This is a genomic window from Leucobacter iarius, assembly GCF_039530105.1.
Lineage (GTDB): Bacteria > Actinomycetota > Actinomycetes > Actinomycetales > Microbacteriaceae > Leucobacter > Leucobacter iarius.
The window spans coordinates 230687-397725 of sequence record NZ_BAAAOB010000001.1 but is presented as its reverse complement, the minus strand read 5'-3'; the positions used below and the strand labels follow the sequence as shown (position 1 = coordinate 397725).

The following is a 167039-nucleotide window of genomic DNA, read 5'->3' as shown; positions in this document are numbered from 1 at the left end:
TGGTTGACGCGGTTGCGCCGGCTGCGCCGACGGTTGATCCGTCGAACGGTTCCGAGGTTTCGGGTAAGACCGAGCCTGGTGCTGAGGTTGTTGTCAAGGACAAGGACGGCAACGTCATTGGTCAGGGCACCGCTAACGTAGATGGATCGTTCACCATTGGACTGACGAAGCCACAGAAGCAGGGAGCAGCGCTCTCGGTCACCGCAGCTGACGCTGCAGGCAACACGTCCGGCAAGACCGTGATCACGGTTCACGGAAAGGAAGAGATCAAGGACACCTGGAAGCGTTTGGGCGGTGCGAACCGCTTTGAGACCGCAGTCGCGATCTCGAAGGAGCACTTCCCCAAGGGCAGCAAGAACGCCGTGATCGCTCGTTTCGATACCGCGCCTGATGCGCTGGCGGCTGCGCCGTTCGCTGCAAAGAAGGATGCTCCGCTGCTGCTCACCCAGACCATGGTGCTCACTCCTCAGACGAAGGCGGAACTTTCCCGCCTGAAGGTTGAGACTGTGTACATCGCAGGAGGCACTGGTGCAGTGTCTGCTGGTGTGGCTGGTCAGATCCAGAAGATGGGCATCAAGGTCGTCCGTCTGGGCGGTGCTGACCGTTTCGAAACGTCGAACACGATCGTGAAGGCCGGCTGGCCGGAAGGATCGGGCGAGGTGTTCGTCGCAACCGCATGGGACTTCCCCGATGCGCTGTCCGCTGGTGCTGCTGCAGGTGGCGCGAAGGCTCCGGTCCTTCTAGTCGACGGGAAGTCCTCGGGCCTGCGTGCTGATGTCCGAAAGGTGCTCGAGGGGCTGAAGCCTGCTCAGATCAACGTGGCTGGCGGCACTGGTGTGGTCTCGGCTGGAGCTGCGACGCAGCTCGGCAAGATCGCCAAGACGGCCCGCTACGGTGGAGCGGATCGATACGCGACCTCTGCGCAGATTGCGAAGAAGTGGCACACGGCCGGCGGAAAGGTGTACCTGGCAACTGGTGCAAACTTCGCGGACGCGCTGACTGCTTCTGCAGTCGCGGGTAAGGACGCCGCTGGCCCGATGCTCCTGGTGCGCAACAACTGCGTCCCCGACCCGGTGTACAAGGCGCTCAACGGCACGATCAAGCCGAAGTTCGGGTACGTGCTTGGTGGCAAGGGAGTGATCTCGGACCGCGTGCTGAACAGTCGCCCGTCCTGCTAATTCGCTAGTGCCGCGTTGCGGGGTCGGCATGGCTTGGTGGTCACCATTTCGGCCACGAGCCATGCCGGCCCCGCGTTGTGGCGGGCGCGACCGGCCAAGTTGATGGCTGTTTACCAAAGCGGGTGCTTTTCCTTTGAGCAATCAGGAAGAGCGCCCGCTTTGGTGTTTGAAACCCTCCACCGCTAGCGTCGGCTTGGGGGCAACCAGGAGAAGAAAGTAGGAGCATTGGGTTCCCAGAAGAAGGCGGCTACTTCAGCCAGAAGGCCTCCGACGGCACCACCGAAGCCGTATCGAGCCGGAATGATCGTGATCCACGGCGTCGGCAACCAAACACGTGGTGCCACCACAGACCTAGTTGCCCGGCGCCTTGCGGAGACCCTTGCAGAGGTCGGAGTGACGACGAGGTCCGAAGACACTCCGCCAGCATCGGATGTCCCCGCCGCCACCGAGCTGTTCATTGGGTCGAGCCGCCCGGTTCTCGTCGCAGAGGGGTACTGGGCCGATCTCATCCGTCAGAGGCGCGGGAAGAAGCTTCGTTCCTTCCTGCAACGGGTCTGGTTCGGTATTCCTGTCCTCCCGTTCTTGTTCTCTGCGGCGCTCGCGCCTCGCGCGCACGAGAGCGCACTCTTCTCCGAACCCCAGAAGAAGAGTTGGAAAAGCCTGTTCTCCTTCAGGGACGAGTGGGCGTTCGCGCGGCGAGCATGGCCGACTCTGTGGCGCTGCATCACGATGATCGCTGTCGTACTGCTCGCAATTGCTGGAGTGAAGTGGCTCGGCCTTCTGGCGACTCTGGCAGTCCTTGGAGCTTTGGCCATCGCAAGCTGGTTCCTGCTGCGCGGCCGGTGGGACGTCCTCGAGCATCTTCGCGTAGCGGGACTCGAAACGGAGACCCTCGCACTCATCGAGGATCGTCTGGTCGGCAGTATTGATCATCTTGCGGCCCAATGCGACGAAATATGGATCGTGGGGCACTCCCAGGGCGGGTATCTTGCGCACCGACTTCTCACCGGCCCCCATCGGAATCGATGGTCGAACGTGACGAAGTACACCGGCCTGGCATCTGGGATGCGGCCCATCCGCCTCATCTCCATCTACCGGGAATGGCGTTGGACGGTCAGCGGCTGGTTGAACCTCATTGGCGGGGCCCTGGTGATGATCGGGACGTGGGTCGCTTCCGAACCGGGAGGGCTGCTCAGCAGCGATGGCTGGCGCCAAACAGTGGGCGCCCAGTTGCTAATCATTGCCAGGCCCGACATCTTCATGCTGGGAGAGCTCCCAGAGCTTGCGATGAATGACATTATTCCGACGGACTGGTCCTCAGTGCCGTTCTTCCTCGCCGGGATCGTGTTCGTCGCCTGCGGTCTGACGATCGGAGCGAAGGCGCGCAGCACCAACCCGACTCTGCTGGCGCTTCCCAGCAGAGTCGAATGGGAAGAACTCGCGTCTCCCAGCGACCTGGTGGGAAGCATGTCGATCCCAGAGGTGCCGAGCTCAGCGAACTTCCGAGTCGTGCCGAGCCTACGACAACCCCTCGCGGACCACTTCATGTCCGCTTACTTTTCTCGACTGTCGATTTTCAGGTTCGAGGCGGCACGGTGGCTGACGGGATCGGATCGTTCCAGGGCCGCATTCGCGAACCTTCAGGAAGCCGAGCATGCACTGCGGGACCTGACGGATCGCACTTATCGCCTGCGATTTGGCATCCAGATGGCTCTGATCGTTCCAGCAGTTGCGCTGCCGGTGGCTCTCGGGGCCTCACTGTTCGGTCTCGCAACCTCGTACCTGAAGATCGGGCTCATCGTCGCGGGTGTCGTGGCTTGTGTTGCAGCGTTCTGGTGGTTCGGCTCTGCGCGCAGAATCGTGACGCGTTTCGTCGAAGCGTCAATAGTGAAGGAGTTCAAATTCTTGCCGCCGCGTAGACGACCGACCTGGGCTGTTATGGTCGGCGCATTCGCAGGACTCCTCAGCGCGCTCTCCGCCTTCAGCTTGACCCTCTACGGCCAGCTGCTCGTCGCCCATGGCGAGGCCGACCAGACAGGTGCATTGGTTCAAGGTTTAGGGTCGGCCGGTACTCGCCTGATGAGCGTTGCGGTCCTCTCGTTTCTTGCGGTGAGCTTCGCGGCGGCGCAGGTGCGGGGCGTGCGCGCGCTGTTGTTCTTTGCTCTGGTCTGGGCCGGTTCAGCGCTCGGGATTCTGGACCAGATTGGAAGACCATGGGTTGACGCTTGGATGCCGGGACTCATGCCCACCGCTGCCATAGAACTCCTTCTGCTCCTCGGAATCGTGTTCTGTTGGCGCCGCCGCCCCGTAGGCCTGGTTCCTTCTCAAAGCGCTGAGACTGTGAACTAGGTTCTGTGGCACTTGACGAGCTGAGCCGAAGGCAGGCGCAGACATGCGGTCCATGCGCTGGAAAGCCGAACGTCTAAACCTGGAATGGTGCGTTTGGTGGCGCCGGGCAGCCCAGGCGGGGTAAAGCCTGTCGGATTCCGTGAGGCACCCCACGAGTAAGAAACAGCAGGCCCCGGATCGGATGATCCGGGGCCTGCTGTGTTTTCGGGTGCTTGCGGCGGTCCGCTCGCGCACGAGCCGCGCCCACGATCAGGCGATCGCCACGCCGAACAGGATCCCGATGAGGTAGGTGGCGGCCATGGTCGCCGAGCCCATGATCACGTTGCGCAGGATCGCCGGCCAGATGGGCGCCTTGCCGAGGCGGGCGCTGATGAGGCCCGTCAGGAACAGGCCCACCACGACCGACGCGGCGGTCATGATGACGGGGGCTCCGACGGGGAGCAGGATCATCGCGAGCGGGATGAGCGCGCCGATGGTGAAGGCGACGAACGACGACAGGGCGGCGTGCCACGGGTTCGTGAGCTCGTCGGGATCGATGCCCAGCTCGACCTCGGCGTGCGCGGCGAGCGCGTTGTGCGCGGTGAGCTCCTCGGCGACCTGCCGGGCGAGGCCGGCCGACAGCCCGCGCTTCCGGTAGAGGCCGGTGAGCTCGGCGAGCTCCGCCGCGGGCTGCTCCTCGAGCTCCTGGATCTCCTTCGCGACCATCGCCTTCTCGGTGTCGCGCTGGGTGCTCACCGAGACGTACTCGCCGCCGGCCATGGAGAAGGCGCCGGCCACGAGCGCGGCGATGCCGGCGGTCGCGATCGCGGGGACGTTGCCGGGGGTGGCCGCGGCGACGCCGACGACGACGCCCGCGACCGAGACGATCCCGTCGTTCGCGCCGAGCACGCCCGCGCGCAACCAGTTGAGGCGCTGGCCCAGACGCTCGTCGTGGTGCGCCTCGTGCAGGTGGTTGATCGCGGCTTCGATATCGGACGTCTCGTCGGTCATGGCTCCATGATGCTCCCGCTCAGGAAGCCCCACAAGCAAGGCAAGGCTGTGCATACCGGGCACCGAGGCACTGCTCCCGCTAGCCCGCCGCCCCGCCCCGCTCGCTCTCGAGCGCGAGCCACGCGAGCTCCTCGTCGACCACGAGTTCGGTGATGATCCCGGCCGCGAGGGCGCCGCGCAGGCTCTGCAGCTTGGCGGCTCCCGAGACGACGCAGATGCGGCGGGGGATCCGGCGCACGACGTCGAACGAGGGGCCGCTCGATCGTTCGTTCAGGGGGATCCCGTCGGTGCTGCCGTCCTCGCGGAAGAACTGGGTGGCGCAGTCGCCGACCACGCCGGCGTGCGCGAGCTCCTTCAGATCCTCGCGCTCCAGGTAGTTGCCCGAGTAGATATGGGAGCGGCGGTCGCCGAGGCGCGAACCGAGGCTGAACACGAACAGGTTGGCGGATGCCTGGAGCTTGAGCACCCGGCTGATGGAGCGTTCGCGCCACAGCGCTCGCCGCGTCTCGGGGTCGTCGAAGATCGCGGGGACGGTGAACTGGTAGACGGTGGCCGAGAAGGCGTCGCCGAATCCGCCGAGGAGGCCCGCGGAGTATGCGAGGCCGGAGGTGTGGAGGTTCGCGGCGCCGTTCAGCTGCACCACGCGGGTCTCGTGCACGGGCTTTGCGGGGAGGTGCCGGGCGACGGCGGTCGTGGTGGCGCCCCAGGCGACGCCGATGGTGGATCGGTCGTCGACGGCTGCGGCGACGAGGTGGGCGGCGGTGCGGGCGGTGCGGTCGAGCCGAGCGCTCTCGGAGGCGCGGGCGGGGGCCGGCGCGACGTGCGCGGTGATCCCGAACCGTTCGGAGAGCTGCTGCTCGAGCCGGGAGCGCGCCTCCTGCGGGGAGTGGACGCGGATCTCGACGAGTCCGGTGTCGCGGGCGTAGCTCAGCAGCCGCGAGATGGAGGACCGGGAGACCCGCATCTCCTGCGAGATCGCCTCCATCGTGTGGTTCTGCAGGTAGTACAGCTGCGCCGCGCGCAGCGCCTCCCGCGCCTTCGTTGCGTTCGCCGGATCTGCCACCGTGCTCCTTCGAGTCGACCCATTCTGCACATATGTGCAGATCGCTTGCAAGCCCGTTCAGTGCTGGATCAGGCTGTGCGTGAATCTCGAAAGGTCTGGACCCAATGAACGATCGCCCGTCGCCCGCTCGCCCCGCCGTCGAAGCTCTGCGCGAGCGCCCGAGCGCCGATGTGCTGATCATCGGCGGAGGCATCAACGGCATCGCCACCTTCCGCGAGCTGGCGCTGCAGGGCGTCGATGTGGCACTGGTGGAGCGCGGCGATTTCGTCTCCGGAGCCTCCTCCGCGTCGAGCCACATGGTGCACGGCGGGATCCGCTACCTCGAGAACGGCGAGTTCCGGCTGGTGAAGGAGGCGGTCACCGAGCGCAACCGCCTGCTGCGCACCGCCCCGCACTACGTCCGTCCCCTCGAGACGACGATCCCGATCTTCTCGACCTTCTCGGGGATCCTCTCCGCGCCGTTCCGCCTGCTCGTCACGCACGGCCGCGGCAAGCCCCGCGAGCGCGGCGCCGCGCTGATCAAGATGGGTCTCACCCTCTACGACACCTTCTCGCGCGACGGCGGCCAGGTGCCCCGGCACCGCTTCCTCGGGCGCCGGCGATCGCTGTCGGAGCTGCCGCAGTTGAACGACGACCTCTCGTACACGGCGACCTACTTCGACGCTTCGATGCACGATCCCGAGCGGCTCGCCCTCGACGTGCTGCACGACGGGATCGTGGCCGGCGGCGACCGTGCGCGCGCCGCGAACTACCTGCCCGCCGTGGGCTTCTCGGACGGCGCAGTGCGGCTGCGCGACGAGGCGAACGGCGGCGAGGAGTTCGACTTCACCGCCAAGCTGATCATCAACACCAGCGGCCCGTGGACCGACCTCACCAACGCCGCGCTGGGCGAGGGCACCCGCTTCATGGGCGGTACGAAGGGGTCCCACGTGGTCCTCGACCACCCCGAGCTCCTCGCGGCGACGGGCGGGCGTGAGATCTTCTTCGAGCACTCCGACGGCCGCATCGTCCTCATCTACCCGCTCAAGGATCGGGTGCTCGTGGGCACGACCGACATCGAGGCGGATCCGGCGAAGCCCGTGGTGTGCACGCCTGACGAGGTCGACTACTTCTTCGACCTGATCTCGCACGTCTTCCCGAAGATCGAGGTCGATCGCTCGCACATCGTCTACACCTTCTCGGGCATCCGTCCGCTCCCGCGCCACGACGACACCGCTCCCGGCTTCGTGTCGCGCGACTACCGCATCGTCGCGTCCGAGCGCGCAGGGGTGCCTCTGCTGAGTCTCGTCGGCGGCAAGTGGACCACCTTCCGCGCGCTCGCCGCGCACCTCGCCGACGATGCGCTGGAGATCCTGCACCAGCGCCGCACCGTGCACACCGAGACGCTCCCCATCGGCGGCGGAGACGACTTCCCGCGGACCCCGGCGGCGCGCACCACCTGGGTGGCCGCGCGGGCCGACGGGCACGGCCGGGATCGCGTCGAGCAGCTGCTCGACCGCTACGGCACCCGCGCCGACGAGGTGCTCGCCGTCGCGCCCGAGCACGAGCCGGAGCTGTCGCGGATCCCGGGCTACACGGCGTCCGAGCTCGCCCACCTCGCGGGGACCGAGCAGATCGTGCACCTCGACGACCTGCTCCTGCGCCGCACGTCGATCGCGTTCGTCGGCGGCGTGACCGCCGAGCGCATCCGCGCCGCGGCCGAGGCCATCGCGCCGGCGCTCGGCTGGGACGAGGATCGGACCGCGAGCGAAGTCGCCCGCACTATCGAACTGCTGCGCACCGCGCACCGCATCGACCCCGAGAAGGGAGGCGCGTTCATCGGCGGCTGAGCAGCCCGATCCGAGCGGCGCGTCCGCTCCTCCACCCGCCGGTCCGCAGCACCGGCCCACCCACACTTCTCCGATGCGCGGGCGAACCGCCCCGCGTGCAGCGCGAGAGAACCCGAAAGGTCAATGACGACATGCAAGAAGTCAATCTCGGTCTCTATTTCCTCTCCGAACTCGTCGGCACGGGGCTCCTCATCCTCCTCGGATGCGGCGTCGTGGCGAACGTCGTGCTCGCGAAGACGAAGGGCAACGGCGGCGGCACCCTGATGGTGAACTGGGGCTGGGGCCTTGCCGTGTTCATCGGCGTGCTCGCCTCCGCCTACTCCGGCGCGATCCTCAACCCGGCCGTCGGCGTCGGCCTGCTGATCGCCGGCAAGATCTCCGCGGTCCAGTTCTTCGTCGCGGCGGGCGCCGAACTCCTCGGTGCGATCCTCGGCGCGATCCTGTGCTGGATCGCCTACCGTCAGCACTTCGACGAGGAGCCCGAGGCGGCCAACAAGCTCGGCGTCTTCTCGACCGGCCCCGCGATCCGCTCGTACGGCTGGAACTTCATGACCGAGGTCATCGGCACGTTCGTGCTGGTCTTCGCGGTGTTCGCGTTCGCCGACCAGGGCGACATCAACGTCGGCGTGCCCGGAGGCCTCGGGCCGCTCACCGCGCTGCCGGTCGCGCTCGTCGTCGTCGGCATCGGCGCCTCGCTCGGCGGCCCCACGGGCTACGCCATCAACCCCGCCCGCGACCTCGGCCCCCGCATCGCGCACGCGCTGCTCCCGATCAAGGGCAAGGGCTCCAGCGACTGGGGCTACGCTTGGGTTCCCGTGCTCGGCCCGCTCGTCGGCGGAGCGATCGCGGCGTTCGCTTCCCCCGTCCTCCTGGGGCTCGCCGCCTGATCGGCGCGCTCACCGCAGCAGCACCCGAACCAGCAATTTCCTCACCGGAGCAACGCCGCTTTCACGAAAGGAAGCACCACATGTCTCAGTACATCATCGCGATCGACCAGGGCACGACCTCGAGCCGGGCGATCATCTTCGACAAGGCGGGATCGATCATCTCCGTCGGTCAGAAGGAGCACGAGCAGATCATGCCGCAGGCCGGCTGGGTCGAGCACGATCCGCTGGAGATCTGGCGCAACGTGCAGGAGGTGATCGGCATCGCGCTCGGTCGCGCCGACCTCACCCGGCACGACATCGCGTCCATCGGCATCACGAACCAGCGCGAGACCGCGGTGGTCTGGAACCGGAAGACCGGCCAGCCGGTCTACAACGCGATCGTGTGGCAGGACACCCGCACGCAGGCCATCGTCGACCGCCTCGCGGCCGACGGCGGCATCGAGCGCTTCAAGGAGACCGTCGGTCTGCCGCTGGCGACCTACTTCTCGGGCACCAAGATCGCGTGGATCCTCGAGAACGTCGAGGGCGCGCGCGAGGCGGCCGACGCCGGCGACCTGCTCTTCGGCACCACCGACTGCTGGGTGCTGTGGAACCTCACCGGCGGCCCCGAGGGCGGCGTCCACGTCACCGACGTCACCAACGCGTCGCGCACCCTCTTCATGGATCTGCGCACGCTCGAGTGGCGCGACGACATCCTCGAGGCCTTCGGCGTGCCCCGTTCGATGCTGCCGCAGATCAAGTCCTCCTCCGAGGTGTACGGCGAGGCCGAGGACTCCTCGCTGCTGCGCGGTACCCCGATCTCTGGCATCCTCGGCGATCAGCAGGCGGCGACCTTCGGCCAGGCGGCGTTCGACGCGGGCGAGTCGAAGAACACGTACGGCACGGGCTGCTTCCTCATCTTCAACACGGGCGAGGAGATCGTCCACTCGCAGAACGGCCTGCTCACCACGGTCGGGTACAAGCTCGGCGACGGACCCACCCACTACGCGCTCGAGGGATCCATCGCGGTCACCGGCTCGCTGATCCAGTGGCTGCGCGATCAGCTCGGGATCATCTCGGCCGCGCCCGAGGTCGAGGAGCTCGCCGACAGCGTGCCCGACAACGGCGGCGTCTACATCGTCCCCGCCTTCTCGGGTCTGTTCGCGCCGTACTGGCGTCCGGACGCCCGCGGCGCGATCGTCGGCCTGACCCGCTACTCGAACAAGGGGCACATCGCCCGTGCGGCGCTCGAGGCGGTCGCGTTCCAGACCCGCGACGTGCTCGACGCGGTCAACGCCGACGCCGGTGTGGATCTCACCGAGCTGAAGGTCGACGGCGGCATGGTCGCGAACAACGCGCTCATGCAGTTCCAGGCCGACGTGCTCGGCGTCTCGGTCGTGCGCCCCGTCGTCGCCGAGACCACGGCGCTCGGCGCGGCCTACGCCGCGGGCCTCGCGGTCGGGTTCTGGAGCGGCCTCGACGATCTCGCCGCGAACTGGCAAGAGGATCGCCGCTGGGAGCCCGCCATGGAGGACGCCGAGCGCGATCGCCAGCTGCGCAATTGGCGCAAGGCCGTCACCAAGTCGACCGGCTGGGTCGACGAGGACGTGCGCTGAGCGAGCTGAGGCGCACCGACGTGCGCTGACGCGATCCGCGTGACGCAGAGGGCCCGACCGGTCGACCGGTCGGGCCCTCTGCGTGGTTCGGCGGATCCGGCGGGCCTGCCGGGCCCGTAGCGCAACGCCCGTCCGGTAAATCGCTACGGCGTGTTTCGGAAAACCGCGTCATGAATCGCCCGATCCCCCGTGTTACAGGGGATGGGCGCCCCGTGAGCGCTCGTCGCGCTCACGAGGGGATCCCATGAACAGATTGACCACCCGCGCGCTCGGCGCGGTCGCACTGGCGGCGATGGCCGTCTTCGCAGTGCCCGCCGCGGCGCTCGCCGCACCGGCGCCGCCGGTGACTCCGGACTCCGGCCCGACCGCGGGCGGCACGACCGTGACGCTGCAGGCGCCCGCGGGAATCTCGTACACCGAGGTGAGCGCGGGATCCGACCACACGGTCGCGCTCGGCTCCGATGGCAGCACCTACGCGTGGGGGCAGAACGCGTCCGGCCAGCTGGGCAACGGCTCGACGGCTTCGAGCAGTGCGCCCGTGCGGGTCTCGGTGCCGGCGGGCGTGACGTTCACGCAGCTCGCCGCGGGCAGCGGCGGCAACACCCTCGCCATCGGTTCCGACGGCAACGCGTACGCGTGGGGGAACAACGAGGACGGGCAGCTCGGCGACGGCACCCGCACGAACCGCAGCACTCCGGTGAAGGTGCAGGCCCCGGCGGGCGTCTCGTTCACGCAGGTGAGCACCAACTGGTACACCTCGCTCGCGCTCGGCTCCGACGGCGGCGTCTACGCCTGGGGTGACAACACCTACGGCAAGGTGGGCAACGGCGCCGCCGGACCGAACGGCGGCGACAACGCCGTGCCCACGCCGACGCGGGTGCTCACGCCCGCGGGCGTGACGTTCACCCAGGTCGCATCCGCCGGACGCCATTCGCTGGCGCTGGCCTCCGACGGCACGGCGTACGCGTGGGGCGGCGGCTGGCTGGGACAGCTCGGCGACGGCGCCGGGCTCGACAGCGCCCTGCCCGTGGCGGTGCAGATGCCGGCCGGCGTGACCTTCACGAGCCTCTCCGGCGGCTACTGGTACTCGCTCGCCGTCGGTTCCGACGGCAACGGGTACGCGTGGGGCGACAATCAGTACGGCCAGCTGGGCGACGGCACCACCGCGCAGCGGAACGCGCCGGTGCGGATCCAGGCCCCGGCAGGGGTCACCTTCTCGCAGCTGAGCGCGGGCAACGGGCAGTCGCTCGGGCTCGGTTCCGACGGGCTCTCGTATTCGTGGGGCGCCAACGGCTCGGGCCTCGGCACGGGCACGACGTCCGCCACCGCACCGGCGCGGGTGCAGCTGCCCGCGGCGTCGGCGCCGTTCACCGGGATCGCCACGGGATTCGGGCACTCGCTCGCCATCGGATCCGACGGTGAGACGTACGGCTGGGGGCGGAACACCGCCGGGCAGCTCGGCACGGGCACGACCGCGAACCGGTCGCTGCCGGGCGCCGTGCTCACCCCTCCGGTCGAGGTGACGGGCGTCGCCTTCGACGGGATCGCGGGCACCGGCCTCGTCGACAACGGCGACGGCACGGTGTCGGTCGTGACGCCGGCGCACGCGGCCGGCCCGGTCGACGTGGTGCTGAGCTGGACCCTCGGCGGCGACGCCCGCCCGGCGATCACCCGCACGGACGGCTTCACCTACATCCCACCGGCGGTCGCCCCGACCATCACCGACCCCGAGGACCGCACGGTCGAGGCGGGTGGATCGGCGACCTTCACCGTCGACGTGACGGGCACTCCCGCACCGAGCACGGTGTGGGAGATCTCGACCGACGGCGGCAAGACGTGGAAGCCGGTGTCGTCGATCCCCGGCGCGCAGGTCTCGAAGGACGGTCTGAGTCTCACGGTGTCGCCCGCGACCGCGGCGCACGACGGACTGCGCGTGCGCGCGACCGCGACGAACGGCGCGGGCTCGGCGACGAGCGAGTCGGCGCTGCTGACGGTCGTGGCGAAGGCCGGACCGGGCGGCGGTGCCGACGGCTCCGACGGCGGTGCGAACGCCGGTGGCGGTGCGAACGCGAACGGCGGATCGGCTTCCGACGGCGGTTCGAACGGCGGCGGCGGATCGGGCTCCTCGGCGAAGCCGGGCTCGGGCCTCGCGACCACGGGTGCCGGGGCGCCGTGGGCGATCGCGGCGCTGGGCGGCCTGCTGCTCGCGGGTGCGGCCGCCGTCGGTCTGCGTGCGCTGACGCGCCGCGCGGCCTGAGCACGGGCCGACTGCCGCGGCCCAGCCGGCTCGTACTTCGGAGATCCGCACGATCTCGGACCTCTCCCCACAGGGGGGTCCGAGATCGTGCGGATCTCCGTTTGCGGGTCTTGCCCTATTCCTCGCTGCCCTCGATGAGGCCGTGTCGGATCGCCGCGCGCACAGCCTCGGCGCGGGTGTGGGCGCCCAGCTTGCGGTAGAGGCGCTGGATCTGGGTCTTCGCGGTGTTGACGGAGACGCCCAGGTCGTCGGCGATGGCCTGCACGCCCTGCTGCGTCGCGAGCGCGCGCAGCACTTCGAGCTCGCGCTGCGAGGGTGCTTGGATCCGGGGCAGTTCCGAGATGAGCGAGGGCGTGGAACCGACGTCGGCGAGGAGCGCGGCGAACGCGGAGAACTGCTGGTCGCGTGCGATCCCGGCCAGGTCGAGGCGGAGCCGCTCGGGGATGAACCGTACCTGCAGCGACAGTCGGCTGCTCTCGGCGGCCAGGGCGGCCTGCCCGAGGTACAGAGCGACCTCCTTCGTCGCGGCACCGCTGTCGAGCGCGGCGGCAGCGGCGACGAGGGTGCGCCAGGCTTCGGTCCGCGGCGTCTCGCGGGCACCGTCGAAGGTACCGGCCTCGCGCGAGAGCCGGAGGGCGCCGCCGGGGTCGGAACGGAGCAGCCGCTGCAGCGCGGGCACCACCGATTCGAGGGGGTCCGCGATCCCCGGCGGCGGTGCGATCCCGGTGTCGTCCAGGGGGGTCTCGGCGCCCGACGCGGTCGGGTCGACGAGCCGCATGAGGGCGATCGCGGTACGCACGTAGCGGGGGATCACGATCCGATCGCCTTGCTCGGTGCGGGCGCGCAGCGCGCGTTCCAGTCGGGCTCCCGCCGCGGGAACCCCGGCGACGGTGTCGACGAGTGCGGCGGTGCTCTCGTAGACGGGCCACAGTTCGGCGTCGCCGATGAGCGTGCGGGCGGTCGCGATCGCGTCCCGGGCGGCGTCGAGATCGCCGCGCTCGAGCGCGATCATGCCCGCGACGAGCGGCGCTGGCGCGGTCATGAACCGCGGTGACAGCGCCGGGTCCGGGTTGCGGAGCGCCTCGAGGGTGCGTTCGGCGGCGGCCAGGTCGCCGCGGATCGCCTGGATCATGACCAGGTTGCCGCCGAAGACGGCGCCGATGGGCGGATCGCCGGCGGCGACGGTGATCTCCCACGAGGCGCGGATGCACGCCGCAGCCTCGGCGAGGCGGTTCGCCGCGAGGTAGGTCATCCCCGCGGTGTCGAGCCCCCAGGCGCCGACGCCCTGATCCCGCGGTGCGAGGGTGCGCGAGAGGTCCTGCCAGATCGCGAGCACCCGGTCGGCGCAGTCGGTCGCGCGCTCGAGGTTGCCCTGGATCCGGAACGCGACCGTGAGGATCGCGAAGAAGAGGAGCCGATCGGCTGGGGGAGCGGGCATGGCGAGCTGCGTCGGCTCCATCGCGGCGATGAGCCGGATCCGTTCGGTGATCCCGGGGCCTTCCCCGCGGGTGAAGACGGCGGCGAACCAGCCGAGGTACGGGCAGGGTTCGAACCAGGCCGGCGGCCGGCCGAGGCAGTCGCGAGCGATCCGATCGAGCACCTGGGTGTTGAGTCGTGCTGCCGCGGTGACACCGATGCGCCATGCGAGCTGCGCGCCGGCGCGAGGGAAGGCGATCTCCCATGCCTCGTCGAGGCGGTCCTCGTCGATCCGATCCTGCGCGAACGCGGCGAGCAGCGGCAGCGCGGTCGCGTCGTCGAGGGGCGGCAGTGCGGATCGGAGGCCCGCGGGGACCCGGCTGCGGGTGCTGCTGGCGCCCCCTCGGGAGCCGGTTCCCGAGAGCGTCTCGAGCCAGCCCGCGCGGGCGATGCGCCGCACGGTCCAGCCGCCGGGCAGTGCGAGGGCGGCCTCGTCGCTCGGGCTGAAGGCGGGCAGCAGCGCGAGCCGCTGCAGGCTCGCGCGCAGCGAGGCCGCGTCGAGGGTCGACTCGGGGGACGCTCCGGGGAGCGAATCAGGATCCGCACCGGGTTCCTCGTCGAGCTCGGCGTCGACGAGCTCGCGCAGCGCTCGGGCGAGCTGCAGCCGGCCCGGCACCGGGCGGCCCTGGGCTGTGGCGTGGCGCAGCTCATCGAGGGTCGCGGCGACGAGCCCGGGCAGGCCGCCGGACAGCTCGTCGACGAGGGCCGTCGTCTCGGCGCCGGCGTCCGGGTGGGCGTCGGGGAGGACCGCACCGAGCTCGTCCGCGGTGAATCGGAGGTCGCGCAGCCGCAGTTTCGAGGCCGTCGAGAACCGGTGGTGGGATCCCGTCGCGCGGCCGAGCCCGGCGCGCGATCCGATCGCGATGCGGGCCGAGGGGCTGACGGCCTCGACGATGGCGGCCAGCCGCGCAGCGGCGTTCGGGGCGTATCCGTCGAACCCGTCGAGCACGAGGGCGTCGGCGCCGGCGACGAATGGCGGGATGGCGGGATCGCTCGAGCCCGAGGCGCTCGCGCTCGCCGCAGCTGGATCGGATCGTTCCTCCGCCCGGGACCCGGTCCAGGAGCGGGTGTCGATCCACGCGGTGCGCTCGCCGCGGGCACGACGGTGCTGCAACCACTGGTCGAGCACCACGGTCTTGCCGCCGCCGCGCGGCGCGATGAGCACGGTGATCCCGGCCGAATCCAGGCGGTCGAGCAGGTGGGTGCGCAGCAGCGGCGCGGCGTCGGGCTGCGCGCGGGATTCATCGGTGAAACCGGTCACGGGTCAACTGTAGGGCTATCCGATTCGTGTGGACGTTCTATTACCGAGCACTGACATGTAAGGGTTGACTGATCGAATGCAAGAAAGGTAACATGTTAGAAACCTATCGAGGGGATCCGCATGACTTTCCAGCCGACCGACGTCGCCGTGGTGCTCGGCACCCGACCCGAGATCATCAAGCTCGCGAGCGTGATCCGTGCGCTCGGCGACCGCGCCCGTGTAGTCCACACGGGGCAGCACTGGGACGACGCCATGGCCGGCCGATTCTTCGAAGACCTGGGCATCGGTCAGCCCGACGTGCGGCTCACGGGCATGTCGGGGGTCGGCCGGGCCGAGCAGATCTCGGCCGGCATCGCGGAGCTCGCGGCGCACTTCGCGGCGCACCCGGTCGCCGCGGTCGTGGTGCAGGGCGACACCAACTCCACGTCGGCGGGGGCGCAGGCGGCCAACTACCTCGGCGTCCCCGTCGTGCACGTCGAGGCGGGTCTGCGCTCGTTCGACCGCGGCATGCCCGAAGAGATCAACCGTCTGGTGGTCGGCGCCATCGCCGACATGCACTGCGCCGCGACCGAGCAGGCGGTCGCGAACCTGCTCGACGAAAATCTGCCGGCCGAGCGCATCGCGCTGACGGGCAACACGGTGGTCGAGGCGACGAGGGAGGCGATCGCGCGCGCCGAGTCCGCCGAGCGCTTCGCGGTCGAGCCGGGGGCGAAGATCCTCGCGACCATCCATCGCCCCGAGAACACCGACGACCCGGCGGCGCTCGAGCGCGTGCTCGAAGCGCTGATCGAGAGCCGGTCGAACGTGGTGCTCGCCGCGCACCCGCGCACGGTGGCCGCGGCCGAGCGTTTCGGCCTCACCGAGATGATGCACCTGCTCGACGTGCGCACGGGGCTCGGGCACGCCGACTTCCTGGCGCTCGCGCAGCAGGCTGATCTGCTGGTCTCCGACTCGGGCGGCGTACAAGAAGAGACGACGGTGCTGCAGAAGCCGCTGCTCGTGGTGCGGCGCTCGACTGAGCGACCCGAGTCGATCGCGGCGGGCTTCGCCCGGCTGGTGCCGCCGAGCGAGGATCTGCTGGCGGCGATCCGCTCGGCGCTGGGGCAGAGCTGGGCGCACCTGCGCGAGACGCCGTCGCCGTACGGCGACGGGTTCGCGGGGTGGAAGATCGCGCAGATCGCGATCCGGCTCGGTGATGCGCGGGTCGAATAGGGCGTTTGCACCTGAGGTACGAAACCCTCGGGATCTTTCATCCTGCATCTTCCATGTGACCGCTGAGTTGTTAGGGTGGCAGTCGAGGAGGACGACATGCCGATCCCACAGACCGCATCGCCGATCATTCCAGCCAGGGTGCTGCTGAAGGACGCGATCACCGAGACGATCCGAGACGCGATCCTCTCGGCCGAGCTCGCGCCGGGCGCTTCGCTGACCGATATCTGGGTGGCCGAGCAGTATGGCGGCACGCGCGCCTCGGTGCGCGCCGCGCTGCGCCGGCTGGCCGGCGAGGGCCTCGTGGTCGTGCGCCCGCAGGTGGGCACGCGCGTGCGCGAGGTGACGCCCGAGCGTACGCGCGACGCGCTCGCGCTGTACCGCGGCATCACCGAGTCGACGGCGTTCATGGTGGCCGCCCAGCTGGGCGACGACGACTTGGCGCTGCTCCGCGAACGTGCGGAGGCCATGCGGCAGGCGCAGCCGGGGGCGGCGAGCGTCGCCGCGTTCGACGCCTTCTACGACGTGCTGCTGGTGCGCACCGGCAACGAACTGCTGCGCACTTTCCACACGCAGATCGCGGCGCACCTCACGCAGGCGGCGGCCGTGCAGGGCGTAGCCCCCCTGCACCGACCCGAGGTCGATGCGGTGCTCGCCGCGGCCGAGGCCCGCGAGGTCGCGCCGCTGGAGCGCGCGATCGACGCGCACTTCGCGCGGGTGGCCGAGGCGTTCGATGTCGTGCTCGAGGGGGAGAACTGATCATGCCGCAGCGCAACAACCGCACCTTCCTGCGCGACCAGGTGTACATCGCGATCCGCGACGCCATCGCCGACGGCGTCCTCGAGCCGGGGGAGCGCCTCCGCGAGGACGAGATCGTCGAGTGGCTGGGGTCTTCGCGGGCCTCGATCCGCGATGCGCTGGCGCGTCTCAGCGATCAGGGCCTCGTCGAGATGGTGCCGAACCAGTTCACGCGCGTCGCCCCGGTGGATCGCGACGACGTGCTGCAGTCGCTCGTCACGCAGTTCGTGTTCTTCCGCATCGCGATCAGTGAGGGCACGCCCCGCCTCGCCGACGAGCACCGCGCCGAGCTGCAGCGCCTCACCGACGTGGTCGCCTCCGCGGTCGCGGAGGGCGGGCGCCCGTCCGTGTACATCTCGGGTCTCGGTGCCTACATGCGTGTGCTCGCGGGTGCGGCCGAGAACGAGATGCTGCTGCACTACATCGAGCAGAGCGGGCCGCTCGTGTCGCGCGCGCTGAGCATCCCCGGAACGAGCGTCGACCTGGAACGTCTGAACGCGTATGTGATGCGCGTGCACGAGGCGGTGCTCGCCGGCGAGACGGCGCGTGCGGTGGCGCTGCTGCGCGAGTTCGCGGCGGCGGTCATCGGAGACCTCGAGTAGCCCCACGGTCGTCCTGCGCGAGGGACGTCTTGTCATCCTGCGCGAGGAGCTTCTGGTCATCCTGCGCGAGGAACTCCTTAGTCATCCTGCGCGAGGCACGAGTCGCAGGATCCAGCCCCGCCCATCTTTCGAGACGGGCGGGGCTTTTGCGTCCCTGCCGGACGCCGACCCCCCCCGTCATCCTGCGCGACGAAGGAGTCGCAGGATCCCCCGCCGCTCCCGCTGGTTGAGTGAGCGGAGTGAGTCGAAACCAGGCCCCGTCCTCCCACGCAAGGGCCCTTCCCTGTCATCCTGCGCGAGGACCCCCGTCCTCCCACGCGAGGACCCCTCCCCGTCATCCTGCGCGAGGCACGAGTCGCAGGATCCCCGCCCTCCCTCACCTCCCTCTCAGCAACCCATTCTTGCGCACGCTACAGCTAACATGTTAGGGTTCAATTGACGTAACGGAGAGGCCACTGTCTCTCCGGAAGCAACCCAACAGGAGGAGACGATATGGGTTTCGGTAAGAGAGTCGGCAAGCTTGCCGCGTTCGGCATGGCGGGCGCGCTCGCGATCGGTGGGGTGGTTGCGGCAGATGCGGCGACGGCGGCGCCGGCGAGTGCGACGGAGCCGCAGCCTCGGTTAAGTGGAAAGTTCGTTACTACCTTTTATCTGACCCAAGGAAGAAATGTCGCTTCCGCGTCGTATTCGTCCGGTGGGGTTCTGAGGCGTACGGACTTTGATGCGGCCGGTACAACCCTGGCTCAAAATATAGTTTCCGCGAGAAAGTCTGCCGAAGTATTTACCTTTCCTGCGGTTGGCACTAGGGGGCCGATCATTAACTCCGTTGGGAAGTGCTTGACTGTTGATCGACTTAACTATGATGCCCATCTGAGTTCGAGGCTTAAGGACTGCGAGGAAGGCGCCGAGGATCAGGTCTTTGAGATCGATGAAAGAACCGGAGTTGTACTTTACTCGGCTACGGGCGAGGGGCTCTACAGGAGTAGTATCTACAATACTTTGTTCTTTACTGGGGCAAATGCTGGTCAGGCGCTGGATCTCAAGAGTGTAATTGCTCAAGTTTTTATTAGCGGGCCGAGCGGGATCATCGATACGAGAAATCCGGAAATTATCGGGGTTGGTGAACCTGGTGCAAAAATTGCAGTGAAGGACGCCGACGGCGCGGTCCTCGGCACGACCACGGTCGGCGCTGATGGGAAGTGGTCGCTGACCCCCGAGAAGGATCTTGCGAACGGCAAGCATGCGATCACTGCGGAGCAGGATGCGAACGGCGCGAAGTCGACGGCGAGTGGATCCTTCGAGGTGAAGGCCTCGGCTTCGGTCGCGGTGACCGGCCCCTCCGGCACGGTTGCGGGCTACCGCCCGACCATCACGGGGACCGGTGAGCCGGGCGCATCGGTCACTGTCAAGACGGACACCGGCACCAACCTGGGCACGGTTACGGTCGGCGCTGACGGCAAGTGGTCGCTGGTTCCGGTGACGAACCTGTCCGTCGGCAACCGCACGGTCACCGCAACGCAGAACGCGAACGGCGTCGAGACGACGGCGACCGGCTCGTTCGAGGTGAAGACGCCGGAGGCGCCGGTCATCGGCGGTCCGACCGGCACCATCGGAAATGTGCGTCCGACCATCACGGGCACCGGCGAGCCCGGGGCGAAGATCCGAGTGCGTCTCGATAACGGCGCTTGGTATTCCTCGTGGATCACCGTGGGGGCTGACGGCAAGTGGAGCGTGCCGGTTCCCAAGGACCTGGCCGAGGGCGCGCACGGCATCGATGCAGAGCAGCAGGTCAACGGGCACTCTCGGATGGCCAACCCCAAGAAGTTCAGGATTGCGGTCAAGGTCGCCGTCACCGGCCCCTCGGGCACCGTGACCGAAGCGCGGCCGAAGATCACGGGCACCGGCGAGCCCGGATCGACCATCACTGTCAAGGACGAGAAGGGCGTCGTGCTCGGCACCGCGACCGTCGGCGACGGCGGCGACTGGTCTCTCACGCCGTCCAAGGATCTCGCCAACGGCACCTATCAGGTGACCGCCGAGCAGACCGTCGGGGGTGTGAAGACGACCTCCACCGGAGGCTTCGAGGTGAAGGTCGCCGAGAAGGCGAAGGTCGCCGTTACCGGCCCGACCGGCACCACGAACGATCCGCGTCCCGCGATCACGGGCACCGGTCAGCCCGGTGCCACCGTCACCGTCAAGGACGGCAACGGAGAGGTGCTCGGCACCGCGACTGTCGGTTCCGATGGCAAGTGGAGTGTGAAGCCCGGCACCGACCTCCCCGAGGGCGCGGTCAGCATCACCGCCGAGCAGAACGCGGGCGGCCAGACCTCATCCGCGACCGGATCGTTCGACGTGAACATCATCGACGACCTCACGGTCACAGGCCCCACCGCTGGCTCGACCGTCGACTCGAAGAAGCCGGTCGTGTCCGGCACCGCCGAGCCCGGCGCTGAGATCACGGTGAAGGACAAGGACGGCAACGTCATCGGCGAGACCGTCGCCGGCGAGGACGGCAAGTGGACGACGCCGATCGGCACCCTGCCGACCGGTCCGGTCGAGATCGTCGTGACCGACAACCACGGCGGATCCCAGAACGTGGACTTCATCGTCCCTGCCGACAAGCTCATCGTGACGGGACCCGAGACCGGATCCACCGTCGACTCGAAGACGCCGACCGTTGAGGGCACCGGCGAGCCGGGCGCCGAGATCACCATCACCGACGAGGACGGCAACGTCATCGGCGAGACCGTCGTCGACGAGAACGGCAACTGGAGCGTCACCCTGCCCGAGCTGGGCGGCGGCAGCACCGGCATCACCGTGACCGACAACCACGGCGGCTCGCAGGACATCGACTTCGAGGTCCCCTTCGAGAACCTCGTCGTCACCGGCCCCACCCCGGGCTCGACCGTCGACTCGAAGAAGCCCGTCGTGTCCGGCACCGCCGAGCCCGGCGCCGAGATCACCGTCACCGACAAGAACGGCAACGTGATCGGCGAGACCGTCGCCGGCGAGGACGGCAAGTGGACGACCCCGATCGGCACCCTGCCGACCGGTCCGGCCGAGATCGTCGTGACCGACAACCACGGCGGATCCCAGAACGTGGACTTCATCGTCCCCGCCGAGGAGCTCATCGTGACCGCCCCGGCCCCCGAGGGCGACGCGAAGCCGACCGTCGACTCGAAGACCCCGACCGTGTCGGGCACCGGCGAGCCGGGTGCCGAGATCACCGTCACCGACGAGGACGGCAACGTGATCGGCGAGACCGTCGTCGACGAGAACGGCGACTGGGCCGTCACCCTGCCCGAGCTCGAGAACGGCGACCACACGATCACCGTGGCCGACAACCTGGGCGGCAGCAAGGAGGTCGAGTTCATCGTCTCGGCCGAGAACGGCGACGAGCCCATGACCGCGGGATCCCTCGCCGGTGTCATGCTCGCCGGCGCGGCGGGCCTCGGCCTGCTGATCCGCCGCCGCCAGCAGGCCAAGGTCGACGCGTAACCACGCATCGCCTCAGCCCGAAACGGCAGCGAACAGCCCCCGGTGCCGGGCGTCGAACCACGACGCCCGGCACCGGGGGCCTTCGCGCACCCGAACCTCGCCCCGCACCTCCGCGCACCGAAAGGACCACCGCATGCCCCCCGTGCCCGCACTCGGCAGCACCGGCACCCCCGCCCACGACGGCACCCGGCTCGACCTCCGCGTCGACCTCCTCAGCGACCAGGTCTACGACCGCCTCATCCGCGACATCGTGCTCGAACGCTATACCCCCGGGCAGCGCCTCAAACTCGACGAGATCGCCGCCGAACTCGGCATCTCCCGCACCCCCGTGCGCGAAGCCGTGCGACGCCTCGCCGACGAAGGCTTCATCACCATCGCCCGCAACTCCCGCACCGAAGTCGCCCACTGGGGCGACACCGACATGCAGGAACGCGTCCGCGCGCTCGGCCTCCTCGTTGCCGGCGCCATCGACCACGCCGACACCGCGCAGTTGAACCGCAGCATTCCCGGCGCGTCCTGCCGAGAGCACCGTCCCTCGGGCGACTGCGAGCACCGCGACCCCTTCGCCGGCCTCGCCCGCTTCCTCGAGGTCAGCGCCGCGCTGCTCCCCGTCGGCTACCCGACCGGTGCCGAGGGGTTCAGTCGAGGGGTCCTAGGGCCCCTCGGCACGTACCTCACCCATGTCACGCTCACCGGGCGAGGCCACGCGCCCGCAGTGCGCGCGGCCGGACTCGAGTGGTGCGCCGTCGAACGCGAACTTCTGCGCGGCAACGGCGCGGCACTGCGTGACTATGCCGAACGGGTGCACCGATCGTTCCGCTCGGGCGGGTCCGCCCGGAGGGCGGTCGCTTGATCGAAAAGTAGGATCCCACCACATCACCGGTAACCGGTTACGATGGGCACGAGAAAACGGTGCGCCTATCCGCATCGCTCGGTCGTGCGTCGACGACGGCGCGCAGTCCACTCGACTCAGCACCCGAAACGAGGAACCACCGGTGACCGCCATCCCCGTCCCGAGCCCGCGGGCTCGATCCAGAACACTACCGACGAAGCTCGCGGCGACCCTGCTCGGCATCGCGCTCCTGCTCCTGGGAGCAGTGGCTCCCACCGCGGCGCGCGCGGCCGACGCCTGGCTCGACCGCCTGGCCATCAGCGTGCTCTTCGATGGCGCGCAGGTGCCCAACGCGGTCGACGACGCCCCCAAGAACGGCATCGTCGCCACGAACGACGCGGTGGCCTTCCAATGGGACCTCGCGGTGACCGGAACGGCAGGCGGCTCGCTCACGCAGACGCTGCCCGAGGGGTGGCGCTGGGATCCCGCATCCCTCGGCGCGCTCGACACCGACGGCCGCGCATACGCCGCGCACCACGTCCTCTCCGAGGACGGCCGCACGCTGACAGCCACGGTGACCCAGGTCGACGGCAAGCTCCTCAGCCTCGCCGGCATGAAGGCGATCCCGTCGCGCACCGTGGCCGACGAAAGCACCTACCTGCCGGTCGTCAGCACGCAGAACGGCGGCGAAGCGCTCGAGGCGCGCACCGGAGCGATCACCGTGCGCGGCGAGCACCGCGCCGAGTTCGAGAAGACCGTCGCGGCGCACAACATCTCCGGGCGGCACGACTTCAGCGACGGATCGGGCCTGGTCGACGCCCGCGCCATCGACTTCGTGCTGCGCGTGCGCCCGGTCCCCGAGAAGGAGGTCGGGGTGCTGCAGTTCGAGCTCGCCCAGCCGGCATCGATCCGCGATACCTTCACCATCACCGGGCCGACCGGCGCTTCGAAGCTCCGGTTCCAGGCCGAGATCATCCGCCAGAGCGCGGGTTCCCATCCCACCCTGCAGCAGAGCGGGAACACGCTCGACATCACCCTGAACGACTACGCCTCGCTGCCCGGCACCGTCGCCGACGGCAACTGGAACCGTGCCACCGTCGCGATCCGATTCTGGGTGCGAGCTGCGGACCTGCCGACCGCGGGCAACAACCGCGTCGTCGTCTGGAACACCGCCGCGCCGCAGCAGTGGCAGACGACCGACGGAGACCCCGTCGCCGTCACTTCGGAATCCAAGATCTCGGGCTATGTCGAACTGCCCCAGACCGGCCGCGGCGACGCGGCGACCGACAAGCGGATCCTCGTGCAGAAGGATCCGCAGGCGTCGCCCGCGCTTACCGCGGACCCGGCCGGATTGACCGATCGCTACGAATGGGCCGACGAAGCGCCGGTCTCGACCGACAGCATCATCGTGCCCCGCTGGTGGGTGCAGCCCGGTGCCGACAAGACCACGGGCTCCATGAGCCCGATCAGCGACCTCGTCTCCTACGATTTCTGGCATCCGGCGGAGCAGCGGATCCTCGAGGGCGCGATGCCCTACGTGGGTGTCGACCGCGGCACGGCCCCGCTGAATCCGTCCGACTACGCGATTCAGTACACCTCCGGCAACGACCGCACGGACCCCGAGCGCAACACCTGGGTGTCGAGCATCGCCGCGGCCGGCGGGCCCGAGCGGGTGTCGGGCATCCGCGTCGCCTACACGGCCGGCGCCTGGGCGAGCACCGCCGCCACGCAGAAGGCGTTCGTGGTGGCCGTGCCGATGCGGCTCGTGGCGAAGGTGGCCGAGGCGAACCTCGTTCCGGATGTCGCAGCGCATGCGTACACCGACGCGGACGGCGGCGCGCACTTCGCGCTCGACGAATCCTGGATCGAGGTGCGCGACCTGCGCGTGCGTCTCGGCAAGAACGCCGCCCGAGGCACCGTGGTCGGTGGCGCGAGCATCGACTACACGCTCACCCCCGAGCTCATCGCCAACACCGGCGACCCGCAGCAGCGGGACGTGCACGGCATCCGCATCGTCGACGAACTGCCCGCCGGCCTCGTCTCGGTCGACACGAGTGCGATCCCCGACGACTGGGAGGTCGAACGCGTGGGCAGCGCGGCCGCCGGGCTGACGCTGATCCTCACCTACCGCGGCGAGGCCACCACCGCGGCGAAGCTCGAGCCGCTGCGCTACTCGGCGAAGACCTCGCTCGTCGCGCCCGTCGACACCACCTACGTCAACACGGCCGTGCTCGAAGCTCAGGGCGCCGACCCCGACCGTGCACAGGCGACCGTCAGCTATCTCCGGGCCCAGGTCGTCGGTACCGAGAAGACCGTCGCCGGTGACGAGGAGATCGAACCCGGCGGGTCGCCGGAGTGGGAGACCAGCTGGTTCAACCTGCAGACCGATTCGCAGCGCGTCTCGCACTTCGTCGACGTGCTGCCGTACAACGGTGACGGGCGAGGATCCAGCTTCACCGGCGCGGTGAGCGTCGCCTCGGCGCGCATCACCGACGGCCAGGGCACCCCCGCACCCGACGGCTACGGCACGCTGCAGGTCACGACCGCCCCTGCTGCGCAGGTGCGTGCCGCAGCGGCCAACAGCGACGCGATCGAGTGGATCGACGCCGACGGCACCGAACTCTCGAAAATCGCCGGGATCACCGCGCTGCGGGTCGTCGTCGCCGACTTCGCGCAGGGCGACGCCGGGTTCGGCGGCCTGCACGTCGTGCTTAGCAACCCCGACCATCTCGACGGCGACCGCTACGTCAACACCACCGGAGCCTGGCTCGGCGCCGGCGGACGGATCAGCGAGACCAACCCCGCCGAGGTCCGCGTCGTCGCTGCGGAAGAGCCCGGTCCCGACGACGTAGATGCTGGTGCGGACGCGGACGAGGCGGACGTGGAGAGCGGCGCGAATTCCGGCGCGGCCGCCGAGGTCGAGAGCAGCACGGCATCCGACGCGACGAACTCGGCATCCAGCGATCCGAGCAGCATGACCGATTCCACGGCGCGAGCCGGCTCCGACGCCGATGCGAGCACCGGCGCGAACGCCGACCAGAGCTCGAGCGCGGCGACGAACGCGAACAGCTCCGCGAACGCCGGAACCGACCCGGGCGCGGCAGCCGAGAGAACCGCGACCGCGAGCGCAACCGGAGCGTCCGCGTCGGCTAATGGGGGCCTGGCGCGTACCGGCGCGGCGAGCGTCGGCCTGCTCTGGGCCGGTGCAGCCGGCCTGCTGGCCGTCGGCCTCGCCGTGCTGGTGCTCCGGCTCCGGGCTCGCCACGGCGCACGAGCGACGGGGGAGTAGCCCCGCAACGGTGGATCACGGGCGGCACGCCGTCCGTGATCCACCGCGTGCCCGCCTGAACGAACGCTGGGCGACGTTGTCCACAGAGCAAGCGATCCATTGCGAGCTTCTTTGTTACATGTTACCGTTGAGCAGCAACATCATTTCAACGAAAGGGCGGGCATGTACACCGCAGCACCTCCCACCGGCATCGGCGTCGTCGGTGGCGTCCTCGCCACCACGGGCAGCGAGCAGGTCGGCTTCATCCTCATGGGCATCGCGCTCCTGCTCGGCGGCGCGGTCCTCGCCCGTCTCAGCTGGCTCAAGCGCCAGCGAGCACAGGCCATGTGACGCAATACGGCCCGCGCAGGCACCCCGCACCGGGGGTCGCAGACGTCGAGCGCCGAGATCAACTGAAATCCCACGATACGAGCAGGAGCACGCGATGAGCGACATCACCATCACCGGCGGTCAGCCGCTGAGCCGCCGCCACCGGCGCGAGCAGAACGAGCGGGGCGCGGTCCCCGAACTCGTGCCCGCCGAGCAGCCCCGCGTCTCGAAGGCGCACCGGGCCGGCTCGTTGCTCAACCGCTTCGGCCGTGCGCTCATCGCGCTCGCCTTCCTCGCCGTGGGCGTCCTCTGCTTCATCTACGAACGCGAGCTGCGCTTCACCGAGACCGAGATCCAGGCCTGGATCATGAACAGCACGGGCCTGGCCGAGACCGCGATCTCGTCGGTCAACAACGGGATCCCCGCGATCACTTTCCACGCGAACGACACCTGGATCTCGCTCCGGCTCATCCCGCAGTGCGCGATCGCCATGTACGTCGGGGCCGCGTTCCTGCTCTCCGCGATCCTGATCATGGTGCCCCGAGTACGGCCCGTCCGCCTGTTCTCGGCGCTCGCCATCTCGGGCTCCGGCCTGGTCCTGCTCAACCAGGTGCGGCTGCTGGTCAACGCGGTCATGTTCGCCGAGGGCGGCCGCGAGGCCTTCAACTGGGCCCACGGGCCGATCGGCTCCACGATGATGATGCTGGGCGTCGCCGGGTCCCTCGCGGTGTTCTTCCTGCTCTGCATCCGCCGGGCGAAGCCGGCCGCGCGTGGCACCGAGCCGGCCGCTCAGGCCGAGCAGCCGGAGGGCCGAGCATGATCGCAGCCTTCGCCACCACAGCGCTCGTCGTCATCTGCATCTCGTTCCTCTACCTCTGGGTCATGTTCTTCGCGGGGCTGCGCACCATGAAGAAGCAGGGCGCCACGCTCTCCACCCTGCGCGGAGCGAAGTACGAGAACCCCTTCGCGGGCGAGCCCGGCACCTTCCACACCTACTTCCTGATCCCGTGCCTCAACGAGGAAGCGGTGATCGGTGCCACGGTCAAAGCCCTCGCGGGTTCCCCCTACTCGACCACGATCGTGATCGACGACGCCTCCGACGACAAGACCATCGCCACCGCATACGCGCACGGCGGCGACAACGTGATCGTGCTCGAGCGCCAGCAGCCCAACGCCCGCCAGGGCAAGGGCGAAGCCCTCAACGATGCGCTCAACCTCGTGCGGCAGCTCGTCGCCGAGCGCGGCCAGGACGTCGACCGGGTGCTCGTCACCGTCATGGACGCCGACGGTCGCCTCTCCGACGGGGCCATGGCGGCCGTGCTGCCGCTGTTCGACGATCCCGAGGTCGGTGCGATCCAGCTCGCCGTGCGCATCCGCAACCGTGAGAACTTCCTCACCCGGTTCCAGGACTTCCACTTCTGGTCCATGACCTCCGTCACCCAGTTCGGACGCCACCAGTCGTCCACCGTGTCGCTCGGCGGCAACGGCCAGTTCTCGCGCCTGTCCGCCCTCAACGAGGCCGGCGAGAAGCCGTGGAGCGAATCCCTCACCGAAGACCTCGACCTCGCCGTCACCCTCGCGATGAAGAAGTGGAAGCTCGCGACCACCCCCAACGCCGCCGTCGAGCAGCAGGGCGTGGAGAAGATCAAGACGCTCTTCACGCAGCGCCGACGCTGGTTCCAAGGCCACATGATGATGGCGAAGCGGCTTCCCGAGATCTGGGGCAACGCGCAGCTGTCGCAGCTCCGCGTGCTCGAACTCTCCGCCTACATCCTCACACCGTGGGTCACGATCCTGCCGTGGTCCATCCTGTTCCACTGGGGCCTCTTCGGTCTCATCGTCGACGGCCCCTCGTTCTTCTCGTTCGTCACCGGTTCGGTGACCCTGCTCATCGGGCTCGTGCTCTGGTACCTGCTCGCCTTCGGCCCGATCTTCGTCTCCGCGTTCGTCTACTGGAAGCGCGACGAAGAGAACCGGCTCTGGATGGCGCTCCTGCACGCCCACTGCTTCCCCCTCATGAACTACATCGCATTCGCTGCCGTCTGGTCCGCGCTCGCCCGCATCCTCAAGGGAGAGAACGGGTGGCAGAAGACCGCCCGAGTGCAGGAGGGACTCACCGACGACCTCGTCGACGTACGCGCCGACGCCGAAGTCGTGTCGATGCCCGCCACCCCGCTCGGCTCGCGTGTCACCATGCACCCCGACCGCCTCGAAGGGCTCGGCCACGCGCCCACCCCGCTGCGCACCGCGCTCGCGCTCCCCCTCGCCGCCTGAGCGGAGTCGGCGAGCGCGACTCGCGGCAGGTGCCCGTGGGCCCGCCCGTCGCATGCACCGGGCGGGCCCACAACGCACCCACTCACCCCCGAGAGAGGAGCCCTCATGTTCACCCACCCGCGCAAACGGAGACGCCGATCCCGGCCTCGATCGTCCGAGCCGACGCCTCCGCCCACGCTGCAGACCGCGTCGCCCGGAGGCCCGACCCCCGACCTCGAAGCCGAGAGCGAAGCCGAGATCGCCACGGAGCACGAGAGCTACCAGCTCGGCATCCGCAACCGCCTGCTCTGGAGCGGAGGAACCGCGATCGTCGTGACCCTCGGCGCCTTCCTGCTCCATTTCCTTCTCGAGATCGGCCAGGTCGATGACGCGAGCAAAGTCAGAATCGTGCTGGCGCCGGTCCCGTCCGACGTCGCGATCGGCGCGTTCGGAGTGCTCGCGACCCTCGCAGTCGCCCTCCAGGTCGCCGTGCGCGCGCCGCGCAACAGCGGAACACCTGCGCCGCGGGACCTCGCCCGCAAGCACTTCCTCTCCGCGCTCGCCGGCGGAATCGGCCCGGCATCCATGACTCTCGGCCTCTACCTCTCGCTGCAGTACCTCGACTTCCCGGGCAGCATCGACATCGTCCGCAACTTCGGTCCCATCCTCCTCGCGCTGCTGATCGCCCTCATCGCCGCGGACGCCGAAATGGCCAACCGATCCTCCTCGCGGCAGGCGATCCTCCAGGAGGCCGCGCGCGGCAGGCGGATCGAGCAGCTCGAAGCCGGGCTCGCAACATTCTCCGACCGGGGCCGCGCGCCGAGCCGCAGTCGACGCTTCTGGCAGGGCGTCCTGCTGATCGGAGTGCCGCTCGCGGTCGTGAGCGCGCTCAGCGTATTCGGGTCCGAGCCGAGCCCGTTCCTCACGGTGACGATGATCATCGCCGAGCTCGTGATCTGCCTATTCATCTACACCTTCCTGGTGAAGACGACGCAGTACCTGGCCATCCGCGAATGGATCACCTGGGCCGTGATGCTCACGGTGTCAGTGGTGCTCGCCATCTACGCGATCCTGATCTACCTGGTGCAGGGTCTCGTGCTGGCAGGCGAGAGCGGCGGCTGGGCGCCCGTCGCGCGCGCCCTGCTCACCCTCACCATCGAAGTCGCGGTGCCGATCGCGCTCGGGCTCCGGTCCCTCGCGAAGCGACCCGCGTCGAAACCCCGCGGGCTCCTGCGACACCTCGTCGTCAGCCGCATCGAAACCCACCTCGACCGCGCACGCGCCGCCGCCCGCCCGACGGAACCAGAGACGAAAGCGCCCTGGAACATCCTCGCGATCCTCTCCGCCGCGCTCACCGTCGTACCGCCCTTCGGCCTGGTCTTCGCGGTCCTCGCCCGCCAGCAGATCCGCGCGGCGGACGAGGCGCAGTCCGGTGGTCCGAGTGAGCAGACGGGCGCCGGCCGGCGCGGTGTCGGGCAACGGGCGTCCGGCCGGCCCGCGTCCGGGCAGCGCGGGCTCGCGCTGGCGACGACCATGCTCTGGATCAACGGGATCGGGCTCCTGCTCGCCCTCGCGGGACTCATGGTGATCGGGATGGTGAACCCCGACCTGTTCTAGGCGGGGACGTCCCCGGGGTCGGGGACCCTGGACCCAGGCCCCCGGGATCCAAGCCCTGCCCTGGGGCTCCGATCTCCTGGACCGGGCGTTGCCGTTCGCTCAGCCCGGGCCCGCCCAGGTCGAGCCCCGCCCGGGCACGGCACCAACCATCGAGTGGAGGCAAACGCGCCGAATCAGCCGGGGAAGGGCGGGTTTGCCGCCCCTCGATGGAGCAGGGGAGCGGGTGACACCCCCGTGCTCACCCGAACACGGGACCCGTCGCCCGATCGATATGGTGCGATCATCCCCGCATCCGACGGGTGACGGGGCGAGGCGAAGGAGCCTCCATGCATCAGCGGAACCGTCCCGTCCGAATCCTCACACGCCGCCTCGCCGGCCACCCCGACGCCGGCCACCCCGTCGCCGCCCGGCCCGGCAGCAGGCACCGCGCCGCGATCCTCGCGGTCGCCGCGCTCGCCGCCGCGATCCCGCTCGGGCTCACCGTCCCGGCCGCGGCGCACGCGATCCCGGCCGCGCCACTGCAGCCCGCGTCCTCGGCGGAGCAGATCCAGACCCACGTCGCCCTGATCCTCTCGAAGCAGCGAGCCAGCGGCGCGATCATGCACGGCAGCGGCGGCATCAATCCCTACTTCGGCAACTCAGCCGCCCTCGGGCTCCTCGCCGCCGCCCGGGCCGGCATCGCCGCCCCGGACGCCGTCGTCGGAGCCACGCGCTGGTACGACTGGGTGCTCGCCCACCTCAACCGCGCCGGCGACGCGAAGGGCCTCGCCTACACGATCGACGACTACCGGCTGCAGGGCGACGCCGAGATCGCCACCGGATCCTACGACTCCGTCGACAGCTATGCCGCGACCACGCTCAGCGTCGCAGCAGCTCTGCACGCCAGCGGCGACCCGGCCGCCCAACAGCGGGTCGCCGGCAGCATCGGCGACCTCGAGCACGTCGCCGCGCTGCTCACGCACGCCGCGCCGCAGGGGGTGCGCAAATCGAGCGGGCTCACGCAGGCGACCTCGACGTACAACGTCGGATACCTGATGGACAATGCCGAGGTGTTCGCCGGCCTCCGCGACTTCGCCGGCCTCGAGCACGCCCTCGGCCGCACCGCGCAGGCGGCGTCGGCGGAGCACTGGGCCGAGACCACCCGCACCGCGATCCTGCGCATGTGGAACGACAAGACCGGCACCTGGAACGACTACGACCGGCACGCGGCGACGCTGACCGGGGCCTTCTATCCGCAGGGGATGGCGCAGATCTTCCCGGTGCTGCACGGCGTGGTGCCGTCGGGTGACGCCCGCGCGGTGCGGGCGTGGCAGTCGGTCACGGCGGCTTGGCCCGGATGGCGCAGCAGCGGCTTCGGCATGGCGAGCCCGGTCGCGACGTTCGCCGCGACCGCCGCGCTCATGGGCGATCCGGCGGGCGCGCACGCCATGATCGACGACTTCACGGCCCGCTACGCGCCCGGATGGGGGATCCCGTCGAGCTGCGATGCGGCCTCCTGCGCGACGGGCTGGTGGTATCCGTCGGCGTCGGGCTGGACGATCCGCGCCCTCGTCGCCGCCGGGTAGCGCCGGGCCGGGCACTGAGGCCTCACCGCCGGCACCGCCCCGGTCGAGTGAACGCTTGTACACGAAATGAGCTCGTTTTTCGTGTACAAGCGTTCACTCGACCGTTGAGCGAGGGTATCGAGGCATGGAACACCGAGCGGAGGCGCCCAGGCCCAGGCCCCCGCCCGGCCTACCCCGCCGCGCGCAGCATCTGCGCTTTCAGCCAGGGTGCGATCTGCGCCTTGCCCGCGGGGGAGAAGTGCACGCGGTCGTCGAGGTACATCTTCTCGCCGGACTCCGTCGCGACAGCGCAGGCGTCGGCGGTGCAGACCTGATCCTGCAGTTTCAGCTTGCGCACCTCGGGGTGCTCGGCGAGGGCCTCGTCGAGCAGGGCGTTGAACGCGTGCGCCTGTTCGACGGTCATGATCGCGTTGTGCAGGCGGGCGTCGGCGACGACGACCTGCGCACCGGTGGATCCGGCGACCTCGATCATGCGCTTCAGCTCGCCGCGGTAGGCGTCGGCGCGGGCGGCGTCGGTGAGGTCGCCCCACCGGCCGTCGATCTTCGTCTGGACGGCGTCCCAGGCGACGTTCACGAGCACCACGTCGGGCTCGACGCGATCGAGCTGGGTCTGCCAGCGCTGCTCCCACGGGTTGCAGCCCTTCGGGGCGTCCTGCGTGATGCCGACGGCCGTCCTCATCGCGGTGGCGCCGGAGACGCCGCAGCCGGCGAGGCCGCCGTCGTGCACGGTGAGCTCATCGCCCGCGACGGGGGCGAGGGCGGAGGCGAAGTCGTTTGCGAGGGAGTCGCCGAGGGTGAGCACGGAGGTCTGGCCGGTGCCGGCGCCCTGGTGCTGCACGAGCGGGGGCAGTACGACGAACGCGGCGATCGTGGCCGCCATCCAGCCGGTGAACGCGACCGTGCCGAGCTTCTTCCAGCTGCGCAGGCGCATGGGCTCGGCGAACAGGTGGTGCAGGGCGCCCGCGGCGAGCAGCGAGAAGGGCACGCCGAGGATCAGCAGGTCGACGGGCGCGCTGCTCGGCTCGACGGCGGTGATGAGCCAGTAGATGGGGAGGTGTACAAGGAACAGTGTGTACGACACCTTGCCGATGCCGACGAGTACGGGGAGGCGCAGCACCCGGCCGAGCAGGTTGGCGGGCGAGGTGAGGGTGAGGATCAGGATCGCGGTGAGCGCGCCGACGGCGGCGAAGCCCCAGCGGTAGAGCCAGGCCTGCTCGTAGCTGTGCGCGTTCAGCGACAGCAGCACGATGGCGGTGAGCGCCGCGACGGACAGCACGGTGATGGCGATGCGGTGCCAGACGGTCGCGGTGCGCGGGGTGCCGCCGAGGTCGGCGAGCAGGGCGCGCCGCTGCACCCAGAGGAAGTGGATCGCGGCCGCGGCGGCGCCCGCGAGGAGGCCCATCATGTGGGTGTCGGTGCCGAGGTACATGCGGTCGCTGTTGCTGCCGTCGAAGCGGAGCAGAGGCTGGGCCGAGGCGAACGCGAAGCCCGCGAGGGCGAGCCACATGACGAGCTTCGCTCGCAGGGTGCTGCGCTGGAAGTGGAAGTCCTCGCTGCCGCTGCGGCGGCGACCGATCATGAACACGGCGAAGAGCAGGATCGGCCAGACCAGGTAGAACTGCTCGGTGATGGCGAGGGACCACATGTGGCCGAGCGGGTTGATCGCGCCGAAGCCCTCCCAGTAGGCCTGGCCGGCGTGGATCTGCTCCCAGTTGGTGAGGTAGACGAGGGACGCGAGCCCCTGCTGCACGAAGCGCTCGCGGGTGGCGGGATCGCCGAGCACGAGCACGGCCCAGAGCATGAGCCCGAGTACGAGGAACAGCACGGGGAGGAGGCGCTTCACGCGGCGCGCGTAGAAGGTGCCGAGGCGGATCGCACCCGTGCGGTGGTGCTCGCGCAGCATCGTGAGGGTGATGAGGAAGCCCGAGAGTACGAAGAACACGTCGACGCCGAACAGGCCGTTGGCATACAGCCCGGTGTGGAACGTGAGCACCGAGAGGATCGCGACCGCGCGGAGGCCGTCGACGGAGGGGTAGTAGGTGTTCGGCAGCGGGACGGGGCGGCTCTTGCGCAGGCGGCTGCGCCGGTGCACCGAGTGGCGCGGGGCAGTCGCGGCCTGTGGCGAGGTCGTGGTGTGCATCTCGGTCTCCCGATCCCGTAGCTAACATGTTACATGCATAAGGATCGCAGAATTATCGCCTGCATGCAAGGGTTGAGCGGGAACCGCTTACATGTTAGCCTCGATCTCACATTCAGGACGGCCGTACGGCCGAGGTCGAACGCACACGGAGGTTTCATGGCAATCCAGGCAACGACCCAGCCGCTGCGCCGAGTGCTGCTCAAGGACGAAGCCCACGCGCGCCTCTCCGATGCGATCATCGGCGGCGAACTCGCCCCCGGCACCGCGCTGCCGAACGCCGAGATGGAGGAGTGGCTCGGGGTGTCCCGGTCGACGCTGCGCGAGGCGTTCAGCCGGCTCGAGCTCGCGGGCCTCGTCGTCTCGCAGCCCAACCGGTACACCCGCGTCTCCGAGGTCGACACCGATGCCTATCGATCGACCGCGAAGGTGCTGCACATGCTGCTCGCAGACATCCGACCCGAGTCGCTCGAGGGGATCGACCTGCGCATCGCGCCGAGCGAGGCCTGCGCCGAGCACCTGGCCCGCGTGGTCGAAGAGATCGCCGAGGCGGAGCGAAACCCGGTGCTCGCCGGCATCGTCGGCATGCAGATCCTCCCGCTGCTGCGTCGCGACGCGGCGACCTTCGCCCGGGCGCGAGCGGACGTCGAGTACCGAGGCGTCGCCGGACGCCTGGCCGAGCACCTCGACCGGGGCGAATCGGCGGCCGCGGCCGCCGGGATCCCGCAGCTCGTCGAACTCGGCACCGGGCAACGCCGCTGCGCAGGCGCGGAAGCGAGTGTCGTCGCGAGCGCGCGCTCGCGACGGGCGCTCTAGCGCTTCTTGCCGCCCCGGCCCGACTTCCGGGGACGCAGCCACGGGAACAGCGACCCGACGGCGACACCGATGAGGAGGACGACCAGGAACCAGATCCAGGCCGGCATGGTGAGGGCGAGTCCGAGGAAGAACACGCTCGCGCTGCCCAGATTCGAGAAGACGAACAGCAGGGCGATCACGAGCAGCACGATCGCGACGATGCTCCTGGCCGAGAGGCCCTTCGACTCCGATTCAGCCCCCGGCGTGCTCGCCGGTGCTCCAGTGGTGTGCGACATCTGTCCGTCCCCCTCGCCGGCCGCGGATCGGCCGAATGCTGAAAACGCTAGGGGTTCCGGAGCACCGCCGAAGCGGAGGGTGACACCCGGGGTGACATCGCGATCCGGGAGCTGAGCTTTTGCTGAAAGATCCCTTGAACAGACGGCAGTTCTTTGGGGGAGACATGCTCGGTAGACGATGGCTCGCGTCCGTGGCGGCGCTCAGCGTGGTGCTCACGGCACTGGTGCCGCTCGGTGCGACGGCAGCGTCCGCCGCCGACAACGCGGTGCTGCAGCTCAAGAAGTCGCTCGTGGGGGAGCAGACGGTGTTCGAGCCGGGCGACACCTTCGAGTACGAGATCGTGGTGGGCTGCTCGTCCACCCTCGACCTGGGCTGCCTCGACGCCGCGCTCACCGACGCGCTGCCCGAACCCCTCGTGCTGAACTCCGCGAACCCGGACCCCGTGACCGCGTCGGTCGCTCCGGGCGGCACCGCGGACGTGGTGCTCGACGGCACCACCGGGTTCACCGTCACGCCGCAGCAGAAAGACGCCGACGGCAACACCGGCCTGCTCGCCGGAGGCACCATGACCGTGACGGTCAACGTGCAGGTCCCCACCGATACCAGCGGCGAGTTCAACGGCGCCAAGATCACGAACACGGCGAAGGCGGACGCCGGCAACGCCGCCGAAGTGCAGTCCTCGGCCGACGTCACCCTGCGGGTCGACACCACGCTGGCGGCGTCCGTCTCGAAGCGGGTCTCGCCGACGACCGTTCCGGCGGTGCCGGGCCGCTCGGTCGAGTGGACGGTCGCTCCCGGCAACGCCTCGAACCAGACGGTCGACACGATCGTCATGCAGGATCCCGCCGCGCCGCCGTTCGCCTTCGCACCGAACCTCGAACTCGTCGGCGTCGACGTCACGGAGCCCGCGGGGGCCACCGGTCACGAGGTGCAGTACTGGGTGACCGGCACCTGGACCAACGCGCCGCCGAACCCGATCGGCAGCGCCGGAGGCGTGCGCGTCACCTTCACCGGATCCTTCAAGCCCGGTGCAGCCGGTGAAGTGAAGCTGCGTACGCAGACGACCGATGCCGTCGCCGGGATCCCCGAGGGCGGATCGGTCGAGGCCGCCAACACGGCGCAGGCCACCGTCGAGAAGAACGGCGAGGCGAGCGAGCCCGTCACCGCAGACGCGAAGACCACGATCTCGGCGAGCGGCCCCGACGCGACGATCACCAAGACCTTCGACGACAGCACCCTGGTCGCGGGCCAGCCCACCGTCGCCACGATCACCGCGACGAACGGTGCGCAGAACGTGCAGCGCCTCACCGTCACCGAGCCCTCGGCGGGCAAACCCGGCCTCGTGGCACAGGGCCTCGAGTTCACCGGTTTCGGCGAGGCGCTCGCCTGGCCGGTCGCGGCGAGCAGCGCGACCATCACCTACCGTTACACCGACTGCGCCGAGACCAGCGAGCGCACCACTCGCGTCGACTCGCTGCCCGCCGCGCAGAGCGGCTGCACCGTCGACGGCTTCACCATCGTGTTCGATGCCGATGGTGACGGGATCCAGCCGGAGGCGTACGCGGCACTGCCCCTGCGCGTCACGGCGCTGCCGGTGAAGACCACGGCGGAACTGCACAGCACCAACTTCGTCGACACGAAGGTCGAGAACGAGCTCGGCCAGACCGGCTCCGCCGCCACCGAGGCACCGTTCACCGTCAAGCCGCTCGTCGTCGGCACCGAGGCGTCGAAGCGGATCACGCCCGCCGACATCTACGGGGTCCCGGGCACCCGCGCGAACGTCGCCCTCTCGGGCAAGGTGAGCGACGACTCCACGGTCGGGTCGACCGAGCTCGTCCTCACCGACCCGGTGGATCCCGCGACCGACGGCGACTTCTGGAACGCCTTCGCGCCCGTGCGGATCCACGACACCGACATCCCCAACTGCGTGGCGCTCAGCGTCAGCATCTGGTCGCGGGCCGACGGAGCCTGGAAGCCGCTCGTCGGCGCGACCGACGTGCAGGGTGCGCAGGCCAAGTGGGGCGTCGACATCCCGGCGAGCGTGCGCGCGGACGCCGGCGGGATCCGCTTCGCATACCGGCCGACCTGCGAGAGCACGCTGCCGCCCGGCTTCACCGCGCTCGTGAACCTCGACGTCGAGGTGACTGCCGCGCACAGCGGGCGCGAGACCTTCACCAACACCGTGCAGTCGTCCGTGCACAACGACGACGCCGTCGAACCCGACGCGACCGACACGGCCGAGGCGCCGCTCGGCGTGCACCCGCTCGACGGCACCGGCCCCGACCTCGTCGACAAGCACTGGCTCGACGGCACGGTGCCCGCGCTGTCCGGCGAGGAGCGCACCGCGCGCATCGGCTGGAGCACGCAGGGCCTCAAGCTCACCGACATGACCATCACCGACCCGGCCGCGGCCGGCGAGCTCTCGAACATCGCGACGTCCGTCTACGACGCCTTCGACCTCCTCCGCATCGCACCCGTGACCCCGGCCTCCGATCCCCTGATCGAGAACGATCGGATCACCGCCGTCTCGCGCTTCTCGGCGAGCGCGAACGACTGGGTCGACATCACTTCCGCGGCGTGCGCCAACGGATGCGAGGGGAGGTTCGGTGGCTATTCCCTCTTGCCCGCCGAGCAGCGCGACACCCTCGGAATCCGCATCACGTACTCCGAACGCGTCGCGGAAGCCGGGGTCGGCGCATCCTACGATCGCCGCCCCCTGGACCTCGTGTTCCGGATCCGGGACACGCTGCGCAGCGACCCGAGCGCGTACGCGCTGGGCACGTTCCACGAGTACGGCTACAACACGGGAGAGCCCGGTCTCGTGCACAACTCCGTCGCCGCCCACGGGGTGAACACCGCGACCGGCATCGATCGCACGAGCACCGACGGCGACCGCATCACGATCATCGACAGCCCGCTCAACGTGTCGCTGCAGAAGGAGTTCGATCAGAGCCAGCTCGGCCTGCCGCAGCCCGGCACCGATCCCGCCGACTATCCGCTGATCTCGGCGAAGCTCACCGCGAGCAACGACTCGGCCGTCCGCATCGCGTCGATGCGGATCAGCGACCCGGCGTCCGCGCAGGCGCAGCCGACGGCGTTCGACACGCTGAACCTGTTCTCCGTCGACGGCGTGACCGCGCCCGCCGGACTCGCGGCGGCCGATGCGCGCATCGTGCTCACCCGCGGCGCGACCGCGGAAGCGCCGATCACCGTCGCAGCCGCGCAGGCCCTCGCCCCGAGCGATCTCGCCGACGTCACCGGCATCGAGGTCGTGTTCGCGAAGCCCGACGGCAGCCCGGTGATCGAGCCGGCCGCGACCGGCGTGCTCGACCTCACCTGGCAGCTGCGCGCCGAGAAGCGATCCGGCGGAGCGGTCGGGATCACCCCCGCGGGCGAATCGATCCTCAACGAGGCGCACGCCGCGATCGACAGCCCCGGAAGGATCGCGTGCCCGGCCGACGGGTGCAGCACGGGAGAGGCGACCGCCGACGACGAGTTCCGCGTGGTCGAGGCCGACTACGCGATCCGCACGAAGAAGACCATCGCTCCCGGGACGGTTCCCGAGAACGGCTCGACCTCCTACCGCACCACGCTCACCGGCCAGCCGCTCGGCAGCGCGCGCACCACGCTGCTCACCCTGACCGATGCGACGCCGACCTTCTGGAACACCATGGAGTACACGGGCGTCAGCATCCGGGTGCCGCGCCCGGTCAACCAGCTGCGCATGGACGTGCTGACCGGTGTCGATTTCGAGCTGCAGGGCGGCGTGCTCGTCGCCGTCTGCGACGGGGCACCCGTCGACGCGTCGTCGGACTGCTGGAAGACGGGCGACTGGGTCGACGTGCAGCCGGGCAGCACGGCCCAGCTCGACCTGCCGGCCGGTGTCCCGGCGGGCGACGTGGTCGGTGTGCGCTTCTCGGCGCGGGACCTTGAGAACGGCGCACCCGCGCAGTGGGAGCGCCCCTTCAACCCGACACTGAACTACGAGCTGAAGACCGAACGGCTCGAATACCTGCGCAGCGAGCCGATGCGACGCGTCTCGACCACGCGACCGGGCCTCGACCCGAACCCGGGCGAGACCGAGCGCGGAGTCATCAGCGACACCGTCATCGCCGACGGCACCGCGCAGTTCGGTGCGGACCAGCGGTTCACCGACCAGAAGACGGACACCGCGAAGACCACGGTCACGCACCTGACGAACGCGATCAAGGTGACCAAGACCCGCGGCACCAACCCGCTGGTCAGCCCGAGCGCCACCATCCCCTACGTGATCACCGTCGCGAACACCGGCCAGTGGGACATGACCGGCTTCCGCGTGAGCGACCGGATCGGGCTGATCGACGGGCGCTCGCCGCTGGTCGAGCCGACCCCGGCCGCGTACGATTTCGCGATCAGCGGCCCCGGCGCCCCGTCCGGCGCAGCCGGATTCTCAGCCAGCCTCGACGAGAGCACGGGGATCCTCGACATCGTCAACGCCGACCCCGGGTTCGTGTTCAAGGCGGGGTGGACCCTGACCGTCAAGACCCCGCTGAAGTTCCGCGCGGGCGTCTCGCCCGACGTGACGATCGACAACCGGGTCTCGGCGACCTCCGATCGCCTGTTCGATACCTGCCAGTCGACCACGACCGACCTCAAGCCGAACCTCGACACCCACGAGGTCGCGACCTGCGCCGCCGACACCGCGATCGGCGCGCGCGCCAGCGCCTCCGTCGCGCTGAAGAAGTGGGTCAAGGGCGACGGGGCGGGCGATCCCGCGACCGGTGCCGACGACCTCGGCGTGCTCAACGTGCTGGGCGACGGCACCGAGTGCGATCCGTCGACGCCGGGCCTCACCGACCGCGGCTTCACCTCGTACCCCTGCGCACCGATCACCCGCCCCGGCGGGCTCGCGACCTGGCGGCTCGACTTCCAGAACACGGGCAATGCGAACGCACGGGTCGTGGCGGCGGTCGACACGCTGCCCGATGTGAACGATCAGGGCGTGATCGTGTCGAGCGGACGCGGGTCCCGGTTCCACGTCACCCTCGCGGGGACGGCGGGCAGCAACCTGGGCGAGCTCGCGGACGCTGCCGCCGGCCACTTCGAGCTGTTCGGTTCGGCCTCCGTGCAGAGCCAGGCCTGCAACCAGAACGCGATCGAGCACTTCACCGAGGGCGCGGCCGTCGATCCCGCCTGCGGGTTCGATTGGCAGCCGCTCGCCGCAGGCGCGGACGAGGCGCAGCTGTCGGGTATCCGCTCGATGCTCGTCGTGCTCCGGTTCGACGACCCGACGCGTGCGACGAAGCCGGGCCTGCGACCGGGCGAGACGCTGCGGCTCGAGTTCGATACGCGCACCCCGTGGGTGCTGCCGGTCGAGAGCGCGGTGGACGACGGTCTTCCGGTCGCCTACAACTCCTTCGCGGGCGCCTCCCGGTCCGTCTCGACGGCGACGCAACCCGAGCGGCCCGAGCTGGTGCTCGAACCGCAGCGCGTCGGCATCGCGACCGTCACGGGGCAGCTCCAGCTGCGCAAGACGGTCGAGCGCGGCGGGTTCCCCGCCGGGGTCGAGCTGCCGAGCACGTTCTCCCTGCGCGCCGACTGCGTCTCGGGCACCGCCCCCGTGTCGCTCCTCGACGCGAACGGCGACGACGCGAGCCGGACGACGGTGCCGGGCGACGGGACGCCGGTGCCCGTCAACGCCGAGACCGGTCCGGTGAACCTGCCCCTCTTCGCGAAGTGCGGCATCACCGAGGACCCGGCACCGGCCGGGGCGACGGTGTCGGTGGATCCGGCGAACGGCGTCGTCGCCGAGCGGGATCTGTCGCAGAACGCCTCGGTGTGGAACCCCTACCGGGGCGACACCGAGCGCTCGGCCGTCACTGTGACGAACACCTACACGACCGGCGGCTTCACCGTGCGCAAGATCGCGGACACGGGCGGCGCGGTCGATCAGGACGGCACGCCGATCGGCACCGCGCAGCGCTTCGCGTTCGCGGCGAGCTGCGACTACCTCGGCCAGGAGGTCCTGCCCCAGGCGCAGCGCGGCTTCGAGCTGCGGGCGGGTGAGACCCGGACGATCACGGGGATCCCGACCGACGCGAACTGCCGCGTGACCGAGACCGATACGGGCACCGCGGTGGGAACGAGCACGACGGTCACGGGCGACTCGGACGAGCCGCGCACCGAAGCCGGCGAGATCGCCCGCTTCCGGGTCGTCTCGGGTGCGACGCCGCAGGTCGCGGTCGAGTTCGTGAACCGCTTCACCACCGGCACGCTCAGCATCACCAAGGAGTTCACCGGAGCCGGCGCGGAGCGCTGGGGCGACGGGCCGTTCACGGTGCGGGTCGTGTGCACCCTCGCCGGGGCCCTGCCCGAGACCGTCTACGACGGGGAGGTGCGGGTGTCGCGGGCGGCACCCGTCGGGACGGTCGAGCACCTGCCCACGGGCGCCGAGTGCACCGTCGCCGAGACGGATCCGGGCGTCGCGACCGAGCACGCGACGGATCCGGCCGACGGCCGGGTCACGATCGGCGACGACTCGGACGATCCCGTGGCCGCGGTGACGGTCGTCAACGAGTTCCGCACGGGCGCCTTCGACGTGCTCAAGGAGGTCGCGGGCCCCGGTTCGCCGACGTTCTCCGACGGGCCGTTCGATTTCGGCTACGCCTGCACCTTCGGCGACGAACGGATCGCCGACGGCACGCTGACCCTGCGCGGCGACGGCTCGGGTGAGCCGATCCGATCCGAAGCGGTGCGCGGGCTGCCCGTCGGCGCGGAGTGCACGATCACCGAGACCGGCACGGGCGGCGCCGACGAGACGCCGGCGCCCGTGAGCGTCACGATCCCCGACGAGCAGGAGGGCGCGGAGTCGGTGGTGACCGCCGGATTCCTCAACGTGTTCTCGGCCGGCACCGCCACCGTCGAGAAGCGCCTCGACGGACCCGGTGCCGAGCTGCCGAGCGCGCGGGACGCGCAGTTCACGATCCTCGCCACCTGCCAGGTGGAACGCGACGACACGCTCGTCACGCTGCACGAGGCGAGCCTGCGGATCCGCGGCGGCCAGACCCTGCCCGTGGCCGACGCGAACGGCGACCCGGTGCAGCTGCCGCTCGGCGCGCACTGCTTCATCCGTGAGACCGACCGCGGCGGGGCCAGCGCCTCGACCGTCAGCCACGGCGACTACGCGGACGCGGCAGTGATCGCGCGCTCCGATGCGTCGCAGACGCTCGCGCTCGTCGCGACCAACACCTTCGAGCTCTCGGCCCCGAAGCCGGGCGGCAGCGGCGGCGCGAACGGGATCGCGGTGACGGGCGCACCGCTCGGCACCCTGCTCGGCACCGCCGGAGCCGCGGCGCTCATCGCCCTGCTCGGCGGGGTGCTGCTGCTGCGCAGGCGGAGGTCGTAGGCACGGCAGCGCGGGGGGATCCGGAGCGGATCCGACAGAGGGGCGGGGGTCCGAAGGATCCCCGCCCCGCCGCGATTTCCGGGCGTCCTCGATCCGAGTATATGACTGTTATACGCGTCATTTGGGTGCTAATCTGATAGCTATAGCAGTCATCTATCGAATGAGGACTCAATGGTCAAACGCACCTCGCCGGCTCGCCGTCGTCAGCTTGAACGGCTCGGCGAGCACGTGCGTGCCTGGCGGCAGCTCCAGGGGCTGAGCGCCGCGGAGCTCGCCCGCCGGGCGCATGTCACCCGCGATACCCTCCGCGCGCTGGAGGAGGGTACCGGGTCGCCGCGGCTCGACTCGGTCATGGCAGTGGTTTCGGCGTTGGGATTCGCCGAGCACTTCGTCAACGGGGCCGACCCGCTCGACACCGAATCGGGGCGCGCGCTCGCCATCGCACGAGCGGCCCGATCCTGATGCGGCTGCACGATGCGCTCGAGGTGCATGTCGAGATCGATGGTGCTGTCAGGCTTGCGGGGCGGCTCGAGGCCCGGTTCGCGGGCGGTCGGACTCTGGCGAGCACGAGCTTCTCCTACGAGCCGACATACCTCGCGGACCCGTCGTCGTACCAGATCGATCCGCGCCTCCCCTGGTCCCGCGCCCCGATCATCTCGGGTGAAGACATCCGTCTGTTCGGTGCGATCCGTGATCTGACCCCGGATTCCTGGGGCCGCCAGCTGATCAACGCGGATCTCGCGGTCGCCCGACGGGAGGGATCGTCGATTCCTCGTCCTGTCGGCGACTTCGACTACCTCGCTCTGACGAGCGATGAGACCCGGCTCGGCGCACTGCGGTTCAGGCCGGTGGGCGTTGGACCCTGGCTCGGGGAGGTCGGTCGCGCCGACACGCTCACCGAACGGTCGATCGACCGTCTCGCGATCGCAGCTGCACGCTTCGAAACGCATGATGCCACTGACGAGGACCTGGAGCTTCTGCGCGCCCCTGGCTCGACGATGGGCGGTGCCCGCCCGAAGGCGACCATTCGCTTCGAGGGGCGCTTGGCGCTGGTCAAGTTCCCGTCCGACCGCGATGGGCGGTACGACGGCGAGGCCTGGGAGATGGTCGCGCTGCGGCTCGCGGAGCGCGCGGGCATCGACGCGCAGTGCGGGCGTCTGATGCGAACCGTCGGAGGAAAATCGACGCTGGTCCTCACGCGTTTCGACCGCACCGCAACTGGGAGCCGCGTCGGATACATGTCTGCGGCGACCGCCATGGAACTCAACGACGGCGATCATTCGGGAGTGACCTACGAGGACCTCGCGGACGCGGTGGATCGGCACACCGGGGGCGATCGATCCCAGCTGCGCGAACTGTTCAAGCGAGTTGCTCTGACGGTACTGGTCAACAACGTCGACGATCATTGGAGGAACCACGGATTCCTGCGGGTGCACGGTGGTTGGCGCCTCAGCCCGGCGTTCGACATCAACCCGTCGATGAGCCGCGGCACCGTGTCATCCAGGCCGATTTCGGACGAGGACGACCCGCGAGACCGGGACATCCGGCTGCTCGCGAAGACCGCGGATACTTATGGTCTGTCTCGGACCCAGGCAGCCGAGGCGCTGAGCGAGGTGCTGGGCGCGGTCGGGGACTGGGCACCGGTCGCCAAGGAGATCGGGCTGTCGTCGAGCGAGATCGCGGAGATGTCCGTCGCGTTCTCGGAGGAGCAGCAGGAACGAGCTCGCGAGGCGATCACGACGCTGGGCGGAGGACCTCTGCGGATCGACATGACTGGCGCAGCCGCTCCCGCGCCAGTTACGGAACTATCGGCACCTGAAAGCGGGGTCGTGTGGGTCGCTCCGCATTCACGCGGTGGAAGACGGGTCCCCGGCTTCTGGCGCCGCAGGCCTGCATCAGCAGCGAAGCCGGAGAGAGAGGACGACTGACGGGCCTGTGGCACACGCCTGGGTCCCGCACCCGGCCCCCGCCCGGCGGCCGGTTCACTCCACCCGGCGCCGGTGCCAGAAGCGCAGCGCCTCGATGACGACCATGCCGACGAGCGAGACGACGAGCACGGCGATCGCGAGCGGTGCGGGCAGGAACTCGACCCGGAAGAACGTCGCGACGATCGGGATGCACCAGATCAGCGCGAGGCCCGCGTACATGGCGACCACGACGGCCGCGCGGAACGCGGTGACCGGGCGGGCCAGCACGGCCAGCACCCAGAGCGCGATGCCGGCGAGCACGAGCGTCGAAGCGGACTGCATCTGCACCACCGTCGCACCGATGTCGTGGCCGACGATGCGCAGCGCGATGAGCCCGGCGGTCACGACGAGGCCCGCGGGGATCGCGAACGTCAGCGAGCGACGCAGGAAGCCGGAGCGGTAGCGCGAGGCGTTCGGCATGAGCGCGAGGAAGAACGCGGGGATGCCGATGGTGAGGCCGTCGGTGATCGACAGCTGGCGGGGCAGGAACGGGAACGCCCAGGCGAGCAGCCCGAAGATGATGCCGATCGCGAAGGCGTAGGTCGTCTTCGTGAGGAACAGCATCGAGACGCGCTCGATGTTGGCGATCACGCGACGGCCCTCGGCCACGACCCCGGGCATGCGGTCGAAGCGGCCGTCGAGCAGCACGAGGCGGGCGACGGCCTTGGTGGCCTGCGCGGCGGAGTCCATCGCGATGCCGAGGTCGGAGTCCTTGATCGCGAGCGCATCGTTCACACCATCGCCGGTCATCGCGACGACGTGCCCGCGGCTCTGCAGCGCGTGCACCATGGCACGCTTCTGCTGCGGGGTGACCCGGCCGAACACGCGCTCGGTCTCGAGCACCTCGGCGAGCGCGTCCTGATCCTCGGGCAGCGTGCGCGCGTCGTACCCGCGGGGAGCGTCGAAGCCGACCTCGCGGGCCACGGCCGCGACGGTGCGGGGATCGTCGCCCGAGATGACCCGGACCTCGACGCCCTGCTCGCGGAAGTAGGCGAGGGTCTGCGCCGCGTCCTCGCGCACGCGCTCGTGGAACGTGACGAGCGCGACCGGGACGAGGCCGGCGGGCAGCTCGGGATGCTCGGCGGGGCCGTCGATCACGGCGCTGTGCGCGAGCACGAGGGTGCGCTTGCCGGCCTCGGCGAGTTCGCCGGCCTGCTGCAGAACGCTCTCGATCCCGGCATCGCCGTGCGCATCGGCGAGCACGAACTCGGGGGCGCCGAACACCCAGGTGCCGCCGCCCTGCTCGGCCGGGCCCCCGGCGATCACGGCGCTCCACTTGCGCGCCGAGTCGAAGGGGATCTCGCCCGTGATCCGGGGTGCCTGCTCGCCGCCGAAGGGCTCGGCGAGGCACTGGGCGGTGAGGTTCGCGTCGGGCGCGGATCCGATGCGGCCCAGGATCCCGCGCCAGCCGGCGACCTCGCGCAGCTCGATCGTCTCGCCGAAGCCCATCTTGCCGGTGGTGAGCGTGCCGGTCTTGTCGAGGCACAGCACGTCGACGCGGGCGAGGCCCTCGACCGCGGGGAGCTCCTGGATCAGTACGTTCTGGCGCGACAGCTGCACGGCGCTGACGGCGAACGCGATGCTCGTGACGAGCACGAGGCCGAGCGGCACCATCGCGATGACGGCGGCGACCGCGCCGACCACGGCCTCGCGCCACTCGCCGGTCTCGAGCGTGCGCTCCCAACCGCCGTGCGACTGGATCTGGCCGTACGCGACGATCAGGATCATGGGGCCCAGCGCCCACGCGATCCACTTCAGCAGCCGGTTGATGCTGCCGCGCAGCTCCGACTGCACGAGCGAGAAGCGGCGGGCCTCGTTGGTGAGCTTCGCCGCGTAGGAGTCGTCGCCGACCCGCACGACCTCGGCGAGGGCGGTGCCGCTCACGACGCTGGAGCCCGAGAGCACCTCGTCGTCGCGGCGTTTGCGAATGGCGTCGGACTCGCCCGTGAGCAGCGACTCGTCGACCTCGAGGCCGCTCGGTCCGTGTTCGTCGGTCTGCACCACGCGGGCGTCGGCCGTGACCTGGTCGCCGGTGTGCAGCACGAGCAGGTCGCCCAGCACGACCTGCTGCAGCGGGATCTCGGCGTCGGTGCCGTCGCGGCGGACCCGGGCGGTCGGGGCGTTGAGCACGGCGAGCCGGTCGAGGGTGCGCTTGGCGTTGAACTCCTGCACCACGCCGATCACGGTGTTGAACAGTGCGGGGAAGGCGAAGAGCGCGTCCTGCCAGCGGCCGAGCGCGAACAGGATCCCGAAGCCGGCGAACACGATCGCGTTGAACAGCGTGAACACGTTCGCGAGCAGGATCTGCCACAGCGAGCGCGTGGAACCGTCGCTCGACACATTGCCCTGGCCCGCCTCGAACCTGAGGGCAGCCTCTTCCGAGGTCAGTCCCGTCTGCTCGACGTCGACCTCGTCCATCACCCGCTCCATGGGGAAAAGACTACGGAACGCGGGCCCGTTGCGGACTGGAAATCCGACCTGATCGGCCGAAGATGGTACTCGGGTACCACCTGCCGCGCCGACGCCCCCTACCGGGGAGGGAGCCGCGTGCGGTTAGGCTGTCCGATATGGGAATCTCAGCGCACGCGATCACCAGGATCCGCCGCTCGTAGCGGCGGACGCTCCCTCACGTCGTCTCCGCCGCTCCTCGGTCCAACCGGGCGGCTGTTCTCGCGCGCCCGGAAGATCTTCCGCCCCAGGAGTGCTTTCCCATGCCCACGTATCGTGGCGGCCGTCATGAGCACGGCCAGAACTATCTCACCGACCGACCGACGATCGCCGCCTTCACCCGGCTCGTCGCAGACTCGACCGGGCCGATCATCGAGATCGGCCCGGGGCGGGGCGCGCTGACGCGCGAACTGCACCGCCTCCATCGTCCGCTCACCGCGGTCGAGATCGATCCGCGCAGCGTCGCCGTCCTCGGCGACGCCCTGCCCGGGATCCGGGTCGTCCACGCGGACTTCCTCGATTGGCGGCTGCCCGGAACCCCGCACGTCATCGCAGGCAACGTGCCGTTCCACCTCACCACCGCGATCCTGCGCAAACTGCTGCACGCGCCGGGCTGGAGCCGGGCCGTGCTGCTCGTCCAGTGGGAGGTCGCCCGCCGCCGCGCCGCAGTCGGAGGCGCGAGCATGATGACGGCGCAGTGGTGGCCCTGGTTCGAGTTCGGAGTCGACCGCCGGGTGCATCGTTCCGCGCTGCGCCCGGCTCCGAGCGTCGACGGCGGGATCCTGGTCATGGATCGCCGGGCGCAGCCGCTGATCGACGATCGGGATCGCGCCGCCTACCGCGAGTTCGTGCATCGCGTGTTCACCGGCCCCGGGCGGGGCATCGCGGCGATCGCCGCCGCCGCAACGAGTCTGCCCCGGCGCGAGGCCGCGCGGCGTGTAGCTCGGATCGGTATCGCACCGGATCGACTCCCGAAGGATCTGAGCGCCGAGCAGTGGGTGGCGCTCTTCGGAGCGACGCATCGGGGGTGACCCCGGAGAATCCTTGGAGGTTCCTTGGCGGGGCCGGCGGAGGCTGGGTTGCGCGGTGCACCGATCCCGGAGCACTGCGCGACCGACGGGAGGATCCGGATGACCCGGACGACCACGACGCAGCCGATACGCGCGCATCGCGCACCGCGGGCGCAGCATGCACCGGACGACCGGGCGGGCCTCGGCGCGCAGCGCGGGATCCTGCGCCGGGCTCAGCGGCCCGCCGTCGCGTTCGTCACGACCGCTGTGGTCGCCGCCGCCGTGATCGCGCTCGGCTTCGTGATGCGTGCGCACCCGGTCGACGCCGGGATCGTGGCCGCGTTCAACCGGGATCACGTCGGGGCCTGGGGCTTCGTCGCGGACGCGATCTACCGGCTCTTCAGCCCCGTCCCGGCCGTCGTGCTCGTCGTCGCGCTCGCCCTGCTCGTCTGGTGGCGCTCGCGCTCCGTGATCCCGGCGCTGGCGTTCGGCGGCACGATCGCGGTGACCTGGCTGCCGGTCGCGGCGATCAAGATCCTCGTGGATCGCCCGCGCCCCGATCTGTCGCTGCTCACGCACCTCCCGGCCCAGGTCCAGACCGACGGATCGTTCCCGAGCGGGCACACGGCGTTCGCCGTCTCGCTCTCGATCGGGATCTGGTTCCTGCTGCGCGACAGCCGGTGGGAGGGAGTCGCGATCGTCGGGGGCGTCGCGTTCACCCTGCTCGTCGGCGCCGCGGTCGTGAGCGACGGCCTGCACTACCCGAGCGATGCCCTCGCCTCGGTCGTGTGGGGGCTCGCGATGGCGCCGACGGCGCGGATCCTGGTCGCCGACGTCGCACTGAGCCGGCTCGCGGCGCGATTCGCGCGCTGACCGCGCACGTCGCGCGCCCCGCGCATCCGGTGCCCCGGCACCCGCCCCACCGCCACGAACCACGGAACGGACGGAACGCATGTCTCGACGACCCCGGAACCCGCAGCCGCTCGACGCCCCGGCCCCGCGCAGGCGGCGGATGAGCCGCCGGAAGCGCCTGCTCGTCACGATCTCGGTCGCGCTGACGGCGCTCCTCGTCGCGGCCGGAGCGGCGGCCGCGTTCGTGCTGCGCAGCCTGAACGAGGGGATCGTGCGCTCGGACTTCGCGCTGCCGCACACGACGAAGAAGCCCGAGCCCGGTGAGCAGAACATCCTCATCATGGGCATGGACACCCGCGTCGACCAGCGGGGCAAACCGCTGCCGAAGCAGGTGTACGAGGCCCTGCACGCAGGCACCGAGGACGACGGCGGGTACAACGCGAACGTGCTCATGCTGATCCACATCCCCAAGGACCGGAAGAAGTCGGTCGGGATCTCGATCCCGCGCGACGACTACGCCGAGATCGTCGGCGCCCCGCTCGGGGTGACGCACTCGAAGATCAAGGAGGCGTACGGCCTCGCGATGCAGCAGCGCATGAACGAGCTGCAGGGCGACGAGAAGCTGTCGCCGGACGAGAAGTACCAGCAGGCGCGCGCCGCCGGGCGGCAGGCGCAGATCGAGACCGTCTCGCACTTCCTCGGCGATGTGCGCATCGACCACTTCGTCGAGATGACGATGGGCGGTTTCTACTACGTCTCCGAGGCGGTCGCCCCGATCACGGTGTGCCTGAACCGCGCGACGGAGGACAGCTACTCGGGCGCCCGCTTCGCGGCGGGCGTGCAGGAGCTCGACGCGCAGCAGGCCATGAGCTTCGTGCGCCAGCGCCGAGACACGGGAGTCGACGGCCCCGAGCTGACCGACCTCGACCGCGCGCGGCGCCAGCAGGCGTTCCTCGTGGCGCTCGCCGACAAGCTGAAGCAGCAGAGCACCCTGACCGACCCGAAGACCGTGACGGAGCTCGTCGGGGTCACCCAGTCGCACGTCGCGCTCGACACCGGCTTCGACGTGCTCGGGTTCCTCGACATCGCCCGCACGGCCGCACAGAACGGGATCGAGTTCGTCACCCTGCCGATCGTCGAGTTCAGCACGATCGACGGGGCCGCCGTGAACATCGTCGACCTCGCGGAGATCCATCGGGTGACCGCATCGCTGCTCGGCACGGCGCCGGCCGCGACGCCGAAGCCGGCGCCGACATCGGCGCCCGGCGAGCCGGGCGCGCCCGCTGCCGACGGATCCGCCCCGGCGCCGAACTCGAGCCCGACCGCGCCGACCGCGGCGCCCGCGAAGACTCCGGCCTCGGGCCCCACCTCCTACGGCTCCTGGGACGAGCCGATCCGTCCCGGCACCCGCCCCTGCGTGAACTGAGCCCGCCGTGTCCACGATGCAGCGCAGCACCATCGGCCTTCCCGAAGCCGCCCCGGCCCGGTTCCGGCTGATCCCCGAGGCGCCCGGACCGCTGCGCCGCCTCACCGTCGCGCTGCTCGTCATCGTGCTGCTGCTCGTCGCCGTCGGCGTGGTCATGGTGCAGTCGGCCGGCGAGGTCACGGCCATCGCGGCCGGCCAGTTCCCGCTCGAGGGGCTGATGCGGCAGAGCGCGTACGCGATCCTCGGCCTCGGCGCGATGCTCGTGCTGAGCCAGGCGCCCACCGCGCTGCTGCGCAGGTACGCCTGGGTCGCGCTGCTCGGCGGCTTCGCCCTGCAGGCGCTCGTCTACACCCCGCTCGGCTACGAGGCCGGGGGCAACCGCAACTGGCTGCAGCTCGGCCCCGTCTCGATCCAGCCCGCCGAGTTCATGAAGATCGTGCTGCTCGTCTGGATCTCGACCGTGCTCGCCGCCAAGCGCAAGCTGCTGTCGCGCTGGGTGCACGTCGTGATCCCGATCCTGCCCGTGGTCGCGCTGTCGATGCTCATCAACGTGATCGGGGGCGACCTCGGCACGCTCATGATCATCGCGGCGCTCGTGTTCGGCTGCCTCTACTTCTCGCAGGTGCGCCTGCGGATCCTCGCCGGGATCGCGGGCGTCGCCGTGCTCGGCATCGGCGTCATGACCGTCATCAAGCCCAACCGCGTGTTCCGCATCACGCACTTCCTCGAGGTCGACTGCGTCACGGACGCGGCGCACGCGCAGGGCATGTGCTGGCAGTCGCTCAACGGCTTCTGGGCGCTCGCGGGCGGCGGCCTGTTCGGCACCGGCATCGGCGGATCCACCGCCAAGTGGTCGTGGCTGCCCGAGGCCGACACCGACTTCATCTTCGCGATCGTGGGTGAGGAGCTCGGTTTCGTGGGCGCCGTCTCGGTCGTGCTGCTGTTCGCCGCGCTCGCCGCCGTGCTGCTCGCGCTCATGGCGCGCTGCCGCGACCCGTTCGCCGTCTCGGTGATCGGCGGGTGCATGACCTGGATCACCGCCCAGATGCTCGTGAACGTCTCGGTGGTGCTGGGGTTCGTGCCCGTGCTCGGGGTGCCGCTGCCGCTCGTGTCGGCGGGCGGTACCTCGCTCGTCTCGACGCTGATGGCGGTCGGAGTGGTGCTGTCGTGCGTGCGCGAGCAGGGGCTCGCGGCGGATCCCGGGCCCTGACGTGCGAGAGTGGACCCGGGCCCGGCTTCGGGCCGTGCGCAGACGGAGGGGGAGCGAGATGCCCGCAACCCGGATCGAGCCGGGGGAGCTGCCCGACGAGCGGGCCTACCGGCGGTCGGCCTCGCAGATCGGCTGGCAGGTCATGGCGGTGTGCGCCGGGCTCGTCGTGATCGGCGGCGGCGTGATCCTCGCGTTCGTGTTCTGGCAGACGACCCCGTGGGAGGCGAATCAGCCGCCGCAGCCGGGGGAGATCGAGGTGCGCCTCGATCCCGGCGAGCTGGTGCTCGCCGTCGTGCTGCTCGCGACGGGAGCCGTGCTGAGCGCGGGATTCGCGGCCCGCATGATCGCCCGCAGGGCCGTGCAGCCGCTCGACGAGGCGTTCCAGCTGCAGCGCCGCTTCGTCGCCGACGCCAGCCACGAGCTGCGCACCCCGCTCGCGGTGCTGGGCGCCCGGGCGCAGCAGCTGGCCGCGATGACCCCCGACGGGGATCCGCGGGGCGCGATCGTCGCGGAGCTGCGGCAGGACGTGCGCAACCTGGCCGTGGTGATGGACGACATGCTCGACGCCGCGACGGGCGCGGCGGCGGCCCGCGGCCGGGCAGCGCTCGACGGCGTGGCCGGCGAGGTGGCCCGCGACCTCGCGACCGTCGCCGAGGAGTTCGGCGTCGCGATCGCGGTGGCGGCCCCGCCCCTCGCGGTCGCGATGCCCGAGAGCGCCCTGCGGCGCTGCCTCGTCGCGCTCGTCGACAATGCGCTCGATCACTCGCCCGCGGGCGGCACGGTGCGGATCGAGGCCGAGCGGCGCGGCGGTTCCGCGGTCGTGACGGTGTCCGACGAGGGGCCCGGGATCCGGGGCGTCGCCCCCGAGCGGGTGTTCGACCGTTTCGCCCACGGCACGCCCCCGCGTACCCCGCGCGGCCGCGGCCGCACGGGCCGGGGGATCGGCCTCGCGCTCGTGCGCGAGCTCTGCGAGGCCTCCGGCGGCGAAGCTCGGGTCGCGTCGACCGGGCCGGACGGGACGCGGTTCGAACTGAGCCTGCCGCTCGCCGCGGACGGGGCCTCGAGATGATGCGCCTGCTGCTGGTCGAGGACGACCCGAGACTCGGTCCCATCATGCGCGACGTGCTCGGCGTCGACTGGCGGGTCGAGCTCGTCGAATCGGCGGAGGCCGCGCGGGACGCGGTGCGCACGACGGCCTTCGACGCGATGGTGGTCGACCGCGGCCTGCCGGGGATCAGCGGCGAGGACTTCGTGCGCGAACTGCGCCGGCAGCGGATCGCGACCCCGATCCTGCTGCTCACCGCCCTCGGGCAGCTGCACGACCGGGTGGAGGGGCTCGACGCGGGCGCCGACGACTACCTCGTGAAGCCGTTCGAGTTCGAGGAGCTGAACGCCCGGCTCCGGGCGATGACCCGCAGCTACGACCAGCCGCTCGGGGTCGAGATCGGCGGGTGGTTCTTCTCGCCCGAGGACCGCAGCATCGAGTCGCCCTACTCGGGTCGGATCGCGCTGACCGAGACCGAGACGGCACTGCTCGCCGTGCTCGTCGCCGAGCCGGAGCGCACCTTCACCCGGGAGCAGCTGCTCGAGCGGGTCTTCGCGCAGGGCGAGCGCGCGACGACGGTCGAGACCTACGTGCACTACCTGCGCCGCAAGATCGACCGCGATCTGATCCGCACGGTGCGCGGTCGCGGGTACCGGCTCGGCGCGCTCGACTGAGCGAGCGGCCGAGGCCGGTACCCGCGAGGTGCGGGTCAGTCGCAGCAGCCGCAGCCGCGGCGGCGTACCAGCATCTCGTTCGGCTGCATCACGAGGCGCGAGTAGCGCTCGGCGCGCTTCGCGGCGGCCTCATCGATGCGATCCGCGCGCTTCGCGCTGCGGCCGGTGGTGCTGCTCTCGGAGGAACGGACGGACGGGTTCATGGGGTTCTCCAATGCTCGTGCGGGCTCAGGCCAGGTTCGCGCGGAGCGCGGCACCCAGCTCGGCGTCGACGCTGCTCCAGTAGGCGATCGCGCGTTCGCGGATCTCTGCGCTCCGCACGGATCCGACGGCGCCCGTGATGGTCGCGAGGAAGCGCTCCTTCGCGGCCGCGTCGAACACGTCGCGGTAGAGGGTGCCGGCCTGGCCGAAGTCGTCGTCCTCGGCGTGCAGGGTCGCCGCGGCGCGCACCAGCTCGCCGTCGGACTCCCAGGAGCCCGCACCCGCGGCGGCGGGATCGGCGACGGGGCCGCCGAGCGAGTTGGGGGCGTAGACCGGCGTGCTCGGCGAGTTGAAGCCGTGCCGCTGCGCGCCGTCCTGCGAGTAGTTCGCGACCGGTGCCACGGGGGCGTTGACCGGGATCTGGGTGTAGTTCGTGCCCACGCGGTAGCGCTGCGCGTCGGGGTACGAGAACACGCGGGCCATCAGCATCTTGTCGGGCGAGATGTCGATGCCGGGGACGGTGTTCGCCGGTGAGAAGGCGGCCTGCTCGATCTGCGCGAAGAAGTTCTCGGGGTTGCGGTTCAGCGTGTGGACGCCCACCTCGATCTTCGGGTAGTCCGCGTGCGGCCACACCTTGGTCAGGTCGAAGGGGTTGAAGCGGTAGGTCTTCGCCTCCTCGTAGGGCATGACCTGGACCGAGACCTTCCAGGCGGGGAAGTCGCCGCGCTCGATCGCCTCGTACAGGTCGCGGCGGTAGTAGTCGGCGTCGGCACCGGCGATCGCCTCGGCCTCCTCGCCGCTCATCTCCTCGTTGCCCTGCAGCGCGTCGAAGTGGTACTTCACCCAGAAGCGCTCGCCCTCCGCGTTGATCCACTGGTAGGTGTGCGAACCGAAGCCCGGCATGTGGCGCCACGAGCGGGGCAGGCCGCGGTCGCCCATGAGGTAGGTGACCTGGTGGGCCGACTCGGGCGAGAGAGTCCAGAAGTCCCACTGCATGTCGGCGTCGCGCAGGCCGGAACCCGGCAGGCGCTTCTGCGAGTGGATGAAGTCGGGGAACTTGATGCCGTCGCGGATGAAGAACACGGGGGTGTTGTTGCCGACGATGTCGTAATTGCCCTCGCTCGTGTAGAACTTCACCGAGAAGCCGCGAACGTCGCGCCAGGTGTCGGGCGAGCCCTGCTCTCCGGCGACCGAGGAGAAGCGCTGCACCGTCTCGGTGCGCGCGCCGGGCTGGAACACCGCGGCCCGGGTGTAGGCCGAGACGTCGCCGGTGACGACGAACTCGCCGAAGGCGCCGCCGCCCTTGGCATGCACGATCCGCTCGGGGATCCGCTCGCGGTTGAACTGGGCCAGCTTCTCGACCAGGTAGCGGTCGTGCAGCGCGATCGCGCCGTCGGGACCGGCGCTGAGCGAGTGGGCGTCGCTCGCGACCGGCGTTCCGGTCTGGGTGGTGGTCTGCGGGGTCTGGGGGCTGGACATGGCTCTCCTTGGGGGATTTCCGGGCACGACGAATCACCGCCCAGCCGTGGGGCGGGCGGACGAACGCGAGTCGTCTATGCGGCCGAGGCTCGGCACGCGGGGCACAGGCCCCAGAACGTGACCTCGGCGGTCTGAACGGTGAAACCCGACGTGGACGACGGGTCGAGGCACGGCGCGTGACCGACGACGCAGTCCACATCACCGACCGCACCGCATTCGGTGCAGACGATGTGGTGGTGGTTGTCGCCGACGCGCCGTTCATACAGCGCCGCGGATCCTGCCGGCTCGATCCGGCGGGCGAGGCCCGCCTCCGTCAGGTCCGCGAGGATGTTGTGCACCGACTGGATCGAGGTGGTCGGCACGGTTCTCGCGACCACCCGGAACACCTGGTCGGCGTCCGAGTGGGGCATGGAGGCGAGCGCGTCGAGCACGGCGACCCGGCCAGCGGTCGCACGCAATCCGGCACTGCGCAATGCCGATTCGAGCGTCGTCTCCATGTTCCCCAACCCTACCACTTAGTTTTTAGTGATTCAAAAATAGATGCCGTGTCCGGCGTGGCCCCGCTCCGATTCTCCCGCAGCGGGCCGCGATCCTCCAGGGCGAGCGAGCGCCGGTACCGCCCGGGCGTCTGCCCGACGAGCTCGGTGAAGGCGTCGATGAACGCGCTCGGGTTCGCCCAGCCGCACGCCGTGGCCGTGTCGACCACCGAGACCCCGTCGGTGAGCAGCAGGAGCGCGCGGTGCACGCGCAGCTGGATCCGCCACTGCCGGAAGCTCATGCCGACCTCCTGCCGGAACAGGCGGCTGAGCGTGCGACCGCTCGCGCCGACCCTGCGGCCCAGCTGCTCGAGGGTCTCGGGGCTCGACAGGTCCTGCTCGACCAGGCGGGTCAGGGCGCGGAGCCGGTCGTCGTGCGGCTCCGGCAGGTGCAGGGGCTGCTCGGGCGTCGCGCACACGTCCTCGATGATCACGCGGCGCAGCCGATCCCGCGACTCGGGCGAGCGCGACGGATCCCCGGTCAGCGTCAGCGCGGCCTCGCGCGCCAGGGCGCTCATCGCGAGCACCGCCGGTCGCGCGGGAAGCAGCCCCGCGAGCTCGGCGGGCAGGAACACGACCCGCATGTCGGTCGCCCCGTGCGCCCGGTGCCGGTGCCGGAACCCCGCCGGGATCCAGACCACTCGGTTCGACGGGGCGATCCACGATCCGTCGTCGGTGACGAGCGAGAGCACTCCGGTCGCCGGGTATACGAGGTGCCCCATGGCGTGCAGGTGCACGGGGGTGCGCTCGGCGTGGTCCAGGAGCAGGATCTGCTCGGGCGCGAGCGAGTCGTGGCGGGTTTCAGGCATCACCGGTCACTGTACCGGTGGATCGCCTCCGCCGGCGGCGGTGGAATGGAGGCACTGGTCGGAATCCCCGACCGCGTCCCGATGCCGAGCCGCCGCAGCCCCTGCCGCTCGTGCGTCTCGGCCCCTTCGTGAAGGAGCCGCCCGTGCGCACCTCGGAAATCCCGATCACCGACGACCTCCCGGTCGAGGCCGCGCGGCCCGACGAGCGTCCGGTCGAACGCTCCCGGAGCCGGGGCGGCATGCTGCTGCTCGCCGCCGGCCTGATCCTCATCGGCCTCAACCTGCGCATCGGCGTCGCCTCGATCGGACCGGTGCTCGGCGAGATCCGCGACGCGCTGGGGCTCTCGACCACCGCGGCGGGCCTCCTCACCACGATCCCGGTCTTCGCCTTCGGCGCCTTCGCGTTCCTCACGCCCGGGCTCACGCGCCGCCTCGGCATGCACCGGCTGCTCGGCGTCACCATGATCGTGCTCGCCGCCGGGATCCTGCTGCGCCTGCACCCGAGCCTCGTCGGGCTGTTCGTCGGGACCGTGCTCGTCGGCGCAGCGATCGCCGTCGGCAACGTGCTCATGCCGCCCGCCATCAAGCAGGACTTCTCGCACCGGTCCGGGCTCATGATGGGGCTCTACTCGACCGCCCTGTTCGTCGGCGCGGCCGCCGCATCGGGCCTGACCGTTCCGCTGCTGCCGCTGGTGGGCGGCGACTGGCGTGCGGCACTCGCCGTCTGGGCGGCGCCCGCGATCCTCGCCGCCGCGATCTGGATCCCGCAGATGCGCCGCTCGCCCGGCCGCGCGCGGGCCGGCGCCGGGGTCGCCGACGCGCCCTCCGAGACCGGCGAGCCGCCGTTCCGCGCGATCCTCGGCGACCCCATCGCCATCGCCGTCACCGCGCTCATGGGTCTGCAGAGCGCCGCCTACTACACGAGCCTCACCTGGGTGCCGACGATCCTGCAGGACGCGGGCATCGCTGCCGGCACCGCCGGCTGGCTGTTCGCGTTCTCGGCGTTCCCCGGGATCCTCGCCTCGTTCGTGGTGCCCGCGCTCGCGAAGCGGATCCGGCCCGTCTGGCTGCCGGTCGCGGTCGCGGTCGCGCTGATGGCCGTCGCCTACGTCGGGCTCGCGGTCGCCCCGGCCGCGGCGCCCTACCTGTGGATGACGCTGCTCGGCCTCGGGCAGGGCGCGTCGATCAGCCTGTCGCTCGCCACCATCGTGCTGCGCTCGCCCGACGCGCACCACACGGGGCACCTCTCGACGATGGCGCAGGGCTTCGGCTACCTGATCGCCGGGCTCGCGCCCATCGGCTTCGGCGCGGTGCACGCCCTCAGCGGGGAGTGGACGCTGCCGCTCGCCGCGCTCGGCCTGCTGCTCGTGCTCCAGCTCGTCGCCGGAGTCGTCGCCAGCCGGCCCGGGCACATCCGGGCCAGGGTTCCGGGGCGGCGCGTCAGCTCGTGACGCGGCGCGAGATCGAGTCGATCAGGCCGGGCAGCTCGTCCATGCGCGTGAACACCGCGGCGGCGCCCGCCGCGCGCAGCGCCTCGGGCGCCGTGCGGGTGGGGCCCTCGGGCGAGAAGCCGAGCACGGTGGCACCCGCCGCCACGCCCGCGGTGGTGCCCGAGACGGTGTCCTCGACCACGATCGCGCGGTCCGCGTCGATACCGACCGCCGCGGCCGCCGCGAGGTAGACGTCGGGTGCGGGCTTGCTGCGGGGCTGATCCATGCCGCTCAGCACCCGGTCGCCGAACAGCGGGGCGAGGCCCGTCAGCTCGAGCTGCATCCGCGCCTTCGGCAGGTCGGCGCCCGTCGCGACCGCGATCCGGCCCGCGAAGCGCTCGGACGCCGCCACGACGGCCTCCCGTGCCCCCGGGATCGCGGTCAGCTCCGCGCGCAGACGCTCGTCGCGGCGCTCGCGGAACCGCGCGATCCACTCGTCGGTGATGCGGAAGCCGGTGCGGTCGAGGACCACCTCCCACTCGTCCTTCAGCGCGCGACCGATGAACAGTCGGACGCAGTCCTCCGCCGAGATCGCCCAGCCGAGCTCGTGCAGCATCTCGCGCAGCACGCCGTTCGTGATCAGCTCGGAATCGACGAGCACGCCGTCGCAGTCGAACAGCACCCCGTCGAAGCCGCCGTTCGCGGTCCCCGTCGTCGTGCCGGAGGAGGCGGTGGTGGCGGCGGTCGGCTGCGGGGTCCCGGTCATCGTGGGTGCTCGCTCCTCGTACTCGTTCGCGGTGGCCGCGGCGCGGCCCGTCATTCGGGAGGCTATCTCACCCCCCCTCTGGTTTCGGCTGGCGGTGCGCCGGAGGGCGCTCTGCGGCCGTTCACGGACCCGTGTGCGAAGATGAACGCCTCGAATGGGGTGGCATATGCACAGCAGCGACGATGTCCGGGAGTTGCTCCGCGCCGCAGAACATGATGCAGCCGGTCCTCGACCGATTCGGGCTCGCCGGAGCCGGATCCTCTGGGGCGTCTGTATCGTGGCTGCGATTCTGCTGCTGGGCGCTCTGCTCCCACCCGTTGTGAAACTCGTCGTGTTCCCACCGACGGATCGGGGCGAGTGTCTCTTCTTCGCACTTGACAATTGCATTTCCCTGTCGCCAGGAGAGATAGAGCGGGTGTTTTCGCTGGAGCTCGGTCCGGGGCTCGAGCTCGTTGACTCCGGATCCACTCGAAATCTCAAATCAGGCTCGGAGTTCGCAGTTCTCCGGGTTGCACCTGCCGACACTTCTGATCTGCTTGCCCGGTATGACCAGCGGCCTCTCGACGGGCGTCTTCCGGACTTGCGACAGCGGGGGATCATCCAGTTGCAAGCCCACCTGGTGCACGCGGACAGCGGTGCGGAGGCCTTCGTCGGTCGCGGAGACTCCGGCCAGCGCCTCGTGTACTTGGTCCGTCGCTGGGACGGGTAGGCGCGTGAAGAGGGTGCTCGGGCCTGCACGGCCCGAGCACCGATTCGTCACGGGAGAGGCGAGTAGTGGGTCGAGAGGCCAGCGAAGGTGTTCACCACAGCCTTCGCAATTCCGTGCAGCTGGTCGGACGTGAACTGTGAGAGGTAGAGAGGTTCCCGCTCCGAATAGTTCTGGAGGAGATAGGTGCGGGAGCCGTTGAAGGCGATGCGGTCGCCCGTATCTCCGGGCTGATCGAAGACCTGTTTGCAGATGAAGAAACCATTGGCTATTGAGCCCCATCGGAGGCGAATGAAACTATCAAAGCTGTTCTCTCCGGGATAGGTCGAATGGTCTACTGCGAGGGTGATTGCTTGGGCTAGATTCGAGGCGCGGCCAGTACTGAGTGAATGGGCTGCCAGCCAGCCGAACACGTCGCCGGTGACGTCAGATGGACCGAAGGAACCGGAAACTGCGCCATTCATGATCTGCATGCAATATGAGTACGGAGTGGACCCGGGAATCCCCTTCCCGTTGATGTACCAGTCCACTGCCATGGTGGCTTGATCTCCTGCCCAGCCACCGATATCGCTGAACTGCGGCCCAATCTGCGATGAGGACGGACCCCGGTAGACGTAGGCGGAATTCGTTGCCAACATGTGAGGCCAATCGACACCGGCAACGGGGGTCGACGGGAGGTTCTTGAATGCGAGAGGCACTTCGGCCGGCGGGATGGATGTCTCCACGAGCGCGGTAAAGTCCGGCTCGTAGGGTCCTCCGAGGAGAGCCCAATCCAGGCCGCTGTAGTGCTTCTTGCGGAGATACCGTGCAGTGAGGTCAGCGGCCCCGGGAGCGGACGGATGCGTATCGCGGTAGGCGCGGGCGAGCGCCTGAACGCGATACATGTAGGAGATGGCCTTCTCCGCTTCACTCTGGTTCGGTGCTGTCGGGTTGGCGAGGACTGAACCCTGTCCGAGGTCTCGCCCCGATTTGATGTCCTTATCGATGTTCACCCACCCGGTGCCGGCCCCGATCTCGTATTCGAGTACCTGGTCGAAGGCCCAGTTCGAGGGGAGGGGGTACCCGAGGTTTCCACTGAAACCGGTCGACATGCCGCTGACGAAGCTGAGTTCCGCGAGTCCGGCGTTCGACACGATCGAGCAGGTGTTCCGGGAACCGTAGATGCCGACGCGGTACCGGCTGAATTTCGATGCGAGCCCGTCGCGCACGCCCTGGAAGTAGGGCACCACGCTCGAGCGGACTTCGTCCTCCATGGCGTCGAAGTCCACCGCGAAGTAGATGACCGTGGCGGGTTTGAAGCCGTAGCTGTGAGCCGAGTCATGCGCCCGCTGGCCTGCTACGTAGCCCTGGGAGTAGTCGAAGAAATCGAGGTCGGCTCCGCCTTCCTGGAAGATGGGGAACACGGTCAACCCGGCCGCGAAGATATCGGTGAGTTCGCCGGGCTTGATGTTCTTGTCGAGAGAACCGGGGATCGGACGGTTCGTCAGATAGCGGCCGACTGTTTCGTAGCCGTTTGCGACCAGGGTACTGGCGCGGTCGCTCGTGATCTGCCGGATGGTGTCAGCGGCCTTTCCGGGGCGAGTCGCGTCGCCTGTGGAAACGAGAAGCGACGCCCAGGTGCGGAAGTCGCTGCGCCCGGACTGCGCGAGGAGGCAGAACTCCTGGAAGGCCGTCGTGCTCGCTTGGAGCGCAGCGGTGAATACGCCGTCGTAGGGAGTCGGGAAGTTGTTGAACAGCAGGGCGGCCTGGTACAGGTGGATGAAGTACTTCCCGGTCGACGCATCGCTGTTGCCCGGCCCGAAGTTCGCCTGGGCGGAGACCCCGGCCTGGGTGCCCGGGCCGAAATTGCCGTTGGCGACTCCGTCCGCCATGCCGATCTCGTACTGCAGGGCGAGCATCAGCCCGCGCTGGACGTCTCGGGAGTAGTTCCCGTCGGCGGGGATTACGAAGAAATCCTGACGATGCAGGTAGCGCCGATTCAGGTCCCGTTGAATGTCGCGGACCTGAATCGATCCGCCAGAGAGGAGGACGTACGCATCCATAGTGAGGAGCGCCTTGAAGACCTTGGGGGATACCGAGCTTCCGGACGCGGTGAGTCCCATGTCGCCGAGGATCTCGGATACTCCCGTCGCGGCGGTTGTGTAGTCCCCGGAGAGCTGACCGCCGCCACCGTCGTACCCCTTGCAGTAGAGAGCGCCCTGCAGAATGCGAACGATGTTCTTGTTCGTGGTCGACTGGCTGACGTTTCCGAGCGCGGTGAGTGCGGCCAAAGTTCCGGGTCCGAAGCTGTCGGAGAGCGAGGTGAGACCGAGTTCGTGCTGGAGCGCGCGGGTCAGCGCGTACATCGTCGGCCAACCAGTCTTGCCGGTGACGGCGACGGGTTCCCACTCGGAGACGTGAGTGTAGTTGGCGTTGAGCCAGTTCTGAGTGCTGGTGACCCAGGGGTCGGACATGTGTGGACCATCTTTCGGTAGTGCGGAGCCGTATTGCTCCGCTTCGAAAGAATGTTCGAATCTCGAGGTGTCGTCCAGACCAGATCTGAAACCTTGGTCCCGGGTATCAGAAATGACGCGGAGACGGGCCGCGACTATTCACTGACGAGGACGACCGCGGTATGGTCGGCGCCGTCCACAGGGCCTTCCAGCACGACGACCGAGGGGAGCCGCTCGACGACCCCGGTCGCCTGGGGCTGGGGTCTCGGCAGCCGATGCGCCGAAACGAACCCGGAGACTTCCCACTCAGCCGGGAGGCTTGCCGCTTCCCGGGCGAGCTGCTCTGGGGAAAGCTCCGTGTAGTGAGGATCGAAGAGGATCTTCGCATCTGCCGGGACCCGCACCAGCGCGCTGCGGTCGACCTCGGGCCCCCATCCGCTCCCCGACGATTCCGACTGGACCAGCTGCGTCCCCTCGGGGAACGAGATGCGCGCCTGATCCTCGACCGCGCTCAGGATCCCGGCCTCCGAAGTGATCCGGCATGCCTGCGCATTGTGCAGGAAGCACTCCGTGCCCGGCTCCTGGGTTTCGGGCAGCAGCGATGCGACCCAGAACGCCAGGCCGACGAAGATCGCCACGGCGGCCGCGCCGAGGAGGACGACGAGGCCCCAGTGCGCGGAGGTCCGGGTCGAGAGCCTGGTCGGGTCGTCGACCTCGGTCGCCTCGGGGAGCTCCGGAAGCGTCATGGGATCCCCCTCCGCCGCCGGTGTCGGGCCGCCGCGGCTCCGGCCAGGATACTCAGCGGCGATGAATCCTCGCGGGGCGCCCGGAAAGCCGATACAAGTAGGAGTGGGCGAATGAACGCCCGGCGACCCGAACCCGCGTCGAAAGGGCACCCCGTGACCGACTCCCAGCTGCTCCGCTACACCGGCCGCTTCGTGCGCACCGACCTCGACTGCGTCGGAAGCGAGGGCTCGCCCGCCGACCCGGCCGCCGCACCCGAGGCGATGCTCGTCCGAGACGGGATCATCGTCGCCATCGGGTCCCGCGACGAGGTGCCCGAACCGGCCGGGGCCCGCAGCATCGACCTCGGCGAGGGCTGGGCGATCCCGGGCCTCATCGAGCCGCACGGCCACCCCTCCGAGGCCGCGACCCTGCTCGGCGACGACGCCATCGACATCCGACCCGTCACCATCGGGACCGCCGACGAGGTGTGGGCCGCGATCCGCTCGGCGCTCGCCGCCGAGCCCCGGCCGGCGCGCGTCGTCGCGAACGGGTGGGATCCGCTGCTGCAGCGCGGCCTCGTGCCGCCCACGATCCGGGATCTCGATGCGCTCGCGGGCGAGATCCCGCTCGTGATCGTGCACAACTCGCTGCACTCCGTCTACTTCAACTCCGCCGCCGCGCGCGAGGCGGGCGTCGACCGCGACACCCCGGACCCCGCGGGCGCCTCCTACGGGCACGACGCGTCCGGCGAGCTCAGCGGCGTGGCCTACGAGGCCGCCGCGGTCGCCCGGATCGCGGGCCCCGCGCTGGCCGCCGCCGAAGCCGACATGCCCCGGCGCATGAGCGCGTACCTCGGCGACCTGCGCCGGCGCGGCATCACGACCATCGCCGATCTCACCTGGACCGAGGACCTCGCGCGCCTCGCGATCGGCATGTCCGCGGCCGGGCGGCTGCCGATCCGCCTGCGCGGCTACGAGATGTCGAAGCCCGGCGCGACCGCCACCGCCGCGCTCGACAACGGCGACGCCCGCTACCGGCAGGTGGGGATCAAGATCTGGTCGGACGGCTCACCCTGGGTGGGCAACATCGCGACCTCGTTCCCCTACCTCGACACGGCGGCGACCCGGGCGCTCGGCTTCGCGCCCGGCCACATCGGGCACGCGAACTACTCGACGGAGCAGCTCATCGAGATCGGATCGCAGTACGCGGGCGATGGCTGGCAGTTCGCCTGCCACGCGCACGGCGACGTCGCCATCGACAGCACGCTCGATGCCTACGAGGAGCTGATCCGGCGCTTCGGACTGCGGGACCACCGGTTCCGGATCGAGCACTGCGGCCTGATGACCCCGGCGCAGTTCGTGCGTGCGGCGGCGCTCGGTGTGACCGTCAGCCTGTTCGTCGACCACATCACCTACTGGGGCGACGTGCTGGTCGACGACCTGTTCGGCGAGCACGGAGCGGCGTGGGCGGACGCGGGCGCGGCCTTCGCGGCCGGGCACCGGGCGACGTTCCACAACGACGGCACCGTGACACCGTGCGAGCCGCTGCGCAACATGGCGGTCGCCGAGACCCGCACCTCGCGCACGGGGCGCAGGCTGGACGGCGGCACCGGGGTCAGGCGCCTCGACGCGCTGCGGGCGCACACCGCGAACGCGGCCTGGCAGCTGCGCAGCGAGCACGAGATCGGGGCGCTCGCACCGGGCCTCCGCGCCGACTTCGCGGTGCTCGACGTGGATCCGCGCACGGCGGAACCGGAAGCGCTGGCCGGGGCGCGGACGCTCGCGACCGCGGTCGACGGAGAGCTCGAGTAGCGGCGCGCACGAACGGACGACGGGGGAGCGAACATGGACGAGTCACCGCAGGGGGCGACGCCCGGAGCCGAGCCGAGCGACGCCGAGATCGCCGCGCAGATCCGCCCGATCCTGGAGCTCACCGCGGAGCGGGAGCGGCTCGCGGTGATCGTCGAGCGGCTCCGCACGGCCTCCGATCCGGAGGAGCGCGCCGAGCGCGATCGTGCGGGGAACGCGATGGCGGATCTCGATCGCGAGATCTGCGAGCGGTCGATCATCGCGCTCGACCGGATCGGGCTGTGGCACGCCGCCGGGATGGCGAGCGCCGCGCTCGACCAGACGATCGCGTCGGGCGAGATGGATCCGCCGCCGCGGGAACCGGCGGCCTAGCCGGCTCCGGTCAGCCCTGCGGCCCGCCGCCGAGCTGCTGCGGCGTCGCGACGGTGCCGAGCGCCACGCGCTGCTCGGGGTGCATCCAGAAGTAGTGCAGCGCGGAGTAGAGCAGCACCGGGTCGGCGTCGATCACGGCCGGCTGCAGATCCCAGTGCTCGGCCCCGCGTTCGATCCGCAGGACGGGAACCAGGGCGGGGGCCTTGCCCGCGCTCCGGCGCTTCGTCGCGCGCACCGCGGTGACCTCGCGCCAGGGCACGTCGAAGTCGAAGCCCTGCAGCCGGATCGCGATGCCGCTCGTACCGAAGGCGACGCACTGGCGGTTCGCCCAACTGCCTCGAGTGAACGACGCCGTGATCGCGTTCACGAACGCGAGGAGGAAGAACAGGCCGAGCAGGCCGAAGCCCGCCGCGATGATGAACGGCATCGGCCCCTGCATGCTCGGCGTCGTGCCGGCCTGCGCGAGCGTGCCCCACACGATCAGGCCGCACACCGCGGCGATGACGCCGCACGCGATGAGCAGCGGGAGCGGTGGCCGGCGCAGCGGCGCGACGTGCAGGTACGCGTCGGGTGCCGGGCGGTACGAGCGGTTGAAGAGCTCGGCCGGCATGATGCGGAGCGCCTTGCGCGACGGCGCACGACCGGCCCAGCCGTCGGGGATCGAGGCGATGCGCGGGTCGGGATCGGTCATGCGGCATACGTTACCCGCGGGCGACGATCGCGGCACTGCTTCCACCGAGTTATCCACAGGTGGAGGGCGGTTCGAAACTACACCGGTGTAATTTCCTCTTTGAAATTACACCTGGTCAGAACGGGTTTCGTGAAAACCGGATTCGCGTCTCTCCACGGGTGTCCCCAGTGCACTCCACAGAGTTGTCCACGAGCGGGACGCGGCGGTGGAGGCCGGGTCGCTACTTCGTCGACCCGGCCAGCAGCGCCGACACGAAGTAGCGCTGGAAGGCGAAGAACACGACGAGCGGGATCAGCATCGACAGGAACGCACCCGACGAGAGCACGTCGATGTTCGCCCCGAACTGCCGCAGCTGGCTCTGGATCGCGACCGTCACCGGCTGCGAGCTCGGGTTGGTGAAGATCAGGGCGACGAGCATGTCGTTCCACACCCACAGGAACTGGAAGATACCGAGCGACGCGATCGCCGGCATGCCGAGTGGGAGGATCACGCGGACGAAGATCCGCCACTCGCTCGCGCCGTCGATGCGGGCGGCCTCCATGAGCTCCGCGGGGATCTGCGTGAAGAAGTTGCGCAGGAGGAAGATCGCGAACGGCAGGCCGAACGCCGTGTGGAAGAGGATGACGCCGAGCACGGAGCCGAAGATCCCGAGTGCGCCGAACAGCTTCGACACCGGGATCAGTGCGACCTGCACGGGCACGGCCAGCAGCACGATCACCACGATGAGCAGGGCGTCGCGTCCGGGGAAGCGCATCCACGCGAACGCGTAGCCGGCGAGTGCCCCGATCACGACCACGAGCACGGTCGAGGGGACCGTGATCGCGATGGTGTTCCAGAACGAACCCATGAACTGCGCGTTGCCGAGCAGCCCCGCGTAGTTGTCGACCGTGAGCTGGGCGGGCGCGGCGAACACCGTCCACCAGCCGCTCGCGCTGTTGTCGGTGCTGCTGCGCAGCGACGAGAGGAAGAGTCCGAAGCTGGGCACCAGCCAGAACACGGCGACGATGCCGAGCACGAGGTTGACGACGCTCCGGCCCAGGAGCGCGCTCGTCCCGGAGCGGCGCGATCCCGCCGGGCGCGGTTTCGGAGCCCGGCGAGCCGACGCGATGGGATCGGTCCCGGGGGCGGTGGGGACGGTGGTGGCCACGGCTATCGACTCCGATCCTCGCGGAACCTGCGGACGTTGATGATCATCGACGGGATGACGAGCACGAGCAGCAGGATCGAGAGCGCGCTGCCGAGGCCCTGGTCGTTGCCGCCGCCGAACGACACCGTCCACATCTGCACCGCGATCACGGTCGCATCGGGCAGCGAGGACGGCGGCGGAATGACGTAGACGAGGTCGAAGATCTTGAGGACGTTGATGATCAGGGTGACGAACACGACCACGAGCACGGGGGCGAGCATGGGCACGGTGACACGGGTGAACACCTTCCACTCGCTCGCGCCGTCGATCCTTGCGGCCTCCTGCAGGGAGCGGTCCAGGGCCGAGAGGCCCGACGCGATCATCACCATGGCGAAGCCGGCCCAGATCCAGATGTAGCTCAGGATGATCACGGCGGTGACGAGTCCGGGCCCGAGCCAGGGGACCCCTTGGAAGCCGGCCGTGAAGTTCGATGCGGGCAGGCGCACGGTCGTCTCCCCGCCGCCGACCCCCTCGATGGCGAAGGTGCCGTCATCGGCGGTGGTCGCGGTGCCGATGACCGAGCCGTCCGCACCGAGCGCCTGCACCTCGACGCCGGGGAGGCCGCGCTTGCCGTCGCCGAGCGCTCCGACGGTGCCGCCTCCGCCCTTCACGAAATCGAGCCAGACGGTGCCGGTCACGGCGCCCGCCTTCGGCTCCGCGGCGACGGCGGGTTTCGCGCCCGCCGGCAACGAGTCCGGCTTCACCCCGACGAGCGGGAACTCCGCCGCCCGGCCGGGCGCCGAGACGAGTTCGAGGCCGCCCGCACGGTTCTCGATGCCGAGATCGGGACGGGGCCGCGCGCCCGGATATCCGGCGGACGTCCCCGCCGCGTCGCTGATCGCGACGAGCCCCGCGTTGACGGCGCCGAGCTGCGGGTTCTCCTGGAACGTCGTGCGGAAGATCACGCCCGCGGCGACCATCGAGATGGCCATCGGCATGAACAGGATGAGCTTGAACGCGGTGCCCCAGCGGATCTTGTCGAGCAGCACGGCGAAGATGAGTCCGAGGATCGTGCAGCTGATCGGGACGACGAGTACCCAGATGAGGTTGTTCCGGATCGCCGTGAAGGTCTCGGGATCCGTGAACATGGTGACGTAGTTGCCGAGCCCCAGAAAGTCGGTTCCGGCCGCGTCGTAGAGCGACCGCCAGCCCGAGTAGATGACGGGGTAGGCGACGAGCGCGCCGAGCAGGATCAGGGCCGGCGCGAGGAACAGCCCGGCCGTGACGAGTTGGCGGCGCGAGAACGTGCGGCGGTGCCGCGATCCCCGTCCGCCCGTCTCGACTCGGCGCATGACCTCGGTCTGCGTGGTGGCCACGGATCCTCCCTCCGCTGCATCGGGCCCGCGCCGGAGCGCGGACCCGAAGCCGTTCGGCGATTACTTCCAGGCGGCCGCGGCGGCGGCTTCGAGCTTCTGCTGGGTTCCCGCGACGTCGCTCGGGTTCTGGAAGAAGTCGATGAGGATCTGCCACTCGCCGGCGCCCTTAGTGCCGCCGAAGGCGCTGGGCGCGAGGTCGGACATGTCGAACCGGAACGTCTTGGCTCCCGTGAGCGCCTCGGCGATCTGCTTCGACGTCTCGTCCGGGTACTTCGCGGTGTCGACCTTCGAGTTCGGCGAGGTGAATCCACCGAGCTCCACCCAGACGGTCGCGGCCTCGGGCGACGCCAGGTACTGCATGAGCGCCGCGGCCCCCTTGTTGTCCTTCAGCTGCACGGCGGCGTTGCCGCCGCCGACCACCGAAGGGCCGGAGCCGTTGATGGCGGGGAAATCGTAGAACTTCGCGTTCTTGCCGACGACCGACTTGGTGCTCGACGCGATGTTGCCGGCGACGAAGTCGCCCTCGTAGACCGTGCCGGCCTTCGGCGGATCGCCGAACACCGCGGTCACCGAGTCGCCGAAGGTGCGCTGAGCGGTTCCCGGCTGGACCAGGGTCTTGTCGCCCCAGAGCTTGCCGAGAGTCTCGAGCGCCGTCTTCACCGACGGGTCGGTCCACGGGATCTCGTGCGTGCTCAGCTGGTCGTACTTCTCGGGGCCCGCGGTGCGCAGGTACACGTTCTCGAACCAGTCCGTGAGCGGCCAGCCCGCGTCGGCGCCGATGGAGAGTCCGTACACGCCCGAGTCGGAGACGGTCCCGAGCTGCTTCAGGAATCCGTCCCAGTCCTTCGGCACGGAAGCTCCGGCGGCATCGTAGACGTCGGTGTTGTACCAGACGGTCGACTTGTTGGAGCCCTTGAACCAGACGCCGTAGAGCTTGCCGTCGACCTTGCCGAGATCGACCCAGTCCTTCGAGTAGTTCTTCTCGACCTCGGCCTTCGTCGCCTGATCGACCTCGATGAGAGCCTGCTTCTTCGCGAGCTGCTGCATGAGGCCCGGCTGGGGGATCACTGCGACGTCCGGCGGATCCCCTCCGTCCACCTTCTGGCCGAGCACCGTGGCGACATCGGTGCCGTAGCTCGTGTAGTTGACCTTCGCGCCGGTCTGCTGCTCGAACTTCGCGAGCACCTGCTCGAAGTTCTTCTGCTCGGCACCCGACCAGTCGGCGGCGACGTTCAGCGTGACCCCCGAGAGTTCGGCGCCGCCCCCGCTGCCGCCACCCCCGTTCCCGCCGCCGGAGCAGGCGGTGAGGGCGAGCGCTGCCGCGCCCGCGAGCGCGATCAGAGCGGTGGGGATCCGTTGCTTCCGAGACTGCATGATGGGAGTCCTTTCCCCCGTTCCGGGGGCGGCCCTGCCCCTGGAAGGGCTGCCTTCACGCTACGTCGGGACTCGGATGGCGGCACGGATCGTGACCGGGTCGTTACCTCGCGCAGATGAGGCCGACCGGTCGGATAGGGTCCGGCTACGCGTCCTGCGGCGCCTCGGTCTTCGCGTCCTGCGCCGGGAACACGACCTTCTGGATGATGATGATGAGGCTCGCGGCGACGGGGATGGCGACCAGTGCGCCGAGGATCCCGCCGAGCGCGCCGCCGCCGACGGCCGCGATGACGACCATCGCGCCGGGCACGGCGACCGCCTTGCTCATGATGCGGGGGCTGAGCACGTACGCCTCGATCTGCATGTAGATGAGGTAGTAGATGATCGCGACGAGCGCGGTCAGGGGCGATGCGAACAGGCAGATCACCGAGTTGATGATCGCGGCGCTGAGCGTGCCGACGAGCGGGATCAGCGATCCCATGAACGCGATGAGCGCGAGGAGCACGGGCATGGGGGCCCCGATGATGCTGAGGAAGATGAGGCTCAGGACGCCGTTGATGAGCGCGAGGCTGGCCTGCCCGATGACGTAGCGACCGACGGCGCCGGACACGTCCTCGAGGATCTCCGAGAATCCGGGGCGGCGGTAGGCGGGGACGAAGCGGGCCGCGGCGTGCTTCATCGCTCGCAGCGACGCCATGAAGTAGAGGGTGAGGATCAGCACGATCGTCACGCCCGTCGCGCCGCCCGCGATCCCCGCACCGACCGCGAGGATCCCGCCGCCGATCTGGCTGAGGTTGCCCGGATCCTTCAGGAACGTCACGACGCTCTGGAGGGCGTTGTCGATGGTGCCGCTGTATTGGCTGGTCACATCGTGGTACCAGGTGCTCGCGGTGAACTCCTTGATGAGGCGCGGGGCGTCGTCGATGAGGCCTGCGACCTGCTCCACGAGCACCGGGATGACGGCGAGCACGATCCCGGCGAAGGCGGCGAGCACCACGACGACCACGATGGTGACCGCGGCCGGGCGGGGGAGCTTGCGCTCGATGTACGAGACGATCGGGTCGAGTCCGAGCGAGAGGAACAGTGCGACGCCGATGTAGATGAGCACGGTGGCGAGCTGGCCGACGATGGAGCCGATGAGGAGCGCGACGAGCACGCCGAGGGTGCCGACGAGTCCGAAGGTGAACGGTTCGATCCGCGCCCTCGGCGTGCTCGGGGCGCGCGTCGACGCGCCTTCGGTTTCCACGGCGCTTCGCTTGATCCGCACGTTGACCTCTTCCTCGACCGGTGTGCACTCAGTCGAGCACTGCGGAACGCGCCGAGTCAAGTCGAGCGGATGGTGGGGACGGCGATCCGGCAATTACACGTACACTGTTCCGGTAATGTGCCGAGGACGGACCGGGTCCGCCCGGCCGCTCGCGAAAGGATCCCCTCCGATGGAAATCGTCACGCAGTTCTTCGACTGGTTCTGGGACCCGGCCAACGCCGTGATCCGCTGGATCATCATCGGCGTGCTCGTCGTCGCCCTGCTCTTCGTTCTGCTCTGGGCGTACGGCAAGTTCGCGCCGCTCGCGCACCACAAGGACTTCCCGGTCGACACCCGCGAGGCGAACCTCCTCGCCCTCGGCTTCCAGCAGATCCTGAACTCCGGCGAACTGTGGAACGATCCCACGGCGAGCACGCTCACCGCCAAGCAGAAGCAGGAGCTCGGGCGGATGTGGGGGCTGAATTCGACGCAGGACGTCGTCGAGAACGTGGAGCGGCTCACCACCCAGCGCCGCCGACGCGAGCTGTGGCAGCAGCTGCTCGCGCTGCGGGCGCGCGCCGCTCAGGCGAACGGCGGACGCCGCCCCAGCGAGCGCCAGTGGATCGCGGCCATCAAGGAGGCCGGCGGCACCGGCAAGGGCGAGGAACGGGACTTCGTGCGCGCGGTCACCTACTACGAGAAGGAGCTCGGCAAGAAGATGTTCCCCGCGAACGAGCCGGTCGTGAGCCTCGACGGTTACGCGCTCGGGCAGGCGGCCGCGGTGCCGGTCTGGGGCGTCGGCATGGGGCTCATCTCGCGAGCGGACTCGATGAAGCTCGTCGAGTACGTCAACGGTCTCGCCCGTACCGAGTTCGACTCGTGGGCGGCCTTCGGCCGCAGCTACGCCCTCGGCCGAGTCATGCACTGGAGCGACGGCACCATGGATGAGAAGCAGGCGAGTCGTGGCGGGGATGCCGTCGCCGCGATGCAGCACGCGCTCGACGGCAAGCGGCGCGGCCCGTGGGGCCTGCTCCCGTGGCGGATCTGAGCCGACACGATCCGAGTCGCGTCCGCCGTCCGCCGCTTCTCGGCCCGGCGGACGTGCTCGCGCCGTCGCCCACGCTCCCGGAGCTGCGGGAGTACCGGCGCGGTGCCGGCGTTCCGTGGCACCGCGGGGTCGCCGTGCTCGCGACCGGATCCCTGCTCGGAGTGGCGCTCGTCGTCTGCGTCGCGATCCTGATCGCCCGGGCGATCGACCCGGTCGGGATCCCGCCGCTCGCCCGGTCCGCACTGCTGCTCGTGCCGCTGTCGTGGACCCTGCTGATCCTCGGCGGTTTCGCCTGGTGGCTGCGCTGGCGACTGCGCGACGTCCGACTGCGCAGGTTCGCGCGGGCGAACGGTCTCGGCTTCGTCGACCGGGCCGCCTCCGGAACGCTCGACTGGCGGGTCGCGCGCGCCGGACTCGGGTTCCCGAAGAACATGGTCAACGTGGAGCGGGCGGCGGTGCTCGGCGACGGGATCGTGCTCGCCCGCAACCAGCCCGTCACCAAACCGGGCGGCGGGTCGGGCTTCCGCCGCCCGTTCGCGTTCGCGCAGCTTGATCTCCCGCGCGCGGTGCCGCACATCGTGCTCAAGAACCGGCGGTCCCGCGTGCTCGCCCTCGCCGGTCTGGGGCTCGGCAACCGGGTCGTGCTGAGCCTCGAGGGCGACTTCGATCGGCACTTCACCCTGTTCTGCCCCGCGGGCTACGAGCGCGATGCCCTCGAGATCTTCACGCCCGACGTGATGGCCGCGCTGATCGACGTCGCGAACGACTGCGAGGTCGAGCTCGTCGACGATCACCTGCTGCTCTACTTCCGCTTCGGGCTGCCGCTCTGGAGGGCGGAGACGATGGAGCGGGTGCAGGCGGCGCTCGCGCTGCTGGGGGATCGCTTCGCTCGCCAGGCGGGCGGCTACCGCGACGAGCGCTCGGCGCGTTCGTACGATGCGGTCGGGGGTGCGGGACCGATCGCGCTCGCGGGGCGCCGCACGACGAGCGGCACGGGCGTGCCCGCGGCGGCCGTCGTCGCGACCGCCGCGGTGCTGCTGCTCAGCGCCGTGGCTACCGCGCTCTCGGTGCTCGTGCTGCCGGGGCTGTAGGTGCGAACCCGGCGACCGTCCTCATCCCGCCGTCCCGGCCCAGTTCGAGGGTGAGATCGATCCCGAGCCGGCCGAGGAACGCGTCGTCGTGGCTCACGACGATCAGTGCGCCCCGGTAGGCGTCGAGCGACTGCGCCAGGTGATCGATGCTCGCCGTGTCGAGGTTGTTCGTCGGCTCGTCGAGGATCAGCAACTGGGCGGGCGGGTCCTGGAACAGCAGGCGCGCGAGCGCGACGCGGAAGCGCTCCCCGCCCGACAACGTGGCCACCGGCCGGTCGGCGGCGGCGCCTCGGATCAGCAGACGCGCGAGCAGGTTACGCGCGGTGCCGTCGGGAACCTCGGGCGCGGCTTCTCGCACGTTCGCGAGTGCGCTGGCGGCCTCGTCCAGGCCGCTCTGGCGCTGGTCGAGGAACCCGATCCGGTCGGTGTGCAATCGGGTCCGGATCCGGGAGGAGGCCGGTGTCGCTCCGGCGCCCGCTCCATCGTGCCCGAGCAACCGGGCCAGCAGGGTCGACTTGCCGACGCCGTTCGGTCCGACGAGCGCGACTCGCTCCGGTCCCTGGACCAGGATCGTGCGGTCCCCGTCCTCGAACTCCGCGATGCGACGATTCGAGCGCACATCCGGATCGGGGAGTACGAGGCTGATGCGCTCCTCGACCCGGACCCGTGCGTCCGCCCGGTCGACGGCTTCCTGGGCGGCGGCGACCTTCACGTCGAGGGTCGCGCGCATCGATCCCGCCGCGTTCTGCGCTTTGCTCGCCCGATTGCCGGCCAGGATCTTCGGGATCCCGCCGTCCCGCTGGGTCCGCTTGCCCGTGCGTTCTCGCCGCGCGAGCTTGGTCTCGGCCTCGACGCGCTGGCGTTTCTCGACCTTCAACGCCTGTTGGGCCGACCGGGCGGTCGCGATCGCCGCCGCCTGCTCGCGGTCGCGATGCGCGAGCCAGGCGCTGTAGGGGCCGCCGAAGAACTCGAGGCCGGTGGGGGACAGTTCGGCGTTGGCGTCCAGGGTCTCGAGCAGATCGACGTCGTGGCTCACGACGACGAGGGATCCCGGCCAGCCGGCGAGGAGGTCGCGGACGCGGGCGCGCATCTCCCGATCCAGGTTGTTCGTCGGTTCGTCGAGCAGGGTGATGGCGGTGCGCCGCACCCGCATGCCCTCGATGGCGATCAGCATCGTCTCGCCGCCCGACAGCGCTTCGACGCGGCGGTCGAGGGGGACTCCCTCGAAACCGAGGCGGTCGAGCGCTTCGCGGGCGCGGGATTCGAGGTCCCAGTCGTCGCCGATCGTGTCGAAGTGCCGTACATCGACGTCCCCGTGCTCGACCGCGCGGATCGCATCGAGCACGGGCGCGATCCCGAGGAGGTCGGCGATGGACGCGCCGGTGCGCAGGGTGACCGATTGGTGCAAGTATCCGACCGTGCCGGAGGCCGCGACTTCGCCGCGGCTCGGACGGAGCTCGCCCGAGACGAGCCGGAGCAGGGTGGACTTCCCGGCGCCGTTGCGGCCGACCAGGCCGGTGCGCCCGGTCGGGAAGGTGCCGGTCAGGCCGGTGAATGCGGTGGCCCCGTCGGGCCACTCGAAGGTGAGGTCGCGGAGGGTGACCGCGGGTGCGATGGACATGACGCTTCTCCTGAGTGCGCGATTCGCGCTGGTGGGTGCTCTCGATGGAGCCGCGACCGGAAACCGTGCGCGGAGGCGCAGCGGGGAGGGCGGATCGCGGCGGCGGAGTACCGCGGCCGTTCGGGGCGTCGGATCACGGGGATCGCCGAGCACGGCGGCATCCGAGAACGGATGCGGGCTCGGTCGGGGGCGCCACCGGCGGTGCGGTGGCTAGCGTCTGTCGATCTCGATGAGCACGGATCGAGCCTATCGGAGGGTGGAGCGCGGCGCTCGCCGAGTGGGCGAGCGCCGCCTGACCGGATCAGGCGTGGCGTACCGCGCTTCCCTCCTGACCGCGGATCTCCTCCGTCTCGATCTGGAACGTCGAGTGCTGCACCGAGACCTTGAAGTGCTCGGCGACGCAGGACTTCACCGTGCTGAGGGTCTCGGCGGCGTGGCCGTCGGTGAAGCACTCGTCGTCGACCACGATGTGCGCGGTGAGGGTCGGCAGGCCGGTCGCCACGGTGGAGGCGTGCAGGTCGTGCACGTCGAGCACGTGGTCGAGCTTCAGGATGTGGGCGCGCACCTCGTCGAGGTCGAGCCCCTTCGGGGTGAACTCCATGAGCACGCCCGCGGTCTCGCGCATCAGGGTGAACGCGCGGGGCACGATCAGGGCGGCGATGAAGAGGCCGGCGAGCGCGTCGGCCTGCTGGAAACCGGTGGTCGCGATGACGATCGCCGCGACGATCACGCCGAGTGATCCGAGCGCGTCGTTCATCACCTCGAGGAACGCGGCGCGCATGTTGAAGTTCGCGCCGCGGCTCGACGAGAGGATCAGCAGCGCGACGATGTTGGCGGCGAGGCCGACGATGCCGAAGATGAGCAGCTCGCCCGCGGGCACCTCGGGCGGCGCGAAGAGGCGTCGCACGCCCTCGATCGCCGCGTACACGCCGACGGCCAGGAGCAGGGTGGCCTGGCCGAGCGCCGCGATGACCTCGATGCGGCGGAAGCCCCAGGTGCGCTTCGAGGACGCGGGGCGGAGCATGAGCGTGCCGGCGATGAGCGCGACGAGCAGGCCGGTCGCGTCGGTGAGGGCGTGCGCCGTGTCGGTGAGCAGCGCGAGGCTGCCGGTCACCCAGGAGCCGACCGCCTGCGCCACCACGATGATCGAGGTGATCGCGAAGGCGATGGCGAGCCGTTTGCGGTGGTCGCCGGGGTGGCCGGCTTCGCCGACCGCGGGTCCGTGGTCGTGTCCTGCGCCCATCAGTGGTCCTTTCGCTCGGCGGCCGGTGCCGCGGTTCGGGGGGTGCGGAGGTGCGAGCAGAGGATCGCCCGCGTGCCGGCCGCTTCGAGCAGTGCTTCGGCGGCGGCGATGACGGTGCTCAGCCGCTCCGGGTGCGCGAGGGAGTACCAGGAGGCGCGCCCGTCGGGGCGGACCGCGACGAGACCGCACTCGAGCAGGAAGCTGAGGTGCTTGCTGACGGTCGACTGCGCGAAGCCCATGTGCTGCACCAGGTCGCGGACCCGGTGCTCGCCCGACGCGAGGTGCTGCAGCACCGCGAGGCGGGTGGGATCGGCGAGGCCCTGGAAGAGGTGCGCGTAGGCCGCGGTGGCCTGCGGATCCAGGATCACCGGCTCGGTCACATTCATCGTCATGTGGCGATGGTATCGCCCGGCGACGATTTTGAAAAGGGTCGATTCTCCCGCCGATCTCAGGGTCGGATGTTAGCTTTGCTGAGTTTTCGATTCATCCGCAGCGATTCCGACCGGGAGGTGGAGCATGGAGCAGGCACGCGCGACCGCGCGCTGGAGCGCGAAGGGCTCCGCCGCGCCCTGGATCGTGCTCGCGGTCGCGGCGATCGTGCTCGGCCTGCTCGGCATGCACGCCCTCCGCGACGTGGATCCCGCGCACGGTGCCGCGGCTTCCGCCGCCTCGAGCGTCGCGGCCGGATCCACCGGGACCCGGACCGTAGCCCACGACGCCGCGGCCGCGACGGCGGCCCCGACCGCCTCGAACCAGGGCCTGACCGGCCAGGAGCGCGTGCACGGCACCCCGGCCGAGGGCCACGACACCGCGGCCCCGATCGGCGGCTGCCTCGACCTGGTCTCGGTCTGCGTGCTGGCGCTCCTCCTCACCTTCGCCGTCGTGATCCGCCGGAACCGCGGGCGCACGAGCACCCTCTCGAAGCGGGCGTTCGTCGTGCTCCGCGTCCGCGCACCCGGGCGCCCCTTCATCGAGCCTCCGTCCCCCTTCGCCCTCTCCGTCCTCCGTACCTGATCGTCGGCGCGCGCCGCCGCTCCCGTCCCTGCCTCAGCATCGGACGTCGAGCCGCCGCGCAGCAGCCCGCCCCGCGGCGTCCGTTCCGGCCGCACGCGGACGCCCGACGACCGATACCCAGAGGAGTCCTCGATGCACTCGACCAAGCATCCCTTCCGCAACCCCATCGTCTTCACCGTGCTCATCGTCCCGGCGGCGCTCGTCGTCGCCGGACTGAGCTACGTGCTCACGGCGGTGCTGTTCGCGTGAGCACCGAATCCCCGAACGCGCCCGAGGCGCATCCCCACGACGAGCTCCGCACACCGAATCCGATCCACCTGATGTCGGCCGACGGGCCGCAGTCGGCGATCGAGGCGGCGGAGCCCGAGAGCGCCGCCCCCACCGCGGCCCGGCGGCTGCGCCGCGCGGTGACCGCGACCACCGCCGCGCTCGGCGCCTGCGTCATGGTCGCGGGTCTCGCCGCGCCGCTCCTCGCCCAGCCGCAGCAGGCCGGAGCCTCCGGCACGGGTGCGGCGCTCGCCGCCGCGGCACCCGCGCAGCACCTGAACGGCACGGGCGGCACCGCGCTCGGCTCCGGCGAGCGGGCCTTCGACACCATCTCGCCCATCGAGACCGCGCCCGAGGCGAAGCCGGGATCCCCCGACCTCTCGGGGCTCTCCGACTCGAAGGTGCGCTACCCGTTCGACACCCAGGTGCCCCTGACCGATCCGTTCGGCTACCGCACCGCCCCCGTCGCCCAGTTCCACGACGCGCAGGATTTCGCTGCGGCCGACGGCACGCCGATCCGCATCATCGCGAGCGGGATCGTGCTCGAGGCGGGGCAGACGATCGACGGCTGCGGCTTCGGCCTCAAGGTGCAGCACAAGATCGGCGGGCGCGACGTCACCAGTCGGTACTGCCACATGCAGAACGACTCGAGCAGCTTCACGGTCGGTCAGCAGGTGAAGATCGGCGATACCGCCGGCCGGGTGGGCGCGACTGGCATGGCCTTCGGCTCGCACCTCCACCTCGCCATGCGGCAGGACGACAAGCCCATCGACCCCATGGTCTTCCTGACCAAGAACATCCGGTGACCGGCGGAACGGCAGAGGAGCAACGCATGACCACCCCTTCCGATTCCACCCGGCCCAGACGGCTCTCCACCTCGACGCGGGCGGCCCTGATCGTGATCCCCGCGGTGATCCTGCTCGCCGTCGTCGCGATCGCGGTATCGATCCTGGCGCGACCGGCGACCCCCGCGCCGAGCGCCGACGCGCCCGCTTCGGTGTCCGACGTCGTCGCGGCGGACTCGCACGTGCTCGACGACGGGGGTCCGGGCGCCCCCACCCTGGTCGAGTTCCTCGACTTCGAGTGCGAGGCGTGCGGCGCCTTCTACCCGTACGGCGAGGAGATCCGAAAGCAGTACGACGGCAAGCTCACCTACGTGATCCGCTACTTCCCGATGCCGGGGCACAGGAACTCGATGACCGCCGCGCTCGCGGTCGAGGCCGCGGCGCAGCAGGGCAAGTTCGAGCAGATGTACCGGCAGATGTTCGAGACCCAGGCGGAGTGGGGCGAGAAGCAGACCTCCGAGGCGCCGCGATTCCGCGAGTACGCGCAGCGCCTGGGCCTCGACCTCGCGGCCTACGACGCCGCGGTCGCGGACCCGAAGACCCGGGACCGGGTGCAGAAGGACTTCGACGCCGCGCGCCTGCTCGGGGCGACCGGAACGCCGACCTTCTTCCTGGACGGGCGCAAGCTCGAGCTCACGAGCGTTACCGACCTGACCGACGCGCTCGACCGGGCGCTCGCCGCGAAGTCCGGGGCCTGATCCCGCGTCCGACGCGGTCGAACCATTGCAACCACCGAATCACCGAACCACCGAAGGAGAACCATCATGAAATGTCCCATCGACGCGACCGATCTGGTGATGTCCGAGCGCTCCGGAGTCGAGATCGACTACTGCCCGCAGTGCCGGGGCATCTGGCTCGACCGCGGCGAGCTCGACAAGATCGTCGACCGCGCCGCGACCGAGTACGGCCGCACCGCTCCCGCCGCCCCCGCGGCTCCGCAGGCGCCGGTCGACGACCGGGGTCGCTTCTCGGATCACGGACGCGACCGGGGCTACGACCGCGGTCACGATCGGGGTCACGACCGCGATTACGACCAGCGCTCGGGCAAGAAGCGCCGTCGCGAGGGATTCCTCGGCGAGCTCTTCGACTTCTGATCGGCCGCGGCCTCCGCACGCGGCAGCGGGCCGGGATCCTCCTCAGCGGAAGGATCCCGGCCCGTTGCCGTTCGCACGGTGCCCCGGGTCAGGCGCGTGCGTCCTCGGGCAGCGCCGCTCCCAGCTCGCGCATCGCGGTGCGCGCCGATTGCCTGACGATCTTCTCGGTGATGGGCGCTTCGCCGGGGAGCGCGGCGCGCAGCAGCAGCGGGCCGTAGAGCAGGTCGATCACATACTCCGTGTCCTCCGGCGGCTCGATCTCGCCGCGGTCGACCGCGCGCTGCAGCATGCGGCGGCAGGACTCCCGCTGGGGGTGGATGAACTGGGAGGCGAACAGCTCGGCGACGACGTCGTCCTTCGCGCTGGCGTCGAGCAGCAGCGGGATCAGTTCGCGGCAGACGCCGTCGGTGTACATGTCCACCTGATCCTGCACGACGGACTCGATGTCGCCGAGGAGGGTGCCGGTGTCGGACGCGGGATCGAGCGCGTAGCGGTGCACGGCGACGTCGACCAGGAAGTGCCCGAGCGAGTTGTAGCGCCGGTAGAAGGCGTCACGGTTGGTCCCGGCTCTGGTGATCAGGTCTTTCATGGAGATCGAGCGGATCTCCGAATCGATGGCGAGGCCCTCGAAAGCGCGCTTGAGCGCTTCGTCGATGCTCTTGTCGCGGGGCCGCCCGGAAGAGGTTCCTGCTGCTTTGCTCATTGTCCGCAAGGATAGAGCATCGACCTTCTTTCCTTACTGAGGTAAGGTAATTGTGGGTTGCGCACGCGCGCGACGACGAGCGCCCTCCCCCCTGCACGGGGCCCGTCGTTCCACTCTGTCGGCACTCGGGTCCGCGTCTGCGCGGAACGGGGTGCCGACAGGGTGTCCCAGCCGCTATGTTCGTGTCATGAACTCGCCCCGCGGCATGAGAGCCTGGTCCTTCGTTCGGCTCCTCGGGTCGGCGCTGATCCTCGCCGCGGTCGTGCATCAGCTGATCATCACGGTGACGAACGCGCTCGAGGCGACGACGCCGCACGGATCGCACCTGCCGACCGTGCTCGCCAACTTCGCGAGCTTCTTCACGATCGAGTCGAACCTGAGCGCGGTGGTCGCGCTGCTGCTCGCCGGCCTCTGGGGGCTGCGCGCTGCGGAGGGCGAGCGGGAGCCCCGCGGGCTCGCGATCCTGCTGGCCTGCGCCTCGACCTACATGATCACCACCGGCATCGTCTACAACACGCTGCTGCGGGGGATCGAACTGCCGCAGGGCGCGACCGTGACCTGGGCGAACGAGATGATGCACCTGATCGGGCCGCTGCTGCTGCTCGCCGACGTGCTCGTCGCACCCGGGCGCGGGCCGCTGCGGAAGCGCACGGTCGCCGTGATCGCGGCGTTCCCGGTGCTCTGGGCGGTGTACACGCTCGTACGCGGACCTCTCGTCACGAGCCCCGCGACGGGGCTGCACTATTGGTACCCCTACCCGTTCCTCAACCCGAACCAGCCCGGCGGCTACCCGCTGGTCGCGGTGTACATCGCCGGGATCGCGGTCGTCGTGCTCGCGATCGGGTCCGGAGTGGTCTGGATCTCGCGGCGACGGAACCGGAGCCGGGCGACGGCGGACTAGCGCGCGAGCGCGGCGACGACGAACCAGCGCCCCGCCGTGCTGCGCGCTTCGAACTCGCGCAGCGCCCCCGAGGTCTCGGAGCGTGCGTGGAAGCGCCATCTCGGACCCGCGGCATCGGCGAGCGGGGCCGGGGCGTCCACGACGCGCCAGCGTTCGCTCCGCCACACCATGCGGTCGGGTCGGCCATCGGTGAGCCAGAGCGCGACCTGATCGTCCAGCAGTACGTCGACGCTCATCTCGCACCCCCGAATCGTTCGAACACATGTTCGAGTATCGAGGGGCCGAGCGGCGGTCGCAAGTCGGCGCTCGGCGATCCGCGAGATCGGTCAGGAGCGCCGAAGATCCTGCGAGATGCCGTCAGATGCGAGCACGGCCCGATCGATGAGTTCCCGGTCGCCGGCCCGTTCGGGATCGAGCCAGTCGTCGTGCATCTCGCTCGGGAGGATGAGCGGCATCCGGGGTTCCCCGTCGCCGGAGTGCGCGTCGAGCGCCGGCCCGACCGCGCGACGGGTCACGAGCGAGTAGCTCAGGATCTCCTCGCCGTTCGCGTCGTGAGACGCGGAGGTGATCGCGGCGATGCCGAACATCGAACCGCCCAGATCGAACCTCGCCCCCTTCTCCAGGTACCAGCTCGCGGGCACCAGTGCGCGATGCTGGAACGGGGTGCGCCAGGATCGCAGCAGCGCGTCGTCGCGGGAGTTGAACGCCGAGAATCTCGCCGGCGCATCGCCTCTCCAGAGCCACCACCAGGCGAGGTCGAGCCGCCGCCGCCCGTCGACCTCGCGGATCAGCGGATTCAGATTTCGGGCGTTCTTGCCGGTGATCCGCGCGGTGCCGTCGCGTTGCGCCGCCCATTCGGCGACGCGCTCCGCCGACTCCCGCTCGTCGAGCGGCGGGATCGGGGTGTCCGGCGGTTCGACGTAGGGTCCGCCGCCCAGTCCGTACTGCGCGCACATGCCGGAATCGTACGTCCGGCGGCGCGCTCGGGGAAGGGGTGGCCCGGATCATCCGCCCATCGTCAGCACGAGCTTGCCGGTGGTGCGCCCGGTCTCGCCCGCGGCGTGCGCGGCGGCGGCCTCGCTCATCGGGAAGACGCCCGCGATCTCGGCGCGGAGCGCACCGCTCGCGGCGAGCTCCGCCACGGCGAGCATCCCCGCGTGGTCGGCCTCGACGAGGATCAGCTCCGCGCGGACACCGAGCTCGGCCGCGCGGTCGAAGAGCCCCTCGGCGGGGCGGGGGAGCGTCGAGACCATGATCCCGCCGGGGCGGAGCGTGCGCAGCGAGCGCAGCTGGTAGTCGCCGCCGATGGTGTCGAGCACCACGTCGACGTCGCGCACGACCTCGGCGAAGTCCTCGGTGCGGTAGTCGATCACCTCGTCGGCGCCGAGGCCCCGAACGAACTCGTGCTTGGCCGCGCTCGCCGTACCGATCACCGTCGCGCCGCGCGCCTTCGCGATCTGGACCGCGAGGTGCCCCACTCCGCCGGCCGCCGCGTGCACGAGCACGCGCTGCCCCGCCCCGACGCCCGCGGTGTCGACCAGCGACTGCCAGGCGGTGAGCGCCGCGAGCGGCAGCGCGCCGGCCTGCACGATGTCGATCCCCTCGGGGATGCGTACGAAGGCGCGCGTCGGCCCGACCACGAACTCGGCGTGGGATCCGACGCCGTGCGGATACGGCAGCATGCCGAAGACCTCGTCGCCCGGCGCGAAGAGCGTGACTCCGAGGCCGACCGCCTCCACGACCCCCGCGACGTCCCAGCCGAGGGTCAGCGGCAGGGAGCCGGCCCATCCGGGGGCGGCGCGATGCTTCCAATCGGTGGGGTTCACCCCGGCGGCGCGCACCTGGATCAGCACCTCGCCGATCCCGGGAGCGGGTCGCGGGACCTCCGCCAGGTGCAGCACCTCCGGGCCGCCGAACGACTCCTGTCGGACGGCGCGCATGGTCGGCGCTTCGGTCGTGCTCGGGATCTGCTCCGCGGTGCTCATGATCCTCAGCGTAACCCCGGCCACTGCGTGCGCGCCGAGGCGATCCGGTGCGCACGCAGTGGCCGGTCGGTCGCGGTCACCCCCGGTGCGTCACGAGGCCCTCCGAGACGGTCAGCAGCGCTCGGCCCGCCGCGAGCGCGTCGGGCGACGCGGTGAGCGGATCGACGTCGAGCACGGTGAACGATGCGGGCTCGCCGACCGCGACCCGGCCCGATCGCTCGCCGACGGCCGCGCCGGGCTGCGTCGTGTACCCCTCGAGCGCTTCGCGGGCGGTGAGGCCCTGCTCGGGCAGCACGGGCTCGACCGCGGGAGCGCCGGCGGGCCGGCGCAGCTGCGCGTCGGCCATGATCTCGAGCGGATTGAACGGGGCGACCGGGAAGTCGGAACCGAGGGCGAGGATCGCGCCCGAGTCGCGGACGTCCCGCGTGCACCAGGCGCGATGCGCGCGCGTCTCGCCCAACCGCTGCGACCAGTCGTCGCTGCCGTCGGCCCGCGTGTAGTGGGTGCAGTGGGTCGGCTGCATGCTCGCGGCGATGCCGGCGGCGCCGAGCCGGTCGATCACGTCCTTCGCGACCGACTCGATGTGCTCGATGCGGTGCTGCGGCCCGCCTGCGGGGAGGCCGGCGAGGGTGTCGACGACGAAGCGGATGCCACGCTCGCCGATCGCGTGGGTCGCGGTCGGGATCCCGGCCGCGTGGAACCGGGCGACCCGCGCGGCGTAGGCGGCGTGGTCGCGCCAGACGGACTCGGTGTTCTCGCCGTGGATGTCGGGGGTCTCGAGCCAGGCGGTGCCGCCCTCGACCGTCCCGTCGATGAAGAACTTGATCCCGCCGATCCTCCACCGGTCCCCGCTGCGGCCCTGCAGCGCGATCAGCTCGTCGACCTGCCGGTCGCTCGTGCCGGGCTCGCACCACGGCGAGAGGCGCAGCGAGACGGGGAGCGGGGCGATCCGTTCGGCGGCCTCCAGGATCGCGATCGCGTCGGGATCCTGCAGATCCATGACGTGCACGCGGGTGATACCGGTCTCGGCCATCGCGCCGAGCAGCGTGTGCAGCTCGCGCGCCTTCTCCTCGGCGCTGCGCACCGGCAGGTGCGCGCGCACGTCGTTCAGCGCGCTGAACTCCAGCACGTGCCCGGTGGGGCGACCGTCGGCATCGGCGACGATGCTGGAGCCGTCGGGATAGCTGCGCCCCTCGGTGATCCCGGCGAGCCGGAGCAGAGCGTCGGATGCCAGGGCGGAGTGGCCGTCGAACATGCCGACGTGGGCGAGCCGATCCGGGCCGAGCAGTTCGGTGAGGATCCCGTTCGTGATCGGGGCGCCCTCGAACGCGTTCGGGTCCAGCCCCGAGGCGAAGAACCAGTCGTTCCCGGCCTGCTCGGCGGCGCCCCGCTCGAGCGCTTCCCGCAGGGCGGCGCGGGTGAGCAGCCCCGAGAGGTCGGTGCCCTGCGGGATCGAGACGCTTGCGATCGGATGCGCGTGCGCGTCGGTGAACGCGGGGACGATGGTGCCGTCCGCGAAGTCGAGGCGCTCGGTGCGGTCGTCGCCGAGCGCGGCGATCTCGGTGCGGGATCCGACGGCGGCGATCCGGCCGTCGGACACGGCGATCGCGTCGGCCGCTCCGGCAATATCGGTGAGCGCGTGCAGCCGGGCACCGGTCACGATCAGATCGATCGGAGGAGTGGTCATCAGGGGTTCCCTTCGGTTCCGGGTGATCAGCGGGTGGCGTTCTCGTCGAGCGGGTGCTCGTCGGCGTAGGCGTCGATCGCCTCGGTGGAGGGGGACTCCTCCTCGAAGCTCATGCGCGGCACCGGGCGGCGGAAGAAGCCGGTCTTCGCGGCGAGGATCGCGAAGCCGATCAGGGCCCAGATCCCGCCGACGAGCCAGGTCGTGGGGTGCAGCGAGGTCCAGAGCCAGATCGAGAGCGCGACGCCGATGGCGGGTGCGATGCCGTAGAGGATCCAGCCCTTCGCGCTGCGGTCGCCCGCACCGCCGCGCGGGAACAGGTACACGCGGATCACCGAGAGGTTGACCATGGTGAACGCCGCCAGGGCGCCGAAGCTGATCATGAACGCGGCCTGATCGAGGGTGAGGAACAGGCAGGCGAGCGCGAACACCGAGACGGTGACGGCCGCGACGACGGGCGTGCCGAAGCGCTTCGAGAGCCGGCCGAGGGGCTTCGGCAGGGTGCCGTCGCGGCCCATCGAGTAGAGGATGCGGGCGACCGAGACCTGGCCGGCGAGGCCGGATCCGATGCAGCCCGCGATCGAGCCGATCACCACGATGGCCTCGAAGAGCGGCGCGAGGCTGCCGCCCAGGTGGGCGACGAGCGCGACGCCGGCCGCGTTCTTCATCTCGTCGGGGATCGCGGACCAGTCGGCGGGGTGGTACGCCAGCGCGCCGATCCACGAGATGAAGATGAAGAGCGCGCCGCCGATGAGGGTGGTGAGCATGATGGCGCGCGGGATGTCGCGGCGAGCGTTCTTTGCTTCTTCCGACAGGGTCGAGACGGCGTCGAAGCCGAGGAACGACAGCGCGAGCACGGCGGCGCCCGAGAGAGCCGGGCTGAAGCCCTCGGCGCCGGGCACGAAGGGCTCGAGCAGGCCGGGCGCGCTCGGGTCGTTGATCGCGGCCTTCACCGCGAGGATCACGAAGAGCAGGGCGGTCGCGAGGGAGATCGCGATGATGGCGGTGTTGAGGCGGTTCACCATCTTGATGCCCAGGATGTTGAACACCAGCACCAGCACCAGGGCTGCGAAGGCGAACACCTGCGGCGGGACGCTCGGGAACTGGGTGCCGACGTAGAAGCCGAGGATCATGAAGTTGATCATCGGGATGAAGAGGTAGTCGAGCAGCAGCACCCAGCCGGTCATGAACCCGGCGATCCCGCCGTAGGCCTGCTGCGTGTAGGTGTAGGCGGATCCCGCGACGGGGAACTTCTTCACCATCGCCGCGTAGCTCGCGGCGGTGAAGAGCATCGTGACGAGCGCGATGACGTACGAGAGCGGGAGGTGGCCGTCGGTCAGCTGGTTGACGATGCCGTAGGTGGTGAAGACGGTGCCGATGGCCATGTAGCTGAGGCCGAAGACGACGAGGCCGGTGAGGCCGAGGGTACGGCGCAGGTGCGCGGACGATTGCTGGGCCACGGGTTCTCCTTCGAACGGCATTCGCGGGTCTGGGGATGAATACTAAACCGATATAGTTGCGACGGCAAACCCGCCGCCCGTACCGTGGTCCGGCTGCACCTCGTGCGGTGATACCTTCGCTTCATGCCCGTCAAACGCCCCGTGACCCTGCAGGACGTGGCGGACCTCGCCGGCGTCTCGCGCGGAGCGGCGTCGTTCGCCCTCACCGACCGCACCGGAGTGTCCGCCGCCACCCGCGAACGGGTGCGCGCCGCCGCCGCCGAACTCGGGTACCGGCCGAACCCGACGGCCCGCAACCTCCGCGCCGCGCGCACCGGGATCATCGTCGTCTACCTGCCGAGCATCGCGACCACGCTCGGGTACTACACGGAGGCGGCGTTCGGCATGGTCGACGAGGCTCTCGAGGCCGGCCTGCTGGTGACGCTCCTGCCGCGGCCGGCGAACGGGCGGCCGCTGCCCCGCATCGACGCCGACGGCATCATCGCCATCGACCCGGTTCCGGGGGATCCCGTGCTCGAGCAGCTGCTCGCCCCGGGACTCCCGGTCGTGAGCGGCGAAGCCATGCCCGCCGAGTACCGCGCGGTCGCCGGCGAAGTCCGTTCCGATCACGCTGCAGCCGCCCGAGAGCTGCTCGACCACTTCGCCGAGCACGGCGCCCGCGCGCCCGCGATCATCGTGCCCGAGATGTTCAGCGGGTGGTCCGACGAGATCACGCAGGCCTACCGGGACTGGTGCGCGGAGCACGGGGCGCGCGAACGGATCGAGGCCGTCGCGGTCGAGGGCCTGACGGACTCGACGATCGCGGCGACCCGGAAGCTGCTCGGCGAGACGGACCCGGCGGACGCGATCATCTCGCTCACCGAGGGATCGGTGCTCAACGTGATCACGAGCGCGACCGAGTACGGCCGCACGGTCGGAGAGGATCTGCTCGTCGCCGCGGCCGTGGACTCGCCCGCGCTGCGCTACACCGAGCCGTCGATCACTGCGATCGACCTGCACCCGCGGACCTTCGGGCGCGAGTGCATGCGGGTCATGCGGGAGGTCCTCGACGATCGCTCCCCGGGCGAGGGGGCGCGGCGGCGGGACGTGCCGATCGACGTGGTCTTCCGCGATTCCACGCGCGGGCGGGGCCGAGCGGGGGAGCGCGTGTGAACGACGCCGGCTGGCTGGACGACGCCGAGCAGGAGCTCTGGCGCAATCTGCTGCGCATCACCGTCGAGCTGCCGAGCGCGATCGAAGCTCAGCTCAAGCGCGATGCGGGGGTCTCGTACCTCGATTTCCGGGTGCTCGGGTCGCTGTCGGAAGCGCCGTCGGGGACCCGGACCATGAGCGAGCTCGCGGCTCGGATGAGCGTTTCGATCGCGCGGCTGTCGGTCGCGGTCGGCCGGCTCGAGCGGCGGTCCTGGGTGCAGCGGGAGCAGAACCCCGATGACGGCCGTGCCACGGACGTGGTGCTCACGGAGAGCGGTCGGGCGCACCTCGAGGCGCACGTCGTCGCGCACGTGCAGCAGCTGCGACGGCTCGTGTTCGAGGCGATCGATCCTGCGTGGCAGGCCGAGTTCTCGGAGATGCTCGGGCGCGTGCTCGGCACGATCGGGCGGGATCCGTGCGCGCGCTTCGGCAGCGACGCGCGTACCGCGCGACCCGCCGCGTACGCGGCGGACTGGTCGCCGCTCACCGGGCCGCGGGCGGTCGGGAACTCCTAGCGCGACGGCCAGTGCCAGGGCGGGGCGTCGAGCAGCCCCTGCCCGAGCACTTTCGTGCCCTGGCCCGACGACACGAGCTCGACGGCCGAACCCCGGGGTTCGAGCGCACGCCGCAGCGCGGCGGAGTGGGTGACCACGACGACCTGCGTGCGCCGTGCGGCCTCCGCGAGGAGCGAGCCGAGCGGCCCGAGCAGGTCCTCGTGGAGCGAGGCCTCCGGCTCGTTGACGACGACGAGCGGCGGGGGATCGGCGGGCAGCAGCGCGGCGCAGAGCAGCAGGTACCGCAGGGTGCCGTCCGAGAGCTCCGCCGCGGTCAGCGGGCGCAGCAGGCCGCGCTGCGAGAACAGCAGCCGGAACACGCCGTCCGCGGCGTCGATGTCGACGTGCGAGCCGGGGAACGCGTCGGCGACCGCGGAGGCCAGGGGCCCCTCATGCCCGGACTCGATCGCAGTCGCCCAGACCGCGGCGAGATCCGCGCCGTCGTCGCTCAGCCAGCGAGTGCGAGTGCCGACCTGCGGCTGCCGTGCAGGGGCGTCGCGGTCGGCGCGAAAGTGGTCGTAGAAGCGCCACTGCGCCATCCCGTGCCGGAGCCGCAGGACCTCGGGCAGCGCCGAGGGGTCCTCGAGATCGAGCAGCACGCTCTGGCCGGGCCCCAGCGTCTGGGGGACCGAGCGCCAGCCCCCGTCGCGCACGCGCACCGCCGCCCGGGTGCGGTCGATCACCACGGAGGCGGGGCGTGCGAACGACCCGGTGAACACCTGCTCGCGCTTGATCTCGGGGTCGCGGGTGAAGAAGCTGCGCGCGGGATCGACCTGCGGCAGGCCCAGGTCGGCGAGATAGCCGAAGCCGTCGGAGCCGAAGCCGATGCGGAGCGAGACCGGGCGCTTCCGCACGGTGCCCTGCCCGCTGCCCCGGCCCGGGCTCTCAGGGCCCGCCCAGAGCACGCTCGAGAGCCCGCCCTCGCGCGCGATCGCCCCGACGGTGCGGCCCTCGCCGGCGGCGGCGAGCAGGCGCAGCGCCCGATAGAGGTTGGATTTGCCGGTGCCGTTGGCGCCCGACACGACCGTGAGCCGGTCGAGCGGCAGCACGAGGTCGACGAGCGAGCGGTAGCCGCTGACGGCGAAGGTGGTGAGCACGGAGGCAGTCTGGCATCCGCCACCGACACTGCGGACCGGCGCGGCCCCGTCGGCCCGATCCGGCTCCGTCGTCAGTGGAGTTCGACGGTGTCCTGGAGCGCGAGCGCCGCACCGATGATCCGCGCGCCCTCGGCGAAGAACGCCGGGTCGGGACCCGAGTAGTTCAGCCGCAGATGGGCGCCGGGCGCCGGCTCGGGGAACCAGCCCTGACCGGGAGCGACCACGACGCCGAGATCCTCGCAGTCGCGTGCCAGGCGGTGCGCATCGGTGCCGTCCGGCAGGCGGAGCCAGAGATTCAGGCCGCCTCGGGGGACGAGGTCGAGGCGCGCGCCGGGGACGTGCTCGCGCAGTGCGGCGACGAGCAGGTCGCGTCGGGCGGCGAGCTGATGGCGCACGCCCCGCAGGTGGGTGCGCCAGGCGGGCTGCGTGACGACGTCGTGCGCGATCGTCTGCAGCGCCCCGCTCACGTACATGGACTGCGCCTGCGCGTCGGCGAGGAGCCGGTCGCGCACGGGGCCGCGCGCGACGAGGCCCGCGACCCGCACCGCGGGCGACACGCTCTTGGTGAGCGATCGCAGGTAGACGACGTGCCCGCTGTCGTCGCGTGCGGCGACGGGTGCCGAACGCGTCTCGATCCCGAAGTCGTGGGCCCAGTCGTCCTCGATGAGGAACGCGCCGTTCGCGCGCACGATGTCGAGCACCCGGTCGACGAGCTCGGGCGCCCACTGGGCCCCGTGCGGGTTCGCGAAGTTCGGCTGCGCATAGAAGGCGCGCGCGCCGGTCCGCCGGAACGCGCGCTCGAGAATCTCGGGATCGGGGCCGTCCGGGCCGCTCGGGATCGGGATGACACGCACGCCGACCTGGGCGGCCGCGAGGATCGCGCCCCAGTAGCTCGGCGACTCCATGAGCAGCGGGCCTCCGGCGCCGACGATCGCGCGGAAGATCGTGCCGAGCCCGCTCTGGCTGCCGGGCAGCACGAGCACGTCGCTCGCGGCGGGCGGCGCGACATCGGCCCGCCCGACGGCCCCGAGCTCGGCCGCGAACCAGGTCTGCAGTTCGGGCAGGCCCGCCGTGGGCGGGCGCTGGACGGCGCTGTCGTCGCGGCCGGCGCGGCCGAAGGCTGCGCGTACGAGGCGCTCGGGCAGCAGCTCGCGGTCGGGGTAGCCGGCGTGCAGCGAGATCATGTCGTTGGGCGGGGTGCGCAGCGCGGCCAGGGCCTGGGGTGCGGGATCCGCCGACTCGCCGAGCGCGGCCGCCTGCCAGCCGTGGTCGGTCGTGCGGGCGGTGCGGACGGCTCGGACGAAGGCTCCGACTCCCGGCCGGGTCTCGACGATCCCGCGTCCCACGAGCACGCGCAGCGCCTGCTGCACGGTGACGGGGCTCGCGCCGTACTCGGCGACGAGCGCGCGGGTGGAGGGCAGCTTCGCCCCGGGGGGAGCCGCGGCGATCCACTCGCGGAGGCCCGCGGCGATCCGCTCGCTGCTACTATGGTTCATGAAGATAGATAGTAGCGCTACTCCGATCTCCGCACCTCCGCTATCGACAGGTCGTTCGGGCCTGTGGTGGGGCCTGCTCGGCGTCGCGGCCTTCTCGTTCACCGTGCCGCTCACCCGCGTCGCGGTCGCCGACGGCGCCATGTCGCCGCTGTTCGCGGGCTCGGCCCGCGCCGTCATCGCCGCCGTGCTCGCCGCCCTCGCGCTCGCGATCACCCGCCAGCGGATGCCCCGCGGCACCCAGTGGCTGCGGGTCGCCGTCGTCGCGGGCGGCGCCGTGGTCGGCTTCCCGCTGCTCACCTCCTACGCGCTCACCACAGCCCCGGCCAGCCACGGCGCCGTCGTGATCGCGCTGCTGCCCGCGGCGACCGCCGTCGCCGCGGTGCTCCGCGCGCGCGAACGGCCCCGGCGATCCTTCTGGATCGCCGCCGGCGTCGGCGCCGTCGCGGCGGTCGCCTTCGCGCTGATCCAGGGCGGCGGCTTCGGCGGCCTCCACCGGGCCGACCTGCTCCTGTTCGCGGCCGTGATCGTGTGCGCGATCGGCTACGCCGAGGGCGGGATGCTCGCGCGCGAGCTCGGCGCCTGGCAGACCATCTCGTGGGCGCTCGTGCTCGCCTCGCCGCTCATGGTGCTGCTCACGGGGATCTCGCTCGCCGACGGGATGCCGAGCGGTGCCCCGGTGCAGTGGGCGGCCTTCGCCTACCTGGCCGTCGTGAGCATGTTCCTCGGCTTCTTCGCCTGGTACCGTGGCCTCGCCATCGGGCCGATGGCGCAGGTGAGCCAGGTGCAGCTCGCGCAGCCGGTCATGAGCATCTGCTGGGCCGCCCTGCTGCTGCACGAGCGCCTGACCTGGCCGACCGTCGTCGGCGGACTCGTCGTGATCGCCTGCGCGCTGCTCGCGGTGCGGGCGCGCAACGGCGGCGCGAAGTAGCGCGACGGGGCAAAGGGGCTCGGGCCGGTGCGATCCCCGCACCGGCCCGAGCCCCTTCTCCGGGCTCAGACCCGCGAGGTATCGCGGCGCAGCATCATGATCGCGGCACCCGAGAACAGCGCCAGCCAGGCGATGAAGTTCACGTAGGACCACGGGTCCGGCGCGACGCCGATCGACGCCGACTGCGACATGTCGGCGATGCCCCACAGCGGGGTGAACTTCGCGGCGATCTGCAGCGCCTGCGGCAGGATCTGCAGCGGCACGAACAGGCCGCCCATGAAGCTCAGGATCGGCAGGATCGGGCCGAGGTAGCGCATCGCGTTCTGCGCGGGGAAGGCGTAGCCGACCGCGAGGCCGAGCGCCGTGAGCATGAGCGACGAGATCCACGCGATGAAACCCGCGAGCAGCAGGTTGCCGAGGGGCGCGTGGATGCCGAGGACCGTGCCCGCGATCAGCGTCGCCGCGACGCCGACCGCGCCGATCGCGAGACCCGTGAGGATCTTCACGCCGATGTAGACGCCGGGGTTCAGCGGGGTGAGTCGGAGCTGACGGCTCCAGCCCTGCGATCGCTCGGTCGCGACCGAGACGCCGATCATGGTCGAGGCGACCATCGCGCCGTACACGGCCATCGAGATCATGATCGGCACGGCCGCCGAAAGACCGCCCTGTGCGACGGGAACGTCGGTCGCCGCCGTGTTCTTGTTCGGGAGGGCGATCATGAACAGCATGCCGATGGGGAACGCGAGCGTGAAGATGAGCGTGCCCGTGTTGCGGAAGCTGCGCTTGAGCTCCATGCCGAGGAACCGCAGGTTGAAGCCGCCGAACGGCGGGGTCGTGCGGTTCGCGGTGTCGATCCGGCCGGTCTGCACCCGCTGCGCGCCGCTCATCGAGCCGCCTCCGTGTTTTCGTGCTGGCCGAGCCGCTGGTGCTCGGGATCCGGTTCGCCGTCGCCCGTGAGCTGCAGGAACGCCTGCTCCAGGTTCTGGCTCGTGATGGTCACATCGTGCGCCGAGGTCGCCGTGAGCAGGTGCCGGGCCGTGTCGTCCGACGCGGCCGTGCGCACCTTGATCCGGTCGCCGCGCAGCTCCACCTGCTCGACGCCGGGCAGCGCGCGCAGCACGGGCTCGAGCTCGGCGCGGTTCGCCTCCGCGCCCTCCAGCACGGCCTCGACCGTGCGGCCGGCCGCCATGCTCTTGATCTCCGCGGCGGATCCGTCGGCCACGATCCGGCCCTGGCGGATCAGCACGATGCGATCCGCGTACTGGTCGGCCTCCTCGAGGTAGTGCGTCGCGAACACGACGGTGCGCCCGCGGGCCGCGTCCGCGTGGATCGCGTTCCAGAAGGATCGCCGCCCTTCGACGTCCATGCCGGTGGTCGGCTCGTCGAGGATCAGCAGGCCGGGATCCGAGAGCAGCGCCATCGCGAAGCGGAGCCGCTGCTGCTCGCCGCCCGAGCACTTCTCGATCTTGCGTGAGGCGAGCTGCAGGATCCCCGCGCGCTCCAGGGCATCGTCCACGTCGATGGTCGACGAGAACAGCGACGCGTTCAACCGCATGATGTCGCGCACCGTGAGGTCCTTGAGCAGGCCGCCGGTCTGCATGACCGCCGATACGAGTCCGCGCGCGATCGCGGAGCGGGGGCTCATGCCGAACAGTTCGACCGAGCCCGCGTCGGGCCTGCCGAGGCCGAGGATCATGTCGATCGTGGTGGTCTTGCCCGCGCCGTTCGGGCCGAGGAACGCGACGACCTCGCCCTGCGCGACCTCGAGGTCGACGCCGTCGACCGCCGTCTGCTTGCCGAATCGTTTGACGAGCCCGGTCGCGCGGATCGCCGGGGGAGTGCCGTTGTTCACGACGTCACGTTACCGCTCGGCACCCGGCCCGAGTCTGCGCGCCGGCAGTGAGTCGTGAAACCGCGCCGCATCGGGCGGGCCCTCGGCGCGGACGGCTCGCCTAGGCTGGGCTGATGGAACGCATCGAAGCACGGGCAGCGCTGCTCGACATGGACGGCACCCTCGTCGACTCGACCGCGGTGGTGGAGCGGCTGTGGGGCGAGTGGGCTGCGAAGCACGGGGTGCCGCGCGAGTCGGTGCTCTCGGTGATCCACGGCCGCCAGGGGCACGAGAGCATGGGCATCCTGGTGCCCGAGCGCTCCGCCGAGGAGAACCTTGTCGAGAACGCCGGCATGCTGGCGCGCGAGGCGGTCGAGACGGACGGCGTCGTCGAGATCGCGGGCGCCGCGGCGCTCGTCGACGCGCTCGCGCCGTTCCCGCATGCCGTGGTGACCTCGGCCGATGCGCCCCTGCTGCACGCGCGCATGGGCGCCGCCGGGGTGCGCGTGCCCGAGCTCGCGGTCACCGCCGAATCGGTGAGCGCGAGCAAGCCGGACCCCGAGGGGTTCCTGCTCGCCGCCGAACGGCTCGGGGTCGCGCCCGCGGACTGCGTCGTCTTCGAGGATTCCTCGGTGGGGATCGCCGCCGCGCGCGCCGCGGGCATGCGCGTCGTCGGGGTCGGGGCCGCGGCGGCTCGGTATGCGCCGGACGCGCACGTCGCCGACCTCACCGCCGTGCGCGTCGTGCCGGCGGGCGCGGGCTTCGTGCTCGAGATCGGATAGGGCTCGAACCCACCTGCGTGCGCGTTCGCACGCGTTTGCGCGTTCGGCGCACGCGCGTCGTCCCGTCGCGCAGGCGTACCGTCCTCGAGTGGCGGCAAACGGCGCGAATGCGATCCCATTTGAACGCTTTGCCGCCACTCGACGAGGCCAGCAGGCCGACGAGGCCGTCAAGCCGACGGAACCCTGAGCCCGGGCCCGCGCTCAGCGCGACGCGAGCGTGTACCGGTGCTCGGGGCGCCCCGTCGATCCGTAGCGCAGCCGCACCTCCACGACCGACCGTGCGGCGAGGGCTGCGAGGTGGCGCTGCGCCGTCGCGCGCGAGATCCCCGCGCGCTCGGCGACCTCGCTCGCCGAGGACTCGTCGGCGCCGAGCGCGTCGAGGATCAGCTTCTCGGTCGCGGAGCGCGACAGCGAAACGGGATCGCTCGACCCGTTCAGGATCGCGAGGGCGCGATCGAGGTCCTCCTGCGCCACGGCGCCCGTCCCCGCGAGCAGGTTGCGGAACCTCGCGTACCGCTCCAGCCGCTCGGCGAGCATGCGCGGCTCGAACGGCTTGAGCAGGCAGGCGAGGGCGCCCGCACGGAGCGCGCGGCGCAGCGTCGGGGCGTCGCCCGCCGCCGAGATCACGAACGCATCGCACCCCGCCGCGCGCACGAGGTCGATGCCGTCGCCGTCGGGCAGGTAGACGTCGACCAGCAGGAGATCGGGCCGGAGCGTGCGGATCGCGGCCCGCGCCTCGGCGACCGAGCGGGCGGGCTCGAGCGCCAGGAACCCGGGCCGCTCGGCGACGATGTCGCGGTGCAGGCCGGCGACGCGGAAGTCGTCGTCGACGACGAGGGTGCGGATCGGATCGGTCACGGGTGCTCCTTCTCGGTCGGATCGTCGGGGAGGTGAACGGGGTGAGCGGGCGGCGCGTCCCCGGCACCGCGGTCGGGTGCGACGGCCCCGCCGATGCGCGCCGCGAACACCGCGCCGGCGCGGGATCCCGGGCCGCCGTCGGCCCCGGGGCCGGCCCCGGCCCCGCCCTGGTCCACGATCCAGAGGTCCCCGCCGCTCGCCCGCGCGATCTCGCGGGACAGGGGGAGGCCGAGCCCGTGCCCGTGCGCCGATTCGTCGAGGCCGCCGGCCGGCTCGCCGACCGAGGTCGAGGCCCCGGAACCGCCCCGCCCGTCGCGCGCGAACACGTCGGTGCCGGGCGGGATCCCGGCGCCGGAGTCGCCCACGGTGAGCACGAGCGCGTCGCCGTCGTCGAGCAGGGTCGCCTCGACCCAGCGCGGCTCCGGGCCCCGTACGGCCGCCGAGACGGCGTTGTCGATGAGGTTGCCGAGCACGGCGGCGGTGTTCTCGGGATCGCGGATCGCGCCGAGCAGCTGGGTGTCCTCGCCGATGCGCAGGCGCACCCCGCGTTCGCCGGCCTCGATGCCCTTGGCTCCGAGGAACGCGTGCAGGAACGGATCGCCGAGCCGGTCGAGTCCGAGCACGGGGTAGCCGACGGCGCCGCGCTCGACGAGCTCGCCGAGGAACTCGCGGGCCTCGGGCACGCGCTCGGCGTCGATGAGCCCGGCGGCGACGTGCATGCGGTTCGCGAACTCGTGCCGCTGCACCCGCAGGGCCCCGGTCATGGCGCGCACGGTCTCGAGGCGTTCGCTCAGCGCGACGAGGTCGGTGCGGTCGCGCACGATCACGACGCGGCCGAGCCGCCGCTGCCCGCGTCGGACGGGCCGCGGTTCGACGTACAGCACTCGACCGGCGTGCAGGACGCCGATGTCGGCCTCGCGGGCGGTTCCGCCGCCGGAACGCGGGGCGTCGGTCGATCCCTCGTCGTCCGCGGCGAGCGCCGCGAGGATCGGGGCGGGCAGGCCGAGCTCGGCGAGCGGGCGGCCCACGGGGCGGTCGATGCCCAGCATGCGCTCCGCGGCGGCGTTGCAGACGAGCACGGTGCCGTCGGGGTCGATGCCGAGGACTCCGTCGCCGACGCCGTCGAGCACGGCGGTCTGGTTCTGGACGAGCGCGGCGAGCTCCTCGGGCTGCAGGCCGAGGGTGAGGCGTTCCCAGCGCCGTCGCATCAGGAGCGTGGCGAGGGTCGCGATCCCGATCCCGCCGAGCGCGGCGAGCGCGATCGAGCCGAGCAGCGCGGGCAGGTCGTCGAAGACGCTGCCCTGTTCGAAGCCGACGCTCACCTCGCCGACGGGGCGCTGCGCGTCGGGGCCGGTCCCTTCGGCACCGGGTGCGTAGACCGGGACCTTGGCGCGGGCCGAGACTCCGAGGGTGCCGCGTTCCCAGTCGACGACCTCGTGCCCCTGCAGCACGCGGTCGTAGGGGGTGCTGACCTCCTGGCCGAGCCGGTCGGCCTGCGGGTGCGCGAGGCGGATCCCGTGGTCGTCGGTGATCACGACGAACAGCACGCCGGTGCGCTCCGTGATCCCCGATGCGGTGCGCTGCAGTTCGCCGTCGCGCAGTCCGGCGGCCGCGGGGGTGCCGGGGTCGGCGGAGAACTCGGCGACGAGTTCGCGCACGGTGGGATCCTCGGCGACGGTGCGGGCGATGCCGAGCGCCGCGGCCTGCGATGACGCGCGGAGCTGCTGGACCGCGAGGAACAGGTAGACGCCGGTGCAGAGGGCGACGACCAGCACCACCGTGCCGAGCTGCAGCAGCAGGACGCGAGTGGCGAAGCGCAGACGCGCGCGGTCCGGTCGAGCCATGCTCTCCATTCTGCGCATCCGCACCTCCGAAGCATCGCGCGCACAATGCGCAGAACCCACGCTACGCGCAGAACGCGACGAAATGCGAGCTACCCGGAGCCGAGTCCGGTTTCTCCCTAGCATCGGCGCAGGCCGCTCTCGGCGGTCCGACGACAAAGGAGTCATCTGATGCAACCGGCGATGTCCGAGCTGCTGCTGCGCGCAGCGGACGAGAAGCCCACGTACGACCTCGCATTCGTGCCGCCCGAGTGGGTGCTCGTGATCCTCGGGTTCACGATGGTGCTCGTGTTCATGACCCTGATCATGACGAAGCGCCTCACTCCGATGGTCGCGCTGATCCTCGTGCCCACCATCTTCGGCCTCTTCGCGGGTGCGGGGCTCGGGCTCGGCGACATGGTGCTCGACGCGATCGGCAACATGGCGCCCACGGCGGCGCTCCTCATGTTCGCGATCATGTTCTTCGGGATCATGATCGACGTGGGGCTGTTCGATCCGCTGATCCGCTTCATCACGCGCCTGCTCGGAGACGACCCCGCGAAGGTCGTGCTCGGCACGGCGCTCCTCGCCGCGGCCGTCTCGCTCGACGGGGACGGATCGACGACGTTCATCATCACGACCTCGGCGATGCTGCCGATCTACCTGCGGCTCGGCATGAGCCCCGTGATGCTCACCTGCGTCGCCGGCCTCATGAACGGCACGATGAACATCCTCCCCTGGGGCGGCCCCACGGTGCGCGCCGCGACCGCGCTGAACCTGCAGGTGTCGGACGTGTTCGTGCCGATGATCCCCGCGATGCTGGTCGGCCTCGTCGTGGCCTTCGGCTTCGCCTGGATGCTCGGCATCCAGGAGCGCAACCGTCTCGGCCGCATCGACGCGACCCGGCTCGACGGCACCGCCGACGGCGGCCTGCTGGCCGGGGTGCCGAAGCTGTTCCGCGGAGCGGACAGCAAGCCGGGTGCCCGCGCCTCGCTGCACACGGGCAACCTCGTGACCGTCGGGATCGGCGGGCCCGCCGTGGCCGCCGCCGAGGTCGACCCGACCGACACCGCCATGGCCGACACCATGCTCGATCCCAACCGCGCGACGCTGCGGCCCAAGCTCATCTGGGCGAACCTGGTGCTCACCGTCGCCGTGATGGTCCTGCTGGTGCTCGACATCATGCCGCTGCCGTACGTGTTCATGGTCGGCGCGGGCCTGGCGCTCGTCCTGAACTTCCGCAAGCTGAAGGATCAGGCGGCCGAGATCGTGGCGCACGCGCCCAGCATCGTCGGCGTCGTGTCGATGGTGATCGCGGCCGGCGTGCTCGTCGGCGTGCTCTCGGGCACCGGCATGGTCGACGCGATGGCGAAGTGGATCACGGGCGTCCTGCCGACCGAGGTGGGCCCGTTCCTGGCGCCGATCACGGGTGTGCTGTCGATCCCGTTCACCTTCTTCATGTCCAACGACGCCTTCTACTACGGGATCCTCCCGGTGCTGTCGCAGAGCGCGGCGCACTTCGGCATCGACCCCGTCGAGATGGCGCGCGCGTCGATCACGGGCCAGCCGGTGCACCTGCAGAGCCCGCTCGTGCCGGCGATCCTGCTGCTCGTCTCGCTCGCGAGCGTGAACCTCGGCGACCACCACAAGAAGGTGCTGTGGCGGGCGACGGTCGTGTCGCTCGTGATGCTCGCGGTCGGGATCCTGACGGGCGCGATCCCGCTCTTCGTCGCCTCCTAGACCGGGCCGCGGCTCCCCGTCGGGCTCAGGACGTGCGCAGCACGGGCCAGAGCGCGGCGGGGAGCTTCGTCCATCCGTCGCGGCCCAGGAAGTGCCCGCCGCCGGGCACGACCTCGACCGGGGCGCCGAGCGCCGCGGCGAGCGCGTCGGTGTCGGCGGGCGGGACGATCGGGTCGTCGTCGGAGCGGACCGCGGCGATGCTGCGGACGAACCCCGGCACGGCCGAGAGCTCGACCCCGGCCTCGGCGAACGCGTCGAGCTCGGGCACCGGCGCGATGGGGCCGGCGAAGCCGGAGACGAGCACGAGGCTGCCGAGCCGGTCGGCCGGCGCGACGCGGACGCCGGTGTCGGCCCCGGCGCGACGGGCGCGCTCGGCGAGGACCCGGAGCGCGACGAGGGATCCGAGGCTGTGCCCGATCACGGCGTCGCCGTCGCGGATCTCGCCGATCGCCGCGTCGGCCGCGGCGTGCCAGGCGGCCGCGTCAGGCCGGAGGGAGTCGGGCAGCTCGGGGATGCGCACCTCGAAGCCGGCGGCCTCGAGCCGCTCGGCGAGCCAGGGGAACCAGTGGTCGGTGGGAGCCGCGCTGTAGCCGTGCAGGATCGTGGCGCGCGGTGCCCGGCCGTCCCGCTGCCGGCGCCACTCCTCGGCGAGGAGGCCGTACATGACGCCGTCCACCCAGCCGTGGTCGCGGTGCAGCGCGTCGCGCACCGAGCTGCTCTCGTGCCGCATGCCGACGCGGCGCATGAGCTTCTGCGAGGGTTCGTTCGGCGTGAAGGCGCCGGCCTGGATCCGGTGCAGGCCGAGCTCTTCGAAGCAGACGCGGATCGCCTCGCGCACGGCCTCCGTGGCGTAGCCGCGGCCCTCGAAGTCGGGGTGCATGGTCCAGCCGAGCTCGGCCTGCACGCCGGCGACCCGGTCGCGGACCTCGCGCTGCGACCAGGCGTCCGACACCCGGATCATCACGTCGCCGATGACCCGGCCGTCGAGCTCGAAGACGAGCATGTCGGGCAGCCGGGACGGAGCCGACGCGTCCCAGTCGGCGCGATCCGCCGGGTGCCAGCCGAGCCACTCGCCGGTGTCGGCGCGGCCGCGGTGCTGCCAGAGCGCGTCGAGGTCGCCCGTCTCGGCGCGGCGCAGCACGAGGCGTTCGGTGCGCAGGGGCCAGGGGACGACGTCGAGGGGGTGGGGCTGCGGCTGGGGCTCGGACATGGGCACCAGTATGCCGGAGCGCACGCCCCGCCGGACCTCCCTGCACAACGGAGGAGGACGAGAACTGTGCGATCCCGCGGATCGGGCCCGGTCGCGGGGGCTCTATGCTTGACCCGGTCCGCGCAGTGGGGCGCGGCCGGCTCCGAAAGGAACGCGACGATGACGTCCAATACTCCGAACGGGCACCTCGGCGACGACGAGCACCTGGCGGTGCTCGGCTACGAGGGCAAGTTCGACCGATCCATGAGTCTGTGGGCGAACTTCGCCCTCGGCTTCACCTACCTCTCGCCGCTCGTCGGCGTCTACTCGCTCCTCGCCGTCGCGCTCTCGACGGGCGGTCCGCCCTCGATCTGGTGGATCGTGATCGTGGCCTGCGGCCAGCTGCTCGTCTCGCTCGTGTTCGGCGAGGTCGTCTCGCAGTACCCGATCCACGGCGGCATCTACCCCTGGGCGCGCAGGCTCTGGGGCCGGCGCTACGCCTGGCTGGCCGCGTGGGTCTACATCTGGGCGATGATCGTGACGATCACCTCGGTCGCCGAGTTCGGTTCCGGCTTCGTCACGAGCCTGCTCGGCATCGAGCTGACGCCCGAGGCGACGCTGTTCACCGCGCTCGGACTGCTGCTGCTCGCGCTCGCGATCAACTTCTCGGGCACGAAGTGGCTCGGGCGCATCGCCCGCATCGGCCTCGCGGCCGAGCTCATCGGCGTGATCGGGCTCGGGCTCTACCTGCTGATCTTCCAGCGCAAGCACGACTTCTCGGTGTTCTTCGACACGATGGGCACCGCCGGCGACGGCTCGTACGTGCCCGTCTTCCTCGCCTCGGCGCTCGCGGGCCTCTTCCTCTTCTACGGCTTCGAGGCGTGCGGCGACGTGGCCGAGGAGGTGTCGGATCCGGCCCGCCGGATCCCGCGCGCCATGATGATGACGATCTTCGTCGGCGCGGTCTCGGCGCTGTTCTCGTTCGGCGGCTACGTGCTCGCCGCCCCGAACCTCGAGGACATCGTGGCGGGCAAGGTCACCGACCCGATCCCGTCGATCCTCGACGCGACGCTCGGACCGGTGGGCGCGAAGCTGTTCCTGATCATCGCGATCCTCGCCTTCATCTCGTGCGTGCTCAGCCTGCAGGCCGCCGCCAGCCGCCTGCTCTACTCGTTCGCGCGCGACGGCATGCTGCCGGGGCACACCTGGCTGTCGAAGGTGTCGGAGCGCAGCAAGGTGCCGACCAACGCCCTCATCGTGGCGTGCACGGTGCCCGCGCTCATCTGCGTGCTGATCTACTTCAACAACGGGATCCTCGTCGCCGTGACCTCGTTCGCGATCCTCGGCATCTACCTGTCGTTCCAGATGGTCGTGTTCGCGAGCCTGCGCCAGCGCGTCAAGGGCTGGAAGCCCGCGGGCCCGTTCACCCTCGGCAAGGCCGGCGCCGTGGTCAACGTCGTCGCGCTCGCGTACGGGCTCTTCGCCATGTACCTGCTTGCGAAGCCGGGGGAGACGGGCGAGTTCTTCGCCGACTACGTCGTGCTCATCGGCCTCGCGGTCGTGCTGGTCACCGGCCTGGTCTACCTGTTCGTGGCGCGACCCGACCGCAAGTCGGACGCCCCGGAGGGGGATGCGATCGCGGTCTCGGAGGAGATCCGCCGGCGCACCGGCGCGGTCAAGACCCAGTAGCGCGACCCGCGGAAACGCCGAGGGCCCCGGAGCGGAATGCTCCGGGGCCCTCGGCGTTTCCGCACCGGGCCGCGCTACTTCGTCACGAGCGTCGGGTAGGCGTCGGGGTGCTCCTTCAGCCACTCGGTGACGGCCTCCGGCTCCTTGCCCTTGCCGAACTTGTTGACCACGAGGTCCTCGAGCGAACCGTACTCGGCGTCGTCGAGCTTGATCCCGGCGATCATCTTCGCGATGTCGGGGTGCTTCTCGCTGAAGCCCTTGTTCGCGAGGAAGTGCAGCGCCTCGGGCTTGCCCATCGCGCCCTTCGGGTCCTCGAGATCCTTCACGGGGAACTTGTCGTTCGCCCAGAACGGCCGCCACAGGGTCACCGCGATGTCCTGCTTCTTGTCGATCGCGTTCTGCAGGGTGGTGAGCATGGTCGCGGTCGACGAGGTCACGAGCTCGTATTCCTTGTCGAGGCCGTACTCGGGCATCATCGTGTTCTGCGTCTGCTCGGTGAGGCCCGCGCTCGGCTCGATGCCGATGATCTTGCCGTCGAAGCGCTTGGCGTTGCCCTTCAGGTCCTCGATCGAGTCGATGTCGACGTACTTCGGCACCGCGATGGTGAGCACCGCGTTGTCGTAGTACGCGCCGAGGTCCTCGATGTCCGTGCCGTACTTCTTCATATAGCTGGCGTGCGTCTTCTCGGACCAGGCCGACGGGTAGATGTCGACGTCGCCCTTGGCGAGACCCGTGTAGAGCACGGCGGCCTCGGTCAGCTCCTTCAGCTCGACCGTGTAGCCCTCCTTCTCGAGCTGGTCCTTCAGCAGGTAGGTCATGCTGAGACCGTCGGTCCAGGACGGCAGGAAACCGAGCGTGATCGTCTTGCCCGAGCCCGCACCGCCCGTCGCCTCGTCAGTGCCGCCCGAGGATCGGGTGACGGCGAGGCTGCCGACCGCGACGAGCGCGATCGCGACCACGGCGGCCGCGAGGCCGAACCACATGCGCTTCGCCTTCGCGCTCGGCGCGCGGCGGATCGAGCCGAGCACCGAGGAACGGTATTTGCTCGGGGTGCCGAGCGCGGCGGTGACGCGGTCGAGGAAGACGGCGAGGATCACGACGCCGAGGCCGGCCTCGACGCCCTGGCTGAGGTTCAGCGTCGAGATCGAGGCGATGACCTCCTTGCCGAGGCCGTCGGCGCCGACGAAGCCGGCCACGACCGCCATGGACAGGGCGAGCATGATGACCTGGTTGATGCCGGCCATGATCGTCGGCATCGCGAGGGGCAGCTGGATCCCGCGCAGGATCCGGCCCGGGGTCGCGCCGAACGCGTGGCCCGCCTCGACGGTCTCGGAGTCGACGCCGCGGATGCCGAGCTCGGTGAAGCGCACGCCCGGGGCGAGCGCGAAGATCACCGTCGAGAAGACGCCCGGCACCACGCCGATGCTGAAGAAGGTGACCGCGGGGATCAGGTACACGAACGCGGGCATCGTCTGCATGAAGTCGAGCACCGGCTTGACGAACGCGCTGAAGGCGTCGTTGCGCGCCGCCAGGATCCCGAGCGGCACCGCGATGATCACGGCGAGCAGCGTCGCGATCAGCACGAGCGCGAGCGTCTGCATCGAGGTCTCCCACTGGCCCATCGCGACGATGAGCAGGAAGCCGACGATCGTGCCGAGCGCGAGCTGCCACGAGCGCACGAACCAGCCGATCAGTGCGAACAGCAGGATCAGTGCGGGGAAGGGGACTGCGAGCAGCGCGTCGGTGAGGCCGGAGACCAGCCACTGCATGACGAAGCCGACGAAGTCGAGCAGCCAGGTGAAGGTGTCCTTGAACCAGTCGAGGGCGTCGGCGACCCAGTCGCCGACGGGGATGCGGAAGTCGTTCATCGGGTCGCCTCCTCGTCATCGGCAGTGCCGGATCCGGGCGCATCGGCGCCGTTCGCCGCGAGGGTCTCGGTGATCGTTGCGGCGGGGACGCCCGGCGCGGGCTCGATGATCGGGATCTCGGTGGTGACCGCGGGCAGGTCGGTCAGGGCCGCGAGCAGGGTCACGCGCGGCACGACGCCGATCAGGCGGTCCTGCTCGTCGATCACGGCGACCGGCAGCGGGCTCTCGACCGCGAGCTCGAAGAGCTCCGCGATGTGCTGGTCGGGGGACACGATCGACGGCGTCGGGCGCAGGCGCTTCGTGACGTCCGTACCGCCCTCGCGCACCTCGCGCAGCATGTCCTTGTCGCGCACGACGCCGAGCAGCTTGCGGCCGCCCGTCGTGACGAAGCAGGCCGAGGTCTGCAGGTCGCGCATGGTGCGCAGCGCGGTGCGCGGGCCGGCGCTCGCCGTGACGACGGCGAGCGGGGGCTCCATCACATCGCCCGCGGTGAGCACGCGGGCGCGGTCGACGTCCTGCACGAACTGCGCGACGTAGTCGTTCGCGGGATCGGTGAGGATGTCGTTCGGCGTCCCGACCTGCACGATACGGCCGTCGCGCATGACTGCGATCCGATCGCCGAGGAACATGGCCTCGTTGAGGTCGTGCGTGATGAACACGATGGTCTTGCCGAGCTCCTGCTGGAGCTCGATGAGCAGCTCCTGCATCTCGCGGCGGATCAGCGGATCGAGGGCCGAGAACGCCTCGTCCATGAGCAGGATGTCGGTGTCGGCCGCGAACGCGCGGGCGAGGCCGACGCGCTGCTGCATGCCGCCCGACAGTTCGCCCGGCAGCGACGACTCCCACTTGCTCAGGCCGACTCGGTCGAGCCAGCGCCGCGCGGTCGCGGTGCGCTCGGGCAGAGCGACGCCCTGCAGCTCGAGGCCGTAGGCCACGTTGTCGAGCACGGATCGGTGGGGAAGCAGCGCGAAGTGCTGGAACACCATCGACATGCGGTCGCGGCGCACGGCGCGCAGCTCGGCGGCGCCGAGGCCGACGACCTCGGTGCCGAACACCCGGATCGAACCGGCGGTGGATTCGTTGAGCCCGTTGAGCATGCGGATCAGGGTCGACTTGCCGGAGCCCGAGAGCCCCATGACCACGAAGATCTCGCCCCGGCGCACGTCGAAGCTCGCGTCGATCACCGCGGCGGTGCCGAAGGGGCGGACCTCGTCGCGGCTCGCGCCCGTGCGGAGGCGCTTCACCGCCTCGTTCGGCCGTCGGCCGAAGACCTTGAAGACGCTCTCGACCGCGATGGCGGTTCCGGGCTCGGAGGAGGCGCCCTCGCGGGCGTCTCGTTCGTGATCGGTGGGCGGTGCTGGCGATTGGATCGTCACAGACACTCCTCATGCGGGGACGCCGAAGGCACCCGCTGCGTGGTCCGGGTTCGGCGGTGGGGGAAGCCCGGGCGCGATCCTCTCGACCGCTTCGACCGGCGTCCTGCATGCCGCGGCCATCGGGACCGGCGGCCACCGCGAACCGTACGCCCGTCGCGCATCGAGCAGGTGCTCCCGCGGCGGCCGCGGACCAGGGTTTTTCGCGTGGAACGCTGTCTTCGACGCTAACAACGCGCATACGGGGTCGCAAGGTGAACCGGACGGATATCCTGCGAACGGTCGCGGGTAATCTTGTGCTGACCGGGAGTTAAATTCGTTACCCGTTCGTTACCCGGAGGTACGGATATGCGGCCGGAAAACCCTTGGTCTCGATCGGATTCCAATCCGCACGTCGGTTTCTGACGCGCATTTCACGCGGGCTAGGCTTCGACTACGCCCGGGGCTCCGCGCAGATTCCGGTACTCCAGACACCGTCTGGTGCCGCAGAGACAATCTGGGGCCGGAACATCCGCCGTGATCGCTACACTCGGTCCCCAGGCTCACCCCTCCTCCCTGACACTGAAGTAAGGAAATGGATCGATGAAGATTCGAGTGGTACTTCCCGCAGTCGCCGCAGTGGCGGCGCTCGCGCTCACCGGCTGCGTCAACAACTCCGACTCCGAAGGCGCCGGCGGCGGCACCAAGACCCCCGCGACGAGCGACATCAAGGCTGACTCGGCCGCGGTCGCCCTGCTCCCCAAGGACATCAAGGACTCGGGCAAGCTCATCATCGGCACCGACGCGTCCTACCCGCCCAACGAGTACAAGGACGCCAACGGCAACCCCACCGGCTGGAACGTCACCCTCGCCGACGCCATCGCCGCGAAGCTCGGCCTGAAGCCCGAGTGGCAGGTGTCGAAGTTCGACTCGATCATCCCGAACATCAACGGCGGCAAGTTCAACATGGGCTCGTCCTCGTTCACCGACACCCTCGAGCGTCAGAAGTCGGTCGACTTCATCGACTACTACCAGGCAGGCACCCTCTGGGCCGCGCCCAAGGGCAAGACCGTCAACCCCGAGGACGCCTGCGGCCTCAAGGTCTCGGTCCAGTCCGGCACCGTCCAGGACACCGACGAGATGCCCGCACGCCAGAAGGCCTGCAAGGACGCCGGAAAGCCCGAGATCCAGGTGCTGAAGTTCGACGGCCAGGAAGAGGCGACCAACGCCGTCGTCGTGGGCAAGGCCGACGCGCTCTCCGCAGACTCGCCCGTCACCCTCGCCGCGATCAAGGCCACCGGTGACTCGCTCCAGGCCTCCGGCGAATCCTTCGACAACGCCCCCTACGGCTTCGTCACCGCCAAGGACAGCGAGCTCACCAAGGCCGTGCAGGCCGCCGTCGAGTCGCTCATGAAGGACGGCACCTACACCAAGATCCTCACCGACGCGGGCGTCGAGGCCGGCGCCGTGAAGGAAGCCGTCATCAACGGCGGAAAGTCCTGAGCGTGACCGACCGCGCCGAGGCCGACAAACGGCCGTTCTACGACTCGGAGCCCATCGAGGCCATCCGGCTCAAGCACCCCGGGCGGATCATCCTCGCCGCCGTGCTGGTGATCATCGTCGGACTGTTCCTGTTCGACGCGTTCACCACGCGCGGCGGCCCCAAGGGCTACAACTGGCCCGAGGTCGCGAAGTACGTCTTCGACGTCCGCGTGATCCAGGCCGTCGGGTACACGCTGCTGCTCACCGTGTACTCGATGATCATCGCGATCGTGCTGGGCGTGCTGCTCGCCGTCATGCGGCTCTCGCCCAACCCCGTGGTCAAGGCGGTCGCGTGGGTCTACCTCTGGCTGTTCCGCGGCACCCCGGTGTATGTGCAGCTCGTGTTCTGGGGTCTCGTCGGGACCATCTACCAGCAGATCACGATCGGCAGCTTCTCGCTCAACGTGCAGGACCTGCTGCCCGCCTTCGCCCTCGCCGTGATCGGCCTCGCGCTCAACGAGTCGGCCTACATGGCCGAGATCGTGCGCGCCGGCCTGCTCTCGGTCGACAAGGGCCAGGACGAAGCCGCGACCGCGCTCGGCCTCGGCTGGTGGCACACCATGACCCGCGTCGTCCTGCCGCAGGCCATGCGCGTGATCATCCCGCCGACCGGCAACGAAGTGATCTCGATGCTGAAGACCACCTCGCTCGTCGTCGCCGTGCCGTTCTCGCTCGAGCTGTACACCCGCACCCGCGACATCTCGGCCGTCACCTACAAGCCGATCCCCATGCTGATCGTCGCGTCGATCTGGTACCTCGCGGTCACCTCGATCCTCATGGTCGGCCAGTACTACCTCGAGCGGCACTTCGCCCGCGGCATCGGGCAGCGGCCCGACGTCATGAAGCCGACCGTCGAGACCGCGGCCGTCGGCGTCATCACCGCCGAGGAAGCGAAGCTCGCGGCGATCAGGAACAGCGAGACGCACCCGACGTACACCGAGAACGACGGACGCACAGGAATCGTGCCGCCGGAAGGCGGACGAGGGGAGGGATGGCGATGAACGCCAAGACCAGCGTGCCCATGGTGAAGGCCGAAGGCGTCTCGAAGGCGTACGGCTCGAACCTCGTGCTCAAGTCCATCTCCCTCGAAGTGCAGCAGGGCGAAGTGCTCTGCCTCGTCGGCCCGTCCGGCTCCGGCAAATCTACCTTCCTGCGCTGCATCAACCACCTCGAGACCGTCAACTCCGGCCGCCTCTCGGTCGACGGCGAACTCGTCGGCTACCGGCAGGACAGCGACAAGCTGTACGAGATGCACCCCAAGGAAGCAGCGAAGCAGCGCCGCGACATCGGCATGGTGTTCCAGCGCTTCAACCTGTTCCCGCACATGACCGCCCTCGAGAACGTCATGATTGCGCCCACCCTGCTCAAGAAGGGCAACAAGGCGCAGCTCAAGGCGCGGGCTATGGAACTGCTCGCCCGCGTCGGCCTCGCCGAACGCTACGACTATTACCCGGCGCACCTGTCGGGCGGTCAGCAGCAGCGCGTCGCCATCGCACGAGCCCTCGCCATGGAGCCCAAGCTCATGCTGTTCGACGAGCCCACCTCGGCGCTCGACCCCGAACTCGTCGGCGAAGTGCTCGACGTGATGAAGGGCCTCGCCGAGAGCGGCATGACCATGGTCGTCGTGACGCACGAGATGGGCTTCGCCCGCGAAGTCGCCGACACGCTCGTGTTCATGGACGGCGGCGTGGTCGTCGAATCCGGCGACCCCGTCGAAGTGCTCACCAACCCGCAGCGGGAACGCACCAAGGCGTTCCTCTCGAAGGTGTTGTAGAACCTCGTTCGCGCCCGTCGGCGCCGGAATTCCGTGGGCCTGCAGAGCAGGGGACCCCGGCGTGTCTTCGCTTCGCTCGACACGCCAACCCTGATGCAGGCCCACGGAATTCCGGCACCGACGGGCGCTTCCGTGTGTTCAGCGCCTTGCTCGATCCACCGCTGAGGGTCGATAGGGTGAGGCCATGAGCGCGCTCCCGACCCTCGACGGCCTGTTCGGACTCGGCGGGCGCACCGCCCTCGTCACCGGCGGCAGCTCCGGCATCGGGAAGGCTATCGCCCGGGCGCTCGCCGGCGCCGGCGCCCACGTGCGGATCGCGGCACGCACCGAGGCTGCGATCGCCGAGACCGTCGCCGGGATCCGCGACGGCGGCGGCAGCGCCGCCGGGATCCCCGCCGACCTCGGCAGCCGCGCCGGCGCGCACGCGCTCGCGGACGCCGCGGGCGACATCGACATCCTCGTGAACAGCGCCGGGATCAACCTGCGTCCGCCGTTCGGCGACCTCACCGAAGCCGAATGGGACGCCACCATGGCGGTCAACCTCGACGCGGCGTTCGTGCTCGGGCAGCGCCTCATCCCCGGCATGGCCGAGCGCGGCTACGGCCGGGTGATCCACATCAGCTCGCAGCAGGCGCACCGCCCCTTCGCGAACAGCGGCGCCTACGGCGTCTCGAAAGCGGCGATCGAAGCGCTCGCCCGCTCCCAGGCCGAAGCCTGGTCGTCGCGCGGCGTGACCGCGAACGCGCTCGTACCCGGCTTCGTGCAGACCCCGCTGAACCGTCGCCTCAGCGCCGACCCCGAGACGGTCGCGGCGCTCGCCGCGCGCACGCTCGTCGGCCGCAACGGCGAACCCGAGGACTTCGGCGGGGCGGCCGTGCTGCTCGCCTCAGCCGCATCGGCCTACATCACGGGCCAGTCGATCGCCGTCGACGGCGGCTTCTCGACGCACTGAGCGCCGGGCGCCGGAGCGCTACGCGCCCTCGCCGAGGTCGTTCTTGATCTTGGTGGTCGAGACGCCCTCGGTGCGGTCGAGGTAGACGACCTCGCAGTAGTCGCGCAGGATCTCGAAGCGGGGGTCGCCCTCCCAGTCGCCCCCCATCACCACGGTGTCGATCTCGTACTTCTGCACGTCGCGGATCTTCTGATCCCACGCCTGCTCGGGGATCACGAGATCGACGTAGCGCACGGCCTCGAGCATGTTCTTGCGCGTCTCGAAGTCGTGGTAGGTCTTCTTGCCCTTGCCCGCGTTGAACTCCTCGGTGGACGCGGCCACGACGAGGTAGTCGCCGAGCGATCGCGCGCGGCGCAGCAGACGGATGTGCCCCCAGTGCAGCAGGTCGAACGTGCCGTAGGTCAGGATCCGCTTCACGGGATCTCCTTCCGTCTGGGTGGGCGGGTTCCCCCGAATGCTAGTACAGATGGGATGCCCCGACGGGGTCGGGACGGGGCACGCCCTGTTGCCGCGCAGCCGCGCGGCGTACGCTGGGAGGCAGTCGGAAGGAGTCCCGCCGAGGCGGGATCCGGAGGGAGGACACCATGAGCGGCGTCGAACGCACGGACCTGGGACGCGACCTCGAGTCGGATCCCGCGCACAACGTGGATCCGGGACGCGACTGGGCGGACGAGGGCGGAGCGACCTCGGAGGGGCCCGCCACGCACGAGGAGTCGGGCCACCCGCACCACGAGGAAGCCGAGGAGGCCTAGGCGCGAGCCGGCTTCAGATCGTAGGTGACCCAGGGCGTCTGCGTCGCCTCACGGTCGTAGATGCGGCGCGCGGTCTCGTTGTCCGCGGCCGTGATCCAGCGCACCAGCACGGCGTCCTCGTCGCGGGCGATCTCGGCGAGGCGGTGCAGCAGCGCCGTGCCGGCACCCGTTCCGCGCGCATCGGGCGAGGTGAACAGGTCGTCGAGGTAGAGCGCGTACGCGCCGTCGATGGGGCGTGCGAAGCGGCGGAAGTGCGCGAGCGCGACCGGGCGGCCCTCGGACTCGGCGAGGAGCGCGCGGGTCTCGTGCGCATCGTCCATCAGCCAGGACCAGACGGTGTCGAACACCGCCGGGTCGTGCGGCTTCGCGTAGAAGTCGCGGTAGCCGCGGTAGAGCTCCTCCCACGCCTCGCGGTCCTGCGGGGTGAGGAAGCGGACGACGGCTGCGCTGCGCTCGGTCACGAGAGTCGCTCCGTTTCGACGAAGAGGACGGGGGAGGTGCTGCTGAGGTTGGTGAGCCGGTGCTCGGCGCCGGCCTGGCGGGCGTAGCTTCCGCCCGGCACCTGCTCGGCCTCGGTCGAGCTGCCGTCGGCGAAGTCGATGCGCACCCGGCCCGGGAGCAGGGGGACGACGACGTAGTCGAAGTCGTGCCGGTGCATGGGGATGTGCCCGCCCGGGTCGATGGTCCACTTCGTGACGCGGAACCGTTCGTTCTCGAACTGGACCTCGCTGTGGCTGCCCGACGGCTGTTCGCTGATGTCGCTCATGTCGCCTCCTCGCTCCGGTCAGCCTATCCGCGGCCGCGCGCGGCGCGCATCCCGTCGGATCCCGCGCACCCGCCCGGATCCCGCGCGTCACGCGCGTGCGGTACGCTCGCCCACGCGGCGGCAGGGTCGCTGCGAGGACCGCACGCGAGCGTGCACGCGCGAAGGAGGAGACATGGCGATCGTCGATGTCGGCGTCTACCGGGAGGGCCGGCGGCTCGACGGGGTCGAGTCCATCCCCGAGGCGCACGCCCACGCGAGTCTGCTGCCCGGCGCGTTCGCCTGGGTGGGGTTGCTGCGCCCGACGCCCGAGGAGCTGGCGCTCGTCGCCGAGACCTTCGGGCTGCACGCCCTCGCGGTCGAGGACGTCGCCACGGGCAAGCAGCGTCCGAAGGCCGAGTTCTACGGCGACGTGCTCTTCCTCGTGCTGCGCCCGGCCCGCTACCTCGACGCGGTCGAGGAGGTCGAGTTCGGCGAGCTGCACATGTTCGTCGGCGAGAACTTCGTGCTCACGATCCGCCTGGCCGAGAACCCGTCGCTCGGCGAGGTGCGCCGGCGCATGGAGGACGAGCCCGAACTGCTCTCGCTCGGTCCCGGGGCGGCGGCCTACGCGATCCTCGACCGGGTGGTCGACGACTACGAGCCGGTCGTGCAGGGCCTGCAGAAGGACATCGACGAGATCGAGGACGAGCTGTTCAACGGTTCGGGCACGAGCGTCGCGCTCGCGCGACGCATCTACGAGCTCTCGGGCGAGGTGATCGCGTTCCAGCGGGCGACGGCACCGCTGCTCGGCCTCGTGCGCGACCTGCGGGCGCGCGAGGAGCGCCGCTCGGCGGGGATCCCGCTGTCGCCCGCTCCCGCGAGCGTCGCCGCGTGGGACGTGGAGCTGCGCCGCCACCTGCGCGACGTCGAGGACCACCTGATCCGGATCGTGGAGTTCGCCGACGGGTTCCGCTACATGCTGCGCGACGCGCTGAGCGTGCACCTCGGCCTCGTCGGCCGGGAGCAGAACGAGCAGATGGCGCTCATGACCGAGGCCTCGGTGCGGCAGAGCGACCAGGCGAAGAAGATCTCGAGCTGGGCCGCCATCATCTTCGCGCCGTCGCTCGTCACGGGCATCTACGGCATGAACTTCGACCTGATGCCCGAGCTGCACTGGGCCTTCGGCTATCCGGCGGCGATCGGGCTCATGCTGGCCTTCGCGGGCTCGCTCTACGTGATCTTCAAGAAGAAGGACTGGCTGTAGCGAGCGGCCCGGTCGCGGTCGCGGGATCCGACGCGCGCGCCGCGACGACGCCGAACGCGGCCTCGGCGACGGCCGCGACGAGCAGGATGCTGAGGATCGCCGTCCACGTGAATCCCGACTGGGAGAGCAGGCCGAGCAGGAGCGGCCCGGTCGCGGCGACCGCGTAGCCGATGCCCTGGCTCAGCGCCGAGAAGGTGGCGGTGGCGGCCGCGCTCGGCGCGGTGAAGACGATCAGCGCGATTCCGAAGCCGAACGCGGCGCTCTGCGCGATCCCGAGCACGGCGACCATGAGCGGCGCGAGGGCGAGCGGGGCGAACGCGAGCCCGGTGAGGCCCGCGGCCGACAGGATCGAGATCGTAACGACGATCGGGACGCGCAGGCGGCGTCGCGACGCGAGGGTCGGGGCGATGAGCGACGCGGGCAGACCCGCGACGCTCATCCAGGCGAGCAGCAGGCCGGCGTTCGCGGGCGGCATGCCGCGATCGGCGGCGATGGTGGGCAGCCACGCGGTGAGCGAGAAGTAGATGAGGGCCTGCGCGCCGAAGAAGCCGGTGACGGACCAGATACCGCGGGCGCGCAGCACCGAGCGGAAGCGCTGCTGCTGGCGCGGTTCGGCGCTGCGTCCCGCGCGCAGACGCGAGCCGAACGCGACGGCGAGCCCGGTGGCGATGAGGAGCGGCACGCCCCAGGCGGCGAGCGCCGGCCCGACCCGGTCGTCGAGCAGGTGCAGCACGGGCACCGAGAGCGCGGCGCCGGCGGCGGCGCTCAGCCCGAACGAGGTCGTGTAGATGCCGGTCCAGAAGCCGCCGCGGTGCGGCAGCGAGCGGCGGATGATCTGCGGGGCGAGGATGCCGAGCAGTGCGATCGCGGCGCCGACCACCACGGTGCCGAGGAAGAGGCCCGGTGCGGCGACGGGGCGCAGCAGCGTCGCGAGGGCCAGCGCGGCGAGCAGCACCGTGAGCGCGCGTTCGAGGCCGAGTCGCGAGACGAGCCAGGGGGCGAGCGGCGAGGCGAGGCCGAACAGGAGCACGGGGATCGCGCTCAGCACGGCGAGACCCGATGCGGGCAGGTGGTAGGCGCGGCCGATCTCGGCGAGCAGCGGCGAGACCGACGTGATGGGGAAGCGGACGCTGAGCCCGACTGCGAAGACGAGGGTGCCGGCGGCGAAGGCGTTCCGGGGGGAGCCCGTCACGGGCGTTCGTCGAGCAGGCGCTCCTGCTGATCGAGCACGCCGAGGGCCGCGGTCTGGGCGGCCTCGGGATCCTGACCGGCGATCGCCCGGTACAGCGCCTCGTGCATGTCGGCGCGGTCGGGGTCGTCGCCGTGCGAGAGGCACGAGGCGTCGGCCACGGACTCGCGCAGGGATGCGTCGAAGCTCGCGTAGATGCTGGAGAGCAGCTGGTTGCCCGAGGCCTCGGCGATGGCGAGGTGGTAGGCGACGTCGTGCTCGGTGAATCCGGCGGTGTCGGCGCGCTCGATCGCGGTGCGGCGCGCCGAGAGGTGCGCGGCGAGCGCATCGAGCTGCGCGGGCGTGCGGGACGCGGCGGCCTCGCGCGCGGCGAGCGCGTCGAGCGCGCGGCGCACGCGGATCACCTCGCGGCTGTCGGCGGTGTGGAGCGCGCGGCGCAGGGCGACCTGTGCCTCGTCGTCGGCGATGACGTAGGTGCCGTCGCCCTGCCGGGCCTCGAGCAGGCCGAGCTGCACGAGCGAGCGGACGCCTTCTCGGACGGAGGGTCTACTGACGCCGAGCACCGCGGTGAGTTCGGCTTCGGAGGGGATGCGGGTGCCGATCGGCCAGGTGCCGTCGGTGATGGAGGCGCGGAGTTGGTCGACGACGGTGTCGACGAGGGAGCGGCGCTGAATTTGTTGCACGTCTACATCCTTGCGTATCTGCCAAGAGGTATGGTTATCATATGTCAGATGACTTGACGGGTCCACCCTCCCGTCCAGCGATCGGAACGAGAATCTCGAAGGAGCGATCTTGAATCCTGCGACCCCTGGCAGCCCGCTGCGCACCCCCGGCCTCGTCGATGCGCATATCCACCCCGACAAGAGCGCGTGGGGCGGACCGTGGATGTCGCGCCGCCCGGCGACGACGCTCGTCGACCTCATCGACAACGACCGTGCGACCCAGTTCGCCTACACGCGGAGCGTCGAGGAACGCGCCTTCGCCCTGCTCTCGAACGCGCTGACGAACGGCACCCTCGCGATGCGCGCGCACGTCGACGTGTCGAGCGAGCTCGGGACCGCGAACGTCGAGGGCGTGCGCGCCGCGGCCGAGCGGCTGCCTGGACTCGACGTGCAGATCGTCGCGTTCCCGCAGTTCGGCCTGCTCACGAACCCGGGCACCCTCGAGGTCATGGCGGCCGCTCTCGACAGCGGGGCCGACCTCGTCGGCGGCATCGATCCCGGCGGGCTCGAGGGCGACCTGCACGGCCACCTCGACGCGGTCTTCGGGCTCGCGGATCGCGCGGGCCGAGACATCGACATCCACCTGCACGACGGCGGCGAGGACGGGCTCGCCCAGATCCGCGAGATCGCCCGGCGCACCGTCGTGGGCGGACGCCAGGGTCGCGTGACCATCGGGCACGCCTTCGCGCTCTGCGACGGGTCGCTGCCGAGCCTCGACGAGACGCTCGACATCGTCGCCGACGCGGGCATCTGGATCGCCACGTGCGCGCTCGGTCCCGATCCCGTGCCCGACATCGACCGCTTCGAGCAGCACGGCGTGCACCTCGTCGCGGGCTCGGACGGCGTGCGCGACTCGTGGAGCCCCTTCGGCACCGGCAGCATGGTCGACCGCGCGCACCTGCTCGCGTACCGCACGGGCGCGATCACCGACGCCGAACTGGAGCGGGCCTTCCGCATCGCCTCGACCGCGGGCGGCGAGATGCTCGGCATCGACGACATTGCGAACTGGGCCGGCCCGGAATCGGGTTCGGGCCTCGAGTTCGAAGCCGAGAACATCGCCCAGCTCGTCACCGACCGCCCGGCGCCGACGCGGGTGCTCCGCGACGGCCGCGACGTCCGACCGGCCGGCTGATCCCCGCCGACCCCAGCTCAGGAACAAAGGAGTTTCTCGCATGCACACCACCCGCACCCAGCGCGTCCGCCGATCCTCGGCGCGCGCCCTGACGGTCGCCGGTATCGCCGTCGCCGCCCTCGCCCTGTCCGCCTGCGCGGGCGGCGGCGGGGCGGCCGGCGCGAAGACCGGCCTCGGCGTCGATCTGAACAACCTCGCCACCGAGACCGCGGCGGCCAAGGGCCCGATCGACGCGATCACCTGGAACCTGCCGTACGAGCCGCTGTCGCTCGACCCGATGAAGACCTTCAACTACGCCGAGAACACGGTCGACGCGAACCTCTGCGACAGCCTGCAGCGGCTGAACCCCGACCTCACGACCGGCCCGGGGCTCGCCGAGAAGGTCGACACCCCGAACGACACCACCGTCGTCTACACGCTGCGCGACGGCGTGAAGTTCTGGGACGGCAGCCCGCTCACCCCGGCCGACGTGGTCTTCTCGATCGATCGCCAGAGCGGCGCCCACAACGCCGATTCCTACTACTCCGAATACTTCACGAGCGTGAAGTCGGTCGAGCAGACGGGCGCGAACCAGGTCACGGTGCACCTCTCGAAGCCCGATGCGCTCTTCGCGCAGGGCATGGCGACCGCCGCGGGCGCGATCGTCTCGAAGGCGTACGCGACGAAGACCGGCGAGAAGTTCGGCACGCCCCAGGGCGGGATCATGTGCACCGGCGCGTTCAAGCTCGACCGCTGGAACGCCGGCAAGGGCATCGACATCGTCAAGAACGACGCGTACTGGGACACGAAGCTGACGCCGAAGGTCGGCAAGGTCAGCTTCAGCTTCATCGCCGACGAGACGACGGCCATCAACGCGCTCCGCTCGGGCGACGTCGACGGCCAGTTCTTCTACCTGCCGCCGACCGGCATGCAGCAGCTGACCGACGGCAAGACGGTGCAGACCACCTACGGCAAGTCGTTCGTCTTCTTCACGCTCGCCGGGGCGTCCGATTCGGGTCCCTTCGCCGATCCGAAGGTGCGCCAGGCGCTGCTCGACTCGATCGACCGTCAGGCGATCTCCGACGTCGTGTTCCAGAAGGCCGCGATCCCCGCGCCGACCCTGGCCGGCCCCGACTACTGGGGCGACCAGAAGTCCCTGTTCGACCCAGCGTTCAAGAAGTTCGGGACGAAGCCGGATCCCGGGGCGGCGAAGCAGCTGCTCGCGGGCGTCGACACGAGCAAGGAGATCACCATCGCGATCCAGGGCTCGTCGGCCGTGCACGAGCAGACCGCGAACCTGATCCAGGCGGCGGGCCAGGCCATCGGCCTGAAGATCAAGACCAAGGTGATCCCGGTCGAGCAGTACGGCAACCTCTACTACGACCCGAAGGCGCGCGCGGGCCTCGACGCGTTCTTCACCACTTGGTACGGCAACGTCACCGACCCCCTCGACGTCTACCAGGTCTTCACCACGGGCGGTGCCAACAACTTCGGCAACTACACCGGGGTGAACGACCTCGTCCAGCAGGCCCGATCCACCCTCGATCCCGCTGAGCGCGCGAAGACCACCGTCGAGATCCAGGCGAAGGTCACGAAGGACCTGCCCTGGACGCCGCTCACCTATCTGCCGACGATCCTCGTGCAGAACGACAAGATCACGGGCGCGGTGCCCTCGATCGCCTACCTGTCGTACCCCTGGGCCGCCACCATCGGCAGCGCCAAGTAACCGAACCTCCTCCGCACCGAACCCACTTTCCTCAAGGAGAACCATGTCCAAGCGTTCCTACGCGCTGCTCGGCGCCGCTGCTGTCGCCGCGCTCACCCTGTCGGCCTGCGCCGGCGGCGGCACCCAGAGCGGTGGCGGCGACGGCGGCAAGAAGTCGACCGCGTTCAGCGTCGACCGCTCCAAGCTCGTCAGCACCACCGAACCCGGATCGAAGCCGGTCGACACCCTCAAGTGGAACCTGCCGTACGAGCCCATGTCGCTCGACCCGATGCTGACGTTCAACTACGCCGAGAACACGGTCGACGCCAACCTCTGCGAGGGGCTCACCCGGCTCACCCCGGATCTCGGCTACGAGAACGCGCTCGCCGAGAAGGTCGAGAACCCGAACGACACGACCGTCGTCTACACGCTGCGCGCCGATGCGAAGTTCTGGGACGGCACCCCCGTCACCGCCGACGACGTCGTGTACTCGCTCGGGCGCCAGGTCGGTCCGATGTCGAAGACCTACTGGGGCGACTACTTCACGAGCGTGCAGTCGGTCGACAAGACGGGTGCGAACCAGGTGACCGTGCACCTCAAGGAGCCCGACGCCCTGTTCGAGAAGGCCATGGCGAGCGCCGCCGGCGCCATCGTGTCGAAGGCCGCGGCCGAGAAGGCCGGCGAGAAGTTCGGCACGCCGCAGGGCGGACTCATGTGCTCCGGCCCGTTCAAGCTCGCGAGCTGGGATCCGGGCAAGGCGATCCACCTCGAGAAGAACGACGCCTACTGGGACAAGAACCTGATCCCCAAGGTCTCGAAGCTCGACTTCGGCTTCATCACCGACGAGTCGACCGCGATCAACGCGCTGCGCTCGGGCGACGTCGACGGCCAGTACTTCTACCTGCCGCCGGCCGGCCTCAGCCAGATCACCGACAGCGCCGCGAAGATCACCTTCGGCAAGTCGTACATCTTCTGGAACCTGCGCGGCCTCGCCAAGACCGGGCCGTTCGCGAAGCCCGAGGTGCGTCAGGCACTGCTCGCCGCGATCGACCGCCAGGCGATCGCCGACGTCGTGTTCCAGGGCGCCGCGGTGCCCGCGAAGACCCTCGCCGGCCCCGCCTACTTCGGCACGGGCCCGCAGGAGAAGCTGTTCCAGGACGCGTACGCGAAGTTCGACACCAAGCCCGACATCGCGAAGGCCAAGGAGCTGCTCGCGAAGGCCGGCGACGTCTCGGGCGAGATCACGCTCGGCGTGCAGGGCTCGTCGGCCGTGCACGAGCAGACCGCGAACCTGATCCAGGCGGCCGGTCAGGCCATCGGCCTGAAGATCAAGACCAAGGTGATCCCGGTCGAGCAGTTCGGCAACCTGTACTTCGACGAGAAGTCGCGCGTCGGCATCGACGGCTTCTTCACGACCTACTACGGCAACATGACCGACCCGCTCGACGTCTACACCTCGTTCACGCCCGGCGGCAGCCACAACTTCTCCGACTACAACGCGGCCGGCGACGACATCATCGCGGCCCGCAAGACGGCCGACCCGGCGAAGCGCGCCGAGCACACGATCGCCGCACAGGAGAAGATCACCCGCGACGTCCCCTGGATGCCGCTGAACGACCTGCCCGTGATCCTCGTGCAGAACGGCAAGGTCTCCGGCGCCACCGCGTCCTCGGCCTACCTCTCGTACCCCTGGGCCGTGACCATCGGCGGGGTGAAGTAGACCCCGATGTCCGTCCCCGCATTCCTCCTGCGACGGGCGGGGGGCCTCCTCCTCGTCCTGTTCGTCACCTCCTTCATCGTCTTCGGACTGATGTACCTCGCCCCCGGGAGCCCGCTGAGCTTCGTGCTCGGGCCCCGGGGCGGGACCCCGGAGCAGATCGCCGCGGTCACCGCGCAGTACCACCTGAACGATCCGTTCATCGTGCGCTACTTCGCCTGGCTCGGCGACCTGTTCCAGGGCAACCTCGGCGACTCGATCGTGTACCGGCAGCCGGTCGGCGACCTGATCGCCGGCCGCGTCGGCACCACCGTCGCGCTCATCGCCTTCGCCACGGTCATCATCGCGATCGTCGGCATCGGCCTCGGGCTCATCGCCTCGCTCAAGGGCGGCTGGCTCGACACCGTCATCACGACCCTGTCGACGCTCGGTCTCGCGACCCCGACCTTCGTGATCGGCGTCGCGCTGATCAGCCTCTTCGCGGTGGGCACCGGCTGGTTCCCCACGAACGGCAGCGGCGGCGGCGGCTTCGACTCGATCTGGCACCTCACGCTCCCGGCGATCGCGCTCGCGGTCGCGAGCGCCGCCTACCTCGCCCGCATCACGCGAGCGTCGGTGCTCGAGGAGGAAGGCCGCGAGCACGTGCAGACCGCCGTCGCGCGCGGCCTGCGCTCGCCGCTCATCATCCGCCGCCACGTGCTGCGCAACGCGCTGATCCCCATCACCACGGTCATGGGGCTCACCGTCGCGACGCTCATCGCCGGCGCAGTCGTCGTCGAGAGCGTGTTCGCGCTCGACGGCCTCGGCTCGCTGCTGGTCCGCGCGATCCTGCAGCGCGACTTCGCCGTCGTGCAGGCCGTCGTCCTCGTGCTCGTGGTCGCCTTCGTCGTGATCAACGCGATCGTGGACTTCCTGTACACCCTCATCGATCCGCGCATCCAGCTCGGGAGCAAGCAATGAACGCCAACGCAGCGCCTCGTACCACCCAGATCGCGCTCGCGAAGGCGCGGAACCAGGATCCCGGCGCGTTCACGCTCCTCCTGCGCAAGCTCGGCCCGCTCGGGATCGCGGCGAGCATCGTGCTCATCGTGTTCGTCCTCGCGGCCGCGCTCGCACCGTGGATCGCGCCCTACGATCCCGACTTCCCCGATCTGCTGTCGGCCCTCAGCGGCCCCAGCGCCCAGCACCTGCTCGGCGCCGACGCCCTCGGCCGCGACCTGCTGTCGCGGCTCATGTGGGGCGCGCGGATCACCCTGCTCGGCCCCGCGCTCGTGATCCTGATCGCGACCGTGGTCGGCGTGGTGCTCGCCCTGCTCGCCGCGTGGAACCGGGGGATCGTCGACACCGTGATCTCCTGGATCCTCGACGTGCTGTTCGCCGTCCCCGGCATCGTGTTCGGCCTGATCGCGGTCGCGATCTTCGGTCCGAACCTGATGACTGTCGTGGTCGGCCTCTCCATCGGCTACATCCCCTACGTCGCCCGCGTGGTGCGCGGCGCCGCGCTGCGCGAGCGGAACATGCCGTACGTGCAGGCCGCCTGGCTGCAGGGCCAGTCGGGCTTCGGGATCAGCCTCCGCCAGATCCTGCCGAACGTGCAGCCCATCGTGACCGCCCAGGCGGTGTCGTCCCTCGGCTTCGCCGTCGTCGACCTCGCCGCGGTCTCGTTCCTGGGCCTCGGCGTGCAGCCGCCGACCGCCGACCTCGGCCTGATGGTGAAGAGCGGCTTCGACTCGATGCTGCGCGGCCAGGCCGGCGAAGCGATCACCGCGGGCCTCGCGATCGTGCTCATCGTGTGGAGCATCACCGTGATCGGCGACCGCCTCACCTCGAACGCAAGGAGCATCCGATGAGCCAGCCACTGCTCGAGGTCGACGACCTCCGCGCGAGCCTCGTCACGAAGTACCGCAGGCTCGACCTGCTGAACGGCGTCAGCTTCACGCTCGACCGCGGCGAGGCGATCGGCCTGGTCGGCGAGTCGGGATCGGGCAAGTCGCTCACCACCCGCGCGATCATGCGGATGCTCGCCAAGGGCTTCCGCACCGAGGGCGACATCCGCTTCGGCGGCGAGTCGGTGCTCGGCATGAACCGGGAGCGGCTGCGCCGGTTCCGCGGCACCGACGTCGGGATCATCTTCCAGGATCCCCGCGCCCACGTGAACCCCGTGCACACCGTCGGCGACTTCCTCACCGAGGCGCTCGTGCGCGAGCGCGGCGTGAGCCGGGATGCCGCCGAGCGCCGCGCCGTGCAGATGCTCGACGAGGTCGGCGTGCGGCACGCGGAGCGCCGCCTGAAGCAGTACCCGCACGAGCTCTCGGGCGGCCTGCTGCAGCGCGTCATGATCGCGAGCGTGCTGCTCGCCGAGCCGCAGCTGATCCTCGCCGACGAGCCCACCACGGCGCTCGACGTCACGGCGCAGTCCGACGTGATGGCGATCATCGAGGAGCAGCGCCGCGCGCGCGGACTCTCGCTGCTGTTCATCACGCACGACCTCGAGCTCGCGAACGCCTGCTGCGACCGCCTCGCGGTCATGTACGCGGGCGAGATCGTCGAGCAGGGCGCGCACGTCTACGACGCGCCCACCCACCCCTACACGAAGGAGCTCATGGGTGCCCGCCCGAGCATCGACGAGCGGCTCGACCGGCTCCCGGTGCTCGAGTACAACCTGGAGATCCACGAGGAGCTGAAGGCGAGGGCGCAGGCATGAGCGTCGAAGCTGCATCCGCCGAGACGCTGATCCGCGTCTCCGATCTGCGCAAGGTGTTCCCGGCGCCCCGGGGCACGAAGGGCGAGGACGTCGTCGCGGTCGACGGGGTCTCGTTCGAGCTCCGCGCCGACGAGTGCCTCGCCATCGTCGGCGAGTCCGGCTCCGGCAAGACCACGGTCGCCCGCATGATGGTCGGCCTCGAGACCGTCACCTCGGGGACCGTATCGGTGCTCGGGCAGGACCGCACGGCCGCGCCGCGCAGCCTGAGGGATCGCCGCGCCCGCGCCCGCGAGGTGCAGTACGTGTTCCAGGACCCGTACTCCTCGCTCAACGGGAGGCAGCGGATCGGCGACGTCATCATGTCGAACCTGAAGCTGCACTCCGGATCGTCCGCGGGTCTGAAGGCGCGCGCGCAGCAGATCCTCGACTCGGTGGGGCTCCCGCAGCGCTTCTTCGACCGCTACCCGCGGGAGCTCTCGGGCGGGCAACGGCAGCGCGTCGCCATCGCCCGCGCGCTCGCCGCCGACCCGAAGGTGATCGTGCTCGACGAGGCGGTCGCCGCCCTCGACGTGTCGATCCAGGCGCAGATCCTCAACCTGCTCTCCGACATCAAGGCCGAGCGGAAGGTGAGCTACCTGTTCATCTCGCACGACCTCGCCGTGGTCAACCAGATCTCGGATCGCATGATCGTGATGGAGAACGGCCGGATCGTCGACGGCGGCGACACCGCCGAACTGCTCGCGAACCCCACCCACCCGTACACGCGCGCGCTCCGCGCCGCCGTCCCCGGGCCCGGGTGGAAGCCCGTGCGCCGAGAGCAGCTCGCGTCGTGACCGCGGCCGGCATCACCGCGGTCCGCGCGGCGTTCGTCATCGCCTTCGACGAGCGCCGCGCGGGCGGCCCCGGGTTCGTCGGGCTGCGCGACGCCGTGGTGCACGTGCGCGGCGACCGGATCACGGCCGTCGCGCACGGCGCCGACGGTGCCGCGCTCGAGGCGCTGGCCGACGAGACGATCGATCTCGGCGAGAGTCTGCTCATGCCGGGCCTCATCGATCTCGAGGGGCTCGTCGACATCGATCACCTGCTGCTCGACTCGTGGTGGAGCCCCGGGCACGAGGCGCGCCTCGAGTGGTCGGAGGCCTACGCGCGGGCGCCCCGCGAAGTGCTCGACCCCGAGGAGCGCAGCACGCTCCGCCGCTACGGGCTCGTGCAGCTCCTGCTGCACGGGATCACCGCGGCGATGCCGATCTCGACCGAGATCCACGGCGCCTGGGCCGAGACCCACGACGACCTGCTCGACACCGCCCGCACGGCGAGCGAGCTCGGGATCCGCACCTTCCTCGGCCCGTCGTACCGTTCGGGCGTGCACGTCACGCGCGCCGACGGCTCCGCCGGGATCCACTGGGACGAGGCGAAGGGCGAGGCCGCCTTCGCGGGTGCCGTGCGGTTCCTCGACACGGTCGACGCGCTCGACGATCCGCTCGTCACGGGCGTGCTCGTGCCCTGCCGCATCGAGACGGTGAGCGACGCGATCCTCGCCGAGACGGGTCGCGTCTCGGCCGAGCGCGGCGCGCTCGTGCGGGCGCACGCCACCCAGGGGCTCGACTCCGAGATCGGCGTGCTCGAGCGCGAGCGCGGCACCTCGCCGCTCGACCTGCTCGATCGCAGCGGGCTCCTGAACGAGCGGTTGATCCTCGCGCACGGCGTCTACCTCGACGTGCACCCCGACGTGCACGGCGAGGATCGCGGCGACCTCGCGCGGTTGGCCGCGGCCGGCGTCTCGATCGCGCACTGCCCGCTCACCAACGCGCGCTACGCGTTCTGGCTCGAGCAGCTGTCGCAGTACCTCGACGCCGGGGTGAACATCGGGCTCGGCACCGACTCGTTCCCGCCCGACCTCGTGCGCGCGATCGACGCGGGCGTGCAGCTCGCGAAGGCGCAGCACGAAGACCTCGGGCGCGGCATGCTGGCCGAGTACGTGGAGGCGGCGACGCTCGGCGGCGCCCGCGCGCTGCACCGCCCCGACCTGGGCCGCATCGAGCCCGGGGCGGCGGCCGACCTCGTGGCGTTCTCGCTCGCGGATCCGCGCATGGGCGCGATCGATGATCCCGTGCGCACGCTCGTGCTCGCGGGCACCGGGCGCGACGCGTGCTTCAGCATGGTCGCGGGACGCGTGGTGATGCGCGACGGCGCGATCCCCGGCATCGACCTCGACGCGCTGCGCGCCGAGGGGCAGCGCATCTTCGAGAAGCTGCGTGCCGCCTACCCCGAGCGCGACGCGCTCGCGGGGCCCGGAGGATCGAGCGAGGCGGAGCTCTTCCCGCCGGTGTTCCCGAGGGTGCCCGCTCAGGTCGACGCCGGGGCCTGAGCGCGGGGCCCGTCGGTCTGGGGCGCCCACGTATTTCGGCGAGTGGCGGCACACCGCTCGAATACGCGCGTATTCGAGCGGTGTGCCGCCACTCGCCGGGGAGCTCACCAGGCGGGGGCGCGGAACTCCCCGGGGACGAGGACGCCGACGGGAGCGCGGGTGCCCGCGCTCCCGCCGGCTCAGTCCTGGTACTGGAGGACCGGCATCTGCTCGGTCTCGGCACCGTCGAGCTGGAGCGCCAGCGGTCCGCCGGCCTTCTTGCGCCGGACGACGTAGACGACGACACCGATCGCGAGCCAGGCGACGCCGAGCACGTAGGTGAACCAGGCGAGCGAGGTCCACAGCCAGGCGATCGAGACGAAGCCGATCGCCGGCATGATGAGGTGCCGCACGAACCCCCAGCCGCTGCGCAGCTTGAGATCGAAGAACAGCACCTTGATCGTCGCGAGATTGACCATCGCGAACGCGATGAGCGCGCCGAAGTTGATCATGTAGACGGCCTGGTCGAGGGTGATGAACAGCGCGACGAGCGCCACGACCGACACGATGCCCGAGGCGATGACCGGCGTCCGGAACCTCGGGTGCAGGCGCGCGAGCGCCGGGGGCAGGATCCCGTCGCGGCCCATCGCGAAGATCACGCGGCTGACGCTCATCTGCGCGGCGGTGCCGCAGAGCACGATGCCGGTGACGTTCACGATGACGAAGACGACCATGAGCGCGTCGCCGCCGGCCCGCTGCATGAGCTCCGTGCCCGCGGCGTCGAGGTTCGTGAGCGTGGTCCAGTCGGGCACGATGAGGCTGCCCGCGACGGTGAACGCGATGTAGCCGAGGCCCGCGAACAGGGTCGAGAGGATGATGCCGCGCGGGATGTTGCGGCGCGGGTTCTTCGTCTCCTCGGCGAGTGTGGAGACGCCGTCGAAGCCGAGGAAGGCGAACGCGACGATCGCGCCTGCGGCGAAGATCGGGCCGAGACCGCCCTCGCCGATCGACAGCGGCGTCGTCACGGCCGCCAGGCTGAGATGCGGTGCGTTGACCACGGCGAGCGCGAGGAACGCGATGATGACGAGGATCGAGAGCACGACGATCACCGAGTTCATGCGCTTGATCCAGCCGACGCCGATGACGCTGAACACCGCGACGATGACGAGGCAGATGAGCGTGCCCACCCAGGGCGAGATCCCGGTGAAGAGGCTGTTGAAGTAGAGCCCGAACAGCAGGAAGTTCACCATCGGCAGGAACAGGTAGTCGAGCAGCATGACCCAGCCGGTGAGGAAGCCGGTGACCTGGCCGAAGCCGCGGGTCGTGTAGGCGTACGCGCCTCCGGTGATGGGGACGTGCACCGCCATGCGGCCGTAGCTGTGGGCGGTGAAGAGCATGATGACGACCGCGAGCACGTAGGCGGCGGGGAGGTGCCCGTCGCTGATCTTGGTGCCCGGGCCGTAGACGGAGACGACGGACAGCACGCCCATCGAGGTCAGGCCGTAGGCGATGAGCGCGGGGAGGCCGAGCTGCCGCTTCAGCGTGCGGGGAGCGGGGGCGTCGACGTCGGTGTGGACTGCGGGCATTGCGGGTCTTTCTCTGGGTGGTGCGTGTGCGGAGGGGTCAGGCGATCCGGTTCGCGAGCGCCACGAGCGCCTGCTGGAAGGCCTCGACCGGCGGGTGGGTGATGCCCGCGCCGATCATGCCGATGCCCGGATCCTTGTGCGCGATCGCGGTGTTGATGATCGGCAGGATGCCGGTCTCCATGACCTTGCGCACGTCGATGCCCGAGGGGACGCCCATGAAGTCGAGCGCCGGGATCGTGATGTTCGGGTTGTTGCCCGTGGTGATCGCGTTCATGGTGCGCGAGTAGCCCATGGCCTCGTCCACGGTGCCGCCGACAAGGGCGACGATCGCCGGGGCCGCCGCCATGGCGAAGCCGCCGATGCCGAAGGTCTCGGTGATCGCGGAGTCGCCCATGTCGAGGCCGGAGTCCGCCGGGGTGTAGCCCGCGAACATCGGCCCCACGACCTGCTGCGCCGGCCCGGTGAACCACTGGCCGCCCGTGCCCGAGACGCGGATGCCGAAGTCGACGCCGTTGCGGGCCATCGTGGTGACCACGGTCGAGTTCTCGACACCGTTCGCGGCGTCCATCGACGCCTTCGCGGCGACCATCCAGGTCGGGCCGGAGAAGTAGTCGGACGAGGCGACGAAGTCGAAGACCTCGCGCTTCTCCTTCGTGGTGAAGTCCGACTCGAGGATGTACGGGGCCAGCGCCTGGATCAGCAGGGTGGTGCCGGCCACGTTGCGGTTGTGCGCCTCGTCGCCCATGTGCAGCGCCTGCGACAGCATGAGGCGAAGGTCGATCCCGTCGATGTTCAGCTCCATGGCGCCCGCGAGCACCGGGCCGAGCACGTCGCGCATCCAGTTCAGGCGATCGATGACCGACTGGTCGTTCGCGCCGAAGCGGAGGATCTTCGAGAGCTGCTCGGACAGGTTGGTGTAGGCGGTGTTGCCGTGGGTGCGGTTCACGACCCGGTGCACCCACATGCTCGCGCTCGTCACGCCGGCCATCGAGCCGACCGACTGGTGCTCGTGGCACGGGGAGAAGTCGATCTCGCCCGATGCCGCGAGCTCGAACGCCTCGTCGACGTCCTTCGCGAGGCCCTCGAACACGAGCGCGCCGGTGACGGCGCCCTGCATCGGGCCGGACATGCGGGTGAACTCGATCGGGGGACCGGCGTGCAGGATCGTCTTCCTGGTCATGCCCGGGACGGTGTCGATCGCCTGGCCGAAGCCCTCGAGGAACGGTTGCGACGACAGGATCCGCTCGAGCGCGACCTGGTTGGCCGCGTCGATCTTCTCGGCGATCTCGGGACGTTCGAGGCGGCCGAGCGCCGAGATGACCTCGGGGTCGCCGCCGCCCGGCGGGGTCCAGTCCATGAGGACGGTGTCGACGCCCTGCGTCGCCAGGTCCTCGGCGAACATGTCGAGGCCGAGGTTCACCGGCTTGAGGGTGCTTGCGAACAGATCGTTGATGCTCATCCGAGTGCTCCTTGCTTGCCGTGAATTAGGCGACGAACTCGCGGGCCAGCAGGCCCAGGTTGGTGGAGGAGGAGGCGATCGTGACGCCGGCGGCTTCGAGCTTCGCCACCTGGTCCGCGATCGCGGGGGTGTCGAGGTCGGTGCCGAGCACGTAGCCGAGGATCTCGAGGTGCTGGCCGCGGGCGGCCGCGATCGACTTCGCCTCGGTGATGGCGTCGATGGTCACGCCGACCGGATCCTCGTGCGAGCCGAAGCCGAGCACGAAGTCCATCGCGATGACCGCGACCTCGGGGTCCCGTGCTTCCTCGACGATGCGCGCGATACGCAGCGAGGGGTCGATCATGGGATGCGGGCGGCCGTTGGTGAAGTCGTCGTCGCCCATGTCGAGGAAGGTGTGCTCCTTCGACTCGTCGGTCGCGCCGAGCACCTTCGAGGGGTCGCGCTGGATGTTCGAGTACACGTTGTCGAACTTCTCGATCGCCGCGAACATCGACTCGTCGCAGAGGGTCCCGCCGCAGAACAGACCGCGGATGTACCGCTGCTCGGGCGCGAGCTTGGCCCGCACCTCCTCGATCAGGGGGAGGTTGAGCGGGTGCGTGTCGAGGGTCGACTCGTCGATGCCGGCCGCGACGACGGCCGCGATGGCGAGCGGCTTCGTGCCCTGCACGATGGTGACGTTGTCGAAGCCCGACTCGGTGCGGTCCGAGCCGAGGAAGGTGACGAGGACGGGCTTCGACGCGCTGCCCGCGACGGCGAGCACCTTCTCGGCGACCTCCTCGGCCGGCGGCTTCGAGACGATGACGATGACCCGGGTCTCGGGGTCGGCGTCGAGGGCGCGGATGCCGTCGATCATCGAGATGCCGCCGATGTCGGTCGACAGGTCGCGACCGCCGGTGCCGATCAGCTGCGAGATGCCGCCGCCGAAGTCGTGGATCCGGACCGAGACCTCCTGGCTGCCGGTGCCCGACGCGCCGACGACGCCGATCGAGCCGCGGCGCACGGCGTTCGCGAAGGCGAGGCCGGTGCCGTTGATGATGGCGGTGCCGCAGTCGGGGCCCATGACGATGAGGCCCTTCTCGTGCGCGAAGCGCTTGAGCTCGAGCTCGTCCTCGACGGGGACGTTGTCCGAGAAGATCATGACGTGCTTGCCGGCGGTCAGCGCCTTGCGCGCCTCGCGGGCCGCGAAGGCGCCGTTCACCGAGATGATCACGAAGTTGGTGTCCTGGACCTCCTCGAAGGCGCGGTCGAGCGTGCGGTATCGGATCGCCGCCGTCTCGCCCGCACCCTGGTTCTTGCGCGCGAGGATGTCGTCGACCGCGACGATCGCGGCCTCCATGAGCTCGTCGGCCGCATCGACGACGATCATGAGATCGCTCGGCTTCGCCTCGGTGATCGCCGGATCCTCGACGCCGAGGTTCGCGAGCACCTCCTTGTTCATGGGGGTCGCCATGCCGAGAAGCGCCTGCGTCACGCCGTCGACGGCGTTCGCCTTGGTGCTCATCGACATGAGCGAGACCGAGTCGAGGTAGGTGTTCTTCCGGATAGTGATGTGCCTGCTCATCGGATTCCTTTCCTGTGTCGTCCGATCGGGTGGTCGCACGCGGCTCGGCGCGTCCGCGGGACGAGCTCAGCCTCGGACACCCGGTGCACTCTTATGGTATGCCAAATTTTGCGGGAAACACTGGTGATTCCAGAAGCCTGGCAAAACTGTCGTGTTTTGGTATACGAAGTGATGCTAGGCTGGCCGGCATTCGATCGGACGCAGATCCCGGAAGGCTCCCCTCCCGGCATCAAGAGGAGGAAGCCATGCGCGCTGTCGTCGCACTCGGAGGAAACGCCCTCGCCAAGCGCGGCGAGCCCATGACCGCCGACTACCTGCGCAAGAACGTGCGAGAGGCGTGCATCGCCCTCGCGAAGTTCGCCGGCGAGAACGAGGTCGTCATCACGCACGGCAACGGCCCGCAGGTCGGACTGCTGGCGCTGCAGAACTTGGCATACCAAGACGTCGCGGCCTACCCCCTCGACATCCTGGGCGCCGAGACCCAGGGCATGATCGGCTACGTCGTGCAGCAGGAGCTCGCCAACGCGCTGGGCGGCGCCCGCGAGGTCGCCGCGATCCTCACCACCACCGTGGTCGACGAGAACGACCCGGCGTTCGACCGCCCGACCAAGCTCATCGGCCCGCAGTACTCGGCGCACGACGCGGCCGAAGCCGCCGCCGAGTACCGCTGGACCATCGCCAAGGACGGCGACCTGTTCCGCCGGGTGGTGCCCTCGCCCGTTCCCCAGTCGATCGCGCAGGCCCCGCTCATCAGCCGCCTGCTCGACACCGGAACCCTCGTGGTCTGCGTCGGCGGCGGCGGCGTCCCCGTGAAGCAGGAGTCCTCGGGCCGTCGCGTCGGCGTGCAGGCCGTGGTCGACAAGGACGCGGCGAGCGCCGCGCTCGCCGCCGAGATCCACGCGGATACGCTCATCATGCTCACCGACGGCGACTACGTCAGCGAGAACTGGGGCACCCCCGAGCAGCGCGACATCCTGACCGCTTCAGCCGACGCCGTCGCCGCGATGCGCTTCGCCGAGGGATCGATGCAGCCCAAGATCGACGCCGCCATCCGCGTCGCCCGCGCCGGCGGACGGGTGCTCATCGGCCCGCTCGACCGCCTCGACGATCTGCTCGCGCGCCGGATCGGCACCGAGATCGTGGCGCAGCACGAGGCGGGCATCGTCTGGGTCGAGAAGGCCGCGAAGAAGAAGTAGGCGACGCCGTTGCCCGGGATCCCGTTCGCTTCGTCGGCCGTGCTGGCCGTGCTGGCCGACGAGGCGTGGCGACCCCTGATCGCATCGGCCCGCACCGAGGCGCGCACCACCGAGGTCACGACGGCGTTCGCGCACGCCGTGAATCTGGAACTCGGCGGGGCGCAGTTCACGCTGCTCGCCGCCGGGGGGCGACCCGCACCCGGTGCGCTGATCACCGACCGCTCCGACTTCTCGGGGGTGCGCGCCGGGGACCGCGTCGTCATCCGGGCCGAGGGCCTCGAGATCGGCGGTCGGGGAGGCCTCGTGGTCGACCTGCGCGGGATCGGCTACTTCGACAGCCGCGTGGAATCGCTCGCGGGGCGGGATCCGTTCGGCGAGGGCGAGCCGCCCTACAGCATCGACCCGCCCGGCCCGAGGGTCCGGCTCGATCCCCGCAGCGTCGCGGGGCTGCTCGCCGAGACCGCCCGCCCGGGCTCCTTCGTCCCCGCGGAGAACGGGCCCCCGTTCGAACGCGCCGTCGGAGCGCGTCTCGCCATCGCCCGCTCCGCCTTCGGGCTCGCGCTCGCGGCCGAGATCCGAGGGGCCGCCCCGTCCGCGGCCCGCTCCGCCGCCCGCCCGCCCATCGCATCGCCGGAGCTGCGCCGCGCGGTCTCCGAGCTCGTCGGGCTCGGCATCGGCCTGACCCCCTCGGGCGACGACTACCTCGTCGGAACGCTCGTCGTGCTCTCCGTCCACCCCGACGCCGAAACCGCCCGCGGGGCCGTCGCCGTCGCGGTCCGAGAGCTCCTCGGATCGGCCGACGGCCGGGACCGCACGACCGCGGTCAGCCGGCACTTCCTGCTCGCCGCGTGCGAGCGCGCGTTCCACAGCGACCTCGCGGCTGCGGCGCGCGCCGTACTCCTCGGCGACCCCGCTGCGCGTGCGGCGTTCGCCTCCGCCGCCGCGATCGGTTCGACCTCGGGCACCGACGCCCTGTTCGGGCTGGTCGACGCGTACGCGGCGCTCGAGACTCCCGGGGACGGTCGCCCCTGCGCGCACGATCGCCCCGCGGAATCCGTGATCCTCAGGGCCGGTTCCCCGGCCCTCGATTCTGAAGGTGGTACTCCATGACCGAAACCCAGTGGCCCGAGGCCGTCGCGACCGCGACCGCGGACGAGGTGCGCGCCGCGATCGCCGCGGGCGCCGACGTCGACGCCACGGCGAGCAGCGAGCAGCAGCGATCCTCGGCCGTGCTGATCGCGGCGCGCGCGCACAACTTCGCGGCGTTCGACGTCCTCGTCGCCGCGGGCGCCGACATCGACGCGCAGAACCGGATCAAGCTGAACCCGCTGCTCTGGGCCTGCATCAACGACGACCTCGAGGTCGCGCGCCGCGCGGTCGAGGCGGGAGCCGACCTCGAGCGGACGACCCGCTTCGACGGGGTCGGGATCCACCCGACGGCCGAGAAGGGGTACGTCGAGCTGACCCGCTACCTCGCGACGCTGCCCGACATGAACGTCAACCACACGAACCTCTGCGGATGGACCCCGCTGCTCGAAGCCGTGATCCTGCGCGACGGCGGCGAAGCGCAGCAGGAGATCGTGAAGATCCTGCTCGACGCGGGAGCCGACCCCGGCATGACCGACCAGTGGGGCGTCTCGCCGCTCGAGCACGCCGAGAAGCTCGGCTTCGCCGAGATCGCCGAGCTGCTGCGGGTGGCGGGGGCCTAGGGGCGGATCCGTCGGCATGCCCCGTTCGCGGCACGCTCCCCGTAGGGTGAGGGCATGAGCGAGTACCGGCACGTCGTGCGCAAGTGGGTCAAGCCCGAGGATCTCAACCAGCACGGCGCGCTCTTCGGCGGGCGCCTGCTGCAGTGGGTCGACGAGGAGGCCGCGATCGTCGCGGTCACGCAGCTCGGCACCGTCGACGTGGTGACGCGGCACATGTCGGCGATCGACTTCTCGGCCCGGGCCGACCGCGGCGACTTGCTCGAGCTCGAGTACCGGGTGTTCGCGTTCGGTCGCACGTCGATCACCCTGAGCTGCCGCGTCGAGAACGCGGTCACCGGCGCCGAGGTGCTGACGCTCGAGCGGATCGTGTTCGTCGCGGTCGACCGTGAGGGGCTGCCGCTCGCGCACGGCCGGACCGAGGCGACGGTGGGCACCGAGCGCCTGCGTGCCCGCATCGGCTAGGGGCGCGGGCCGGCCGGGACCGCCGTCGAGCGGCGCCAAACCAGCCGAATCGAACCGGGAAGGGCGTGATTGCCGCCACTCGACGGGATTCAGCCCGACGAGATTCAGCCGGGGCGACGATCAGCCCGTGGCGGGCGCCGGTTCCGACGCGCGGCGGCCGATGAGGTCGGCGTGCAGCGCCAGGGTGAGATTGGTGACGGCGAACGCCGAAGCGATGGGCGCCCCGATCGCCGCCTCGATGCGTCCCAGCCGGTAGCGGACCGTGTTCGGATGCACGAACAGCTGCTCGGCGGTGCGCGCGATGCTCTGCTCGGCGGCCAGGTAGACGGCCAGGGTCTCGCGCAGCTGCGGCGAGCGGATCGGGTCGAGCGCCGCGACGGTGCGCTGCTCCAGCTGGCGCGGGTCGACGTGCGCCAGCGCCCAGGTCGCGAGGTCGATGCGATCCATGCGCGTGGGTTCCAGGAACGACGGCGCCTCGGCGGAGGCGGCCCAGCGCCGGGCGATGCCGAGCGCGGTCTCCGCCTCGCGCGCACTGTCGGCCACGCGCGTCAGCTCCGCGAACGGCGCAGATGCGCCGACGAGCAGGGTGCGGGTGAGCGAGTCGATCCAGCGTGCGCTCGCTTCGCTCTCGGGCACCAGCGCGGCGAGCGTCGCCGGTGCGTCGGCGTCGGCGCGGCGCAGCATGACGAGCAGGGGGAGCTCCTCGGCGCGGGCGCGCTGCGCCAGGTGGTCCAGGTGGGCCTCGGTCGCCGAGGGGCCGTCGAACGGTGCGAGCTCGAGCGCGCGGACCGATGCGTAGGCGGGGAAGCGGAACTGGGCGAGCCGGGCCCAGAACCGGTGCTCGCGAGCGGGGAGCACGCCGTCGTGCAGGCTCGCGAGCAGCTGCTCGTTGTCGCGTCGGTCGCGCCGGCTCGCGCCGTACTGGATGCCGTGCACCGCGCCGAGCAGCCGCTCGGAGGTATCGAGCAGGATCTCGCCGAGGCGGACGAGGGTCTCGGGGGTGCGGCTCGCCAGCGCGATGACGTGCACGCTGTCGCGCAGCGAGACGCGTCGGGTGAGCACCCGCCAGCGCCCGATCGGGACGTCGAGCTCGCGGCGGTTGGTCTGCGCGATCTCGTTCCAGATGAGCTGGATCGGGGCTTCGCCCGTGCTCGCGACGACCGACCCCTCGAAGTCGTAGACGATCGCGGTGCCGTGGCAGAGCGCGCTGATGCGGGAGACCAGCGCGGGCAGCGGGTCGGTCGTCGAGATCGCAGACAGCAGTGCGTTGGTGATGTCGAGGGAGGCCGCCAGGCGCTCGGTCTCGGACAGCGGCGGCGGTGCCGGAACGTCCATGTTCGGCCTCCGATCGTGCGGTTCGGAAGTACGGTTTGTGCGAACGAGAGGATTCGCCCCCTCATCTTCGCCAGAATTTGGAGAAATCACAATGGGGCCCCGAGAATGCTGCGCATTCTCCAGTGACCTCGGTGCTGCGCCCCACGAAGGTGGGATGCATCCGGAACTCAATGACGAACTTCAGGAGGAAGCCCATGAGCAGTGTCCGTGTCGCGGTCGACGTCGGAGGGACGTTCACCGACGTCTGCATCTTCGATGACGACACCCAGCAGATGCGCGTGACCAAGGTGCCGTCGACGCCCAGCGATCCGATGATCGCGGTGATGAACGGGGTCGAGCGCGGCGAGATCGACCTGAGCGACGTCGCGCTCTTCTCGCACGGCACCACCGTCGCGACGAACGCGCTGATCACCCGCAACTTCCCGGCCGCCGCGCTCGTGACGACCCGCGGATTCCGCGACGTGCTCGAGATCCGCGACGGCACCAAGGACGACCTCTGGGACGCCTACAACGACGTCTCGGAACCCTACATCCGTCGCCGGGACCGCTTCGAGGTCACCGAGCGCATCGACTACAACGGCAGCACCATCACCCCGCTCGACGAAGGCGAGGCGCGCGAGCTCGCCGAGCTGCTGCGCCGCCGCGGCGTCAAGACCATCGCCGTCTGCTTCCTGAACTCCTACGCGAACGCCGCGCACGAGACCCGCATGCGCGAGATCCTCGAGGAGACGATCCCCGACGCGACCGTCTCGACCTCCGCCGAGGTGCTGCCCGAGATCTTCGAGTACCCCCGCTTCAACACGGCCGTCGCGAACGCCGTGCTCGCGCCCCTCGTCTCGGGCTACGTGAACCGCCTCGCCGACCGGCTCCGCGACGGCGGCTACGCCGGCGACCTGCTGCTGCTCCACTCGGGCGGCGGATCCATGACCCCGCGCCTCGTCGAGAAGTTCCCCGTCCGGCTCGCGGCCTCCGGCATCGCCGCCGGCGCGATCTCGGCGAAGCACATCGCCCAGCAGTGCGGCTACGACAACGCGGTGAGCCTCGACATGGGCGGCACCTCGACCGACATCGCGCTCGTCGCCGACGGCGAACTGCGGGTCTCCCAGGAGTGGCAGGTCGAGTACGGCCACCCCATCATCTTCCCCTCGATCGAGGTGCTCACCATCGGCGCGGGCGGAGGATCGCTGGCCCACATCGACATCGCGGGCTCCCTGCGCAACGGCCCGCAGTCGGCCGGCGCGGATCCCGGGCCCGCCTGCTACGGCACGGGCGGCGACCAGCCGACCAACACCGACGCGAACGTCGTGCTCGGCCGGCTCGGCACCTCGCTCGCCGGCGGCGTGAAGCAGCTCGACCGCTCGCTCTCCGAGCAGGCGATCGCCCGGGTCATCGCCGAGCCGCTCGGCATGGGGCTCGAGGAGGCCGCGCAGGCGATCGTCTCGGTCGCGAACGCCAACATGGCCGACGCCGTCCGCCTCGTCTCGATCCGCCGAGGCTACGACCCCCGCGACTTCGCCCTGCTCGCCTTCGGCGGCGCGGGCGCCCTGCACGGCGCGGACGTCGCCCGCGAGCTCGGGATCCCGACCGTCGTCGTGCCCCCGAGCCCCGGCGTCACCTCGGCCATGGGATGCCTGCTGGTCGACATCCAGCACGACTTCGCCCAGATGTATACGGGCCTCGCGTCCGGCGCCGATGAAGAGGGGATCGAGCAGGCCTTCGTCGAGCTCGAGACCGAGGCCTCCGCCCGGCTGCGGCACGAGGGCGTCGCGAGCGAGGACGCGATCCTGCAGCGCAAGATCTCGATGCGCTACCAGGGGCAGTGGCGCTCGCTGCAGGTGCCCATGGGTACCGGCCCCGGCGCGATCGCCCAGGCCGTGCGCACCTTCCACGAGCAGTACGAGCGCGAGTTCGCGTTCCGCCAGGACGACGCCCCCGTCGAGGTCTACCAGCTGCACCTCGGCGCGGTCGGCAAGATCCCGAAGCCCTCGTTCCGCCCGACCGAGCCCGTCCCGCAGGCGCCCGGCGCGCCCGCCGAACGCCGCCCCGTCTACTTCGGCGGCGACGGCTGGGTCGACACCCCCGTCTACGACCGCGACGCGCTCGCCGCGGGCACCGCCTTCCGCGGACCCGCGATCGTGAACCAGCTCGACTCCACGACGGTGGTCCCGCCGCACACCCGCGCCGAGATCGACGAGTGGCTCAACATCCGCATCCACCTCGAGGAGGTCACCCGATGAGCACCACCACCGCACCCGCGACCCGCGCCGGCGAGGCGCGCCGGACCGCGCTCGACCCCGTCACCTTCGAGGTGCTGAAGAACGCCTTCGCGACGAGCGTCGACCTGATGAGCGAGCAGATCCTGCGCACCTGCTACTCCTTCGTCATCTACTCGCGCGACTTCTCCTCGGCGCTCTGCGACAAGCACGGCAACACGGTCATGCAGGGATCGGGCGACATCGCGGTGCACGTCGGCACGCTCCACTTCCAGGCGAAGGCCGTGATCGAGGAGTTCGGCGACGACATCCACCCGGGCGACGTCTTCGCGATCAACGACCCCTACCGGGGCGGCACCCACTTCAACGACGTCTCGTTCGTGCGGCCCGTCTTCTCGGAGGGGCGGATCATCGCCTACGCGCAGAACAAGGGGCACTGGGCCGACATCGGCGGCAAGGTGCCCGGCTCCTTCGACGTCTCGGCGGCCGAGCACTTCGGCGAGGGCCTGCGGATCACGCCGATCCGCGTCTGGTCGCAGGGCAAGTTCCTGCACGACGTCGCCCAGCTGCTCGTCGCCAACACCCGCGCCCCCGAGCAGGCGCTCGGCGACCTGCACGCGCAGTCCGAGGCGACCGCGGTGTGCGAGCGCGAGGTGCTGCGGCTCGTCGAGCGCTACGGCACCGAGACCGTCGAGCTCGCGATGCAGGAGACGCAGGACTACGTCGAGCGCACCGTGCGCCGCCGCCTCGAGGAGCTCCCGCGCGGACGCTGGGAGACCGTCGACTACCTCGACCTCGACCCGGGCAAGCCGGAGGGGCTCGTCCCCGTGAAGATCGTCATGACCCTGGACGGCGAGGGGATCCACTACGACCTGGAGGGCAGCGCCGAGGTCGTCGACACGTTCCTCAACTCGGGCTACGGCACCACCTTCTCGGCGATCTACGCGGGCACCAAGACCTTCTTCCCCGACGTGCCGCTCAACTCCGGCTTCTACGCCGCCGTCACGGCCGACATCGGGCCGGAGGGGACCGTCGTCAACGCCGGCTGGCCCTACGCGGTCACCGGATTCTGCTCGGGCCCGTACGAGAAGCTCATGAACGGGATCTTCGAGATCTGGTCCCAGATCATGCCCGAGCGGGCCATGGCCTGCGCGTTCAACCTCGAGTACCTGCTCGTCGGCGGGCGCGACGCCCGGCGCGAGGAGAACCCGTACTTCATGTGGTACGACTGGATGGCCGGCGGCTGGGGCGGCCGCTCCTCGAAGGACGGTTCGAGCGCCACCGCGCCCGTGTTTGGAGTCGGCCTCGCGGTGCAGGCCTGCGAGGGGCAGGAGCGCCTGACGCCCGTGCTCACCACGATGCACCAGATCGGCACCGATTCGGGCGGGCCCGGCCGGTTCCGCGGCGGCTGCGGCGTCGAGAAGGGCGGCATGCTCACCGACGCCGACGCCTCGGTCATGAGCTACTGCTGCGACCGCGCCCGCTCGATCACGTGGGGCATCGAGGGCGGCCTGCCGTCGATCCCGCACGGGGTCTGGCTCAACCGGGACTCCGACAGCGAGCGGTTCCTCGGGTCCATCTTCTCCTCGGTGCCGGTGCAGCCGGGCGACACCTTCTACCGGCCTTCGGCGGGCGGCGGCGGATTCGGCGATCCGCTGCACCGCACGCCCGAGGAGGTGCTCGAGGACGTCATCGACGGCTACGTATCGATCGAGCGCGCCTCGGCCGACTACGGCGTCGTGATCCTGCCCGTCGACCCCGAGCTCGACCGCTACGAGATCGACCGCGAGGCGACCGCGACCCAGCGATCCTGGATCCGCACCCACCGGGCCGAGTGGCTCGAAGCCGACGCGGAGGGCGTCGCGCAGCAGTACCGGGCGGGCGAGATCGACCTGCTCGACGTGATCCGACGCCACGGCGTCGTGCTCGACTGGGGCACCGGCGAGTTGTTCGCCGAGACCACGCGCCAGCATCGCGAGCAGATGCAGCGCCGCTCCGCGGCGCACTGGGGCGCCTGACCCCGCACGTCGGGGCCCGGCGATCCCTCAGCGCCGGGCCCCGGCCCCACCCCGTTCCCCGGAACGGTGCAGTTGCCCGAAATGATCCGAATTCTTCCGGCATCTGCACAGTATTCGCACGCTTCGCGCCACCCCACGATTGAGGGTGTCGCGCGAGACCGGGCCCCGAGGGTCCCGTCCTCCCGACTTCGACGCGGCACGGTCCGCCGGCGAAGAATCCTGCCGCGATGCGGCGGCCGCGCAGCGACGCGTCGGCCTGCGCAGAAACGGCGCACCCGAATACCAATGGAGGTATGAACCGTGAGCCTGAACCTCACCGGGAGCAACGACGATGTCGAAGCGACCGACGCACTCGCCCGCGAGGGCAACGACGACGATCAGATGAGCCGCGGCTCGCTCGCGCTGGCCTGGTACGGCGTCGCGAGCGCATTCTTCTTCGTCTACATCGGCGCCGCCATGGCCGCCGCCTACGGCACCGCGAACGCGATCATCGGCATCGTCCTGACGATCATCGTCTACGGCGCCATCAACGCCGTGCTGTCGAAGTACGCCATCAACAATCGCACGACGGTCGCGCAGTTCTCGCGCACGATCCTCGGCACCGCAGGATCCTCGATCGCGACGATCATCTTCGCCCTCGTCGCGATCTACTACGCCGTGTTCGAGGGATCGATCGTGGCCTACGCGCTCATGGCGGCGTTCGGCGGCCCGATGTGGCTGTGGAGCCTCGTGGTGGTCGTCTACTCGACGCCGCTCATCATCGGCGGCGTGCGCCGCTTCCTCGACAAGCTCAACGGCTGGCTCATGCCGCTGTACTTCTTCGGCCTGATCGCCGCGGTCATCTGGGCGGGCGCCGTGTACGGCTTCGGCGACGCCTGGCTCACCCACGCGCCGAAGGTCGAGCTGCCCTTCGTGTCGGGCGGTCCCGGCTGGCTCGCGACCTTCGCCGGCTATATGGGCATCTGGATCATGATGATGTTCACCATGGACTACGCCGCCCTCGGCAAGCGCAAGGATGTGAAGTTCCACCAGCGCTTCACCTTCGGACCGCTGTTCTACGTGCTCGCCTACGGCTTCTCGGCGTTCGTCGGCATCTTCCTCACCTTCACGATCCCCGGCATGGAGGTGTCGGAGACCGGCGTCGCCGGCGGCATCGTGAATCTGATGGGGATCTTCGGCCTCATCGTCATCATCGCCTCGCAGACCCGCATCAACACGGCGAACTACTACCTGGGCGCCGCGAACCTGCGGGCGTTCGGCGAGCGGGTGCTGCGACTGCGGCTGCCGAACCTCGCCTGGGTGCTCATCTCCTCGGTGATCATCTTCCTGCTGATGCTGCTGCCCATCGTGCAGTACCTCCTGCTCGCCCTCGCCTGGCAGGGGGTGCTCGTGACCGCCTGGGTGGCGATCGCGCTCACCCACGTGCTGCTCGACGGCGGACGGCACCAGGAGCACTCCGCGATCGGCGACCGGCACTACCGGGCCTTCAACAGCAACGGCCTCATCTCGTGGATCGTGGGCACCGTGATCGGGCTGGTCATGCTCCAGCTCGGCACGATCGACCCCGCGCTGGCCGGAGTCGGGTCCACGTGGGGTCCGATCCTCACGGCGGTGTCGGCCGCGGTGGTCTACGCCCTGCTGTGGCGGGTGCGGCCGACGAGCCGCACCGGCCTCATCGCCGTCGTGGGGGCGGGCGCCGAGCGCTGATCGCCTCGTTCGGCAGGCACCCGTCATCCTGCGCGAGGAACGAGTCGCAGGATCTTGCGACTCCTCCGTCGCGCAGGATGACGGGTGCTTCGCGCTTCCGTTCGCCGGGCTGTCCGCGCCGGCGCGACCTAGTACGGCTCGAGATCCACGAGACGGAGGGCGAGCAGGCAGGTCGCCTTGCCGTCGAGGGTGTCGAGGGGGAGCCCGAGCAGCTGCTCGATACGACGCAGCCGGTAGCTCAGCGAGTTGCGGTGGATGAACAGCTCCTCGCAGGTGCGCGAGGGCTGGGCGTCGTTGCGCAGCCAGACCCGCAGCGTCGGCAGCAGCTCGGTGGTGCGCTGCTCGTCATGCTCCAGGAGCGGGGCGAGGAACCGCTCCGCGGACTCGCGCGCGCCGCGTCCGGCGGCGGCCGCGACGACGGCGCCGAGGCCCAGCGCCGGCGCGGTCACCGGGTGCTCCACGTGCCGCACGAGGTCGAGGGCGTGCACGAGCGCGATCCGCAGCTCGTCGATGGTGCGGGTCGGGGGCCGGAACACGAGCGGCAGGTTCGGCTGCAGCTGTTCGAGCCGCTCGGTGAAGCGCAGGGGCTCGTCCCGGGGGAACTGGGCGAGGGCGATGAGCCGGTCGTCGATCTCGGTCACGCGGACGTCGTTGAACGCGTCGTGGAGCGCGATCCGGAGCTTCCACGCGGCGGCGGCGTGCTCGCCGCGCAGGTCCGCGACGACGAGCGAGGTCTCGGCCCGGCGGCTCAGCCCGAGCTCGTGGAAGGCGTCGGCGACGTCGCTGCGCGTGGCCTCCGACCAGGCGATGCACCGGTTCACGAAGCGCTGCATGTCGTGGTGGCTGTTCGCGTCGACCGCGACCGATCGGTTCAGCTGGAGGGCGAGGATCGAGCTGACGGGCGCGAGCAGCGCCTCGATCTCGGACGCCGAGCCGTAGAGGCGCACCGCCAGCTGGCAGGGCTGGCTGAGCCCCATCGGGAGCGGCATCGCGAGCACGTCGGGCTGGGCCGCCCGGCTCTTCCCCTCGCGCCAGGTGACGCTCTCGGGGTACTGCGCGATCAGCGAGTCGAAGGCGTCGTAGACGGCGACGGGCAGTTCGAGCGCGGCGTAGATCGCCGCGAGCAGGGTCGCGACCTCGGCGCCGCGGCTCGCGAGCCGGGCGCACTCGTCGGCGAGCGACCATCCCCGGTCGTAGCGCGCGATCTGCTCAGCCTCGAGCATGCCCTCCACGTACTGGTCGATCTTGAGCAGCGGCACCGACGCCGGCACCTCGAGCAGGGGCAGGTCGTGGCTCGCGCACGCCTCGACGAGACCGCGGGGGAGCTCCGCGTGCGCGATCCCGACCGCGAAGCCGAGCGCGGCGACCGGGACCCGGGCGAGACGTTCGACGTAACCGTCCCAGATGCTCTGCTCCGAGAAGTTCATGCCGATCCCGGCGGTGAGCAGCAGCACGTTGGGGTCGAGGAACGGGGTCGGATCGAGGTGCTCGGTCGGGGCGCAGCGCGTGATCTCCTGCGCGAGCCGCTTCGGGCCGGTGGGGGTCTCGAGGCGCAGCTGCAGGCTGTGCTCGATGATCAGATCGGACACTCGCATCGTCTCGGCCTCTCGCATCTGCCTGAAATTCGCAGGGACATTCGTGCAGTTGCATAATAACCACGCTCCGGGCGCTCCGCGTAGCTTGGTCCGCATGACCACACAACGTCGTGACATCGCTCTCGTGAACTCGGACATGGGGGAGGCCTTCGGTCTCCACACCTTCGGCAACGACCCGGCGCTCATGCCGATCATCGACGTCGCGAACGTCGCCTGCGGGTTCCACGCCGGCGATCCCGCGGTCATGGAGGCGACCGTGGCGCTCGCGAAGCAGCACGGGGTCCGCGTCGGCGCCCACCCGGGGCTCCCTGACCTCGTCGGCTTCGGGCGCCGCGAGATGAAGCTGAGCCCTGCGGAGGTCGAGAGCCTGATCCGCTACCAGGTCGGCGCCCTCACCGGATTCCTGCGCGGGCACGACCTGCCCCTCAACCACATCAAGCCGCACGGCTCGCTCTACGGCATGCTCGCCCGCGACGAGGAACTGATGCTGGGCGCGGTGCGCGTCGCCCGGGACTACGGCGTGCCGGTCTTCGGCATCGCCGGATCCGCCCACCAGCGGGTCGCCGAGCGCGAGGGCGTCGAATTCGTCGGCGAGCTCTACGTCGACCTCGACTACAACGCCGACGGCGGGCTCATCATCCTCCGGCAGCCGCACGCGACCGACCCCGAGGCCGCGGCCGAGCGGACACGCCGCGCGGTGCTCGAGGGCGTCGTCGCCGCCGAGGACGGGACCGACATCCCCATGAGCTTCGGCAGTATCTGCGTCCACTCCGACACCCCGAACGCCGCCCTGGTCGCCCGCGCCGTGCGCGAGGCCCTCGCGTCGCTCTGACACACCCCACCCACCGAACCCCAGTCGCCGGCCCGCCGCATCGACGCGGCCCGCAGCACCCATCGAGAAAGAGACCGCACAGCCTCATGAGCACGCAGATCATCGCCCCGATCCCGGGAATCTTCTACCGCCGCCCCGCCCCGGACAAGCCGGCGTTCGTCGAGATCGGCGACGCGGTCGAGGCGGGCCAGACCATCGGAGTCATCGAGATCATGAAGCAGTTCACCGAGATCCGGGCGGAGGTCGCCGGCACGGTGACCTCCTTCGGCCCCGAGGACAACGGAATGGTCGGCCCCGGCGACGTCATCGCGACGATCGACTGAGCCGGCCCGCCGAAGCAGACGCAGAGCAGCACCGAAGGAGCGACGAGTGAAGAAGCTGTTGATCGCCAACCGTGGCGAGATCGCGGTCCGGATCATCCGGACCGCGCGCGAGATGGGGATCGCGACCGTCGCGGTCGTGAGCGAGGGGGATCGCGGGTCCAACGCCGAGCGCCTGGCCGACGAGTCGGTGGTGATCGGTCCGGCCCCGGCCGGCCTCAGCTACCTCAACCACGAGGCGATCCTCGCGGCAGCCGCCCAGACGGGCGCCGACGCGATCCACCCCGGGTACGGCTTCCTCTCGGAGAACGCCGTCTTCGCGCGCCGGGTACGCGACGCGGGCATCACCTGGGTCGGGCCGACCCCCGAGGCCATCGAGCTCATGGGCGACAAGTCCCGCGCGCGGCAGGCGGCCATCGAGGCGGGCGTGCCCGTGCTCTCCGGCACCGACGGCGCGCTCGACACCGACGGCGACATCGAGGCGATCGCCGACGAGATCGGCTACCCCCTGGTGGTCAAGGCCTCGGCGGGCGGCGGCGGGCGCGGCATCCGACGCATCGCATCGCGCGAGGAGGTGCGCAGCACCGTCGAGGTCGCGCAGGCCGAGGCGCTCGCCGCCTTCAACTCCCGCGAGGTCTACTTCGAGCGCTTCGTCACCGCGGCACGGCACGTCGAGGTGCAGATCTTCGGCGACGGCGAGACCTGGGTGCATCTCGGCGACCGCGACTGCTCGATGCAGCGGCGGCAGCAGAAGGTGATCGAGGAGGCGCCCGCGCCGGGCCTGCCCGACGAGCTGCGGCAGCGGATGCGGGACACCTCGGTCGAGCTCGCGCGGCAGTCCGCCTACGTGGGCGCCGGGACCATCGAGTTCCTGTACGACCCGCAGCGCCAGGAGGTCGCGTTCATCGAGATGAACACCCGCCTGCAGGTCGAGCACCCGATCAGCGAGGCGATCACCGGGATCGATCTGGTGCGCGAGCAGCTGCGCATCGCCTCGGGCGAGAAGCTCGGGTACACCCAGGACGACATCTCGTTCGAGGGTCACGCCTTCGAGTTCCGCATCAACGCCGAGGACCCCGAGAACAACTTCATGCCGAGCCCCGGCCGCATCGAGCAGCTCGACCTCTCGGGCGGGCCGGGCGTGCGCGCCGACTTCGGCTTCTCGGCCGGGCAGACCGTGGTCCCGTTCTACGATTCGCTGCTCGGCAAGCTCATCGTCTGGGCGCCGGACCGGGAGCAGGCGCTCGCGCGTGCCGCCCGCGCGCTCGACGAGGTCGAGATCAGCGGGATCAAGTCGACCGTGCCGCTCATGCGGCGGCTCGTCGCGCTCGAGGACTTCGCCGCCGCGCAGCACCACACGACCTACATCGAATCGGTGAGCGGACTGCTGGAGGGGAGCGCATCATGACCCTGCCCGAACAGGCCCGGTACAGCTGGGGCGGCGACGAGTTCCTGCTCGTCGAGATCGCGCCCGACATGTCGCTCGAGGCGAACTTCGTCGCCAACACCATGGCGCACGGGCTCGAGGAGCAGCGGCTCGACGGCGTCATCGACATCTGCCCCGCGAACGCCTCGCTGCTCGTCCGCTTCGACCCCGACCGGCTCGCGCACACCGAGCTCATCGAGCGGCTCCGCGCCCTCGAGGGCGAGGTGCGCCGGGCGACGGTGCAGGAGCTGCCGACCCGGGTGATCGAGGTGCCCGTCTGGTACGCGGATCCCTACACCCGCGAGACCGAGACCCGGTTCCGCGAGGGGTTCCACCAGCGCCCCGACGGCACCGACCTCGACTACGCGGCCGAGGTGAACGGCCTCGCCGATGCGGACGAGTTCATCCGCCGGCACCACGAGACCCCGTGGCTCGTGTCGATGGTCGGCTTCGTCGCCGGCCTCCCGTTCCTGTTCCAGCTGACCCCGCGGGAGCGGCAGCTGCAGGTGCCCAAGTACCTGAGCCCCCGCACCGACACCCCGCCGCTCACGCTCGGCATCGGCGGCTGCTTCACCGCGCACTACTCGGTGCGGGGCGCGGGCGGATACCAGATGCTCGGGATCACGCCGACCCCCATTTTCGATCCCGAGCAGCGGCTCGCCGACTTCAGCGACTTCATGGTGCTGTTCCGTACGGGCGACATCGTCAAGTACCGACCCGTCGACGAGGCCGAGTACCGCGAGATCGAAGCCGCCGTCGCCGACGGGAGCTACCGCTACCGGCAGGCTCCGGTCACCTTCTCCCTCTCCGAGGCGCTCGCCGATCCCGAGGCCTCCAACCGCGCACTCCTGGAGGCCCTCGATGCCGCTTGAGATTCAGACCCCCGGTCTCGCGACCACCGTGCAGGATCGCGGCCGCTTCGGTTACTACCGCTTCGGGATCCCGCAGGGCGGGGCCATGGACCTGTACGCGGCGACCCTCGCGAACCGGCTCGTCGGCAACGGTCCTGATGCCGCGGTGCTCGAGGCGACCTATCTCGGGCCGACGCTCACGACCGACGAGGACGTCGTCGTCGCGGTCACCGGTGCGCCGGTCGACGTGCTGGTGAACGGCGCGCCCGCCGAGCAGAACGCCCGCCTCTCGCTCTCCGCGGGGGACCGGCTGTCGTTCGGCATGATCCGCGGCGGGACCAAGTTCTTCATCGCGGTGGCGGGCGGCGTCGACGTGCCCGAGGTGCTCGGCTCGCGCTCCACCTACCCGATCGGCAAGCTGGGCGGCTTCGAGGGCCGCGCGCTGCAGGCCGGGGACCGGATCCCGGTGGGGACGCCCGCGCCGAGCGATCGCGCAGGGCTCGACCGGATCCCCGACGCCTGGCTGCCGAGCTACGAGCGCCAGGTCGAGGTGCGGGTGCTGCTGGGGCTCTACGACCACAAGCTCACCGCCGAGGGGCTCGCCAACCTCACGGAGGCCGAGTGGACCCTCACCCCGGTCGCCGACCGCATGGGGCTCCGCTTCGACGGGCCGGGCGCGCCCTGGAAAGCCGAGGAGCAGCCGTTCGGGGCCGGGCAGGACCCGTCGAACATCACCGACGCGGGCTACGCCGTCGGATCGATCCAGATCCCGGGCGGCACGCAGCCGATCGTGCTGCACTGCGACGCGGTCTCGGGCGGCGGCTACGCCCAGGCCGGAACCGTCATCAGCGCCGACATGGACCTGTTCGCCCGGATGGCTCCGGGCGTCGCGGTGCGCTTCGCGCCCGTGACGATGGAGCAGGCGCTCGCGGCGCGCGCCGAGCGGCGCTCCCGCATCGAACGAGTCTGGGCCTAGGGGGAACGCATGCCATTGGTCACCGTCAAGCTGTTCGAGCACCGGCTCCAGGAGGATCCCGAGCTCGCCCGTCGTCTCGCGGCCGCGATCGACGAGGTCGTCGCCGAGCACTGCACCCCCGCGAACGGGACGCGCCCCGACACCTGGGTGACCGTCGAGGGGGTCCCGCGTACGCAGTGGACCTTCAACGGCGAGATCCGCTGACCGCTCCGCTCGCCCGCGCCGGGCCGGCCGCTCCTGTGGCCGGCCCGGCGCTTTTCGGCGAGGGCTCTCCGGCCCGGTGAAATCCTCGGACACAATGGGGGCAGGCCCGGTACCGCACAGGCATCGGCTTCCCGCTGCAAAGGAGACACCATGTCCACCCCCGAAACCTCCACCGAGCGGCACGCGGTCGACGCGATCCGCGTCATCTTCGGTCTCGGCGGCCTGATCGCGCTGATCGTCGGAATCCTGATCCTCGTTAACCCGCTGAAGTCGGGCGCGATCGCCCTGCAGGTCACCGCGGTGATCCTCGCGGTCTACATGGTCGGCGCCGGCGTGGTGTCGCTCGGCACGGCGATCTTCTCGAAGACGCTGAGCGGCTGGTCGCGCACCGGCAACATCGTGCTCGGCATCCTCTACGTGATCGCCGGCATCGTCGTGATGGCGAACCTCGCCGCCTCGGCCGCCTTCCTCGCGCTGTTCGCGGCGATCGCGATCGGCATCATGTGGCTGTTCGAGGGCATCTTCGCCCTGAGCACGCTCAAGAAGAGCGGCAACAGCGCCTGGACGATCATCTTCGCGATCATCAGCATCCTCGCCGGCTTCTCGCTCATGCTCACCCCGATCTGGGGCGCGGTCTACCTGTGGATCTTCGGCGGCGTCTCGCTCGTGATCCTCGGCATCATCCAGATCGTGCGCGCCTTCAAGGTCAAGGCGGTCGAGGCGGAGTAACCGCCCGCAGCCGCCCGCAGCCGCCCGCAGCCGCCCGCAGCCGCCCGCAGCCGCCCGCAGCCGCCCGCAGCCGCCCGCAGCCGCCCGCAGCCGCCCGCAGCCGCTCCGCGCTGAGAAGGAGATTCGGGCTCGGAAGGAGATCCCCCTGCGGGAGTCTCCTTCCGAGCCCGAATCTCCTTCAGCGCGTTCGGGGCCTGTCGCCCCTACCGCATCCCCTCGAGCGCGGCCGCGTCGATCGGGGCTTCCGAGAGCGCCAGCTCGATGTACTTGCGGAGCACGACGAGCTTCGCGGTGCCCGCGTCGAACTCGGCGGCGACGAAGCGGTCGGAGCGGATCAGATTCAGCGCGCCCAGCGCCGGCATGACCGCGCCCTTCGCCGCCTCGCCGTTCGAGCCCTTCGGCACGGCGGTGCGCAGCTCGGCCATCGAGGTGAAGAGTGGCAGTACGAGCTGGCCCTTGGTCGAGCGGATGGTGCGGATCCGGGTGCCGCCGCGCTTCTGCTTCTTCGCGCCCTGCGCGCCGCCGACCTGCCCGGTCACGTCGGCGACCAGGTAGCCCTCGCGCAACGCCGAGAGGAACGCGGCGAGGCGCTCGTAGTCGGGCGTCGCCTGCAGGGCGTCGAGCGCTTCGCGGGCCCCGGTGTTCTCGTAGTCGGCGGTGAGCCCCTCGGGAACCCGCGGGTCGGCGGATGCCTCCTCGGGGGCCTCGGGGGTCTGCGAGTCGGGGTTCGGGGCGTCGGCCATGCCCTCGATTCTACGTTCGCCGGTCAGTCGTCGCCGAGTCCGCGGGCCTGCATCGCGGCTCCGGTGGCACGGGCGTGGGCCACCATGCGGATCACGAGCGGGGTCGCGTAGGCCCGAGGGTTCCGCGAGAGCCCGCGCGCACGCGCGGCGTCGCGCGATTCGGCGGCGATGCGGAACGCCTCCGGCAGGGCGCGGAACGCGAGCGAGAAGGCGAGCCCGACCCGATCGGGATCCACGCCGAAGCGGCGGAACGGTCGCAGGCCGCGGGTGATCGCGTCGACCATCTCCTCCGCTCGGGTGGACGTGGTGACGGCCGACGCGGCGATGACGAGCGCGAACAGCCCGCTCGTCACGGTGAGCGCCCGGACCGGGCCGTGCTGCCAGGCCTGGAACGCGAAGACGAGCGCGCCGACCACGGCGAAGCCCAGCGCCACTCGGAGGAGTCGGCGCCCGCGCAGGCCCGCGATCACCGCGGCGAGGAGGCCCAGGGCGAGCGCGGCGAGGCCGCAGACGAGCGCCGGGATCGGGGCGAGCGCCTGCTGCGTCGCGACGATGCCCACCGCGAAGGCGGCGAGCGCGAGCAGTTTGACCCCCGGGGAGAGCCGGTGGAGAGGGCCGTTGCCGGGCACGTAGCTCCCGATGGGGGAGCCGGCGGGAGCGCGGAGGCCGCGTCGTCGGGTCACGGCTTCACACCGTCGCCCGGTAGTGCGCGATCACGTCGGCGGGGCCGCCGTCGGCGACCACGCGCCCGCCCTCGACCAGCAGGGCGCGGTCGCACTGCGCCGCGAGCTCGAGGTCGTGGGTGGCGACGACGAGCTGCTGATCCAGCCCGAGCAGCAGTTCGCCGATGCGGCGCGCGTTGCGCAGGTCGAGCAGGGTGGTCGGCTCGTCGGCGACGAGGATCCCGGGGCCGGCGGCGAGCACGCTCGCGATCGCGAGGAGCTGCTGCTGGCCGCCCGAGAGCGTGTGCACGCTGCGGTCGGCGAGCGCCGCGAGGCCGAAGCGCTCCAGCGCCGCGAGCGCTGCGGCGTCGCGTTCGGCCCGCCTGCGATGCTCCCGTCGCAGCGAGAGCGCCACGTCCTCGAGCACGGTCGGCATGACGAGCTGGGCGGCCGGCTGGGTGAAGACGAAGCCGACGCGGCGGCGGACCTTCGCGCCGTCGTCGATCGTGTCGAGCGGCGACCCTGCGGCATCGCGCACCCGCACCGCGCCCGCGGTGGGGAGCACGAGGCCGTTGATGAGCCTCGCGAGCGTCGATTTGCCCGAGCCGTTGGGCCCGATCACGGCGATGCGGCGCTCGGCGAGCACGAGATCGAGCGGGTGCAGGATCCGGACCGGCTCGTCGCCGGTCCGGTCCGGCTCCAGTGCGACCTCGGCGCCGTCGAACTCGATCACGGTGCGGCGGGTGCGGGGGCCGTCGTGCTCGCCGTGCGGCGGGCGCGGCGGGGCAGCAGGTCGGGGAACGCGCGGTGCACGCCGGTGGCGACGGCGGCCATCAGGAGGTTCTTGATCACGTCGCCGGGCCAGAATGCGAGGTCGACGGTGAACGCCTGGTCGATCGTCATGGGGACTCGGAGCGTGAGGCCGAGGATCCCGAGCGGGTGGATGAAGACGAAGCTCGAGACGAGGCCCGCGAGCATGATCAGCGGGATGCTCGTCGCGATGCTGCGCCGGGGGAGCCGCTCGACGATGAAGCCGGTGAGGAGCGCGGCGAAGGGGAACGCGACGAGGTAGCCGACGGTCGGGCCCGCGAACACGCCGAGGCCCGCGGCGCCGCCCGAGAACACGGGGAGGCCGATCGCGCCCAGCGCGAGGTAGAGGAGCACGGCGAGGAAGCCGCGGCGGGCCCCGAGCACGGCTCCCGCGAGCATCACGGCGAAGGTCTGGAGGGTGATCGGGACGGGCCCGATCGGGATCGCCGGGAGCAGCGCGCTGGCGGCGATGAGCGCGGCGAAGCCGGCGATGAGGGCCAGGTCGGTCGCGGTGCTGCCGCGACGGCGCGACTGGGCGCGCTCGCGCGTCTCGGGTGCGGTGCGCGCGGCCTCGGGCTGCGGTGCGGGCTGGGTCATCTCGGCTCCGATCCTACGGTTCCCGGCGGTGCGGTGCGCACCGCCGCCGGTGCCGCGGTGGCACCTGAACAGTGTTCACCTTACCTGAACGGTGTTCAGGTGTCGGCATGTAGCATTCGGGCATGCGCAACTCCCGCTCCGATGTCGTCGCCGCCGCCCTGCGCGTGCTCGACGCGCAGGGGCTCGAGTTCTGCTCCATGCGACGGGTCGCGGCGGAGCTCGACGTGCAGCCGAGCGCGCTCTACCACCACGTCGCCGACAAGCAGACGCTGCTCGCGCTCATGGCCGACGAGATCGTCGGGACGGTCGACCTCGGCAGCGAGGACCCCGCCGGGATCTGCGCGGACCTGCGGCGAGCGCTGCTCGGGATCCGCGACGGGGCCGACGTGGTCGCGACCGCGTCGGCGTTCCGCCTCGGAGCGTCGGCGGTCGAGGCCCGGCTCGGCGAGCTCCTCGGCGAGGACGGCGCGCGCACGCTGCTGCTCTACGTGTTCGGGCACGCCCAGTCGACGCAGACCCAGCTGCAGGCGCGCGAGCTCGGCGTGCTCGCCGACGGTCCGTCGCCGGTCGAACTCGACGCCTCGTTCGCCCGCGGCGTCGGGATCATCCTCGACGGGGTGCGCGCGGACTGAGGGCGGTGCTTCCTGGCCGGATTCAGGCGTCTGAACCGGGCACCGCGAGCGCGTCGATTTCGACGAGCATCTCGGGGTGGGGCAGGCCGGTGAACACCGTGGTGCGACAGGGCAGTTCTCCGCTCGGCACGTGCGTCCGGACGAACTCGCCGTAGGCCTCGTTCATCCGGGTGAAGTCCTGCTGATCGGTCAGATAGACGCGGAACATGAGCACGTCGGAGACCGATGCGCCGCCGGCCTCGAGGATCGCGCGGACGTTCTCGAGCGTGCGCAGGGTCTGCGCGTGGACGTCGCCCTCGGCGATGTACTGGTTCGTCGCGGGGTCCATGGGTCCCTGCCCCGACACCTGCAGCAGTCCGCCCTTGCGGATGCCCTGGGAGAAGGTGTGCGCAGGTGCGGGGGCCGCTTCGGTGCGGATCACGGTGGTGCCGGTCATGAGGAGTTCCTTGCGGGTCGGGCGCTGCCGGTCGGCTAGCGCAGGATGTCGGCCTGGGAGTGGTGCGCGAGGTCGCCGGCTCTCGGGAGGCCTTCCCAATCGCCGATCACGGTGACGGCGTGGGCGGCGACGGTTCCGGCGAAGTCGAGCCGCTGCTGCGGATCGTGCCCGGAGAGCAGCGCGTCGATGTAGCCGGCGGCGAATGCGTCCCCGGCGCCGACCGCGTCCCGCTCTGCGGCGGGGAGCAGGTGCTGGTCGTAGCGGGATCCCCCGACGAGCGAGAGACTGCCCTCGCTGCCGCGCTTCACCACGACCTCGGAGACGCCCATGGCCGCGAGGCCGTGGGCGAGGTCCTCGTCGGTGCGGGTCGGATCGGAGACGCCGAGCACCAGCCGGGCTTCGGCGTCGGTCGCGAAGACGATGTCGGATCCGGCGATCAGACCCGCGAGGGCCGTCCGGGCGTCATCGCGCTGCCAGAGCGCTTGCCGATGATTGACGTCGAAGCTCACGAGCACGCCCGCCGCGCGCGCGGTGCGGACCGCGAGCTCGACGGCGGCCCGGGGGGCCTCGCCGAGGGCCGCGGTGATCCCCGACACGTGGAGCAGTCGGGCGTTCCGGATCGCCTCGAGGTCGAGGTCGGCGGGGGCGAGCGTGGATCCGGCGCTGCCGGTCCGCGCGTACTGCACGAACGCTCGGCCGTGGCCGCGTCGCGTGCGCACCATGATCCCGGTCGGGCCGCCGCCGAAGCGGTCGGCGACGGTCACGTGCTCGCCGCGGAGCTCGCGCGCGATGAAGTGTCCGAGCTCGTCGTCGCCGAGCCGCCCGATCCATTCGACCCGGCGCCCGAGCCGGGCGAGCCCGATGGCGACGTTCGACTCGGCTCCGCCGAAGGAGACCTCGAAGTGCGGGCGGGACTCGACCACTCGCCCGTCCGGGGCGAAGAACAGACCCATGCTCTCGCCGATGGTGACGACTTCGGCTGCTTCGGTGCTCATGCGAAACGGGTCCGAATCACCTCGACGATGCGGTGGTCGCGGTCGAGGATCGGAATCGATCCCCAGCGGTCGACGGTCGTGCACGGGTGGGAGATGCCGAGCTCGACCAGGTCGCCGACGGCGAGGTCCGCGTCGTCGGCGACCTCGAGGAAGGCGTGCTGATCGGCCAGCTGGGTGATCGTGCCCTCGAGCGGTCGGGCGTCGGATCCGTCGCGGTTCCGTGCCCCGCGCACCTTCGGGAGCCCCTGATCGAAGCCGACGTCGCGCCGGCCGCAGAGCAGCAGGGCGAGGCCCGGTTCGGGACGGCTCAGCACGGGCGCCCAGAGCGTGAGGGCCGCCCGCAGCTCGGGGGCGTCAGCAGCACCGCGGCTGCGCGGGGTCATGCGTCGATAGAAGCCGTCGTCGTGGGTGACGTAGGCGCCGCTGCGCAGCACCACGCGGGCCGGCTCCAGCCCGCCCGCGACGAGTCCGTCGATCGCGGCGTCGAAGAAGGCGCTGCCGCCGATCGTGACGAAACCGTCCTCGGGCAGGACCCCGGCCGCCAGCAGCTTCGTGGCGCAGGCGCCGATCTCGCGCGAGAATGCGCGGACCGCGGCGAGGACCTCGGGCGAGGGGTCGCCGCCGAGGCTCCCCTCGTAGGCGGCGAGGCCGGCGAGGCGCAGGCCGGGCCGGCGGCGCACCTCGGCGGCGAGCTCCTCGGCCGCGGTGATGCTCCGCACGCCGGTACGGCCGCCGGGGTGCCCGATCTCGACGAGCACGGGGAGCGGGCGGATTCCGGGCCCCTCGAGCAGGTCGAGGCCGGCGGGCGAATCGACGAACACCGCGCACTCGAACGCGGGATCCCGATCGAGCTCGCTCCGCAGCCAGGCGACGGCGTTCGGGTCGACCAGCTGGTTCGCGAGGATCAGGCGCTGCACTCCGGCGTCGCGGTAGACCCTCAGCTGCGTCGGCGTCGCCGCGGTGATGCCCCAGGCTCCGGCGGCGAGCTGCATCTCGGCGATCCTCGGCGACATCATCGTCTTGCCGTGCGGAGCGAAACGCACGCCGCGCCCCGCAGTGTAGGCCGCCATGCGGGCGATGTTCTCGGCGAGCCGCTCGCCGTCGAGCGTCAGCTGGGGGAAGTCGCCCCCGGCCGCCCAGACGGGCGAGCCGACGGGATCGAACCCGGAGTGGGCGGCGAGGCCGACCCCCTTGCCGAGGGGCGGGACGGGTTCGCTGGTCATACGGGGCCTCCTGCGGCGGTGGACGGCGCGCCCATGCGCCGTGAGATCTCTGCGGCCGCTCCGGTGACGAGCGGCACGAGCTGGGGGACGCGGTCGCGGGGCACCCGGGACACCGGGCCCGACGCGCTGATGGCGTGCTGGCAGCGTCCGTCGGCGTCGAACACGGGCGCCGCGACGCAGCGGATCCCGTCCTCGTTCTCGACGTCGTCGATCGCCCACCCCTGTTCGCGGATCCGCTGCAGCTCGGCGCGCATCCCCGCTTCGGTGGTGATGGTCGTGGGGGTGCGACGGGGCATACCTGCGGCGAGCACGGCCTGCAGGGTGGACTCGTCGGCGTGGGCGAGGATGCACTTGCCGACGCTCGTCGAGTACATCGGCTGCGAGTTGCCCACCCGGGACACCATGCGCACCGCGTGCGGGCTGTCGACCTTGTCGATGTAGACGACCGACGGGGAGGCCGCTCGGACCAGGTGCGAGGTCTCCCCGCTCCGGCGGGTCAGCTCGACGAGGATCTGGTGCATGTCGAGATCGACGCGCACTCCGGCGAGATACGCCTGGCCGAGCTGCGCGTTCTGCCAGCCCAGCTGGTAGACGCCGGTGCTCTCGTTCTGCTCGACGAAGTGGGTCTCGAGCAGCGGCTGCAGCAGGCGCACCACGGTGCTCTTGTTGATCCCGAGCTCTTCGCTGAGCCGCGTCAGTGTGAACCCGTCGCCGTCGGTCTCGCCGCCGATGTGCAGCAGGATGCTGAGCGCCTTGCGCAGCGAGGCGGAATTGTTGCGCTGGGCCGGGGCCCCGGAATCCGATGCGGTCATGCGCTGCTCCTTGCGTGGTCGGGGATGCCGCGTCCTCCGAGGTACTCGGTCAGCCGTCCCGCGGAGAGCGTGGGAACGCCGGCCACGAGCACGTCGAGGACGCCGTCGGCGGGCACCCGCGGATTGTCGTAGTCGGCGCGATCGTACAGGGATCCGGGATCGATGAGCGCGAGGTCGGCCACCGAGCCTGCTGTGAGGCTGCCGCGTCCGGCGAGGCCGAAGCGGCGCGCGGCGCGCCCCGAGAGGTGCTCGGCGGCATCCCACCAGCTCCAATCGCCCCACTCGAGCACGTGCCGGCGGAGCATCCGGGCGAAGCTGCCCCAGCCGCGGGGGTGCGGGCGGCTGCCCAGGTACACGCCGTCGGAGCTGCCCAGGTGAGCCGCGTGACCCGCGATCGCGCGCAGATCCGACACGCGGTTGGCCTCGGGCTGCTGCACGATCGCTCCGGTGGCGAGCTCGGTCGCGCGGAGCAGCTCGCACACGAGCGCTCCCGCGCTGCGGCCGGTCTCGAGCGCGGCCTCGTTGAGCAGCCGCCCCTCGATCCAGGTCCAGTCGGGGTGCGGGGCGAAGGAGATCGTGACCCGGCTCAGCAGTTCGGCCGCGTCGGGGAACCATTCGCGCTCCAGCCGATCCAGCAGTCCCGGATCCGCGAGCGCCTCGAGCGTCGCCGTCGGGCCGCCGCGCTGCAGTTCGGCCGGCAGGGCGAGCATGGCCAGGATGGTGTTGCCGCGCCGGTAGGGGTAGGAGTCGAACGTCAGATCGACGCCCGAAGCGATGGCCGCGTCGATCCGCGGGAGGATGAGCTCGGCGGGGCCGTGCAGGTGCGAGACGTGCAGCGATGCACCGGTGCCGCGGGCGAGGCCGATGAACTCGGCGAGACCCTCGGGCGAGCGCTCCTCGTACCCGCGGATGTGCGCCACCAGCGGGACCCCGTGCTCAGCGGCGATGCGCGCGTAGGCGAGCAGTTCGCGCTGGTCGGCGAAGCCGCCGGGCACGTACTCGAGCCCGAGAGAGAGTCCGACGGCGCCCTGGTCGAGCGCCAGCCGGGCGTCGCGTTCTACGGACGCGAGCTCGTCGTCCGTCAGCGGTGCCGACCCGAAGCCCGCCCGCGAGGCGCGCAGGTTCCCGCACGGCACGAGCAGCGCCGCGTTGACGCGTGCCGGGGCGGTGAGCTCGCGGCGGGCGGTGGCGAGGTCGGTTCCCGCGGCGAGCGCTGCGGGAACGGGGCCGTTGATCGCGGCGAAGTATCGCGACAGCTCGTGCGCGGCAGAACCGGACGCCGGAGCGAAGGAGACGCCGTCCTGCCCGATCACCGCCGAGGTGACGCCCTGACGGAGCATCGCGAGCTCCGCCTCGGGCTCGCCGAGCGCGGCCTCGGCGTGGCTGTGCGCGTCGATCAGGCCGGGCAGCACGACGCGGCCCGCGGCGTCGATCCGGGGCACCGCGGGATCGATGCCGACGTCGTCGGGGAGCACCGCGGCGATGCGGCCCTCGGCGATGACGACGGCGCCGCGGTCGAGCTCCCGGCGATGCGGCCGGGGGATCGAGGCCCCGCGGATCACGAGCTCGGGCGACGGGTTCGCAGGCATGCCGCCCCTCTCTGAACGAGCGGCCCCGCGGCCGCGCTGACGTGTCGGTCACACTCTGACACAGCGTTCAAACTTTTGCAATGCAAAATAGAAGATTGCAATGCACAACATTCGCTGGTAGGTTCCCTCCAGACCACCTCGGGCCTCCAAAGACGGAAGGGTTTCGACCATGCCAATCACCCATCGCCACCTCACCCAGGCGGGAGCCGCCGGAATCGGCGTGCTCGCGCTCTTCGCGCTCGCCGCATGCAGCGCGCCGGACGCCGGCGGAAACGCGGGAGGTGGAAGCGGAGGCGGTGCGATCACCGTTGCCGAGACCACCGCCCCGACCTCCCTCGACCCGCAGCGCTCGAGCATGTTCGCCGACCGCTTCGCCTGGCAGCTCAGCTACGAGTGCCTCATGCAGACCACCGCGGACGGCGAGGTCGTCCCCGGGCTCGCCACCGGGTACGAGAAGAGCGCCGACGGCCTGAGCTACACCTTCGCGCTGCGCGACGGCGTCACGTTCAGCAACGGCGACACCCTCGACGCCGATGATGTCGTCTACACCTTCGAGCGGCTGACGACCAGCCCCGAGCGGATCGACAAGGAACTGTTCCCCACCTACAAGGGGGTGGAGAAGGTCGACGCATCGCACGTCAAGTTCTCGCTGTCGAGCCCCGACGCCGGGTTCGTGAACAACATGGCCAACCCGCTGGTCTGGGGATGCGCGATCCTCAGCAAGTCGGCGGAGAAGGAGAACCTCGCCACGAAGATGGTCGGCACGGGCCCCTGGACGCAGTCGGCGTACGAGCCCGAGACGAGCCTCCAGCTCCAGCGCAACGACTCCTACTGGGGTGACAAGGCGAAGTCCGCGAAGCTCAGCGTGCTCTACATGCCCAACATGGGAACCCAGGTGAGCAACCTCAAGGCCGGCAAGGTCGACATCATCTTCCCCGACCAGGGCGCGGCGAAGGGCCTCACCGGCGACAAGGTCGAGGTGAAGCAGGTGCACACCGACTCGACGATCTTCCTGCAGATCAACGACACCAAGGCGCCCTTCGACAACCCGAAGGTGCGTCAGGCGCTCGCCCTGGCGTTCGACCGCAAGGCGCTCGCCGATCAGGCCTACGGCGGGGCCGCCTCGCCCAGCGCCTACCTGCCGCCGAGCCTCGCCTGGGCGCCCAAGGTCGATCAGGTGCCGAACTACCAGCCCGATCCGGCGAAGGCGAAGCAGCTGCTCGCCGAGGCGGGATTCCCGGGCGGGGTGAAGACGAAGCTGATGTACATCAGCGGATACGACCACGGCACGAACGACCTGCTCGCCACCATGCAGTCGCAGCTGGCCGCCGCGGGCATCACCGTCGAGCTGGAGCCGCTCGAGGGCGGCACCTGGGGCGATCGCCTCACCGCGCTCGACTACGGCCTGAGCTGGAACGCCCAGTCCTACTACCCGAACCCCTACCAGTACATCGCGCCGGCGCCGGGTCGCCAGGGACCGGTGCCCGCCGAACTGCAGTCGCTGCTCGACAGCGCGCTGAAGGCTGGCTCCCAGGAGGAGTACCAGAAGGCGCTCGTCGCGGTCGAGAACAAGGAAGCCTCGATCGTGTACCCGACGCTGACGCTGCTCGCGACCGACATGTTCGTCGCGAACACGGCCGGCCTGAAGGGCATCGACGTGCCCTCCAGCCAGAGCCGTACGTTCCTGGCGGGCGTCGAGAAGTAACCGGGGCGGGGGCGGCGCGACGATCGCGCCGCCCCTCGGCTCGAAGAGGAGCAGCAGGAACGACGAATGATCGAACTCAGGAACGTGAGCATCACGTACGGCTCGGCGCCGCGACCCGCGGTGTCCGAGGTCTCGCTCTCGATCGCCCCCGGCGAGCGGGTCGGGATCGTCGGGGAGTCCGGCTCGGGGAAGAGCACCCTCACCTCGGCGATCCTGCGGTCGCTGCCGAAGGGCGCGCGGGTCGGCGGCGAGATCGTCTACGACGGTCGCGATCTCGGCTCGCTCTCCGAGACGGAGTTCCGCGCGCTCCGCAGCGTGGGCATCGCCCGGATCCCGCAGGACCCGCTGGCGAGTCTCAATCCCGTGCTCCGGGTCGGCACCCAGCTGCGCGACGTCCTGCGCGCGCACCGCCGCCTGAGCCGGGCCGAGTGCACCGAGCTCGTCGAGCAGGCGCTCGGCGAGGTGGGGATCCCCGAACCGCACCTCAAGCGGAAGGCGTTCCCGCACGAGCTCTCGGGCGGGATGCGGCAGCGGGTGCTCATCGCGATGTCGCTCATCAACGAGCCGCGTCTGCTGATCGCCGACGAGCCGACGACCGCGCTCGATGTCACCGTTCAAGCGCAGATCATCGACCTGATGCAGCGCGAACTGGATTCCCGCGAGATGTCGCTGCTGCTCATCACCCACGACATCGGCGTCGTCGTCGAGCTCTGCACGCGCATCGTCGTGATGCGCGGCGGGCGGGTGCTCGAGGAGGGCCTGACCGAGGAGATCATGGCGAACCCGCAGCACCCCTACACGCGACAGCTCTTCGCCGCCGCCGAGATGCAACCGACGGCGACCGCACGGAAGGCGGGGGACTCATGACTCAGAGCGCACAGGCGACGGCACCGCTCGCGCTCCGCGCGGCGGGCATCCATCGGCGGTTCCCGCTGCCGCAGGAGCGCCTCTTCGCGAAGCGCCGGGTGCTCCACGCGGTCGACGGCATCGACGTCGAGGTGCCGGCCGGCACCACCCTCGGCGTCGTCGGGGAATCGGGCTGCGGCAAGTCCACCCTCGGACGGGTGCTCGTCGGGCTCGACCGGGCCGACGCGGGCGAGATCGAGTGGGCCGGGCGGCCCGCGGGCGCCCACGACGGTCGGGTGCAGGCGGTGTTCCAGGATCCGGCGAGCGCGCTCAACCCGCGCCTGACGGTCTTCTCCGCGATCGCGGAGGCGCTGCCCGACCTCGGCGGTGAGGAGCGGCGGGCCCGGGTGACGCGGCTCATGGAGCTCGTCGAGCTCGACGAGCAGCTGCTCGATCGGCTTCCGCACGAGCTGTCGGGCGGTCAGCAGCAGCGAGTCTGCATCGCCCGGGCCATCGCGTCCGATCCCGCCCTGATCCTGCTCGACGAGGCGGTGAGCTCGCTCGACGCATCGCTGCAGATGCAGGTGATCGGGCTGCTGCGCGACCTGCAGGAGCGCACCGGCGCGGCCTACGTCTTCATCTCGCACGACCTCCGGGCCGTGCGCGGCGTCAGCGATCGGATCGCGGTGATGTACCTCGGCCAGGTGGTCGAACTCGCTCCCGCCGAGAAGTTCGACGCGGAGCTGCTGCACCCCTACTCCGTGGCGCTGCGCTCCGCGGAGCCCGCGCTGCCGAGCGACGAGTTCCGGCCCGAGCGCATCATCCTCGAGGGCGACCCGCCCAGCGCGGTCGACCTGCCCCGGGGATGCCGCTTCGCCTCGCGGTGCCCCATCGCCCGGGATCGCTGCCGCGCGGAGGAGCCCGAGCTGCGGCCCGCAGCGGACGGGCACACCGTGCGCTGCCACTTCCCCGGCGAACTCCGACTGACGCGACGGCGCGACGAGCACGCGGGAGGCGCGCAGTGACCAAGTACATCCTGACCCGCATCGGCGCCTCGATCGGCGTGCTGATCGTCCTGAGCCTGCTCATCTTCTTCGCCGGGCGCGGCCTCGTGCAGGGCAACCCGGCGACCATCATCGCCGGATCCAAGGCGTCGCCCGAGACCATCGCCGCCCTCGAGCACCAGCTGGGACTCGACCGGCCGATCATCGTGCAGTACCTCGACTGGCTCTTCGGCGTCGTGCGCGGCGACTTCGGCACCTCGCCGTTCTCGGGACTCAAGACCACCGAAGTGCTGCAGCAGCAGATCCCGGTCTCGTTCGAGCTCGCGGTGCTGAGCCTGCTCGTCGCGGTCGTGCTCGGCGTTCCGCTCGGCGTCATCGCCGCGAAGCGAGCGGGGTCCGGCGTCGACGTCGGGATCCGCGTCCCGATGATCCTGATCTTCGCGTTCCCCGGCTTCATCACCGGGACGATCGCGATGCTGCTCGCCTCGAGCCTGCTGACGAACCTCTACTCGCCGACCTACATCCGCTTCGAGGACAGTCCGATCGGCAATCTCCAGACGATGATCCTCCCCGCGATCGCGGTGGGGATCCCGACGGCGCCGCTCGTGATGCAGATGACCCGGGCCGCGATGCTCGAGGTGCTCGGGCAGCCCTTCGTGCTCTCGGCGCGGGTGAACGGGCTGTCGAACGCCCGAGTCACCTACGGGTACGCGCTGCGCGCCGCGCTGCCGCCGATCCTCACCTTCGTCGGATTCACCTTCGGCACGCTCATCGGCGGCCTTCTCATCGTGGAGCAGATCTTCAGCCTGCCCGGTCTCGGCCGCGGCATCCTCCAATCGATCGGCACCCGGGACTTCGTGCAGCTCAATGCGCAAGCGCTCGTGCTCGCCGGATCGTTCATCGCCGCGAACCTCGCGGTCGACCTCATCGTGCCCGCTCTCGACCGGAGGATCGCACGGAAATGACCCAGGAACTCACCGAGACCATCGCGAACACCATCCCCCGACCGCGGGCGCGGAAGCGCCTGTCGGCCGTCGGCACCATCGCGTTCGCGGTGCTCGCGCTCTACGTGCTGCTCGCCGTCATCGGCCCGCTCATCGCCCCGCATGATCCGAACCAGCTCAACGCCGGTCCGCGGCTGGGCCTCCCGAGCCCGGACTTCTGGTTCGGGACCGACGCGCTCGGCCGGGACCAGCTCTCGCGCGTGCTGGCGGCGATCCGCCCGGCCGTGGTCGCGGCCGTCGCCGCGACCGCGATCGCCCTGATCTTCGGCACCGTGCTCGGCCTGATCGCCGGGTTCTGGGGCGGCCGCGTCGACAACATCGTCTCCCGGGTCGTCGACTTCCTGTTCGCGATCCCCGAGTACCTGCTCGCGATCCTCGTGCTCGCGATCCTCGGCAGCGGCCTGCTCAACGCCGCGGTGGCCATCGGCATCGTCTTCATCCCCCGGTTCGCACGCACGGTGCGCAGCGCGACGCAGGAGATCATGTCGCGCAACTACATCAGCGCCGCCCGCCTGAGCGGCCGGGGCCGCGTGTGGATCATGGGACGGCACGTGCTGCCCAACATCACCTCGCCGCTCGTCGTGATCGCCGCGATCAATCTCTCGATGTCCGAGGGCGCCTACGCCGCGCTCAGCTTCCTCGGCTTCGGCGTGCGGCCGCCCAACGCGGACTTCGGCAGCATGATCGCCGACTCGCTGCAGTACCTCGGCAGCGACGCCTGGCTGCTCGTCCCGCCGGCCGGCGTGTTCGTCCTCATGATCCTCGCGATCAATCTCGCGGGCGACGCGCTCCGCGACCTGCTCGACCCGAAATCGAATCCGTCATGACTCCCGGAAAGGCCACCATGCTCGACACGCTCCGTGAAATGCTCGATCGCGAGGTTCCCGCACTGCTCGAGGAGTTCCGGGTCCCCGGACTCGGGATCGGGCTCCGGATCGGCGACGAGAGCCTGGGGCTCGGATACGGCGTCACCCATCTCGAGCACCCGCTCCCGGTCGACGGCGACACGGTGTTCCAGGTCGGATCCATCTCGAAGACCTTCGTCGGGATCGTCGTCGCCCAGCTGGAGCGCGAAGGACTGCTCGACATCGAGGCCCCGGTCGCCCCGTTGCTCGCGGACCTCGGGACGCTCGATCCCCGGATCACCACGCGGCACCTCATCACCCACGGCGCGGGCATCGATGCGCAGTACATGATCGGTCGGGCGCACGAGCTGCTCGCCGACCACGCCGACGACAGCATCCAGGCCTCGATCCAGCACTTCGCGGACGACGCCGTGATGTTCGAGCCGGGCACCGACTTCTCGTACTCGGGCCCCGGTTTCATGGTCGCCGCCGCGGTGGTCGAGCGGGTGACGGGGCGCGTCTGGGCGGACGTCCTGCGCGAACGCGTGCTCGAGCCCGCCGGCATGGCACGCACCTTCACCACCGCGGACGAGGTCATCACCTACCGGGTCGCGGCGCCGCACGACATCGTCGACGACCGAGCCTCCCTCGCTCGCGATGAGGGGTGGCAGCGGCACTGGCAGCTGCCGGGTTGGGACGTTCCGGGCGGCGGCGTGCTCAGTACGCCGAACGAGCTGATGCGCTACCTCGACTACGCCTGGCGCACCGAGCCCGGGACCGGCTTCTTCGGCCTGCTCGCGAATCGCGGGGTCCCGGGTCTCGACATCGCCTACGCCTGGATGCGGGAACCGCGCCGCGGTCGCTTCGCATTCGGGCACGACGGGCTCACCATCGGCTACTCGAGCCGGCTGCTCGGGTATCCGGAGGACCGGATCGGCTACGCGCTGCTCACCAACTCGGTGAAGGGCGGGCCGCTCAAGGACGCGGTCGAACGGCGGATCCTCGACGTGCTCTTCGGCGCCGAGACGCCGAGCGTCGACGCGGGGGAGCCGCTCGAGCCCTACCTGGACCTCGTCGGCCGGTACGACTGCGGCTTCTACGGGCAGGTGGATCTGCGCCTGCGCGAGGACGGTTCGGCGTTCGAGCTGATCGCGCTGCCGGCCGCCCGGCAGGACGGGACGTTCACGATCGACCCGATGTCGAGCCCCAGGCTGCTGCCGGCGGGACCCGGCGTGCTGTCGAGCGACCCCGGATCCGAGTTCCCCGAGGACCTGATCACGTACGTGCGGGACTCCTCCGGGAAGCCGGTTGCGCTGCGGATCCACGAGCGGATCTCGGAGCGGGTCGCATGAGCGCCGGAATCGGCGAGGCCGGATTGGGCGTGGGCGGAGCGGGAGCGGCGTCGACGCTCGGGCGGCTCGCCGACGCCGGGACCATCGCCGTGCTGCGGGCCTCCTCGCCCGGGCGGGCGATCGCGGCCGGGCACGTGCTCATCGATGCGGGGGTCCGGGCGATCGAGGTCACGTTCACGGTGCCCGACGCGCACGAGGTGATCGCGGAGTTCGTGCGCGCGGGAATTCCCGGCCTGCTCGTCGGCGCCGGCACTCTGACGCGGCCCGGACAGGTCGAGCAGGCGCTCGCGGGAGGCGCTTCGTTCCTCGTCGCTCCGGGGTTCGACCCCGAGGTCGCCGCGGCGAGCGTCGGTTCGGGCCGCTGCACCATGCTCGGTGCCTTCACTCCGAGCGAGGTGCAGCGCGTGCTCGCCTCGGGCGCGGACGCGGTCAAGTTCTTCCCCGGGGGGCTGGCCGGTCCCACGGGGATCCGGGCGCTGTCGGGCCCGTTCCCCGAGGCGCGCTTCGTCCCGACCGGCGGTGTGACGGCCGAGAACGTCGGCGAGTGGTTCGCGGCGGGCGCCCTCGCGGTGGGTGCCGGTTCGGAACTCGCGCCGGAGCGCGCGGTGGAGGCCGGCGACCTCGAGACGATCCGCGAACGGGCGACCCGCTTCCTCGCCGCGGTGCGCGCTGCCCGAGCGGCCCGGGGGTGAGCAGGGCCTGGCCTTGCCTACTGGGCGGTGATTCCGCCGGCGCGGCGCGGGAGGGCTATGCGGCCAGGAGCAGGGTCGCCGCCACGGCCGAGACCGCTGCGATGACGAGCGCGATGCCGATCAGCACGGCGTGCACGGTGAGGAACTTCGTCGCCTTGCCCTGCTCGTCGCGGGCGCGGGGGTCCTGGCTGACGCGCTTCCAGAATCGGGGCCAGACGACGGCGTTGTAGAGCGCGTTGATGAGCAGCAGGATTCCGGCGAAGACGGTCATGCGTCCAGCCTAGGAGCTGGGCGTGAAAGGCCGGAAACACACAACGCCCCGACGAAGTCGAGGCGTTGGCTGATGCGGGAGGCCGGAGCGTCCTGCGACACCTAACCTACCAGAGGCGGAGACGCGCCGCTAGAACAGCGTGTTCTGGTCCTCCATGCCGCGCATCGCGTCGTAGTCGAGCACGAGGCAGCGGATCCCGCGGTCCTCGGCGAGGGTGCGCGCCTGCGGTTTGATCTCCTGCGCTGCGAAGACGCCCTGCACGGGGGCCAGCACGGGGTCGCGGTTCATGAGTTCGAGGTAGCGGGTGAGCTGCTCGACGCCGTCGATCTCGCCGCGCCGCTTGATCTCGACCGCGACCGCGGCCCCCGCCTCGTCGCGAGCGAGGATGTCGACCGGGCCGATCGCCGTCATGTACTCGCGGCGCACGAGGGTGTGGCCGTCGCCGAGGAGCTCGATCTGGTCGGCCAGGAGCTCCTGCAGGTGCGCCTCGACGCCGTCCTTGATGAGGCCCGGGTCGACACCCAGGTCGTGGCTCGAGTCGTGGATGATCTCGAACAGCGAGACGATGAGCTTGTCGGCGGTCTTCTTGTGCACGACCTGCCACTGCTCGACGATGCCGGCATCGCGGCGCTCGTCGTCGAGCTCGAGGGTCTCGAGCGAGCAGGGCGGGCTCATCCAGTTGAGCGGCTTGTAGGAGCCGCCGTCGGAGTGCACCAGGATCGAGCCGTCGCCCTTCAGCATGAGCACGCGCGTCGCGCGCGGAAGGTGCGCCGAGAGTCGCCCGGCATAGTCAACAGAGCAGTCAGCAACCACGATTCGCACCGGAACAGCCTACCCGTCGATCAGTGCGCGGCCGCGCGGGGTTCGCGCGCGGCGGAGGCGACGAGGCCGGAGAGCAGCACGATCACGGCGAGCGGCCAGAACGCCTGCAGCAGGCCGAAGTGCTCGCCGAGGAAGCCGATCATCATCGGTCCGAGCAGGAACGCGGTGTACGCGATCGCCGACACCGTCGCGACGTCGCGCACCGCGGTCGCGGGCCGGTCGGCCGCTGCCGACATGCCGACGGGGAACCCGAGCGCGCAGCCGATGCCCCAGAGCGCGGCGCCGATCACCGCGGCCCAGACGGCGGGCACGAGGATCACGATGAGCACGCCGACGGTGCAGAGCAGCGCGCCGCCGCGGAGGACGGGCACGCGGCCGAAGCGGGTGAGGAGCGCGGCGCCGGCGAATCGGGTCGCGGTCATGCAGACGAAGAACACGCCGAGGACGAGGGTGCCGGTGGCGTTCGCGATGTCGCGCCCGTCGACGAGCGCGAGCGGCATCCAGTCGGCGGCGACGCCCTCGGCGAGGCTCATGCTGAGCGTGATGAGGCCGATGAGCAGGATCCGGGGATCGCGCCAGGGGCTGCGCGTCGGCGCGGGCTCGGCGGGCGCGCCCGCCGGGATCACGGGGATCGAGCCGGTGATGGCGGAGGCTGCGGTGCGGGTCTCGGCGGCGCGCTGCGCCGCGTGCTCGTCGTGCGGGACGAAGCGGACGGCGACGAGCGCGACCGCGACGACGAGCACGAAGATGATCGAGACGTGCACCGGGACGGGGATGCCGAGCTTCTCGGCGAGGGCGCCGATGCCCATGGCGCTGACGCTGCCGAGGCTGAAGCCCGCGTGCAGGGCGGGCATGCGCGGGCGGCCGAGCGCGCGTTCGGCGGCGGCGCCGCTGACGTTCATCGCGACGTCCGAGGTGCTGAACGAGAACCCGTAGATGAAGAGGCAGACGACGCCGGGGATCGTGGCCTCGGTCCAGAAGAGCACGGTCGCGAGCGGCATGGCGACGGCCTGCACGATCGCGCCGATGGTCAGGGTGCGGCGCGGTCCGAGCCAGGTGACGGTGCGGCCCGAGATGAGCAGACCGATGACCGATCCCGCTGCGATGCCGAGCCCGATGAGACTCATCTCGAAGGTGCTGGCGCCGAGGTGGTCGCGGGTGGCGGGGAGGCGGCTCAGCCAGGATCCGAACCCGAGCCCGAAGACCGTGAAGATCGCGAGGATCCCGCCGACCCAGACGCGGGGCGAATGGGCGTAGTGCGGTGCGGGCTGGGACACGGCGGAACTCCTGGGTTCGGGGGCCGCGGGCGGCACCGGTGGCGGATCACGGGCAGTCTTCCGATGCTAGTCGGGGGAGCCCGTGCCGGACTACCCCGCGTAGTGCATGAGCTGCACGAGGTTGCCGCAGGTGTCGTCGAGCACGGCCGTGGTGACCGGCCCCATGGTCGTCGGCTCCTGCGTGAACCGGACGCCGAGCGCGCTCAGGCGGTCGTATTCCGCCTGCACGTCGTCGACGGCGAACTGGGCCGCGGGGATCCCGTCGGCGACGAGTGCCGCGGTGTACGCCCGGGCGGCGGGGTGCAGGTTGGGCTCGAGCAGCAGTTCGGCGCCGTCGGGATCCGCGGCGGACACGACGGTGATCCAGCGGGCGGCGCCGGTGGGGACGTCGTGCTTCGCCAGGAAGCCGAGCGTCTCGGTGTAGAAGGCCTTCGCGCGGTCCTGATCGTCGACGAAGACCTGGGTGAGGCGGATCTGCAGGGTCATGGGGGCTCCTGTCGTTCGGATGCTGCGGGGGACGAGTGATGTTACGTCGAGTATGCGCGGCCCGGGCTCAGACGCCCAGGACGATCCAGCGGCCGCCGCGGGCGCGGAGCCAGAGCGTGATGGCGCGCGCGGCCATGAAGACGAGGGTGAACCCGGCGGTGAGCGCGATGAGCGCCGGCGTGCCCGTGGGGACGGTCGTCGTGAGGAGCCAGAGCACGGGGAGGTACACGGCGAGGTTCACGAGGCTGGTCCACGCGAGGTAGCGGGCGTCGCCCGCGCCCATGAGCACGCCGTCGAGCACGAACACGAAGCCGCCGAGCGGGAGCGAGATGCCGAGCACGATGAGCGCGGGCGGCAGGATCTCGAGCACGCGCGGATCGCTGCTGAACACCCGGCCGAGCACCGGGCTCGTCGCGATGAGTACGAGACCGACGACGGCCCCGCAGAGCAGCCCCCAGAACAGGGTGCGCCGCACGACGGCGCGGGCGCCCGGTTCGTCGCGCCGGCCGAGCGCGTCGCCGACGAGCGCCTGCGCGGCGATCGCGAGGGCGTCGAGGGCGAACGCCGCGGTCGAGAAGACGGTGAAGACGACCTGGTAGCCGGCGGTCGCGACGGTGCCGTGGCTCGTCGCCGCAGCCACGGTGAGCAGCAGCGCTGCGCGGAGGCCGAGGGTGCGGATGAACAGCCAGCCGCCGCTGCGCCCGGCGTGCGCGAGGCCGTCGCGGTGGGGGAGCAGGCTCGCCCCGTGGGCGCGGGCATGCCGTGAGACCACGACGACGTAGACGAGCACCATGCCCCACTGCGCGGCAACGGTGCCCCAGGCGCTGCCGCCGATGCCCCAGCCGAGCCCGTAGATGAACACCCAGTTGAGCACGGCGTTGACGGCGAAGCCGATCGTGGCGACGGCGAGCGGGGTCTTCGTGTCCTGCATGCCGCGCAGGAGGCCGGTCGCGGCGAAGACCACGAGCATGGCCGGGATGCCGAGGCACGAGACCGAGAGGTAGATGCGCGCCTGCGCGGCCGTGTCGGGCGAGGCGCCGAACGCATCGACCAGCGGCCCGCCGACGGCCCAGAGCAGCGCGGCGACGACCGCGCCGAGCGCGAGCGCGAGCCAGAGGCCGTCGACGCCGGCCTGCACCGCGCCCCGCAGGTCGCCGGCGCCACGACGCCGCGCGACCATCGGGGTCGTGGCGTACGCCAGGAAGATCATGAGGCCGACGGCGGTCTGCAGGATCGCGCCGGCGACCGCGAGGCCGGCCAGCGAACTCGCACCCAGGTGGCCGACGAGCGCCGAATCGACGATGAGGAAGAGGGGCTCCGCGATGAGCGCGCCGAGCGCCGGGATCGCGAGCGACGCGATCCGGCGGTCGATCGTACGGCGCCCCTCGCGGGGCGCGCTGCTCGAACTGGGTGCCGTGTCTGACATGGGTTCCACGCTAGCGCCGGGCACCGACATCGGAGCGGCTCGAGAGCACGATGTTCGGAAACAGGTACGTAGCAAGCGCTCGTTTCTGTTTTTTCGACTTTTCAGACATGGGTGAGTTATTGATTGCAGTTTTCTCGCGTAGTCTGACGTGATGGATCTGTCGATGTTCGAAAAAGGGATGCCCGGTGCGTTCGTTCCGATCCATGGAACGGATCCGCAGCTCGGTGAGTGGAGCCACTCAGCGTTCATGCCCGAACCGCTCCCCAGCGAGTGCCCTGTGCTCACTCCCGAGACCTATCTCGTCGTGCTGAAGGCCCGGGCTGCGCTCGCGGCGCTCGACGCGACCGCGCGGCAGCTTCCGAACCCGACGCTCTTCCGTTCCCCGGCGCTTCGCCGGGAGGCGCAGAGCACTTCGGCGCTCGAAGGGACATATGCGCCGCTGTCAGACGTGCTGACCGCCGATGAGGACGCGCCCGCGACGCCAGAGCTCACCGAGGTACTCAACTACGTCACGATGGCGAACTTCGGCTTCGACCGTGTGGCGTCGGGGCAGCCGATCTCGGTCTCGCTACTGAACGAACTTCATGCGCTGCTGATGCGGGGTACACCTCTTGAAGCGGCATCGGGGTCGGTCCGGGACAGGCAAGTCGTCATCGGCAGGAGAGCGGAGGCCGATCCCTTCGGGTTCCCAGTGCACGCCGCACGATTCGTGCCGCCGCCGGCCTCACCGGAGCTCGAGCGACGAGTGCGCGATCTGAGCGATTGGATGCGTGTCGATCACTCGAGTCGTATCGATCCGGTCGTGGCCGCCGCGATGGCGCACTACCAGTTCGAGACCCTGCACCCGTTCCACGACGGCAACGGGCGCGTGGGGCGCTATCTGATCGTGCTCCACCTGCAGGCGCAAGGCCTCTTGGAGGAGCCGACGCTCACGGTGTCGCCCTGGTTCGAGGCGCGTCGACCGGGATATTACGACAGTCTGCTCGGCGTGAGCACGAAGGGCGACTGGGACGGTTTCGTACGCTTCTTCGCCCAGGGGATCGCGGTCGCCGCCGATACGACGAAGCGGCAGATGCTGGCGCTCGCTCAAGTGCAGGAGCAGCTCGATCAACAGGTCCGGGACTCGCCGCTCAGAGCCCGCACCGCGCATGAACTGGTGCAGTTCGCCGTCGCCAATCCGTCGTTCACCGTGCGCCGTGCGGCGGCCGCGCTCGACCTCTCCTACGGGCGGGTGAACACGCTTGTCGGTCAGTTGGCGGAGCTCGGGATCTTGAAGTTGCTCCAACCGGGTGATGCCCATCGGCGGTTCACTGCGCCGAGCGTGCTGCGGGTACTGGTGCAGGCCGAAGGGGAGTGAATGCTCCCGGCCGCTTTGTCGGCCGCTGTGGCTAGGGTGGTCGCATGAGCAACGCAGCCTCCTCCTCCGGCATCGACCTCACCGAGCTCGATCCTGCGGTCCGCCCGCAGGACGACCTGTTCCGTCACGTCAACGGCAAGTGGATCGATCGCACCGAGATCCCGGGCGACAAGGCGCGCTACGGTTCGTTCGCGGTGCTCGCCGAGAACGCCGAGGAGGCGGTGCGCGACATCATCACCGGCACGGATGCTCCCGCGCCCGGCCTCATCGAGGGCGGAGCCGAGGCGGAAGCCGACAAGGTCGCCGCGCTCTACGCCTCGTTCATGGACACCAGCCGCGTCGACTTCCTCGGCGCCGAGCCCATCTGGGACGACCTGGCCCGGGTGCTCGCCGTCTCCTCGATCCCCGAACTCGTGCGGGTCACCGCCGAGCTCGAGCGGCAGGGCCTCGGCGGGTTCTTCGGCATGTACATCGACAACGATCCGGGCGACCCGTCGCGCTACATCGCGTTCGTCATGCAGGGCGGCATCGGCCTGCCCGACGAGTCGTACTACCGCGAGGAACAGTTCGCCGGGATCCGCGAGCAATACGTCGCGCACATCGAGCGCATGCTCGACCTGGTCGGCGTGAGCGAGGCCGATCGACTCGCCGGCCTCGCGTTCGACCTCGAGCGTCGGATCGCCTCCTCGCACTGGGACACGGTGGCGAGCCGCGACATCCAGAAGCTCTACAACCTGCGCACCTTCGCCGGGCTGCAGGAGATCACCCCGCAGCTCGACTGGTCGGCGTACCTCGGTGCGATGGGCGCGCCCGAGAGCGCGTTCGCCGAGGTGGTCGCCGCGCAGCCCGAGGCCCTCGCCGGCCTGGCCGCACTGCTCGTCGACGAGGAGCTCCCGGCCTGGCGGGCCTGGCTCGCCTGGGCCCTCGTCCGCGGTTCGGCCGCGCTGCTCTCGCAGGAGATCTCGCGCGCCAACTTCGACTTCTACGGCACTGCGCTCACCGGTGCGCCCGAGCAGCGCGACCGCTGGCGCCGCGGCGTCTCCTTCGTCGAAGGGGCGATGGGCGAGGCCGTCGGCCGACTGTACGTCGAGCGCCACTTCGACGAGAACTCGAAGGCCGAGATGGACGTGCTCGTCGGACACCTCATCGAGGCCTACCGCGACTCGATCCAGCAGCTCGCCTGGATGAGCCCCGAGACCCGCGAGCGCGCGCTCGACAAGCTCGAGAAGTTCACGCCCAAGATCGGCTACCCGGTGAAGTGGCGCGACTACTCGTCGCTCGCGGTCGACGCGGGCGACCTCGTCGGCAACTCCCGGCGGGTGTCCGAGTTCGAATTCGTGCGCGAGCTCGGCAAGCTCGGCAAGCCGATCGACCGCGACGAGTGGTTCATGACCCCGCAGACGGTCAACGCGTACTACAACCCCGGCTTCAACGAGATCGTGTTCCCCGCGGCGATCCTGCAGCCGCCGTTCTTCGACGCGACGTGGGACGCGGCCACCAACTTCGGCGCGATCGGCGCCGTGATCGGGCACGAGATCGGCCACGGCTTCGACGACCAGGGCTCGCGCTACGACGGCGACGGCCGTCTCACCGACTGGTGGACCGAGCAGGATCGCAGCGCGTTCGAGGAGCGCACGAAGGCGCTCATCGGCCAGTACAACGCGCTCTCGCCCGAGGGTGCCGAAGGGCAGACGGTCAACGGTGAGCTCACCATCGGCGAGAACATCGGCGACCTCTCGGGCCTCGAGATCGCATGGAAGGCGTACCTCCGGGCACTCGACGGCGCCGAGTCGCCGGTCATCGACGGGCTCACGGGCGCCGAGCGCTTCTTCCTCGCCTGGGCCCAGGCCTGGCAGCAGAAGTCCCGCCCCGAGGAGGTCGTGCGCCTGCTGACCATCGACCCGCACTCGCCCAACGAGTTCCGGTGCAACCAGATCGTGCGCAACCTCGCCCCGTTCCACGAGGCCTACGGCACGAAGCCGGGCGACGAGCTCTGGCTCGACGCCGACGAGCGCGTCAGCATCTGGTGAGCTGAAGCGCGGTAGTCGTGAGCAGCTTCGTCGGCGGCTTGCTGCGAGGGATCGGACTCCCGCAGGAAGCTGCGGCGCGGCTGTCCGGCCCGCGGCCGCCACTGCCCGCCCGGCTCCCCGTGAGCGATCTGGCGCGGGACGCCGTCGGCGCGTTCGCGCTCGCCGCGGAGGCCGCGCGCGATGCCGCGA

Annotated in this window: 142 protein-coding genes and 1 pseudogene (1 of these 143 cut by a window edge); 82 read left to right on the top strand and 61 right to left on the bottom strand. The window is 70.6% G+C overall.

Features of this window, described 5'->3' with window-relative positions:
- Nucleotides 1–1178: cell wall-binding repeat-containing protein (locus ABD169_RS01705; RefSeq protein WP_344028523.1), on the top strand; the 1178-nt coding region annotated here is incomplete at its 5' end.
- Between the two features lie 300 nt (nucleotides 1179–1478).
- On the top strand, nucleotides 1479–3527 hold the full coding sequence (locus ABD169_RS01700) for a hypothetical protein (RefSeq protein ID WP_344028520.1): 2049 nt from the start codon (nucleotides 1479–1481) through the stop codon (nucleotides 3525–3527).
- A 249-nt stretch (nucleotides 3528–3776) separates the two neighbouring features.
- Here the strand turns inward: ABD169_RS01700 and ABD169_RS01695 are convergent, their stop codons facing one another.
- Both ABD169_RS01695 and ABD169_RS01690 read right to left on the bottom strand, forming a co-directional pair.
- Entirely contained in the window at nucleotides 3777–4517 is a 741-nt protein-coding gene (locus tag ABD169_RS01695) for a VIT1/CCC1 transporter family protein (protein WP_344028517.1), read from the bottom strand.
- Between the two features lie 79 nt (nucleotides 4518–4596).
- Nucleotides 4597–5580 carry a sugar-binding transcriptional regulator gene (locus ABD169_RS01690; protein ID WP_344028514.1) on the bottom strand — a complete coding sequence of 328 codons (984 nt, stop codon included), beginning with the start codon at nucleotides 5578–5580 and terminating at the stop codon, nucleotides 4597–4599.
- Between the two features lie 104 nt (nucleotides 5581–5684).
- Between ABD169_RS01690 and ABD169_RS01685 the strand changes: the two genes are divergently transcribed.
- The 4 genes from ABD169_RS01685 (at nucleotide 5685) to ABD169_RS01670 (ending at nucleotide 12148) form a co-directional block, all read left to right on the top strand.
- Complete coding sequence (locus ABD169_RS01685) at nucleotides 5685–7409, top strand: glycerol-3-phosphate dehydrogenase/oxidase (protein WP_344028511.1); 1725 nt, start codon at nucleotides 5685–5687, stop codon at nucleotides 7407–7409.
- 131 nt (nucleotides 7410–7540) lie between these two features.
- On the top strand, nucleotides 7541–8296 hold the full coding sequence (locus tag ABD169_RS01680) for an MIP/aquaporin family protein (protein WP_046456416.1): 756 nt from the start codon (nucleotides 7541–7543) through the stop codon (nucleotides 8294–8296).
- 80 nt (nucleotides 8297–8376) lie between these two features.
- Nucleotides 8377–9891 (top strand): glycerol kinase GlpK, encoded by a 1515-nt coding sequence (glpK, locus tag ABD169_RS01675; RefSeq protein WP_046456417.1) that lies wholly within the window; start codon nucleotides 8377–8379, stop codon nucleotides 9889–9891.
- A gap of 244 nt (nucleotides 9892–10135) precedes the next feature.
- Nucleotides 10136–12148 carry an RCC1 domain-containing protein gene (locus ABD169_RS01670; RefSeq protein ID WP_344028508.1) on the top strand — a complete coding sequence of 671 codons (2013 nt, stop codon included), beginning with the start codon at nucleotides 10136–10138 and terminating at the stop codon, nucleotides 12146–12148.
- Nucleotides 12149–12263: 115 nt separating this feature from the next.
- Here the strand turns inward: ABD169_RS01670 and ABD169_RS01665 are convergent, their stop codons facing one another.
- Entirely contained in the window at nucleotides 12264–14885 is a 2622-nt protein-coding gene (locus ABD169_RS01665; protein WP_344028505.1) for a LuxR C-terminal-related transcriptional regulator, read from the bottom strand.
- Nucleotides 14886–15005: 120 nt separating this feature from the next.
- Between ABD169_RS01665 and wecB the strand changes: the two genes are divergently transcribed.
- From wecB to ABD169_RS01610, 11 genes are all read left to right on the top strand, one after another.
- Entirely contained in the window at nucleotides 15006–16097 is a 1092-nt protein-coding gene (gene wecB, locus ABD169_RS01660) for a non-hydrolyzing UDP-N-acetylglucosamine 2-epimerase (protein ID WP_344028502.1), read from the top strand.
- A gap of 96 nt (nucleotides 16098–16193) precedes the next feature.
- Nucleotides 16194–16853, top strand: a complete 660-nt coding sequence (locus ABD169_RS01655) for a GntR family transcriptional regulator (RefSeq protein ID WP_344028499.1) — start codon at nucleotides 16194–16196, stop codon at nucleotides 16851–16853.
- 2 nt (nucleotides 16854–16855) lie between these two features.
- Nucleotides 16856–17494, top strand: a complete 639-nt coding sequence (locus ABD169_RS01650) for a GntR family transcriptional regulator (RefSeq protein ID WP_344028496.1) — start codon at nucleotides 16856–16858, stop codon at nucleotides 17492–17494.
- 492 nt (nucleotides 17495–17986) lie between these two features.
- Nucleotides 17987–20992 carry an Ig-like domain-containing protein gene (locus ABD169_RS01645; RefSeq protein ID WP_344028494.1) on the top strand — a complete coding sequence of 1002 codons (3006 nt, stop codon included), beginning with the start codon at nucleotides 17987–17989 and terminating at the stop codon, nucleotides 20990–20992.
- Nucleotides 20993–21125: 133 nt separating this feature from the next.
- Nucleotides 21126–21845 carry a GntR family transcriptional regulator gene (locus tag ABD169_RS01640; RefSeq protein WP_344028492.1) on the top strand — a complete coding sequence of 240 codons (720 nt, stop codon included), beginning with the start codon at nucleotides 21126–21128 and terminating at the stop codon, nucleotides 21843–21845.
- Nucleotides 21846–21987: 142 nt separating this feature from the next.
- Complete coding sequence (locus ABD169_RS01635) at nucleotides 21988–25113, top strand: hypothetical protein (RefSeq protein ID WP_344028489.1); 3126 nt, start codon at nucleotides 21988–21990, stop codon at nucleotides 25111–25113.
- Nucleotides 25114–25275: 162 nt separating this feature from the next.
- Nucleotides 25276–25443 carry an LPXTG cell wall anchor domain-containing protein gene (locus ABD169_RS01630; RefSeq protein WP_344028486.1) on the top strand — a complete coding sequence of 56 codons (168 nt, stop codon included), beginning with the start codon at nucleotides 25276–25278 and terminating at the stop codon, nucleotides 25441–25443.
- Nucleotides 25444–25537: 94 nt separating this feature from the next.
- Nucleotides 25538–26242, top strand: a complete 705-nt coding sequence (xrtR, locus tag ABD169_RS01625) for an exosortase R (protein ID WP_344028483.1) — start codon at nucleotides 25538–25540, stop codon at nucleotides 26240–26242.
- Nucleotides 26239–27696, top strand: coding sequence for a glycosyltransferase (locus tag ABD169_RS01620; RefSeq protein WP_344028480.1), 1458 nt, complete (start codon nucleotides 26239–26241; stop codon nucleotides 27694–27696). Before xrtR ends, ABD169_RS01620 begins: the two co-directional genes overlap by 4 nt.
- Before the next feature lie 105 nt (nucleotides 27697–27801).
- A complete protein-coding gene (locus ABD169_RS01615) occupies nucleotides 27802–29292 on the top strand; it encodes a hypothetical protein (protein ID WP_344028478.1) in 1491 nt (496 codons plus the stop codon).
- Between the two features lie 326 nt (nucleotides 29293–29618).
- Nucleotides 29619–30857: a hypothetical protein gene (locus ABD169_RS01610; protein WP_344028475.1), complete on the top strand. Its 1239-nt coding sequence runs from the start codon at nucleotides 29619–29621 to the stop codon at nucleotides 30855–30857.
- A 169-nt stretch (nucleotides 30858–31026) separates the two neighbouring features.
- Here ABD169_RS01610 and ABD169_RS01605 read toward each other — a convergent pair whose 3' ends face one another.
- Nucleotides 31027–32997 carry an acyltransferase family protein gene (locus ABD169_RS01605; protein ID WP_344028472.1) on the bottom strand — a complete coding sequence of 657 codons (1971 nt, stop codon included), beginning with the start codon at nucleotides 32995–32997 and terminating at the stop codon, nucleotides 31027–31029.
- 156 nt (nucleotides 32998–33153) lie between these two features.
- Between ABD169_RS01605 and ABD169_RS01600 the strand changes: the two genes are divergently transcribed.
- Entirely contained in the window at nucleotides 33154–33810 is a 657-nt protein-coding gene (locus tag ABD169_RS01600; protein ID WP_344028469.1) for a GntR family transcriptional regulator, read from the top strand.
- Here ABD169_RS01600 and ABD169_RS01595 read toward each other — a convergent pair.
- Complete coding sequence (locus tag ABD169_RS01595; RefSeq protein WP_344028465.1) at nucleotides 33807–34085, bottom strand: hypothetical protein; 279 nt, start codon at nucleotides 34083–34085, stop codon at nucleotides 33807–33809. The two genes, ABD169_RS01600 and ABD169_RS01595, sit on opposite strands and share 4 nt — an antisense overlap.
- Before the next feature lie 164 nt (nucleotides 34086–34249).
- Here ABD169_RS01595 and ABD169_RS01590 point away from each other — a divergent pair, with 164 nt between their 5' ends.
- From ABD169_RS01590 to ABD169_RS01580, 3 genes are all read left to right on the top strand, one after another.
- Nucleotides 34250–41470 (top strand): DUF5979 domain-containing protein, encoded by a 7221-nt coding sequence (locus ABD169_RS01590; protein WP_344028462.1) that lies wholly within the window; start codon nucleotides 34250–34252, stop codon nucleotides 41468–41470.
- Between the two features lie 171 nt (nucleotides 41471–41641).
- On the top strand, nucleotides 41642–41932 hold the full coding sequence (locus ABD169_RS01585; protein ID WP_344028459.1) for a helix-turn-helix domain-containing protein: 291 nt from the start codon (nucleotides 41642–41644) through the stop codon (nucleotides 41930–41932).
- Entirely contained in the window at nucleotides 41932–43398 is a 1467-nt protein-coding gene (locus ABD169_RS01580; RefSeq protein ID WP_344028456.1) for a type II toxin-antitoxin system HipA family toxin, read from the top strand. The genes ABD169_RS01585 and ABD169_RS01580 overlap by 1 nt, the downstream gene beginning before the upstream one ends.
- 54 nt (nucleotides 43399–43452) lie before the next feature.
- Here the strand turns inward: ABD169_RS01580 and ABD169_RS01575 are convergent, their stop codons facing one another.
- The gene (locus ABD169_RS01575; protein ID WP_344028453.1) at nucleotides 43453–45867 is read right to left on the bottom strand and encodes an HAD-IC family P-type ATPase; all 2415 of its coding nucleotides are present in this window, start codon (nucleotides 45865–45867) and stop codon (nucleotides 43453–43455) included.
- 281 nt (nucleotides 45868–46148) lie between these two features.
- Between ABD169_RS01575 and erm the strand changes: the two genes are divergently transcribed.
- From erm to ABD169_RS01545, 6 genes are all read left to right on the top strand, one after another.
- Complete coding sequence (gene erm / locus ABD169_RS01570) at nucleotides 46149–46916, top strand: 23S ribosomal RNA methyltransferase Erm (protein WP_344028451.1); 768 nt, start codon at nucleotides 46149–46151, stop codon at nucleotides 46914–46916.
- 99 nt (nucleotides 46917–47015) lie between these two features.
- Nucleotides 47016–47768, top strand: coding sequence for a phosphatase PAP2 family protein (locus ABD169_RS01565; protein ID WP_344028448.1), 753 nt, complete (start codon nucleotides 47016–47018; stop codon nucleotides 47766–47768).
- Between the two features lie 79 nt (nucleotides 47769–47847).
- Entirely contained in the window at nucleotides 47848–49173 is a 1326-nt protein-coding gene (locus ABD169_RS01560) for an LCP family protein (RefSeq protein WP_344028445.1), read from the top strand.
- Between the two features lie 16 nt (nucleotides 49174–49189).
- On the top strand, nucleotides 49190–50383 hold the full coding sequence (locus ABD169_RS01555) for an FtsW/RodA/SpoVE family cell cycle protein (protein ID WP_344031604.1): 1194 nt from the start codon (nucleotides 49190–49192) through the stop codon (nucleotides 50381–50383).
- Nucleotides 50384–50441: 58 nt separating this feature from the next.
- Nucleotides 50442–51452 carry a sensor histidine kinase gene (locus ABD169_RS01550; RefSeq protein WP_344028443.1) on the top strand — a complete coding sequence of 337 codons (1011 nt, stop codon included), beginning with the start codon at nucleotides 50442–50444 and terminating at the stop codon, nucleotides 51450–51452.
- Nucleotides 51449–52102 (top strand): response regulator transcription factor, encoded by a 654-nt coding sequence (locus ABD169_RS01545; protein ID WP_046456424.1) that lies wholly within the window; start codon nucleotides 51449–51451, stop codon nucleotides 52100–52102. Before ABD169_RS01550 ends, ABD169_RS01545 begins: the two co-directional genes overlap by 4 nt.
- Nucleotides 52103–52137: 35 nt before the next feature.
- On the opposite strand, the gene ABD169_RS01540 is transcribed toward ABD169_RS01545, so the two are convergent.
- The 4 genes from ABD169_RS01540 to ABD169_RS01525 all read right to left on the bottom strand — a co-directional run bounded on the left by ABD169_RS01540 (nucleotide 52138) and on the right by ABD169_RS01525 (nucleotide 55127).
- Nucleotides 52138–52305 (bottom strand): hypothetical protein, encoded by a 168-nt coding sequence (locus ABD169_RS01540; protein WP_344028440.1) that lies wholly within the window; start codon nucleotides 52303–52305, stop codon nucleotides 52138–52140.
- A 25-nt stretch (nucleotides 52306–52330) separates the two neighbouring features.
- Nucleotides 52331–53782: a catalase gene (locus tag ABD169_RS01535; RefSeq protein WP_344028437.1), complete on the bottom strand. Its 1452-nt coding sequence runs from the start codon at nucleotides 53780–53782 to the stop codon at nucleotides 52331–52333.
- A gap of 74 nt (nucleotides 53783–53856) precedes the next feature.
- Nucleotides 53857–54279 (bottom strand): Fur family transcriptional regulator, encoded by a 423-nt coding sequence (locus ABD169_RS01530; RefSeq protein WP_344028434.1) that lies wholly within the window; start codon nucleotides 54277–54279, stop codon nucleotides 53857–53859.
- 11 nt (nucleotides 54280–54290) lie between these two features.
- Entirely contained in the window at nucleotides 54291–55127 is an 837-nt protein-coding gene (locus ABD169_RS01525; RefSeq protein ID WP_344028430.1) for an AraC family transcriptional regulator, read from the bottom strand.
- Nucleotides 55128–55270: 143 nt separating this feature from the next.
- Here ABD169_RS01525 and ABD169_RS01520 point away from each other — a divergent pair, with 143 nt between their 5' ends.
- Nucleotides 55271–56578, top strand: coding sequence for a CynX/NimT family MFS transporter (locus tag ABD169_RS01520; protein ID WP_344028426.1), 1308 nt, complete (start codon nucleotides 55271–55273; stop codon nucleotides 56576–56578).
- Here ABD169_RS01520 and ABD169_RS01515 read toward each other — a convergent pair.
- The 3 genes from ABD169_RS01515 to ABD169_RS01505 form a co-directional block, all read right to left on the bottom strand.
- Nucleotides 56568–57377, bottom strand: a complete 810-nt coding sequence (locus ABD169_RS01515) for an HAD family hydrolase (RefSeq protein WP_344028423.1) — start codon at nucleotides 57375–57377, stop codon at nucleotides 56568–56570. The two genes, ABD169_RS01520 and ABD169_RS01515, sit on opposite strands and share 11 nt — an antisense overlap.
- A gap of 702 nt (nucleotides 57378–58079) precedes the next feature.
- Complete coding sequence (locus ABD169_RS01510) at nucleotides 58080–60482, bottom strand: glycoside hydrolase domain-containing protein (RefSeq protein ID WP_344028420.1); 2403 nt, start codon at nucleotides 60480–60482, stop codon at nucleotides 58080–58082.
- A gap of 134 nt (nucleotides 60483–60616) precedes the next feature.
- Nucleotides 60617–61207 carry a hypothetical protein gene (locus ABD169_RS01505; RefSeq protein ID WP_344028416.1) on the bottom strand — a complete coding sequence of 197 codons (591 nt, stop codon included), beginning with the start codon at nucleotides 61205–61207 and terminating at the stop codon, nucleotides 60617–60619.
- A gap of 153 nt (nucleotides 61208–61360) precedes the next feature.
- Here ABD169_RS01505 and ABD169_RS01500 point away from each other — a divergent pair, with 153 nt between their 5' ends.
- Both ABD169_RS01500 and ABD169_RS01495 read left to right on the top strand, forming a co-directional pair.
- Nucleotides 61361–62998, top strand: a complete 1638-nt coding sequence (locus tag ABD169_RS01500; protein WP_344028413.1) for an amidohydrolase — start codon at nucleotides 61361–61363, stop codon at nucleotides 62996–62998.
- A 33-nt stretch (nucleotides 62999–63031) separates the two neighbouring features.
- Entirely contained in the window at nucleotides 63032–63367 is a 336-nt protein-coding gene (locus tag ABD169_RS01495) for a hypothetical protein (RefSeq protein ID WP_344028410.1), read from the top strand.
- 10 nt (nucleotides 63368–63377) lie between these two features.
- On the opposite strand, the gene ABD169_RS01490 is transcribed toward ABD169_RS01495, so the two are convergent.
- The 5 genes from ABD169_RS01490 to ABD169_RS01470 form a co-directional block, all read right to left on the bottom strand.
- Nucleotides 63378–64058: a hypothetical protein gene (locus tag ABD169_RS01490; RefSeq protein ID WP_344028407.1), complete on the bottom strand. Its 681-nt coding sequence runs from the start codon at nucleotides 64056–64058 to the stop codon at nucleotides 63378–63380.
- A 220-nt stretch (nucleotides 64059–64278) separates the two neighbouring features.
- On the bottom strand, nucleotides 64279–65205 hold the full coding sequence (locus ABD169_RS01485) for a carbohydrate ABC transporter permease (protein WP_231580889.1): 927 nt from the start codon (nucleotides 65203–65205) through the stop codon (nucleotides 64279–64281).
- Between the two features lie 2 nt (nucleotides 65206–65207).
- Entirely contained in the window at nucleotides 65208–66560 is a 1353-nt protein-coding gene (locus tag ABD169_RS01480; protein WP_231580890.1) for a carbohydrate ABC transporter permease, read from the bottom strand.
- A gap of 60 nt (nucleotides 66561–66620) precedes the next feature.
- Nucleotides 66621–67934, bottom strand: coding sequence for an ABC transporter substrate-binding protein (locus ABD169_RS01475; RefSeq protein ID WP_046456429.1), 1314 nt, complete (start codon nucleotides 67932–67934; stop codon nucleotides 66621–66623).
- 145 nt (nucleotides 67935–68079) lie between these two features.
- Complete coding sequence (locus ABD169_RS01470) at nucleotides 68080–69180, bottom strand: AI-2E family transporter (protein WP_344028401.1); 1101 nt, start codon at nucleotides 69178–69180, stop codon at nucleotides 68080–68082.
- Nucleotides 69181–69370: 190 nt separating this feature from the next.
- On the opposite strand from ABD169_RS01470, the gene ABD169_RS01465 reads away from it, so the two are divergent.
- Both ABD169_RS01465 and ABD169_RS01460 read left to right on the top strand, forming a co-directional pair.
- Nucleotides 69371–70228 (top strand): DUF1266 domain-containing protein, encoded by an 858-nt coding sequence (locus ABD169_RS01465; protein WP_344028398.1) that lies wholly within the window; start codon nucleotides 69371–69373, stop codon nucleotides 70226–70228.
- Nucleotides 70229–70281: 53 nt separating this feature from the next.
- Nucleotides 70282–71319 carry a hypothetical protein gene (locus ABD169_RS01460; protein WP_344028395.1) on the top strand — a complete coding sequence of 346 codons (1038 nt, stop codon included), beginning with the start codon at nucleotides 70282–70284 and terminating at the stop codon, nucleotides 71317–71319.
- Here ABD169_RS01460 and ABD169_RS01455 read toward each other — a convergent pair.
- The 3 genes from ABD169_RS01455 to ABD169_RS01445 all read right to left on the bottom strand — a co-directional run bounded on the left by ABD169_RS01455 (nucleotide 71282) and on the right by ABD169_RS01445 (nucleotide 74575).
- Nucleotides 71282–72940, bottom strand: a complete 1659-nt coding sequence (locus ABD169_RS01455) for an ABC-F family ATP-binding cassette domain-containing protein (RefSeq protein WP_344028392.1) — start codon at nucleotides 72938–72940, stop codon at nucleotides 71282–71284. The two genes, ABD169_RS01460 and ABD169_RS01455, sit on opposite strands and share 38 nt — an antisense overlap.
- Nucleotides 72941–73241: 301 nt before the next feature.
- The gene (locus ABD169_RS01450; RefSeq protein ID WP_344028389.1) at nucleotides 73242–74183 is read right to left on the bottom strand and encodes a cation diffusion facilitator family transporter; all 942 of its coding nucleotides are present in this window, start codon (nucleotides 74181–74183) and stop codon (nucleotides 73242–73244) included.
- Nucleotides 74183–74575: an ArsR/SmtB family transcription factor gene (locus ABD169_RS01445; protein ID WP_344028386.1), complete on the bottom strand. Its 393-nt coding sequence runs from the start codon at nucleotides 74573–74575 to the stop codon at nucleotides 74183–74185. Before ABD169_RS01445 ends, ABD169_RS01450 begins: the two co-directional genes overlap by 1 nt.
- Nucleotides 74576–74699: 124 nt before the next feature.
- Here ABD169_RS01445 and ABD169_RS01440 point away from each other — a divergent pair, with 124 nt between their 5' ends.
- The 4 genes from ABD169_RS01440 to ABD169_RS01425 all read left to right on the top strand — a co-directional run bounded on the left by ABD169_RS01440 (nucleotide 74700) and on the right by ABD169_RS01425 (nucleotide 77403).
- Nucleotides 74700–75197, top strand: a complete 498-nt coding sequence (locus tag ABD169_RS01440) for a hypothetical protein (RefSeq protein WP_344028384.1) — start codon at nucleotides 74700–74702, stop codon at nucleotides 75195–75197.
- A gap of 245 nt (nucleotides 75198–75442) precedes the next feature.
- On the top strand, nucleotides 75443–76270 hold the full coding sequence (locus ABD169_RS01435; protein WP_344028382.1) for a M23 family metallopeptidase: 828 nt from the start codon (nucleotides 75443–75445) through the stop codon (nucleotides 76268–76270).
- A gap of 26 nt (nucleotides 76271–76296) precedes the next feature.
- Entirely contained in the window at nucleotides 76297–77007 is a 711-nt protein-coding gene (locus ABD169_RS01430) for a DsbA family protein (protein ID WP_344028379.1), read from the top strand.
- A 66-nt stretch (nucleotides 77008–77073) separates the two neighbouring features.
- Nucleotides 77074–77403 carry a TFIIB-type zinc ribbon-containing protein gene (locus tag ABD169_RS01425; RefSeq protein ID WP_046456437.1) on the top strand — a complete coding sequence of 110 codons (330 nt, stop codon included), beginning with the start codon at nucleotides 77074–77076 and terminating at the stop codon, nucleotides 77401–77403.
- An 88-nt stretch (nucleotides 77404–77491) separates the two neighbouring features.
- Here ABD169_RS01425 and ABD169_RS01420 read toward each other — a convergent pair whose 3' ends face one another.
- Entirely contained in the window at nucleotides 77492–78106 is a 615-nt protein-coding gene (locus ABD169_RS01420; protein ID WP_344028374.1) for a TetR-like C-terminal domain-containing protein, read from the bottom strand.
- Nucleotides 78107–78293: 187 nt separating this feature from the next.
- On the opposite strand from ABD169_RS01420, the gene ABD169_RS01415 reads away from it, so the two are divergent.
- Entirely contained in the window at nucleotides 78294–79007 is a 714-nt protein-coding gene (locus ABD169_RS01415; RefSeq protein WP_344028371.1) for a Pr6Pr family membrane protein, read from the top strand.
- Here ABD169_RS01415 and ABD169_RS01410 read toward each other — a convergent pair.
- The 5 genes from ABD169_RS01410 to ABD169_RS01390 form a co-directional block, all read right to left on the bottom strand.
- Nucleotides 79004–79243, bottom strand: coding sequence for a hypothetical protein (locus tag ABD169_RS01410; RefSeq protein WP_344028368.1), 240 nt, complete (start codon nucleotides 79241–79243; stop codon nucleotides 79004–79006). The genes ABD169_RS01415 and ABD169_RS01410 overlap by 4 nt on opposite strands.
- A gap of 90 nt (nucleotides 79244–79333) precedes the next feature.
- Nucleotides 79334–79963, bottom strand: coding sequence for an SOS response-associated peptidase family protein (locus tag ABD169_RS01405; RefSeq protein ID WP_344028365.1), 630 nt, complete (start codon nucleotides 79961–79963; stop codon nucleotides 79334–79336).
- A 48-nt stretch (nucleotides 79964–80011) separates the two neighbouring features.
- On the bottom strand, nucleotides 80012–80992 hold the full coding sequence (locus ABD169_RS01400; protein ID WP_344028363.1) for an NADP-dependent oxidoreductase: 981 nt from the start codon (nucleotides 80990–80992) through the stop codon (nucleotides 80012–80014).
- A gap of 76 nt (nucleotides 80993–81068) precedes the next feature.
- Complete coding sequence (locus tag ABD169_RS01395) at nucleotides 81069–82679, bottom strand: amidohydrolase (protein WP_344028360.1); 1611 nt, start codon at nucleotides 82677–82679, stop codon at nucleotides 81069–81071.
- 26 nt (nucleotides 82680–82705) lie between these two features.
- A complete protein-coding gene (locus ABD169_RS01390) occupies nucleotides 82706–84136 on the bottom strand; it encodes an APC family permease (RefSeq protein ID WP_344028358.1) in 1431 nt (476 codons plus the stop codon).
- A gap of 123 nt (nucleotides 84137–84259) precedes the next feature.
- Between ABD169_RS01390 and ABD169_RS01385 the strand changes: the two genes are divergently transcribed.
- Entirely contained in the window at nucleotides 84260–85288 is a 1029-nt protein-coding gene (locus tag ABD169_RS01385; protein ID WP_344028355.1) for a LacI family DNA-binding transcriptional regulator, read from the top strand.
- Nucleotides 85285–85842: a MarR family winged helix-turn-helix transcriptional regulator gene (locus ABD169_RS01380; RefSeq protein WP_344028353.1), complete on the top strand. Its 558-nt coding sequence runs from the start codon at nucleotides 85285–85287 to the stop codon at nucleotides 85840–85842. Before ABD169_RS01385 ends, ABD169_RS01380 begins: the two co-directional genes overlap by 4 nt.
- Here the strand turns inward: ABD169_RS01380 and ABD169_RS01375 are convergent.
- Both ABD169_RS01375 and ABD169_RS01370 read right to left on the bottom strand, forming a co-directional pair.
- On the bottom strand, nucleotides 85839–86978 hold the full coding sequence (locus ABD169_RS01375) for an AAA family ATPase (protein WP_344028350.1): 1140 nt from the start codon (nucleotides 86976–86978) through the stop codon (nucleotides 85839–85841). The genes ABD169_RS01380 and ABD169_RS01375 overlap by 4 nt on opposite strands.
- A gap of 71 nt (nucleotides 86979–87049) precedes the next feature.
- Nucleotides 87050–88474, bottom strand: coding sequence for an aminotransferase-like domain-containing protein (locus ABD169_RS01370; protein ID WP_344028347.1), 1425 nt, complete (start codon nucleotides 88472–88474; stop codon nucleotides 87050–87052).
- On the opposite strand from ABD169_RS01370, the gene ABD169_RS01365 reads away from it, so the two are divergent.
- Entirely contained in the window at nucleotides 88473–89402 is a 930-nt protein-coding gene (locus ABD169_RS01365; RefSeq protein ID WP_344028345.1) for a DMT family transporter, read from the top strand. The two genes, ABD169_RS01370 and ABD169_RS01365, sit on opposite strands and share 2 nt — an antisense overlap.
- A 65-nt stretch (nucleotides 89403–89467) precedes the next feature.
- Here ABD169_RS01365 and ABD169_RS01360 read toward each other — a convergent pair whose 3' ends face one another.
- Complete coding sequence (locus ABD169_RS01360; protein WP_344028343.1) at nucleotides 89468–90289, bottom strand: ABC transporter permease; 822 nt, start codon at nucleotides 90287–90289, stop codon at nucleotides 89468–89470.
- Nucleotides 90286–91254: an ABC transporter ATP-binding protein gene (locus ABD169_RS01355; protein WP_344028341.1), complete on the bottom strand. Its 969-nt coding sequence runs from the start codon at nucleotides 91252–91254 to the stop codon at nucleotides 90286–90288. The genes ABD169_RS01360 and ABD169_RS01355 overlap by 4 nt, the downstream gene beginning before the upstream one ends.
- A gap of 113 nt (nucleotides 91255–91367) precedes the next feature.
- Here ABD169_RS01355 and ABD169_RS01350 point away from each other — a divergent pair, with 113 nt between their 5' ends.
- Nucleotides 91368–92015 carry an HAD-IA family hydrolase gene (locus tag ABD169_RS01350; protein WP_344028339.1) on the top strand — a complete coding sequence of 216 codons (648 nt, stop codon included), beginning with the start codon at nucleotides 91368–91370 and terminating at the stop codon, nucleotides 92013–92015.
- A 201-nt stretch (nucleotides 92016–92216) separates the two neighbouring features.
- Here the strand turns inward: ABD169_RS01350 and ABD169_RS01345 are convergent, their stop codons facing one another.
- Entirely contained in the window at nucleotides 92217–92873 is a 657-nt protein-coding gene (locus ABD169_RS01345) for a response regulator (RefSeq protein WP_344028336.1), read from the bottom strand.
- Nucleotides 92870–94717 (bottom strand): sensor histidine kinase, encoded by a 1848-nt coding sequence (locus ABD169_RS01340; RefSeq protein ID WP_344028333.1) that lies wholly within the window; start codon nucleotides 94715–94717, stop codon nucleotides 92870–92872. The genes ABD169_RS01345 and ABD169_RS01340 overlap by 4 nt, the downstream gene beginning before the upstream one ends.
- A 168-nt stretch (nucleotides 94718–94885) precedes the next feature.
- Here ABD169_RS01340 and ABD169_RS01335 point away from each other — a divergent pair, with 168 nt between their 5' ends.
- On the top strand, nucleotides 94886–96433 hold the full coding sequence (locus ABD169_RS01335; RefSeq protein ID WP_344028331.1) for a CitMHS family transporter: 1548 nt from the start codon (nucleotides 94886–94888) through the stop codon (nucleotides 96431–96433).
- Nucleotides 96434–96458: 25 nt separating this feature from the next.
- Here ABD169_RS01335 and ABD169_RS01330 read toward each other — a convergent pair whose 3' ends face one another.
- Nucleotides 96459–97643 (bottom strand): GNAT family N-acetyltransferase, encoded by a 1185-nt coding sequence (locus ABD169_RS01330; protein WP_344028329.1) that lies wholly within the window; start codon nucleotides 97641–97643, stop codon nucleotides 96459–96461.
- A gap of 159 nt (nucleotides 97644–97802) precedes the next feature.
- Here ABD169_RS01330 and ABD169_RS01325 point away from each other — a divergent pair, with 159 nt between their 5' ends.
- The gene (locus tag ABD169_RS01325; protein WP_344028326.1) at nucleotides 97803–99311 is read left to right on the top strand and encodes an APC family permease; all 1509 of its coding nucleotides are present in this window, start codon (nucleotides 97803–97805) and stop codon (nucleotides 99309–99311) included.
- Nucleotides 99312–99385: 74 nt separating this feature from the next.
- Here ABD169_RS01325 and ABD169_RS01320 read toward each other — a convergent pair whose 3' ends face one another.
- From ABD169_RS01320 to ABD169_RS01310, 3 genes and pseudogenes are all read right to left on the bottom strand, one after another.
- Nucleotides 99386–100294, bottom strand: a complete 909-nt coding sequence (locus ABD169_RS01320; protein WP_344031602.1) for a glycine betaine ABC transporter substrate-binding protein — start codon at nucleotides 100292–100294, stop codon at nucleotides 99386–99388.
- Between the two features lie 153 nt (nucleotides 100295–100447).
- Nucleotides 100448–100912, bottom strand: a pseudogene (locus ABD169_RS01315) (ABC transporter permease); the annotation flags it as partial.
- A gap of 263 nt (nucleotides 100913–101175) precedes the next feature.
- The gene (locus tag ABD169_RS01310) at nucleotides 101176–102423 is read right to left on the bottom strand and encodes a quaternary amine ABC transporter ATP-binding protein (protein WP_425560956.1); all 1248 of its coding nucleotides are present in this window, start codon (nucleotides 102421–102423) and stop codon (nucleotides 101176–101178) included.
- Between the two features lie 723 nt (nucleotides 102424–103146).
- On the opposite strand from ABD169_RS01310, the gene ABD169_RS01305 reads away from it, so the two are divergent.
- The 4 genes from ABD169_RS01305 to ABD169_RS01290 all read left to right on the top strand — a co-directional run bounded on the left by ABD169_RS01305 (nucleotide 103147) and on the right by ABD169_RS01290 (nucleotide 106799).
- A complete protein-coding gene (locus ABD169_RS01305) occupies nucleotides 103147–104034 on the top strand; it encodes an ABC transporter substrate-binding protein (protein ID WP_231580893.1) in 888 nt (295 codons plus the stop codon).
- Between the two features lie 2 nt (nucleotides 104035–104036).
- Nucleotides 104037–105074 (top strand): amino acid ABC transporter permease, encoded by a 1038-nt coding sequence (locus tag ABD169_RS01300; RefSeq protein ID WP_344028321.1) that lies wholly within the window; start codon nucleotides 104037–104039, stop codon nucleotides 105072–105074.
- Entirely contained in the window at nucleotides 105071–105847 is a 777-nt protein-coding gene (locus ABD169_RS01295; RefSeq protein ID WP_344028317.1) for an amino acid ABC transporter ATP-binding protein, read from the top strand. The genes ABD169_RS01300 and ABD169_RS01295 overlap by 4 nt, the downstream gene beginning before the upstream one ends.
- 184 nt (nucleotides 105848–106031) lie before the next feature.
- Nucleotides 106032–106799 (top strand): SDR family NAD(P)-dependent oxidoreductase, encoded by a 768-nt coding sequence (locus tag ABD169_RS01290; RefSeq protein ID WP_344028314.1) that lies wholly within the window; start codon nucleotides 106032–106034, stop codon nucleotides 106797–106799.
- An 18-nt stretch (nucleotides 106800–106817) separates the two neighbouring features.
- Here the strand turns inward: ABD169_RS01290 and tagD are convergent, their stop codons facing one another.
- Entirely contained in the window at nucleotides 106818–107216 is a 399-nt protein-coding gene (gene tagD, locus ABD169_RS01285; RefSeq protein WP_046456459.1) for a glycerol-3-phosphate cytidylyltransferase, read from the bottom strand.
- 167 nt (nucleotides 107217–107383) lie between these two features.
- Here tagD and ABD169_RS01280 point away from each other — a divergent pair, with 167 nt between their 5' ends.
- On the top strand, nucleotides 107384–107551 hold the full coding sequence (locus ABD169_RS01280; protein WP_156175078.1) for a hypothetical protein: 168 nt from the start codon (nucleotides 107384–107386) through the stop codon (nucleotides 107549–107551).
- Here ABD169_RS01280 and ABD169_RS01275 read toward each other — a convergent pair.
- Together ABD169_RS01275 and ABD169_RS01270 are read right to left on the bottom strand one after the other, a co-directional pair.
- Complete coding sequence (locus ABD169_RS01275; RefSeq protein WP_344028307.1) at nucleotides 107548–108012, bottom strand: GNAT family N-acetyltransferase; 465 nt, start codon at nucleotides 108010–108012, stop codon at nucleotides 107548–107550. The two genes, ABD169_RS01280 and ABD169_RS01275, sit on opposite strands and share 4 nt — an antisense overlap.
- A complete protein-coding gene (locus ABD169_RS01270) occupies nucleotides 108009–108317 on the bottom strand; it encodes a cupin domain-containing protein (RefSeq protein ID WP_344028304.1) in 309 nt (102 codons plus the stop codon). The genes ABD169_RS01275 and ABD169_RS01270 overlap by 4 nt, the downstream gene beginning before the upstream one ends.
- Nucleotides 108318–108489: 172 nt before the next feature.
- Between ABD169_RS01270 and ABD169_RS01265 the strand changes: the two genes are divergently transcribed.
- A complete protein-coding gene (locus ABD169_RS01265) occupies nucleotides 108490–109560 on the top strand; it encodes a magnesium and cobalt transport protein CorA (RefSeq protein WP_046456462.1) in 1071 nt (356 codons plus the stop codon).
- Here the strand turns inward: ABD169_RS01265 and ABD169_RS01260 are convergent.
- Both ABD169_RS01260 and ABD169_RS01255 read right to left on the bottom strand, forming a co-directional pair.
- Nucleotides 109538–110752, bottom strand: a complete 1215-nt coding sequence (locus ABD169_RS01260) for an MFS transporter (protein WP_344028301.1) — start codon at nucleotides 110750–110752, stop codon at nucleotides 109538–109540. The genes ABD169_RS01265 and ABD169_RS01260 overlap by 23 nt on opposite strands.
- A complete protein-coding gene (locus ABD169_RS01255) occupies nucleotides 110749–111432 on the bottom strand; it encodes a FadR/GntR family transcriptional regulator (RefSeq protein WP_344028298.1) in 684 nt (227 codons plus the stop codon). Before ABD169_RS01255 ends, ABD169_RS01260 begins: the two co-directional genes overlap by 4 nt.
- 109 nt (nucleotides 111433–111541) lie before the next feature.
- Here ABD169_RS01255 and ABD169_RS01250 point away from each other — a divergent pair, with 109 nt between their 5' ends.
- From ABD169_RS01250 to ABD169_RS01215, 8 genes are read left to right on the top strand one after another with little or no spacing between them, the layout of a single operon-like run.
- Nucleotides 111542–112603 (top strand): amidohydrolase family protein, encoded by a 1062-nt coding sequence (locus ABD169_RS01250; protein WP_344028295.1) that lies wholly within the window; start codon nucleotides 111542–111544, stop codon nucleotides 112601–112603.
- A 40-nt stretch (nucleotides 112604–112643) separates the two neighbouring features.
- Nucleotides 112644–114308: an ABC transporter substrate-binding protein gene (locus ABD169_RS01245; RefSeq protein ID WP_344028292.1), complete on the top strand. Its 1665-nt coding sequence runs from the start codon at nucleotides 112644–112646 to the stop codon at nucleotides 114306–114308.
- Between the two features lie 43 nt (nucleotides 114309–114351).
- The gene (locus ABD169_RS01240) at nucleotides 114352–116007 is read left to right on the top strand and encodes an ABC transporter substrate-binding protein (protein ID WP_344028288.1); all 1656 of its coding nucleotides are present in this window, start codon (nucleotides 114352–114354) and stop codon (nucleotides 116005–116007) included.
- A gap of 6 nt (nucleotides 116008–116013) precedes the next feature.
- Nucleotides 116014–116964 carry an ABC transporter permease gene (locus ABD169_RS01235; RefSeq protein WP_046456468.1) on the top strand — a complete coding sequence of 317 codons (951 nt, stop codon included), beginning with the start codon at nucleotides 116014–116016 and terminating at the stop codon, nucleotides 116962–116964.
- Nucleotides 116961–117854: an ABC transporter permease gene (locus ABD169_RS01230; RefSeq protein WP_344028283.1), complete on the top strand. Its 894-nt coding sequence runs from the start codon at nucleotides 116961–116963 to the stop codon at nucleotides 117852–117854. The genes ABD169_RS01235 and ABD169_RS01230 overlap by 4 nt, the downstream gene beginning before the upstream one ends.
- Nucleotides 117851–118708 carry an ABC transporter ATP-binding protein gene (locus ABD169_RS01225; RefSeq protein WP_344028281.1) on the top strand — a complete coding sequence of 286 codons (858 nt, stop codon included), beginning with the start codon at nucleotides 117851–117853 and terminating at the stop codon, nucleotides 118706–118708. The genes ABD169_RS01230 and ABD169_RS01225 overlap by 4 nt, the downstream gene beginning before the upstream one ends.
- Complete coding sequence (locus ABD169_RS01220) at nucleotides 118705–119541, top strand: ATP-binding cassette domain-containing protein (protein WP_344028279.1); 837 nt, start codon at nucleotides 118705–118707, stop codon at nucleotides 119539–119541. The genes ABD169_RS01225 and ABD169_RS01220 overlap by 4 nt, the downstream gene beginning before the upstream one ends.
- Nucleotides 119538–121076 carry a chlorohydrolase family protein gene (locus tag ABD169_RS01215; protein ID WP_344028276.1) on the top strand — a complete coding sequence of 513 codons (1539 nt, stop codon included), beginning with the start codon at nucleotides 119538–119540 and terminating at the stop codon, nucleotides 121074–121076. Before ABD169_RS01220 ends, ABD169_RS01215 begins: the two co-directional genes overlap by 4 nt.
- Before the next feature lie 179 nt (nucleotides 121077–121255).
- Here ABD169_RS01215 and ABD169_RS01210 read toward each other — a convergent pair whose 3' ends face one another.
- From ABD169_RS01210 to fdrA, 3 genes are read right to left on the bottom strand one after another with little or no spacing between them, the layout of a single operon-like run.
- Nucleotides 121256–122641 carry an APC family permease gene (locus ABD169_RS01210; RefSeq protein WP_344028273.1) on the bottom strand — a complete coding sequence of 462 codons (1386 nt, stop codon included), beginning with the start codon at nucleotides 122639–122641 and terminating at the stop codon, nucleotides 121256–121258.
- 37 nt (nucleotides 122642–122678) lie between these two features.
- A complete protein-coding gene (locus tag ABD169_RS01205) occupies nucleotides 122679–124100 on the bottom strand; it encodes a YlbE family protein (RefSeq protein ID WP_344028270.1) in 1422 nt (473 codons plus the stop codon).
- A gap of 25 nt (nucleotides 124101–124125) precedes the next feature.
- Entirely contained in the window at nucleotides 124126–125661 is a 1536-nt protein-coding gene (fdrA, locus tag ABD169_RS01200; protein WP_344028267.1) for an acyl-CoA synthetase FdrA, read from the bottom strand.
- Between the two features lie 245 nt (nucleotides 125662–125906).
- Between fdrA and ABD169_RS01195 the strand changes: the two genes are divergently transcribed.
- From ABD169_RS01195 to ABD169_RS01180, 4 genes are read left to right on the top strand one after another with little or no spacing between them, the layout of a single operon-like run.
- Complete coding sequence (locus ABD169_RS01195) at nucleotides 125907–126857, top strand: carbamate kinase (RefSeq protein ID WP_344028265.1); 951 nt, start codon at nucleotides 125907–125909, stop codon at nucleotides 126855–126857.
- 9 nt (nucleotides 126858–126866) lie between these two features.
- Nucleotides 126867–127967: an oxamate carbamoyltransferase subunit AllH family protein gene (locus ABD169_RS01190; protein WP_344028262.1), complete on the top strand. Its 1101-nt coding sequence runs from the start codon at nucleotides 126867–126869 to the stop codon at nucleotides 127965–127967.
- Complete coding sequence (locus ABD169_RS01185; protein ID WP_344028259.1) at nucleotides 127964–128566, top strand: ankyrin repeat domain-containing protein; 603 nt, start codon at nucleotides 127964–127966, stop codon at nucleotides 128564–128566. The genes ABD169_RS01190 and ABD169_RS01185 overlap by 4 nt, the downstream gene beginning before the upstream one ends.
- A gap of 54 nt (nucleotides 128567–128620) precedes the next feature.
- Nucleotides 128621–129028 (top strand): acyl-CoA thioesterase, encoded by a 408-nt coding sequence (locus tag ABD169_RS01180; RefSeq protein WP_046456475.1) that lies wholly within the window; start codon nucleotides 128621–128623, stop codon nucleotides 129026–129028.
- 120 nt (nucleotides 129029–129148) lie between these two features.
- On the opposite strand, the gene ABD169_RS01175 is transcribed toward ABD169_RS01180, so the two are convergent.
- Nucleotides 129149–130363 (bottom strand): PucR family transcriptional regulator, encoded by a 1215-nt coding sequence (locus ABD169_RS01175; protein ID WP_344028256.1) that lies wholly within the window; start codon nucleotides 130361–130363, stop codon nucleotides 129149–129151.
- A 194-nt stretch (nucleotides 130364–130557) separates the two neighbouring features.
- Here ABD169_RS01175 and ABD169_RS01170 point away from each other — a divergent pair, with 194 nt between their 5' ends.
- From ABD169_RS01170 to ABD169_RS01160, 3 genes are all read left to right on the top strand, one after another.
- Nucleotides 130558–132600, top strand: coding sequence for a hydantoinase/oxoprolinase family protein (locus ABD169_RS01170; RefSeq protein WP_344028253.1), 2043 nt, complete (start codon nucleotides 130558–130560; stop codon nucleotides 132598–132600).
- Nucleotides 132597–134594 (top strand): hydantoinase B/oxoprolinase family protein, encoded by a 1998-nt coding sequence (locus tag ABD169_RS01165; protein WP_344028250.1) that lies wholly within the window; start codon nucleotides 132597–132599, stop codon nucleotides 134592–134594. Before ABD169_RS01170 ends, ABD169_RS01165 begins: the two co-directional genes overlap by 4 nt.
- Before the next feature lie 300 nt (nucleotides 134595–134894).
- The gene (locus ABD169_RS01160) at nucleotides 134895–136301 is read left to right on the top strand and encodes a purine-cytosine permease family protein (protein WP_344028247.1); all 1407 of its coding nucleotides are present in this window, start codon (nucleotides 134895–134897) and stop codon (nucleotides 136299–136301) included.
- Nucleotides 136302–136429: 128 nt separating this feature from the next.
- Here ABD169_RS01160 and ABD169_RS01155 read toward each other — a convergent pair whose 3' ends face one another.
- The gene (locus ABD169_RS01155) at nucleotides 136430–137890 is read right to left on the bottom strand and encodes a PucR family transcriptional regulator (RefSeq protein ID WP_344028243.1); all 1461 of its coding nucleotides are present in this window, start codon (nucleotides 137888–137890) and stop codon (nucleotides 136430–136432) included.
- A 100-nt stretch (nucleotides 137891–137990) separates the two neighbouring features.
- Between ABD169_RS01155 and pxpA the strand changes: the two genes are divergently transcribed.
- The 7 genes from pxpA (at nucleotide 137991) to ABD169_RS01120 (ending at nucleotide 143234) form a co-directional block, all read left to right on the top strand.
- Nucleotides 137991–138728 carry a 5-oxoprolinase subunit PxpA gene (pxpA, locus tag ABD169_RS01150; RefSeq protein ID WP_344028240.1) on the top strand — a complete coding sequence of 246 codons (738 nt, stop codon included), beginning with the start codon at nucleotides 137991–137993 and terminating at the stop codon, nucleotides 138726–138728.
- An 86-nt stretch (nucleotides 138729–138814) separates the two neighbouring features.
- Nucleotides 138815–139051, top strand: a complete 237-nt coding sequence (locus tag ABD169_RS01145) for an acetyl-CoA carboxylase (RefSeq protein ID WP_046456482.1) — start codon at nucleotides 138815–138817, stop codon at nucleotides 139049–139051.
- 46 nt (nucleotides 139052–139097) lie between these two features.
- The gene (locus tag ABD169_RS01140) at nucleotides 139098–140456 is read left to right on the top strand and encodes an acetyl-CoA carboxylase biotin carboxylase subunit (RefSeq protein WP_344028237.1); all 1359 of its coding nucleotides are present in this window, start codon (nucleotides 139098–139100) and stop codon (nucleotides 140454–140456) included.
- Nucleotides 140453–141346: a 5-oxoprolinase subunit B family protein gene (locus tag ABD169_RS01135; RefSeq protein WP_344028234.1), complete on the top strand. Its 894-nt coding sequence runs from the start codon at nucleotides 140453–140455 to the stop codon at nucleotides 141344–141346. The genes ABD169_RS01140 and ABD169_RS01135 overlap by 4 nt, the downstream gene beginning before the upstream one ends.
- Entirely contained in the window at nucleotides 141336–142301 is a 966-nt protein-coding gene (locus tag ABD169_RS01130; protein ID WP_344028232.1) for a 5-oxoprolinase subunit C family protein, read from the top strand. The genes ABD169_RS01135 and ABD169_RS01130 overlap by 11 nt, the downstream gene beginning before the upstream one ends.
- A 9-nt stretch (nucleotides 142302–142310) precedes the next feature.
- Nucleotides 142311–142505 (top strand): tautomerase family protein, encoded by a 195-nt coding sequence (locus ABD169_RS01125; RefSeq protein ID WP_344028228.1) that lies wholly within the window; start codon nucleotides 142311–142313, stop codon nucleotides 142503–142505.
- Nucleotides 142506–142655: 150 nt separating this feature from the next.
- On the top strand, nucleotides 142656–143234 hold the full coding sequence (locus ABD169_RS01120) for an HdeD family acid-resistance protein (protein ID WP_046456487.1): 579 nt from the start codon (nucleotides 142656–142658) through the stop codon (nucleotides 143232–143234).
- Between the two features lie 203 nt (nucleotides 143235–143437).
- Here the strand turns inward: ABD169_RS01120 and ABD169_RS01115 are convergent, their stop codons facing one another.
- The 4 genes from ABD169_RS01115 to ABD169_RS01100 are packed head-to-tail and all read right to left on the bottom strand — an operon-like array spanning nucleotide 143438 to nucleotide 146046.
- Nucleotides 143438–143977 (bottom strand): SseB family protein, encoded by a 540-nt coding sequence (locus ABD169_RS01115; protein WP_344028221.1) that lies wholly within the window; start codon nucleotides 143975–143977, stop codon nucleotides 143438–143440.
- Nucleotides 143978–144000: 23 nt separating this feature from the next.
- The gene (locus tag ABD169_RS01110) at nucleotides 144001–144660 is read right to left on the bottom strand and encodes an energy-coupling factor transporter transmembrane component T family protein (protein WP_344028218.1); all 660 of its coding nucleotides are present in this window, start codon (nucleotides 144658–144660) and stop codon (nucleotides 144001–144003) included.
- 4 nt (nucleotides 144661–144664) lie between these two features.
- Nucleotides 144665–145372 carry an energy-coupling factor ABC transporter ATP-binding protein gene (locus tag ABD169_RS01105; protein WP_344028214.1) on the bottom strand — a complete coding sequence of 236 codons (708 nt, stop codon included), beginning with the start codon at nucleotides 145370–145372 and terminating at the stop codon, nucleotides 144665–144667.
- The gene (locus ABD169_RS01100) at nucleotides 145369–146046 is read right to left on the bottom strand and encodes a biotin transporter BioY (protein WP_344028212.1); all 678 of its coding nucleotides are present in this window, start codon (nucleotides 146044–146046) and stop codon (nucleotides 145369–145371) included. The genes ABD169_RS01105 and ABD169_RS01100 overlap by 4 nt, the downstream gene beginning before the upstream one ends.
- A 122-nt stretch (nucleotides 146047–146168) precedes the next feature.
- Between ABD169_RS01100 and ABD169_RS01095 the strand changes: the two genes are divergently transcribed.
- A complete protein-coding gene (locus ABD169_RS01095; RefSeq protein WP_344028209.1) occupies nucleotides 146169–146678 on the top strand; it encodes a TetR family transcriptional regulator in 510 nt (169 codons plus the stop codon).
- Nucleotides 146679–146700: 22 nt separating this feature from the next.
- Here the strand turns inward: ABD169_RS01095 and ABD169_RS01090 are convergent, their stop codons facing one another.
- The 5 genes from ABD169_RS01090 to ABD169_RS01070 are packed head-to-tail and all read right to left on the bottom strand — an operon-like array spanning nucleotide 146701 to nucleotide 151733.
- Nucleotides 146701–147114, bottom strand: a complete 414-nt coding sequence (locus tag ABD169_RS01090) for a RidA family protein (protein WP_344028206.1) — start codon at nucleotides 147112–147114, stop codon at nucleotides 146701–146703.
- Between the two features lie 35 nt (nucleotides 147115–147149).
- Nucleotides 147150–148109, bottom strand: a complete 960-nt coding sequence (locus ABD169_RS01085; protein ID WP_344028203.1) for a sugar kinase — start codon at nucleotides 148107–148109, stop codon at nucleotides 147150–147152.
- Complete coding sequence (locus tag ABD169_RS01080) at nucleotides 148106–149332, bottom strand: alanine racemase (RefSeq protein ID WP_344028200.1); 1227 nt, start codon at nucleotides 149330–149332, stop codon at nucleotides 148106–148108. The genes ABD169_RS01085 and ABD169_RS01080 overlap by 4 nt, the downstream gene beginning before the upstream one ends.
- A complete protein-coding gene (locus ABD169_RS01075) occupies nucleotides 149329–150144 on the bottom strand; it encodes an IclR family transcriptional regulator (protein WP_344028197.1) in 816 nt (271 codons plus the stop codon). The genes ABD169_RS01080 and ABD169_RS01075 overlap by 4 nt, the downstream gene beginning before the upstream one ends.
- Nucleotides 150141–151733 carry an N-acyl-D-amino-acid deacylase family protein gene (locus ABD169_RS01070; protein ID WP_344028194.1) on the bottom strand — a complete coding sequence of 531 codons (1593 nt, stop codon included), beginning with the start codon at nucleotides 151731–151733 and terminating at the stop codon, nucleotides 150141–150143. Before ABD169_RS01070 ends, ABD169_RS01075 begins: the two co-directional genes overlap by 4 nt.
- 169 nt (nucleotides 151734–151902) lie before the next feature.
- Between ABD169_RS01070 and ABD169_RS01065 the strand changes: the two genes are divergently transcribed.
- The 7 genes from ABD169_RS01065 to ABD169_RS01035 all read left to right on the top strand — a co-directional run bounded on the left by ABD169_RS01065 (nucleotide 151903) and on the right by ABD169_RS01035 (nucleotide 159181).
- Nucleotides 151903–153438, top strand: coding sequence for an ABC transporter substrate-binding protein (locus ABD169_RS01065; RefSeq protein ID WP_344028191.1), 1536 nt, complete (start codon nucleotides 151903–151905; stop codon nucleotides 153436–153438).
- Between the two features lie 66 nt (nucleotides 153439–153504).
- Complete coding sequence (locus ABD169_RS01060; RefSeq protein WP_344028186.1) at nucleotides 153505–154305, top strand: ABC transporter ATP-binding protein; 801 nt, start codon at nucleotides 153505–153507, stop codon at nucleotides 154303–154305.
- On the top strand, nucleotides 154302–155309 hold the full coding sequence (locus ABD169_RS01055) for an oligopeptide/dipeptide ABC transporter ATP-binding protein (RefSeq protein ID WP_344028183.1): 1008 nt from the start codon (nucleotides 154302–154304) through the stop codon (nucleotides 155307–155309). Before ABD169_RS01060 ends, ABD169_RS01055 begins: the two co-directional genes overlap by 4 nt.
- A complete protein-coding gene (locus ABD169_RS01050) occupies nucleotides 155306–156253 on the top strand; it encodes an ABC transporter permease (RefSeq protein WP_344028180.1) in 948 nt (315 codons plus the stop codon). Before ABD169_RS01055 ends, ABD169_RS01050 begins: the two co-directional genes overlap by 4 nt.
- Nucleotides 156250–157119 (top strand): ABC transporter permease, encoded by an 870-nt coding sequence (locus tag ABD169_RS01045; protein WP_344028178.1) that lies wholly within the window; start codon nucleotides 156250–156252, stop codon nucleotides 157117–157119. Before ABD169_RS01050 ends, ABD169_RS01045 begins: the two co-directional genes overlap by 4 nt.
- A complete protein-coding gene (locus ABD169_RS01040) occupies nucleotides 157116–158489 on the top strand; it encodes a serine hydrolase domain-containing protein (protein WP_344028175.1) in 1374 nt (457 codons plus the stop codon). Before ABD169_RS01045 ends, ABD169_RS01040 begins: the two co-directional genes overlap by 4 nt.
- Nucleotides 158486–159181: a bifunctional 4-hydroxy-2-oxoglutarate aldolase/2-dehydro-3-deoxy-phosphogluconate aldolase gene (locus ABD169_RS01035; protein WP_344028171.1), complete on the top strand. Its 696-nt coding sequence runs from the start codon at nucleotides 158486–158488 to the stop codon at nucleotides 159179–159181. Before ABD169_RS01040 ends, ABD169_RS01035 begins: the two co-directional genes overlap by 4 nt.
- A 55-nt stretch (nucleotides 159182–159236) precedes the next feature.
- Here ABD169_RS01035 and ABD169_RS01030 read toward each other — a convergent pair whose 3' ends face one another.
- The 5 genes from ABD169_RS01030 to ABD169_RS01010 all read right to left on the bottom strand — a co-directional run bounded on the left by ABD169_RS01030 (nucleotide 159237) and on the right by ABD169_RS01010 (nucleotide 163463).
- A complete protein-coding gene (locus tag ABD169_RS01030) occupies nucleotides 159237–159452 on the bottom strand; it encodes an SCO4848 family membrane protein (RefSeq protein ID WP_344028168.1) in 216 nt (71 codons plus the stop codon).
- A 129-nt stretch (nucleotides 159453–159581) separates the two neighbouring features.
- Nucleotides 159582–160274, bottom strand: coding sequence for an endonuclease NucS (gene nucS / locus ABD169_RS01025; RefSeq protein WP_344028165.1), 693 nt, complete (start codon nucleotides 160272–160274; stop codon nucleotides 159582–159584).
- A gap of 20 nt (nucleotides 160275–160294) precedes the next feature.
- A complete protein-coding gene (locus ABD169_RS01020) occupies nucleotides 160295–161551 on the bottom strand; it encodes an MFS transporter (RefSeq protein ID WP_425560936.1) in 1257 nt (418 codons plus the stop codon).
- A gap of 90 nt (nucleotides 161552–161641) precedes the next feature.
- Nucleotides 161642–162037 carry a VOC family protein gene (locus ABD169_RS01015; RefSeq protein WP_344028158.1) on the bottom strand — a complete coding sequence of 132 codons (396 nt, stop codon included), beginning with the start codon at nucleotides 162035–162037 and terminating at the stop codon, nucleotides 161642–161644.
- A 67-nt stretch (nucleotides 162038–162104) separates the two neighbouring features.
- Entirely contained in the window at nucleotides 162105–163463 is a 1359-nt protein-coding gene (locus ABD169_RS01010) for an MATE family efflux transporter (RefSeq protein WP_344028156.1), read from the bottom strand.
- A gap of 151 nt (nucleotides 163464–163614) precedes the next feature.
- Between ABD169_RS01010 and ABD169_RS01005 the strand changes: the two genes are divergently transcribed.
- The 3 genes in view from ABD169_RS01005 to ABD169_RS00995 are tightly spaced (at most 44 nt apart) and all read left to right on the top strand, a layout consistent with a single transcriptional unit that may run on beyond the window.
- A complete protein-coding gene (locus tag ABD169_RS01005; protein ID WP_344028153.1) occupies nucleotides 163615–164820 on the top strand; it encodes a Fic family protein in 1206 nt (401 codons plus the stop codon).
- Nucleotides 164821–164864: 44 nt separating this feature from the next.
- Nucleotides 164865–166850, top strand: coding sequence for a M13 family metallopeptidase (locus ABD169_RS01000; protein ID WP_344028150.1), 1986 nt, complete (start codon nucleotides 164865–164867; stop codon nucleotides 166848–166850).
- 17 nt (nucleotides 166851–166867) lie between these two features.
- A protein-coding gene (locus tag ABD169_RS00995) for a CoA transferase (protein WP_344028146.1) crosses the window boundary here: on the top strand, nucleotides 166868–167039 show its 5' end (the start). The gene runs 1223 nt beyond the window's last position; only the first 172 of its 1395 coding nucleotides appear in the window; it begins with the start codon at nucleotides 166868–166870; its stop codon lies off the right edge, out of view.

What these genes read in the sequence shown, in the direction of transcription:
- ABD169_RS01320 (WP_344031602.1), bottom strand. Translation starts at nt 100,294, where the DNA reads ATGTGGTTCGGCCTCGCGGCCGCCGTGGTCGCGATCGCGCTCGTCGCG.
- ABD169_RS01505 (WP_344028416.1), bottom strand. Translation starts at nt 61,207, where the DNA reads ATGACGCTTCCGGAGCTCCCCGAGGCGACCGAGGTCGACGACCCGACC.
- ABD169_RS01465 (WP_344028398.1), top strand. Translation starts at nt 69,371, where the DNA reads ATGGAAATCGTCACGCAGTTCTTCGACTGGTTCTGGGACCCGGCCAAC.
- ABD169_RS01645 (WP_344028494.1), top strand. Translation starts at nt 17,987, where the DNA reads ATGGGTTTCGGTAAGAGAGTCGGCAAGCTTGCCGCGTTCGGCATGGCG.
- ABD169_RS01650 (WP_344028496.1), top strand. Translation starts at nt 16,856, where the DNA reads ATGCCGCAGCGCAACAACCGCACCTTCCTGCGCGACCAGGTGTACATC.
- ABD169_RS01095 (WP_344028209.1), top strand. Translation starts at nt 146,169, where the DNA reads ATGCGCAACTCCCGCTCCGATGTCGTCGCCGCCGCCCTGCGCGTGCTC.
- ABD169_RS01540 (WP_344028440.1), bottom strand. Translation starts at nt 52,305, where the DNA reads ATGAACCCGTCCGTCCGTTCCTCCGAGAGCAGCACCACCGGCCGCAGC.
- ABD169_RS01270 (WP_344028304.1), bottom strand. Translation starts at nt 108,317, where the DNA reads ATGAGCGACATCAGCGAACAGCCGTCGGGCAGCCACAGCGAGGTCCAG.
- ABD169_RS01575 (WP_344028453.1), bottom strand. Translation starts at nt 45,867, where the DNA reads ATGGAGCGGGTGATGGACGAGGTCGACGTCGAGCAGACGGGACTGACC.
- ABD169_RS01415 (WP_344028371.1), top strand. Translation starts at nt 78,294, where the DNA reads ATGAACTCGCCCCGCGGCATGAGAGCCTGGTCCTTCGTTCGGCTCCTC.
- erm (WP_344028451.1), top strand. Translation starts at nt 46,149, where the DNA reads ATGCCCACGTATCGTGGCGGCCGTCATGAGCACGGCCAGAACTATCTC.
- xrtR (WP_344028483.1), top strand. Translation starts at nt 25,538, where the DNA reads ATGAGCGACATCACCATCACCGGCGGTCAGCCGCTGAGCCGCCGCCAC.
- ABD169_RS01145 (WP_046456482.1), top strand. Translation starts at nt 138,815, where the DNA reads ATGAGCACGCAGATCATCGCCCCGATCCCGGGAATCTTCTACCGCCGC.
- ABD169_RS01295 (WP_344028317.1), top strand. Translation starts at nt 105,071, where the DNA reads ATGAACGCCAAGACCAGCGTGCCCATGGTGAAGGCCGAAGGCGTCTCG.
- ABD169_RS01225 (WP_344028281.1), top strand. Translation starts at nt 117,851, where the DNA reads ATGAGCCAGCCACTGCTCGAGGTCGACGACCTCCGCGCGAGCCTCGTC.
- ABD169_RS01565 (WP_344028448.1), top strand. Translation starts at nt 47,016, where the DNA reads ATGACCCGGACGACCACGACGCAGCCGATACGCGCGCATCGCGCACCG.
- ABD169_RS01115 (WP_344028221.1), bottom strand. Translation starts at nt 143,977, where the DNA reads ATGGCCGACGCCCCGAACCCCGACTCGCAGACCCCCGAGGCCCCCGAG.
- ABD169_RS01220 (WP_344028279.1), top strand. Translation starts at nt 118,705, where the DNA reads ATGAGCGTCGAAGCTGCATCCGCCGAGACGCTGATCCGCGTCTCCGAT.
- ABD169_RS01610 (WP_344028475.1), top strand. Translation starts at nt 29,619, where the DNA reads ATGCATCAGCGGAACCGTCCCGTCCGAATCCTCACACGCCGCCTCGCC.
- ABD169_RS01395 (WP_344028360.1), bottom strand. Translation starts at nt 82,679, where the DNA reads ATGACCACTCCTCCGATCGATCTGATCGTGACCGGTGCCCGGCTGCAC.
- ABD169_RS01340 (WP_344028333.1), bottom strand. Translation starts at nt 94,717, where the DNA reads ATGGCTCGACCGGACCGCGCGCGTCTGCGCTTCGCCACTCGCGTCCTG.
- ABD169_RS01245 (WP_344028292.1), top strand. Translation starts at nt 112,644, where the DNA reads ATGCACACCACCCGCACCCAGCGCGTCCGCCGATCCTCGGCGCGCGCC.
- ABD169_RS01205 (WP_344028270.1), bottom strand. Translation starts at nt 124,100, where the DNA reads ATGAGCATCAACGATCTGTTCGCAAGCACCCTCAAGCCGGTGAACCTC.
- ABD169_RS01005 (WP_344028153.1), top strand. Translation starts at nt 163,615, where the DNA reads ATGGATCTGTCGATGTTCGAAAAAGGGATGCCCGGTGCGTTCGTTCCG.
- ABD169_RS01475 (WP_046456429.1), bottom strand. Translation starts at nt 67,934, where the DNA reads ATGCAGTCTCGGAAGCAACGGATCCCCACCGCTCTGATCGCGCTCGCG.
- ABD169_RS01385 (WP_344028355.1), top strand. Translation starts at nt 84,260, where the DNA reads ATGCCCGTCAAACGCCCCGTGACCCTGCAGGACGTGGCGGACCTCGCC.
- ABD169_RS01605 (WP_344028472.1), bottom strand. Translation starts at nt 32,997, where the DNA reads ATGCACACCACGACCTCGCCACAGGCCGCGACTGCCCCGCGCCACTCG.
- ABD169_RS01535 (WP_344028437.1), bottom strand. Translation starts at nt 53,782, where the DNA reads ATGTCCAGCCCCCAGACCCCGCAGACCACCACCCAGACCGGAACGCCG.
- ABD169_RS01445 (WP_344028386.1), bottom strand. Translation starts at nt 74,575, where the DNA reads ATGACGATGAATGTGACCGAGCCGGTGATCCTGGATCCGCAGGCCACC.
- ABD169_RS01420 (WP_344028374.1), bottom strand. Translation starts at nt 78,106, where the DNA reads ATGAGCAAAGCAGCAGGAACCTCTTCCGGGCGGCCCCGCGACAAGAGC.
- ABD169_RS01410 (WP_344028368.1), bottom strand. Translation starts at nt 79,243, where the DNA reads ATGAGCGTCGACGTACTGCTGGACGATCAGGTCGCGCTCTGGCTCACC.
- ABD169_RS01265 (WP_046456462.1), top strand. Translation starts at nt 108,490, where the DNA reads ATGGCGATCGTCGATGTCGGCGTCTACCGGGAGGGCCGGCGGCTCGAC.
- ABD169_RS01630 (WP_344028486.1), top strand. Translation starts at nt 25,276, where the DNA reads ATGTACACCGCAGCACCTCCCACCGGCATCGGCGTCGTCGGTGGCGTC.
- ABD169_RS01350 (WP_344028339.1), top strand. Translation starts at nt 91,368, where the DNA reads ATGGAACGCATCGAAGCACGGGCAGCGCTGCTCGACATGGACGGCACC.
- ABD169_RS01080 (WP_344028200.1), bottom strand. Translation starts at nt 149,332, where the DNA reads ATGACCAGCGAACCCGTCCCGCCCCTCGGCAAGGGGGTCGGCCTCGCC.
- ABD169_RS01060 (WP_344028186.1), top strand. Translation starts at nt 153,505, where the DNA reads ATGATCGAACTCAGGAACGTGAGCATCACGTACGGCTCGGCGCCGCGA.
- pxpA (WP_344028240.1), top strand. Translation starts at nt 137,991, where the DNA reads ATGACCACACAACGTCGTGACATCGCTCTCGTGAACTCGGACATGGGG.
- ABD169_RS01510 (WP_344028420.1), bottom strand. Translation starts at nt 60,482, where the DNA reads ATGTCCGACCCCTGGGTCACCAGCACTCAGAACTGGCTCAACGCCAAC.
- ABD169_RS01550 (WP_344028443.1), top strand. Translation starts at nt 50,442, where the DNA reads ATGCCCGCAACCCGGATCGAGCCGGGGGAGCTGCCCGACGAGCGGGCC.
- ABD169_RS01580 (WP_344028456.1), top strand. Translation starts at nt 41,932, where the DNA reads ATGCGGCTGCACGATGCGCTCGAGGTGCATGTCGAGATCGATGGTGCT.
- ABD169_RS01170 (WP_344028253.1), top strand. Translation starts at nt 130,558, where the DNA reads ATGAGCAGTGTCCGTGTCGCGGTCGACGTCGGAGGGACGTTCACCGAC.
- ABD169_RS01035 (WP_344028171.1), top strand. Translation starts at nt 158,486, where the DNA reads ATGAGCGCCGGAATCGGCGAGGCCGGATTGGGCGTGGGCGGAGCGGGA.
- ABD169_RS01455 (WP_344028392.1), bottom strand. Translation starts at nt 72,940, where the DNA reads ATGTCCATCGCACCCGCGGTCACCCTCCGCGACCTCACCTTCGAGTGG.
- ABD169_RS01525 (WP_344028430.1), bottom strand. Translation starts at nt 55,127, where the DNA reads ATGCCTGAAACCCGCCACGACTCGCTCGCGCCCGAGCAGATCCTGCTC.
- ABD169_RS01000 (WP_344028150.1), top strand. Translation starts at nt 164,865, where the DNA reads ATGAGCAACGCAGCCTCCTCCTCCGGCATCGACCTCACCGAGCTCGAT.
- ABD169_RS01515 (WP_344028423.1), bottom strand. Translation starts at nt 57,377, where the DNA reads ATGACGGGCCGCGCCGCGGCCACCGCGAACGAGTACGAGGAGCGAGCA.
- ABD169_RS01175 (WP_344028256.1), bottom strand. Translation starts at nt 130,363, where the DNA reads ATGGACGTTCCGGCACCGCCGCCGCTGTCCGAGACCGAGCGCCTGGCG.
- ABD169_RS01560 (WP_344028445.1), top strand. Translation starts at nt 47,848, where the DNA reads ATGTCTCGACGACCCCGGAACCCGCAGCCGCTCGACGCCCCGGCCCCG.
- ABD169_RS01185 (WP_344028259.1), top strand. Translation starts at nt 127,964, where the DNA reads ATGACCGAAACCCAGTGGCCCGAGGCCGTCGCGACCGCGACCGCGGAC.
- ABD169_RS01700 (WP_344028520.1), top strand. Translation starts at nt 1,479, where the DNA reads ATGATCGTGATCCACGGCGTCGGCAACCAAACACGTGGTGCCACCACA.
- ABD169_RS01490 (WP_344028407.1), bottom strand. Translation starts at nt 64,058, where the DNA reads ATGACCGATCCCGACCCGCGCATCGCCTCGATCCCCGACGGCTGGGCC.
- ABD169_RS01585 (WP_344028459.1), top strand. Translation starts at nt 41,642, where the DNA reads ATGGTCAAACGCACCTCGCCGGCTCGCCGTCGTCAGCTTGAACGGCTC.
- ABD169_RS01425 (WP_046456437.1), top strand. Translation starts at nt 77,074, where the DNA reads ATGAAATGTCCCATCGACGCGACCGATCTGGTGATGTCCGAGCGCTCC.
- ABD169_RS01655 (WP_344028499.1), top strand. Translation starts at nt 16,194, where the DNA reads ATGCCGATCCCACAGACCGCATCGCCGATCATTCCAGCCAGGGTGCTG.
- ABD169_RS01085 (WP_344028203.1), bottom strand. Translation starts at nt 148,109, where the DNA reads ATGAGCACCGAAGCAGCCGAAGTCGTCACCATCGGCGAGAGCATGGGT.
- ABD169_RS01685 (WP_344028511.1), top strand. Translation starts at nt 5,685, where the DNA reads ATGAACGATCGCCCGTCGCCCGCTCGCCCCGCCGTCGAAGCTCTGCGC.
- ABD169_RS01040 (WP_344028175.1), top strand. Translation starts at nt 157,116, where the DNA reads ATGACTCCCGGAAAGGCCACCATGCTCGACACGCTCCGTGAAATGCTC.
- ABD169_RS01680 (WP_046456416.1), top strand. Translation starts at nt 7,541, where the DNA reads ATGCAAGAAGTCAATCTCGGTCTCTATTTCCTCTCCGAACTCGTCGGC.
- ABD169_RS01530 (WP_344028434.1), bottom strand. Translation starts at nt 54,279, where the DNA reads ATGGAGACGACGCTCGAATCGGCATTGCGCAGTGCCGGATTGCGTGCG.
- ABD169_RS01195 (WP_344028265.1), top strand. Translation starts at nt 125,907, where the DNA reads ATGCGCGCTGTCGTCGCACTCGGAGGAAACGCCCTCGCCAAGCGCGGC.
- ABD169_RS01615 (WP_344028478.1), top strand. Translation starts at nt 27,802, where the DNA reads ATGTTCACCCACCCGCGCAAACGGAGACGCCGATCCCGGCCTCGATCG.
- ABD169_RS01010 (WP_344028156.1), bottom strand. Translation starts at nt 163,463, where the DNA reads ATGTCAGACACGGCACCCAGTTCGAGCAGCGCGCCCCGCGAGGGGCGC.
- ABD169_RS01695 (WP_344028517.1), bottom strand. Translation starts at nt 4,517, where the DNA reads ATGACCGACGAGACGTCCGATATCGAAGCCGCGATCAACCACCTGCAC.
- ABD169_RS01055 (WP_344028183.1), top strand. Translation starts at nt 154,302, where the DNA reads ATGACTCAGAGCGCACAGGCGACGGCACCGCTCGCGCTCCGCGCGGCG.
- ABD169_RS01090 (WP_344028206.1), bottom strand. Translation starts at nt 147,114, where the DNA reads ATGACCGGCACCACCGTGATCCGCACCGAAGCGGCCCCCGCACCTGCG.
- ABD169_RS01125 (WP_344028228.1), top strand. Translation starts at nt 142,311, where the DNA reads ATGCCATTGGTCACCGTCAAGCTGTTCGAGCACCGGCTCCAGGAGGAT.
- ABD169_RS01120 (WP_046456487.1), top strand. Translation starts at nt 142,656, where the DNA reads ATGTCCACCCCCGAAACCTCCACCGAGCGGCACGCGGTCGACGCGATC.
- ABD169_RS01165 (WP_344028250.1), top strand. Translation starts at nt 132,597, where the DNA reads ATGAGCACCACCACCGCACCCGCGACCCGCGCCGGCGAGGCGCGCCGG.
- ABD169_RS01620 (WP_344028480.1), top strand. Translation starts at nt 26,239, where the DNA reads ATGATCGCAGCCTTCGCCACCACAGCGCTCGTCGTCATCTGCATCTCG.
- ABD169_RS01405 (WP_344028365.1), bottom strand. Translation starts at nt 79,963, where the DNA reads ATGTGCGCGCAGTACGGACTGGGCGGCGGACCCTACGTCGAACCGCCG.
- ABD169_RS01130 (WP_344028232.1), top strand. Translation starts at nt 141,336, where the DNA reads ATGCCGCTTGAGATTCAGACCCCCGGTCTCGCGACCACCGTGCAGGAT.
- ABD169_RS01400 (WP_344028363.1), bottom strand. Translation starts at nt 80,992, where the DNA reads ATGAGCACCGCGGAGCAGATCCCGAGCACGACCGAAGCGCCGACCATG.
- ABD169_RS01065 (WP_344028191.1), top strand. Translation starts at nt 151,903, where the DNA reads ATGCCAATCACCCATCGCCACCTCACCCAGGCGGGAGCCGCCGGAATC.
- ABD169_RS01335 (WP_344028331.1), top strand. Translation starts at nt 94,886, where the DNA reads ATGCAACCGGCGATGTCCGAGCTGCTGCTGCGCGCAGCGGACGAGAAG.
- ABD169_RS01045 (WP_344028178.1), top strand. Translation starts at nt 156,250, where the DNA reads ATGACCCAGGAACTCACCGAGACCATCGCGAACACCATCCCCCGACCG.
- ABD169_RS01430 (WP_344028379.1), top strand. Translation starts at nt 76,297, where the DNA reads ATGACCACCCCTTCCGATTCCACCCGGCCCAGACGGCTCTCCACCTCG.
- ABD169_RS01595 (WP_344028465.1), bottom strand. Translation starts at nt 34,085, where the DNA reads ATGTCGCACACCACTGGAGCACCGGCGAGCACGCCGGGGGCTGAATCG.
- ABD169_RS01495 (WP_344028410.1), top strand. Translation starts at nt 63,032, where the DNA reads ATGGACGAGTCACCGCAGGGGGCGACGCCCGGAGCCGAGCCGAGCGAC.
- ABD169_RS01075 (WP_344028197.1), bottom strand. Translation starts at nt 150,144, where the DNA reads ATGACCGCATCGGATTCCGGGGCCCCGGCCCAGCGCAACAATTCCGCC.
- fdrA (WP_344028267.1), bottom strand. Translation starts at nt 125,661, where the DNA reads ATGAGCAGGCACATCACTATCCGGAAGAACACCTACCTCGACTCGGTC.
- ABD169_RS01360 (WP_344028343.1), bottom strand. Translation starts at nt 90,289, where the DNA reads ATGAGCGGCGCGCAGCGGGTGCAGACCGGCCGGATCGACACCGCGAAC.
- ABD169_RS01600 (WP_344028469.1), top strand. Translation starts at nt 33,154, where the DNA reads ATGGCAATCCAGGCAACGACCCAGCCGCTGCGCCGAGTGCTGCTCAAG.
- ABD169_RS01180 (WP_046456475.1), top strand. Translation starts at nt 128,621, where the DNA reads ATGAGCGAGTACCGGCACGTCGTGCGCAAGTGGGTCAAGCCCGAGGAT.
- ABD169_RS01590 (WP_344028462.1), top strand. Translation starts at nt 34,250, where the DNA reads ATGCTCGGTAGACGATGGCTCGCGTCCGTGGCGGCGCTCAGCGTGGTG.
- glpK (WP_046456417.1), top strand. Translation starts at nt 8,377, where the DNA reads ATGTCTCAGTACATCATCGCGATCGACCAGGGCACGACCTCGAGCCGG.
- ABD169_RS01240 (WP_344028288.1), top strand. Translation starts at nt 114,352, where the DNA reads ATGTCCAAGCGTTCCTACGCGCTGCTCGGCGCCGCTGCTGTCGCCGCG.
- ABD169_RS01135 (WP_344028234.1), top strand. Translation starts at nt 140,453, where the DNA reads ATGACCCTGCCCGAACAGGCCCGGTACAGCTGGGGCGGCGACGAGTTC.
- wecB (WP_344028502.1), top strand. Translation starts at nt 15,006, where the DNA reads ATGACTTTCCAGCCGACCGACGTCGCCGTGGTGCTCGGCACCCGACCC.
- ABD169_RS01640 (WP_344028492.1), top strand. Translation starts at nt 21,126, where the DNA reads ATGCCCCCCGTGCCCGCACTCGGCAGCACCGGCACCCCCGCCCACGAC.
- ABD169_RS01210 (WP_344028273.1), bottom strand. Translation starts at nt 122,641, where the DNA reads ATGCCCGCAGTCCACACCGACGTCGACGCCCCCGCTCCCCGCACGCTG.
- ABD169_RS01450 (WP_344028389.1), bottom strand. Translation starts at nt 74,183, where the DNA reads ATGGGCGCAGGACACGACCACGGACCCGCGGTCGGCGAAGCCGGCCAC.
- ABD169_RS01030 (WP_344028168.1), bottom strand. Translation starts at nt 159,452, where the DNA reads ATGACCGTCTTCGCCGGAATCCTGCTGCTCATCAACGCGCTCTACAAC.
- ABD169_RS01365 (WP_344028345.1), top strand. Translation starts at nt 88,473, where the DNA reads ATGAAGATAGATAGTAGCGCTACTCCGATCTCCGCACCTCCGCTATCG.
- ABD169_RS01325 (WP_344028326.1), top strand. Translation starts at nt 97,803, where the DNA reads ATGACGTCCAATACTCCGAACGGGCACCTCGGCGACGACGAGCACCTG.
- ABD169_RS01100 (WP_344028212.1), bottom strand. Translation starts at nt 146,046, where the DNA reads ATGACCCAGCCCGCACCGCAGCCCGAGGCCGCGCGCACCGCACCCGAG.
- ABD169_RS01070 (WP_344028194.1), bottom strand. Translation starts at nt 151,733, where the DNA reads ATGCCTGCGAACCCGTCGCCCGAGCTCGTGATCCGCGGGGCCTCGATC.
- ABD169_RS01230 (WP_344028283.1), top strand. Translation starts at nt 116,961, where the DNA reads ATGAACGCCAACGCAGCGCCTCGTACCACCCAGATCGCGCTCGCGAAG.
- ABD169_RS01280 (WP_156175078.1), top strand. Translation starts at nt 107,384, where the DNA reads ATGAGCGGCGTCGAACGCACGGACCTGGGACGCGACCTCGAGTCGGAT.
- ABD169_RS01290 (WP_344028314.1), top strand. Translation starts at nt 106,032, where the DNA reads ATGAGCGCGCTCCCGACCCTCGACGGCCTGTTCGGACTCGGCGGGCGC.
- ABD169_RS01015 (WP_344028158.1), bottom strand. Translation starts at nt 162,037, where the DNA reads ATGACCCTGCAGATCCGCCTCACCCAGGTCTTCGTCGACGATCAGGAC.
- ABD169_RS01545 (WP_046456424.1), top strand. Translation starts at nt 51,449, where the DNA reads ATGATGCGCCTGCTGCTGGTCGAGGACGACCCGAGACTCGGTCCCATC.
- ABD169_RS01330 (WP_344028329.1), bottom strand. Translation starts at nt 97,643, where the DNA reads ATGTCCGAGCCCCAGCCGCAGCCCCACCCCCTCGACGTCGTCCCCTGG.
- ABD169_RS01235 (WP_046456468.1), top strand. Translation starts at nt 116,014, where the DNA reads ATGTCCGTCCCCGCATTCCTCCTGCGACGGGCGGGGGGCCTCCTCCTC.
- ABD169_RS01370 (WP_344028347.1), bottom strand. Translation starts at nt 88,474, where the DNA reads ATGAACCATAGTAGCAGCGAGCGGATCGCCGCGGGCCTCCGCGAGTGG.
- ABD169_RS01555 (WP_344031604.1), top strand. Translation starts at nt 49,190, where the DNA reads ATGCAGCGCAGCACCATCGGCCTTCCCGAAGCCGCCCCGGCCCGGTTC.
- ABD169_RS01440 (WP_344028384.1), top strand. Translation starts at nt 74,700, where the DNA reads ATGGAGCAGGCACGCGCGACCGCGCGCTGGAGCGCGAAGGGCTCCGCC.
- ABD169_RS01670 (WP_344028508.1), top strand. Translation starts at nt 10,136, where the DNA reads ATGAACAGATTGACCACCCGCGCGCTCGGCGCGGTCGCACTGGCGGCG.